Origin of the sequence: Litorivicinus lipolyticus (assembly GCF_009650135.1) — a bacterium.
GTDB lineage: Bacteria > Pseudomonadota > Gammaproteobacteria > Pseudomonadales > Litorivicinaceae > Litorivicinus > Litorivicinus lipolyticus.
On record NZ_CP045871.1, the window covers coordinates 787,271 to 1,012,061 of the forward strand.

The window sequence follows — 224,791 nt, forward strand, 5'->3', positions numbered from 1 at the left end:
GATCTTTGACGGGCCGCGCTGGCCCGAGTTCAAGGCCGCGCTCGAGGACAGTCTGGAACCGCAGCAGCGGCTGCGCAGTGGCGGTGAGGGTGGCAACGCCTTTGGCGATGCCATGGAGCGGGCCACACGCTACCTGCGTTTAGGGTCGTTGCTGGCGATCATCGTCGCCGGGGTTGGGGTTGCGATGGGCGCTAACCGCTATGGCCAACGCCACCAAGCGTCGACCGCGTTGCTGCGGACGTTTGGCATGAGCGGCGCCAACGTCTTAAAAGTACATTTGATCCAACTGGGTGGGCTAACCGTATTGGGTGTGACCTTTGGCCTGATTATCGGGTTTTTTGCCCAGTTCACGCTGATTGGCGTATTGGCGGCGATGTTCCCGGGCGAACTGCCCGGCGCTGGTATTAAACCGATCTTCATGGGCGTGGCGACCGGCTTGGCGGTGGCCATCGGCTTTGGCGCGGGGCCCATTTTGCGCCTGCGTGACGTGCCGCCGCTGCGGGTCTTGCGACAAGACCTGGGGACCACACCGATTGCACTGTGGGTCAGCTACCTGACGGCGGTAGTGGCGCTGGGTGGATTGATGGTGCTGTACACCGGGGATTGGCAATTGACCTTGGTGTTGGCCGGTGGCGGTGTGGCGGCGATCGCGCTGTTGGCGGTGTTGGCGGTGGGGCTGCTGCGCAGTTTGGGCGCCGCGCGTGGCTGGGGCGGCCAGACCTGGCGCTTTGGCATCTTGCACTTGGCGCGCCAGCCCAAAGCGGCGGCGGCTCAGTTGTTGGCCTTTAGCCTGACGCTGATGGCCATGAGCTTGCTGTGGTTGGTGCGCGGCGAGCTGGTCGGGCGCTGGCAGGACCAATTGCCGGTCGATACGCCCAACTATTTCGTGCTCAACATCATGCCGGACGAGGCGGCGGAGTTTCAGTCCGTGCTGGATCGTGAATCGATCCCGGCCAGCCCGCTTTACCCGGTTAGCCGTGGCCGATTGACCGAAATTAATGGGCAACCGGTGCGCGAATTAGTCAGTAAAGAGCAGGATCTGCCGGAAGCACTGGAACGCGACCTGTCCTTGACCGAGGCCTCACAGCTGGCGGCCGACAACCGCATCATTGACGGCCAATGGCATGCCATGGGCGACGGTGAAACCGTGGTCAGTGTCGAAGCCGAAGTGGCGGCGGAATTGGATATTCAGGTCAATGATGTCCTTGGCTTTACGATCAATGACCAAACCATCGAGGCGCGCGTGGCCAGCCTGCGCACGGTGCAATGGGACAGCTTCAAACCGAATTTCTATATGATTTTCAATCCGGGCACGCTGGATGCGATGCCGCGGGCGATTCTAACCAGCCTACGGATTGGGCCTGAGCAAGCGGGCTTGGGCCGCGAATTAGTGCGCCAGTTTCCGGGCATTACGCTGTTCCAAGTGGATGCCTTGTTGAAGCAAATTCGCACGGTGCTGGAGCGGGCAACGACGGCGGTCAACCTGGTCTTGGTGTTTGTCTTGGCCGGTGGTTTGGTGGTGTTGTGGGTCAGTGTTAATTCGACCTTGGATGAGCGGATTCGAGAGGGCGCGCTGGTCCGCGTCATGGGCGCCAGTCGAGCGCAGGCACGTGCCGCGCAGCTATCAGAGTTTGCCTTGTTGGGCGGATTGTCAGGGGTGTTGGCCGCGGCCGGTGCGGAACTGGGCAGCGTCTTTGTTTACTCAGCGCTTGGGGTTTCCTGGGCGCCACATGGATTACTGTGGTTAGTCGTGCCCAGCGCGGGTTTGACGCTGCTGGTGGTGGCCGGGTGGCTGGGAACACGGCGTGTTACCCAAACTGCCCCGGCGGTGTTGCTGCGCGAGGCTTAGTCTTGGTCAGGGCCCAAGTGGATGATGCCGTACAGGTCAACGACCAGGTCCGGTACATCCTTGGCCATCCGATCAACGTTGGGGGTGTCGGCCATCAATTCGGCCATGTCCTCTTCTTCCTCAAACAGGCCGCTTAATACCATCAGCGGAACCAGTGCTTGGGCGACCGATTCATCACGTTCTTCGAACCAGGCGCCGTCGTCGGCAAACACGCGTTCCAAGTAGCCAACCGCCCATTCTTGCAGTGGATGGTAATCTTCGGTGGGCGCTTCTAAGGCCGCGGGAATCCAAGGGGTGTCGCCGGCGGACAATCGCTCGTCCAGGCGCGTAGCCAAAGACGTGGCGACCTCGACCATGTCGTCCGGTGCGGCTTCGCCCCAGGCTTCATCGGCGACGCGTCGGTCATCCCAAGGTTGAGGAGAGGACAGGTTGGCACAGACGTAGCCGTGCAAACCCGGGAAGTCGAGGGCTTCTTCAGTGGATGCCGCAGCATCGTCCCACTTGAGCCCTAATTTTTTAATAGTCAGCATGGGCGCATTGAATGGCACTCGCCCATGCTTTGCAAGGACTAGTTAGAACTGGCCACCACAGACGCGGGCCCAGGCTAGAGTGTTGTCGAGCATACGGTTGCTAAAGCCCCATTCGTTGTCGTACCAAGACATGACCTTGATCAGGCGGCCGTTGACCCGCGTTTGTGCGGCATCAACGATTGAACTGGCCGGGTTGTGGTTAAAGTCGACGCTGACCAAGGGCAGCGTGTTGATTTCCATCACGCCTTTGGAGTTGGCCGCGGCGGCGGTCAGTACCGCGTTGATCTGGTCGATGCTGACGTCGGCTTTAACCGTGGCGGTCAAGTCAACCAGCGACACGTTGATGGTCGGAACGCGCACCGCCATGCCGTCCAGGACGCCATTGAGTTCGGGCAATACCAAGCCGACCGCGGCGGCGGCGCCGGTTTTGGTCGGGATCATCGACGACACAGCGCTGCGGGCGCGGTATAAATCCGTGTGGTAAACGTCGGTCAGCACCTGATCGTTGGTAAAGGCGTGAATGGTCGTCATCAAGCCAGATTCGATACCAAAGGCGTCGTTCAGGGCTTTGGCCACCGGTGCCAAACAGTTGGTGGTGCAGGATGCGTTCGAAATGACCTGGTGATCGGCGCTCAAAACGTCATCGTTGACACCATAGACCACGGTGGCATCAACGCCTTTACCTGGTGCGCTGACGATGACCTTTTTGGCGCCCGCTTCAATGTGTGCCAGTGCTTTGTCTTTGTCGGTGAAAAAGCCGGTGCATTCGTAGACCACGTCGACCGCCAGCTCAGCCCAGGGCAGGGCGGCGGGGTTGCGTTCGCTGAACACTTTGATCAGATCGTTACCGACGCGCATGTCCGCGCCCTCGACACTGACCGTCTGCTGAAAGCGGCCGTGGGTGGTGTCGTACTGAGTCAGGTGGGCGTTGATGTTGACGTCCCCGAGGTCGTTGATGGCGACGACCTGGATGTCGTTGTTAAGATTACGCTCGTACAGTGCGCGCAATATGTTACGTCCGATACGGCCGTAACCGTTAATAGCAACACGAATGGTCATGGGGAGTAGCCTCTGGTGACTTGAATTATTCGTAAGTTTACTAACATTTTTGCATCAGGTACCAGCAATCTGGCATAAAACTGCAATACACTTAGCTAAATAAACAAGATATAGCCCCGGAGGGCCCCTGCATGCACCCGACACTTGTTGCCGTAACCGAGCGAATTATTGAACGCAGCCGTGATTCGCGCGCCCGTTACCTTGCCATGATCGATCAGGCGGCATCGGATGGCCCGATTCGGGGCAGTTTGTCATGCGGCAACTTGGCGCACGGTTTTGCAGCCTGCGGCTCGACCGACAAGCAGCGCTTAAAGATGATGGATTCGGCCAACATTGCCATCATCAGCTCATACAACGACATGCTCAGCGCCCATCAGCCGCTGGACGGGTACCCCGAGATCATTAAAAAGTCGTTGTCGGACATTGGATCCGTTGGCCAGTTCGCCGGCGGTGTCCCGGCCATGTGTGACGGGGTTACCCAGGGCCGTGCGGGCATGGAACTCAGCTTGCTGTCACGCGATGTGATTGCCCAAGCCACGGCGGTGTCGCTGTCACACGACATGTTCGATGGCATGTTGTTATTGGGTGTGTGCGATAAAATCGTCCCGGGGTTGCTGATCGGTGCACTGCGCTTTGGTCATTTGCCGGCAATTTTGGTGCCTGCGGGCCCCATGCCCAGCGGTCTGCCGAACAAAGAGAAAGTGCGCATCCGGCAACTTTACGCCGAGGGCAAAATTGGCCGCGACGAATTGCTCGAGGCCGAGTCGGCGAGTTACCACAGCCCCGGTACCTGTACCTTTTATGGCACCGCAAACACCAACCAGATGATGCTCGAAATTATGGGGTTGATGTTGCCCGGCGCCGCTTTTGAAAATCCCGGCACCGAAATCCGTGACGCCATCACCCGCGCCACTGCGGAGCGCGTCGCCCGCAGCACGCACCTGACCGGTGATTGGACGCCGATGGGCCGTGTGGTCGATGAAAAGTCCGTGATCAATGGCTTGGTCGGCCTGCTGGCGACCGGCGGCAGCACCAACCATACGCTGCACATGGTCGCGATCGCCGCGGCTGCCGGTATTCGATTGACTTGGGAGGACTTCGACGCGTTGTCCGCCGTGGTGCCCCTGTTGTGCCAGGTCTACCCCAACGGTCAGGCCGATGTGAACCACTTTAAAGCAGCCGGCGGTATGCCGTTCGTGATCCGCGAGCTGCTGGACGCTGGACTGTTGCACGATGATGTCACCACCGTGGTCGGCCGCGGTATGCGTGCCTATACCCGCGAGGCCTGGTTGAACAACGGTGTACTGGACTACCGCAGCGACGACGTGGTGTCGGGCGACCTGGAGGTCGTGCGCCCCGTATCCGCCCCGTTCCAGCCCGAGGGCGGTATGAAACTGCTGAATGGCAACCTGGGCAAGGCGATCATCAAGATCAGCGCGGTCCACGCCGACTACCATGTGGTCGAAGCGCCAGCGGTGGTGTTTGAACACCAAGACGACATCAAAGCAGCCTTTGAAGCGGGTGACTTGAACCGCGACTGCATCGTCGTGGTGCGCGGCCAAGGACCGCAAGCCAACGGCATGCCGGAACTGCACAAACTGACCCCGTTTCTGGGCGTGCTCCAAGACAAGGGCTATCACGTGGCCTTGGTCACCGACGGGCGTATGTCCGGCGCCTCGGGCAAGGTCCCGGCGGCAATTCACCTGAGCCCGGAAGGGGTTGCCGGCGGCTTGATCGGTAAAGTCCGAGACGGCGACGTGCTGCGACTGGACGCGACCACGGGCGAACTGTCGTTGCGAATTGATGCGGGGGAACTGGCGGCACGTGACAATCGGTGTCAGGTCAAACTCGAGCGCGGCATGGGCCGTGAACTGTTCGCGCAGCAACGTCCAGTGGCGCTACCGGCGGAACTGGGCGGTGGCATCTTGGGTGACCTGACCCTTGTCTAAGGCACGGGTCCGCGCGCGTGCGGTGGTCGGTGACATCGGCGGCACCAATGCGCGCTTCGGCGCGCTACTGACCGACGACCCGCACGCGTTATCGGATATACGCGTATACCCCTGTTTAGATTTTGAGGGATTGGCGGATGCGTTTCAGATGTACCTGGCCGACAGCGGACTTTCGACCGACTGTTTAAGTGTCGCCATGGCCTGCCCGGTTGAACGGGACATCGTCAAGATGACCAACAACCACTGGCAGTTCTCAAAGCGCGAGCTGTTGGCGCAGCTCGGACTGGCCGAGTTGCGGGTGATCAACGACTTTACCGCCCAGTCCTTGGCGGTGCCGCTGTTGACCGACGACGAACAGCTGGTTTTGCATGCCGGCGAGCCGGGCTTACCCAAGCCCAAGCTGGTGATTGGCCCGGGCACCGGGCTCGGAGTGGGTGGGTTGGTGCCGACGGCGAATGCTTGGGTCCCGATTGTCTGCGAGGGCGGTCATGTCGCCGCCACCGCGACCACCGCCGAGGAATCCCAGGTCATCGACTATTTGCGCGAACGTTTTGGCCACGTCAGCGCCGAACGCCTGATCAGTGGCCAGGGCATCGAGAACCTGCACGAAGCTTTCTCGCACTTGGCCGGCGAGACCGAACCCGAGGACTGGACCGCCGCCATTATCGCGCGCCGGGCCCAGGAAGGTCGGGACGAGCTGAGCGTAAAAAGCCTGAACACCTTTTGCGCCATGCTGGGAACCACCGTCGGCAATGCCGCGGTAACGCTGGGTTCATTGGGCGGTATCTATCTGTGTGGCGGTATTCTGCCGCGCATGGTCGAGTTTTTACTGGCCAGCGAGTTCTTGCACCGTTTGCACCACAAAGGCCGCTTTGAACGCTACATGCAAAGCATGCCGGTTATATTAGTCACGGCCCCCTATGCCGGCTTGTTAGGCGCGGCCGCGGCGGTCGACAATACCCACCTGGACTATATTGGCAGCGTAGAGCGACGACATGATTGATCAAAAATTATCCGCAACCAGCGCGTTGCGTGATCCAGGCTTCGAGTTTGGTGTCGCGACCTCGTCTTTTCAGATTGAAGGGGCGACCCGGGTTGATGGCCGCCGCGACAGTATTTGGGACAGTTTCTGCCGCCAGCCCGGTCGAATTCTGGATGCCAGCAATGGCGATATTGCCTGCGATCACTACCACCGCTTCGAATCGGATCTGGATTTGATCCGCGAGCTAGGCTTTCAGCACTACCGGCTGTCGTTGGCCTGGCCGCGTCTGATTGATCGCAATGGACGCTTAAACACCCGAGGCGCGGATTTTTATCGGCGCCTGCTGGAAGCCTGTCATGCTCGCGATATCACGCCAAACGTGACGCTGTATCACTGGGACTTGCCCTCGGATTTGAGCGGTGGCTGGCTCAACCGTGACACTGCGTTTCGGTTCGCCGATTACGCCGCGATCGCCGTGCGCGCGCTGGGCGACGTCATGCCGCGCATTGCGACCCTGAACGAGCCCTGGTGCTCGAGCATTCTGAGTTATGACATCGGCGCTCATGCCCCGGGCCATGAAGACCGCGCCGAGGCGCTGACCGCCGCCCATCACCTGATGTTGGCCAGTGGCCTGGGACTTCAGGCGATGCGCGCGGAACGCGCCGACAATAGTTTGGGCTTGGTCCTGAACCTTGAGTCGCTGGTCGCCGTCAGTGAGGACGACCAGCCGGCCCGGGACCTGGCGCATGCCGAGCGCAATCGGTTTTGGCTGGATCGATTGGCGGGGCGTGAACCGGCCCCTGAGCTGATGGCCCAGGGCCGCGTTCCGGAGCAGTCCGGCGACGCGGCGATTATGGCCACGGCACTGGACTGGCTGGGCATTAATTATTACACCCAAAGTCAGGTCAGCCGCGCCGATAACCGCCGCGGTTACGACACGGCGACTCGGGCCGGCGTTGAGAAGACCCACATTGGGTGGGACATAGCGGCCGATGGGCTGACTGAATTGCTAGTTGAGTTTGACCGTGATTACGACTTGCCGCCGGTCTACATCACCGAAAACGGCGCGGCCTGCGATGACGTCATGGGTGTCGACGGCGTCAATGATGACCAGCGCATTCGCTATTTCCGCGATCACTTGGCCGCCGTTAACACGGCGATCGAGGCGGGTGTCGACATCCGCGGCTATTACGCCTGGTCGTTGATGGACAACTTCGAGTGGGCATTTGGCTACACCCAGCGCTTTGGGCTGGTGTACGTCGATTATTCAACCCAAGTGCGCACGCCAAAATCCTCTGCGCTGCAGTGGCAACAGTTTTTGGGCGAGCGCTAGGGCCGATCGCGCGCTAGCCGGGGCCGACAGGCGGCCCGGTTAGCACGCCGTCTATTTGACGGAGCCGGCGACCAAGCCTCGAACGAAGAATCGCTGCAGGCTAAAGAACACAATCAGCGGCAAAATAATCGTGATGAAGGCGCCCGACGTTAGCACCTCCCAGTTCGATCCGCGGGTGCCTAAGAGCGCGCGTAGTTGCGCGGTCAATACGATTTGATCCTCGGCCTGCCCCAAGAACACCAGCGCTACCAGCAAATCGTTCCAGACCCAGAGGAACTGGAAAATCGTGAAGCTGGCCAGCGCCGGTACCGACAGCGGCAACACGATCTTGGTGAACACATGGAAGTGCGAGGCGCCGTCCACCCGGGCACATTCGATCAAGTCTTTGGGCAGCGACTTCATGTAGTTGCGCATCAAATAGATGGCCAACGGCAGGCCAAACCCGGTGTGTGCCATCCACACCCCGGCATAACCCTTGGCCTCGATACCGAGCGCGTTGCCGATGTCACTGTATAGACGCAGCAGTGGCACCAACGAGGTCTGCAGCGGAACCACCAGCAGCCCAATCACGCAGGCAAACAACCAGTCGCGGCCCTTGAACGGCATCCAGCTAAAGGCGTAGGCGGCGAATGCGGCCATCAATACAGGGATGATGGTGGCCGGGATGGTCACGGTTAGGGTGTTGATAAACGCCTGGCCAAGGCGCCCCTCGGTCAGCACCTCTTTGTAGTTCTCGAGGGTGAAGCTGGCGGGCTTTTCGTAGCTGAAAAACATCCGCTTGCCGCGCGACCCGGTGAAGGGTTCGTCCGGCGACACAAAGCGGTAATAACCGTCACCATCGATGCTTAGGGTAGTGCCATTACGCAGCGTCACCGTGGCCCCCGGCGCGCCTTCATCCGGGGTGCGCTGGCTGCCGCCAAAGGCGATAATGTTATAGCCAGTGGCGGCAATTTCGAGGCGACCACTTAAGACCCAGCCTTGGTCGGTTTTGACTTGCTGATCCGGGTTTGCGGTGCGCTCAAACACGGTTTGATTGGAGGCCGATAAGGCCGTCCACCAGCCACTTTCGGCCAGGGCGTCTTTGTCGCGCACCGAGCTGATTAACAGCCCAAGCGTCGGCACGATCCATAAAATAACCAGTGCCAACAGTCCGGCGGACGCGGCAATGCGCGCCAATGGTCGATCTGCGGGCTTGCTCATCGACCCATCTCCTCTTGCTTAAAGCGGCGAATATTCCAAATCATAATCGGCACGACCGACAGCATCAGCACAATGGCGATGGCGCTGCCTCGGCCAAAGTCGCCGGCGCCACGGAACATCCAGTCGTACATCAGATTGGCCAATACTTGGGTTTCCCATTGGCCGTTGGTCATGGCTAAAACGATGTCGAATACCTTGAGCACCAGGATCGCGATGGTCGTCCAGACCACAATGATGGTGGCCATGATTTGCGGGATAATGATTTTGAAGAAAATTTGAATCTCGGTGGCGCCGTCAATGACCGCAGCCTCCAGGGTTTCTTCCGGGACACCGCGCAGCGCCGCGCCCAAGATGACCATGGCGAATCCAGTTTGGATCCACACCAAAATGATCATCAACAGCACGTTGTTCCACAGCGGAGTTGCGAGCCAAAACTGGGCTTCGCCGCCGAACGCCACGACCAGTGCGTTCAATACGCCAATCTGGTTGGCGACGTCGCCGTTGTAGTGATAGACGAATTTCCAAATGACCGAGGCGCCGACGAAGCTGATGGCCATGGGCATAAAGATCACAGACTTGGCGACGGTGCCCCAGCGGGAGCGGTCCGCCAGTACGGCAATAACCAAGCCAAATACGGTCGACAGCGTCGGCACGATCAGCAACCACATCAGGTTGTTGCGCAAGGTCACGTGAAATTCGGGGTCGTTAAATAGCCACAGGTAATTCGAAAATCCGACGAACTCGGAGCTGTTTTCGTTTTTGAACGATAGGTACAGGGTTTCGAAGACCGGATAGACCAGGTAAACGAATAGGAACAGTAGGGCTGGACCTACAAAAAGCCAGGGCCGTATTTGCTCGCGCAACACCTCTTTGTTGGGCCGGCGAGAGCGCCCAATTAAGCTGTCTAAAATCGCGTTCGAAATCCAAAAGTACGCCAGGATTCCGAGGACGCCGATGATAATGGCGATGAGGGCCGAGGTGATGTGCTCTGACATTTTGTAGCACCAACGTAGGGTGAAAAAATCAGGGGGCCGTATGGCCCCCCAACTAGGGCGAACGCATCAATTACTTGATGGCGTCCCACGAGGCTTGGATCTCGGCGGCGACATCTTCGGCACTTTTGCCGTTGGTGTAGTCAACCATACCGGTCCAAAACGCGCCGGCACCGATGGCGCCGGGCATCATGTCCGATGCGTCGAAACCAAATGTCGTAGCGTTCAGGAAGATCTCACCTTGCTTGCGCAGCACGTCCGACGAGTAAGCCGCCAGGTTAGCTTTGGAGTGGGGCGTCAAGAAGCCTTCGCCGGCCATCCAAATTTCGTGCGCGATGGGCGAGGTCAGGTAGTCCATCAGCACGTGGCTGGCCTCCGACTCGTTCATCATGGTGACCAAGGTACCGCCGCCCAGTACGGGCTTGCCCAGGTCTTTGCCTTCGTAGGCCGGGAAGTAGAAGAAGTCTACGTCCGTGCCAACGGCGTCACCCTGGTATTCTTCGGGGAAGAAGGCGGGGATGAATGACGCCTGGCGGTGCATGTAGCACTTGGCCGGTGATTCAAACAGGCCCTTGGGGCTGTCGCCAAAGAAGACCGAAGCCAGTGATGAAGCGCTGCCGTCGACGTAGTCGTCGTTGAGGGCAAAGAAACCAAAGGTTTCGATGGCGTTCACGATGCGCGGGTCGGTGAACGGAATGTCGTTCGAGACCCACTGGTCATAAACGCTTTTGGGCTGGGTGCGCAGCATGATGTCTTCGATCCAATCGGTCGCAACCCAACCGGTGGCGCCGCCGGATTCCATGCCGATACACCAGGGCGTGCCGCCGTCGTCAACGATCTGATCGGTCAGCGCAATCAGCTCTTCCATGCTCTGGGGGATGTCGTAGCCGGCTTCTTCGAAGTTTTCGGGTACATACCAAACCAAAGATTTCAGGTTGACGTTGTAGGCCAAACCGTACATCGCAGCCTCGCCGTTGGCGCCGGCATAGGTGCCCAGATCGGCCCAGCTTTGGCCCGCTGCGTAGTCACCGACGACGGTGTTTTTGACGCTGTCTTTGAGTGCGACCAACTCGCCTTGGGCGGCCAATTCAGAAACCGTGCCGGGCTGGGGCCATGCGGCCAGGTTCGGGCTGTTGCCGGCTTTCATGTCGACCAGCACCAGCTGTTCGAAGTCGTTTGAACCGTTGTATTGGACCTTGGCGCCGGTCGCTTGCTCGAAATACGCCAACACGTTTTTCAGGTTGGCTTCGTCGCCAGAAATCCACGGGCCATCGAAACGAATCTCTTGGCCGCTCAGGTCCATTGATTCAAATTTGCTAAGGCTGTCCCACGAAAAACGGGTGTCGTCTTTCGAGAACGGTAGGTGGCCACCGGCAACAGCGGCGCTGCTGACGAGGGCGGCGCTGATAGCAACCGCGAGGGAGGTGCGTGTAGACATAGGTTTAGCCTCATTGATTTTTTTTGTTGGTGGGGGTGTTTCTGAGTCTGTGCCCGTCCACCGCTGGGCACACACCTGGGTTATCTAAAGCTCAGGCGGCGCCGGCGATGGCTTGCAGGGCCGGCAGCGCTTGGTCATTGGCATCAAACAGGTGGATGCGATCGTTGGGGACGCCGACGGTAACGGTGTCGCCACGTGCGGGTGCATTTTCGCCGTCGACCACCACCACCAGCGGGCCATCTTCGCCCTCGCGCTCCATATACAGCATGGCTTGGTCGCCGAGGTGTTCAACCACCATCACCTTGGATTCGATAAAGAAGTCACCGCTGCCGTCCAGCGTCAGGTGTTCCGGGCGCACCCCCAACGACAGCGTTTGCCCTTTCAAGTCCGGGCTTGCTTGGCGCGTTACGCTGGCGCCATGGCCTTCAAACTCAATTTGGACACCGTTGTCGGTACCCGTGCAGGCCACGCTCAAAAAGTTCATTTTCGGGCTGCCAATGAAGCCGGCGACGAACTTGTTGGCCGGATGGTGATAGAGGTGCAGCGGGGCGCCGACCTGTTCAATGCGGCCGGCGCTGAGTACGACAATTTTGTTGGCCAGGGTCATCGCTTCGACCTGGTCGTGGGTCACGTAAATCATGGTGTTTTTCAGCTCGCTGTGGAGCTGGGCAATTTGGATGCGCATTTTGACGCGCAGCGCTGCGTCCAGGTTCGACAAGGGTTCGTCAAACAAAAATACCTGCGGCTCGCGCACGATGGCGCGTCCAATGGCGACACGCTGGCGCTGGCCGCCGGACAGTTCCTTGGGTTTGCGGTCCAGCAAGGTGTCCAGTTGCAGGCCGCGGGCGGCCTCCATCACGCGCTTGTCGATGTCGGCTTTGTCGTGCTTGGCCAGTTTTAAGCCAAATTCCATGTTTTCACGCACACTCATGTGCGGGTACAGGGCGTAGCTTTGAAAGACCATGCCGATGCCGCGTTCTTTCGGTGTTTTGTCGTTGACGCGTTCGTCGGCGATCAGCAGATCGCCACCGCTAATGTCTTCAAGACCGGCAATAACGCGCAACAGGGTTGATTTGCCGCACCCGGATGGGCCGACAAAGACGACGAATTCGCCGTCTTTGATGTCTAGGTCAACGTCGTGAAGGGCGTGGAAGGCTTGCTTGCCCTCGTAGACTTTATTGATTTTTTTGAGCGTGACGGATGCCATCGGTGGCCTCTCTTATTGTTGCGTGTCGTGGGGCGCGAACCCCTTACCTTCCGCAAAGGGTACCACCACGGCCAACAAAATATTAGGCCCAGGGGGTGTACCGGTTGGCGGTTAGCTTAGCCAGTCCAACCTGCGGCACGGGCCATTTTCACGGCGTCGCTGGCGTAAAACTCGATTTGCATGGGGTCCGCGTCTTTCGGCGTCAGCCAGGTACCGCCAACACAGACGACGTTGTCCAGAGCCAGGTAGTCCGCCAGGTTGGCTGGTTTAACGCCGCCAGTGGGGCAGAACGAAACGCCCTTGAGTGGGCCGCCAAAGGCTTTGATCGCGGCGACGCCACCATTGATTTCAGCCGGGAAGAATTTGAACTCGGTGTGGCCAAACTCCATGCCGCGCATGATATCGCTGACGCTGGCGACGCCCGCCAACAAAGGAACCGGGCTTTGCTCGGCGGCACGCCATAGTGTGTCGGTGGCACCGGGGCTGACCGCGAACTGGGCGCCGGCTTCGACCACGCGTTCCAAGTCGTTCGGATTCAATACCGTGCCGGCGCCGACAATGGCACCCTCGACTTCAGCGGCGACGGCCTTGATGCAGTCAATCGCGCTGGCCGTTCGCAGGGTGATTTCCAGCACCGGTAAGCCGCCGGCGACCAAGGCTTTGGACTGCTCGATGGCTTGCTCAACGTTGTCGAACGCGAGCACGGGGATGACGGGGGCAGTTTGCATTAGGGCCAAGGGTGTCATGACGAATCTCCATAAGGGGTGGTCTAAGAGTAGCGGAACGAATCTAGTAATAAAACGACATTGACATTGGTTTTTCCAAGAGGTTCATGGGTAAGGCCCGGATTGAGGTATATTTCCGAACAATTGTTAGGGAGAGGTCAGTGCTCGATCGCATTCAGCAACAAAAAGACGGACTTAATCGGTCCGAGAAGAAAGTCGCCGAGGTCATACTGCAAGACCCGCAGGCCGCTATCCGCAGCTCGATCGCCGCGTTAGCCAAGCTGGCAGGCGTTAGTGAGCCAACGGTCAATCGTTTTTGCCGCAGTTTCGATGCCAAGGGCTTCCCCGATTTTAAGCTGGCGTTGGCGCAAAGCCTTGCCAGTGGGACACCCTATGTCAGCCAAGTGGTCGATCCGGACGACTCGGCGTCGGAATATTCCGACAAAATCTTTGCCGCCAGCTCCGCTGCGCTTGAAAAGGCACGCCGTCAGTTAGCACCGTCGGACGTCGAAAAAGCGGTTGATATGCTGATTCAAGCACGCCAGATTTTGTTTTTCGGCATGGGCGCCAGCGCCGCGGTCGCCCAGGATGCCCAGCACAAGTTCTTTCGCTTCAACATTCCGGTGCTGGCGTACTCGGACAGTTTGATGCAGCGCATGCACAGTGCGGCCTTGCACACCGGTGATGTGGTCGTGGCTATTTCCCACACCGGGCGCACCCGGGGCATTGTCAGTGCCGCCAAGATTGCCCGCGAGGCCGGTGCCCATGTGTTGGCGTTGACGTTGGACGGATCACCACTGTCCAAGGTCGCCAGTTTGACGCTGTCGGTGGAGCCGCCCGAGAACACCGACATTTACCTGCCGATGGTGTCGCGCCTGGTCCAGCTAACCTTGTTGGACGTGTTGGCGACGGGGGTCATTTTGAAACGCGGCCCTGACTTTGCCGAGCACCTGTTAAAAGTTAAAAATGCGATCCGCGATACCCGTTTAAGCGACATTGAATGAAGCCCTGGAAAGTCGCCGCGCTGTCGGCATTGGTGTTAATGCTGTTGATGACCTGGCCGTTTGTGCGCGCGATTATTTCGCCACCGACGGCGGCGGTTGAGTCCCAACTCGGCGGCGATTTTGAACTGGTCCGCCAGGACGGTGAAACGGTGGCCTTGTCGGCGCTAGCGCGAGAGGGCGGCTGGCTGACATTTATGCACAGCGACTGCGGCGTGGCGTGCGAGGACGAACTGGCACACCTAAGCGCGCAGACTCCGTTGCCGATCATTGTGGTCAGCACCAACCCCGAGGTCGACTCGCCTGAACGCTTGGCACAATGGCTGGGTAGTCGCGCTCAAATCATCGGTCTGACGGGCTCCGGCCAAGCGGTGGCAAGGGTGGCGGCGCGTTACCGGTTGCCGATCAGTGGCACCGACGAGACCCTGGAGTATCCGCTGCGCTGGTACCAATTGGGGGCCGCCGGCTCGCTGATCAAGTTATGGCCAGCGGGCGTGGTACTCGACTAATAGCGAGTACCAGACTCAACCAAAGGCTAATCGGGGTTTGCGTCGTAAACCCCTATGCTCTTTCCCGATGAAGCACTGATGTGCCAGCGTTTGAACTTCAAAGGAAAATAACGAATGAGCGATCATAAGGTTTACCCGGTTTCGGCCGAATGGGCCGCCTCTGCCTGGGCTGATGAAGCCAAGTACAACGAAATGTATGCCGAGTCGGTTAATAACCCGGACAAGTTTTGGGGTGAGCAGGCGCGTGCCACCATTGACTGGATCAAGCCTTTTCATCAGGTCAAAAACACCTCATTTGAACCCGGCAACGTCAGCATCAAGTGGTTTGAAGACGGCACGCTTAACGTAGCGGCCAACTGCCTGGACCGTCATTTGGCGACCCGGGGCGATCAAACGGCGATTATTTGGGAAGGCGACGACCCCAGCAGCGACGAACATATCAGCTACCGCGACCTGTACGAACGCGTCGGCAAGTTTGCCAATGCCTTGAAAGCTCAGGGCGTTAAAAAAGGCGATGTCGCCACGCTGTACATGCCGATGATCCCCGAAGCGGCGGTGGCAATGTTGGCGTGCGCGCGCATTGGTGCGGTCCACTCGATCGTCTTTGGCGGCTTCAGCCCGGACGCCTTGGGCGTGCGTGTCGAAGAATCCGGCTCCAGCATCATCATCACCTCGGACGAGGGTCGCCGTGGCGGCCGTCGCGTACCGCTGAAAAAGAACGTCGACGCGGCGATTGCCGGTATGGACAATCCGGCGTCGGTTAAAAGCGTGGTCGTGGTTAAGTGCACCGGCGGCGACGTCGCATGGGACACCGACCGTGATCATTGGTACCACGAATTGGTCGCCGGTCAGTCGGTCGATTGCCCCGCCGAAGAAATGGGCGCCGAGGACCCGCTGTTCATCCTGTACACCTCGGGTTCGACCGGCAAGCCCAAGGGCTTGGAACACACCACAGGCGGCTACATTGTTTACGCCGCGATGACGCACAAGTACGTGTTTGATTACAAAGACGGCGATGTTTATTGGTGCACCGCGGACGTCGGTTGGGTCACTGGCCACAGCTACATCGTCTACGGCCCGCTGGCCAATGGCGGCACCACCGTGATGTTCGAAGGCGTGCCGACCTACCCCGATGCCAGCCGTTTTGGCCGCGTCATCGAAAAGCACAAGGTCAACCAGTTCTACACCGCGCCGACCGCGATTCGTGCGTTGATGCAAAAAGGCGACGACGTCTTAGGTGACTCGGACTTGTCGAGCCTGAAGCTGCTCGGCAGCGTTGGCGAGCCGATCAACCCGGAAGCCTGGAACTGGTACAACGACATCATGGGCAAAGGCGAGTGCCCCGTTGTCGACACCTGGTGGCAGACCGAAACGGGCGGCATCATGATTGTTCCGCTGCCCGGCGCGACCGCTGCTAAGCCCGGCAGCGCCAGTCGCCCGTTCTTTGGCGTACAGCCCGCACTGGTGGACAACGAAGGCAACCTGATCGAGGGCTCCGGTGACGGCAACCTGGTCATCTTGGATGGGTGGCCAGCCATTGCCCGCAGCTGCTGGGGCGATCCGGCGCGCTACGAGGAAACCTACTTCAGCACCTTTAAAGGCATGTACTTCACCGGTGACGGTGCACGCCGTGACGATGATGGTTACTACTGGATCACGGGCCGCGTCGATGACGTGATTAACGTGTCCGGTCACCGCATGGGGACCGCCGAAGTGGAATCGAGCTTGGTTGCCCATGCGGCGGTGGCGGAGGCCGCGGTTGTCGGTTACCCGCACGCCATCAAAGGCCAAGGCATCTATGTTTATGTGACGCTGCAAGCGGGCGTTGAGGCGACTGACGAGCTGCGTAAAGCCTTGGTTGGGCACGTACGTACCGACATCGGGCCGATCGCATCACCGGACTTGATCCAGTGGGCGCCGGGATTGCCGAAAACGCGCTCAGGCAAGATCATGCGGCGGATTCTGCGTAAAATTGCAGCGAACGAGCACGACCAGTTAGGTGACACATCGACACTGGCCGATCCGGCTGTGGTGGATGATCTAGTAGCGAACCGTATGAACCGATAAGATCGGTTGATGCCGAACCCGCCTGAGTTTCGCTCCGGCGGGTTTTTTGGTTTAGGGATAACTGAATTGCGAGGCTTTAGATGACGACGAAAATTATTGTGGCGGACGACCATCCGTTGTTCCGTGCGGCATTGACCGGCGCTTTGGCATTTTTGGACGACGCTGAAATCATCGAAGCGGCCAGCATGGGCGAGGTTCAAACGCGCTTGGCCGAGCACAATGACGCGGATCTGGTGCTGTTGGATTTGAATATGCCGGGGGCAAACGGGTTTTCAGGGCTGGCGTTTTTGCGTGGGCAAATGCCGGAATTGCCTGTGGTCGTGGTTAGTGGTGCCGAAGACGGCAGCACGATCAACAAGTGTATGGATTTAGGCGCCAGCGGTTTTATCCCCAAAAGCGCACCACTCAGCGTATTGTCAACGGCAATTGGCCAAGTTTTGGACGGTGGCGAATACCTGCCCGAAGGGGTCGATCTGAATGCTGAATCCTTCAGTGATGAAGAAGCCCGCTTGGCGGCTGCGATCAGTTCGTTGACGCCGCAGCAGTTCCGGGTCATGTCGATGTTGACGCAGGGTTTGTTGAACAAGCAAATCGCGTATGACTTGGACGTCAGCGAGGCGACGATTAAGGCTCACGTCACCGCGATCTTGCGCAAATTGGGTGTCAACTCGCGGACTCAGGCGGTGATCGTTTGTCAGCGCCTGGATTTGGCCGAGTTCGAAACCCCGAGCTAGGCCGGTTCTCCGGCCGGCGGCCAGCCGCCCAGTTCACGCCAGCGATTGACGATGGCACAGAACAAGTCAGCGGTGCGCGCGGTGTCATAGCGCGCGCTGTGGGCTTCATGCCCGTCAAAGTCGATGCCGGCTTCTTTGCACGCGCGTGCTAACACGGTTTGGCCATAGGCCAATCCGCCTAGGGTTGCGGTATCAAAGCAACTGAACGGGTGGAAAGGATTGCGCTTAATGCCCGTGCGTTCGACCGCGGCATTCAAAAAATTCAAATCAAAGTGAGCGTTATGCCCAACCAACACGGCGCGCGTGCAGCCGCTGGCTTTGAGTGCGCTGCGCACAGGTTTGAAGGCTTGGCCGAGGGCTTGGTCTTCGGCTTGGGCTAGGCGCAGCGGGTGGTAGGGGTCAATCCCGGTAAACTCGAGGCTTTTAGGGTCCAGGTTGGCACCTTCAAAGGGCACAATATGAACGCCTGTGACCTCGCCCGGTTCCATCATGCCTTTTTCGTTGAGGATGATCGGGCACACCGCCAATTCAAGCAGGGCGTCGGTTGCTGCGTTAAAACCGGCGGTTTCAACGTCAACAATTACGGGCAAGAAGCCGCGGAAACGGTCTTTCATAGTCGGGTTCGGGTTTTCCATAGGGCGCAAAGGATACCTGCGCCACGTGCATTGCACTACTACAGTTTGGCGGTGAAACGCCGATAAAGGCTGGATGAAGCGATTATTGTTAGCAGGCCTGATCGGCCTGTCGGCCGCGGCGAACGCCCAGGTCATTTATTCGAACCCGCCGTACCTGTCGGAGTGGACGGTGCAATCGAGCCCGGTTCAGTGCGTCCTGTCGCAACCGATCGACGGCTACGGGGCGGCTATTTTCACCCAGGACGCGGGGCGTCGTGCGCGCTTTCAGTTGGACGCTTTCCGGCCGGTTCACCGCAGCGGCGAAGCGGCCATGGTCGCCCGTCCAGGCTCCTGGCGGCCGGGCGAAAGTGGCAACTACTTGCAACAGATCACGACCCGCCAGCAACGGCCGGCGATCGATACCCAAGGCGAGGTGGTCCAAAGCGCGGTCAACACCTTGCTAGAAGGGTGGCAGTTGGTGGTGGTCGACGGTGACCTTGAAGTGCGCTTGCAACCGGCACGCTTCCCGCCGGCCTACCGCGACTGGGTCGATTGCCTGGGAGCTTTGCTGCCGGTCAATTTTGCCGACGTTGAACGCAATTTACTGTACTTCGAAAAAGGTCAAAATCGATTAACGGCGGAGCACCGAGCGTTGCTGCGCGAGGTTGCGGACTACATGCGCCAGGACAAGGCGGTGACCGGTGTCTTTATCGATGGCCACACGGATGACGAGGGTGGGTATTTGGAAAATGAGGACGCCTCGCGTCTGCGCGCCGAGCAGGTCGGACGATTTATGGAGTCCGAAGGCATCGATCCGCAAAAAGTCGTGATCCGTTTCCATGGCGAATACTATCCTGTCGCGACCAATATCACGGTGGCGGGGCGTGCGGCTAACCGCCGTGTCAGCGTCCGCATGGAGCGCAACGGCATCGCGCCGAATCAACGGGCCGATGTGGTTGCCTACGACCGTCGCGTGGACAACGCGCCGCCGCGCCTTCCGCCCACAGTAGATGACTAAATCCTCGTAAATCGGTAAGCTCGCGTCCCTCGAAACTAAGGAGTTGGGCGTGAGCAATATCAACAAAGTCGTACTGGCCTATTCAGGCGGTCTGGATACATCCGTGATCGTGAAATGGCTGCAGGAAACCTATCAGTGTGAAGTCGTCACCTTTACCGCTGATATCGGTCAAGGCGAGGAAGTTGAGCCAGCTCGTGCCAAGGCCGAAGCACTCGGCGTCAAAGAAATTTATATCGAGGACCTGCGCGAAGAGTTCGTCCGTGACTACGTCTACCCGATGTTCCGCGCCAACACGATTTATGAGGGCGAGTACTTGCTCGGCACCTCGATTGCGCGCCCATTAATCGCCAAGCGTTTGGTTGAAATCGCCGCCGCCACTGGCGCTGACGCCATCAGCCATGGGGCGACCGGCAAAGGCAACGACCAAGTCCGGTTCGAGCTGGGCGCCTATGCGCTGGCACCGGGTATCCAAGTGATCGCGCCGTGGCGCGATTGGGACCTCAACAGCCGCGAAAAGCTGATGGAGTACTGTGCCGACAACAATATCGAAGTCGACATGAAGCGCGGTAAAAAGAGCCCCTACTCAATGGACGCCAACTTGCTTCACATCAGTTACGAGGGCGGCATCCTTGAGGATCCGGCCAGCGAAAGCGAAGAAGACATGTGGCGCTGGTCGGTCAGCCCCGAAGCAGCCCCGGACACGGCGCGCTACATCGAAATCGGCTTTGCCAACGGCGATGCAGCAACATTGGACGGCGAAGCCCTGTCCCCGGCGACCATGTTAGAAACCCTGAACCGCATTGGCGGCGAAAACGGCATTGGTCGAACCGATATCGTTGAAAACCGTTACGTCGGTATGAAAGCGCGCGGCTGTTACGAAACCCCCGGCGGCACGATCCTGTTGAAAGCGCACCGGGCGATTGAATCGATCACATTGGATCGTGAAGCGGGCCACCTCAAAGACGAGTTGATGCCGCGCTACGCCAGCCTGATTTACAACGGTTACTGGTGGTCGCCGGAGCGCAAAGCGCTACAGGCCCTGATCGACCAGACCCAGGACGTGGTTAACGGCACCGTCCGGTTGAAGCTCTACAAGGGCAACATCATGGTCGTTGGCCGCGCCAGCGAGGGCAGTCTGTTTGACGCCACGATCGCATCCTTCGAAGACGATGGCGGCGCTTACGATCAGGCTGACGCAGCCGGCTTCATTAAGCTGAATGCGCTACGACTTCGCATTGCCGCGAAGCTGGGTCGCAAGCTCGACTAATTCCGTGCGCTGTCGTTCGGCGCACTGATAGCCACCTAGGCACCCTCGGGCTGACATAGTTGTTCAGCCGGAAGGTGCCTTTTTTACGTTTGGACTGTCCCGAGTCGGCGGGGTGACGTTGACCTGTTTCTAGTCCAGGTACTCGCGCTTTTCGTTGAATTCACACAGGTCCTCGATCAGGCAGCGGCCGCACTCGGGTTTGCGAGCCTTACAGGTATAGCGCCCGTGCAAGATAAGCCAGTGGTGGGCATCGACCAAAAACGCTTTGGGTACGTGCTTCATCAGCCCGTCCTCGACCTGGCGAACGGTTTTGCCTTTGGCGATTCGGGTGCGGTTGCTGACCCGAAAAATATGCGTGTCCACGGCCATGGCGGCGTGACCAAAGGCGGTGTTCAAGACCACGTTGGCGGTTTTGCGGCCGACGCCAGGCAATGCTTCCAGTGCTTCGCGGTCCTCGGGCACCTCGCCGCCGTGCAAGTCCAGCAACAAGCGACAGGCCTTGTGAACGTTTTCGGCTTTGGAATTAAACAAGCCGATGGTTTTGATGTAACCCTTTAAACCGTCAACGCCCAGGTCGTAAACGGCTTGGGGGGTATTGGCGACTGGGAACAGCTTGCGCGTGGCTTTGTTAACGCCGACATCGGTGGCTTGGGCGCTCAGTGTCACGGCCACTAACAGCTCAAACGGCGAGGCGTATTCCAATTCGGTTTTCGGCGCCGGGTTTTCGTCACGCAGCCGGGTAAAGATTTCGAGGCGCTTTTGGGCGTTCATTTGGCAATTTCACCGGTCACTCGGACCCGCTTGCTGCCGGCGACGACCTCGGTGGTGGCCAAGCGCCGAACGCGAATATCCCAGGCCTGTTTGGCTGCAATCATAAAGCCCAGCAAAATAAAGGCACCCGGCGGCAGTATCGCGATCAGCACACCGGGGTAGTTGTCCGGTGCCACCTCCATGCGCCAGTGGCGTGCGCCCTCGCCAAACAGCAGCTGGGCGCCATCCAACAGCGTACCCTGGCCGATCAGCTCGCGAATCGCACCCAGCAGCACCAGCACCGCCATGAACCCAAGCCCCATCCACAGCCCATCAAGCAGGGCCGGGAGTGGGCTGTTTTTGCGCGCGAAACCGTCCGCGCGTCCCAAGATGGCGCAGTTCGTCACGATCAACGGTATAAATAACCCCAGCACCTGATACAGCGAATAGGCGTAGGCCTGCATCAGCAATTCCACGCAGGTTGTGAAAGCCGCGATAATCATCACAAACGCGGGTAAACGAAGGTGGTCGGCGACATGGTGTCGGATCAGCGAGACCGCCAGGTTCGACCCCATTAACACGAACAGGGTCGCCAGACCCAAGCCGGTGGCATTGATGACGGTGCCGGACACCGCCAGCAACGGGCACAGCCCCAGCAACTGAACCAGCGCCGGGTTGTTCTTCCACAGGCCGTTCCAGGCCAGCGCTTTGTAGTCCGTATCAGCCATTCGGGGTTGCCTCTAGCAGCGCACGGCCGCGATCTTGATACCACTGCAATGCGCGTTCCACCGCAGCGACCACGGCACGGGGCGTGATGGTGGCGCCGGTAAAGGCGTCAAAGTCGCCGCCGTCCGGGCGCACCGCCCAGTTGCGGTTGTTCAAATGGGTGCCGTCGAAGTCGCGTACCCAGGGACTTTTGGCCAGGTCGATCTTGTCGCCAAGGCCGGGTGTTTCACGGTGTTGGGTCACCCGAACGCCACTGACGGTACCGTCTGGGGTGATGCCAATGACCATAGCAATGGGGCCGCTGTAACCCTGGGTCGTGACCACTGGAATGGCGTAGCCGGTCAGGCGGTCGTCGAGCCGCCCAACACTGACGGTCAGGGCGTCCGGCGCGCCCAACGCCGGTACCGCAGCCAGTACCCGCGCGTCGGCCAAAATTTCGTTGTTGTGTGCCGGCAGCACCGCGCGCAAGGCGGCGCGGGCGACTTCGGCCTGGTTGTACTCAATCCGTTCGTCGGTGGCGACTTGGGTCAGCGCCACGGCGCCGGCGGTGACCAGACCAAACAGGCTGAGCGAAATTGCTCCGCGCGACATCAGCGCTAAAATCATGAGCGTTTCTCCAGCACCGGGCCTTTACGGGCACGGCTGTGACCGTAGATACGCGGGCGCGTGTACTGGTCCAGCATCGGCGCAGTCAGGTTCATTAACAACACCGCAAAGGCGATTGCGTCGGGGTAGCCGCCGTAGGTTCGAATCACCCAGGTCAGCAGGCCGACGCCGGCGCCAAAGGCGAAACGCCCGCGTGGGCTGGTCGCCCCGGTGACCGGGTCGGTGACAATAAAGAAGGCGGCGAAGACCGTGGCACCGGTTAGCAGGTGCATCGACAGGGGTACAAATTGGTCGCTGTCAAAGCCAAACAAGCCGGCCGGTACAATCAGCCCAATGAACAGCCCGGCGGGGGCGTGCCAATAGGTTGCACGGCGCCATAGCAAGTAGGCGCCGCCGACGCTCCAGGCCACCGCCAGCATCGCCCAGGGCCAAACGAACCCGTCTTTGAATAGGGCATCTTGGCGGATTTCGTTGGCCGTCAATCGGGTCGCCAGGTCTTTATAGCGGTCCAACGGTGTCGCCCCCGACCAGCCGTCGACTGCGCCAAATTGATGCCCCAACGTCGCCGCCAAATCCGGCACGCGGCTGGGCGACACCCAGGTCGTGGTCATGGCCACGGGGAAGCTAATCAGCAGCACCGCATAGGCGAGCATGGCGGGGTTAAAGGGGTTGTGACCCAAGCCGCCGAACAGCTGTTTGCCCAGGCCAATCGCTAACATACCACCCAGCAACGCCAGCCAAAACGGTGCCAGCGGCGGCAGCGACAGCCCGATCAGGGCACTGCCGACCAAGGCCGACAGGTCCGTCAGCCGCGGCGCGATTGGACGCGCGCGCAGCCGCAGCACCGCAGCTTCTGTGGCGACCCCGGCGATTAGCGCCAACAGCACGTTGGTCAGCACCCCGGGGCCGTACAGCAGCGTCATGACCACCGTGCCCGGTATCAGTGCCAGCAGCACATCGCCCATGACTTGGGTGGTCGAGCGCGCACGGCGATGGTGCGGGGAGGGCCGTTCAATCATGAGGCGTCCTTTTTCTTGGCGCGGGCGCGTTCGACCGCGGCCTGGACCTGGGCTTTGCGCGGATCATCGCCCCCAGCTTTGGCCGCCTCGAGGGCCTGTGCTCGGGCCGCTCGTTTGGCCGCTTTGGCGGCCGCTTCGGCATCCAGTCGGGCTTGGCGGGTTTCAAATCGGTCGCGGGCGCGGTCACTTTTGACCTGGTCCAGCGCGCGTTGGCGCAGTTGGTCTTTGCCGTGGCGGTAGTAGCTGACCAGCGGGATCTGGCTGGGGCAAACATACGCACAGGCACCGCATTCGATACAGTCCATCAGGCCTTCGGCCTGGGCGCGCGGCGCGTCGTCGGCCTGGATCTGCCAAAACAGGGTCTGAGGCTGCAGCGATGCCGGGCACACCGTGGCGCAGTCGCCGCAGCGAATACAGGGCTGCTGTGCGGGCACCTCGGCGGGCGGTGCGATCAGCAAACAGTTGCTGGTTTTGATCACGCCGGCGTCCAGCCTGGGCACCTGAAACCCCATCATCGGGCCGCCCATAATAACGTTCGCGTGTTCGTCGGCACCGGCTAGCCGGGCCAAATCAATCAGCGGTGTGCCCAGCGCGACACGCCGGTTGCCAGCATCCGATGCGCCTTCGCCGGTCAGCGTGACCAGGCGGTGCGTCAACGGCCGCCCGTACTCAATGGCATCGCGAATCGCCACCAAGGTGGCGGGGTTGTGCATGTGATAGCCCAGTGCTTGCGGCAGTTGACCGGCCGGCACTTGCTCACCGGTCAAGATTTCAATCAGCTGCTTTTCGCCACCGCTGGGGTAAACCGTCGGACACACCCACAGCTCAGCCGCCAATTCCGGCCAGTCACCTATGGCGACCTCGAGCGCGGCGATGGCCTCGGGTTTGTTGTCCTCGATGCCAATCAGCACGCGGCTGGCGCCGATCAGGTGTTTGACCCAGCTGGCGCCGGCCAAGATATCGTCAGCACAGGCCCGAGCCAGGGCATCGTCGCAGCTGATGTAGGGCTCGCATTCGGCCATGTTAATAATCAGGGTGCGGACCGCTTTGTCCGCGGCCAGTTTGACGTGGGTTGGAAAGCCGGCGCCGCCCATGCCGGCGATGCCGGCCCATTCAATGCGCGCTATCAATGCGCTGCGATCGTGCTCGCGACTCAGTGGCGGTTGCGGCTCGCACCAACGATCCAGGCCATCCACCGTCAAACGTAGCCCCGGGCCGCATTGCCCGTAGGCGTCGGTGGCTGGCAGGTCGTCGATGTAGTCGAGGGTGCCCGAGGTTGGCGCGTGCCAGGCCTGGGCAAAGGTACCGGTGCCGCGGGCGATACAGTCCCCAGCCAACACCTGGGCGCCGTCGGCGACCACCGGTTCAAGGCCATGGCGGCCGGTTTGAAGGCTGAAGACCAATGTGTCGGACAACGCAGTCGGCCGGATGGGGACCTGGCATGACAGGTCTTTGTGCTCGTCCGGGTGGATGCCGCCGGTTAGGCTGTGGGTGGCGTGGTGAATCATTGGGCGCGGTCCGTGGCGATGATGTCAGACGGCAGCGGCCAGGTCGGCAATCGGCCCAGCTCGACCATGTCGATACAGTCGACCGGGCAGGGTTCTAGGCACAGGTCACAGCCGGTGCACTCGGATTCGATCACGGTGTGCATCAGTTTAGCGGCGCCTAAAATCGCGTCCACCGGGCAGGCTTGAATGCACTTGGTGCAGCCGATGCACTCGTCCTCGCGAATGATCGCGACCATTGGCGGTTTTTCGTGGCCGTGCTCGGCATCCAGGCTAGGCGCATCGACGTCGAGCAACTCAGCCAGCGCGTTGATGGTTTCTTGGCCGCCGGGCGGGCACTTGTTGATGTCTTCGCCGGCGGCGATGGCTTCGGCGTAGGGCCGGCAGCCGGGGTGGCCGCATTGGCCGCATTGGGTTTGCGGCAGTAACTCGTCGATGGTGTCGACCAGTGGGTTGCCCTCGACCCGAAAACGTTCGACTGCCCAGGCCAATAGGGCGCCGCCGGCAAGGGTCAAGATGGCCGCGGCCACGATTGCAGCGATCACCGTCATGGCGCGGTGACTCCGCCAAAGCCCATGAATGCGAGCGCCATAATACCGGCGCTAATCATGCCAATGGCCGGGCCCTGAAAGGGCGCCGGGATGTCGGCGCGGGCCAGCCGCTCGCGCAGCGAGGCGAATAAAATCAGCACCAACGAAAAACCCGCGGCGGCGCCAAAGCCGTAGATCAACGACTCGAAGAAGTTGTGCGCCTTGCCCAAATTCAGCAACGCCACCCCCAGCACCGCGCAGTTGGTGGTGATCAACGGTAGAAAAATACCCAACACTTTGTACAGCAGCGGGCTGGTCTTGCGGACCATCATTTCGGTGAATTGGACCGCGATCGCAATGCCCAAAATAAACGCAATGGTGCGCAGGAATTCAACCTCCAGCGGCACCAACAGATAGGTGTAAATCAGGTAGCTGGCGGCGCTGGACAGCGTCAGTACAAAGGTCGTGGCCAGCGACATGCCCAAGGCCGAGTCAATCTTGGTTGACACCCCAAGGAACGGGCACAGGCCCAGGAACTGGACCAACACAAAGTTGTTGACCAGCACAGTGCCTACCAAAATTAGAACAATGTCGCTCACTCAAGGTCCTACACAGTTGCTTCGAGGCCCGGTATCGGGGCCAGTACGCCGGCGGCCAGGGTATGGCGGGTTGCCGGGTCCACCAGCACCAGCGCACCGCTGATTGGATCGCAGGCGAAGTCGTCGGCCGGAACCGACTGCGCCAGTCGCAATTGGATGCGGCCGATGCTGTTCGATTCAAGGCTTTGCTGGGTTGAATGGTAACACAGCTGGGCCAAATCGACGGGTTGCCCAGCGTCGCTGATTTGCGCTTTGATCCAGCGATCGCCATGGCGAACCAGGACCTTTTCGCCGACCCGGCCGGGGCGCTCGCCCAACCAGCACACCACCGGTGACAGGCTGCGCGTCCACGGCCGAATGTCCCGTTGCAGCCAGTCGCCGCGGGCCAGGTCGATGTCCTGTTCCAGCTCGACTAAGCCGTCGCGATGGTCACTGATCTGATTGACCGCGCCCGCATCGATGCCCTCGACATCCCCATCAATCCCTTGCACGATCAGCACTTCCCCAGTATTGACTGCGCGCCGTGGACACGGGCGATCAGCGCCGGCGAAGACGTCCGCGCCGGTGACGATGCCGGTGCGGACCAGTCCATGCAGGCCATGCTGGACGGCCAGGCGCAGGCCGCCGGCGAAGTCTATTTGGTTGGGGCTGGGCCGGGTGATGCGGAGCTGTTGACCCTGAAAGGGCTGCGCTTGCTACAACAGGCTGACGTGGTGCTGTATGACGCGCTGGTCAGCCAGGACGTGATCGATTTGGCGCGCCGCGATGCGGTGCTGGAAGACGTCGGCAAGCGCCGCGGTCACTGCCCAATGCCCCAGGGCGCTATCACCGATCGCATAATCGAGTGGGCCCGCCAGGGCAAGCGTGTGTGCCGCTTGAAAAGCGGCGACCCCTATTTGTTCGGCCGCGGCGGCGAGGAAGCCTTGGCCTTGGTCGAGGCGCAAATTCCATTTCAGACCGTCCCCGGCATCTCGTCGGCCGCCGGCATTTCGGCCCAGGCCGGGATTCCGTTGACGCACCGCGGCATCGCCCGATCGGTGCGCTTTGTTACCGGCCATTTGGCCGGCGGCAGTCTTCCGGCGGATTGGCAGCGGCTGGTCGACCAGCAAGAAACCTCGGTGTTGTATATGGCGCTGCACCATTTGCCGGCGATTCAGGCCTCGTTATTGGCAGCCGGGGTGGCTGCTGATATGCCGGTGGCATTGATTCAAAATGGAGCGCGCGCTAATCAGCAGGTGTGGGTGACCCAGGTTGACCAGTGCACCGAGGCGTCCGCGGCGATTGACCCGGAGCGTGGACCGACCCTGGTGATGGTCGGTCAGGTGGTGTCATTGCGCGAACAACTGGGTGTCGGCACTAATTTAGCCGACGCCACGGCGCGCTCGTGGATGCTAAACGCTTAGCGCGGTGACGATCTGGTTGCTGCGTTCCAGCGTTTGGTGGACCGGGCAGCGATCGGCGATTTTAAGTAGCGACTGGCGTTGCTCGTCGGTTAAGGTCCCGGTCAGTCGAATTTCACGCACGAACTCGTCGACCTTGCCGGTTTGGCTGTCACAGCGTTCGCAGTCCGCGGCGTGAATTTTTTGATGGCGAACGGTGACCTCGACGTGATCCAGCGCGATCTTTTTACGCTCGGCATACATGCGCAACGTCATCGAGGTGCAGGCGCCCAAGGCTGCGCCCAATAATCCGTAAGGACTGGCGCCGGTGTTGTCACCGCCGACGGACTCGGGTTCATCGGCAATCAGGCGGTGACCTTCGGCGTGGATAAGTTGCTGGTAGATGCCGGCATTGGTTTCGCGCACCACGACGCGATCGGCGGGTGCATCGACAGCCTCAGCCGCGGGCAAATAGCGCGATGACCAGGCGGCGATGACTTCGGCGGCGTACAGCGCATCGTTGCGCCGGCTCAACAGGTGATCGGCGCTGTCCAAGGACACAAATGATTTAGGGTGCTTGGCGGCGGCATAGATACGCGCGGCATTGTCGATCTCGACAATTTCGTCGTTCGGCGCGTGCATGACCAACAGCGCCTTGAGTAGCCTGCCAATATTGACCTCGGCGTCGTGGTTACTGATTGACTCCAAAAACCCATCGCGAACCTTGATTTGGCGGCCGCCCAAGCGGACCTCGCTGAAGCCACGCTCGCTGATTTCGTCGCGTGCCGCGTGCGGAATCAGGTGCGACACGTGCCCCGGGTCGAAGGGTGCGCCCACCGTTACCACGGCACTGACGTCGGGCATCCGATGGGCGGCGGCTAAAACGGCGGCGCCGCCCAGGCTGTGACCGACCAATAAAGCCGGGGCCTGGAAGCGTTCGCGCATTTGCTCGTAAACCGCGACCAAGTCATCCAGATCGTGGGTGAATCCGGCCAGCTCGGGCTGGCTGGCGCGGCGGCCAACGCCGGAAAAGTCAAAGCGCACACAGGCGATGCCTTTGCCGGCCAGGGCGCGGGCAATTTGGCGCGCCGCAAACAGGTCCTTGCCACAAGTGAAACAGTGCGCAAACAGCGCAAATCCGCGCAGTGGTTCGGCCGGCCAGTCGATCACGGCGTCCAGGGGCTGGTCGTCGTGGCCACTAAAGGTCAGGTTTTGTGCCGACATGGTGTGTCTCCGGGGCAGGTGAAATTAACAGTGCCATGGCCGCCGGTTAGCGGCGGCCCAGTCCGGCTTACTGTAGCCAACGTGGGCCGCGATCGGCACTGGCGCAAAGGGCGAGCCCGGACCGTGCCGATTGAGGCTAGCTGACGCGTGTGCCCGGTTTGACTTGGCTGTCGACGTCGAGCAAAAACACCTGGTCGCCTTCGCCGGCGGCCAACACCATGCCCTCGGACAGTCCAAATTTCATTTGGCGTGGCTTCAGGTTGGCCAGCAATACGCACAACCGGCCGTTCAGGTCAGCCGGCGCATAGTGCGCACGAATGCCACTGAATACCGTGCGCGGGGTGCCGCTGCCATCGTCCAGTGTCAGCTTCAACAGTTTCTTGGCGCCGTCGACCTGTTCGGCCAAATCAATTCGCGCCACGCGCATGTCGATTTTGGCAAAGTCATCAATAGTGCACTCGGCGCTGAGGGGCGCGGTGGCCGGCTTTTCAGCCGCGACGGCTTCCACCGGCGGTTTACCGGCTTCGAGCATGGCGTTGACCTGGTCCATCTCGACGCGCTGCAGCAGCGGTTTGAACTTGCTGATTTGATGGTCGTGTAGCGCGTGCTCGGCGTCGCTCCAGCGAAAGCCGTCGACTTTCAGGAACTCGGCCGAACGGGCGGCCAGCCCCGGTGCGATCGGTTGCAGGTAAATCATCAACCAGCGGAAGTAATTCAACGCAGTCGCACAGGTCGCTTGCAGCCGTGCGTCCTGACCGTCCTGCTTAGCGATGACCCAGGGTTGAACCTCGGCAATCCAGGCATTAGCGGCATCGGCCAGGGCCATAATTTCGCGCACGGCGGCACTAAATTCACGCTGTTCGTAGAGCTCGGCAATGCGTGACTGGGCGGCGATGAACCGCGCTGATAGTTCAGGGTTGGCATCGACGCTGCCCAGTTGGCCGTCAAAGCGCTTGGCGATGAAGCCGGCGCTGCGGCTGGCGATGTTGACCACCTTGCCGACCAGATCGCTGTTTACTTTTTGCACGAAGTCTTCGAGGTTGAGGTCAGTATCCTCGACGCGGCTGTTGAGCTTGGAGGCGTAGTAATAACGCAGGCATTCAGGGTTCAGGTGCTGCAAAAAGGTCGAGGCTTGAATGAAAGTGCCGCGGCTTTTCGACATTTTGGCGCCGTTAACCGTGACAAAGCCGTGCACGTTGACCGCCGTCGGTGTGCGCAAACCGGCTTTATCGAGCATAGCCGGCCAAAACAAGCAGTGGAAATTGACGATGTCCTTGCCAATGAAGTGATACACCTCGGCGTCGGAATCGGCCTTCCAGTAGGCGTCGAAGTCCATGCCGGTGCTGTCGCAGTAGGCTTTGAAACTGGCCAAATAGCCAATCGGCGCATCCAGCCATACATAAAAGTACTTGCCCGGCGCATCGGGGATCTCGAAACCGAAATACGGTGCGTCGCGGCTGATGTCCCAAGGCATCAGACCGGAATCCAACCACTCGGCCAGCTTGTTTGAAATTTGCGGTTGCAGGCGTCCGGAGGTGGTCCAGTCTTTTAAGAAGTCTTGAAATTGCGGCAGGTCGAAAAACAGGTGCTCACTGTCGCGCAATTCCGGCACGCTGCCGGATAGGGTCGAAACCGGGTTGATCAAGTCATAGGCTTCATAGGTCGCCGAGCACACTTCGCAGTTGTCGCCGTACTGGTCCGCCGCCTTGCATTTGGGGCACTCGCCTTTGACGTAGCGATCCGCCAGAAACAGGCCTTTTTCGGTGTCGAATAGCTGCTGGATCACGGTGCGCTTAATTGCGCCGCCGTCACGGCAGCGCTCGTAGATCATTTCGCTCAAGACTCGGTTTTCTTCGCTGTGGGTCGAGTGGAAGTGATCGAAATCAACGCCAAACGCGGCGAAATCTCGCTCGTGCTCGGCTTTGACCTGTTCGATCAAGGCTTCCGGCGTGACGCCCTCACTTTGGGCTTTCAACATAATCGCAGTGCCGTGGGCGTCGGATGCGCACACGTAGGTGCACTGGTGGCCTCGACTTTTTTGGAATCGAACCCAGATATCAGTCTGGATGTATTCCAGCAGGTGGCCAAGGTGAATCTGCCCGTTGGCATAGGGCAGGGCACTGGTCACCAAAATGTCGCGACGCGGCGTGGGCATGAGAGAATCCTTTACTGAATTGTCCGGCGAAATTGACCCGCCTGACTGCATTGAACAAGGCGGGCATGATAGTATGCGGCGCCACCGGGAGCAAAGGCATGACACACGACATCCAAGGCGCAGTGCTGAAAATACTGGCCGATTTTAACGATCCGTACCTGGATACTCCTTTAAGTGAGTATTTTGACGGGGCCGACATCGCCGACGCCACCTTGACGGTGCGCCTGACGTTTCCCTACGCCATGGGCGGATTGGTTAGGAAACTCGCGTCCAACGTCGAGCCTTTGTTGGCCAAGTTGCCTGGAGCCAGTAAGGCCCGGTTGCGTGTCCGTCATCAGTTCGCAATGCCTCAGCGCGCCGAAGGCAAAGCCGCGGTGCCCGGGGTTAAGCACGTGGTCGCGGTGGCCAGCGGCAAAGGCGGTGTCGGTAAAAGCACCACCTGCGCCAATTTGGCCTTGGCGATGGCCGCCGAAGGTGCCCGCGTCGGGGTCATGGACGCGGACATTTACGGCCCCAGTCAGCCGATGATGTTGGGGGTGCCGGACGGCACGCGCCCGGGCACCACCGATGGCAAACACTTCGATCCGGTAATTGCCCAGGGCCTGCAACTGAATTCCATGGGCTTGCTGTCGAATGCCAATACGCCAGTGGCGTGGCGCGGACCGATGGTGGCCGGTGCCGTCCAGCAGTTGCTGACCCAGACCCGCTGGGATGACTTGGATGTGTTGTTCGTCGACATGCCGCCGGGTACCGGTGATGCCCAGCTGACGCTGTCCCAGCAAGCACCCTTGTCCGGCAGTGTGATTGTCACCACGCCCCAGGACATCGCCTTGTTGGATGCGCGCAAGGGCATCGAAATGTTCCGCCAGGTCAACGTGCCGGTGCTGGGTGTGGTCGAGAACATGTCGGTCCATATCTGCTCTAAATGCGGCCACTCCGAAGCCCTATTTGGCGCCGGCGGTGGTGAGTCCATTGCCGACGAATACCAAACCGAGTTGCTGGGCCAGATGCCGTTGGCATTGGCCATTCGCGAGCGCGCCGACGGCGGCAGCCCAACCGTGGTTAGCGAGCCGGACGGCGAACACGCAAAACTTTACCGAGACATGGCCCGGCGCGTCGGATCGATGCTGGCCGCAGCCACCCAAGGCGGCCCCAAAGGCCCCGTATTCAGTGTAACGGACGACTAATTATGAGCATTAAATCAGATCGCTGGATCCGCCAGATGTCAGAGCAGCATGGCATGATCGAACCCTACGAAGCGGGCCAAGTTCGCTACCGCGGCGAGGAAAAGCTGATCAGCTACGGTACTTCGAGCTACGGCTATGACGTGCGCTGTGCGGACGAGTTTAAAGTCTTTACTAACATCCACAGTGCCACCGTGGATCCCAAGGCCTTTGATGAAAAGAGCTTTGTCGACGTCAAAGGCGACTACTGCATCATCCCGCCCAACAGCTTCGCGCTGGCGCGCACGGTCGAGTACTTCCGTATTCCCGAGGACGTGCTGACAATTTGCCTGGGCAAGAGCACCTATGCGCGCTGTGGCATTATCGTCAACGTGACGCCGCTGGAACCGGAATGGGAGGGTCATGTGACCTTGGAGTTCAGCAACACCACGACCCTGCCTGCGAAAATTTACGCCGGCGAAGGGGTCGCACAAATGCTGTTCTTCCAGTCCGACGAACGCTGTGAAACCACCTACAAAGACCGTGGCGGTAAATACCAAGGCCAAACCGGCGTGACCCTGCCGCGCACGTGAGTGACGCACTGTACGGTGACGATGCGCGCGTGCTGGAATTGCTGCGCGCGCCGCAACACATCGGCGTGTTGGGGGTGTCGCGTAAACCGCACCGCGCCAGCTACCGGGTCACCGAGGTGCTGATCGCCGCGGGTTACCGCGTGTCGCTAATCAACCCGTCCCTGGCGGGCCAGTCACTGTTTGATCGGCCGGTGTATGCGACATTGGCCGACGCCACGGCAGCCGAGGGTGTGCTGGATTGGGTCGACGTGTTTCGCGCGCCCGAGCACCTGGCAGCGATTTTGGACGATGCGATTGCCTGTGGCGCCCGTGGCCTGTGGGGGCAATTGGAGGTTAAAGACCCGATCGTTGCTCAACGCGCACTGGATCAAGGGCTCAAGGTCGTGATGGACCGCTGTCCCGCCATCGAATTACCGCGCCTACGCGCACACTTAACCTAGGAAACCGAATGACCGCCCACCGTATTGATGGCAAAGCCTTTGCCGCCAAACTTCGCTCGACATTGACCACCCAAGTTGCGGACTTTAAGTCCGCCCATGACTGTGTTCCTGGGCTTGCGGTGGTATTGGTGGGCGAAGACCCCGCCAGCCAGGTCTATGTCGGTAGCAAGATTAAGCAAACCCAAGAAGTCGGTATGCGCTCGATCGAGCACCGCTTGGCGGACGACACCGATCAGGCGACCTTGGAAACGCTGATTGATGCCTTGAATGCCGATGACAGCATCGACGGTATTTTGGTCCAGCTGCCGTTGCCGGCGGGATTGGACAGCAGCGCGATTTTGGACCGCATTGACCCCGCCAAAGACGTCGACGGTTTCCACCCGGTCAATGTCGGCGCGTTGTGGACCGGCGCTGACGCATTGGTGCCTTGCACGCCCTTGGGTTGCAGCCTGATGGTCGCGGACACTTTGGGCGATGACTTGAGTGGTCTGCATGCCGTGGTGGTGGGTCGCTCGAACATTGTCGGCAAGCCGATCAGCGCGTTGCTGCAAAAAATGAATGCCACCGTGACCATGGCCCATTCGCGCACCGCGGACATTGCCGCGCTATGCCGTGACGCCGACATTGTGGTGGCGGCGGTCGGCCGGCCTGGATTTGTTAAAGCGGATTGGATTAAACCCGGCGCTACCGTGATCGACGTCGGCATTAATCGCCTGGATACCGGCAAGCTGGTCGGTGATGTCGACGCTGGCGCCTTTGAGGTGGCCGGTGCGATGACTCCGGTGCCCGGCGGCGTCGGCCCCATGACCATTGCGTGCTTGCTGACCAATACACTGCGGGCGGCGGTGCTGCGCCGCGCCTGATGGGGTACTCCAGCCGACTGGCAATTGTCGCGGCGGTCGGCCTGATGGGGTTGGCCGCGTCACTCAGTGGGTTGGCGTGGCCGACCGGGGCGTTGGATTGGCAAATCATTGAACACCTGCGTTGGCCGCGTGTGGTCGCCGCCGCCTTGGTCGGCAGCGTACTGGCGGTCTGTGGCCTGCTACTGCAAATTCTGACTCGAAACCCGCTCGCCGAGCCGTATATTTTGGGCCTGTCAGGCGGCGCGTCGGTGGCGGTGATGGCCGGCGCTGTCGCCGGCATCAGCCCACTGTTTCGCTCGCCCTTGGCGGTGGCCGGGGCGCTGACGGCGACCCTAATTCTGTTTGCGCTGACCCGTGGCGGCCGTGCCGACCCGGTCCGGCTTTTGCTGACCGGTGTGCTGATCAGCGCCGCCTGTGGTGCGCTCGGTAGTTTGTTGTTAACCCTGAGTGACCCGTTGCAATCGCAGACCGCGTTGGTCTGGTTGATGGGCGACTTTGGCTCGGCCGGGTTGTCGCTGTGGTGGGCACTGCCCTGGGTCGTGTTGGTGGTGCTGCTGGCGCGTGCGGGCCGGGTCATGGATCTGATGGCCCGTGGCCAAGACATCGCCCAGGTGCTGGGTATGCCGGTGCAAAAAATCCAAGTGGCGGCGCTGGCGCTGGTTAGTGTGTTGACCGCGTTGTGCGTGGCGGTGGCCGGCCCGATTGGGTTTGTCGGCTTGGTCGTGCCCCACGTTATGCGGCTGTGGCACGGCGGTGCGCACCGGCGATTGCTGCCGCTGTGTGCGGCCGGTGGCGCGGCCTTGTTGATTTGGGCGGATTGGTTAGGCCAGGTCTTGGTTCGGCCGATTCAATTGCCCGCGGGCGTGATCATGGCGTTGATCGGTGTGCCCTTGTTATTGGTTTTGCTGCGGGGCGTGCATGTTAAGCGTTGATGCCCTGCGGACCTCGTTTGACGGTCAGGCCAACGTGATCGATTTTCAGTTGGCGCCGGGCCAGGTGCTGGTGGTGTTGGGCCCGAATGGGGCCGGCAAAAGCTGGTTGATGCGGACCCTGGCCGGGCTGAATCCGGTGATGGCCGGGGCGGTGCGTTGGCATGAACGATCGTTGGCGGACTGTACTGACAGCGCCCGAATTCGAGCCTTTTTGAGCCAAGAAGAAGCCCGTGTGTTCCCCATGACCGTGTTTGAACAGGTCCTGTCCGCGCGCGCGCCGTGGCTGCAATGGCACCAAAGCCACAGCGTCCAAGACGAACAAAAGGCGCGTGAGTCACTGGTCAAGGTCGACATGTTAGCGTTTGCCGATCGGATGGTCGATTCATTGTCCGGCGGCGAATGGCAGCGTGTGCGTTTGGCCGGTTTATTGGCCCAGGACACGCCGCTTTGGCTGCTGGATGAGCCGACTGAACACCTGGATCCCAAGCACATTTGGGACACGGTCCCCGGTTTGGTGCGGGCACATTGCCGGGCATCGGGTTCGGTGGTGTTGGTTGGGCATGATCCGGATTGGGCGGCACGATTGGCCGATCAGGTGGTGTTCGTCAGCCGCGATGGCTGGGAAGTGGGCTCGGCCAGCGCAATGCTGACCGAGCCTAAGTTAAGCGCCCTGTACGGCCATCGTTTTGTCGATCACGATGGCCGCTGGGTGGCGGGTTAGAAGCGTACTTTTGCCGCCAATGTGGTAGCTCGGCGGGGAGCATTGAAGCTGTTGTCGTAGAGGTATTCACGGTCGAATGCATTGGTAATCGACAGTGAAATATCGACATCTGACGTTATCGGTTTGGATGCACTGAAGTCGGCGACGGTAAACGTATCCACTTTAGAGTAAGCCTGGGTTCTCTTAGACTCGTGGCGGAGTGAGCCGTTTAGCGACAGGTCTTGCAAGCTAAACTGAGTCTGCGCGAGCACGGTATATTCTGGGAAAAATGTTTTGGCGGTATTGTTTTCCGTTCGGACACTTCGAGTCACCGATAGTCGATTTGTTGCGAAATCGCCTCTGTGCGTCAGGTCCGCATTGAACCCGTATATCTCAGTCGTGCCGTCCACGTTTGTGGCGGCAGCGCCCGAATAAGTTACTCCTCCGAATGTGGAGCCTGTGTAGCCGCTGGATATGGCGTTATTTAGACGTGACCCTCGTAACGAAAATCGGGCTTGGAAGTTTCCGTTATCTATCTTCACTCCAGCTTCTAGGTCTTTACCTTTTTCGGGCGAAAGATCCGCGGCTGCGGGAATGTCGACCGCGTCTAGTAAGTCCGAATCTGCGTTCCCGTCATATCCGTAAACGTCGACTGCGGTCGGGGCCCGGAACGAGTTACCAAAATTGATGAACGGACTGAACCGTCCATCACGGCGCGAGATTGACACCGTGCCAACTTGGTATTGCCCCCATGAATTGCTGGTGACAGCGCGCCCGGCCACATGGATATTTACCGCGTCAGTTTGAAACAACGATTCACCAAACAGCGCGCTGGTCCTCGACGTTTTGTCGTTGGACAAGGTGGAGTCTTTCGTATCTTCGAATAAAACGTTGACGCCAATTATTTGATTCGCTGCGACGTTATACACGGCTTCGGTTTGGTGTTGCTTTAGTCGGTACGTCTGGCTGTTGTTGTCGACTGCTTTTTTAAGCGAGGACGAAAATGAGTGAGTTGCACGCCAAGCGCTGGTATCAAAACTTGCTGATACGACAGTGTTTTTAAATTCGTTTTCGCCATCGTCATATTCGGTCTCGCCCTGATTGGCTGATAAACCTAATTGTAGGTATCCGCTATCGAACGCCGTGCCAAGTTTCATCACGGCGCCGCGGTCCTTGTAGCCGTCGGCATCACCATTACCGGTAGTCTTTACATCGAAGCCATCAGATCTTTCGCCCGATATTGAGACAAACAAAGTGTCACCCGACTCTTTGACCGAAGATTTGAACAGCCGGGCGCTTTGGGTGCCAAATGACCCAAGGCTCATGCTTAATTCAGTTGTCGTACTCGTGGCGTCAAGTGTCTTTATCAAGACGACTCCACCGACAGCGCCAGAGCCGAACTGCGCGGAGGCGTTGCCTCGAATGACTTCGATTGATTCAACGTTACTTAGATTAAACACGGCCATATCGGGGTAGCCATTGCGGCCATCAGTTTGAGGCACGCCATCAACCATCACCAAGATCTGTTTTTGGTGTGCGCCGTTGAATCGGATGTCACCTTTGTTATTGCGTGAGCTGGGCAGGGCGAAGCTTAGGCCGGGTACCAGTAATAGCGCCTGTTGAAGCGATGTTGCACCGGCTTTCTCAAACTTCTCACGCGTTATAACGTCGATAGATTGTGCGGTTTGACGGTCATTGAGCCCTAGTCGGCTTGATTCATAGGTAATAACAATCGGATCAATTTCAGCGAATACAGGCGTACTCGCCGCGACCAAGGCGGCCGCAATCAGGGAGTGGTTCATATGTGAACTCCATGGCCCATGCCGCCCGCAAGGGTGAGTAAGTGTCGAGGGGGGTAGGTCTCCGGGCTGGTTCACGATCCGATCCGACGGTTTCCCTGGCGCCTTCCCACCTTGCGGCAGTGGCCTAGCCAGTTCTGCGATATCAATTCTTTGCTGTGAACTTACCGTTGCGGGGGCAGCCTCGGACTTTAACCGAGTTCCCTGTTACACCGACGCCAGTCGGTCACCACACTCGCCGCGCAGTCTAGGGAAGACGCGCGCTTAAATCAAAGGGCTTTGCGGGCTTTGCGGGCGTTGTCGACGGCGTCGCATAGGGCTTGTATGCCGCTAACCAGACCTGGACCGGGCTTGGACAAGGCATCCCCGGACGGCTGGAACCACTGATCACGCGCGATCGCCGGGATGTTGTGCCAACTCTCAAAGCGTCGGTACTGGGCGCGATCCGACGCAATTAACAGCTGTGCCCCCGACCCGATCAGGGATTCGGGTGCGACTGTGGCGGCGGCCAGCGGCAAATCGCTGTAGGGGCTGACGGCCCCGCACAGGCGCAGCGCGTCCGCTTGGTATCCGCGACCGCCAACGACCATCAGTGGCTGATCCCACACTAACCAAACGGCAGTGACCGGCGTGCGGTCTTGGTAGCGCTCGCCAATCGCTTTCAAAGCTTGGCCAAACTGAGCGGCGTGCTTTGGGGGGGCGGACACTAATTCGCCCAGTTCGACCAATCCGGCGGCAATTTGGTCCAGGGTTTGGGTTTGGCTGACCCATAGCTGAATCCCGAAGGCGTCAAGTTTGGCGGCCAAATCAGGCGGTGTAGAATCTTCCCAGGCCAACACGTGTGTCGGGTTCAGGCCCACAATCGCTTCGATATTGATGCGCTGATAGTCGCCGACAATGGGCAATCCGGCGTCGCTGGCTTGATCCGTGGCAACCAGCCAATCGCCGCGCCCGAGGGCTTTAACGCTCTCGGTCAGGGCTGGGGTCAGGGTGATCAGGCGTAGTTCTTGGGCCTGGATGGACGCGCTAAGCGTCAGCAGCAGTGCGGTTTTTAACGCTGTGAATAACCTTGTCATACTCGAAGTAAACGCGGAATTGGGGGTATTGCCAAGTAGTAATGGGCGGATCGCCGACGCCGGCGCGTATCGACTGCGGTTGGCCAAAGGCTTTGGCAACGTTGGACATGCTGGCGCCGCGTGTGGGGGTCGACAGTGCGGGGTTGCCTTGATTGCCCAAGGGCACCGTCAAGGTCTCGGCAATGGTCAATGGGGTGGCCAGGGCCAGAGCCAATAAAAGGTGTCGCATGTGATGCCTCAGGTGATCGCCAATGCGCGTTGGCGGGTTTCGCTTTTCATCAGGTGGCGCGTGATAACGGCGCGGTCGGCGTCATCCATGTTCAAAAATTCGCAGCTCACCAAAAAATGGCCGTCGCGTTCGCGTACCGAAATCACCTGACTCTTTAAGAGTAGTCCAGCCCGTTCAGGTAGCAACAGCATGCGAATCGCCAGGTAGTCGCCCGCGGCCACCAGGTTGCGAGCGATAAACGAGACGCCGCCGGCGCTGAGTGAAACATCTTGTTCGTCGTCGGGCAGCGGCTCATCGTCTTGGTCGATGGCGGCTTCGGCGATTAAGTTGAGTTTGCGCTCCATTAACCGCAGGCAACGCACCAGTTGTGGTTCGCGTTGGGCGATCGCACTAAGCAATGATTGGGTTTCGCCACTGAGGGCCTCCAATTCGCTAAGCAGTCTAAATCGGCGGGTGCCCGAATCTTCCAGCGATGCCGTGGGGTCCAACGCACGTGCGCGTTCCAGCGGCTTGATTTCAATGGCGACTCGGTCTTTCAGTCGGAAGTAGTTTCTGCGTTCTCGGCTCATAGCCAAAACATAGCAGTCGCGCCGCCGGTTGCATGGTCCCAAGGTCTGCCCTTGGGGTTCGCGGGTGGCTGTGGTTGAATGCGCGCATGCAAATTTCATTGCCGATCGCGATCGGCGCGCGCTACACGCGCTCGAAAAAAGGCGAATCCTTCGTCAGCTTTATTTCCACGGTGTCGACGGTCGGTTTGGCGCTGGGTGTGGCCGTCTTGATTGTCGTGTTAAGCGTCATGAACGGCTTTGATCGCGAGCTGCGCACGCGCATTTTGGGCATGGTTCCGCATGGCGTTTTGTACGCCAGCCAACCCACCTCTGAGTGGCCCGCACTGGTGGCACAGGCACGGCAAGCGCAAGGCGTGGTCGCGGCCGCACCCTGGATCGAAGGTCAGGGCATGCTGACCCAGTCCGGCGCGGCTAAACCGCTACTGTATTACGGGATCGATCCGGCGCTGGAAAGTGAGGTTTCGATTTTGCCCGATCACATGGTTCAGGGCAGTCTGGATGCGCTGAACGCCGGCGACTACGGGATTGTGCTGGGCGCGATCATGGCGCGCCAGATGGGCGTCACGCTGGGAGATCCGGTGACCTTGTTGATTCCCGAAGCCAGCCTGACCATTGCCGGGGTTCGCCCGCGCCTGAAACGGCTGACGGTGGTCGGCGTGTTTGAAGTCGGCGCCGAGTTGGACGCCAATCTGGCGTATGTGCACTGGCAAGACGCCGCCATTCTTAAACGTCAAAAAGGCAAAGCCGACGGCGTCCGCGTGCGCTTTGAAAACCTGTTCGATGCGCCGTCGCAGCTGCAATTGTTGGCGCGCCAGACCGACACCCGTGGGCGTGATTGGACGCGCACGCATGGCAATCTGTTTGAAGCCATTGCGCTTGAGAAAACCCTGATTGGGTTGCTGTTGGCGATGATTGTCGCGGTCGCAGCCTTTAATATCGTCGCCACGTTGGTGATGACCGTCAATGCCAAGCGCGCCGACATAGCGGTGTTGCGGGTGATGGGCATGGGCCCGGGCGAGGTGCTGCTGACCTTCGTCGTTCAGGGCGTCTTTATTGGCTTGATTGGCATCGTCAGCGGCACAGTGCTGGGGTTGGCGGTGGCCTTTAACGTGCCGGCGATTTTGGCGTTTATTGAGTCCACCTTTGGCTTCACCTTGTTTCGCGCCGATGCCTATTTTATTTCATACCTGCCTAGCGACCCGCAGTGGTCGGATATCACGACCATCGTTGGCGGTTCGTTTTTGCTGTGCTTGTTGTCGACTCTTTATCCGGCCTGGCGCGCCAGTCGCACGGAACCTGCGGAGGTGATTGCCGGTGGACACTAAGGTGCTCGAGGCACGCGATCTGACGCTGCGGTTTGGCCAGGGTGATAACGCCCTGACCTTGTTTGAAGACCTTAATTTAACGGTTCACAGCGGCGAGCAGGTGGCCATTGTCGGGCGCTCCGGTAGCGGTAAGACCTCGCTGTTGAACCTGTTGGCCGGTCTGAGCATGCCAAGCGCGGGGACCGTCGAGTTGGTCGGCAAAGCCTATGATCGGCGCAACCAGGCCGCGCGTGATCGCTGGCGTGCTGGGCGTTTGGGCATGGTGTTTCAGTTTCACCACCTGTTGGGCGAGTTCAGTGCGCTTGAAAACGTCGCCTTGGCGCTGCGTCTGGCCGGTCACAGTAAAGCCGATAGCCTGCGTGTCGGGCGATCGTGGTTGGCCGAGGTCGGATTGGCGGCACGCGCCGACCATTTGCCGGCGACGCTGTCGGGCGGCGAGCGCCAGCGTGTCGCGATTGCGCGGGCGTTAGCGCCACAACCACCGGTGGTGTTGATGGACGAGCCGACCGGCAACCTGGACTACGAGACTGCCGAACAAATTCAAGGCCTGCTGAAGTCGCTGACGCGGGATGCCAACATGGCGCTGGTGCTGGTCACCCACGACCGTGGTTTGGCGGCCAGCACTAGTCGTCAGTTGACGCTTTGCGGCGGGCAGCTCGTGCCTTTCGACGCGCAGCCCAGTTCGCCCTGACCGTGGATATCCACCAGGTCCGAACCAGGGCATAACCGAGCCCGGCCGACACGACGCTAAAGGTCAGTGAGCCGAGCAGAACGGGCTTCCAGAAGTCACCCATGCGGTGGTGTACCCATTCCATGTTGATACCGCCGTCCGGCGGTAGCATCGGCATGCCCAGCATCCACGACCCAGTCATGTAAAACGCCACAAACAATGGCGGGATCGTCAGTGGGTTGCTAATCCAGACCAGGCTCATGGAAATCGGCAGGTTGGCGCGGAAAAGCCAGGCGCACAACGCGGCCGGTACCATTTGCGAGGGAATGGGGGTGAAGGCCCAAAACAAGCCAATCAAAACACCCAGCGATACGCTGCGCCGGTTCAGGTGCAGCAAATGCGGATCGTGGATCACTTTGCCCAATACGCGTTCAACCCAGGTGCCACGCAGGCGAGCCGGGTCGGGCATAAAGCGGCGCATTAGCTTCCTAGGCATGTCAGGTTTCTTGGTCCGTTCGTGATCCCGCGCACGTGATTGCGTCGTGCGGCTGGGTTAGTTCATTCAGTCTAGCCGGATGCGCCTTATTCGTCTTGCCTTCGTTGCCCTTGCACCCGCATTTGTCGGGCCCATACCTGCATTGATCGTGCTGGCGCTCGCGTGTGTCGGCTGGCTGTTCGGCCGCGGCGGTCGTGAAAGTCTGTGGTTGGCTGCCCTGTGGACCGTGCAACTGACGCGTTTGGCGTTGGATCACCAGACGCTGTGGCCGCTGAACTTAAGCGGTGCCGAGCGCAGCCTCAATGTACGCCTGGAATCGATTGCGACCAGCCGCGGCCAAGGCTTTGGTCCGGCGCGTGTGCTGGACTTCCAAGGTGACGAGGTGATCGGTAAGCGCGTCTGGTTAAGTTGGACATTGGCCCGCTGGCAACCCGCGGTCGGTGAAACCTGGGCCATTCGTGCGCGCCTAAAGCCGCTGGCATATTCACCCAGTTTGCGCGGTGATCCCTTGGCCAATGCGCTGGGCAGCGGTTTTTTCGCCAAGGCTCGTTTGGCCAATGGGCAGCCCGAATCGGTCAGCGCACCGGCCATCAGCGACAGTTTAAGGGCCTGGCTGAGCCGGCGCCTTGATCACGCCGGCGATGATGCCGCGGTCTTGGCCCGTGCGATTGCGTTCGGTCAGCGCCCGGACTTCGACCACACGACCTGGGCGGCGGTCGAGCAAAGCGGTTTGGCGCACCTGTTTTCGCCCTCCGGATTGCATGTCGGTATCGCGGTTGCCTTGGTGGTCGCCTGCTGGCCGTCCCCGGCACGATTGATCGGAGGGGGCGGTGGCCAGCGCTGGGCGTGGGTGGTCGGGGCCGTATTTGTTTGGTGGCTGTTGCCAACACGGCTGCCGATTTCGCGGGCGGCCTTGGCGTGTCTGTTGTGGACCGTGGCCCAGCGCACTGCCGTCGGATTTTCGGCGGCCCGCATTTATTGGTTGGTGCTATTGGTGTGCGCGTTGATTTGGCCGTGGTTGGCGCTGCAACCGGGTGCGCAAATGTCGTTTTTGGCGGTTGGCTGGATTTTGATTGCGCTGCAATGCCCGGTTCCGGCGTGGCGACGGGGGCTGGCGATGGTCATGGGGCTGTCGGCATCAACCGCTTGGGCGGGACTGCCGCTGGGGCTGGCCAGCGTCCCGAGCAACTTGGTGTGGGTCCCCTTGTTGTCGCTGGTCGGCGTGCCGGCGCTGGTGTTTGGCTGGCTGTCCGATAGCTGGTGGGCGTGGAACGGTTTCGCCGAGGGGCTGATGACCTACCTGGCCTGGTTGCCAAACTACAGCCTGTCGATGACCCAGTCCTTGGGGTTAACCCTAGCGTCGGTGGCGCTTTTGTTTCCCGCAGCGGCGTTATTGGTGGTGTTAATTCCGTGCTGGGTGACGGCGCGGCCGGCGGCGCAACTGAGCGTCTACAGCGTCGGTGCCGGTCAGGCCATCACTTTGGTCACGGCCAACCACGCGGTGGTGTTTGATCTGGGCAACGCCCAACCCAACCGCCAGGGTCGGATTGCACGCGAGTTACAGCCGGACCTAGTGCGCGCCGGCATCCGTTCGCTGGATCTGGTGCTGTTGAGTCATGGCGATGCCGATCATGCCGCCGGCTTGGACGGGTTTCGGGCGCGCTTTGGCGTCGCCCAACTGATCAGCGGCGAGCCCGATGGCGCGCGCGGCGCGGGTGCCTGCTATCGCGGCCAACAGTGGCAGTTTGACGCAGTTCGTGTGCGCGTGCTGTGGGGCGGACCGCCGGCGTCGAAAAATGCGGCGTCCTGCGCGGTCGAGCTGACCGGTGCGTTCGGCCGCATCTGGATTTTGGGGGACCTGCCGGCCCGCCAACAGTGGGCACTGGCCCGCGTCGAGGGGGTTCCGCGTCTGACCGGTTTGGTGGCCGCCCATCATGGGGCCCGTGATGGGTTTTCAAGTGACCTGGCGGCCTTGCAGTCTCCGGATTGGGTCATCTTCAGTCAGGCCCGGCTAGGACGCTGGGCACACCCGGCACCGCTGGTCGAGGAGACCTGGCGTCAGGGTGGTGCCGACACCTGGCGGACCGGTTCCGTCGGCACCGTGCGTATTAATTTAAGCGGGGAAGTCGGTGTTGTACGGCCTGCACGCGAATCACGCTGGGCGCTTGGGTATTGGACCTCGGGGTAGGGCGAAAACGCGCATCCTGACTACCTTTAGCAAAGGACAATAACGAGGTGTGCCGTGACAACAGTGTTTTCTCAAGGGGGGTGGTTGATGTGGCCCATCTTCATCGCCAGCCTCGTCGCCATGGGCATCGTGCTCGAACGCTTGTGGGTTTTGCGGCGCGGCGCATTGATGCCGGTTGATATTCGCAATTCCTGCGAAGCGGTGGCGCAGTCGTCGGCCGCGGAAACCGATATCATCAGCCAGCGCGGCATGCTCGGCGAGGTGTTGGCGATTGCCTTGCGCCAAGGCAGCGAGCGCTCAGTCCGTGAAGAGGCCTTGCGCCAGCAAGGCCAGCGCGTGGCCCATTACTTGGAACGTAACCTGGAGCTGTTGGGCGTGATTGGAATGGTCGCGCCGCTGATCGGATTGCTGGGTACCGTGATCGGCATGATCGACGTGTTTGGCGCCTTGATGCTGCACGGAGCCGGTGACGCCTCGGTGCTAGCCGGCGGCATCGGCCAGGCCCTAATTACCACCGCATCGGGCTTGGTGGTGGCGATTCCCGCGATCATCGCCCACCGGTTGCTGCTGCGCCGTGTCAAAGCGATTTTGATTGATTTGGAAGGCTGCTGTGACCGCTTTTTGGCGGCCAGTCCGGCGCAACCGCTGCGCGCCAATGCGCGCGCGGCCTAAGTATGAAGTTTTCGTTTGACGCACCCACTGCCGACCCCGGCGGCCCTAATTTAACGCCGCTGATCGATGTGGTTTTTTTACTGTTGATCTTCTTCATGGTGTCATCCAGCTTTTTGGAAGCCAGCGCGATTGAGGTGCGGTTGCCCGAGGCGGCGGGCAAAGCGCCCGATAACCACCCGGATGATTTGGTGGTTTACGTCAAAGCTGACGGCAGTTACCGGATTGGTGAAAGCGGCCCGGCATTAACCGGACGCTCGCAATTGGGCGCGGCATTGGAGCGTGCTCGCCAAGGTCAAACTACCTTGGTGGTGGCGGCTGACGGGCGTAGCCCTCACCAAGCGGTCATTACACTACTGGATTTATCGAGCCAAATCGGCGTAAATAGCCTGCGATTCAAAGCACAGGAACCCCAGTAGGGTCAGTGAAACAAACCGATTGGCAACTTTATAAGCGCCTGCTGGCGCGCGCGCTGCAACGCCCATTTATTTTTGGCTTAGGCATCTTTGGATTCGTCATTTATGCCGCGTCAGGGGCTGCTCTGGCCGACGTAATGCGAATTTTGGTTGATGCCGTCGAGGCTCAAGACCCGGTCGAACGTATTCGGCTGCCGCTGATGATGGTGCTGATTTTCTTTGTGCGCGGCTGCGGCACGTTCTTGGGTACCTACTTTTTGGAAGTGGTCGCGCGCAATTTAATCCACGGCTTTCGTGTCGACTTGTTTAGCAAATACCTGCGTTTGCCGGTCCAATCACTGGATCAATCGGGCCAGGGCGCGCTGGTTAGCCGAATCACATTCAATGTCGATCAAGTCACCCAGGCGGCGACCACGGCGGTCACGGTGATGGTCCGAGAAGGATTTTTTGTCATCGGGCTGCTGGGCTACATGCTGTGGATTAACTGGCAGTTAACGCTGGTGTTTATCGCCGTGGCACCGCTGATCGGTGTCGTCGTCGGCGTTGCTGGGCGCGCGTTTCGCCGCCAAAGCGAGCGTATTCAATCGTCAATGGGCGACCTGACGCAACAGGTCGGTGAGGTGGTCGAAGGCTCGCGCGTGTTGCGTGTGTTTGGCGCCCAAGACATGGCGGTCGATAAGTTCGCCGACGCTAGCGATCACAACCGTATTCAAAACCTCAAACTGGCGGCGACCAAGGCATTCAGCGTGCCCTTTATTCAGCTGCTGGTGTCGGTGTCCTTGGCCGGACTGGTTTGGCTGGCGCTGGGCGAGAGCTTTTTAGGTTCGACCTCGACCGGCACCTTTGTGGCCTTTATCAGCGCCGCATCGATGATGGCCAAACCCTTGCGCCAGCTGAGCGAAATATCGGCGGTGTTGCAGCGTGGCTTGGCCGCCGCCGGCGATCTGTTTGAGCTGCTGGACCAGGACGACGAGCCGAATGCCGGTGTCGCTGTGCCGGGCGAGTTCTCGACCTTGGCGCTGCGTGGGGTGGGCTTTAGCTACCCCGGAGCCACGGGGCCGGCGCTGTCGGATATTGATTTGTGCCTGCGCCCAGGGCGGGTGGTGGCATTGGCCGGCCCATCTGGGTCAGGCAAGACCACGGTGGCGGCGCTGGTGTCGCGTTTTTACCCGGCAAGTACCGGCACCATCGAGTTGAACGGGCAAGACATCCAATCATTTGATCTGGCGGCCTACCGCCAGCAGCTGGCGTGGGTCGGCCAACAGGTGGTGGTGTTTGATGGCACCCTGCGTGAAAACCTGTGCTTGGGGTTGGACTTAAGCGATGACGAACTGTGGTCGGCACTGGAGCTTGCCCAGGCCAAGGCCTTTGCCGAGGGTTTACAGGGTGGTCTGGATGCCAAGTTGGGCAGTGATGGCACCCAACTCAGCGGCGGCCAGCGCCAACGCCTGGCCATCGCGCGGGCGTTATTGGTGCAAGCCCCGGTGCTGATACTGGACGAAGCTACTAGCGCTCTGGACAACCTGTCGGAACGGGCGTTTCAGGATGCCCTGCAAACTCTGGCGCGGGATCGCGCGGTGCTGGTGATCGCCCACCGCCTAAGCACGATCCGCGACGCCGATGAAATCGTGGTCATGTCCGACGGCCGCATTGTCGAACGCGGCACCCACACCGATTTGATGAAGCAGGGTTCACTTTACGCCAACCTGCACCAGGCCGACCTCGGATGAATTGGGAGGCCCTGTGGTATGGCCAGCCGACCGTGTTGACGCGGTTATTGTGGCCACTGTCCAAACTGACCGAGGTGGTGTCCGTACGGCGGCGTCAGCGTGCGCTTGACGGTTGGCAAGGCGAGTCTTCGCCGTACCCGGTGCCGATCGTGATCGTGGGCAATTTGACCGCTGGCGGCACCGGTAAAACCCCCTTGGTCGGGCACCTGGCGCGCGAGGCCATTCGCAATGGCTTGCGCCCCGGTGTCGTCAGCCGCGGTTATGGCGGCGTGCCCAGCCAGTGGCCGCGTGTGGTGACCGAAAATTCAGAGCCCGAGGTGGTCGGCGACGAGCCGCTGATGCTGCACGTTCAAACCGGTATTCCGGTGGTGGTCTGTGCGGACCGGCCCAAAGCCGTCGATTACCTGCTCAAAACCCAATCGGTTGACCTGGTCATCAGTGACGACGGGCTGCAGCATTACCCCTTGTGGCGTGACCTGGAAATACTGGTGATCGACGGGGAGCGCCAACTGGGTAACGAACGTTTGTTGCCGGCCGGGCCGCTGCGCGAATCGCCGGACCGTCTGCACACGGTGGATTGGGTGGTCGAGCGCAGCCTCACGCCCAGTGCCGATCGCATGGGCTTTCAGGTTCAGGCCATGACCTTGCGCAATGTGCTGACTCGCCAGACCCTGCCGCTGCACGGGTTGAATAAAAGTCCGGTGGTGGATGCGGTGGCTGGGATCGGCAACCCCGAGGGATTTTTCAGCCAGCTCGAACAGGCCGGCTACCGGATCAACCGGATCGCGCTGCCCGATCACTACGATTACCGTCAGTCGATACAGTCTCGCCTCAGTGGCGCACCGGTCTTGTTGACCGAAAAAGATGTGGTCAAAGCCGGCGCCGTCGGGGGCGACGACACCTGGGTGGTAGAAGCCCAGGTCAACTGCGTTGAATTGGATCAGCGCTGGAAGGCGTGGTGTGCACAATGCAAAAGCTGATGCTCGGATTGTTGGTGTGCCCGCTGTGCAAAGGCAAATTGACCCTTAACGGCGGGCGTACCGAATTGCACTGCCGGCCGGACGGCTTGGCCTTTCCGATTATTGATGAGGTTCCGGTGATGCTGGAAGGGCGCGCTCGAACCTTGACGACCGAGGAACGGGTCGGATGAAGCAAGACTTTATGTGTGTGATACCGGCCCGCTTTGGGTCCTCGCGGCTGCCGGGTAAGCCGCTGTTGTTGCTGGCCGGCAAGCCGCTGGTGCAGTGGGCGTGGGAGTCGGCGACGGCGTCGGACGCGGGTGAGGTGGTGATCGCCACTGATGATCGGCGTATTGCCGCGGCCGCCGAAGGCTTCGGGGCCCGTGTCGTGATGACGCGGGATGATCACCCGTCCGGCACCGACCGACTGGCCGAAGTTGCCGAATCGTTACAGCTCAGTGACGACCAGGTCGTGGTCAATTTGCAGGGCGACGAGCCGAGTGTCTCGCCGCGCCTGCTGAACCAAGTCGCCCAGCTACTGATTGAACACAGCGACGCCAGCATGTCGACGCTGAGTGAAGCGATCCATGATCCTGCGGATTTCGACAACCCTAACGTGGTCAAGGTGGTCCGTGCCGACACCGGGCGGGCACTTTACTTCTCCCGCGCCAGCATTCCGTTTAGCCGCGACGGCGATCAGCCCTTGTTCGAGGGGTTGGTCCAGCGTCATTTGGGCCTTTACGGCTATCGCGCCGGATTGTTACGCCGTTTTGTCGGTTGGCCGGAAAGCGCGCTCGAGCGGACTGAAAAGCTCGAACAGTTGCGTGTGCTGCAGGCCGGCGAGGGTATTTGGATCGCCGAAGCCTGTGCGCCATCCAGTCCGGGCATTGATACCCAAGCGCAGTTAGATTCGCTGAATCGGCAGTGGGCCGGCCAGTGAGCTCGGTGTTATTTGTTTGCCTGGGCAACATTTGCCGTTCACCGACGGCCGAAGGTGTATTTCGCGTCATGGCGTCCAAGCAGGGCGTTGCCGTTAGCACCGACAGTTGCGGCACGGCCGGTTGGCATCAAGGCAATCCGCCGGACCCACGCTCACAAGCCGCGGCGAAAGCGGCGGGTTACCCGATTGATGACCTGCGCGCTCGCCAGGTCACTCTGGCCGACTTTGATCGCTTCGATCGAGTTGTCGCCATGGATCGCCAGAACTTGGCGGATTTAAGCGCGCTGCAACCCGCCGGTTCGCGCGCCGAGCTCAGTTTGTTTTTAGATTTCTGTGACGAACCACAGGATCAGGTGCCGGACCCTTATTACGGCGGTGACGACGGCTTTGCTGAGGTCATTCGGCTGGTCGAACTTGCCAGTCACGGTCTGCTGCAGGCGCTACAATCGAAATCCTAACGGACATTGATTTACGGCCGATGACGACCCTGGGTCTGCCCGGTCGTGCTCGCTATTTTTGCCGCGCCGAGAATACTCAGACAGTCATTCAGGCCCTGGACTGGGCGTCGGGCGAAGGTGTTCGCGTCTTGATTTTGGGTGGCGGCAGCAATTGCGTGTTGACCCAAGACTTTGATGGGTTGGTCATTCAGATCGCGATTCAAGGCCGTCAGATTCAGGGCGATCGGTTGCTGTTCGGCGCCGGCGAAGACTGGGACGGTGCGGTTCGCTACGCCATCGATGAGGGCTTTTCCGGGCTCGAATGCCTGGCCTTGATCCCGGGTTCAGTGGGCGCCGCACCGGTGCAAAACATTGGCGCCTACGGCGTCGAACTGTGTCAGCTTGAACCCTGTGTTCAGGTCTGGGACCGGCAGCACCGGGTGCTTGCATGGATAGACAGCGAAGACGCAGGGTACGGCTACCGTGATTCGGTTTTTAAAGCCGACCTGGATCGCTACGTCATTGTCCAGGTGTCGCTGCGTGTGTCGCGACAGGCCCCTGTCATGCCGCGCTACCCGGACCTGCAAGCCGAATTGGTTGGCGTCGCAGCGTTGACTGCGGCGGCCGTGGCCGATGCGGTGACCCGCGTCAGGCAGCGAAAGTTGCCCGATCCGGCGCGCCTAGGCAATGCCGGCAGCTTCTTTAAGAATCCGGTAGTAGACGCTGAGTTAGCCCAGAAATTAGCCGAGCAAGAACCAAACATGCCCCAGTTTGGCCAAGCCAATGGGGTTAAGTTAAGTGCAGGTTGGTTGATTGATCAGTGCGGTTTCAAGGGCCATCGCGTCGGTGACGTCGGTGTCAGTGAAAGCCATGCGTTAGTGCTGGTGCACTACGGAGAAGGCTCCGGCCAGGACCTGATGGCCCTAGCACGAAGTATTCAACGCTCGGTGTTCGAGCGTTTCGGGGTCCAGCTAGAGCCAGAACCCCGCGTTATTTAAGCCTTGGTTTGACCGTCGGCTTGTTCAAACAGATCACCCGTGCGGGCACGGCTGTCAGCTTCGTTGCCGGATTCGGCTGCTGCTTTGGCGGCTAAACGCTGACGACGACGCTCACGCGGGTCGTTAGCGGCACGGCCGGTGTGGCGAGTAGGCTCGTCGGCTACCACTGCAGCTTCCACGGCTTCAGGCGCGTCGGCGACAACGGCAGCTTCCACCACTTCAGGCGCGTCGACCACAACTGCAGCTTCGACGACTTCAGGCGCGTCGGCGACAACGGCAGCGTCCACGACTTCAGGTGCGTCGGCGACAACCGCAGCGTCCACGACTTCAGGTGCGTCGGCGACAACCGCAGCTTCGACGATTTCAGGTGCTTCGGCGACAACCGCAGCTTCGACGACTTCAGGCGCTTCGGCGACAACCGCAGCTTCCACGACTTCAGGCGCGTCGGCGACAACCGCAGCTTCGACGACTTCAGGCGACTCGGCTACAACTGCAGCTTCGACGACTTCAGGCGCGTCGGCGACAACTGCAGCTTCGACGACTTCAGGCGCGTCCGCGACAACCGCAGCTTCGACGACTTCAGGTGCTTCGGCGACAACCGCAGCTTCGACGGCATCAGGGACTTCAACCACTTCCACGGCTTCCGCTTCGGCTGCGCGTGCAGCTTCCATCTCGGCCTTGGTGCGACGACGGCGACGACGACGCTTGGGCTTTTCGGCCGCCTGGGCGTCTTCGGCATTAGTGTCGTCCGCTACGACCTCGGCCGGTTCGCTCTCAGGTGCGGCATTAACCGGCGCTGTGTCAGCGACGGCGGTCGGCTCAACCTCGGCGATAGCCGGCTCGGCCACAATCGTTTCTACAACAGCGGTCTCGACAACAGCGGTCTCGACAACAGCGGTCTCGACAACAGCGGTTTCGGCGACAGTGGTTTCAACTGCCATATCCACGACCGCGGGCGCTTCAGCAACCACGGGCTCAGTGCCGTCGCCTTTGCGTTGCTCGTGGGTTTGGCGCGATGCGCGCGGTGCCAGATCGTCTTGACTCATGGCGACCGGACGCGTGCGGCTGCGCTTGGGTGCGGCGACCGGTGCGGCGGCTTCACCTTGCGCTTGATCTTCAACGATGTCAGCGCTTTCGTTTGCGTTTGACTCGTTGCTGATCTGAGCGTTCGCGTCGGCGGTGGTTTCACCACTGCGACGACGGCGACGACGACGGCGACGACGGGTTTGGCTTTCGTCGCTTTCGTCTTCGCTCGGCGGCGTTGCCGGGTTCAGGTCAACGGCACCACCGGCCTCGACGATTTCCTGAGGCTTGGGCTCGTTATCACGACGCGGGCCACGACGACGGCGGTTGCTGCCACGGCTCTGGCCTTGCCCCTCGTCCTTGTTGCGCGATTTTTTGCTGTCGGATTTTTCGGTTTCAGCCGGCGCAGCGACGGGTTCAATCTTGGGCTCGTCATCCGCTAACAGGTTGGTCAGGCCACTGATGAAACGGCTGAATAAGCCGCGTGACGGTGCGCTTGCAACGACTTCGGCGTGGGTGGTTTTGCTCGGGCCCTTGGGCTGCGAATTTTTGCGGCGTTCCTGCTGAGTTTTTCGTTCGGCACGGGGTGCAGCGGGTTCGGCAGCGGGCGGCGGCGGTGGCGGCGGGGCCAGCGAGGTAATCGCGGCTTGCTCACGTGCGGCCGGCTTGCTGACAGGCTCGTACGAGGGCGCCTCGATTTCGGGCAGGTCGGCTTCGTAGTCGAATCCTTCCATGTCCACTTCGTTTTCGCGCAGGCGCTTCACTTCGAACTGCGGTGTTTGCATGTTCGGGTTAGGCACGATCACAACGCGGGTGCGGTTACGATTTTCAATCTGGCGGATCTGAGCACGCTTTTCGTTGAGCAAGAAGGTTGCGATATCGACGGGCACGTGGGCACGCACTTCGCCGGTCTTGTCCTTGCCACCTTCTTCTTCGATCAAACGCAACAGGGCCAGGGCCAGTGAGCGAAGGTCTCGGATGTAACCGGTGCCGACACAGCGCGGGCAGACGTGGCCCGCCGTTTCGCCCAGCGATGGACGCAGGCGTTGACGGCTCATTTCCATCAAACCAAAGCGCGAGATCGAACCGATCTGGACGCGGGCGCGGTCGTGACGCAGCGAGTCGCGCATGCGTTCTTCGACGGCGCGGCGGTTTTTGGCCGGGCTCATGTCGATAAAATCGATTACGACCAGGCCGCCCATGTCACGCAGACGCAGTTGGCGGGCGATTTCTTCGGCGGCTTCCAGGTTGGTGTTCAACGCGGTCGCTTCGATGTCATTGCCTTTGGTCGCGCGTGCCGAGTTGATGTCGATGCTGACCAGGGCTTCGGTCGGATCGATCACCAAGGAACCACCGGAGGGCAGTTTGACTTCGCGTTCAAAGGCCGACTCGATTTGTGATTCGATCTGGTAACGGTTGAACAGCGGAATGTCATCGGTGTACTGACGAATCTTGCTGGCAAAGCTGGGCATGACCGAGGCGACGAAGTCCTTGGCGCGTGTGAATACTTCAGGGTTATCGATCAACACTTCGTTGATGTCAGCCTTCAAGTAGTCGCGAATCGCGCGCGTGATGATGTCGCCTTCCTGGTAAATCAGGCAGGGCGCACGCTTGGTCAGGGTCGCTTGTTTGATGGTTTCGAAGGCTTGGCACAGGTAGTCCAGGTCCCACTGCAGCTCTTCGCTGGTGCGTCCAACGCCGGCGGTGCGGATAATCACGCCCATGCCTTTGGGGATTTCCAATGCGCTCAGTGCTTCTTTGAGCTGGCCGCGGTCTTCGCCTTCGATGCGGCGTGAAATGCCACCGGCACGCGGGTTGTTAGGCATTAACACCATGTATCGGCCGGCCAAGCTGAGGTAGGTGGTCAGGGCTGCGCCCTTAGTGCCGCGCTCTTCTTTTTCGACCTGTACCAGTAGTTCAGTGCCTTCTTTGACCAGCTCTTCGATCCGCGGACGGCCTTGGATTTGATCAACGGGCTTATTGTAGTACTCGCTCGAGATTTCTTTGAGCGGCAGGAAGCCTTGGCGTTCGCTTCCAAATTCGACAAAGGCGGCTTCTAGGCTGGGTTCGACACGGGTGATGCGTGCGCGATAGATGTTGCCCTTTTTCTGTTCACGGGCGGTGCTTTCGATGTCTAGGTCAAATAACTTTTGACCGTCAACTAAGGCAACTCGCAGTTCTTCTGACTGGGTTGCGTTAATAAGCATGCGTTTCATGCGTTGGTTTTCCTTACAACCAACGACGCAAGCGCGCTGTGTACGCCTAAAAAAACGGCGTGATGCCCAACCACTTCACAGTGATTAGGCACCGACGGCAGGGACGGGCCCTGCAGTTCGAGTTGTCGTCCGACGGGCAAAATAGCCGGTCGGGAAATAAAATCGATCTCGTCACAGCGACCGCTAGCAATTCGTTGGCGGGTTGCTGGATCGGGCCGTTTGTTGGCCCCCATTTCACTGAAAATTGCGTTAGGCGTCGGATCCACTAAGGCGGATGCTGTATGCTATCCGGCCTAGTGAGCTCTACCTTTCGCCCGGAATATTTCTTCGGGCAGGGAGCCACTAACGTTTAAAGTGAGATGTAATGATATCAAGTCTAACGGCCAGCGGCAATGCGGGCCCTGTACTGGTTGAAATTGACGAAGGCCGCGCCGGTCAGCGGCTCGACAACTTTTTGTTGTCCCAGCTTAAAGGGGTGCCGCGCACGCGCATCTATAAGTTGGTTCGCAGTGGCGAGGTGCGTGTCAATAAGGGTCGCAAACAGGCCTCTTACCGTTTAGAAGACGGCGACGTGGTGCGTATTCCACCGGTGCGTACCGCGGAGGCGGCGCCGGCCCCCAAGTTGTCGGACAGCCAAGTCGAACAGTTCAAGACTTGGGTGTTGTTCGAAGACTCGCACTTGCTGGCGATTAACAAACCGGCTGGCTTGGCGGTGCATGGCGGCAGCGGCCTGAGCTACGGGCTGATCGAGTTAGCCCGTATTGCGCGGCCGGAACTGAAGCACTTGGAACTGGTGCATCGTCTGGATCGTGACACCTCGGGCGTGATTTTACTGGCCAAGCGACGCAGTGCGTTGCGGGCACTGCACGAATCTCTGCGTAACCGGACCGCCCATAAGACCTACTGGGCGCTGGTGTCGGGGATGTGGCCGGCACGTAAACAGCAGGTCAAGTTGAACCTGTCGCGTGATGTGTTGGTGTCGGGCGAGCGCATGGCCAGTGTTAACCCGGAGGGCAAGTTTGCCCTGACTCGATTTAGTATTCTGCGCAAAGTGGCGGGCGCGACCTTGGTGGCGGCCGAGCCCGTGACCGGGCGCACGCACCAAATCCGCGTTCACTGTCAGGCTGCCGGTCACCCGATCTTAGGCGATCCGAAGTACGGGCTGGATGCCGACAACCGAGGGTGGAAAAACCGCGGCCTGAAACGGATGTTTTTGCATGCGGCGAAAATTGATATTCCGTGGCAGGACGGTCGCCTGGCGATCGAGGCGCCGCTGGACCCGCAATTAAATGCCTTGATGGAGCGTTTAACCGATGAGTGATATGGACCCTGATAGCCGCGCTTGGAAGGAACTGCGCCGAGTGATGGACGTGGCTTTTGTAGAGCAGCGCCGCTCACGCCGCTGGGGCATCTTTTTTAAGCTGGTAACACTGGCGTACGTGACCTTTCTAATTGTCGCGGTGGCCCGCAACGCCAGCTTTGACGAGTGGAGCGAAGCGGACGGTGGGCACCTAGCGAGCGTCAGCATCAATGGCACCATCGCGGCTGACTCGGACGCCAGTGCCGAGGTTATCTTGCAAGGCATTGCGGCGGCGCTGGAGCACCCAGGTACCCGCGGCGTAGTGTTGGACATTAACAGTGGCGGCGGCAGTCCCGTTCAGGCTGATCGTGTCTGGCGTGGCATTCAGCGGCTGCGCGGCGAATACCCGGATACGCCGATCTATGCGGCGATTGCCGACATCGGAGCGTCCGGCGCTTATTACATCGCCAGCGCGGCGGACGAAATCTATGCGGATGAAGCCAGTTTGGTGGGGTCGATCGGCGTGGTCTCGTCGGGGTTTGGTTTCGAAGACGCTGCTAAAAAGCTGGGCGTTGAGCGGCGTCTGATCACGGCCGGCACGAATAAAGGGTTGTTGGACCCGTTTTTGCCTCTGGACAAAGCTCAGGTCGAGCATTGGCAGCGTGTGCTGGATGGCACTCACGAACAATTTATTGATCGAGTCAAATCCGCGCGCGGTGCTCGCCTGGTCGAGGACGATAACCTATTTTCTGGGCTGATCTGGAATGGCCGCCAGGCGCTGGCCTTGGGTTTGATTGACGGCCACCTGTCGCCGGCCGAAATCGCTGACGAAAACTTGGGGGTCGACCGCGTTCTTGATTTTACGCCGCGCCCTGCGCCGCTCGAGCGGCTGACACGCCAATTGGGTGCGTCGGTCAGTGCGTCGTTTAATCAGCTGCAGGGCGCCGGGCTGCGCTATTAATCGGGGTTAGTCCGGCAGCCGCGCGATCGGGTCAACCCCCGCGTCGCGCAGCAATCGCCCGAGCGCCAGCATCGGCAAACCGATCAGGGCGCTGGGGTCCTCGCTTTCGATGCGATCGACCAACCAGCCGCCGACGGCTTCACTGTAAAAGCTGCCGGCCGCATCCAGTGGCATTTCGGCATTGACGTAGCGATCAATTAAGGTCGCTGTCAGGGTCCGAAATTTAACTCGCGTCAGGGTTAACGCATGTTGGCACTGGCCGTTGATGTGAATGGCCACCGCACTTTCGAAACTGACCCAGCGACCGCTGGCGGCGGCTAGCTGGTCACAGGCACTGGCGATTGACGCGGGCTTGCGCAAAATGTTGCCGGCGGCATGTGCGACCTGGTCGCCGGCGATCACAATAGCGCCCGGACCCGCCCGCGTGGCAACCTCGCGCGCTTTGGCCTCGGCCAATCGAAGGGCGCGTGCGTGCGGGGCCTCCCCAGCTATTAAAGCCTCGTCGCAGTGCGGCGGCATCAGCGCCGCTTGGATGCCGGCCGCCGCCAGCTGTTTGGCCCGATGTTTCGAGCCTGACGCCAATACCCATTGGCCGAGGATTGTGATTGACACCGTGCTGTCGTCTCCCTAGTATTCGCGCCCTATGTTTGACAGACCCCTAAATCGACGATTCGACGCGCGCAAAGCAGAGCGCCACGGCGAGACCGTATCGGGTTTTATGTCGTGGCAGGACATGCCGGAACTGGCGCAGGTTACTGAAAACCAAGCGTCAGATCGAATCCAAGTTAGCGTTCGCTTTGAGCGCACCGAGGATCGGGTCCACGCCATGCACTTAACCTTCGACGGTTCGGCCGATGTATTGTGTCAGCGTTGTCTTGAAGTGATGGCAGTCGACATGAGTGGATCGTGCAGTTTGGCGTTGGTCATGTCCGAGGAAGCGATCGAAAGATTGCCCGAGGGCTGGGAAGTCAACATGCTAGACGAAGACGGCAGCGTCGACGTTTACCGAGCCGCTCAAGAAGAATTGTTGCTGCGGGTGCCAATGGTGCCCAAGCACGCTGAAAACTGTGGAGCGATCGTCAACCAAGACGACGCGCCGGTGGAAAAACCTAACCCGTTCGCTGTGCTTGCACAGTTGAAAGGCAAAAACGAATAGGAGGCCGACATGGCCGTACAGCAGAACCGAAAAACCCGCTCAAAGCGTAACATGCGTCGTTCACACGACTCGCTGAACACAGAGACCTTGAGCGTAGACGTAACCAGCGGTGAGAAGCACTTGCGCCACCACGTGACCAAGGATGGCTTTTACAAAGGCCGCCAGGTTATCGCTCAAAAGACTGAAACCGAAGCCGAGTAAAACGTAAAGGGCCGCTTAGCGGCCCTTTGTGGTTGTTGATATGTCAAAACTCGCATTCTTGTTTCCCGGTCAAGGCTCTCAAAAGCCGGGCATGCTGCTCGATATCGCAGGCCAGCATGATCTTGTTCAACGCACTTTTGTCGAAGCTTCCGACGCGCTCTCAGATGATCTGTGGGCGATGTTGAGTCATGGCGACGCCGAACAAATGTCGTTGACCGCCAACACACAGCCGCTGCTGTTGACCGCTGGGGTCGCCTTGTGGCGGATCTGGCAGGCCGAAGGCGGTGCGGCGCCCGCTATATTGGCCGGGCACTCGTTGGGTGAGTATACGGCGTTGGCCGCCAGCGGCGCACTCGCATTTGAGGATGCTGTGCGGGCTGTGCGGTTCCGTGGTCAGGCCATGCAGCGTGCGGTGCCGGCGGGTACTGGCGCAATGGCGGCGGTGATTGGGCTGGATGACGACGCGGTGATCGAGGTCTGCATTCAGGCTGGCGCCGGTGACGTGTTGGAGGCGGTTAATTTTAACGCCCCCGGCCAAGTCGTGATCGCCGGTCATGCCGGCGCGGTTGAGCGCGCCTTGCCATTGCTGAAAGCGGCCGGAGCTAAGCGCGCTCTGGCGTTGCCGGTATCGGCGCCGTTCCACTGTGCGCTGATGCGACCAGCAGCCGACGAGCTGGCAGGTTTTTTGGGTGATATTACCTTTTCCGAACCGGCCATGCCGATCGTACAAAACGTCAGTGTCGAGCCTGAAACCGACCCCGTGCGGATCAAGGCACAGGTCTTGGCCCAGACCTATTCGCCGGTACGCTGGACACAAACCGTTCAGTTTTTAGTCGGGCAGGGCGTAAGTTCAGCAATCGAGTGTGGGCCCGGTGCCGTGTTGGCGGGCTTGGGTAAACGAATTGATAAGTCGATCAGCGTCCAAAGCATTGGTGACCTGGCCGGACTGACACAAGGATTGGAAGCATGAGCGACGCACGCATCGCATTGGTTACCGGCGCAAGCCGTGGCATTGGTAAAGCCATTGCTGAAAAATTGATGGCCGACGGCTACACCGTTTGCGGCACCGCAACCACTGAATCGGGCGCGGCTGCGATCGACGGCTGGATTAACGGTTTGGGCTTGGCCATGAACGTGACCGACGGGGCCAGCGTTGAAGCAGCGTTGGCGCGCATCACCAGCGAACTGGGTCCGGTCGCGGTGTTGGTCAACAACGCCGGCATTACCCGTGACACCTTAATGTTGCGCATGAAAGACGACGATTGGTCTGACGTTATCCAGACCAACCTGACGTCGGTATTTTCGTTGAGCAAGGCTGTGCTCAAGGGTATGACCAAGGCGCGCTGGGGGCGGATCGTAAACATTTCGTCCGTGGTCGGGTCGATGGGCAATGCCGGTCAGGCCAACTATGCGGCGGCCAAGGCGGGCATCGAAGGTTTCAGCCGGGCGATGGCGCGCGAGGTCGGTTCACGCAATATTACGGTGAATTCCGTGGCGCCTGGATTCATCGCCACGGACATGACCGACGCCCTAGGCGACGAACAAAAGAACACATTGGCGTCACAGATTCCCCTTGGGCGTCTGGGTCAGCCGCAGGATATCGCCAACGCGGTTGCATATTTGGTCGGAGAATCAGGGGCTTACGTCACTGGCACGACCTTGCATGTCAACGGCGGGATGTTGATGAACTAAGTTTTGAAATTAACTTAAAACCGGTAGATAATGCGCCCCACCGAAAGGGACGGCGACTGGGCTTCGGTCCAACGTTAAAAATATTTAGGAGATAATATTCCAATGAGCACTATTGAAGAACGCGTCAAGAAAATCGTTTGTGAACAGCTTGGCGTCAAAGATGAAGAAGTCAACATCGAGTCATCTTTTGTGCAGGACCTGGGTGCAGACTCGCTGGACACGGTTGAGCTGGTAATGGCTTTGGAAGAGGAATTCGAAACTGAAATCCCTGACGAAAAAGCAGAAACCATCACTACAGTTCAGCAAGCGGTCGACTACATCAACGCCAACAGCTAAATTAGCCGTTACTGAATTCCGAGACCGCCTATGAGTCGTCATGGGCGGTCTTTTACGTTGTAAGGATTTGAAAATGTCAAAACGCAGAGTGGTCGTGACTGGGATGGGCATGTTGAGCCCATTGGCTTCAAGTGTTGAGGGTACATGGGCCCGCATCCTAAAAGGTGAGAGCGGCATAGCCCCGATCCAAGGCTTCGATGCTACCAACTACACCACGCGTTTTGCCGGTGAAGTCACTGACTTCTCTTTAGAGCCCTATTTGACCAGCAAAGACGCCCGTAAAATGGATTTGTTTATCCAGTACGGGATGGTCGCCGGTCACCAAGCGGTTGAAAACGCTGGCCTGGACTTGGAAACCCTCGACTTGACCCGTGCCGGCGTCGCGATTGGCTCCGGTATCGGCGGCTTGGGCATGATTGAAAAGAACCACATAGAGTTGTTGGAGAAGGGCGTGCGCCGCGTGTCACCGTTCTTTGTGCCCGGCTCGATTATCAACATGATCAGCGGCAACCTGGCGATCCGCTTGGGCTTTCAAGGCCCGAACATTGCGATCACCACGGCCTGTACCACGGGCACTCACAATATCGGCTATGCCGCGCGCACCATCGCCTATGGCGACGCAGACGTGATGGTCGCCGGTGGCGCCGAGCAAGCCTGTACGCCACTGGGGATCAGCGGTTTTAACGCCTGCAAAGCGCTGTCGACGCGCAACGACGACCCGCAAGGGGCTTCGCGTCCGTGGGATACCGGGCGTGATGGCTTTGTGCTGGGCGACGGTGCCGGCGCCATGGTGTTGGAAGAATACGAACACGCTAAAGCACGTGGTGCCAACATCCTGGCCGAATTGGTCGGCTTTGGTATGAGTGACGATGCGTATCACATGACCTTGCCGCCTGAAACCGGCGCCGGGGCTGAAGCTGCGATGCAGGGCGCTCTGCGTGATGCTGGAATCGCGGGTAATCAGGTCGATTACGTTAACGCCCACGGCACCTCGACGCCCGGCGGCGACGTTGCCGAAGCGCGTGGCATTACTCGCATGTTGAACGGCAAAGACGCTGCGGTCAGCTCGACCAAATCCATGATTGGTCACCTGCTCGGTGCTGCCGGTGCGGTCGAGGCCATCTTCAGTGTGTTGGCCATTCGCGATCAGGTCGCGCCGCCGACGATCAACCTGACCGATCCGGATCCGGAAGTGACCCTGAATTTGGTTCCGCTGACGCCTCAGCAGCATCACATCGAGTATGCCCTCAGCAACAGCTTTGGTTTTGGCGGGACTAACGGGTCGCTGCTGTTTAAACGCATTTAATGCGCGGCAAAATCGTCGTCGTTTGGGCGATTCTGATGGTGTTGTCGCTGTCGAGTTGGTTCTATAACCAAATCGAGGGCGCCAAGGCGTGGCTTGACCAGCCGCTGACAACCGAGGTTGAACGTATCGCGGTGGCGCGCGGTACCAGCCTGAATGCGTTGCTGGACCAGTGGCAAGGCGACGGCTGGGTCGCCCCGGTCCCGGACTTGCGTCTGTTGCGCCGTTTGGCCCCCGAGTTGGTTGCGATTCGCGCCGGCACCTATGATTTGAACAGCGCTGATACGCCGCGCACGGTGTTGGCACGGTTGGTCGCAGGCGAAACCGTGGTCGAGTTTTTTACCCTGGTGCCTGGGCAACATATTTGGCAGCTGCAGTCGCAACTTAAAAATGATCCTCGTTTAGTCCAGACCTTGCCGGACGATCTGGCGGAGTGGGATCAGTCGTTTGCTTTTGACGGCTGGCCGGAGGGCCAGTTCTTGCCGGATACTTATGGCTTTGGCCCGGGTGACTCGGACGTTGACGTGTTATCCCGCGCCCACGAAGCGATGTCGGCGGTACTCGAAACCCAATGGCTCAGCCGAGCCAAGGATTTGCCGCTGACCTCGGCGGCACAGGCCTTGGTGTTGGCCAGCATCATCGAAAAAGAGTCCGGCATTCAAGACGAGTGGCGCCAGATCGCCGGCGTATTTACCCTGCGCTTGAAAAAGGGCATGCGACTGCAGACCGACCCGACGGTGATCTACGGTTTACTGCCGGATTTTGACGGCGACATAAGGCGCCGCGATTTGCGCACGCCCACGCGCTGGAATACCTACACGATTGATGGTTTGCCGCCGACTCCGATTGCGATGCCATCCCAGGACGCCCTGCGCGCGGCGGTGGACCCGCTCGAGACCGGGCATCTATTTTTTGTCGCCGACGGCAGCGGTGGCCACCGCTTCTCGAAAACACTGGCCGAGCACAATGCCAACGTCGATCGTTATATCCGGAATCGGCAATGAGCCAGTTTTTCGTCCTTGAAGGGGTTGAAGGCGCCGGCAAAGGCACCGTGTTGAGCGGTCTGATCCAGCGCTTTTCGGCTCGTGGCACCGACCTGGTGGTATCGCGCGAGCCGGGCGGCACGCCGATGGCCGAGGAAATTCGTGACGTTTTGCTGGCCAAACGTAACGAAGTGGTGGCCCCGGATACCGAATTGCTGCTGATGTTTGCGTCCCGTGCCCAGCACCTGAGCGAACGTATTAAGCCGGCGCTGGCCGCAGGTCAAACGGTACTGTTGGATCGCTTCACCGATGCCTCGTACGCCTATCAGGGCGTCGGCCGCGGATTGGGCGCGGACAAGGTCGAGCAACTTGAACGCTGGGTCCAGGGCGACTTGCGGCCGGACTGTGTGTTGATTTTAGATTTGGACCCGCAGGTGGGATTAGCGCGTATTCAAGCCAATGCCCGCGCCACCGATCGGCTGGACGGCGAGACCTTGGAGTTCTATCAACGCGTGCGACAAGGTTATCAAGCGCGCGCCGCCAGTGCACCGGATTGCTATCGGGTGATCAACGCCGACGACAGCCCTGAACGGGTGTTGGACGCGGCCTGGACAGCGCTGGGGGAGTTCATCGAATGAGTTATCCCTGGCACCAGCCCCAGCTGGATCAGTTGGCCCAGGATACACGGGTCCAATCCGTGCTAGTGACCTCGGCCCCCGGTCAAGGTGTGGCAGGCTTCGCCGAGGCATTGACCCGGGTCTGGATGTGCGAGTCGGGCACGGAGTGCGGCCAGTGCCGTGGCTGCCGATTTTTGGCCCAGGACGCCCACCCGGACGTGTTCACGCGGATCCCGGAAGGCGCATCGCACACCCACCAAATCGACGCGATTCGAGCGCTGGTTCAGGCCTCGGCGTCGACCACCCATCAAGGCGGTGGCCGTGTGATTCGGATATTCGAAGCCGAGCGCATGAATATTTCGTCGGCCAATGCCTTGCTCAAGTTGCTTGAGGAACCGCCCGCAGGTACGCGCTTCATTTTGACTACCGAACGCCCGGGCCGATTGCCGCCGACCGTGTTAAGTCGGGTTCGCAAAGTGGTGTTGCCCAGCCTGGGCGATGTGGCGGGGTGGTTGGCGAGCACCTTTCCCAACCAAGACACCAGCGCCGCGCGCGGTGTCAGCGCAGCACCGGATACGCTGCGCCAACTGATGGCCGATCCCGAGGCGCTGTCCCAGCGCGATGAGTGGCGCCAAGGCCTGATTGCCGCCCATGCCGGCCAGCGCAAGGCGGGCGCCTTGATTGCGGCTGCGCAACGGCTGAATACCTTGGTTTGGTTTGATGACTGGTATGTGTTGGCGCTGGAAAGTATTAAGGCGGAGGTAGTGCGTGGCCAGACTCCGTATTTGGCTGCGCTGTGCACCTTTGTTGAGCGGCTAGAGCGCGAGCGCAAGCCCGCGCTGCAACAGGTCACGGTCGACACCGGTTTGGTGGTTCAGGCGCTGGGTGATTTATGGGTTCGAGCCGGCCGGTTGTCGACCTAGACGCCAGTGGCTATAGTCGCCGCAGATATTTAAAGGATCGCCATGCTCTCTCTATCCATTCGTGACAAACAGGTCCTCTACGCCACCTACATGCCGTTCATAAACGGCGGCGGGTTGTTTATACCGACCGCCAAGCCCTTTCAGATGGGCCAGGAAGTGGTCATTTTGTTGGCATTGATGAACGAGCCCGAGAAATTCCCCGTGACCGGTAAGGTGATCTGGATCACCCCCGCCGGCGCCCAAGGCCAGAAGGCGGCCGGCATTGGTGTTCAGTTTGTTGAAGATGAGGGTGGGTTGCGCGATCGCATTGAAACCAACCTGGCTGGAATGCTGCAAAGCGACACCCCAACGCACACCCTATGATCGATAGCCATTGCCACTTGGATCGCCTGGAATTGGGCGAGCGCTCGTTAGCGTCGGCGCTGGATGAGGCGCGCGCGGTCGGCGTCGACCATTTTTTGTGTATTGGCGTTAGCCTCGACAGTGCCGGCGGGCCGTTGGCGGTCGCCGAGGCGCATGGCGACGTTAGCGCGTCAGTTGGTGTGCACCCGCTCTACCACAGTGACCGTGTGCCGAGTGTGGCTGAGTTGGTCGCATTGGCCGATCACCCGCAGGTCGTTGCGCTCGGTGAAACCGGGCTCGATTATTTTAAGAACGATAACGATCCAGGCGTTCAGCAACAGGCCTTTATCCACCACTTGCAGGCAGCCTCGCAGTTGGGGTTGCCGACGATTGTGCACACCCGGGCTGCGGTCGATGACACCCTGGCGATCATGCGTGAATACGCCGATCCCCAGCATGTCGGTGTGCTGCATTGTTTCACCGAGTCGTGGGACATGGCCGAGGCCGCGCTGGACTTGGGCTGGTATATCTCGATTTCGGGCATTGTCACCTTTGGCAATGCCGACGCGTTGCGCGAGGTTGCCCGTCGAGTGCCGGCCGAGCGCTTGCTGATCGAAACCGACAGCCCGTGGTTGGCGCCGAAACCTCACCGCGGCCTTAAAAACGAGCCCAAGTACCTGCCCTGGGTGCTTGAATGCGTGGCGGCACAACGCGGCGTTCGCCCCGGCGCGTTGGATGAGCAGACCAGTGAAAACTTCTACCGTCTGTTCACGCGTGCAGCCGTGCGCTGACCCGTCGCTGTAGTATTCTGACGACTTGCCATCCACGAGGTTCGACCGCGCATGCTCAAACGCCTAAATAAATACATCAGTGAAGCCGGCTTGTGCTCGCGCCGCGAAGCCGACCGTTTCGTTGAACAAGGCAATGTCTATATCAACGGCAAGCGTGCTGGGGTTGGGGATCAAGTGGGTCCCGGTGACGTCGTTCGCGTCAATGGCCAGGAAATCGAAGCCCCCGAATCCGACGATTTTGTGTTTATTGCGTTGAACAAACCGGTCGGTATCGAGAGCACCACGGAATCGACCCAGCGCGACAACATTGTCGACTTTGTTAATCATGGGGTGCGCATTTTTCCGATCGGCCGGTTGGACAAAGACTCCCAGGGGCTGATCTTTCTGACCAATAACGGCGACCTGGTCAACAAAGTACTGCGGGCCGGTAACCAGCACGAAAAAGAGTACCTGGTGACGGTCAACAAGCCGGTCAACGACGCCTTTGTCGAGGGCCTGGCCGGGGGGGTGCCGATTTTAGGCACCATGACCAAAAAGTGTCCGGTCGAAAAAGTCGCCAGCCACACGGTCAAGATGACCCTGGTTCAGGGCCTGAATCGTCAAATTCGCCGGATGTGCGAATACTTTGGCTACGAAGTGGTCAAGCTGGAGCGTTCGCGCATCATGCACGTGGACTTGAAAGGGTTGCCGGTCGGCGAGTGGCGTGATCTGACGCCCAAGGAAATGGCGCAACTGATGAAGTCGGTCGAGGACTCGACGTCCGAAGCCAAGCCGGGCCGGAAAAAAACCGGCGCTGGACGCTCGTCAAATCGCACGGCGGTGGCGCGCTCTAAAAAGCCCGCGGCAACTGATTCATCGCGCAGCCAAAAAGGTGGCCGTGCCAAGGGCACTGGCGCTGACTCGCCGCGATCCAGCAAAGCGGGCCGTGACCGAAATGCGCCAGCCAGTCGCGGCCGTGGACCCAGCACCAACAAACGCGGTGCCACGCCCACCAGCCGTGCGCCTAAAAAGCGCCGCTAGGTTAGCTGCGGTACAGCGTCTTGATCAGGTGATAGCCGAACTGGGTTTTGACCGGTCCGTGGACTTTCAACAACTCCTCGTTAAACACGACCTGGTCAAAGGGCTTGACCATGTCGCCTTGGCGGAATTCGCCGAGGTCACCGCCGCGTTTGCCGGACGGGCAGGTCGAGTGGCGCTTGGCTAACTCGCCAAAGTCCTTGCCGCTGTTAATTTGATCAAGCAGTGACTGTGCTTCGTTTTCAGTTTTCACCAGAATGTGAACTGCGGATGCGGTAGCGATAATGTGGTCCTCCTGTTTAAGGCCCCCAGTATAACCAAAGCGCACCCGGCTTGATTAGGCTTTGTCGTCGTGATCGTGATCTTGGATGTAGTAATCCTGTTCCGGCTCGTCCAATTGCAGGTGCCCGCGCCAGGGCATCAACTTGTACGCACCTCGGACCGGCCCGTGGTCGACGTGCGCGGTTTTGATGACGTCAAAGTAGGGCGATTTATCGAAGGTCGCGGGGTACACGAACATGGGGTTGCGCTGGAACAAGCGGTATTGGCCGTCGCTGTCATCTTTGATCAGTGGCAGCACTGGGAAATCGACGGCTGCGTAGGCCTCGGCCAAAAGCGTCGAACAGACCGTGGTAGGGCTGTTGGGCTGGTAACGAAATAGGCTGGACCCCCATCGCCGGGGCAATACTTTCCACGGCAGTAGGTAACGCATCAGGTCAACGATTTGGCGCAGGTTGTACTCTTTGCCCAAGCGGTCGACGCAAAAGGCGATCACGGTTTGAACGTCTTGGTAGCGGATGTTTTTCGGCCGCAGGATGCGCAGGTGGTAGTCCGAGTAGTGATCCAGCGTTTGCACCACGGTGCCGCGGCCCATTTCACTTTCCAGAATCAACATATCCTCGGGTGATGCATTGCAAAAGCTTTGCACGCGGTGACGGATGTGGCGGTCCTCGACGTCGTGCACGCGCCCCAGATACAGCATCACGTGTGACCACGACGACAAGGTCAGGCGCTGGATAATACGAGCAACGCGGGTTTGGCCCTCGACCAAGACTAGATCGCCGGGGCGTAACTCGTAACGTATGGCATGTAAATTCGAGCCGGTGTATAGCGGGTCATAGCGGCGTGCTAGCAGCCAGTGGCTAATCAGGGTCGACAGCGTCTTGAGCAAGCGAATCTCCTTGGTTGGGTCGAGTTTGCCACGACTATAAATCCTGACATTGGCCCTCGGTCAATTGCTGATTGCGCGAGGGGCATCTGGTATCGTACGGGCGACAATAAGAGGGGATGCTCGGTGGACCGAACCGATCGCAAAAAACGCGAATTTATGCGCCGTGAACTTGAAATACTCAACACCACCGAAGCGTTGCTGTCCGGTGTCGACGCCGAGTCGGTAACGGTCGAGCGCATTGCTCAGGATGTCGGTATCGGCAAGGGCACGATTTACAAACACTTCAAAACCAAACATGAAATTGTTGCGCGCCTGATCGAAATCTCGCTGGACGCGCGCATGGCGGTGCTGTCGCCGACCGATCGCACACCGATGGATCGGCTTAACGACTACATTGCGTTGCGCTTGGGCCAACCCCACCAGTTTCAGTTGATCGAGCGCTGGAGCGAGGGTTTGGTCCGTCACCGTCAGGCTGAATCTTTGGAGCTGATCCAACGCATGCTGGATCGCGAGCGCCTGAAGCTGGCCCAGCTGCTGGACCAAGCCGGTTGTACCGGACAATCGCGTTCGGCGCACAGCATGGCGGGTTGGCTGCTGGCCAGCGTTCAGGGAATTTTGGCGGTCGGCCCGGAGCGCTTGCATCCGGAGCGTCCCGACGCCATGAATACCGTTATCACACAGGTCCTGGTGGACCTCTCTCAAGCGGCGCGTGCGCCCCGTAAGGTTACCGTACTATGAGTTTGATTGATCCGTTAGGTCGTCGCTTTCGCTCCCTTCGTGTCAGCCTGACCGCCGCCTGCAACTATGCCTGTGACTACTGTGTGCCGGCCGGCAGCGTACTGAAGCCGTCACCGAACGCACTGGACGGCGCTGATTTGATGCGCCTGGTCGGTTTGCTGGACCGTGTTTTGGACTTGAAGAAAATTCGCCTGACCGGCGGCGAGCCACTGATTGCGCCGAACTTGTCGGCGGTACTGGCGGGGCTGCGTGCGCACCAATCCGAAATCAGCCTGACCACCAATGGCCAGTTTTTGGGCCGTCATGTCGAGGCCCTCAAGGCCGCAGGCTGCAAACGCATCAACGTCAGTTTGGATTCAATGGACCCGGTGGTGTTTAAAACCATGGCCAAAGCGGGTGACTTGGAATCCGTGCTGTCCGGCATCGAGGCGGCGTTGGCCGTGGGCATGAAGGTCAAGCTGAATACCGTGCCCATGCGCACCCAAAATCGCGATCAGGTGGTGCCGCTGTTTGACTGGTGCAGCCAACGCGGGATTGAACTGCGCTTTATTGAGTTGATGCGTATGGGGCACCTGCAAGACGTCGCCGCGTTTGATCGCGAGTTCGTGCCTCAGGCTGAATTGGTTGAGCTGTTGGCTGTGTTTGGCGAGGCCGAACAGCTGCCACGCGAGGCCAATTCGACCAGTCAAACCTGGGTTAACGCGCGCGGTCGTTTTGGCTTTATTTCGAACGAATCGGCGCCGTTTTGCGGCGACTGTGACCGTCTGCGCCTGACCAGCGATGGCATGCTGTACGGCTGTATTTCGTCGTCCAATGCGTTGGATATTCGTCCGGCCTTGACGCTGGACGAGCCGGAGGCGATTGCCTTGATTGTGGATCGGCTGGGGCGGGCATTAAAGGACAAGCAACCGGTTCGGTTCAGCGGCGAACAAACCATTATGCAAATCCTGGGTGGCTGAATGACGCCTTTTCAACGGATGCTGGCCGGCACGCCGCTGGCCCAGGCCATGCAATTGCACCAGGTCGCGGGGGCCTTGGAGGCCCCGTTTGCGCCGTCACGCAATCAATTGGATGTGGCCTTTGGTGGCGCCATGGCGGCGGGCATGGCCCTGGCCGGTTGGGTGTTCGTGGCCGAGCACGCCGAGGCGGTGCTGGACGACGCCCAAAATCCGCTGTTGGCCGGCGCCACCCAGCGATTTTTCAAGCCGTTCGTGGATCCAACCCTGCGTTTTCAAGTCGATCCGGTCGATCAATCGGTGATGGATGCGTGGGCGGCCCGATGGCGCGCCAACCAGCGTGTGCGTGCGCCGCTGGTGGCCCGGGTGGTCGACCGTCAGGGCGATACCTTCGCCGAGGCGGAGCTTAATTTCGTTCTGTGAGTAGTTTGATCAGCATTGTATTGCCGGTCTTTGCGGTGATTGGTTTGGGCTGGCTGGCGCAGCGCCGGGGCTGGTTGGGTGACGGCGGTGCCGGCGCACTGAATGCTTTCGTGTTTCGGATTGCACTGCCGCCGCTGCTGTTTTTGGCCATGGCGCGCACACCCTTTGAAGCCTTTGGGCAGTGGCGTTTTCTAGCGGCCTATTTAAGTGGGACCGCTGGGGTCTGGGTGCTGGTGTGGTGGTTGGCGCCGCGTTTGGGATTTAATGGTTTCCAAGCGCGCTGGTTGACCTGCCTGGGCGCTACCTTTTCGAATGCGATTTACTTGGGCATCCCACTGTTCGAAACCGCCTTTGGCGCCTTGAGCGCCCAGCCGGTGATCTTGATTGCGCTGATGATGAACCTGTTGCTGGTCGGGGGCAGCTTGATCGTCCTGCAAGCCGTCAGTGGCGAGGGCACGCGGGCCGCGATCAAAGAGACCCTGAGCAACCCCATGCTGTTTGCGATCGGCGCCGGTCTGTTGGTGTCGTGGTTTGACATTGCGCTGGGTGACGGCGCCGATCGGCTGCTGAGTTTGCTGGCCCAAGCGGCATCGCCGGTGGCGCTGTTCGCCCTCGGCGTGACCCTGGGCGTGGCCGGCTCGGGTGTTCGCTTTGGTCGGCCGCAATGGGTCTTGCTGGTGGCTAAGTTGTTTGTGCACCCGGCGCTGGTGGCGCTGGCGTGCTGGGGCTTTCAGGCGGACGCCATCAACGCCCAAGCCGCGATCTTGATCGCGGCGGTGCCGGCCGGGTCATTGGTGCATGTGGTGGCGGCCCGTCGCGGCACGCTCGAGACCGAAAGTGCCGCCTTGATTTTGCTCACCACCGCGGTTTCGGTGGTGACGCTGACGCTGTTACTCGAGTGGCTGCTTTAGCGGTGCTCGCATAATTCCAACAGCACCCCTTCGGTGCTTTTGGGGTGTAAAAACGCGACCCGGGTGTTGTGCGCGCCGTCGACCGGCGTTTGCTGCAATAGCGTAAACCCCTCGGCGGTTAAGCGCTGCATTTCCGCCTCGATGTTATCGACCGTCATGGCGACCTGCTGGACGCCGCCTTTGCCGCCGTTCTTGGCAATGAACTTGCCGATCGGAGTGTCGGCCCCGAGCGGGCACAGCAATTCGAACTTGCTCTCGCCAATTTGAAAGAACGCCACCTCGACGCCTTGTTCGGCGACCACCTCGCGGCCCAGAAATGGCAGTCCCAGACGGGTGTAGGTGTCGATCGCGGCATCTAAGTCCAATACTGCGATACCAACATGGTCGATTTTGCTAATCATGGTGCTAGGCCTTTTTCAAAAAGTTGGGGTAGGGTGGAATGGCTAATCACAGAATAAGGATGTTGGCATGTTTCGTTCAATTCGCATTTCGGATTACATGACCACGAACTTGATCACGGTAACACCCGATACGGATTTGTTGGCGGCGGTGGATATGTTGATTAAACACGGGATTTCGGGAATGCCCGTGGTCGACAACGGCGCGCTGGTCGGCATGGTATCGGAACACGATTGCTTATCCGGCATTTTGAAAGGCACCTATCAAGGTGAAGTCGGTGGCCGCGTGTCCGAGGTTATGAGCAGCGGCGTTGACACCGTGCGCCAGGATACCGATGTGGTGTCGGTGGCGGAATTATTCATGCAGCAAGGCCGTCGTCGACTGCCGGTGGTGGATAGCGCCGGCAAGTTGGTTGGCCAGATCAGCCGATGCGACATTTTGCGCGCGGTCCGGGCCTACGAGATTCCCACCTCGGCTTAGTCGCTAAGGTCGCGGTGCAGCTGTAAATAGCGCGCCGCGGCGCCCATATCCCACGCCTTGATCGGCTGATCGCGGGTCGACTTGGCAGCGTCGGCCTGCAGTGTTTCGAACATTCGCAGGAATCGCGCGGGCTCACTGGCGCTTAAAAACGCGAACATCGGAGTCGTGCCCTTTGCCAACACCTTCGACTCGACCGTGAGGTCCCGCAGCGTCCAGGACGCGATAACTGCGGCATCAATTTGGCCTAGGTTGATCGCCCGAATCAGGTTCGAGGTGTCCGGAAAGTAGCGGACGCACGGGTCTTCGATCGGACTGCGCTTGATCAGTGACGGCGCCATCAGACCCATCATGCTGGCATTTTCGAGTCGGCCAACACGGGTGCACAGACCGTTTTTTCTGACCTGCCCGGCCAACACCATGGTCGCTTCGCCAGCGTGATAGCCGACGGGTGTTAAGCCCAACTCGATTAGCGGCTGGGTGTTCGCCGGGGTTGCCGCGATCAGGCCCTCGCGGGCGATTTTCAGCGCCGCGCCGGTGTCGCTGATGTCGTAGGTGGCAAAGTCGATGGGTTCACCCAGCACGCGCTCATACAACCGCATTTCCGATTCATAGGTCGCAGCCATGGCGTGGGAGGTGGTGGTACGCGGGAAGCCGACCAGTACATCGCTCCAGCTTAGGGGGCAGGCGAGGACGAGTGTAACGATCAATCGGCGCATCGGGTTTTCCGTCGGTTAAAAGAAAACCATAGCATTAAAATCCGGGCGCCACCGTTGACAGTGCGCACTCTAGGGCTGTAGTACGCTCATCGCAGCCGGTATAGGTGCCATGGTGCCGTTCATCACCGCCTCGCGTGCCCGTTGGTAGCGTGTGACCGCATCCGGATCTTGAGTAATGGCTTGCCACGCCAGGGTGCGCAGCTGTTCTTCCAGCCAGGACAGGTTTTGACCGGTTCGGCGTGCCGCTAACGACTTGGAGCCCAGGCGCAGGTAGTCCTGAAGTTGACCCTCCAAGGTGTCTAGGCCGTTCAATGTGACGGCGCTGATGCTGAGTACCTGCGGTTGCCAAAATCCATTGTGGGTCAACAAGTTGACCGCGTTTTGATAGTGCCGCCGTGACGCTTCGGCCAATAAGGTGGCGTCGCCGTCGGCCTTGTTGACGACGATAAAGTCGGCCAGCTCTAAAATGCCTTTTTTGATGCCTTGCAACTCATCGCCGGCACCCGGCTGCATCAGCACCATGAAGGCGTCGGTCATATTGGCGACGGCATGCTCGGATTGGCCGACGCCCACCGTTTCGACCCAGACCTGGTCGTAACCGGCGGCTTCGCACAACAAAATCGCTTCGCGGGTGCGTTGGGCCACACCGCCGAGGCTATCGCCGGCGGGTGAGGGCCGAATAAAGGCGCCGTCGGCGCGGCTAAGGGACTCCATTCGAGTTTTGTCACCCAGAATCGAGCCGCCGTTAACCGGTGACGAGGGGTCGACCGCCAGCACCGCGACGCGCTGCCCGCGTTCGATGGCGCGCAGCCCAAAGGTCTCGATAAAGGTCGATTTTCCGACCCCAGGTACACCACTGATGCCCAGGCGAGTGCTGGTGCCGGTGTAGGGCATCAGCGAATCCAGCAGTGCGTTGGCGGCCGGCCGGTGGGCCGGGTTTTGACTTTCGACCAGTGTGATGGCGCGCGCCAGTGCGCGGCGGTTGCCCGCGCGCAGGGCGTCGATATCAACCGTTGGATTGAATGGCATCAATCACCTGTGACGCACAGTCGGGTATCGGCGTGCCAGGACCGAAAATCGCGCACACGCCCATGGCGCGCAGTTGGTCGTAGTCTTGGCGTGGAATGACGCCGCCGGCGAAGACCAAAATATCGTCAGCGCCTTCGGCTTTCAGCGCCGCGATCAGTTCCGGCACCAAGGTCAGGTGACCCGCCGCCAGCGAGCTGACGCCGACCGCATGGACGTCGTTTTCGACGGCTTGGCGGGCGACTTCCTCGGGGGTTGAAAACATCGGCGACAAATCCACATCAAAGCCGACGTCGGCAAATGCGGTGGCGACCACTTTGGCGCCGCGGTCGTGGCCGTCCTGGCCCATTTTAGCGACCAGCACGCGCGGCCGGCGGCCCTCGTCGCCGGTAAAGGCGTTGATGCGTTGCCCGATGTCCATCCAGCGTTCGTCCTTGTCGTAGTGGCTGCCATAGACGCCGCTGACGCTGCGGTGCTCGGCTTTGTAGCGGCCAAACTTGGCTTCCATAGCGTCGGAAATTTCACCGACCGTGGCGCGCGCACGAATGGCGTCGATGGCGCACGCCAACAGGTTACCGGATTCGCCGCCGGCGACCGCGGTGATTTTGGCCAGCGCCGCGCTGACAACGCTGTTGTCGCGCTCGGCTTTCAGTGTTGCCAGTTGCGCCAACTGTTCGCCGCGCACGGCCTCGTTGTCGATTTGCAAGGTGTCAACCAGGTCCTCGGTTTCGAGCTTGTACTTGTTGACGCCGACAATGACGTCCTCGCCACGGTCGATACGGGCTTGCTTGTGGGTCGCCGACTCCTCGATACGCAGTTTCGGCAGCCCTGCGTCGATCGCTTTGGCCATGCCGCCTTGCTGCTCGACTTCGTCGATCAATTGGCGGGCGCGATCGGCCAGATCCGCGGTTAAACGCTCCATCATGAAGCTACCGCCCCAGGGATCGACGACCTGGGTAATGCCGGTTTCTTCTTGCAGAATCAACTGGGTGTTGCGGGCAATACGCGCACTGAATTCGGTCGGCAGCGCAATCGCCTCGTCGAAGCTGTTGGTGTGCAAGCTTTGAGTGCCACCAAACACCGAGGCCATGGCCTCGACCGTGGTCCGGACAATGTTGTTGTAGGGGTCTTGCTCGGTCAGCGACCAGCCTGAGGTCTGGCAGTGGGTGCGCAGCATGCTCGATTTGGGGTTGCTCGGTTTGAATTCGGCGACGATTTCTTGCCAAAGCAAACGGGCCGCGCGCAGCTTGGCGATCTCCATGTAGAAGTTCATGCCAATGCCGAAAAAGAAACTCAGTCGCGGCGCGAAGGCGTCGATGTCCAAACCGGCATTCAGGGCGGTGCGGATGTATTCTTTGCCGTCCGCCAAGGTATAGGCCAACTCCAATGCCGCGTCCGCGCCGGCTTCTTGGATGTGGTAGCCGGAAATCGAAATCGTGTTGAACTTGGGCATGTGCTGGCTGCAGTAACTGATGATGTCGCCAATCACGCGCATGCTCGGTTCGGGCGGGTAGATGTAGGTGTTGCGGACCATGAACTCTTTCAAAATGTCGTTTTGAATGGTTCCGGACAGCTGGTCTTGGCGCACGCCCTGTTCTTCGGCCGCGACAATGTAGCCGGCCAAGACCGGCAATACCGCGCCATTCATGGTCATCGAGACGCTGACTTTGTCCAGCGCAATGCCGTCAAACAGGGTCTTCATGTCCAAGATGCTGTCGATCGCTACACCGGCCTTGCCGACGTCACCTTTGACCCGGGGATGGTCACTGTCGTAGCCGCGGTGGGTGGCCAAATCGAACGCCACCGACACGCCCTGACCGCCGGCCGCCAGGGCCTTGCGGTAAAAATCGTTGGACGCTTTGGCGGTGCTGAATCCGGCGTACTGACGAATGGTCCAGGGCCGTCCCGAGTACATGCTGGCCTTGACGCCGCGCACGTAGGGGGCGAACCCGGGGAAACTGTCTTTGAATGCTAAATCGGCAACGTCGTCCGCGGTGTACAGCTGTTTTAAAGTGATGCCCTCGGGCGTCAGCCACGACATTTCGCCAGGCGTTAAGCCCTTGGTTTCCTTGCTGATCAAGGCGGACCAGTCGTTGTAATCGTTCATGCGTGGTCTCCGGCTAAATGATCCAAGCACTCGTCAGTCCAGGCCTGGCGGGCACGTGCGGCGGCAATCGGGTCCTGTACCTCGATCTGTTCGGTCGGTGTGACTTTAAACAGCGGTTGGCCTTTTTTGACCACGCTGGCGTCGCCCTCGACCAAGACCTCGTCAATGGTGCAGCCGAACTCGGCTTTGATCACGTTGAACATTTTCATGACCTCGACGATGTACAGCGGGTCGCCGACCTTGACCACCTGGCCGACGCTGACGAAGGCCGGGTCGCCCGGGGTTTGCTGGGCATAGAACATGCCGCCGCTGGCGGCGACGATTTCATCGCTACGCTGGGTCGGCGGCGGCGCCAATTCGCGCGCGGCACGTTTTTGGGTGTCGGTGTCGAGCAAGAACTCGGGGATGTACAGGTTCAAGTCTTCGGTCACGCACAGGGTTTCAAATTCGACCTGGTCGGCGACCACCGGCAAAATCCGCAGCAAATCCAAGCCCAACTGGAAGTCCGCATGGGCGGCGCTGACGGCTGGCCAGTCCGTGATGCGTGGGTCGCACGCGGCGTCCAAGATGGCTTGGGTTTCGGCCCAGCAGTCGGTGTCCAGCAACCCCGCCAAATCGGTGTAGAAGGCCAACGCCTGGTCAAGGATCGCTTGGTCCTGGGCCCAGATTTGGTTAGCCGCGGGGCTCTTGGGGTCCGGGTCCATGTTCAAAAAATGGTACAGCGCATTGAGCAGCGCAATCGGGTTCTGGGCGAACTGCCAAACGTCGTGATCGTCACGCATGAAGGCGGCGTCGGCGTAACTGATCCAGCCCGATAGCAAGTGCGGCTGGGCCATCAAGCGTTCGAGCGGACGCACGACCAGGGTCTTCTTCAGCGTACTCAGCTCCACATCGTGCCCGGTTTCACGCGCCCAGGCATAGTTCCAGTCAACTTCACGGGCCATCTGGGCCAGCAAGCCGACCGCGGTCAGGTAGGGCTGAATAAAGGAGGTGGTGGTTTTGGCATGCACGTCACGCGCCATAAACCAATGCACCAGGCCGTAGTGAAAGGCCAGGTTGGTCGACAAGTCGGTGCCCTCAAGGCGTGTTTTGCGCAGCACCTCGGCCATTTTCGCGAAACTGTCGGCGCGGTTTGGCCCGGTCGTCAACAACAACGCAATGTTCGAATCATAGGCCCCGGCCAAGGCGTAGTGCACGAACGAGCCGGTGTCGGGGTTGCGCAGGCTGATGCCCTGGTCGTCGCGAATTTCACCGGCGGCGTTGTTGGACCAAAACTGAATCAATCCGCCGGCATGGGGCTGCAAGGCGTCGTTGGTGGCGTTCAGGCGAACTTCGACGCTGGCGCGCTGGCGCGGCACACGGGTTGGTTTGGGAAGCTGTTTACCGTGCACAGCCAGTACCACCATGGCCTCGACTAAGCTATTGATGGTGAAGGCATCGTGTTCATTGTCGGGGTTTTGGAAACGCAGGCCGTAGCACAGCTCGCTGACCCGGTGTTCGACCTGAATGCGGGTGTTCATTTCCATAAAGTAGTGGCGGTCATCGTCAACGATGCACTCAAAGGTGCTGACGCTGTCCAAACCGACGGCAGTGCCAAAGCGAGTCGACTCGTCTTCCATGCGCTGCAAGATGTCCAGGTCGCCCTTCAGCGAGGCCAGTCGCTGGTCATCCGTTTCCGCGCCGATGGCGTCTGCTAGCATTTCCACGGTGGTGCTGATTTCGAGCAGCTTTTGCTCGTGCATTTGGGCCGAGCAATCGCGTCCGCCCAGGGTCAAACACCAGTCACCGTTGCCGATGACCTGAATTTCCTGGTGACGCGTGGTTTCGATGTTCAATTCCAACAACACGTTTTTGTTGTCGCCGACACCGGTGGCTTTGACTTCCGCCAGCACCTGCTTGACCAGTTCCGGGGTCGGCGCGGCGGCCGCCTGGGCGTCGCCACCTAAATCCTTGGGCGAGGGCAGGATGCGTTGGCCCTTGCCGCCGCCGCCGCCAATGGCTTTGATGCGGATACGGTTTTTCGGGTACTCCGCGTACAGCGCCTGGACCTCGCGCTGGGCCTGGTCGGCGATCTGGTCGATGCTGATCAAATCAATGCCGCGCTGATAGCTTTGGTTGAGCAGTCCTTCGGCTTGGGCTTCGGGGCTGTCACCCTCAAGGCTAAGGCCGTGTTCGGCGGCCAAGGCGGCCATGTCACCCAGGGCAATCACGGTGCGCGTGGTCAGGTTGTCGACGCCGGGTGTGACTGATACGCCGGCGGCCAGTGCGGTGCGCTTGGCCTCGTCTTTCATGCCGGCCTGGCGCACGGTGCGGCTGCACGGACCGACAAAGGTCAGGCCGCTTTTTTCGATGGCGGCGACCAAGGCTTCTTCTTCGGCCATAAACCCGTAGCCGGCAAAGATCCCGTCGTAGCCGTTGGACTGGGCAATGTCGATGATCTGGGCGATGCGGGCGTCGCGTTCAGCCTTGTCGGCGCCGGTGTAGTCCGGTACACGGTGGATGCGATTGTGATCCGCGATTTGGCGCAATTCGGGGGCCAGTGCGTTTTTGTAGGTGACCGAGTCTTTTTCGCTCAACAGCACGCCGTACTCGGCGCCCATTTCACTCAGCACGTCCATGACTTCTTTACGAATCGGACCACGGCAAATGATCAGCACTTTGAAACCGGCGACACTGAATTGCTGAACCCATTTCGAGGGCTGCGCAGCCAAGCGGCGGTCTTGGGTGGTTAGGGTCTCTAGCATCAGTGAAATTCCCGTTGTGTGCCGCTCATGGCGGTCGGCTGGTAGTGGGCGATGTAACGCAGCATTTCATTGCCGATGGTGGCACGCATGTCTTTGGGCATGACCAGTTGGCTGATTGAACCCAGGCTCAAGGCCTCGCGCGGGTTCATTAATTCGCGCTCATAGCGCGCGCTCAATTCAACCTCGACCTGGGCCAGGTGAGCGCCGGCGACACGCTCGGCTTCGGCTTGGGCGGTATCGATGGCGACGCCGTCTTCGAGTTGGCTCGCCAGGGTCGCCGCATGCAGGCGTTTGGCTTCGGCCTGCGCAGCCTTCAGTTCGGTTTTGTAGACAAAGGTTTTGCCGGCCGGGCCCATCACCGCCAAACGGGTGGTCGGCAGTGCGAACACGCGATCCGCGCCCAGTTTGTAGTTGTTGAAACTGGCGTAGGCGCCGCCGAAGGCGTTACGCACGATCAACAAAAAGCGCGGCGTGCGCAGATCAATGATCGCGTCCAACATGGCGCGCCCGGCCTGGACGACGCCGCCGTGCTCCTGTTCGGTGCCCGGTTTGAACCCGGTGGTGTCCTCGACGAACAGCATGGGGATGTTGTAGAGGTTACAAAAGCGAATGAATCGCGCGTTTTTGTAGGCCGCTTCGATGTCGATTTGACCGGAATTGACGGCCGAGTTGTTGGCCACAAATCCGATCACTTGACCGCCCATGCGGCCCAGCGCGCACAGGGTATTGGCGGCGCGGTCCGGTTGGATTTCTAGGTAGTCACCGTGGTCGCACAGTTGCTGGACCAGGATGCCAATTTCCAGCGGGGTGTTGAAACCGTTGGGGCCGTTGAAGGCTTTCTTGAACAGGATGTCCGCTTCCCAGGTGGCGCGATCAATCGGGTCGCTGGTCGGTTGGGCGGGCGCCAGCTCGGCGTTGTGGCTGGGCAGGTAACGCAGTATCCGGCGCACCTTGCGAATCGCCGCCACTTCGTCTTCGACGATGAAATCCGTCACGCCGGTGTGGGCATGAACCGCAGGTCCCCCCAGTTCGTCGGCGCTGACGTCCTCGCCCAGTACACTTTTGACGACACCGGGGCCGGTCAGACCGAAAAAGGTGTTTTTGGGCTGGATGATGAAGCTGCCTTGGCGCGGCAGATACGAGCCGCCGCCGGCGTTGAATCCAAACATGCACATGATGCTGGGCACGATGCCGCTGATGTCACGCAGCGCTTTAAATGCTTCGGCATAGCCGTCCAAGCCGCCAACGCCGGCGGGTACATATGCACCGGCTGAATCGTTAAAGCCGACCACGGGGATGCGCAGCTTGCCGGCGGTTTCGAACAGTTGCGCCAGTTTGGATCCGTTGGTGGCGTCCATGGAGCCGGCGCGGACGGTGAAGTCGTGGCCGTAAATGGCGACTGTGCGCCCGGCGACTTTGCCAATCGCGGTGACTAGGCTTGCGCCATCAAGGTTTTCGCCCCAGTTTTGGAACAGCACCGTGGGCGGTTCGTCGACCAGCTGTTCAATCCGTTCCCACACCGTCATGCGACCTTTTTGGTGCTGGCGGGCAATGGCCGCCGCTGGTGCTTGGTGCGGCCGTTCAATCAATTCCATGCCGGCTTGCAGCGCCGCTTCATAGGCGCCGGCCTGACGGCCGATTTCACCGGGCATGGCAAAGTTGTGGGCGGCCTTGGCCGTCAGCGGGTTTTTTAGTCGCATGCGATGTCCTTTTTTGTCTGGTAGCAGTGTCGCATGAAGACGGTATTCACCCAATTTAATGTTAGCTAACTTGTAAGTAGTGCTAACCTTTGCAAATGATGCAAAAATTCGCCGGCCATGACATCCGCCAGGCGCGCCAGCTCATCGGCTTAACCCAGCGCGCGCTGGCGGCTAAGCTTGACATCTCGGCCGCCTATTTAAATCAAATCGAATCCAATCAGCGGCCGCTCAGTGCGGCGGTGGGCGAACGGTTGCGCCAAAAACTGGGCTTGGATCTGAACAGTTCGCCCGATCCATTGGTCGAACATTGGATCGCACAAGGCTTGCCGGCGGATGCGCGCATGCGGGCCGCCCAGGCGCTGCAAATTTGCCCGGAAATTGGCGATTGGCTACAGCGTCAAATGTTACCGGCAGCGGTCCCCCACAGCGAAGACGCCTACGCCGAGATCGGTGATTGGTTTTACCTGCAAGACAACCACATCGAGTCGCTGGACCGTGCCGCGGAAGGGGTGTTTCGCGATGCCGGATTCCGCATCACGGAATTGGACCGGGACTTGGAAGCCTACCTGCGCCGCTTTGGCGTACAGGTCGACTTGGTCGACGATCCGGCGTTAGCGCGCGGTTACGACAGCACCGCCAAACGCGTTCAGCTAGGCCGATGGTTAACCCCGGCCCAGCGCGCGTTTCAGTTGGCTCAGCAACTGTTATGGCTGCAGTTTAGTGATCGGGTTGAGGACATTGTGAAGGCCGCCAACTTAACCAGCCCGGCGGCGGACCCGGTATTGCGAATCGGGTTGGCCAATTACTTTGCCGGGGCGCTGGTCATGCCGTATCAAGATTTTTTGCAGGCGGCGCGGGACGAGCGCTATGACTTGGAGCGCTTGCAGCGGCTGTTCCAATGCTCGTTCGAGTCGGTCTGTCACCGGTTATCGACCTTGCAGCGGCCCGGCAATAAAGGCATTCCGTTTTATTTCGTTCGGGTCGACGCCGCCGGGCAAATCATGAAGCGTCAAAGCCCGGCCGGATTCCACTTTGCCCGCCAAGGCGGCGCCTGCCCGCTGTGGAACGTGCACGAGGCGCTCAGCCGGCCTGACCAGATACTGGTCCAGCGCGTGCGCACGCCGGATGAACGGCAGCTGCTGTGTCTGGCCCAGGCGGTGATTAAACCCGGCCCGCGTCACGGCGATCCGGCCCGGCGCTTTGCCGTCGGGATCGGCTGTGAGTTGCGCTTTGCGCCGGACATTGTGTATGCGGATGGCTTGGATTTGACCGGCGTCAGCGGGGTCACGGACATCGGCCCGGGGTGTCGGCATTGCCTGCGCCCAAACTGCGCGCAGCGCGCGTTTGCGCCGCTGGGCAAAGCGGTCCATGCGGACATTCACCAGCGTGCGCGGGTGCCGTTGCGCTGGGGTTAGTCGGCCCATTCAGGCGTCGATATCAATCCAAATCGGACAGTGATCCGACGGCTTTTCCATGGCCCGAATGCCGTAGGAAATGCCGGTTGATTTAAGATCGCCCACCAGTGACTCGCTGATTAAATGGTGATCGATCCGTAGGCCGCGTTTCGGGGTGTCCTCAAATCCACGGCTGCGGTAGTCAAACCACGAAAATTTGTCGTCTTTGTCGGGGTTCAGCACGCGCCAGGCATCAACCAATCCGGTGCCCATAATCGCTTGGTACATCTCGCGCTCCTCGGGCAGGAACGAGCACTTGCCTTGCTGCAACCAGCGCTTGCGGTTGACGTCACCAATGCCGATGTCGATGTCTTGTGGGCTGATGTTGAAATCCCCCATGACCACGACCGGGTTGTCGTCATGGCGCGCTTGAAGGTCGGCCAACAGGTCCGCGTAGAATTTCTGTTTGGCCGGAAACTTAGTTTCATGTTTGCGGCTTTCACCTTGGGGGAAATAGCCGTTCATGATGGTTAGGGTTCGCCCATCGGGTAGTGGGAAATCGCCCATGATCATGCGCTTTTGGCTGTCTTCGGTGTCGTCGATCCAGCCCTTGCGCAGGTTGTTCGGTTCAACTTTTGAGAACAACGCCACACCGTAATGACCCTTTTGGCCATGGGTTTTCATATAATAGCCCAGGTGCTCAAAGGTCTCGTGGGGGAACTGATCGTCGTGGACCTTGATTTCCTGAAGGCCAATGACGTCGGGATTGAGTTGCTCGACGATGGCTTCCAGTTGGTGCGGACGGGCGCGAACGCCATTGATGTTAAAAGACACGATGCGCATGAACGGCCCTAGTTTTGTTAAAAGACGGCTTGAATGATACCGGAATTGCAGCGACTCCGGCGCTAAGGACAGACGATGATTGTGTTAATTCGCCACGGCCACGCCGAACCGGGTGGCCCGGACGCCCAACGCGCGTTGTCCGACTCCGGACGTGCCGAAGTCATGGCGACCGCGGGTTGGTTGGACGGTTTGAACTTGGATAAACCGCGCTGGTTTTCCAGCCCCTACTTGCGCGCCCAACAAACGGCGCGACTACTGGGCGGGGTGCCTGAATTGGTCCGCCAGGTAACGCCGGATACGGCCTCATCGGATGCTGAAAAAGCCCTGTCGGCGCGCTATGCTGGCGACACGATTGTGTGCTTTCACCAGCCGCTGTTGGCATCCCTGGTCTTTCGCTGGACCGGCGACGCGGTTGCCGTGCCAACCGGCGCTGGTTTTTGTTTGTCCGGGGACCTGCTGGCCCCCGGTTGGATGACTTTACAGGATACCTTTGCCCCGTGACCCCGATTAGTTTTCAACTGCCGTCGCTGACATTGCGCGGCTGGCACTGTGGCCATGGCTTGGGCAACACAACGTTGGCATTGCACGGTTGGCTGGATAACGCCAATACCTGGTCGCAGTTGGCGCCGCGGCTGAATCGCGAGGTTATTGCGATTGATGTGCGCGGGCATGGGCATTCGGACTGGGCGGGTGACGCTTACCACATATGGGATTCGGTGTTGGATGTGCACGCTCTGATTGCACAAATAGGTGGCCCGGTGCACCTGTTGGGCCATTCGATGGGGGCGGGTATTTTGGGCCTTTACGCGGGCGCCTTTCCCGAGGACGTGCGCTCGTTGAATCTGGTCGAAGGCTTTGGTCCGTGGATGGAGCCCAGCCTAAGTCCGCGCGCCCAGTTGCGCCGCGCCGCTAAACAACACCTCAACGCCAAGACGCCGCGGCCCTATCCGAGTTTGGACGTGGCCGCCCAGGTGCGCGCCAGCAAAGGCGTCACGCCGATCACCGCCGAGGCAATTATGCCGGTGGTAGAGCGCGGGATGCGTGAGGACGCCGCGGGCTTCCATTGGCGTGCGGATCCTTGGCTCAGTTTGCCCAGCCCGCTGAAAATGGAGTCCCATCAAATTGAGTCCTGTTTACGGGCGATTGAGTGCCCAGTAAAAATTGCCTTGGGCGAGCACGGCATGTTGAATCCAAGCCCCATGCTGAGCGAACGCTTGGGCTGGGTGCCCCAGGCTGAAACCCGCATGTTTAGTGGGGACCACCATCTGCATTTGTACCCGCAAGCGGCCACAGAAATTGCCCATTGGTTCACCCAGCCTTACGCCTTGGTTGAATAGCCTCAGCCGCCACCGGCGGCGATAATTCAGGCTATGACAACTCAATTATTGGCGGCCGCGCTGACGCCGCATGCGGTCCTCGACTTTTGGTTTAACGACAACGGCCAGCCGGCCCCCAGTTCGGTGTTGGGCAAGCGTTGGTTTGCCGGCGGTACCGTCGTCGATGCGGCCATTGCCGAGCGCTTCGGTTGGGCGGTTGATCAGGCCGTCGCGAATGGTTTAAAAGATTGGGAAAGCGCGCCGCGCGAACGCTTGGCCCTGATCGTGTTGCTGGACCAATTCACTCGAAACCTTTACCGCGGCACGGTCAAAGCCTTCATGGGCGACCATCGGGCCCGACGCTTGGCCACGACCGGATGGGTACACGGCGAATTTGATGATTTCAGTTGGATCGAGCGGGTCGCCACCCTGATGCCATTCGAGCACTCGGAAAACCTGGATGATCAGCGTTTTTGTGTGGCTCAAATGGAGCGTATCAGTGCCACGGTTACCGAGTCAGAGCGGGCATTCGCGGATGGCTTCGTCAACGCCGCGCGCCAGCACCACGACATCGTCGCTGAGTTTGGCCGTTTCCCGCATCGAAACCCGGTTATGGGCCGGGCCAATACGGCGGCGGAGGATGCCTTTATGCACGACGGTCCCCGGTTTGGTCAGTAGCGGCGTCAAGCTGAACGCGTTCGAGCCCGGACAGACGCTTAACTCGGCTGTCATGGCTGACCACCACCAGCGCGCCCTGATAGTCCTGCAGCAGCGCTAACACCGCTTCGGCCGCGTCGTGATCCAGCCCGACCAGCGGCTCGTCCAGCAGCCATGCGTCCGATGACTGCAACGCCGCGCGAATCAGCCCCAGTCGGCGCGCTTCACCGCCTGAAACTAACGTCGGGCCGATCAAACTGTCCAGTTCAAAGCGCGCCCCCAGTCCCAGTTGGTCCAGTAACTGGCGTGCGCGGTCGGGGTCTATTGCGGCGTACAGGCTAAGGTTGGCGGCCACGGAGTCGTCGAACATGAACGGAAACTGCGGCGTGTAACTCAGGCGTTTTGGCCGCCGGACGCGGCCGTCCACCGGTGCAAGCAAACCGGCCAGCGTGTCCAGTAGGGCGGTTTTTCCGCTGCCGGAGGCACCCTGTATCCAAAGCCGTTGCCCCGGCTCAACATCAAAATTCAATGCCACTTTGTGCAGGGGACCATCGAAACCGACCCGCAGCTGGTCCGCGCGCAGCGCGCCGATTGCCGGTGAAAGGGTGACGGACTCGGGCTCGTCGCCGGTGCCGGCGTGGCCGAAACTGGCGACCCACTGATCCAGCGGCTCGCGTGCGGCCATTAACACAAACACCGCAGCGGCCTGGGCAATGGGGTCCGACAAGGGCACCAGCACGAGCGCCGCGGTAATCAGTAACGCCAGGTCCAGCACTAAACCGGCCTGGGCCAGACGCGCCGTTTTCCGTTTCAGCGCGTTCAGGGTCGCCGAGGTATCGACCACCCAAGGCTGCGGTTTTTGGTAGGCCAGCCATTCGCGGCAACTGAGCAGGCTGTGGGTGAGCTGGGATACCTGAGCGGCACGAGCGCGGTCATGCGCGTGGTGGGCGTCGCTGGCGCCGGCGGCGACTACGGCGGCGCCGGCACTGCCGAGGCCCAGCGCCAGCAGCGGCCAGTGCAACCCGGTTAAGACAGCGGTCAGCGCTAACAGCGCGCCGGTGGCATAGCCGGTGGCACGCGGCTCGTGTTTTGTCAGCAAGGCCAGTCCGATCCGGTCGACGCCGTTGATCAGGGCATCAAGTTGCCAGCCGTGTCGACCCCGAGCTAAGCGCGGCGATTGCGCCCAGCGCCGAAACAGCGCGACCCGGGCGCCGTTAATTTGGTCAAGCATGGCGTCGTGCAACCACAGGCGGCTGGCGTAACCCGCGGCCACTCGGGTCAGCGCCAGTAAGCGTATCAGCGCCGACGGCACCAACAAATTAAAGGCCGCCCCCAGCCCGGCCAGCCCAGCGATCCCGGTGGCCACAATAAAGCCGCCGCTAACACCCAGCAGCCCAATACCGGCGATTGCCGTGATCGCGGCGGCTAGCAAGCCCCAACGTTTATGGTTCATAGGCATACCTGCAGGCTGGCCCAGTCAGCCAAATCGTCATGCGAGGCGATCACCTGGGTGCCTTCGAAGCGTTCCAAGCAGTCCCACAACACCTGCGCATTGGCCCAATCCAAGCTGGCGCTGGGTTCGTCCATCAACAACACGGCGGGGTCGCGCGACAGCGCACGCAGCAGCGCCAAGCGCTGATGCTCGCCGCCGGACAGCGCCAACGGATCGAATGGTTGATCGATATCACCGACGCGCGCAGTCAGCCCCAGTTGGTCCAGCATCGCTCGTATTTTTGCCGCATCCCAGGTGCTGCCGACGTGACGTAATTGGGCACGGACACTGTCCCCGCGAATGGTCGGATGTTGTTCCAACCATCCAAAACTCAGGCCGCAGAAATTGGCGTCGTCGTCGCGCAAGCCAGCCAAGGCGTCGAGCAATTGGCTTTTGCCGGCCCCGGATGCGCCACGGATCCAGACTCGACTGCCGGCGGCGACCGCGCGGCCCTGGATGACCAGTTCGCCGCTGTGGACCGCGCTCGCTTTCGGCGTATTCGGGGGCCATTGTTCGATGGCGCGTTCCGCGCCCTGGGCCTGGCTGCGGTCGTGCCAAGCCGCCGTCAGCCGCCGCCACGGCAGTACCACCTCGGGCGCCAACATCAAAATGAACAGACCCGACTGAAGGTCAATCCGGGTGAGTCCGGCAAACCCGACCAAGCCCAGTAGCGCGGTGCCGACATGCACGGCGACCAGCGCAATGGTCAACGACGCCACCAAATCGACGGAGGCGTTGGATAGAAACGCAATGCGCAGAACTCGGAAGGTTGCCCGGCGATGCTGCTCGCTGGTGTCCTCGATGTCACGTGCGGCGGCGGCCGTGGTGCCTTGGATCCATAGCGCCGACAGGCCACGCAGGCGTTCCATGACCCGAGTCGACAGGGCCGCCAGTTGCGCCACCTGTGTGTCCGAGGCGGCCTGGGTACGACTGCCAATCAGGATCAAAAAGACCGGGATCAAGCCGACACCGATCAGCATCAAGGCGGCCAGGTACGGCGAAACGGTCGCTTGGGCGGTCAGTACAATCGCGGTCGCTGGCACCAATGCACGGCTCAGCCATTCGGCGCCGGCCGAAAATCGCCCCCGGCGTTCGCTGAATTCCTGGATATCAGCGCCCAATTGCGGTCGGCGCCAGGGTGATGCGCTAATCAGGGCGCGACCTAATAGGTCTTGGATGCTACGACGCTCGACGTCGCGGGCACGGCCTTGGGCGACCCAAGTTTCGAGGCGCGCTATGCCCCAGCGGGCAGCCAAGGCGAGCACCGCCCAACTCATCGATAGGGCGCCGGTCAGCCCCATCGATAGGGTCCAGGCGAGGGCAACAGCGGCCGCGCTATGCAGGCCGTTAATCAGCAGTAAAGGCAATTTAGACGGTGTCCTGTTGTGCATTCGCTTACAGCATAGGGCAATTGATTTGGAAAACTTTATGAGTCTTGATTTGAGTCAAGTGCTGGCAGTTATTCCATATGGTAATATCGTTATACTAAAATTGAATATCGATTCAACCGATTATGGAGATTTGGCGGATGATAGACCAGACGCTGGTCGAGTTATCGCGACTGCAGTTTGCAGCGACGGCGATGTACCACTTCTTATTTGTGCCGCTAACGCTGGGCTTGTCGTTCATGCTGGTGATCATGGAAAGCGTGTTCGTCATGACCGGGCGCACGGTGTGGCGCGACATGACCAAGTTTTGGGGCACCCTGTTCGGCATCAACTTCGCCATGGGCGTCGCCACCGGCATCGTCATGGAATTCCAGTTCGGTATGAACTGGAGTTACTACAGCCACTACGTCGGCGACATTTTTGGTGCGCCGCTGGCGATCGAAGGGCTGATGGCGTTCTTTTTGGAGGCCACCTTTGTTGGCCTGTTCTTCTTTGGTTGGGAGCGGCTGTCGCGGGTCAAGCACCTGATGGTGACGTTTTTGGTCGCGATCGGCTCGAACCTGTCGGCGCTGTGGATTTTGGTCGCCAACGGTTGGATGCAACACCCCGTTGGCAGCGCCTTCAATGTCGACACCATGCGTATGGAAATCACTGACTTTGGCGCAGTACTGACCAACCCGGTGGCCCAAGCCAAGTTTGTTCACACGGTCTCGGCCGGCTATGTCACCGGTGCGATCTTTGTGTTGTCGATCAGTGCGTGGTTTTTATTGCGCGGTCAGCACCGCGCGTTGGCGCGGCGCAGTTTTGCGGTGGCGGCGGCCTTTGGCCTGGCGTCGTCGTTGTCGGTGGTCGTGCTGGGTGACGAATCCGGGTACACGCTGACTGAAAACCAGAAAATGAAGTTGGCGGCGATCGAGGCGATGTGGGAAACGGAGGAGGCGCCGGCGGCCTTTACCTTGTTTGGTTTTCCCGATCAGGACGCGCGCGAAACGCATGCTGAAATCAAGCTGCCTTATGTCATGGGGTTGATTGCGACGCGTTCATTGGATGGTGAGGTCGAGGGCATTAACGACATCGTCGCGGATGGTGCATATCGAGTCAAAAGCGGCGTTATTGCGCGTCGTGCGTTACGCGAACTTCAGCTTAACCCTGCCGACAAGGTCGCTCAGTTGGCCTTCGAAACCTACGAAGAAAACCTGGGTCACGCGATGCTGTTGGACGCGGTTGCGGTCGATCCGCTAAACCCGACGGATCGAGAAATTCAGACGGCGGCGGACTCCCTGGTGCCGACCATTGCACCGTTGTTTTGGAGCTTCCGATTGATGGTGGCACTGGGCATGTTCTTTATTGCCGCGACTGCGTACGCCTTTTGGTTGTCCACCACCCACCAGGTCGAAGACAAGCGCTGGTTCCTTTGGGTGCTGGCTTACTCGTGGCCGTTGCCGTGGGTGGCCTGCGAACTGGGCTGGTTTGTGGCCGAATTCGGGCGCCAGCCTTGGATCATCGAAGGGGTGTTGCCGACGGCCAACGCGGTCAGTGGCTTAGCGGTCTGGGAAGTCGGCTTGACGCTGGCGGGATTCACCGCGCTCTACGCGGTGCTGATATTTATCGAGGTGCGTTTGATGCTCAAGGTATTGCGTCAGGGCCCCGAGCCCAGCCACGCGGTGCCGCGCGCTACTGCGCTGTCCGGTATGGCCCAGTTGACTGGCAAATAGGAGAACCGTATGGAATTTTTTGATTATCCGACCTTGCGCGTCATTTGGTGGGCGCTGCTGGGAATTTTGCTGATTGCCTTTGCGGTCATGGATGGCTTTGATTTGGGCGCTGCCATGGCGCTGCCCTGGGTCGCACAAACCGACACCCAACGCCGCGTCGTGATTAATGCGGTTGGCCCGGTGTGGGAAGGTAATCAGGTTTGGCTGGTACTGGGGGGCGGCGCCATCTTTGCGGCGTGGCCGGCCCTGTATGCCTTGAGTTTTTCGGGGTTTTACCTGGCTATGTTTTTGGTTTTGGTCGGCCTGATTCTGCGCCCTGTGGCGTTTAAGTTTCGCTCCAAGCGCGAGGATCCGAGCTGGCGTCAGCGCTGGGATTGGACCTTGTTTGGCAGTGCCGCGGTGCCCGCGTTGGTGTTTGGGGTGGCCATGGGCAATGTCTTGATTGGCGTGCCCTACAGTTTCGATTTGGATTTGCGGGTGACCTACACGGGTAACTTATTCGGGCTGCTGAATCCTTTTGCGCTGTTGGCCGGGCTGGTCTCGGTGGCGATGTTATTGGGACACGGCACGCTCTATCTGTGTCTGAAAACGGAGGGTGTGATTCGCCAGCGCGCCCGTTCGATCGCGGCCATAGCTTGGCTGATTGCGGTGGCGCTGTATGCGCTGGCGGGTGTGTGGTTGTGGCTCGGCTTTGATGGCATGGCGGTGTCAAACTTGGTCTTGGACGGTCCGTCGAATCCGTTGCGTAAAACCGTCGATGTGGTGCCCGGCCAGTTCTTTGCGAACTACGCCGATTGGCCGTGGATGATGGTGGCGCCTTTGATCGGGCTGGCCGGCGGGCTGGTGGTTGCGGCGTTGGCCTTTAAGCGCGCATTTGGCAGCGCATTTGTGGTCAGTAAATTAGCCATTGGCGGGGTGATCGCCAGTGTCGGGCTGGCGCTGTTTCCGATTATTCTGCCGTCCAGCACGCACCTCAGCCAGAGCTTGAGTGTGTTCGACGCCAGTTCGAGTCACACCACGCTGGGCATCATGCTGGTGTGTACGGTGATTTTTCTGCCCTTGATTGTCGCTTACACCGGGTGGGTGTATCGGGTGCTATGGGGCACCGTCCGCGAGGCGGATGTCGAGACCCACTCAAAATCAATGTACTGAATTAAGGAGCATTACAATGTGGTATTTCGCATGGGCACTGGGCCTGGGATTGGCCGTCGCATTTGGGATTTTGAACGGCATGTGGTTCGAAATGAACGAAGACGCGGAGTAACTCACCAGCACCCGGACTTTGGCGAGGACGTGATCTACTAACGTTGCGGGTGCGAGTTCAATTAAGGCTATGCCGCGATGCTAATAGAACCAAGGCGGGACGTTTACGGGCGTGTTCTTGGTCGACGGCGAGGTCGCTTAGCCATTACGTATCGTCGTCCTGGGTCACTACGCCTAATGCTAGGCTGGCCTTAGCAAGTATCGGCGCTGGAATGATAGCGGCGGCTGAGTTTCCCCACTTTCGATATTGGTTTTCATTGGTTACACCGTTCAGCAGAGATCGCCGTCAGTATAGATGGCGGGGCCATTGGCCCCGCGCGTTAAGCGACCTTACGCGTCTTCGGTTTTGGCGGGCACAGGGTCGTGTGACAGTGTGCGCACACCACCGGGCAGGTGAACATCCATTTGTGGGAACGGAATGCTGATGTCGTGCTGTGCAAATGCCGCGACCACCCGCTCGTTAAGGTCGAACAAGACATCCCAGTAGTCGGCAGCGGCAACCCAGGGGCGGACGTAAAAGTCGATGCTGCTGGCGCCCAGATTACCGACGGCGACGACGGGGGCGGGTTCACGCAAAATGCGGGGGTCGGTGGCGATCAGGTTATTCAGCACGTCTTTGGCTTTTTGGATGTCGTCGTCATAGCCGATGCCGTACACCAGATCCACACGTCGCGTATTGCGAGCGGAATAGTTGGTGATGGTGTCGCCGTAGATTTTTCCGTTCGGGACAATCACTTCTTTGTTGTCACCGGTACGCAGTGTGCTCGAAAAAATACCGATGTTTTCAACCACACCGGTGACGCCGCCGGCTTCGATGAAGTGGCCTTGGCGAAATGGCTTAAATGCCAACAGCATCACGCCGGCGGCGAAATTCGCCAGGCTGCCTTGCAGCGCTAAACCGATGGCCAAACCGGCGGCACCTAAAATCGCGACCAGGGACGTGGTCTGGACGCCCAGTCGACCGAGCGCCGCGATCACCACAAAGGTCAGTGCGATCGCATAGACGATACTGCCGATGAATTCAGTCAGCATCGGATCGCTGTCAGCTTTTTTATTCAGCAGTTTTTGCACCACGCCGCGAAGCGCGCGGGCGACAACGCGTCCGATGATAAAAATCGCGGCGGCAATGGCCAGGTTGATTAAAAACGGCACCACGTAGGTGCTGGCGAGCGCGGTCAGCTCGAAACTGGTGAATTCCATGGGGACTTTCCTCGGGCGTTAGTGTGAATGCCGTTATAGCAAACGCGCGGGTTTGCGTGATCCGACTTATGGCCCCTAGGCCAATGTCGAAATTGCCAGATGTTCGGCGTCGGGGCATGGTAGCGGATTGTGCTCAAGGACTTCACCCACTATGCGGCTGTTTTCACCTCGTCAGGTTGCCCAGACTATCCAGGACGGATTTGCGACCTATCGCCACCGGTTTATTCAAATTACTTTGGGTGCGCCGGACCGGTTTGATCAGGCCGATTGGTTGGCCGTGCAACAGGCAGCGGCCGACCGGATCGAGCTTTACGAGGCCTCGGTCACTGACGTCAGTGACACGCTGCGCGCCCGCGTCGGGCCTGAAAACCTGAACGCCGATGTCTGGAAAGAAACCCGAGACATGTACTTGTCGATGATTCGGGAGCGAACCGATCCGGAATTGGCCGAGACCTTTTTTAATTCGATTTTTGGACGCATTTTTAACCAGCAAAAACGCACGCCAGAATTGGTCTTTACTGAATCATGGTTTGCCGGCCACCAACAGGGCGTGTCGAGTCAGGGCATCGCCATGGTTTATCGGCTGACGGCGGGGGCGGACGACGCCTTTGACCAGGTCTTTGACGACTACGCATTTGGCATTCCCTGGGCCCAGCGCAGCGCCGACCGGGCGCGCATCGTGCGCACCTTTGAAAGCTACGTCAGTCCGCAGTTGATGGCCGATACGGATGCACGCTTGGAAGTCCTCAAGTCCGTGTTCTACCGCAACAAAGGCGCCTATTTGGTGGCGCGCTTTGTTGCCGGCACGACCCAGGTACCGCTGGTCATTGCGCTGGTGAACGATGACGGTGAAGTTCGGGTGGATGCCGTCGTCATGGACAGTGAACAGGTGTCGATTATTTTCAGCTTCACACGCGCCTATTTCATGGTCGACGTTCCGATGCCGACGGAGTTCGTGGATTTTTTGCAGGCCATGATGCCGGACAAGGCACGGCCGGAGCTGTACACCTCGATTGGCTTTTATAAACACGGTAAAACCGAACTAATCCGGGACATGAACCATCACCTGGTGCGCACCGACGACGCCTTTGTCGAGGCCCCGGGTATCCGTGGTTTGGTCATGGCGGTATTTACGCTGCCCAGCTTGCCGGTGGTGTTTAAGTTGATCAAAGATCGCTTTGGCCCCAGCAAAATGATGAGCCGCGACGCGGTTAAGCGCACCTATCAACTGGTCAAAGTCCACGACCGGGTCGGGCGCATGGCCGACACTCAAGAGTTTCATAACCTCGAATTTCCGCGTGGCCGTTTCAGTCCGGCCTTGCTGGAAGAACTGCTCAGTTCGTGCGCCAACACGGTTGAGTTGAGCGACGACACGGTGCTGATCAAGCACCTGTACACCGAACGCCGTATGATCCCGCTGAACTTGTGGCTGCAGGATGCACCCAAGGATCAATGGAAGCCGGTGCTGGACGACTACGGGTGGGCCATTAAGCAAATGGCGGCGGCCAATATTTTCCCGGGCGATATGTTGCTGAAAAACTTTGGTGTCACCCGCCACCACCGCGTCGTTTTTTACGATTACGATGAAATCAGCTACCTGACCGAGGTCAACTTTCGCAAGGTCCCGGAGCCGCAAACGCCGGAGCAAGAAATGGCCGCAGAGCCGTGGTATTCGGTCGGCATCCACGATGTCTTTCCCGAGGAGTTCCCGACCTTTTTGTTCACCGACCCCGAACCGCGCAAGATCTTCATACAGTTGCACCCTGAAATTTTCGATCCGCGCTGGTGGCAAGATACTCAAAAAGCCATTGAAGCGGGCCAGTTGATGGATTTTTTCCCCTACCGCGGCGATCATCAGGCGGCGTTTAACTGGTCTATTTAGGCCGCACGGCGCACACTGTGCGCCCTTTGGCTTTGGCCAGTCGTTTTGGAAGCACCATGGCCCGTAATGCCACGATCATCAAAGTAGAACTGTCGATCTCGGATATGGACCGGCACTACTACGCGACTCATAAACTGACCATTGCCAAACACCCGTCGGAAACCGATGAGCGACTGATGGTGCGGCTGTTGGCATTCGCCTTGAACGCGGACGAAACATTGGAAATGACCAAGGGGTTGTCGAGTGACGACGAGCCGGATATCTGGCAACGAAGCTTGAGTGGCGAGCTGCAGCAGTGGATTAGCCTGGGTTTGCCCAGCGACAAGGTGATTCGTCAGTCCTGTGGCAAGGCCTCGGACGTGGTTATTTACAGTTACGGTGGGCGCACGGCGCAGCAGTGGTGGCAAAAAGCCGAGCACGGCACCAGCCGCTTCCATAACCTGTCGGTGGTTAACCTGTCCGACGATGACACCGCGGCGCTCAAAGCACTGGCCAGTCGTTCCATGGCGATGCAGGTCAGTATCCAAGGCGATGATGTGATGGTCTGTGTCGGTGACGAGGTCGTTTACGTCACCTTGCAGCGCTGGAAACAGGCGGCCCGCTAACCTATTTAGGCGGTCCGTCCATCTGGTAAACCGAGTCCCGAAAGGTATAGACCCAGTCGGGGCGGTACAGCACCAGCATGGTCAGGAACGCGCCGGTGATAAAGCCCTCGGGAAAGGTCATCATCAATCCGAACGGCAAAAAGTAGCGGCTCAAGTAAGTCCATTCGTACCCGCAAAAGGCGATCAGTGACACCACCGCGACCAGGTGGCACAGCACCGTGCCAATCGCCGCGCCAAAAAAACCATTGATCCAGACGTAGACAAAAAAATTACACGGCCACCAGCGCTGAGCGGCGGCCAGAAACCCGAGCGCCCAGGCCGCAGGCAGCGCCACGCTGACCAGCATTGACGGCCCGAAGCTGTCCCAATGGCCCAAGCCCGCGCCGACATTGATGGCCTGGCAGGTGGCCGACAACAATAATGTAAAGCGAAAGCCAAACATCAGCGCCGACAGGGCGCTCAGTAGGGGATAGAAGGCCAAACCTTCGACGATGCCACCGCTGAGGTGCGGCAGTGACAATAACCCCAAGCCCATCAGCCCCAGCGGCAGTGCATCGTTTGAATCCGCCAGTCGGCGGTAGTTGAGTGTCGCCAGCGAGCCGATGATCAGCCCAAGCACACAGGCGGTCGCGGCCAGGATCCAGCTTAAAGACCAGGTGCCCGGCGCCAGGTGCAGCAACACCTTAAATGCTGAGTGTCATGCGCCGGTGCGCGATGCCGGCTTCGTCGAATGGCTCGCCGGTGGCGGCGAAACCAAAGCGCGCATAAAACCCCAACGCATGGGTTTGGGCATTCAGAGCCAGTTCACGGTGGCCGGCTTCGAGTGCGCTGGCGACGGCGGCTTTGAGCAGTGCATCGCCCACGCCCCGGCCGCGCCAGGCCTTGATCACGGCCATCCGGCCGATATGCCCGTCCGGCAATAAGCGCGCGGTGCCTATGGCGTTGCCGGTGCGGTCGTGGGCGACAAAGTGGACACAGGCCTGGTCCATGTCATCCCACTCTTCGCTGGGATCGACGTCCTGTTCGACCACGAACACCAATTCACGCACGGCCTGACACGGGCGTTTTAAATCCAGCCATTGGCCACGTGTGATTTCAAATGCTGACAAGCCAACCCTCCTCGGCAAAGGTCTCAATTAGGTCCAAAGCCTCGTCCGATAGGCCCTCCGTTGCAAGCCCGTCGAGTCCATCCAGCGCTTTGAAGTCGTCCGCGGTCAAGCCAATAAAGACTTCGCCTTGGATGACCACTTCGTCGTCGACCCAGGCGGCCCGGATGCCTGGGCCAAATCGCATGCGCGCGCTGACATCGCAGGGGTCGTCCGGCCCACCCAGTTGGGTCGCAGCCATGGCAAAGGCCAAGTCGAGGTCGTGGCCGTCGGCGCCTTGGATCCAGTCCAGCAATTGCTGGCGCACGGCGACGTCGGACAGTTGTGTGCCCGGTGGTTGTGACCGCGCCGGGTCACCCAGCAAGGGCGCCGGTGCCAATTCGGTCAGCCGTTCAATAACATCAAAGGTGCTGGGCATGCGAAACCCGACGCTTAATGTCATGCAGTCATCATCCAAGGCAACGCCTTGATGGCCGCACCCGGGCGGGATGTAAAGCACATCGCCGGGGCTGGCGGTGACTGAGAAATCTGCAACAAAGCCATTCAGCAGTTTCGAGCCGCCGCTGTTGTGTTCGGGTAAGTCGGCGTCGGTGGTGGTGCCAACGTCCCAGCGCCGTTGCCCGGACAGTTGTATCAGCAGCACATCGTACTGGTCGCGATGGGCGCCAACACTAGCGCCTTGAGTGGCGTGGCTGATCATCAGGTCGGCGAAGCGCCAGCGGCCTAAGGCCGGCAGATCCCGCGCCCAGGCATCCAGTTTTGGACAGTGCGTTTCGATGTGCCCGACCAGCAAGGTGTGGCGCCCAGCCGGTGGCGTGGTCGGTTCCAACTCGACGGCAAAGTCATGATCCGGATGAATGAGGCGGGCATTGTGGCTGTCGACGGCCCAGTCCCATAGTGTCGCCGGCGTCGGTGCCAGCGACGCGACATCGGTTGCCGCGGCCAGCCAGACCGGCGCCTTTTGCCAGTAGTTGGCGTAAAAGTCGGCCGGTAAGGTCAGGCTCATGACTTAGACGTCGCGCGCTTGTTCGCTGGCGTTGCCGATATAGCGCGCCGGCGTCAGGTCCATCAGTCGCTGTTTAGCGTCGTTGGGAATGTCCAGCGTGCTGACAAACTCAATCAGCGCCTCTTTGGTGATGCCGGTGCCGCGCGTCAGCGCTTTGAGCTGCTCGTAGGGGTTTTCCAGCCCGTAGCGTCGCATCACGGTTTGAATCGGTTCGGCCAACACTTCCCAGGCGTCATTTAGGTCTTGGGCGACCCGGAGCGGGTTCAATTCCAGCTTGCCCAGGCCTTTTTGCAGGCTGGACCAGCCCAAACTGGTGTGGCCAAAGGCAGTGCCCAGGGTGCGCAGCACGGTCGAGTCGGTCAGGTCACGTTGCCAGCGGCTGACGGGCAACTTCAACGCCAGGTGTTCGAGCAGTGCATTGGCGACGCCCAGGTTGCCTTCGGAGTTTTCGAAGTCGATCGGGTTGACCTTGTGCGGCATGGTCGAGGAGCCGACTTCGCCGGCGATAACGCGCTGTTTAAAGTACCCAAGGCTAATGTAGCCCCACAGGTCACGGTCCAAATCGACCAAAATCGTGTTGAAACGGGTCATCGCTTGGCACAGTTCAGCGGTGCAGTCGTGCGGCTCGATCTGGGTCGTGTAGGGATTGAAGGTCAAGCCCAGGCTTTCGACGAAGTTTTGGCTGAATTCAGGCCAGTTGATGTCCGGATAGGCCGAAATGTGGGCGTTATAGTTGCCGACGGCGCCGTTGATTTTACCCAGGATTTCGACTGATTTTAGCTGTGTCAGTGCGCGTTGCAGGCGGTACACCACGTTGGCAATTTCTTTGCCGATGGTGCTGGGGCTGGCGGTTTGGCCATGGGTGCGCGACAGCATCGGCTGGTCGGCCCATTCGTGGGCCATGGCGCGCAACGTGGCGATCAATGCATCGGCTTGGGGCACTAGTACCGCGTCACGCGCTTGGCTCATCATCAAGCCATAGGACAGGTTGTTGATGTCTTCGCTGGTGCAGGCAAAGTGAATGAACTCAGATGCACTGTGCAGCTCGGCGTGCTCGGCGATTTTTTCTTTTAAAAAATATTCAACGGCTTTGACGTCGTGGTTGGTGGTCGCCTCGATCGCCTTGACGCGCAGTGCATCGGCCTCGCTGAAGTCATCGCACAGGCGGTTTAGAAACTCACGCGCGCCGTCGGACAGGGCCGGAACTTCTTGAATGGCGCCTTGGTTGGCCAGGGCGATTAACCAGCGCGCTTCGACGATCACGCGTGCGCGGATCAGTCCAAATTCAGACAGCATCGGCCGTAAGTCATTGAGTTTGCCGGCGTAACGTCCGTCCGTGGGGCTTAAAGCCGTCAGTGCGCTGAGTTCCATGAAATTCCACCCGTAGAAAAATTGAGCGGTATTGTAACTTATTGGTTGAGTAAATCCTTAGCCGTTTGCGCGTATCGAGCACGCTGAAAGATCAACTGGTAGCGCCGGCCGCCGACCTGGTGCCACAGCAAGCTGCAACGAATGCCCACCAACAACAGCGCGCGTACCTTGTCGGCCGCGCCGTTGGATTGCAGGTGACGGGCGTCGCCGGTGACCTGAATGCGGTAACGAAAGGTCGACAGGGTGTCCTGATAGATTTGCGACAGGTTAGCCAGGATGCTGGGGTTGGCCAGCTCGGAAAAGTGCTGGCGCTGACGGTCGCACTGGGACAGTCGCTCGCCGATGACCTCCATCATGTCGCCGCGTTTGGCCAACTTGCGTTCCAAATGGGTCAAGGCAATCACGTAACGCGTCACCACGGCCGGCTCTTGGCCGCCGGAATCAACCATCTTGATCAGAGTGCGCAGCCCGGTGCGCTGGGCTTGGACGCCGCCCAAAACCGATTCGGTTGAGTCGGGATTGAAGTCAAACAAGGTCGACAATCCGGTTTCCAGCTCGCTGGTGCTGAGCTCGCCGGTGGTGGCCAGGCGATCAACCCAGTAGGCGGCTTGGATGATGCTGGCCAACGCCAGTGTGCGGTTTTCAAATTCTGTCATGGGCTGTTAGTTGAGGTCCCGGGCCCGGCTTTCAATCACGCCACCGCCTAAACAGCGCTCGCCGTCGTACATGACCAGAGACTGCCCCGGTGTGACCGCCCACTCCGGCTGGTGAAAGTCGATCCGCCAGCCGTCGCCAGCGGGTGACACGGTGACCGCATGATCCGGCGAGCGGTAACGCACTTTGGCGGTGCATTGAATCGGCGTACTGGGTGGGTCGCCGATCCAATTCATGTCGCTGACCCATGCGTGGCGTGACATCAGTGCGATGTGCTGGGCGCCTTGAACGGCGATCAGCACGTTGCGCTGCATGTCCTTGTCGGCGACGAACCAGGGCTCGTCGGGGTAGGCCTTCAGCCCGCCGATGCCCAAACCTTGGCGCTGGCCCAAGGTGTAGAAACTGAGACCGTGGTGGCGCCCAATAATGTCGCCCTCCGGGGTTTCGATGTCACCGTCCTGGTTGGACACGTAGCGTTTCAAAAAGTCGCCAAAACGGCGTTCGCCAATAAAGCAGATGCCGGTTGAGTCTTTTTTGCGCGCGGTCACAAACCCTTGCTGTTCGGCGATTTTGCGGACCTCGGGTTTGACCAGTTCACCGACCGGGAATAGGGCGCTGGCGACCTGTTCTCGGGTCAAGGCGTTCAGAAAATAGCTTTGGTCTTTGTTGCTATCCAACCCGCGCAGCAGATGACCCTGGTCGTCGCGGCGCACGTAGTGGCCGGTCGCAATGGCGTCGCCACCAAGCATTCGGGCGTAATCCAAAAAGGCTTTGAATTTGATTTCGCGATTGCACAAAATGTCTGGGTTTGGGGTGCGCCCGGCCTGGTATTCAGCAATAAAGGTCTCGAACACGTTGTCCCAATACTCGGCCGAAAAATTGACACTGTGCAGGGTAATGCCGAGCGAATCGGCGACCGCTTGGGCGTCCGCTAAGTCTTCGATGGCGGTACAGTATTCGGTGCCGTCGTCCTCATCCCAGTTCTTCATGAACAGGCCAATCACGGTGTAGCCCTGTTGCTGTAATAAGTACGCGGCGACGGAGGAATCGACGCCGCCGGACATGCCCACTACCACTGTTTTCATGATCGTCCCCTGCGCGTATCACCGCGCTTTGGCCGCGGGCGAGGCATGCTAGTGGTTTTGCTGGGCGCCGCCAACTGCTGGTAGCTGGCGGGTAATTCAACCGCGCGATGCTCGCCGGGCTGAAGGTCATTCAGCTCAAAGGCCCCGGATTGGATGCGAATCAGGCGCAGCGTGGGGTGGCCCAGGGCCGCGGTCATGCGCCGGATTTGGCGGTTACGGCCCTCGTCAATGCTGACCGCGACCCAGCTGTCCGGGATCGCTTTGCGCACCCGTATCGGCGGCGTTCGTGGCCATACCGGCGGATCGGTCAGGGGGCTGACGGTGACAAACTTGGCCGGGCCATCTTTAAGGTGCAGCGTTTTGTGCCAGAGCGTCAAATCCGGGCTGCCCTCGACCTGGACCCAGTAAGTTTTGAGTGTGCGAAAACGCGGCTCGGTGATGCGCGCTTGCAGCGGTCCCGAGTCCGTCAGCACCAGCAAGCCTTCGCTGTCGCGGTCCAAGCGGCCGGCGGCACGAAAGCCGGGCAAGCTCAAATGATGGGCCAAACCGGGGTGCCCATCGGCATCGGTAAACTGGCTTAAAACCCCATAGGGCTTGTTGAATAGCACCACATTCGCCAAAAGTCTTATCCTGCAATTAGTTCATAAAGAAAGGTGTTTTATATAACTGAATGATATACTCCGGCGCGCGCAATCCACACCCACGGATTTGCATTCACAATAGGGAGAATAGGATGGGATACCAACACATCCAGGTGCCAGCTGGTGACAAGATCACTGTAAACGACGACAACTCTTTGAACGTCCCCAACAACCCGATCATTCCTTTTATTGAAGGTGATGGTATCGGCGTTGACGTAACACCTCCGATGATCAAAGTCATCGACGCAGCCGTGGCAAAAGCTTACGGCAGCGAGAAGAAAATTTCGTGGATGGAAGTCTACTGTGGCGAGAAGGCGGTTAACGTCTACGGCGCGGACCAGTGGCTGCCCGAGGAAACCCTCGAGGCCATCAAAGAATTCAGCGTCAGCATCAAAGGCCCTCTGACCACGCCGGTCGGCGGCGGCATCCGTTCGTTGAACGTGGCCATCCGTCAGCAACTCGACCTGTACAGCTGCGAGCGTCCGGTTCGTTACTTCCAGGGCGTGCCTAGCCCCCTGAAGCAGCCTGAACTGACCGACATGATCATCTTCCGCGAGAACTCGGAAGACATCTACTGCGGCATCGAATGGCAGCCGGGCAGCGAAGGCGCCCAGAAAGTCATCGACTTCTTGCAAGGCGAAATGGGCGTTCAAAAGATCCGTTTCGACAAAGACTGCGGCATCGGCATCAAGCCCGTCTCTAAAGAAGGCACCCAGCGTGTTGTGCGCCGTGCGGTTCAGTACGCCATCGACCACGACAAAGACTCGGTGACCATTGTTCACAAAGGCAACATCATGAAGTTCACCGAAGGTGCCTTCAAAGACTACGCCTACGAGTTGGCACGCGATGAATTCGGCGCTGAGCTGCTCGACGGCGGCCCGTGGATGAGCCTGAAGAACCCCAAGAATGGCAACACCATCGTTATCAAAGACGTGATCGCCGACGCCATGCTCCAGCAGGTCCTGCTGCGTCCGGCCGAATACAGCGTGATCGCGACCTTGAACCTGAACGGTGACTACCTGTCGGACGCCTTGGCAGCCCAGGTCGGCGGCATCGGTATCGCACCGGGCGCTAACATCGGCGACGGTATCAGCGTATTCGAAGCAACCCACGGCACCGCACCTAAGTACGCAGGTCAGGACAAAGTGAACCCCGGTTCACTGATTCTGTCGGCTGAAATGATGCTGCGTCACATGGGCTGGTCGGAAGCGGCGGACCTGGTCATCAAGGGCATGGAAGGCGCGATCGGCGCCAAAACCGTGACCTATGATTTCGAACGTTTGATGGACGGCGCAATCCTGAAATCATCGAGCGAATTCGGTGACGAGATGATCAAGCACATGGGCTAAACGCCACGTGGTTGACGAGAACCCGGCTTCGGCCGGGTTTTTTGTGGGCGCCATTCACACTTTGGTGCAAGTCTTTGCACTTGGAGCCGCCGCTTGCGCCGTCGTGGACTAGGCTCAAATTAGGCGCTTTCAATTGCGCGGCGAACCCCCATAATTTAGAAACGATCACTGACACAACGACTGAAATAATGATTCAAATGTCCGACCAACCCGGGTTTGACGACGAAGGCGGCCTCGCCACTGACACCGCCAAGCCCAAATTGAAGCGACCACCTTTGTACAAGGTGTTGCTGATGAACGATGACTACACCCCGATGGATTTCGTGGTGCACGTACTGGAAGTGTTTTTTGCGATGGGGCCGGAGCAAGCAACACAGGTAATGCTCGCGGTGCACACGAAAGGGATGGGTGTTTGCGGCATCTTCCCCAAAGACATAGCCGAAACCAAAGCGGCACAGGTGGTTCAATACGCCAAGGAGCATCAGCACCCCTTGATGGCCGAAGTGGAACCAACCGAAGACGACGATTGATGCGACCGAGGAAAGACGATGTTAAGTAAAGAACTCGAAGTAACCCTGAACCTGGCCTTTAAAGAGGCGCGCGGCAAGCGGCATGAATTCATGACCGTGGAACATTTGTTGTTGGCGCTGTTGGACAACCAGGCGGCGATCGACGTGCTCAATGCGTGTGGCGGTGACATCGAGGCGCTGCGTAAAGAGCTGCAAGATTTCGTCGATGCGACCACTCCTTTAATTCCCGCATCGGAGCGTGACCGCGAGACCCAGCCGACCTTGGGCTTTCAGCGCGTATTACAGCGCGCCGTGTTCCACGTCCAGAGTTCGGGTAAAAGCGAAGTCACCGGTGCCAATGTGTTGGTCGCGATCTTTAGCGAGCAAGAATCGCAGGCCGTTTTCTTCCTTAAACAGCAGCAAATACAGCGTATTGACGTGGTCAATTTCATCAGCCATGGCATTTCCAAGTTGCCGGACGCGGAACGCGACTTACCGCCTCCGCAAGGTGGCGAATTTGGCGCCAGTGACGAAGAGTCCGAATCCAAGGCTGACAAAGGGCCGCTGGAAAGCTACGCCACCAATTTGAACATCGAGGTGCGCGAGGGCCGCATTGACCCGCTGATCGGGCGCGATCAGGAAGTCCAGCGCGTGATCCAAACCCTGTCACGCCGGCGCAAAAATAACCCGCTGTTAGTCGGTGAAGCCGGTGTCGGTAAAACCGCCATCGCCGAGGGCCTGGCTTATTTGATCGACCGCGGTGAAGTCCCGGAAATCATGACCGACGCGGTGGTTTACTCGCTCGACTTGGGCGCATTGTTGGCCGGCACCAAATACCGCGGCGACTTCGAGAAACGCCTCAAGGCGTTGTTGAACGAGTTGAAGAAGCAACCGCACGCCATTTTGTTCATCGACGAAATCCACACCATTATTGGTGCCGGTGCGGCGTCCGGTGGCGTCATGGATGCGTCGAACTTGCTGAAACCGCTGCTGTCGAGCGGCCAGATCCGCTGTGTCGGTTCGACCACCTTCCAGGAATACCGCGGCATTTTTGAAAAGGACCGGGCCTTGGCCCGTCGTTTCCAGAAAGTTGATGTCATGGAGCCCTCGGTCGCCGACACGGTCAAGATCTTGGAGGGGCTGCGCAGCCGCTTTGAAGAGCACCACGACGTCAAGTATTCGAAAAAGGCCTTGGCGGCGGCGGCCGAATTGGCAGACCGCTATATTAATGACCGTCAATTGCCGGACAAGGCGATTGATGTCATTGACGAAGCGGGCGCCATGCAACGCATGCAGCCGGCCAGCAAGCGCAAAAAGCTGCTCAACCAAAGCGACATCGAAAACGTAGTCGCCAAGATCGCGCGTATTCCGGCTAAGTCGGTTAGCCGCAACGACACCGAAGTGCTGAAAAACCTGGAACGCGACTTGAAGATGACAGTGTTCGGCCAAGACGCGGCGATCACCCAGTTGTCCAGCGCGATCAAGTTGGCGCGTGCCGGCTTGCGTCAGGAAGGCAAGCCGATTGGTAGCTTCTTGTTCGCCGGTCCGACCGGTGTCGGTAAGACCGAAGTGACTAAGCAACTGGCGCGCCAAATGGGCGTCGAATTGGTCCGCTTTGACATGTCCGAATACATGGAACGCCACACCGTCAGCCGCCTGATCGGTGCGCCTCCGGGGTATGTCGGCTATGACCAGGGCGGTTTGCTGACCGAAGCGGTGACCAAGAACCCACACTGCGTGCTGTTGTTAGACGAGATCGAAAAAGCCCACCCAGAAGTCTTTAACTTGCTGTTGCAGGTGATGGATCACGGCACCTTAACGGACAACAACGGCCGCAAAGCCGATTTCCGTCAGGTTATCTTGGTCATGACCTCCAACGCCGGAGCACATGAAACGGCGCGCCGCTCGATTGGCTTTAGCGAACAAGACCATTCAACCGACGGCATGGAAGCGCTGACGCGGATGTTTACACCTGAATTCCGTAACCGTTTGGATGCGATTATTCAGTTCCGTCCGCTGTCCAGCGAGATCATTGTTGGCGTGGTCGACAAGTTCATTGCCGAACTGCAGGGCCAGCTGGACGAGCGCAGCGTGCACTTGGAATTGGACGACGAGGCCAAGCTCTGGTTCGGTGAGCATGGCTACGAGCCGTCCATGGGCGCGCGTCCCATGGCGCGTCTGATCCAAGACAAGCTGAAACGGCCGATGGCGGAGGAGTTGCTGTTCGGTAAACTGGTCAAGGGCGGCACCATCGAAGTGACCGCAGTCGACGGCGAGTTGGTGATCAAGTACATCAGCAGCGCCGAGTTGGCAGAAGCGGCCAACTCGTAGGCGGTGGAGCGACAACGCCAGGCTGGACGCGGTTACGCGTCCGGCCTTTTTTATGCGTCCAGTTTGCGCTTAATGCGCTGCAGGGTCAGCCAGACCGCGCCAATCACCAACGGCACCAGTGCGGTCTTGACCAGTCCGGCGTTGGCCTTGTCGACCCAGGGCGCAATCGCGGCACTGAGTAAGCCCAGTGCGTAGTAGCTGATCGCCACCGTCGACAAGCCTTCGACCGTGCTTTGCAGGCGGATTTGACGCTGGGCCGTTTGTTTTAACGACGACAGCAGGGCGCTGTTTTGAGTTTCCAAATTCAACTGTAAGCGGGTGCGGACCAAATTGGCCCGGCGGCTGATGCTTTGGGCCAGCTCTTGGTGGCGACGCATCACGGTTTCGGAGGTGGCAATGGCCGGGGTCATACGCCTGCGCAGAAATTCAGTCACGCTCGGAAGTTCACCCAGGCGCTGGTCGTCCAGGTCCAGTAAGCGCTGGAATACCAGGTCGTGATACGCCCGGCAGGCACTGACGCGCCAGTTCAATGACTGCCACAGGGCATCTAATTCGTGTTCGTTGCGCTCCAGTAGCGCCAATTCAGTCGGGTCGCTGTCGCCGCGCTCAGCTTTGGCTATTGCCTGCAAAGCCGGGTGTGCGGCGCGCACCTTGTCCATCTGAATCAGGCTTAAGACACGGTAGGTTTCCACCTCCATCAGCATTTGCATGGCGCGACCGCGGCTGTCCGGGGTTTGTGGCTGGGTAAAGGCGTAGCGCCATTGGCACAGCCCCTGTGGGTCGATGGCAAAGTCGGTGGCGACCTGCAGTGTGCCGCCTAATAGGCTCGACGAGCTGGCGCCATGGGCTGCCAGCGCCGCAGCATCGGTGGCGACAAAGTGGGTCAGCACCAAAATGTCCATCGGCGCGGCGGCCAACCAGTCCGGTGCCAGCTCGGTGCCGCCTGGGGCGCGCCAGCTGATGGCCAGAAACTCGGTGTGCTGCTCGACCCGCAGGTCCAGTTGTCCGGACTGCAGCGTCCAGGCGCCGGCAGTGGGCTTTGGCGGCAGGGGAGGAATGTTGAGCTGTAGCCAGGCCCACACCGCGGCCAATTGGTCGGGGCTGGTCTGGACGCACATCAATAGAATCGGCCAGTCGGCGTCAAACCGAGGGAAGGGCCGGGCGTGCAGTTCGGCGTGCGCGAGTTGTCGTAGTTGATCGGTCATATGATCATAGGCTACTGTTTTCCCGCCAATAAAAAAACCGCCAGTCAAGGCGGTTTTTCATAGCGTACGGCGGTTTAGCGTGCGCGGTAGGTGATGCGGCCTTTGGACAGGTCGTAAGGCGTGACTTCGACCTTGACGCGGTCGCCAGTCAAAATACGGATGTAGTGTTTGCGCATCTTGCCGCTGATATGTGCGGTAACGGTGTGGCCATTATCGAGCTCGACACGAAACATCGTGTTCGGGAGCGTGTCGATGATGGTGCCATCCATTTCAATGCTGTCTTCTTTAGCCATTTAATCCACCGGGTTTGTTGGTGCGCGGATTATCCACAGGCAGGGCACCTTGTTCAACTCTGACGCTCAAATCGGGCCCATTGTCGGCCAATTAACATCTCCAGCGGGGCATAATCGGTCTTGTAGTTCATTTTTGCGCAGTCTCGAATCCAATACCCGAGGTACAGGTAGTCCATGCCACGCGCTTGGGCGGCTTGAATTTGGCGCAAAATCGCCATCTGGCCAAGCGACAAATGGTCAAGTTGTGGTTCGAAAAAGGTATAGACGGCGCTGAGGCCATGATCGGGTAATACGTCGACCACGCTGACGGCGATTAATTTGCCCTGGCCATCGCGGTAACAGGCGAAGCGCGTGTTAGGCCCCTCGATCATCAAAAAGGTTCGGAATTGCTCTGCGCTGGGCGGGTACATGTCGCCTTCACGGTGACGCGCATTGATGTAGTGGCTGTACAGCACATAGATCTCGTCGTCGATGTACGGCAGCTTCCACTCGCAGGTGACGTCAGCGGTGCGTTTTAGGGTGCGCTTAAAGCGCCGTGACCAGCGGAATGTGTTAACCGGAATGCGCACACTGATGCAGGCCTGGCAGCCGTCGCACTGGGGCCGATAAAAATACCGGCCACTGCGTCGAAATCCGATCAGAGTCAGCTGCTGGTAGTCGTCCTGCTCGATCTTGATGTCAGGATCGGCGAACAGTGTGGTCGCCTCTTGGCCGTCCAGGTAGCTGCATTCATGTGGCGCGGTGGCGAAAAAGCGCACGTCGTTGAGCGAGCTCATGCCATCACCATTGGATCGCCGGGCGCGCCGGCCAGCTTGGGGGTGGTGATGACAGTTTGGCCTGGGGGCCGGTGTGTTGGGTCAAGGCGCGCAAGAAATCGACGCGCGGCATGGGCTGGGCGCCCAGGGACTGCAGGTGGTCGGTTTCGACCTGGCAATCGATCCACTCAAACCCCCACCGGCCCAGCTGAGTGGCCAGGGTGACAAAAGCGGTTTTGCTAGCGTCCGAGACCTTTGTGAACATGGATTCTCCAAAAAAACAGCGCCCCATACAGATACCGTAGAGGCCGCCGACGAGTTCATTGCCCTGCCAAGCTTCAACACTGCGCGCCCAACCGGCCAAGTGCAATGCCCTAAAGGCGTCGGCCATGTCGTTCGTGATCCAGGTTTCGTCGCGTTGGGCACAGTGCTGCAAAACGCGATCAAAGGCTTGGTTAAAGGTCACCTCAAAGGTGCCTCGTTTTAAGGTCTTGGCCAGGCTGCGGCTGATTTTGACGTCACCTGGTCGCAGCACGAACCGGGGGTTGGGCGACCACCATAAAATCGGTTGGTCGTCGCTGTACCACGGGAAAATGCCGCCCTGGTAGGCGTCCAGCAGCCGCTGTGGCGCCAGATCCGCGCCCGCCGCCAACAACCCGTCCGGATCATCCAGCGCGGTGTTGGGATCCGGAAACCAGCGTTCGCCCGCGTCCAACCAGGGCAGCAAGGCCTAGTGGCCTTCGTCTAAGAACTTTTCCGCATCCAGCGCCGCCATGCAGCCGAAGCCGGCGCTGGTGATCGCTTGGCGGTAGATGTGATCGGCCACATCGCCGGCGGCAAATACGCCGGGCACGCTGGTTTGGGTGGCCCCGCCATGTTGGCCGGAGTTGGTTACCAGGTAGCCGTCGCGCATGTCCAGCTGGCCGTCGAAAATGGCCGTGTTGGGTTGGTGTCCAATGGCGATAAAGACCCCGTGGACGTCGATGCTGCGTTGGCTGCCGTCTTTCATGCTGCTTAAATTAAGTCCCGTGACGCCCATGGCGTCGCCGGTGACTTCGGCCAGCTCGTGATCCCAGATGATCTCGACCTTGCCTTCGGCTTGGCGCTGAAACAGTCGGTCCTGAAGAATTTTTTCGCTGCGCAATTTATCACGGCGGTGAACCAAGGTGACTTTGGACGCTAGGTTCGACAGGTACAGGGCCTCCTCGACCGCGGTGTTGCCGCCGCCGATGACTGCGACCGGTTTGTCGCGGTAAAAGAACCCGTCACAGGTGGCACAGGCGCTGACGCCGCGGCCCATAAAGTCTTGTTCGGAAGGCAGGCCCAAATATTTGGCGCTGGCGCCGGTGCAAATGATCAGCGCGTCACAGGTGTAAGTATCGCCGTCACCCTGGAGGGTGAACGGACGCTTTGACAGGTCGGTCGCGCCGATGTGGTCGTTAATGACTTGAGTGTCAAAACGTTCCGCATGCGCCTGCATGCGGACCATCAATTCCGGGCCCTGGACACCCTGTGCATCGCCGGGCCAGTTGTCGACATCGGTGGTGGTGGTTAACTGGCCGCCGACTTCAACGCCGGTGATAACGACGGGTTTGAGGTTGGCGCGCGCGGCGTAGACAGCGGCGGTCCAGCCAGCGGGTCCGCTGCCCAGAATGATCAGAGGGTGGTGTTGAGCCATGCAAAGTTCCTAGTGGGGTCGAGCCCGCGGTTTTGATATGATTGTGGATTGAATTATGCGGTCGCGATCCGCAAGTTAAAAGGATTCTGTACCCTTGTCATCCCAACCGACTTCTTCTCGTTCTCCGTTTCGCCGCCTGGGCCGTGACCTGTGGCTGGTCGTGGGCGTCGCTATGGCGGTCTGGTTGACGCTGGCACTGGCCACGTATGACCTCAACGATCCCGGGCGTTTCTACACCGGTTCAAATCAACCTGCGGCGAATGCCATGGGTGAGCTGGGCGCGTTGATTTCGGAACTGGCGCTGACGGCCTTTGGCTATTTGGCGTTTTTGCTGCCGCTGTTATTGACCTGGCACTGTGTCAGCGTGCTACGTGATCGTCGACTGATTGACCTCGCCGCGTTTGGCGGCTGGCTGAAATTACTCGGTTGGGCGCTGATCATGATGGGCGCCGGCGGGCTGTGTTCGTTGGCCTGGCTACCCGAGAGCGGCAGCCTGCCACCCGAAGTGACCGCCGGTGGCGCACTGGGGCGGGCGATTGCGATCGCCTGCGTCGGCCCAATGGGCTTTGCCGGTGGCGCCGTGGTGTTGGTCGCAATGACGGCGCTGGGTCTGACTTTGGCGTTGGCCGTGCGCTGGGTTCAGGTGTTCGAGATCATCGGCGCCGGGATCGAGCGGGCAGCGCGTAATCTGGCCGGCCGAGGCGGCGAAAAACCGCAGCACAACCTGGCCTTGAACCGTCATTGGTTGGCGCGTTTGAGTAATCCCTTAGGCGGGCTGTGGTCGCGTTTCGCCAGTCGAACCCAGCGCGCCAAACGCAAAGAGACGACCCGCGGTCAAGCGATTGAACGGGTCCAGCAAAGCGATTTTGATCGACTTGATGATCACGAGATCACGGCCTTTGATGACGCACCCGAGCCATTGCCGCCCGAACTGGATGTGCCGTGGCAGGACGACCCGATCCCGGATTTTGACGTCGGCGAGGTGCTGCCATCGGTGAACTTTGATGCGGTGCCCGAGCCCGAGCCCGAACCGCGTGCACCGGCCCCAGTCATGACTGAACGCGTTGAACCGGTGATCGATGAGCCGGCGCCGATGCGCAAAGTCACCGCCTTCGACAAGGCTGACTTGGGCGTCAACACCGCGGCGCCGGATATTCGTTTGGACGCCGACGACAAGGCCGTCAACTATAAGATGCCGGGGCTGGAGCACCTGATCCGCCGCGATGATGATGATCGCGGCTTCAGTGCCGATGAGCTACAGACCATGGGCGACCTGCTGGAACAGCGCTTGGCTGAGTTCGGGGTCAAGGCCACGGTGACGGAGGTTCATCCGGGCCCTGTGGTGACGCGGTTTGAAATTCAGCCCGCGCCGGGCGTCAAAGCCAGCCGGATATCGAACTTGGCGAGTGACTTGGCGCGCTCGTTGGCGGTCGCAGCGGTCCGTGTGGTCGAGGTTATCCCCGGCAAATCCGTGGTCGGCGTTGAAATTCCCAACAGCCACAGGCGCATTATTCGTCTGCGCGAGGTGGTCGCCTCGGACGCCTTTACCCTGGCCGACAGCCCGATGACGATGGCCCTGGGCCACGACATTTCCGGCGAAGCGGTGGTCGCCAACCTGGCTAAGATGCCGCACCTGTTGGTTGCCGGCACCACCGGCTCGGGCAAGTCAGTCGGCGTTAACACCATGCTGGTGTCGATGCTATACAAGGCCGGTCCCGACGAAATCCGGATGATCCTGGTGGATCCGAAAATGTTGGAGCTTTCGGTGTACGAGGGCATCCCGCACCTGTTGGCGCCGGTCGTCACGGACATGAAAGAGGCGGCCAACGCGCTGCGCTGGTGTGTCGGCGAGATGGAGCGTCGTTACAAACTGATGGCCGCGGCCGGGGTGCGTAACCTGGCGGGATTCAATAAGAAAGTCACCGATGCGCGCGCCGCCGGCACGCCGATGCTGGACCCACTGTGGACCCCGGACAACGCCGGCGTCGGCCAGCCGACCGCACCGGAATTGGAAACCTTGCCCTACATTGTGGTGGTCATCGACGAGTTCGCCGACATGATGATGATCGTCGGCAAAAAGGTTGAACAGCTGATCGCTCGTATCGCTCAAAAAGCGCGTGCCGCCGGCATCAACATGATCCTGGCGACTCAGCGCCCGTCGGTCGACGTGATTACCGGTCTGATCAAGGCCAACGTGCCGACCCGTATGTCGTTCCAGGTGTCCTCGAAAATTGATTCGCGCACGGTCTTGGACCAGGGCGGCGCGGAACAATTGCTGGGCCATGGCGACATGTTGTTCTTGCCGCCGGGGACTTCGTTGCCGGTGCGTGTGCACGGTTGCTTGGTCGAGGACGACGAAGTGCACCGGGTTGTCGAGTATTGGAAAACACAGGGCGCACCGGATTTGATTCCGGATATTTTGACCACCTACGAAGAGGGCGAGGGTGGCGCGTCCAGCGGCGGCGACGGTGACGGCAATGCCGAGGAATCGGACCCGCTGTATGACCAGGCCGTCGAATTCGTACTCGATTCGCGCCGGGCGTCGATTTCCGCGGTCCAGCGCAAGCTCAAAATTGGCTACAACCGCAGCGCCCGCATTATCGAAGCGATGGAATTGGCCGGGCTCGTGACCTCGATGGGCAGCAACGGCCAGCGCGAAGTGATTGCACCCAAACCGAGGCGGCACGAATGACGCGCGCACTGTGGCTGGTGTGTTGGCTGTGGGCCGGGCCGGCATGGGCGGATGCGGCGGTAGCGTTGGACCAGCGCCTGGGCGCGATTACCACATTAAGCGCCAGTTTCACCCAGCTGGCGCGTGATGCAGGGGGCCGTCAGATCCAGTCAGTGCCCGGGTCGATGGCGCTGAAGCGGCCGAACTTGTTGGCGTGGCAAACACAGGATCCGATCCCGCAACGGATCGTCAGCGACGGCCAGTCGCTGTGGATTTATGATGTCGACCTGGAACAGGTCACCCGCGAGCCGGCCTCAAGCCTATTGAACACGCCGGCGGGCTTGCTGTTGAATCTGGACTCAAGCGCGCTCAGCGAGCGCTTTGAGGTCAGCCAAAGCCAGGTGCGCGAAGGGATTGACAGCTTTACGCTGATTCCGCTGGACGAACAGATCTACCAGATGATCGTGATCGAGTTCGCCGGCGCGCTGCCGGTGTTACTCGGGGTGCTGGATTCGACCGGTCAGCAAACCCGCATTACCTTGCGCGAGGTCCAGCTCAACCGCGACATAGATGATGCGCGCTTTGAATTCACGCCGTCAGCGGATGTGGACCTGATCGATGCGCGCTGATGACTGACCTGTTTGGTGCGCCCGACCCGGTTGGCCAGCCATTGGCGGCGGCGCTGCGCCCACAGTCGCTTGACCAGGTCGTCGGGCAGCATCATCTATTGGGCCCGACTGGGCCGTTAACCCAGCTGTTGGCCAAGGGGCACTTGCCGTCGTTAATCCTATGGGGCCCGCCGGGTGTCGGCAAAACCACGCTGGCGCGTTTATTGTGCGACCAAGTCGACGCGCAAATGTTGACCCTGTCGGCGGTCACCAGCGGCGTTAAAGACATTCGCGCGGTGGTCGAGCAGGCCAAGCAAGGCCAGGCCATGGGTCGGCGGACGGTGCTGTTTGTCGACGAGGTCCACCGCTTCAATAAATCCCAGCAGGACGCGTTTTTGCCCTGGGTTGAGGAGGGCGTGCTGACCTTGATTGGTGCGACCACCGAAAACCCGGCCTTTGAATTGAACGCGGCGCTGCTGTCGCGGGCTCGGGTCATGCCCCTGAAGTCACTGGTCGCGGCGGAATTGAACACCTTGCTGGATCGGGCGCTGGCAACCCAAGACGTGCGCATTGACGACGCGGCGCGTGGCGCATTGATCGCGGTGGCCGACGGTGATGCGCGGCGTTGCCTCGGTTTGGCAGAATCGGCGATGGATTTGGCCGTCGAGGGTGGCATTGATTTGGCGACCTTGGAGCCGCTGCTGTCAGGCAGTGTGCGCCGCTTTGATAAGGGCGGGGACGTTTTTTATGACCAGGTCAGTGCGCTGCATAAATCTATCCGTGGCTCCAGCCCGGACGGCGCGGTGTATTGGTTGGCGCGCTTAATCGATGCCGGTTGCGACCCGCTGTACCTCGCTCGGCGGTTTGTGCGCATGGCCAGTGAAGACATCGGCAATGCCGAACCTCGGGCGTTACAGATTGCCATGGATGCCTATCAGGCGACCGAGCGGTTGGGGTTGCCGGAGTGCGACATGGCGTTGGCCCAAGCGGCGATATTTTTGGCCAGCGTGCCCAAATCCAACGCCGTGTACGTCGCCTATAACGCCGCCAAGGCGCGTGTCGAGGCGGGCGGCAGCGACGAGGTTCCGAATCACCTGCGCAACGCCCCGACCAAGCTTGCCCGCGACATGGGCCACGGCGCCGAATACCGTTATGCGCATGACGAACCGGACGGCTATGCCGCCGGCGTCAATTACTTGCCCGATGGCGTCCAGGACCGGTTTTACCAGCCGGTCCCGCGCGGTTTGGAAATCAAAATTGGCGAGCGCCTGGCGCGCTTGCAAGCACGGGATAAACAGCAGCCATGATGTGGATTAGTGTCGCCCTCGGCGGCGCCCTTGGCGCGGTCATGCGCTACGGCTTGGCCCAGGCCATTCGCGGTCCGCTGGCGACCTTGTCGGCGAATGTGATCGGTTGTTTCGCGATGGGCGTGCTGTACGTGTGGCTGGCCCAGCGTGGTGACGTATCGGACGCCACCCGGGCATTTTTAATGACCGGGCTACTGGGTGCGCTGACGACTTACTCGACCTTTAGCCTGGAGACCCTGCAAATGTGGCAATCCGACCGGATTGGCGCGGCAATGGGGTACGCCGGTGGCACGCTCTTGCTATCATTGGCGGCGTGCGCGGCGGGTGCTTGGCTGGCGCGCTCGATTTAACCGATCAAACTTACCTCAACCGAAGGATTCTCCATGCTTGACCCCAAACGTTTGCGTTCCGAACTGGACACCATTGCTGCGCGCCTTGCGATTAAAGGCTATACGCTGGACGTGGCGCGTTTCCAGTCAATGGATGCGGAGCGTAAAACGCTGCAGGCGGACATGGAGTCGTTGCAGAACGAGCGCAAGTCAGGCTCCAAGGCAATCGGTGCGCTGATGAAAAGTGGCCAGACCGATGAGGCCAACGCCCAAAAAACGCGTATGAGCGAGGTCGGCGAAGCGCTCGACAGCGCCAAAGCCCGCTTTGACGAACTGGCCGAGCAGCTGTCTCAGTGGATGCTGGAAATGCCCAATATCCCCGACGCCTCGGTGCCGGCGGGTAAGGACGAGAGCGATAACGTCCAATTGCGTGTGGTCGGCGAGCGCCCGCAGATGGACTTTGAACCGAAAGACCACGTCGAGCTGGGCGAGGCCTTTGGCGGCTTGGACTTTGACCGCGCAGCGGCGGTGTCCGGCTCGCGCTTTGCCATCCTGAGTGGCCAGGTGGCGCGGCTACACCGTGCCCTGGCACAGTTCATGATCGATACCCACACTCAAGAGCACGGCTACACCGAGGCCTACGTCCCGTACCTGGTCCAGGCTCACGCCCTGCAAGGCACCGGCCAGTTGCCGAAGTTTGAAGAAGACCTGTTTAAAGCTGGCGACAACCATTACCTGATCCCGACCGCCGAGGTGCCGCTGACGAACTTGGTGCGTGACAGCATTGTCGACGAACTGCCCCAGCAGTGGGTCGCGCACACCCCCAGTTTTCGCTCCGAAGCTGGCAGTTACGGGCGCGACACACGCGGGATGTTCCGCCAGCACCAGTTCGACAAGGTTGAGTTGGTGTGGATGACACGCCCCGAGCAAAGCTGGGATGCGTTGGAGTCATTGGTCGGCCACGCCGAAGCCATCCTTAGCAAGCTTGGATTGCACTTTCGCGTGGTTAACCTGTGTGGCGGCGACCTGGGTTTTGGCGCCGCGAAAACCTACGACATCGAGGTTTGGTTGCCGGGTCAGCAGCAATTCCGCGAAATTAGCTCGTGCTCCAATACGCTGGACTTCCAAGCCCGACGTATGCAGGCCCGAACCCGCAATGCCGCCGGTCAAACCGAGTACCTGCATACCTTGAATGGCTCGGGCTTGGCGGTCGGGCGATGCCTGATCGCGGTCATGGAAAACTACCAGCAAGCCGACGGACGGGTTGCAGTGCCGCAGGTTCTGCAGCCCTACATGGGCGGGTTGACTCACATTGGCTAACGCCGCTTGGATCTAGTCTGGCTGGCGGCTGCGGCCGTTGTGTCTGCGACCATCACCGGGGCCATGGGCGTCGGTGGTGGCCTTGTCTTGATCGTTTTGATGGCACAGTTTGTGCCGCCCATTGTGCTAATTCCCTTGCACGCCTTTGTCATGTTGATGAGCAATACCGGTCGCGCTTGGATTCAGCGCAAGCACGTGCGCTGGGCCTACGTGTGGCCGTTTTTGGCCGGCTCCGTCGTCGGCGTCGTGTTGATGGCGCCATTGGTGCGCTTTATGCCGACCACGGGCGGACAGTTGTTGCTCGGCTTGTTTGTCATTGGCATGACCTGGCGGCCGCAGTGGTTTCGTCTGCAGGCGTGGCTGCCAGCACTGTCCGGTGCCTTGACCAGCGCCCTGACCATGGTGCTAGGGGCGACCGGACCGCTGGTGATGTCGGTATTGCCCAAGGCCAACTGGCCAAAGCGCGAGATCGTCGGCACCCACGGCATGGTCATGACCTTTCAGCATGGGCTTAAGGCCGCTGCCTTTTGGTGGATGGGCTTCGATCCGATCGACTGGGGCTCAACCTTGTTGGCGATGGGCGCCGGTTCCGTGGTTGGTAATGTGCTGGGGGCGCGGCTGCTGGGTCGGATACCCGAAGCCAATTTCAAACGCGCGCTGGATTGGTTGTTGACGCTGTTGGCGTTGCGCTTGATTGCCCAGGCGCTTGTTTGATCCGAATTGTGCTGGCTTTCGCGGCCTTTATTTCCTTGGGCATGCCGGACACCTTGTTGGGCGTTGGCTGGCCGTCGATGCACGCGGGCTTGGGTGTCGACCTGGATGCGGCGGGTTGGTTGGTGGTGGCCACGACCGGCGCCTACATCCTCAGCAGCCTGTGCGCCGGGCGCCTGATGCGCATCATGCGGCTGGGGCTGTTGTTGGGCCTCAGCGTTGGCCTGACGGCACTGGGGCTGTGGGTTTATTTGTGGCTGGATCAATTTGTCTGGTTGGTGCTCGCGGTCTTTGTCTGCGGGCTGGGTGGCGGCGCGGTCGACGTGGCGTTACAGCAATACGTCATTGAGCGCCACGGTCCTGGGCTGATGCAATGGCTACACGCCAGTTTCGGCGTCGGAGTGACCCTGGGTCCGGCGCTGATGGCCGTGGCCTTAACCAGTGACAACGGCTGGCGCTGGGGCTATGCCGCGGTCGGCGCGGGCCTGATGGGCTTGGCGCTGGTGTTTATCCTCAGCGTACGGCTGTGGCCTAGTGTGGTGCCGCCGGACCAACCGCGGGTGGCCTATCGTGAGGCGCTGTCGCATGCACCGGTGCGCCGCGCCGGTTTGATGTACGCCGTGTATGGCGGCTGCGAGCTCAGTATCGGACTGTGGGCGTTTAGTTACTTGACGGTTGGGCGTGGCTATGACGGCGCGCTCGCGGCGCTGTGGGTGAGCGGGTTTTGGGCGGCCTTTACCGGTGGCCGTTTACTGGCCGGGCCGGTCTCGCGCTATTGGGATCACTGGCGCATGGTGGCGGTCTCACTCAGTGTGGTTGTGGTCGGGCTTGGGGTGCTGGCCGTCGTTGGCTTCGAGGGCTGGGGCTTGGCGCTGATGGGGCTCGGGTTTGGGCCGATTTATCCGGCGTTGATGAGTGCGACGCCGCTGCGGGTCGGTCAACGCCTAACTGAGCCGGCGGTGGCGCTGCAAATTACCTTAAGTGCGGTTGGCGCGGGTGCCATCACCGCGGTCGTAGGGGTCTGGGTCGAGCGCGTTCCGGGGCAGGGGCTGTTACTGGCGTTGCTGGGGATGGTGCTGGGGCTAGGGCTAATTGAGTGGCGACAGCGCCAGTCCGTGAAAAGCGCCGAACCACCGATCGGTGGTTCGGTCTAGAGCCGTTAGGCGCAGTACGCTTGGATCGCGGCACGGGTACCGTCGCGCCAAATGACGCCTAGCCAATGCGCAAATGCGTCACTGAACTCCGGTGCCTGGGCCAGCTCACCGTAGATATTTTCCATCCCTAACCACACCATCGGGTCGGCTTTGGCTTGCAGGGCGAGGGCCTGCAAATGATCCCAATTCGGGTCGTTCGGCTCGATGGTGCTGCCGTCTTCACGGGTGCCGGCACACATACGTGCCCAGGCCGCTTCGACCAGTGCCAATCCGCGCACGCTGTTGCCACGGGCGATGCCATCACGAATCGAGGGCAGGATAAAGCCCGGATGACGTGACGAACCATCGAAGGCGACGCGGCGCGTGGTATCGACGATTTTTGGGTTCGAAAACCGCGATTCAATCAGGCCAATATAGCGATCTGGGGTCATGTTCGGGACCGCTTTGACGTGCGGGGCGATTTCGTCTTTGGCGATCTTCACGAACAGGCGCGAAATGTCCGGGTCGCGCATACAGCCAGAAATAGACGCCACTGACAGCAGCTCACCGGGCACCGAAATGACCTGGTGACCGCCGTTCAAAATGCGGATCTTCATGACTTCAAAGTCATGCACCTGGTCGGTGAACTCGGCGCCCACCTGGTCCCAGTCTGGGCGGCCAGCGCAAAAGTTGTCTTCGATTACCCACTGGCGGAAGTTCTCGTGAGTCACCGGTGCGGCGTCGTCGATGCCCCAGCCTTTGGCCAGCTGGAGCTCGTGGGCGCCGGTCGCCGGAACGATGCAATCAACCATGGAGTTGGGAAAGCTGCACTCGCGGTCGATCCAATCCGCCAAGGTCGGGTCGGACAACCGCGCCAGGCCCACCAGGGTCTGTTTAAAGACGTCGCCGTTGACCTGCAAATTGTCACAGGACTGAGCAGTCAACGGGCCGACACCGGTGTCGCGGCGAACACGCAGAGCCGCCACGATGGCGCCAAAGGCGGTCCGCGGCGTGCTCGGGTTTTGACTGTCGAACTGAATGTCGGCGTGCTCATGATCGAAGCGACCGCTGGCCGGATCCACGTAGTAACCGCCTTCCGTCACGGTCAAGGCGACAATCCGTATTTCGGCCCGACTGAGACACTCAATCAAGGCCCGGTTGTCGTCCTGAACCGGCAAGAAGTCGATCATTGAGCCGACCACTTCGGCGTGTTCGGACGCCGGGTCCAACTCAATCACCGTGCTTAGACAGTCCTGCGCCAGCAATCGGTCGCGCATGGCCGCATCGGCGGCGCGCACGCCAGCGCCGATAATGGCCCAGTCATGTGCTTGGCCTAGCTGCATCAAACGGTGCAGGTACCACGCCTGGTGAGCGCGATGGAAATTACCCACGCCAATGTGGACGATGCCCGGAGTCAGACCCGCACGATCATAGGTGGGCCGGTCGATGCCGGCCGGCAGCTGCGCCAGTGAGCGGTTGCTCAACCTGGCGCGTGCTGTTGAAGCGTTTGCATCAGTCATATTAAAGACGCAGGCCATCAGCACCAAACTTGTGGATCAGCGACGGGTCAGGGGTCAGGTAAACCGTGTCACCGTAGTTGACCGGGTAATCGCCGCTGGCGCGGACCGTGATCGGATCGCAACCTTCGATGCCGTGGATGTGGATAAAGGTATCCGATCCCAGGTGTTCGGCGACGCCGACTGTGCCCTGCCACAAACCTTCAGTGGTCGACACGGTAATGTGCTCGGGGCGAATGCCAATCGTGTGCGCACCGTGCTTATCGGCTTCGGCACCGGTCAGCAGGTTCATCTTGGGGCTGCCGATGAAGCCGGCGACGAATACGTTGCGCGGGGTGTGGTACAGCTCAAGTGGGCTACCGACCTGCTCGATCACGCCGGCCTGGAGCACAACGATTTTGTCGGCCATGGTCATGGCTTCGACTTGGTCGTGGGTCACGTAAACCATGGTGGTCTTGAGCTTTTTGTGCAGCTCCGAGATCTCCATGCGCATGCCCACACGCAGCGCTGCGTCCAAATTCGACAGCGGCTCGTCAAACAGGAAGGCAGCCGGCTCGCGCACAATCGCGCGGCCAATGGCGACTCGTTGACGCTGCCCACCGGACAACTGGCCCGGCTTGCGATCCAAGTAGTCGGTCAGGTTGAGGGCCTTGGCGGCCGCTTCAATGCGCTTGTCCTGCTCTTCTTGGCTCATTTTCGCCATGCGCATGGGGAAGGCAATGTTCTTGCGAACCGACATGTGCGGATACAGCGCGTAGGACTGGAACACCATGGCCAGGCCGCGCTTGGACGGCGGCAGGGCGGTGGCGTCGTTGCCATCGATTTCGATGTTGCCCGACGAGGTGTCTTCAAGGCCGGCGATTAAACGCAGCAGCGTTGACTTGCCACACCCTGAGGGGCCGACAAAGACGGTGAACTCGCCGTCCTGAATGGTCAGGTCCAGCGGCGGAATGACTTGCACGTCGTCAAATGACTTGGTGACTTGGTTGAGTACGATACGTCCCATTTTTAAATTCCTTATTTCACTGCGCCGAAGGTGAGGCCGCGTACTAATTGTTTTTGGCTGAACCAACCGAGCACCAAGATGGGGGCAATGGCCATGGTCGAGGCTGCGCTTAGCTTGGCGTAGAACAAGCCTTCAGGGCTTGAGTAGCTGGCAATAAACGCGGTCAGCGGTGCGGCCTTGGCCGCGGTTAAGTTCAAGGTCCAGAAGGCTTCGTTCCAGGCCAAAATAAAGTTCAGCAAGATGGTCGACGCAATACCCGGTATCGCCATCGGCGTCAGCACGTAAAGGATTTCAGAGCGCAATGACGCGCCGTCCATCCGGGCCGCTTCCAAGATTTCGCTGGGGATCTCGCGGAAGTAGGTGTACAGCATCCAGACAATGATTGGCATGTTAATCAGCATCAAGACCACGACCAAACCGGTGCGGCTGTCGAGCAAGCCCATTTCGATAAACAGCAAGTAAATCGGGTAGAGCACGCCGACGGCCGGCAGCATCTTGGTGGACAGCATCCACAGCAAAATGTCTTTGGTCCGTCGCGACGGCACGAACGCCATGGACCAAGCCGCAGGAATTGCAATCAGGGTACCCAGGATGGTCGAACCGCCCGCGATAATCAGTGAGTTGTTGAGAAACTTAAAGTAATCCGAACGTTCTTGGACCGCGATGTAGTTTTCCAGTGTCCAGTCAAACAGGAAGAACAACGGCGGATCTGCGATCGCCTGACCTTCGCTTTTGAAACTGGTCAAAATGGTCCACAAGATCGGAAAGAAAATAAGCAGACCGATGGACCAGGCAAGGACCGTGTTAAAGGTCTTGCGTGATGTAGTTGCGTTACGAGCCATGGGGGTCTCCTTATGAATCCAGGTTCTTGCCAACGATGCGCATCAAGAAGATCGCAACGATGTTCGCCAAGATAATTGCGTACACACCACCTGCACTGCCCAAACCGACGTTCTGGCTTTCCAGTACACGTTGGTAGATCAGGTAGGTCAGGGTCTTGGAGCCAAAGGCGCCGCCCGTGGTGACGAAAATTTCCGCAAAGATAGACAACAAAAAGATCGTCTGAATCAGCAGCACCACGGTCATTGCCCGGCCCAGGTGCGGCAAGATAATGAACCAGAAGCGTTTCAGCGCGGTCGCGCCGTCCATTTCCGAGGCTTCCAACTGCTCGGTGTCGAGCGACTGGATAGCGGTCAGCAAAATTAGGGTCGAGAAGGGCAGCCACTGCCAGCTGACGATCATCACGATCGACTGCAAGGAAGCTTGGGACAGCCATTGAATAGGTTCAGCACCAAAGAACTCCCACAGGTATGCGAACAAACCGTAGTTGGGGTCCATGAACATGTTCTTCCAAATCAAGGCCGATACGGTCGGCATGACAAAGAAGGGTGCAATCACCAAGATGCGCACAAAGCCTTGGCCCCACATGGGTTGGTCCAACAGCAAAGCAAGCAGAACGCCGAGCGCAATGGTAATAGCCAAAACGCCACCGACAATAATTAGGGTGGTAGAAATACTGGGCCAAAAAGAACTGCTAGAGAAGAATCTGACGTAGTTGTCAAAGCCTACCCAGCCGAGGTCGCCGCCACGAAGGGGCAAGTACTTTTTGAATGAAAAATACAGTGTCATACACAGGGGGACGAGCATCCATCCCAGCAGTAGTACGACGGCAGGTGCCATCATGAAACGTGCTGCTGTGCGTGATTGTTGAGTGGCCATAGGTCACCGTCCTCTGTGAATCCGAAGGTGTTCGCGATGAAATCAATTGGAAAAGAAGGGGCGGCTGACGCCGCCCCTTAGGTCATAGGGTATGACCTTGAAAACTAGCGGTAACCCGCAGCTTCCATTGCGTCGTTAGTCAAAGCTTGTGCCTTGGCCAGCGCTTCTTCGATGGTCTGCTGACCTGCGTAAGCCGCTGAGAACTCTTGGCTGACGTCGGTAGCGATACCGGCAAACTCAGGGATCGCTGCGAACTGAACACCGACGTACGGTGATGCGTCAACAGTTGAGTCGTTCGGGTTAGCTGACAGGATTGAATCCAGTGTCATCTGTGCGAAAGGTACCGCCTGGTAGTTGGGGTTTTCGTACAGTGACTGACGAGCTCCCGGAGGTACGTTTGCCCAACCTTCGTTGGCCGCAACCAATTCGATGTAGTCAGTTGACGTAGCCCACTCGATGAACTGCTTAGCAGCGCCTTCTTTCTGTGTGCCTGCGGGGATAGCCAAAGCCCATGCCCACAACCAGTTAGCGCGCTTGCCCATGCCGTTGTCAGGCGCCAGTGCGAAGCCAACTTTGTCAGCAACAGTTGATTCAGCAGCGTTGGTGACGAATGAAGCGGCAACCGTTGCGTCAATCCACATGCCGCACTTGCCCTGTTGGAACAACGACAGGTTTTCGTTGAAACCATTAGTGGCGTAACCAGCGGGGCCGGCATCGTCCATCATGTTTTTGTAGAAGTTCAGAGTGTCTGACCATTCACGTGTGTCGAACTGTGCATTCCAGTCGCCGTCGAACCAGCGAGCGCCGAATGAGTTAGACATTGCCGTGATGAATGCGCCGCCTTCACCCCAACCCGCTTTACCGCGCAAGCAGATGCCGTTGATGTCGTTGTCACGATCAGTCATTTCACGAGCTGCTTTAGCGATGAACGACCAGCTTGGAGCGGAAGGCATGGTCAGGCCCGCTTTTTCCATCAGGTCAGAGCGGTACATGATCATCGAGCTTTCGCCGTAGAAAGGTGCTGCGTACAGCGTGCCGTCGTGGCTCAAACCGCCAGACATGGCAGGCAGGATGTCAGCTGCGTTGTATTCAGCAGACAGATCGTCCAATGAAACCAACCAGCCGTTAGCGCCCCAAATCGGAGTCTCGTACATGCCGATGGTCATGATGTCGAACGCGCCGCCTTTGGTGGTGATGTCAGTCGTCACGCGCTGGCGCAGGACGTTTTCTTCCAAAGTGACCCATTCAACGTCAACGCCAGTTTGCGCTGTGAATTGATCGGTGTAGCCCTGCATGCGGATCATGTCGCCGTTGTTAACGGTAGCGATCGTGATGGTTTCTGCGTATGCGATTGAGCTGGCTGCGATCGACAATGCGACCGCTGCACGGATTGTGCTTTTGACCATGATGGTTCTCCTAGTTATGCCTTGTTATGCCTTGTTATAGGTTTGGCAGGGCGAAAGATATCAAGAGAAAAAAGGGCGAGTCAATAAATAATTTTACGCGCGAAAAGTTTTGACGGACTAGGACGAATTTCTGAGAACCAGTCGCGCCGGATAGCGGGTCTCGTCGCGCGACGCAAAAGCGCAGCCTTGTTCGATGCGCTCGAACAGCGTTCGCACGCTGTGCGTGGTGACCGCGTCGTAGTCGTGGGCTGCGGTGGTCAGCGACGGACAGGTAAATTTGGCATACGGGTGGTCGTCATTGGACGCCAGTCGCAGTTGATCGCCGGGCATGCGTCCAACGGTCAGGCCGCGCTCGTACGCAGCCGCTAAAAAACCAATCGCTAAGCGGTCGTTACTGCACAATATGGTGTTGGAGGGCAGTTGCCCACGGTCCAATAGTTCATGTGCGCCACGGTAGCCAATTTCTTCGAAGTTCCAGCCATCACCGGCAACCGCCACGACGTGCGGCTCAAAGCCCATGCGGTCCATCTTGGCCAGATAAGTCTCGTGGCGCTTACGGGCATTCGGGTTGCTGGGGGTGGCCATTTCGAAAAACAGCGGTGGCTCGCCGGTACGAATCAAGTATTCGACTGTTTGGTTAACAAAGCTCTCATTGTCCGAGCCAATAAAGGCCTCGCCCAGGCCTTCAATATTACTATCGACCAGCACCGTGGGCACCGCTTTACAGAATTTTTGCAAGCGCGCGCGGTCCGAATCGTGGCCCAAAGGCGCCAACAGTACGCCGGCGGGTTTTAACGATCGCAAGGATTCGAGTATCTCGATTTCTTGCTTCGGATCACCGTAGGAGCTGTACATCGTGGGCGAGTACCCAGCCTCGATACACAGCTGTTCGGTGGAGCGCGCGATTTCGGCAAAGAAGGGGTCGGCCAGGTGGGGCACAACAATGCCGACGGTTTTCGTCAACTTGCGGTTTTGGTTGATCGCATAAATGTTGGGACGATAGTCGTGCGCTTCGATGGCCGCTTCGATGCGTTTGCGGGTCGAGGCTCGCACGCTGTCGGGGTCGTTGAAGTATTTTGAGACGGTGGGTCTTGAGACGCCAGAAACTTGCGCCAGTCCTTCCATGTTCTTAATAATATTTGTCATGATGTGGGCGCGCCAATCGGTGCCTGTTATTGCTTTTGATCACGTGATGATAGATTTTATTTTGCCGCGCGTAAACTTCATGACAAGCTAGTGTGAAGCAGTGAGGCTTTTGGCAGGGTCGATGCCGCGCCAGTTGGCGTCGCCCACCCGCCTACGAAGGACATAATAATTATGAAGGATTTATCGGATACCCGTGTCTTAGTGACCGGCTGTAACGGTGGCATTGGGCGAGCAATCTGCGCGGCATTTCTGGATTCCGGTGCCCGCGTTTTCGGGGTAGATATTCAGTCCCAGTCAGCGATCGAAGACGAGCGGTTGGATTATCGCCAAGCCGATTTAAGTCAGATTCCGGCGTTGGAGGATGTGCTGCAATGGGTCGACGCCGGCCGCGTTAATGTGCTGGTCAATAACGCCGCGGTGTTTGACATGGGCCCATTGGTCGACACCGACCTGGATTCAATGCAACGCCAGTTCGATATCAATGTGCGGGCTACCTTTCGCTTGATGCAGGGCGTCGCCTCGCAACTAATTGCCCGCCAGGAACCCGGCCGCGTGATTAACTTTTCCAGCCAAGCGGGCCGGCGTGGTGAGGCCTTAGTGGCGCATTACTGTGCCACCAAAGCGGCCGTGATCAGCTATACCCAATCCGCCGCCTTGGCGCTGGCACCGCACGGTATTAACGTCAATGCGATTGCCCCAGGCGTGGTCGACACGCCGATGTGGGACAGCGTTGACGCCCTGTTTGCCAAATACGAGGGTCGCCCGCTGGGCGAAAAGAAACGCCTGGTCGGCGAAGCTGTGCCGCTGGGGCGGATGGGCGACCCGGATGACATGGTTGGTGCAGTGCTGTTTTTCGCATCCGCCGCTTCTCATTACATCACCGGCCAGACGTTGAATGTCGATGGCGGCTGTGTGCTGAGTTAAGCCGATGAACGCTCGCGCCCCGCAACTCGAAGTCGTTGACCCCAGCCAGGGCGGTGTGCGCTATTTGGAGCACGGCTGGCCGCACGATTTGATTCGTTGGCATGCGCATGACGAGTATGAATTGCACCTGTTGGTAGCGACCCGGGGCAAGGTGTTTGTCGGGGACTATGTCGGCCAGTTTAAACCCGGGCAGTTGATCTTGACCGGGCCGCGGGTGCCACACAATTGGTTATCCGAATCGGCCCAGGCGGTCGAACTGCGCGATATGGCGATTCAGTTTCGCCCCGAATTGTATGCCCACGTGGCCTCGGTCATGCCGGAAATCAAAGCCTTGGAGGCGACATTAAACCGTGCTCAAAGTGGGGTTGAGTTCGTCGGCTTCGACTTGCTCGAGGCCCAGCAGCTGATGGCGGCGGTGCGCGACAGCCAGGGTTTACAGCGTATTGCGGCGTTTTTCGAACTGATGGCGCGCTTGGCCAATTGGCCGAACCAGCAGTCGTTGTCGACCTTGCAGTTTCGCTCATCGTTAACCGGTGCCGTGGAATCCAAAATCAGCGAGGTGGTGCGCCACGTCGTGGACAACCACCGCCAGCAAATTCGTTTGGCCGACATGGCCGAGTTAGCCGGCATGAGTGTCAGCTCGTTCAGCCGCCACTTTCAAAAAGGCACAGGCAATCGGTTTGTCGAGTTCGTGACCCGGGTGCGGGTTAGCCGAGCCTGCAGTCTATTGGCCGAAACCAACGATCAGGTGTCATCGATCGGGTTCGCGGTGGGATTTAATAATCTGGCCAATTTCAATCGTCATTTCACAAAATTGAAAGGCCAATCGCCGGGCGAGTTTCGCCGCGCGATTCGTCAAACCATCGGTGCCGAACCGGCGCCGGTAGAGGATTAGCATGTACTTAGGGTTAGATCTAGGCACCTCGGGGCTGAAGGGCGTGGTGATCGGCGATGACCATCAAATTGTCGCAAGCGCGGTGGCCGAGCTGACGGTTCAGCGTCCGGGTGCCAACGCATCCGAGCAAGACCCTGCCAGTTGGGTCGCGGCCATTCATCAGGTGATGGATCAACTCAAACACCGGCTGGATTTGAAGGCGATTGCGCGCATCGGTCTGTCCGGCCAAATGCACGGATCGGTTCATTTGGATGCCAGCGGTCGCGTGTTGCGTCCGTGCATGCTGTGGAACGACGGCCGCGCCGTCAGCCAATGCCAAGCCTTAATGGCGTCCGGGGATGATTGGTTGGCCCATTCGGGCAACTTGGCCATGCCTGGGTTCACCGCGCCCAAAGTCATGTGGGTGCGCGAACATGAGCCGGCGGTGTTTGATCAAACCGCGCATATTTTGCTGCCCAAGGATTACCTGCGCTATTACCTGACCGGTGAATTGGCCACCGATCCGTCGGATGCGTCCGGCACGCTGTGGCTGAATCCCGGCACCCGGGCATGGGACGATTTATTGCTGGCGCGTGCCGGCGTGCGCCGCGAACAATTACCACAGGTGCTTGAAGGCCCCGACGAAAGTGGCCGCGTTAAAGCAGAGGTGGCCGCGGCCTTGGGCATCCAGCCAATCCCGGTGGTGGCCGGTGGCGGCGATAATGCCTGTGGCGCGCTGGGGTTGGGCATGTCCGAATCCAATCAAGGCTTTGTCTCGCTCGGCACCTCGGGTGTTTTGTTTGCCGTCAGTGATCGCCACCGTCCGTGCCCATCCCAGACGGTGCATGCCTTTGCCCATGCGATCCCGAAAACGTGGCACCAAATGACAGTCACGTTAAGCGCGGCACAGTCGCTCAGTTGGTTGGCGTCACTCGTCAACCGGACCGTTCCGGATTTGCTGGGCGCCTTGGTGGCAAGCGGTAAGCAGCGCACCCCGGTGGTGTTTTTGCCGTATTTAAATGGCGAGCGCTCGCCGCACAATAACCCCGATGCCCGCGGGTTGTTTTTTAACCTGTCCAGCGCAACCGATAGCCTGGACATGACCCTGGCGGTGCTTGAAGGCGTGGCGTTCTCGATGCGCGACGGCCAAGCCGCGCTCGCCACCGCCGGCAGTCAGATTGATCAATTGACGGCCATTGGCGGCGGCTCGCGCTCGGCCCTGTGGCTGCAAATTATCGCCAATGTGTTGGGGGTGGACGTGCATCCCCTGGCCGGCGCCGATCAGGGTGCGGCGGTCGGGGCGGCGCGACTGGCGATGCCGGACCAGGCCCAGGCGTACCCCAAAGCGGTGACATCGGCGCCCAAGTATCCGGACGCTGCGGCGCGCGGCTATGTGGATGACAAGTACCGGGCATATCGCGCGTTGTATCCGGTGTGCTCACAACTCGGCCTGGTCGGCCAGCAGTCCGAGCACCTGCGCTAGCCCGCGAACGCTGTGCGCCCGGCTATGCGCGACCGGCTTGGTAGGCCGCGTAATCCAGTTGTTCGCGTTCGTAGTCCGCGTCCATCAAGGGCGATGACATCAAAAAATCGGCGCTGGCGCTGTTGCAGGCGACCGGTACGTTCCAGACCGCGGCGATGCGCAGCAATGCTTTGACATCCGGATCGTGAGGCATCTGGGCCAGTGGGTCCCAAAAGAACATCAGCACATCAATCGAGGCTTCGGCAATGCGTGCGCCAATTTGCTGGTCGCCGCCCATCGGGCCGCTTAAAAAGGCATGCACGGGTAAATCCAGGGCGCGGCCTAGATGGACAGCGGTGGTGCCGGTGGCAAACAATTCGTGCGTCGCCAGCGCGGCGCGGTGGCGCAGCGCCCATTCGACCAGCGCGGGTTTTTGGGCATCGTGTGCAACCAGTGCAATGCGTTTGGTCGCGGGGAGTGTGGCACGGATCATGTTAGGCCTTAAGCAGAGACTGATGGTCGGGTGAGAAGTTTGATAACAGCGGCAGTGCAGCACTGCCGAGCGCCCGGGCATCCTGTCCTAACCTACCAGCAAACAGCGGCGTTGGTGAAATGCCCTCTTGGTTCAGGGTTTCGCACTCGGCTCTGATGGCGTCACACAAAGCACTGCAAACCCAGTCTGGAAAGGCACCGTCAACAACCACCCCGTCCAGCTCAAGTAAAGCGGTTGCGCTGGTGACCGCCATCGCCAAGCTTGGCGCTGCCGAGGTTATCCAGTGTTCAACAAGAGGGCGGTGGGTGGCCCAGGCACTCGCGTCCTGCCAAAGTGCTGTTGCACCCTGACCATTCTCTACAAGAGCGGCTTCAAGTTGGATTAGGCTGGCGCAATCAATTAGCTGAAGCGGATCGGCGCGCCGCATCGGTAGTGAACCAATCGCCCCAGCGTTGCCGGTACGACCCAAAAAAAGGTTGCCGTTTATGACTAACCCGCCGCCCACAAATGATCCAATGTAAACGTACAAATGGTTCGGGAGTCGGTCGCTGTCGCCAAACAATAGCTCTGCTGCACAGGCGGCGGATGCGTCATTGCAGTAAACCGCAGGGGAGTCGAGTGCATCGTCGAGCATGGCGTGAAAGTCGACTTTCTGCCACGCATCAAGGATGGCTTGTGGCGCGCCAAGTTTTGCTTGCCAGCCACCAATGCCACTAGGCTCACAAACGCCTGCGCCGATCAATGGGCTGTCTTTCATAATTTGTCGACGAGAAAATTGGCGTCGGCAACCGCGAACGAATCTCGCAATTTTAACCGGGTCGGGGTGCAGGTAGACGTCTTGCTTTCGCGCCAAAATATTTCCGGTTAAATTGGTCAGCACCACTTCGGTTGAGCGCCGGCCGATGTGAACCCCAATTGCCAGGCCACCGTTTGGGTTCAGTTCGAATGGAATTGAGGGTTGGCCGACTTTGCCTTTCAGCGCTTGGCCACGGCGTAACAACCCTTCATCCTCAAACTCGCTAATTATACCCGCGACCGTTTGCGCGGTCAGTCCGGTATAACGAGCAATCTGGGCTTTTGAGCTAGGCCCCTTAATGCGCACGGTCTGTAGGACCAGGCGCTCATTGTATTGGCGCACGGCGACTTGGTTGGAGCCGCGTTTGTCCCCGGCGGGTGAAATCATGGCTAAATGTAACTAGCGTTTTCGTGAACGCCCTGATCGAGCCCCGTGATCATCGACACGATCTCGTTGGGCTCCGTCTCGCTAGTTTTACGATTGCCAACGATACGGCCTTGACGGAAAACCCAAATTCGGTCGACTAGGTTAAAAACCTGGCGCAGGTTGTGGCTGATAATGATGACGGGAATGCCGGACTGCTTGAGTCCTCGCACAATTTCCTCGACTCGAGTCGTTTCCTGAATACCCAAAGCGGCTGTTGGTTCGTCCAGAATAATCAGTTTCTGCCCCCACCCGGCCGCGCGTGCGATGGCGACACACTGGCGCTGGCCGCCGGACATACCTGCTAACGATTCATTGAGATCAGGGATTTTGACCCCCGTGCGCGCTAGCAGTTCCTCGGCATGGCTTTGCATGGCGCCTGCGCGCATCCAAGACAGCGGGCCTAACGGAATCGACAGTGACGTGCCGGGTATCTTAATGCGGTCAATGCAGTCTTCGCGGCCCAGAAAAATGTTTGCAGGGACGTCTAGATGATCGGCTAAGGCTAGGTTTTGGTAGACGGTTTCTATGCCGGCTTCCCGGGCATCCAGAGGCGAATCAAAGGCAACGTTTTGCCCATAAAATTCAATGCGCCCTGCAGTCGGCTGCTCAACGCCAGTGATGTTGCGAACGAAGGTTGACTTGCCGGCGCCGTTGTCGCCGACCACGGCGACGTGCTCGCCCGGCTCAAGAAAGAAGTCGGCGTCATTCAGCGCATGCACGCCGCCATAGTGCTTCGTCAATTTTTCGGTACGTAGGACATAATTCATGAGTTTGGACACCTGCTATTTGTTATAGATCCAGACTTTAGATGCATCCAATTAATAAATCAATTCAATTTAGTTATTGACTTGGCCGAGAGCGACTGACAATCTTTGCTCAACGTTGCAACCAATGTAACGTCAAATAACGAACAATAATGTTGAGGAAAAATACATGTTGAAGCCTTTTTCTAAGTTAGTCCTGGCGGGTGCTTTGGTTGCCGGTGTCACTTTGCACGCGAGTGCAGTGACGGTGGGTTACATCACCAAGTCAGCCACCAACAGCGGCTGGATTATGATTAACCAGGGCGCGAGCGATGCGGCCAAAGAAATGAACGCAAAGCTGATCACGGTCGGCCCGGCGTTTCAGGGTGACTTGGCTAGTCAGCTGGAGGTTTTCGAAAACCTATCAGCGCAGGGCGTTGACGCCATTGCCGTCGCACCGGTTGATTCATCGGGTATCGCGCCTGCAGTCGAAGCGGCAATGGAGGCGGGCATCGTTGTTGTTGCAATTGACACGGGCGTTTCGGGCGCCGAAGTGACTTCGTTTGTGGCAACGGATAACGAAGCGGTCGCCACCATTCAGGGCGCAGAAGCGGCAAAGCTGGTAGCAGACGGCGACAAAATTATTTACGTCACAGGCAACCAGGCCCAATCGACTGGTCAGGAACGTCGTGATGGCTTCATGGCTGGATTCAAGGCGGCGCGACCGAACAGCGAAATACTGTTGGTGCCGACTGAGTGGAATTCCGATCAAGCGCAGGCGGGTGTTGAAGCGCTGCTGAACAACCATAGCGATGTCAAGATGGTCGTTAATGCTTGGGATGGCGGCACCATGGGTGCTAAGGCTGCCCTGGAAAATCTAGGGTTTGGTCCGGGCGACGTTAAGTTGGTCGGCTTTGACGGAGCAAGCGATGCAATCGTAGCAATGGACGCCGGTTGGGTTCAGGTTGATACCGCGCAGATGCTTTATCAGATGGGCTACCAGGGCATCAAGACCGCTGTTAGTGCGGCGGGCAACATGGCCGTCGACAAGCGTATCGATACCGGTACGTTCTTAGTGACGCCTGAGACATCAGCTGAATACAAAGCGCTGATCGGCATGTAAATGCCCTGAGCCGCCCCAAATCGGGGCGGCTCTCTTTTTATTTAACTTGATATTATCTATCCATTATTGGAGCCAAGACTGTGCCTGACACTCACGCTAACCCCCGCTTTGCCATGGCCTTGGCCAACTATTTTAAAAAGGATTGGTCGGGCGCGTTGCTTGCCGTGGTTATTCTGGCGGTTGCCATTGAACTGGTGACTGACGGCAAGCCATTCTTTCACCCGTCTAACCTCATGACGATTTTAAACAACTCAGCGGCGCTGGGTGTCATCGCCGGCGGAATGACGTTGGTGATTTTAACGGCCGGCATCGATCTGTCGGTAGGTTCCGTCATGGGAATGACCGCCGCGTTGGTCGGGTATGTTGCCTCGTATTGGGGTTTTCCGCCGCTTTTGGCAATCTTATTTGGTTTGGCACTCGGCCTGTCTATTGGCTTGATCCACGGCACCTTGGTCGCTCGTTTTGGAATGCCAGCCTTTATCGTGACCTTGGCGGGACTATCGATTTGGCGCGGTACGGGCCATTTGACTACGGGTGCCCAGGCCAGTCCGAAACTTGATCCTGTATTCGATTATTTTGGCCGGTACAACCCCTTAGCCCCCTTTCGGGAGGCGTATAAAGACGGCTCGTTGCCGGACTTTTTGATGCCGCTGGGGAGTTGGGTTGATGCAAACTGGATTGAATATTTCCGTACATTTCAAATGTCGCTGGTCATCTTTTTGCTCTTTTTCGTGGTTTTGGGCCTGATTGTTAAGCACACCAAGCTCGGGCGTTATATCTATGCGATTGGTTCGAACGAACAGGGGGCGCGACAAGCTGGCATCAACGTTCGGTTGTACAAAGTTTTGGCGTATGTAATTTGTTCGATGACGGCCGCGTTTGCCGCGCTTATGTTTTTGGGTCGCGCACCGTACGCAAAAAGTGATTACGGTCAAATGTGGGAGTTGGATGCGATTGCAGCCGTTGTCATTGGCGGGACGTCCTTGTTCGGCGGTCGTGGTTCAATTTTGGGAACCTTTTTGGGCGTGATCTTGCTTAAGCTGATCAGCAACGGCTTGACCCTTGCCCAGCTGAATACGTTTTGGCAGATGGTCGTGCTTGGTATGATCATCTTACTAGCCGTCGGTATTGATATTGTTCGTCAAAGCGCGACGCCGCGTAAGATCAAGCAAGTCTTATTGGCGGTGGGTGCGGCTTCGCTGCTGTTTGCGAGTATTCACCCTGTTTCCCAGTTCGTGAGCGCCCAAATTAGTGTGATGGAGCATCACAGTGCGTCGGCAATCGTCCTGCAGGGTGCAAGTTTGGCCCCGACACAGGCCCAGCGCCTATTAGATGCTGGTGCCATGGCGCAAACCGTTGAGATCATATCGAGTACTTGGGTCGCCGGTACACTGTTGCTGTTGATGACATTGATGGGGTTCGCGTCCATGGCACGGCCAGGGCGCTCAACGTCGCTGACGATGTTAGGTGTAACGGTACTTGCGGGCTTGGTGTTGAGCGCCGGTAGTTGGCCTGGATTGCCGGTACTGGCGTTGGGTGTGACTGCCTTGCTGGGGTCACTTTATACCGACACCTTGTTTGACCAAGCGCGGCGAGTTTAGCCGTGCTTTTAGGACTGGACCCGAGGCTCAGCCCGGATCTGTTGCATGCGCTTGCATCAATGGGCCATGGCGATAGCATTGCATTAGTCGATGCAAACTACCCCGCGGCGGCGCAAGCAACGCGCCTGATCTGTGCCCGCGGGTTTGGGCTCATTGATGCCCTACAGGCAGTGCAAAGTTTATTGCCTTTAGAGTCGGCTAGCATGCCGAATGCTGAGCGCCCAATTCATCAAAAAATACAACAATGCTGCAAGATATCAGTAGCGCCTCTGCCGGATTCCGAGTTTTATAGCGCAGTGAGGGGGTGTTTTGCGATTGTCGCAACCGGTGCCCCGGAGTTGTACGGCAATGTTGTACTCACAAAGGCGGCAATTGGGTCCTAGCGGCCATTTCAAAGTCATCGACCGCAGCCAACGCCAATGCCGGGTCAGTCCAGGCAGTGGCGATGGCCGGCGGCAGCGCAAAGCAGTCAAACCCGCGCCCGGCTAGGTCGGCGACTTGTTCAACGCTACGCAGACTGGCGATTAACAACTGGGTGTGCGTGGCGGCGCTGGCCATTTGGCTGAATGCGCTATCGGCATGGGCGGCGCCGGACGCCTCGGATAGGCGCGCATAGTAGGGCGCACAATAGGCTGCGCCAAACGCAGAGGCGGCCATCACTTGGCCGGTGGCGTAGACCGCGGTAAAGGTCGTGCGTTCGGGGCATGCGATGGCGTGGGCGGCTTTGAAGCCGCGCTCAATCGCGGGTATTTTGACACGGGTGTGTGGGCCCAGCGCTAAAATGTCGCGGCCACACTGGACCCAGTCATCGCCAAACACCTGAACATGCAGGGTCGGATAGCCCAACGCCATGGCGGTGTCGTACAACGCGGCCAGGTTCGCCAGGGTGCAGGCGACGCCGGCCCGTTGCAGTAACAATGGGTTGGTGGTGATGCCCGCCCAATAGCCAGTACCGGACAGTTGATCCCAGACTTTGGTGTCTGCAGTATCAAGAAATAAGATCAATAGAGTGGCTCCCGTTTTGGAAAGCCTATCAAAATCAAAAGGAAATACCCGTGTTTTTAGCCTGCGGCGATGCGTTATTTGATGTTTTTCAGTCTCCCTCCGATTCCCTCACTTCGCTGGAATTGTCGGCTCATATCGGGGGGTCACCGCTGAACGTGGCGCTGGGTTTGGCTCGTTTGGGTAACCCGGTTGGGTACCTGACGGCCAACTCGACCGATGCCTTGGGTGACAAAATTCAAACCTTTATGCAGGCCAATGGCATCGATACGCGCTATGTCGCCCGGTGTGATCGTAATACCAGCCTGGCCATGGTGTCGGTTAACGACGCCGGCCATCCCAGCTATGCGTTTTACATCGAAGGCGGCGCCGACGTGTCGTTGTCACGCGATCAACTGCCCGCTGACAGCACCTTTGACGCCATCAGCATTGGATCCTATTCAACCGTGGTCGAGCCCTGTGCCAGCTCCCTGGGGGCCTTTATCGCGCGCGCCCGTGAATCCAGTTTTATCGCCTATGACCCCAACGTGCGGCCATCGATTCAGCCGGATCCCGCGGTCTGGTTAGACACCTTTGAACAGCTGGGCTCGCATGCGGACCTGATGAAGTTGTCCGACGAGGACATCGAATTTTTGGCACCGGGCACGGACATCGAGACCTTTGCCCGCGCGGCCCTAGAGTTGGGGCCGGTTTGGGTCGTGGTCACGCGCGGCGCGGACGGTGCCATTGCCTACAGCCGCGAGCGCACCGTCGAGGTGCCCGGGCGCAAAGTGGCTGTGATCGATACGGTCGGCGCTGGCGATACCTTTCAGGCCGCGATGTTGGATGCCTTGAACCGCCAAGGGCAATTGAGTCGAGCCGCATTGGCAGATGCCGACATGCAAGGCGCCGTGGGCTGGGCGATTGCCGCCGCCGCGGTGACCTGTTCGCGTCGGGGTGCGGATCTGCCGACCCGGGACGCCGTTTTGGAGTTTTTAGCATGAATGAATTAAAGGCACTGGCGCAGTCACTTAGCGAGACCTCGCTGAACAGCCTGATGAACCCGCAACGGACCGCCCAACTGACCTTGGACGCGGGGCCATGGCGGGTCGACCTGAGTAAGCACTTTTTAACCGATGCTTCGATCGCCGCCCTAAAGGCTTGGTGCGACAGCCGCGATGTGCAGGGTGCGATTTCCGATCTATTTGCTGGATTGCCGCTCAACCTGACCGAGGGCCGCGCGGTCATGCACATGGCCATGCGCGCCGAGGCGGGGGACGACCTTAAAGCCGATGGCGAAGCGGTTATGGATGATGTGTTGCGCGAACGCGAGCGTTGCCTCGTGTTCGCCGAGCGGGTCCGCTCCGGGCAGCACACCGGTGCCACCGGCGCGCGTATCGAACGGGTCATTAACATCGGTATTGGCGGCTCGGACTTGGGGCCTCGGATGGCGGTCGAGGCGCTGGCGCCGGATCATGACGGCCCGGACGTGCGCTTTGTCGCCAACGTCGATCCGAGCGATCTGTATCACGCGTTGGACGGGGCCGACCCGGCGCGGACGCTGGTGATTGTCGCCTCGAAAACCTTTACCACCATTGAAACTCTGACCAATGCGCGGGCCGCCCGTGCTTGGTTGGTGGCTGAATTGGGCGAGGCTGCGGTGGCCGATCATTTTGTCGCCTTGTCGACCGCCCAAGACAAAGTCGCAGCCTTTGGTATCGGCCCGGCACAGACCTTTGGCTTTTGGGATTGGGTCGGCGGGCGCTACAGCCTGTGGAGCGCGATCGGCTTGCCGATCATGATTGCGATCGGACGGGACGCTTTTTGCGAGTTCTTGGCCGGTGCCCGTGACATGGACCAGCACGTGCAACAAACACCGTTCGAGCGCAACCTGCCGGTGATGCTCGGTGCGCTGTACGCCTGGTATCGCCAATACTGGGATAAACCCAGTGTCGCCGTGATTCCTTACGATCAGCACCTGTCCGAACTGCCGGCGTATTTGCAACAGGCCGACATGGAAAGCCTGGGCAAGCGGGTCGATCGTCAAGGTCAGCCCATTCATCATGCCACCGGCGCCGTGGTTTGGGGCGAGCCGGGCACCAACGGCCAGCACGCGTTCTTCCAGCTGTTGCACCAAGGCAGTGATTGGATTCCGGTTGAGTTTATCGTGCCGGTCCAGGCCCGCTTGGGTGCGCAAAGCCAGCACGACCTGTTGGTGGCGAATGCCTTAGCTCAGGGTGAAGCGCTGTTGGTCGGCAAAGACGTCGACACCGCCCGTGCTGAAATGGCCGGCCCGGATGGTATGGATTTGGGGCCGCACCGGACCTTTCCCGGTTCCCGGCCCAGTACCTTGTTTTTGACCCCGTCGATGACGCCTCGTGCACTCGGGGCGCTGGTGGCCATGCATGAACACCGTATTTTTGTTCAAGGCTGGTTGTGGAACTTGAATGCCTACGACCAGTGGGGTGTTGAGTTAGGCAAGGCGTTGGCGCTCAGCGCGGCCGATGCATTGGCCAGCGGCGACACCGAAGGTAAAGACGCCTCGACCGCGGCGGCGATCGACTGGGTTCGGCAAAACCGTGGATAGGTCCTTCCCAGCGGCAGGCTATCCCTCTATAAACGGACGATGACGAAAACAAAAAAAGTCCGCCAGCAGGTCATTGGCTTCTGGTGGCGCCGAATTATGCTGCCCGCGACCCTGGTATTGGCCGCTGTGGTCTACGGATTTGGGTTGTCGCAGTACGAAATTCGGCTGCAGCAGGCACTGGCACAACACCAACGCACGGTCGGCGAAACCGCTGTCCAGTTGCTGATTGGTGTAGGCCGTTCGATCGATCTGTTGGTGTCGATGCGTCGCGAGGGCTCGGTGGTCGAGACCCTGTTCAGCGACGAGAACGTCGCTCCATCGGACGGCGTGTTTCAAGGCGTGATTGGCCGCCGCCGTGCCGTCGACCAGGTTCGCTGGATTGACGAAAACGGTGATGAGCGCTTGCGCTTGCAACGCTTGACCGACGACAGCGTGGTGCGCGTGCCCCAGGACCAACTGCAAAACAAACTCGACCGCGACTATTTCCAGGCCGCGCTGTCGATGCAGCCGAGCTGGGTCTGGCTATCGACCATCGATTTGAATGAAGAAAACGGCGTGGTTGAGCAACCCGTGTTGCCGACGTTGCGCCTGGTCACGCCGATTCAAGACCCGAGCGGTCGAGCGCGTGGCATCCTGGTGATCAATGAACGTGCGTACGAGTACCTTGACCTGGTGCGCCGCTTGGCGGTGGCCGACGAGCACGCTTATTTGGTCGACCAGCGCGGGGATTACCTAGTCGCGCCCGAATTTAATAAGCAGTGGGGCCGCCAGCTCGGCCACGGCGCGTCGTTTGCAACTGAAAATCCGGACGGCTGGGCGGCTGTCCAAAGCGCCAACGAAGGCGTCATCAGTACCCCTTCCGGCTATGTTGCGTGGCAGCGCGTCAATACGATCGAGCAGCAACGCCGTGACGTGCGGTTGCTGGCGCCGGACTTGACCGTGATGAGCGTCATCAGCCGCGATCAGTTGGCGGTCATGCAAGCCGACGTTCGCAACGTTTGGTTAGCGGTGTTTACGATTACCTGGCTGGTGCTGGCGGTTGGCGTTCACCGCTGGGCGAGTTTGGTTGATCGCAATCGTCGAATTCGATACCTCGGTAAACTGGAACAGGCTGCGAATGCGGATCGTGACCTTAGAATCGCCCGCGACGCCATCGAGGCGGCCGAGGGCCACGCCCGCACGCTGCAGCGCAGTAACCGCGACTTGGACAACTTCGCCTTTGTCGCAGCCCACGACTTACGCTCCCCCGTGCGCTCGATCCGGACCTACGTCGATTTGCTGGCCGAGGACGCCGGGGATGAGTTGTCCGCCGTTTCGCGCGAATATGTGGAGCGGTTAAAAGGCTTAAGCCTGGATTTGGATGCGCTGCTGGACGGTCTGGTTCGCTACGCCCGGGTCGGTCGTGACGAGTCGTCGCCGATTCGGTTGGCGCTGGGCGCCCTGATCGCCGAGATCGGCCGTGAGGTGTTGGACGCGCGTTTCACGCTCGATGTCGAGGCCGACGACACGGTTGTTTTGCCGCGTTCGGTGGTCGACCTGATTTTTCGGCAGTTATTTCTCAATGTGGTTCATCATCACTCTCGCGACCAGGGCCGAATCCGCGTTCGTAGCGCGCGGCAGGGCGCGTTCGTTCGGGTGTCGGTGGCGGATGACGGCGACGGGATCGGTCCGGAGCATTGGGAAACCGTGTTTGGGGTGTTCTCGACGCTGTCCAACAAGGCCGAGCGGCCAGGGTTGGGGTTGGCGTTGGTCCGTCGTGCGGTCGAAAGCCAAGGCGGCGAGGTGTGGATCGAAGACAGCACCAGCGAGGGCACGACCTTTGTGATTACTTTGCCGGCGGACGCGTCTATAGACAGTGCTCAGGCCGGGGCAGCCCGGCGATAAGCGCCAACTGTTTCGGTGGGCTGGTCGGGAATAGGTTGAGCAAATATAGCGTCGATGCCTTGTCGGCTCCGTGGCGAGTGCGGATCCATTTGGCCAGCGGTCGGTTGGAGGGACTGTGTTCGAAGGCGGCATAAAACGCCTGAATGGATTCAATCAACTCCCAGTGCGCCGGACCCAGGCAAATCGATTGCTCGGTGGCCAACTGCTCGGCGATGGCCGGTGTCCAGTCGGCGTGGTCCAGCAGGTACCCATGATCGTCCCGGTTTACCACGTCTCTATTCGCTCGAAGGTTCCCATCAGCGCAACCAGTGCGGCCGCATCCAACTCGATTCCGTACTGGTGCCCAGGCGCACCGTCCAGGGTGCAAGCGCGCCCAAAACTGACCCATTGATCGCCGGGCTGTAGTTGCTCGCGGACTGCCTGTTCGGCATTCGGCCCCATCAATAAATGCAGCGTTTTCATAGCCGTATGACCTGGGTGCAGGCGCGAATACGCGCGTTCATGTCCGCGGCCGTCACTAGGGTGGCGCCCTCGATCCAGTCGCCCGGTGTATCAGTGAACCACGCCGACTTGCCATACAGCGCCAGGCTGGACAGCGCCTTGGCTGGGTGACCTTTGGGAGCGTTGCGGTTCTGCATGGCACACGCCTGTCCCTGAATAAACAATTCAAAGGGCAGGTCAAAACTGGCCAGCGTCATCGCTAGGTCCAGCCCGGCCTTGGTCGCACTGCGCTCCCACCAGGGTGCGCTGATCACCAGTGCAATCATTTGATATGGACCACGCGGCTATGTTCGTAGGCATCCGCAAGCTGGCCAAGCCCGCCCAAGGCCGCACCGGCACACAGGGTTGGGTGACGCCCAAGCTTAGTGGCTTGGGTGGTGTCTAAGACACCGCGGGCTAGGGCGCTGGTGACACAGGCCAGAGCATCGACTTGGGTGGCGGCGAAGAAGTCGCTCCATTGTTCAGCCATCGATTGGCCCGCGGTGGGATAGCAATTGGTGTTCAGCTGGCTGACGCCGGCTTGGAAAAAGAACAGCCGGTACAGTCCCTGGTGTGTGGCCTGCATGGCGCGGGCGATATCCAGCGCGGTGGCGTCCGATTCGTGGCTAATCAACAAGCTGTAGGGCTTCATGTGCTGGCCACTACGACGCCGACGCCGCCCATGGTGGTGCCCGCCACCCGATTGATCCAGACCCCAAACCGGCCCCGTGCCAACAACGGTCGTAGCCGGTGCGCGCCGGCCGAGATGCCAAACAGCACGATCAACAGCGCCACCTCAATGACCAGGCTGACCCACAGCATGTCGGCCAGCGTCAATGCCGCCATGTCCAAAAAGACCGGTAAAAATCCAAGGTAAAACAACATCACTTTCGGGTTGGTGCAACTAATAGCACAGCCGGCGATCAGGCTTTTGATCCAGCCGCTGCCAATCCGCTGGCCGTCGCCCATGATCGCCGGTGGGCTGCGAAATGTTTGGATGCCGATCCAGACCAGGTAGGCGCCACCGAGCCAGCGCACCCATTGGAACAGGTCGCCGGCATGGTCTGCGATAAAGCCTAGCGAGAGCATGGCCGCCCACAGGTAAATCATGTCGCCCAAGGTCAAGCCGATGCCGAGCACGAACGACGGTCCGAATCCACGCGATAGGCCGCGGCTAATGACGGCGAGGGTGCCGGGGCCAGGGGTAATGGCAAAGATGAGGGTGGCGGCAAATAAGCCGACGAGGGCGCTGGCAGTCATTCCCAAAGTCTCTATGCGGGTGGTTTATCGGCAAGCATAAACAAAAAAGCCCCGCGAGTGCGGGGCTTTTGACGATCCGGATGGCTTAGTCGTCGCTGCCCATGACGCCCATGATGGCGAGCAGGTTCGAGAACAGCATGTAGATGTTGATGTACAGGCTAACCGTGGCCATGACGTAGTTGGTTTCACCACCGTTGACGATGTTCGAGGTGTCAAACAGGATGAAACCCGATGCCAGCAGGATCAGGGCGCCGCTGATGGCGAGGTGCAGTGCCGGCATGTTCATGAAGAATGCCGCGACCATAGCCAACAAGCAGACAATCAAGCCAGTCATCAGGAACCCACGCAGGAAGCTGAAATCGCGACCGGTGGTCACCGCGTAAGCGGACAAGGCGAAAAAGATAATCGCGGTGCCTGCGGTGGCGTTGAACAAAATGCCCGAACCGCCGGCGCTACCCAAGACCATGGCGACCATCGGCCCCAATGACCAGCCCATCCAACCGGTAAAGGCAAACACTAACGGCAGCGCCATGACACTGTTTCGCTTCGCTTGCAGAGCAAACAACAAACCAATCATCACAACCAGTGACACGATCCAGTTGATCGGTTGCGCGCCAACACTGACGGCGACGGCTGTCATGGCCGCGCTGAAGGCCAATGTCATGCCCAGCAGCAGGTAGGTTTGACGCAGTACTTTACTGACTTCGATGCCACGCTCGCTGGTTGCAGTCGTCGTGGCTGCTATGACGCGTTCTTCACTCATTTAAGGTCGTGCTCCTAATTTTATTGAATCTAAGAGTTAGTTAGTGTTTTTTTGAAAAAGTTCAAGTGTCAGCGTACCCCGAAGGGTTGCTACTTTGCCAGCGCCACGCGTCCTCGCACATCTGGGGCAGGCCTAGTTGAGCGCGCCATCCGAGCCATTCTTGGGCGTGCGCCGGGTCGGCATAGCAGGCGGCTATGTCGCCGGGGCGCCGTGCCACAACCTGATAATTCAGTGACGCCCCACAGGCGGCCTCGAATGCACGTACCAGTTGCAGCACGCTAAGGCCAATGCCAGTCCCCAAATTGACCGCGGTTTTGCCCGCGGCCATAGTGGTCAGTTTACGCAGTGCCGCCAAATGTCCCTGGGCCAAATCGACCACATGCAGGTAGTCGCGCACGCCGGTGCCGTCGGCGGTGTCGTAGTCATCGCCGTAGACGCTGAGCCGTTGCAGTTTGCCGGCGGCGACCTGTTGAACATAGGGCATCAGGTTGTTCGGAATACCCTTGGGGTCTTCGCCGATTAAGCCGCTGGGGTGGGCACCGACCGGGTTAAAGTAGCGCAGCGCAATGACCCGGGCGTCGGGTGTGGCGCAGGCCCAGTCGGCTAGCATGCGTTCGATTTGATATTTGCTGGTGCCGTAGGGGTTGGTGGTCGCGCCGATTGGCTGTTCCTCGTCAATCGGCAGCGCTTGCGGATCACCGTAGACAGTGGCGGACGAGCTAAACACCAGATTGACGCATCCCTGTGCGGTCATCGCTTCAAGCAGGCGCAGCGTGCCAACCACATTGTTGTCGTAGTATTCGAGCGGCTTGGCGACCGACTCACCGACGGCTTTTAGTCCGGCCAGGTGCAAAACAGCGTCAAAGCGATGTGCTTTGAATAGGGCGGTCAGGGCGTCGGGGTCGCGGATGTCGCCTTGGACGAAGGCCACGGCCTGGCCGCTGATGCGTTCAACCCGGGCCAGGGATTCCAGTGACGCATTGCATAAGTTGTCGTATACCACTGGCGTGATGCCGGCTTTGATCAGCTCGACCAAACAATGGGTGCCTATATAGCCGGCACCGCCGGTGACTAAAACCTTCATTTTCTTGTCCTTTTCGTTCGCCAGTGGATGCTACCCCAAAGGGCAGGGGTTATCATTGCCCGATGGATTTGCAACGTTTTGCGGGGATCGCCCGCTGCTATGGGACCGACGGTTACGCGCGCTTGGCGCAGGCTCGAGTGTGTGTGGTCGGTATTGGTGGCGTCGGCTCCTGGGTCGCCGAGGCCCTCGCCCGAAGCGGCGTCGGGTACCTGCGCCTGATCGACTTGGATGACCTGTGTGTGTCCAATACGAACCGCCAGTTGCCGGCGTTGGCCGGCAATTTTGGCGATAACAAAGCCGAGGCGATGGCCGCGCGTATTCGATTGATTAACCCGGCCTGTCAGGTCGAGGCGGTCGCGGACTTTGTGACTGTCGCCAACGTGCAGGCGTCGCTGGCGGATGTCGATGCGGTGATCGATGCCTGCGACACGCTGATGGCCAAGCAGGCGATCGTGGTCGCCGCCAAACGTCTTAAACTGCCGTGCTTTGTCAGTGGTGCCGCCGGCGGTCAAATTGATCCTGGGCAAATTGCATCGGCGGACCTATCCAAGGTCATCCAGGACCCGCTGTTGGCCAAACTGCGCCGCGAGTTGCGCGCGGCGGGCTGGCCAAAAGACGGCAAAAAAATGGCCGTGCCTTGCGTGTATTCGACCGAACAACCGCGCTACCCATCCGCCGACGGTGGCACCCAAGCGAAACGATCGGCGGACGCGGTGGGCGGGTTGGACTGTGGTGGCGGGCTGGGCGCCAGCATGCCAGTGACGGCGACCTTTGCCATGCACTTGGTTGCGCTGTGCCTGGCGCGCCTGACCCGCTGATCATTTGGTTATAACGAAGTGAATTTTTAATATTTTTCAGGAATAACGCAAAGGCCTATGGTGCCTCCAATTCAACGGAGGCTTAGCCCATGAAACCCCTATTCTCGATCGCTGCCGCGGCAGCCCTCACCCTGTCCAGCTGGGTGTCCGCGGACCCTATTGAAGTGGGTTACATGCCCATTCTGCCAGTCGCCCAACTTTTTGTCGGTGTCGAGCAGGGCGCGCTGACGACGCTGGCACCCGATGCCAAGTTGATCCAGTTTCAAAACGGTCCGGCCATGGTCCAGGCGCTGTTAGGCGGCCAGCTAGATATTGCGTACCTAGGCATCGGTCCGGCCATGGTCGCCCGGGCCAAGGGTGCCGACATCAAGGTTGTTGCCTCGAACATCGTCGAACAAATCAGCTTTGTCGCTCAGCCTGAACTGGTAGCCGCGTTTGCCAGCGGCGATCGCGCCGGGGCGTTTGCACGCTTCACTGAAACCCATGGGCGGGCGCCTATTATTGCGACCTTTCCGCGCGGCAGTGTGCCGGAAACGGTCTTGCAGTACTGGTTGCAAAACGGCTTGGGCATTGACGACAGCGGAATTCAAATTGTCCATCAAGGCGCCGCGGCGGTTCAGCAGTCATTGCTGACCGGTGCGGTTGATGGCGCTGCGATCTTGGAGCCGGTGGTGTCGACCACGTTGGCGCGGGTCAAGGGCGCCGAGGTGATTGCGGCGGGCGCTGAATTGTTTCCCAACCAACCCGGCGCGGTGCTGGTGGTGCGCGAGGGCTTAATTGCGGCCAACCCAGCGCTGGTGCGGGCGTGGGTGGCGGATCACGCGGCGGCGACCGAGGCCTTGCGTAACGATCCGGCGGCGGCGAACGCGGTCCAAAAGTACGTCGGTGGTGGGCGCTTGCCGATGGCACTGGTAGAAACGGCCTTGGTGCGCAGCCAAGCGTCGTTCGTCGCCGACCCGCGTGCCATCGTCGATGGAACCCGGGTCATGCACGACTTTCAAGCCAGCCAGGGCACGCTCAAGGCCAAGGTCGACCTGGACGCTTTGTTTGACCTGCAATTTTACCCGGCGCCCTAGATGCGTCGGGTGCTAAACGCGTCTGGTTGGGCCTTGCTTGGCCTGGTCGCCTTTGTCGCGCTATGGAAGTGGGCGGGTGTCGCCGGTTGGACCCAAGCTGGGACCATGCCGGACCCGTTTTTAGTGCCGGCTGCGATTATTGACGAATATCAGTCAGGGCGTTTGTGGCCGGCGCTGCTGTCGTCGTTGACGCATTATGGCTGGGGCTTGGGGCTGGGCACGGTGCTAGGGTTTACGGTCGGCGCGGCGGCGGCGACCCAACTCCGGTTCGACCAAATACATGCCGGGTTGGCGCGTATTTTGCGGCCGATACCGCCCTTGGCCTGGGTCGTTTTTGCGATCGCTTGGTTTGGCGTTAGTCACGCCGGCGCCGCATTTGTGATCGCCATCGGGGTCTTTTGGGTTAACTATTTTGCGACCTATAGCGCCTGTAAAAACACCGATCCACGGTACCGCGAAATGGCCCAGTCGTTTGGCCATCGCGGGTATTTTAAGCAGACCTTTAGCATCATCCTGCCCGAAGCCAGTCCGGGTATTTTGGCGGGCGTACGGACCGGGGTTGGCCAGGCCTGGATGACCTTGATCGCGGCGGAATTGCTGGGTGTGCCGGGTATGGGCCAGGAAATGAACGCCGCCGCCGGCGTCGGGGCCTATGAGGCCGTGGTCGCCTATATGTTGGCGATTAGCCTGGTCTACAGCCTGACTGACGGCGTCTTTTCTCAACTCCAGCGGAGGCTCTTAATATGGCGGCCCTGATTAATATCCAAGCCCTGCGCTGGCGCTATGAGTTAGCCGCGCAGCCGCTGTTTGACGGTTTGAATTTACAGATCAAGCCCAACGAATTTGTCGCCATTGTCGGCGGCTCCGGTGTCGGTAAATCGACGCTGCTGCGTTTGGTCAATGGGCTGATTCAAGCTGAAAGCGGTGGCGTAAAAGTCAATTCGCCGGCCCCGGCGGGTGGTCGCACCCATGCCATGGTGTTTCAAGACGCGCGATTGCTGCCGTGGCGGCGCGTGGCTGGCAATATCCGCTTTGCCCTGGGCGGTATGGGGTTGGCGCGCGCCGAGGTCGACCGCCGTGTTGACCGTGTGCTGGCGCTGACCGGCTTGACCGAGTTTGCCCAGCGTTGGCCGCACCAGTTATCCGGCGGTCAGGCCCAACGCGTCGGGATCGCACGGGCGTTGGCGGTTAACCCATCGATACTGTTAATGGATGAACCCTTTAGCGCGATTGATGCGCTGACCCGCAGTGCCTTGCAGCAGGAGCTATTGGCGCTGTGGCAAAAGACCGACAGCGCGGTCTTATTCGTCACCCACGATATTGATGAGGCGGTCGTTTTGGCCGACCGTGTGATCGTATTAGGCGGGGCGCCGGCCCATGTCGTGTGCGATGAAGCGGTTGGCCTGGCGCGGCCGCGTGATCGACAAACCTCACAATTCCACCAACGGGTGGCTTACTTTGCACAGGCACTGACACGCACATGACAACACTACGATTGGTCATCCACGCACCGACCCCCGAAGCGCTCGACCGTGGCATTCGCAACCTGGCCAACTTTCGCCGCGACCAGCCCGGCGCCGAAGTCGAGCTGGTGGTCACCGGTACCGCGGTGCGCCGAGCCATCGCATTAGAGCTGGACGACCCGGCGTTGCGCGTGTGCGCCAATTCGATCGCCACCCAGATGGCCGATGTGCCGGCTGATTGGGAGACCGTTCCCGCCGCGGTCAGCTACCTAGCACAGCGACAAATGCACGGTTGGGCATACTTCAGGGCTTAGCAAGTCGCTATGCTGGCAGGATGAAAAAAGCCCTAAAAAACACCCTGATCATCGGCGGGTTCGCGGTCTTCGTAGCGCTCGATCGCAGCGGCCTGCTGGATCAAGCCTCGGCACCGGGGTCCGCCATCGAGCGCGAATTGTCCGGTACGGTACGGGTGATTGATGGCGATTCGCTGGCGCTTGGCGCGACCCAAATACGGCTGTACGGAATTGATGCCCCCGAAGGCCGTCAACGCTGCCGCGATCCCCAGGGGCGTGAATATGCCTGCGGTGACGATGCCCGCGACTATTTGCGCGCGTTGATCGGCACGCAAGCGATTCAGTGTGTCGAGCACGACCGAGATGCCTATCAGCGGCGGGTCAGTGTGTGCAGCGCCGGCGGTCAGGACCTGAATTGGCTGATGGTGGAGTCAGGGCATGCTGTGGCCTACACCCGCTTTACCGATCGGTACCAGCGTGCAGAGGACATCGCGCGGGCCAACAGCGCCGGATTGTGGCGTGGGACGTTCGAGCGTCCAGAGCGCTGGCGCGCCAACAACCCGCGTTGAACCGCGCTGCACGCCGGGCATCCGCACGGGGTATACTAGGCGGCGCAATGGTTGCGCCTGCGTCCACGTATGTCGACGAACGCTTTATCTAAGGATCCCCGATGCCCTCGTTTCACACCCTCGTGCCCTGGTTGTTTTTGGGCTTTTGGAGTGCTGGCTATGCCGTAGCCAAGGTCGGGTTGGAATACACGACCCCATTAAACCTACTGGCCTTTCGTTTTGCGGGCGCGGTTGTTGCGCTGACGCCGCTGGTATTTATGTTGCGGTTGACTTGGCCGGCTTGGACGTCGGTCAAGGCGCTGATGGGAACCGGATTGTTTTTACAGGTCGGCCATTTCGGCAGTGTCTATATCGGTCTTAAGTTGGGCGCCAGTGCCGGTATCATGGCGTTGTTTGCGGCGTCCCAGCCGGTCTTGATTATTTTGGCCGGTGCATTGTTTCGCCGCGAAATGCCCTCGTTTAAGTTATGGCTAGGGCTGGCCATGGGGTTGGCCGGTGCCGGCTGGGTCATCGGCATCCAAATGGACGGTCAAACCGGGTACCTGCTGGGCGCCTTGATGGGTTTTTTGGCCGTTGTCGGGTTATCGATCGGCCAGGTCATAGAAAAGCAGCGCAAGCTGAACGTTCATCCGATCATGGGGACTTGGATCCAGTACCTATTTGCAGCCGCAGTCAGCGTACCGGTGGCGTTCGCCATCGAGGGCTTTCACTGGTCGACACAGCCTGCGTTTATCGTGGCGCTGGGGTATCTGGTGGTGGGTAATTCGGTGATCGGCATCATGTTGATGTTCAGCATGGTGCGCCGGGGCAGTCTGGCGCAGGTGTCGGCCATCATGTTTTTAGTGCCGGCGGTCGGCGCGCTATTGGCGTGGCCAATTGCAGGGGAAGTGGTGCCTTGGGTCGCGGTCCCAGGCATGGCCTTGGCCATGCTCGGGGCGCTATGGACGCGTCGGGTTACAGCGCAGCCGCAGGCTTAACGCCAGTCGCCGTGATGGCGCGTTTCTTTGTCAGTGTCTTCACTGCAAATTTAACCGCACGGATGATCGCTGCAGTGGCGTACTCTGCACGTAGACGGCGAGCAGCTAAGTGAATTTCATCGTGGTTGTGGTAGTTCATAGTCTGTGCTCCAAGCGGGGTGTGAGTCGCTGTTTGTGGGGCACAGAATAGGGCGGTCTTAGCCAAAGGTCTAAGTATCTAAATTCGCCCATAGGTTAGAAAAACTAACCCATGAGCGTCCCGGCCCTTGACCGCCTTAGTTTTTAATATGCTGCGCCAAAAACGTCAGGCTGCGGCTCCAAGCCAAGGCCGCGTCGTCCTCGTCGTAGCGGCTGCCGGTTGGATTGGCAAAGGCGTGGTCGGCGGTGTACCAATGCGCCTCCAACAGATCGGCCTTGCCCGCGCCACTTAGTTTGGCTTGGAAGGCGCCAATCATGTCTTCGTTAATACTGCGATCCAGCGTGCCAAAGTGGCCCAGTAACGGGGTTGAAAGGTTGCTCAGCTGGTTGGGCTGGGCGTCCATACGGCCGTAATAAATAACACTGGCGTCCGGGTTGTGATTCAAACCCGCTTGCAGACTCCAGCCGCCACCAAAACACCAGCCCAAGGTGGCGACCTTGCCGTTGCCCTGTTCGCGCGCCCATTTCACCCAAGCCGCCAAGGTTTGGTTGGCCTGGGTTTCCTCGACCGCACGAACCAGTGCCATTGCCTCGTCTCGGTTGCCGGCGACCCCGCCTTGATACAAATCCACCGCCAATGCCCGGTAACCTTGCTCGGCCAGTTCATTGGCCATCGCCTTGATCTGGTCGTTCAGACCCCACCACTCGTGAATCAGCAGCACCGTTGGTGCGTTGTCCGGCTCTTTGGGCAGCGCCAGGTGGCCGCTGACGGTGCCGCCCGCCGACTCGATGGTCACGGTTGAGCCTTTGTGGGCGGCGGCCTGGGCCAGTAGCGGATCCGCCAACACGTAAGCGATTGGCAGCGCGGCAACGCCTTTGATGAATTGGCGGCGCTTGTGTTCAGGGGTTTTGGGTCCCTGAGGTTGGGTTGAACACGGGCTAATTTCACACACAGTGGACACTCCTTTTATTGCGTTCCATGGCGGTAATAAGGGCGCGCCGGCTAATTCCAACTGGACCTGCCGGACTAGGGCGCCACCTCGGCGTCGCCGGCCAAAATAGTGACCGAGCCTGGGCGCTGGGGCACGTAGTCCGTGTGCGCATAAGGGGTCACTTTGGCGGTTAAAATTCGGGTCGCGATGACCGCCGCCAACACCAGGTGAATCACCGCAATAAAGCCAAACAGGCCGCTCGGCCCCATCCACTGCTTGAACGGCAGCGCCAGCAGCGGACCCAATACCGCTCCGGTCCCAAACACCAGCAACATGATGCCAGCAGTTTCTAAAAATTTACCGGGCCCGATCTGTTCGTTCGCCAACGCGATCGACACGCCGTACAGCGTGTACAGCGTGGCGCCGACGCCGCCGGCCAGTGCGATTTGAACCCAGGCGGGGGCTGTCGACCCGACAATGAATAAGCCAGAGGTTAGGGCGCTCGCCACGCTAATGGCGCCCAGCACCCGGCGCCGGTCTTTGCGATCCGATAGACGTCCGATCGGTATTTGAAATAGCGCGCCACACACCAATGCGACCGTCATAAACAGTGCGGTCTCGGCCAAACTGAGGCCGACTTCCTGGGCGTACACGGGTGCCAGGGTGCCAAACGCGGACGACCCCAAACCGATCACAAATACCGCGCAGGCACCGACCGGGGTCAGCTTGAGCAACGACCAGGCGCCGGTTTTGGGGCCGTTTACGGGCTGGGGCTGCGAGCTGCGCGTGAGTGCTGTCGGTATCAGTGCCGCTGCAAACAGCATACCGGCCAGCATAAAAGGGCTGGGTGTGATCGGATCGAACTGGGTCAGCAGCAATTGCCCCAGCGTTAATCCAGAAAAGTTAGCGGCCGCGTAGTAGCCAAACAAGGTGCCGCGGTTTTCCGGGCTGGCGCGTTCGTTGAGCCAGCTTTCGGCGACCGTGGCGGCCGCCGCAAAGGCAAAGCCGGTTAACGAGCGCAGCGCGATCCAGGCATATTCGGACACCCACAGTCCGACCCATCCGACCGCAAAAGCGGCGATCGCGGCAACTACGGTATAGGCCCGGGCATGCCCAACACGGCCGATCATGCGCGGCGCAATTAAGCACCCGAGCATAAAACCGATCGCGTAGGTCGAGCCCATCAAACTGATTGAACTGATGTCGAAGCCTTCGTTTTGCGCGCGTATCGGCATCAGCAGCGATTGCAGACCGCCGGCAATATGAAGGATGGCGCCACTGATCAGCAGCGATTTAACAGAACGGCCTTTGCTCACGGGATTCCAATCATGATGACCTGCGTAGAGGCGCAGTCTGGCACACATTTACGCGTTCTCAAGTCGGTAGCGGTGAACTCTGGTATAAATCAACGGATTTACGATGGGGACTTTGAATGGCGGTTGGCGTGTTCGATAGCGGGTTGGGTGGGTTGACGGTGTGGTCTGCGCTGCGCGCCCGGTTGCCGGCGACCTCGTTTACCTACTTGGGTGACAATGCCAATGCGCCGTATGGCGTGCGCGATGCCGACGATATTTACCGTCTGACGCGCGACGGCGTTGAGCGGTTGTGGCAGTCGTGTGACCTGGTAATCTTGGCCTGCAACACCGCCTCGGCGGTGGCGCTGAGGCGCATACAAGAATCAGACCTGCCAGCGGGCAAGCGCGTGTTGGGGGTTTTTGTGCCGATGATTGAAGTGCTGTCCGAACGCCAGTGGGGTGACAGCTCAGCCCCTCGGATGCTGACCGCAAAACGGGTGGGCCTGTTTGCGACCCCGGCGACGGTTGCCAGCCGTGCCTTCCAGCGTGAGTTGGCGTTGCGTGCATTGGGGGTCGACGTTGAGTCCCAGGCTTGTGTTGGGGTGGTCGAGGCGATTGAGTCGGGTGACATGGCCCGCGCCCGGTCGTTGGTTTTTGACCACGTGGCGGCTTTGATGAAAAAAATGCCAACGATTGATGCGGCGGTATTGGGGTGCACTCACTACCCCTGGGTCGAGGCGGCGTTCGCCGATGCCTTGGGGCCGGGTGTGCCGGTTTACAGTCAGCCCACCGTGGTAGCGGACAGTTTGGCCGACTATTTAATGCGCCATCCCGAATTTGACGACACGGCGGGCAATCAGCGCCTGCTTACCACAGGTGATGCGCGCGCGGTGTCGGCGCAAGCTACGGCATTTTTAGGGCATCCGGTGGTGTTTGAAACCGTGCATGGCGACCGATGATTTAGGTGTCAGTGTGAATCTTTTAGTCGGCGCTCTGGTTAGATGACCTTCGCGGCTAGATTCACGTGTATGCTTACGTAACCAAGCCTTGATAAGGGTAGCGCGAGACAGGTGACGACAATAACAAAAGATGTCCTTTACATCGACGGTAGCATTGCAGACCTGACCTACTTCGTGCGTGTTTGCCGGTCGGAACCGACCATCCATGTCACCACCACCGAAAGCATCGTCAAGGGCATCCAGCTGATCGGCAAGGTCCATTTTGATCTGGTGTTGATCGATCTGAAAACGCCGGGGATGGACGGCTTGGCCCTGGCCAAATTGATTTTGGACGAGTACCCGCAACTGCACGGTCGTCTGGCCATCGTGACCGGCACCAGTCCAAACCCAGCCAAGATTAATTCCATTCAGTCGGATGGCTTGGCCATCCTGTTCAAGCCCTTGACCACTCAGGTCGTTAAACGCGCGCTTCTGCCGGCGTCTACCACCTCTAATTAAATCGCCGAGGCCGGCGGCTGACCTGAGTAAACCGAATCGTCAGTTCGATTGCGCGCGGTCATAGGCGGCAACGATGACCGCGGCCCGGCTACGGACCTCGTCTGTCGTAAACCCCGCTTTATAGAGTCCCGAGCCGATGCCAAAGCCCGTGACGCCGACGGCGAACCAGTCTGCAAAACTACTCGGCTCGGCTCCGCCGACGGCATAGGTTTTGGTACCGGCGGGCAGAACCGCGTTTAACGCTGCCAAACCCTCCGGTTTTAGGCGCGATCCCGGAAATAATTTCAGCCCGTCCGCCCCGTGCCGTAACGCCATAAAACATTCCGTTGCGGTGAAAACGCCCGGGTAGGAGCGCATCCCTGCCGCTTTAGTGGCCGCTATAACGTCTGGGTTAGTGTCGGGCGAGACGATTAATGTGCCGCCGACTGCCGCGACCTCGTTAACCGTTTGCGGCGACAGTACCGTGCCGGCCCCGACGGATGCCTGCGAACCCAGCGTGGCGACCAATGCTTCAATGCTGTCCAGGGCGCGCGGTGAATTCATTGGAATTTCGATGGTGTGGATGCCGGCATCAACCAAGGCTTGACCGATCGCCACCACCTCGTCTGTCTTGATGCCGCGCAGTATGGCAATGATTTCTCTAGTCACCGGTTGTGTCCTTGTTGACGGTGTAAGCCGACACCAGTCCGGCAATGGTCATCGATTCGCCGGTCATGGTGTGTGAGCGGGCGTCACAGCTGGCGAAGGCGATTGCGTACAGCGCGCACAAGTCGGGTTCGCCGATCAAGGTCACGCATTGATCGCGCCAGTAGGGGCGCGTTGCCGCGAGTTCTTGACCGATCAATAGGCCGGACAGGCGCGCTCTAGCTTGGGCCGCTGTTTGTGTTCCAACGAGCGTTTCCGCGCGGATCGAAAATAATCGCCGAGCCACCGCGTCAGGTTGAGCTAGCGTTTCGCGGACCCCGTCCAAAAAAGCGTTGTCGTCCCATTCGGTGCTGCTCATCGAGTGCGACAGCACGGATTGACTGGACAGCAAGGCGAATTGCTCGCCGGTCATGCAGGTTTCAAAATCGACAATTGACTGGTTTTGAATCGTGACCCACTTAGTGTGGGTGCCTGGCATGCACACCGTGCCTAAAAAGTCGGGGTGGCTGTGCAATAGGCCCGCAATCTGGGTTTCTTCGCCGCGCATAACGTTCGCAGGGTGCTGTTGTTTTACGCCGGGCAATATTCGAACGTCGCGATTGACGCCGGGTACCCGGACCGCATCGACGCCGAGCTGGTGCAGATGCGCGGGTGCCGAGCAGTAGGGCGCTTCGTGCCATCCCTGGGCAGCCCCGGCCATGCCGCAAATGATGACTGGCACACTGGCGTCGACACCGAGGTCGTCAAGGCTGTTGTTCAGCACTGACGCGTAGTCGTCCTTTTTGAGCTGAGCCATGCCGTAGGGTCCGCGCGAGGCAGCCAGGATGTGGCCGTGGTCGGTCAAGGCCCAGAGCCTAAAGCTGGACGTGCCCCAGTCGACGCCGACAAAGGATGCGGGTGTCATCAAACGTCGCCGATACTGTAGTGGCGAATGAAATCACGGTCGGGCGTGACCCCTAATCCAGGCCCATCGGGGATCGAGACCAGTCCGTCATGGCGCGCGACCTGGCCTTGTATATCCAGTGGTTCCGTCAGCAGGTTGTCGCGGAATTTATTGTCCGTGGTGTCGAATTCTAGCATCGGCTCCCACGGGAACAATCCGCCGGGCAAGGGTGGCATCGCGGCGAGCAAGTGCAGGTTGGTGGCGACCGCAATCGCGCTGCCCCAGACATGGTTTACGACCGGGGTGAAATGCGCATGACATAGCGCCAAAACGCGCAAATACTCCGAGATACCCCCCAGCGCACAGACTTCCGGTTGGGCAATGTCCAGTCCACGGGACTCGAGCAGGGCGCGCCACCCCCAGCGGTTAAACTCGATCTCGCCGCCGGAGATATTGATGTTTAAGCCTCGGCGCAGTTCGCGATAGCCCTCGTAGTCCTCTGGTGCGATTGGCTCCTCGAACCAGTAGGGATCAAACTCTTCGATCGCCCGGCCAACATAGAACGCATCGTGGGTGGTGTAGGCGTGGTTGGCATCAACCATAATCCGATAGTCATCACCGACCCCTTTGCGCACGGCCTCGACCAATCGGACATCGTCTTTCGGCCCCAACCCAACCTTCATTTTAGTCGCTTTGAACCCCATCGCTTTGATCGCGGCGGCTTCGTCCTGGAACCGGGCGACAAGGCTGTCGGTGCTTTCAGGGCGCAACATCATGCCGTACCCGTAGGCTTCCACTTTGGCACGATGTTTACCGCCGATTAACTGGTAAAGGGGCAGTCCCGCGACCTTGCCGGCGATATCCCACAGCGCAATGTCAACGCCGGACAGTGACTGCATTGGCATGCCTTTTTGGCCGTGATCACGCATCAGGTTGTAGACTTTGTGCCAAATCACATCGCGATCCATAGGGTCCATGCCGAGCACCATCGGCTGTATGACCTTTTCAACGATGGCCTTGTTGCCTAATGCGATTGAGCCGGCGCCGAAACATTCGCCCCAGCCGGTGATGCCTTCGTCGGTTTCGACTTCGACCAAGTGTGCGGTTCGTTGCTCGTAGTACTGCTGTGAGTAGCCCAGTATTTCCGGCAAGTCGTAGCCCAATATGTGGCTTGTTATTTTTGTAATTTTCATCGTGTCTGGTCCCCTCGCCAGGGTGGTTGGATCACTTAGGTGTTTGACTGCCCGTGTGTATCGCTCATGTATTTGGATAATCTGTTTTGGGTGTCGATCAGCATTAACCGCATGCTCTGTTCGGCGCCGCAGGAATCGCGGGCCTGTATCGCATCAGATACCGCCTGGTGGAACGGCAGCGAAAGCTCGTTTTCGCGAGGGTCGGTGTTGGTCAGTCGGATTGAAATCAACAGTGCGGAATAGATGACACCTTCCATCGGACGCAGCAGCGTATTGTTGGTGCTTCGTAAGATTGCTCGGTGATACAAGGCGTCAGCCGTGACGAAGCGCTCGATGTCGCCCTGTTCGGTTTGCATCGCTGAAAAGGCGCGCGCAATTTCACGGTGGGATTCGTCGCTTCCAAGTTCGGCCGCGTAATAGGCGCCGGCAGGCTCCACCATCAGCCGTAATTGCAGTAGCTCTTTAAGGAACTGTGGATTGACCGGGGCACTTTGGTGCCACGCCAACACATCGTGATCCAGTAGCTCCCAATTCGAGCGAGCCCGAACATGCGTTCCATTGCCGCGCCGAACGTCAAGCAGGCCCTTGGTCGAGAGTAATTTCACCGCATCGCGTATGACGGTCCGACTGACGTCGTATTGAGCGGCAAGCGCGCCCTCGTCGGGCATCACTGAACCTTCGGCTAAAACGGCTGAAACGATGTCTCGGCCGATTTCACGGGCGATCTGTGATGAAAAACTTGCCTTGGTCGTTGTGCTGCCATGCAACTTGTAAAACAGTGATTCGCTCATGCGGATGAGTTGGCCAGTCCTGGCATTAAATGTCAAACATTGGATGTTTGTAGTTTTAGGCGCTGCGGTGTGAGACACCTTTAGTCAGTCAAGCCGTTAAGCGGCAGGCGATCGTAACCTTGTGTAACGCAGCTATTGTAGTGGTTCACTGAATTCGGACGCTGAACTAGGTATTTTATACGGGGGAAAGATAGGGGTTTCTCGCTGCACTCCTGCAGCTCGCCCCTTCGGGGTCGCTCCGCGCTGTGTGCTGCGCACCCAGGCTTCGCGTTCAAAAAGGCCGTCCTGGCCTTTTTGTCCTGTGGGGTAGGGGCGGGGAGCGCAGTTTGCACACAGAAAAGATGTAAAGACTGCTTCGCGACTGCCATTTGTGTGCCCGTGGAATGACCCACTAGGTATAGACGCTACATTTGACGCCTCTATACGTTGTCTAGGAATTCAGTAGGTCACTACATTCGGCCACTCAACTAGGTGTTGTATATGGCGGAGGGATAGGGATTACTCGCTGCACTCCTGCAGCTCGCCCCTTCGGGGCCGCTCCGCGCTGTGTGCTGCGCACCCAGGCTTCGCGTTCAAAAAGGCCGTCCTGGCCTTTTTGTCGAACCCTTGACGGGTTCTCATCCCATCCCTGACCGCCAGACGCAAAAAAGCCCCTTTCGGGGCCTTTTCTTTGTCTTATGGCGGAGGGATAGGGATTACTCGCTGCATTCCTGCAGCTCGCCCCTTCGGGGCCTTTTTTTTGTCTTATGGCGGAGGGATAGGGATTACTCGCTGCACTCGTGCAGCTCGCCCCTTCGGGGCCGCTCCGCGCTGTGTGCTGCGCACCCAGGCTTCGCGTTCAAAAAGGCCGTCCTGGCCTTTTTGTCGAACCCTTGACGGGTTCTCATCCCATCCCTGACCGCCAGACGCAAAAAAGCCCCTTTCGGGGCCTTTTTTTGTCTTATGGCGGAGGGATAGGGATTCGAACCCTAGATAGGCTATTAACCTATGCCGGTTTTCAAGACCGGTGCATTCAACCGCTCTGCCATCCCTCCATCCCTGCAAGCAGGGGGGCAAACGTTGCTCGGAAGCTGGCAGTGCCTCCGCGTTTGTGGGGCGCATTATTCCTTTTTCCTGACAGAATTCAAGCGTTATGGTGAAAAAACTGCCGCTACTTGTGTGTCGGCCGCGTCACGCGGTTTGTCATTAGTCAGGGTCAAAACTGAAAACCGCTCTACAATTTCGCCAATGACTAAAAATTTTTTCCGAAGTGGGTGGCGCTGATCGCTTTGACGGTTGCCATGCCGGCGGTTTCTGCTGAATTATACTACCTACGCTATCAGCCCAGTATCGAGATCACCCAAGAGGCCGTCGACCTGACCAATCGGCTGTCCGAGGGATTGGACGAGCCGTTGACGCTGCGCCTGGTTCGATACAATCAGGTTCAGTCGCTGCTAGTCGCAAAGCCGGGTCCCGGCTTCGTCGCCGAGCTGTCGCCTATGTTCTTTAACGACGCCGTCGAGGCGGGGTGGACGCCGCTGCTAACCGGTCATCAGGATTTGCAAATAGCGCTGTATCAACTGGCCGATACTGACGCACTAATTGAGGAGGTCGGAACGCCACCGCGTCTGTCGATGGGGGCAGTGGTGGCGCGTTCGGTTTTCGGTGCCGCCGTCTCTCGTGTTTGCCAGCCCGGGCACGACTGCAGCTGACCTTGTTCACATCGCAGCTTTGCCCGACCAGCCCGGCGCCCGGTATCGGCGCTTTGCCCCCAGTGATGCGGGTCCGTATCGGCGTCTGATTTGGCGTTTGTCACGCCGCCAATAACGACGCTTGATACGGCCGGCGGAGCGCGGCACAGTGGCCGCCTACGACAATACGAGACGCCCTATGATTGAACTTCACTATTGGCCGACACCGAACGGCCACAAAATCACCTTGTTCCTGGAAGAAGCTGGCTTGGACTACCAGATTCATCCCGTCGATATCGGTGCCGGTGATCAGTTGAAACCTGAGTTTTTGGCCTTTGCACCCAATAACCGTATGCCGGCGATCGTTGACCGTGCGCCGGTTGATGGCGGTGAGCCGCAGACGGTGTTTGAGTCGGGCGCAATTTTGCATTACCTGGCGAACAAAACCGGCCGTTTTGTGCCGACCGATCCGCGCAAACGCATTCAGGTGATGGAGTGGCTGATGTGGCAAATGGGTGGGCTCGGTCCAATGGCGGGTCAAAATCACCACTTCACCCAGTACGCCCCCGAAGTTATTCCCTACGCCCAAGCCCGTTATATCAACGAAACGGGCCGCCTTTACGGTGTTTTGGATCGGCGTCTGGAAGGTCGCGACTTTATTGTTGACGACTACAGCATTGCCGATATGGCGTGTTTTCCGTGGGTTCATAGCTATGAAAAGCAGTCACAAAACCTGGATGACTTTGCCAATGTTAAGGCGTGGTTTGAGCGTATCAACAGCCGCCAGGCAACCCAGATTGCCTATGCCAAGGGTGAGGGGTTGCGTGCGCCAACCTTCACCGAGGCGGAAAAAAAGCTGCTATTTAGCCAAAACAAAGACTCGGTTAAGCCGTGAGCTGGCAGGCCTGGTTGATTTTTGTGCCAGCCTGCATCGGCATGAACTTCTTTCCTGGGCCGAATAACCTACTGGCGTTGGTCAATGCGACTCAAGCGGGCGCCCGCGCCGCGTTGATTGCGGGCTTTGCGCGTTTGCCGGTGATGGTGCTGATGATTATTGCGGTCGCCACGGGCCTTGAACTGCTGATGGCCCAGGGCGCTGGGGCGCTGGCCTGGGTGCGTTGGTTCGGTGCCGGTTACCTGCTGTGGATGGGTTGGCAGGCGTGGCGTTCGGCCGGTCAGGCGATCGAGTTCGAGACCGTTAAGCGGCCGACCTTGGGTGCAATGGCCTGGCGCGAAGCGGCAGTGGCGGCCACAAATCCAAAACTGATTCTAATTTTTACGGCTTTTTTCCCGCAATTTATTAGTGCGGACGGCAACCCGGCAGCCCAGATTGGTTGGATGGGGCTGACCTTTGTCCTAATCGAAATTGGTGCCATTGCGGCCTATGCCGTGGGCGGGCACGCCCTGCGCCGATGGTTGGAAGGGGGTGCGGGGGCGGCCAAGTTGAAGCGCGGCACGGCGATGGCGTTGTGGTCCGCTGCCGGATTACTCACCCTGACATAGTGACCAATCTATATATGCGGTCATAACGTGAATAATTAGCCTAAAGTCGTTTGATCCCAGTCTGGAAGCTGCCTACAATGGCGGCATCTGACAGGGAGATAATCGATGATCACTGAAGAAGCGTACGCGGCACACCAAGCCGACTGGAATGACCGCATGGCAAATGCCGAAGACATGGTGCCGTTGGTCGGTCGCTTGAATCGTGAGCGCGGTATCGAGACTAGCGTGTCCGGTCGTATGCTGGTCAATCGCGGGGTTATCGACATCATCAAGGCGCACCGTTTTGCGCGCCAAATCGAAGGCGAAGAGCTGAGCGTCTTTGAAACCTTACCGGTGTTGCGTATTGTCGAAAAAATGAGTCTGGCACCCTGTCATGTGGACCTGGGAAAGCTTGTTACTCGCCATAAAAAGTTATTTTCAAACAAGCCCTTGGAAGACTTTGTTCATGACGAGTTGGCGGGCGCTAAAATTCCCCAGGGTCAATCGGTCGAGGGCGATGGCACTGATATCGTGCTGTATGGGTTTGGGCGTATTGGTCGTTTGCTTGCGCGTGAAATGCTGGCCCAGCGTCCGCGTGGAGCCAGTTTGCGGCTGCGCGCCATTGTCGTTCGCCGCGGTGGCGAAAATGACCTGATTAAGCGTGCGTCGTTGTTGCGTCGCGACAGTGTGCACGGGTCGTTCAAGGGCACCATTACGGTTGATCACGACAACAGCGTGATTCACGCCAACGGCACCGCTATTCAGGTCATCTACGCGTCGTCGCCGGACGCCGTCGATTACACGCTTTACGGCATCAGTAACGCCGTGGTCGTGGACAACACGGGCATGTGGCGTGACCGCGACGGCTTGTCCCAGCACCTGCGCTGTCCGGGCGCCGCCAAAGTGGTGTTGACGGCACCGGGTAAGGGCGACATTAAGAACATCGTGATGGGCGTCAATGACGACGATATCGCCGAAAACGACAGTATTCTGTCGGCTGCGTCTTGTACCACGAATGCCATTACGCCGGTTTTGAAGGCTCTGGACGACAAATACGGTGTGATCACTGGGCATGTTGAAACCGTACACGCCTACACTAACGACCAAAATTTGATCGACAACTATCACAAAGGCGATCGCCGTGGCCGCGCCGCGCCGCTGAACATGGTGTTGACCGAGACCGGCGCCGCTCAGGCCGTCAGTAAAGCGCTGCCGCATTTCGAAGGCCGGTTGACCGGCAATGCGATCCGGGTGCCGACGGCGAACGTGTCGATGGCGATTTTGAACTTGCAGCTCCAGCACGGGGTCACTGCGGATGAGTTGAACGACTACCTGCGCCACATCGCGCTGCATTCGAGTCTGCAAAAGCAAGTCGATTTCACCAACAGCCCTGAAGCCGTCAGTAGCGACTTTGTCGGGTCTCGTGCGGCTGGCATTGTCGATTCGCTGAGCACTCAGGCCAATGCTAAGAGCGCGGTGGTGTATGTCTGGTACGACAACGAAGCCGGGTACAGCTGTCAGGTAATTCGGATGATGCGCCGAATGGTCAAGGCCACCTTGCCTGCCTATCCCATCGAGGGCTGATCGCGAATCAACCTTTTCAAAAAGCCCGGCATTTGCCGGGCTTTTTCGTTGGTATGCCTGCGCTCGGCCTTAATCAAGGTTATCCAATGTTAGGGGCGGTGTGACGCGAGTCGGACGGGTCAGGGGCGTCAAAAAGTAGTGAGCGCCGAGTGGTACCGAGGCCGGCCTCTACCAGGCCGGCGTCTTAGGCGCCGAGGGCGCCCGTTGGTGGATCGCAGCGGTTTTGTGCGGCTCCCTTACGTAGCTGTGGATGTTCGACCACAGGTTAAGCACAATTGTCGTCTAACATCTAGCGAAACGCCCCCTCAGTCGCATATACTGTTTAGTAATAACGAGCGCTTGTTTTTATGCCTCTATGTTCGCATCAGTCATTGCGTGCATAACAACAACTCAACAACCCGATTTTTAAAAAGTGTGTAGCCCGCGCAGCGAAGCCGTGTGTGCAGGGTGTGGAGAAAACAGATCGATGATAGAGATCAAGAAAGGATTGGATCTGCCTATTGAAGGCGGCCCCAAGCAGAGCATTTCGGAGGGCCGGAAGGTCAACACCGTTGCACTGGTTGGGTACGACTACAATGGCATGAAGCCAACGATGCAAGTCAGTGTCGGCGACACAGTTAAGCTCGGTCAGCCCGTGTTTACCTGTAAAAAGACCGCCGGCGTCGTATACACCGCACCGGGCGCAGGCACTGTGGTGGCAGTGAATCGTGGTGATAAACGTGTATTCCAGTCCCTGGTCATTGAGTTGGACGGCAGCGACGACAGCGTCGAGTTTGCCCAGCACAGCGACCTGAGCGCTTTGACCCGTGAGACGGTTCAGTCTCAGTTGCTGGAGTCCGGTGCCTGGACCAGTCTGCAGACACGCCCGTTCAACAAGGTGCCGGTGCCCGGTAGCGTGCCCAGCAGCATCTTTGTTAGCGCCATGGATACCAACCCGTTGGCCGCTGACCCAACTGTGGTGATTGGCGCTCGCGCCAGCGCGTTCAATGATGGTTTGAACATCCTGAGCCAGCTGACGGACGGCAAGGTCTATGTGGGCCACGCCGCAAGCGCACAGCTGAACCTGTCGGGTAATGCTCAGGTCCAAGCTCAAGCCTTCGCCGGCCCCCATCCCGCGGGATTGGTAGGCACTCACATTCACCACTTGGATCCGGTTAGCGAATCCAAAACCGTGTGGACGATCACCTATCAAGACGTTATTGCCTTGTCGGCTCTGTTCAAACAGGGTCGGTTGGACGTTGAACGCGTGGTCGCATTGGCCGGTCCGGAAGTGTCCGAGCCGCGTCTGATTACGACCCGTGTCGGCGCCAACCTGCAAGAACTGACCGCTGGTGAAACCCGCGGCAACCAGACCCGTGTGATCAGCGGCAGCATCTTGGGTGGCCGTACCGCTCACGGCGCCGTTGACTTCTTGGGTCGTTACCACCTCCAGGTCAGCTGTCTGCTGGAAAGCACCGAGCGCGAGATGTTCCATTACCTGCGGGCCGGCAAAGAGCGTCACTCGGTTATGCCGATTTACGTGTCGTGGTTTAACAAAGCGCGCAAGTTCGCCTTTAACACCACTACTAACGGATCCGAGCGTGCCATGGTGCCGGTCGGCGCTTACGAACGTGTGATGCCGCTGGACGTTTTACCGACCCAGCTGCTGCGGTCATTGATCGTAGGTGACACCGACGGAGCCATTGGCTTGGGCGCATTGGAAATGGCCGAAGAAGACTTGGCCCTGTGCACCTACGTGTGCCCGGGCAAGTACGAATACGGTCCGATTTTGCGCGATACGCTCACAACTATTGAGAAAGAGGGTTAAGCCATGTCTTTACGTGGAATGCTCGACGAACTGGAACCTAACTTCCACAAAGGTGGTAAGTGGGAAAAGTGGTACTCGCTTTACGAAGCGGTCGACACGATTTTTTATTCACCGGCTGCGGTGACCAAAAATACCGCGCACGTGCGTGACGGTATTGACCTCAAGCGCATCATGATCACGGTTTGGATGTGCACCTTCCCGGCCATGTTTGCGGGTATGTTTTTCCACGGTGGTAACGCCATGGAAGCGATCGCTGCTGGCGCCGCCGAAGCACCGACCGGTTTGACCGCTTGGATCATGGGCACCTTTGCCGGCGCCGAGTACTGGATGGACGCGGGCGTATTTACGTCGATGCTTTACGGCGCATGCTTGTTCCTGCCGTTGTACGCGACCACCTTTATTGTCGGTGGTTTTTGGGAAGTATTGTTCGCGACCGTGCGTAAGCACGAAATCAACGAAGGCTTCTTCGTGACTTCGGTGCTGTTCGCCTTGACCCTACCGCCGGATATTCCGCTGTGGCAGGTCGCATTAGGCATCAGCTTCGGTGTGGTTGTGGGCAAGGAAGTGTTTGGCGGTACTGGCAAAAACTTCTTGAACCCGGCCCTGACGGGACGTGCGTTCCTGTATTTCGCCTACCCGGCACAAATCTCGGGTGACGCGGTTTGGGTTGGCGCGGACGGATACACCGGCGCAACGGCGCTGGGCATCATGGCAGCCGACGGCGTCGAAGGCCTGGCCACTGCTGGTCAATCGGTCACCGATTTTAGCTGGTTCAGCGCCTTTATCGGCAACGTCCCCGGCAGCTTCGGCGAAGTCTCGACCCTGGCCATCTTTATCGGTGGTGCGGTGTTAATGGCCATGGGCATCGCCAGCTGGCGTGTCGTGCTGGGTGTGTTCGTCGGTATGTTCCTGACCAGCACGCTGCTAAACCTGATCGGTTCGGACACCAACCCGATGTTCAACGTGCCCTGGTATTGGCACTTGGTGGTCGGCGGTTTCGCGTTCGGCATGATCTTTATGGCGACCGACCCTGTGTCGGCGGCTATGACCAACACCGGTCGCCTTTACTACGGCGCCCTGATTGGCTTTATGACGGTGTTGATCCGTTGCGTTAACCCGGCATTCCCGGAAGGCATCATGTTGGCGATCTTGTTCGCGAACCTGTTTGCGCCCCTGTTTGACTACTTTGTAGTCCAAGCCAACATCAAGCGGAGGATGGCTCGCAGTGTCTAGTAATAATGACTCCATCAAAAAGACGCTGACCGTCGCCCTAAGCCTGTGCGTAGTGTGTTCGGTTGTCGTCTCGGGTGCCGCAGTAAGCCTGCGTAGCAAACAACAGTTCAACGCCGAAGCGGAGCGTAAGCGCAACATCGTCCAGGCGGCGGGTGTGTATGACGCTAGCATGTCGATTACCGAGCAATTCGAGCGATTCGAAACGCGTGTGGTTGACATGGCCAGCGGCACTTACGTCGACTGGAACGCGGCCGAAATTGCGGCCTACGACCAGCGTAAGGCGTCGGCCGAGCCGTCGACGTCGCGTGCTTTGGACAAAGCCGAAGACATCGCCTCGATCCGTCGTCAGGCCAACTATGCGTTGGTCTACCTGTATGACGGTAACCAAGACGGTGAGGCCGACCGGGTCGTGCTGCCAGTTCATGGTTACGGCCTATGGTCGACCCTGTACGGCTTTATGGCACTGGAATCCGACGTCAATACCGTGGCCGGTTTCACCTTCTATAGCCACGCGGAAACGCCGGGCTTGGGTGGCGAAGTCGACAACCCCGCGTGGAAAGCGCAGTGGATCGGCAAGAACGTCTATGACGACGGCGAGGTTGCACTGCAACTGGTTAAAGGTGGCGCTGCCCCCGGTGACGCCTATGGCGTTGACGGCTTGGCCGGCGCCACGCTGACCAGTCGTGGTGTCAGCAACCTGGTCCAGTTTTGGATGGGCGACAACGGTTTCGCCAGCTACCTGAGCAACTTGAAAGAAGGGAAAATCTGATGGCAAGTACTAAAGAAGTATTGGTCAGCCCAATCTTTGCCAACAACCCCATCGCGCTTCAAGTTTTGGGTATTTGTTCTGCATTGGCGGTGACCTCATCGATGACCGTGGCCTTGGTCATGAGCATCGCATTGACCGTGGTGACGGCGTTTTCGAACTTTTTCGTGGCGTTAATTCGTAACCACATTCCGTCTAGCATTCGAATCATCGTCCAGATGACCGTGATTGCGTCGTTGGTGATCGTGGTCGACCAGGTTTTGAAGGCCTATGCTTACGAAATCTCGAAGCAGCTGTCGGTCTTTGTGGGTTTGATTATCACCAACTGTATCGTCATGGGTCGTGCTGAAGCGTTCGCGATGAAAAACCCGCCGCTGCCCAGCTTTATTGACGGTATTGGCAATGGCTTGGGCTACTCGGTCATTTTGATGGCGGTCGGTTTTGTCCGTGAACTGTTTGGTGCCGGCAGCCTATTTGGGATTGAAATCCTGACCAAGGTCACCGAAGGCGGCTGGTATTACACCAACGGCATGATGCTGTTGCCCCCAAGCGCGTTCTTTATTATCGGCGGCATTATTTGGGCGATTCGAGCCAAATACCCCGAGCAGGAAGAGACGCCTGAGTTCAAGATCGCGCCCAACGCGCGTGCGACGGAGGTTTAATCATGGAACAGATGATTAGCTTGTTTGTTAAAGCCGTGTTTGTTGAAAACATGGCACTGGCGTTCTTCTTGGGTATGTGTACGTTTTTGGCGCTGTCTAAAAACGTCAAAACGGCTCTGGGCTTGGGCGTCGCGGTGATTGTGGTGTTGGCGGTAACGGTTCCGCTGAACAACCTGATTCTGCATTACTTGCTGCGTGAAGGCGCGCTGACCTGGATCAGCGCTGACCTGGCCGATGTCGACCTAAGCTTCCTGGGCTTGTTGTCGTACATTGGGGTGATCGCAGCCTCGGTACAGATCCTGGAAATGTTCCTGGATAAGTTTGTACCGGTTCTCTACAACGCCTTGGGTGTGTTTTTGCCGCTGATTACGGTGAACTGCGCCATCTTGGGTGCGTCACTGTTCATGGTTGAACGTGACTACAGCTTTGGTGAAAGTGTCGTTTACGGCACCGGCGCCGGAGTCGGTTGGGCTTTGGCAATTATGGCCCTCGCAGGGATCCGCGAAAAGCTGAAGTATTCCGATGTGCCTGCAGGTTTGCAGGGCTTGGGAATTACCTTCGTTACCGTTGGCTTGATGTCGTTGGGCTTCATGTCGTTTTCCGGCGTGTCGCTGTAAGGAGTCCTGAATGTTAGATCCTCAAATTCTATTGGGCGTGGTCATGTTTACCGTGATCGTTATCGCCCTGGTCGCGGTTATTTTGGTGGCCCGATCCAAGTTGGTGGCGTCCGGTGACGTCACTATTCTGATCAACGACGACCCGTCCAAGGCCATTACCGTGCCGGCCGGTGGCAAGTTGCTGAACACGCTGGCGGACAACGGTATCTACCTGTCCTCAGCCTGTGGTGGTGGTGGTACCTGTGCCCAGTGCCGCTGTGTGGTCGAAGACGGCGGCGGGGACATCTTGCCGACCGAGGCCTCGGCCTTTACTAAAGGTCAGGTCAAAGAAGGCTGGCGTCTAAGCTGCCAGGTCCCGGTCAAGCAAGACATGAAGATCGAAGTCGAGCCCGAATTCTTTGGCGTCAAGCGCTGGGATTGCACGGTCGAGTCGAACGCCAACGTGGCCACGTTCATTAAAGAGCTGACGTTGAAGCTGCCGGAAGGCGAGGACGTTGACTTCCGAGCGGGCGGTTACGTCCAGCTGGAAGCGCCGCCGCACCACGTTAAATTCGCCGATTTTGATATCGAAGAAGAGTACCGCGGTGACTGGGAACGTTTTGGCTTCTTTAAGCACGAATCAAAAGTCGACGAGACCGTGATTCGCGCTTATTCGATGGCCAACTACCCCGACGAAAAAGGCATGGTCAAGTTCAATATTCGTATTGCAACGCCGCCGCCGGGCACGGATTTGCCGCCGGGCCAGATGTCGTCGTACACCTTTAGCTTGAAGCCGGGTGACACCATTGCGGTATTCGGCCCCTTTGGTGAGTTCTTTGCCAAAGACACCGATGCGGAAATGGTCTTTATCGGTGGTGGTGCGGGCATGGCGCCCATGCGGTCACACATCTTTGACCAGCTTAAGCGTTTGCACTCAACGCGTAAGATGTCGTTTTGGTATGGCGCCCGCTCGCTGCGCGAAGTGTTCTACGACGACGAGTACAACACGCTTCAAGCCGAGAACGACAACTTCCAGTGGCATTTGGCGCTGTCGGATCCGCAGCCCGAGGACAACTGGGACGGCCTGACCGGCTTTATTCACAACGTGTTGTACGAACAGTACCTGAAGGACCACCCGGCCCCTGAAGACTGTGAGTTCTACATGTGTGGACCGCCGATGATGAACGCGGCGGTGGTTAAACTGCTCGAAGACATGGGTGTTGAGCCTGAAAACATCCTATTGGATGACTTCGGCGGCTAAGCCCAATCGACGATGTAGACCGCCGGCCCTGTGCCGGCGGTTTTTGGTTTGAAGGAGTGAAAGATGCTCAGATCAATGGGCTTGATTGCCGCGCTGTTGTTGGCCGGCTGTTGGGGCGAACCGCGCACCCTGGTGACCGAGTTGGCCGGCAAGACCATGGGCACCACCTGGTCGGTGAAAATTGCCCACCCGGAAAACCGCCCCGTGACCGATGCGCTGCAAGCGCAGGTCGCGGCGCTGTTGGTCGAGGTCAACAACCAAATGTCGACCTGGCAGTCGGACAGTGAAGTGTCGGCCTTCAATGCCTTAGCGGCCCCCGCAAGCATGGAGGTGAGCCGTCCGTTCGCATCGATCACTGCCAAGGCACTGGACTTGGCGCGCATCAGCGGCGGTCAGTTTGACCCAACCATTGGTCCGGTCGTCGGGCTGTGGGGCTTTGGCCCGCCGAAAACCGAAAACCGCCTGCCAACTGACGCCGAAATTGATGCGGCACGTGCCCAGGTTGGCTATGCCGCGATTGCGGTCGACGGCCAACGTTTGAGTAAAACCCTGGATCGTCGGCTCGACTTGTCGGCGATTGCCAAAGGGCACGGCGTTGACGTGGTGGCGGACCACTTGATTTCGATCGGTTATCTGAATCACTTGGTCGAAATCGGCGGCGAAATGCGCGCCGGTGGCGACAAGCTCGACCTGGGTCCATGGCGCGTGGCGATTGAAAAACCGATCGCCGATGACCGCGCGGTGCAGCAGATCATCGCGGTCCGTAACATCGGAATCGCCACCAGTGGCGACTACCGTAATTACCGGGAAATTGACGGCGAAAAGTACCACCACGCCATGGATCCCAGCACCGGACGCCCGGTGACCCACAGTCTGGGCAGCGTCACGGTGCTGCACCCCAGCTCAGCGATGGCCGATGGTTGGGCCACAACTTTGCTAGTATTAGGCCAGCAGCGCGGGATGGCCTTGGCCACGGAGCACGGACTGGCCGCCTACTTTATTACCCGGGGTGATGGCCTGAAAGCGTCATACACACCGGCCTTTGCAGCCTATTTGGAGGGCGTCGAATGAGCACTATGTTACTGGCCTTTGGCCTGATGGCCGCGATTATGGCGGCGATGGCGGTGGGCGTGATGATGGGCCGTCAGCCCATCAGCGGTTCATGCGGCGGCGCAGCCCGTCTGGGTATCGGCGGTAAATGTTCGTTGTGCGGCGATGATCCGTCGTTGTGCGACTCCACCGAGGACAGCAAAAGCGTGGTGCCGGTTAAGCGGGTCGCGACGTTCAAAGACGCCAGTTAAGCGTCAATTCAAGGAATAGCATGGCTCGTTTTGATTTTGATGTATTGGTCATCGGCACCGGACCTGCGGGCGAGGGCGCTGCGATGATGGCGGCCAAGCACGGCAAGCGGGTGGCGGTGATTGATGAGCGCCCAATGGTCGGCGGTAACTGCACCCATATGGGCACCATCCCGTCCAAGACGCTGCGCCACGCGGTCAAGCAGATCATGGACTACAACAACAACCCGATGTTCCGCGAAATCGGCGAGCCGCGTTACTTTCGCTACCCGAACGTGTTGGACGCGGCGCGGCGCGTGATCGACAAGCAAGTCGCCTTGCGCACCAAGTTCTATGCGCGTAACCGGGTCAAGGTTATTCACGGGCAGGCGCGTTTTCATGATGCCAATACCCTGTTGATCCAAGACGAGAGCGGCGTTGAAACGGTGACGGCGGCGGAAATTGTGGTCGCCACCGGGTCGCGCCCGTACCAACCGTCGGACGTCGATTTTGACCACCCTCGTATTTATAATTCCGACTCAATTTTGTCCATGAGCCACACCCCGCGCACACTGATTATCTACGGCGCCGGCGTGATTGGCACCGAATATGCCAGTATCTTTAATGGCTTGGGCGTCAAGGTAGACCTGATCGATACCCGCGATCGCCTGCTCAGCTTCTTGGACGCTGAAATTTCCGACGCCTTGAGCTACCACCTGCGCGAACGCGGGGTGCTGATTCGCCACGACGAGGAATACGACAGTGTCGAAACCACCGCGTCCAGCGTCACCATGCACCTGAAATCCGGCAAGCGGGTTAAGGCCGATGCGCTGCTGTGGTGTAACGGACGTACCGGCAACACCGACAGTTTGAGTCTGGAAAATATTGGTTTGCCGGCCAACAGCCGCGGGCAGTTGGTGGTCGATCAAAGTTACCGCACCGAGGTCGAGGGCATCTATGCTGCCGGCGACGTCGTCGGGTGGCCCAGTCTGGCCAGCGCCAGCTACGATCAGGGTCGTAATGTGGCCAGCACCTTGCTGGATCAAGCCGACAGCCGCTTTGTCGACGAAGTGCCGACCGGGATTTACACCATCCCTGAAATTAGCTCGCTGGGCCTTAACGAAAAAGAGCTGACCGAAGCACGGGTGCCCTACGAAGTGGGCCAATCGTTCTTTAAAGACTTGGCGCGCGCACAAATCACTGGTGAAGCGGTCGGTATGCTGAAAATCTTATTTCACCGCGACAGCTTGGAAATCTTGGGTATTCATTGCTTCGGTGACCAAGCGTCGGAGATCGTTCACATTGGCCAGGCGATCATGAAGCAAAAGGGCGAGGCCAACACCCTGAACTACTTTATTCACACGACCTTTAATTACCCCACCATGGCCGAGGCTTATCGTGTCGCGGCCTTGAACGGGCTTAACCGCCTGCTATGACCAGTCGGCCGGCGTGGCGGCTTCGCCCGTTGGTCGAATCGGATGTTTGGTCCCAGCGTTTTACCCGCGCAGCGACCGGCACAGGTCCGCTGGATGGCTGCCGGGTCGCCGTTAAAGACCTGTTTGATGTCGCCGGGGTCTCGACCTTAGCGGGGCGCGCGGAGTGCCGCGAGCAGCCTTCGGCGGCAGCCGATGCCGACGCGGTGGGCCTGTTACGGGCCGCCGGCGCTGCGTTGGTCGGGCACACCACCATGACCCAGTTGGCCTTTTCCGGGGTTGGCCAAAACCCTGACTTTGGCCACACCGCCGGGGCGTTAAGTCCGGATGGTCAGGCCTACATGGCCGGCGGTTCGTCACGCGGATCGGCTTTAGCCGTGGCCCATGGGTTGGCGGATATCGGGTTAGGCACCGATACCGGTGGATCGTGTCGCATTCCGGCCGCGTGCAACGGGCTGTATGGGTTCAAGCCCACCGCACGGCGCGTCAGTTTGCGCGGTGCCATGCCCTTGGCCCCCTCGTTAGATTCGGTCGGCGTCATCAGCGCGGACTTAGCGCAGGGTGTGGCGGCTATGCAGGTGATGCTGGGTGCGCAGGCCGTCAATGCCCCGTTGCCACGATTATTCGTACCTAGCTTTGCCTGCGCCGGTTGCGATGAGGCGGTCCGTTCGGAGTTTGAGTGGGCGATAGGGCGTCTACAAGCGGTCGGATTTAGGGTCGAACGGCGGGAGTTGGTCGCCGAGGTGGCGTATCGTGAGCTGCAGTCCTTGCCCAGTTTGGCTTCGATCGAAGCCTATCAATTGTATCCCGATGCGCGCGCGCTTGGTGTCACTGACCCCAGCGTAGTGCGCCGCATTCAATTGGGCGCGGCGGCTGATGGCGCTCGGGTGCGGGCGTTGCGTACGCAGCTGATGAACGCCTTTGCCGGCGAGGTTGGTGCCGATTTGTTACTGATGCCGACCCTGCCGTGGTTGCCACCGCTGACGGCGGCGGCGGAGGATCCCGCCAGTTTTGACGACATCAATCGCCAGGCGCTGCACAACAGTGCGTTTGTGAACCTCGCCGATGGGTGTGCGGTGTCTATACCCTTGCCATCGGACGTGCCGGTATCGGTCACCCTGGCGGCGCCTGGCGAGCAGGACGAGCGTCTGTGGGGCTTCGCCAATGAGCTGGACCGGGCCGTTAATTGAGTGGCATTTTGACATGCGACTATTTGGGTAGTGACCGCTCCAACGCCGCTGTGGTTAGATTGATATCAAGCTCAGTGATGGGCGTTTGTTCGCACGGTGCCGGTGTCGATGGGTCATGCTTGTGGGGAGTAGTCCCGCTCGGCTCGGCAGCTCAAGGAGGTAGAGCGATGCGTCTACCAAAGACCGCATAGGTCAAACCTGCGTGCGATAAGCCACATTCAACTGGGTGTGGCTTTTTTTTGCGTGTTTTCTGAGCGGCCTTTTGAAACAATAGCTATATGCAAACACAACAACGCCTTACCGAACTGTTGACCGACGGCTTTGCGCCGACGCGTCTGGACATTGCCAACGACAGCCACAAGCACGGCAACGCGCCGGACACTGGCAGCCACTTCAGTGTGCTGATGGTCAGCGAGCGCTTCGCTGGCCTCAATCGGGTCAAACGTCACCAGGTGGCCTATGCCTGTGTCGCCGAGTTGCTGCGCAACCCGATTCACGCGCTGGCCCTGCACCTGTATGCGCCGGGCGAAATCGATGCTCAGGCGCCGGCCCCCGAAGGCCCGGCCTGCGGTGGTGGCGACGGGCGGGTGGCAACGTGAATCATTGGGATGTGGCGGCGCTGTACCGTTTTGCCGGCATTCCGAATGCCCACGAATTGCGTCAGCCGGTATTGGAATTGGCTGAATCATTGGGTTTGTGCGGTACCCTGATTTTGGGCGAGGAAGGCATCAACGGCACCATTGCTGGGCCGCGCTCGGACTTGATTGTGTTGCTCAACAAGCTCGGTGAGTGGCAACCGGCGTTGGCGAATTTGGCGCCGTCGTGGAGCGAATCCAATGTCAAACCCTTCTTTCGCTTCAAGGTCAAAGTCAAAAAAGAGATCGTGACCCTGGATGTCGAGGGGGCCGATCCTAGGGTCAGCGTGGGCACGTACTGTGATGCCGATCAATGGGATGCGGTGTTGGCTGATCCGGACGTCGTGGTCATCGACACCCGCAATGACTACGAATTTAAGGTCGGCACCTTTGACGGTGCCATCAACCCCAAAACCCGCGGGTTCCGTGAATTTCCAAGCTGGGTCGATGACAATTTAAGCCCGGATGCCAATAAAAAAGTCGCTATGTTTTGCACCGGCGGCATCCGCTGCGAGAAGGGCACCAGCATGATGCTCAACAAGGGTTTCGAAACCGTTTATCACCTGAAGGGTGGCATTTTGGGCTATTTGCGAGATCGCGATGCGGCGGATTCGAAGTGGCAGGGCGAGTGCTACGTGTTTGATCAGCGGGTGTCGCTGAAGCACCGGCTGGAGCAAGGCAGTTATAGCAACTGTGGCGGGTGTCGAATGCCGCTGTCGCAAACCGACCGCGAGCACCATCAGTACGAGCGGGGCGTGCAGTGCGGCAATTGCGCTCATCTGTATTCCGAAGACGACCGCGTCCGATTCGGCGAACGCGTTCGCCAGCAACAACTGGCAGCGGCCCGCGGCGAGGACCACCTAGGTTTGTCCGCCGCCGCCTTGAAGATCAAACGCCAGCAAGCACGTTCGTTGCGCCAAGCACGCAGCGCCGCCAGCAACCGTTAGTAGTGGGGCGGGCGCTCGTCGCCCGTGTTGATCCCAAGCCCGGCTGAATCAACGGTCGTCGACAGTTGCTTGTAGGCTTGCTCCAAACGCGCAATCTGCTCGGATTGCTGTGTCACCAGTGCGTTCAAGGTGTCCAGTAGGTCATCTTGGAATGCGACTTTGGACTCTAAATCGCCAATACGTTCATTAAGGTTTTCCGTCATGGCATTGATTCCGTTACACTTTTAAATGTCATTAATTATTGGTATCCAAACTGCTATGAAAAGTAATGTTCGCGCCGCCGTTTTGGCGCTCCTCGGAACCGCTGTCATCGTCCTTGCCAGCGTCGCACTTAACGATTCAACCGTCAGCCACAGCATCATTCCTGTTGCCTTGTCGATCATCACTTTCCTGGTGATTTTAGTCGCGCTGTTTGCCGATCGAAACCTCAAGCGCGCTCGTCGCCCGATCCCGACCGGCCCCCGCGTCAAAGGCGAGATCAAGTGGTTCAATGTGTCAAAGGGCTATGGCTTCATTACCCAGGAAGACGGCGACGACGTCTTTGTTCATTACCGCAGTCTGCGTGATCAAGACCGCTACACCATCAAAGAAGGCATGGAAGTGACCTTCGTCTTGGGTCGCAGCGGCAAAGGCCCGCAGGCCGAAGACGTCGCCAAAGGCTAGGCTACTGGCGGCGTATTCGTAGTAACCGGCTGATCAGTAAACGGATCCAGCCGGTTAAGCCCAACACGGCGCCGATAAAGGCGCCGTAGGCGGCAAAACGAATGCCCTCCCACCAGCCACTGCCCGGCTCGCTGACGACAAAGGTCACCAGCAAATACGCCAGGCTGGGCATAAAGATCAACGATCCCCAGACCACCCAGCGCAAGCCGCGTTGCTCATCCAGCCAGCGCTCACCTAAACGCACATTAACTCCAAAATCCGCGCATAAGTGGTGCTCAGTCGTGCTAAATCGTCGGCGCACACGCATTCATCAACCTGATGGATGGTGGCGTTGATCGGACCTAGCTCAACCACATCGGTGCCCGTCGGCGCGATGAATCGGCCGTCGCTGGTGCCGCCGCCGGTGTTGATGTCGGGCGTCACCCCCAGCACATCTTGGCACGCCTGTTGCAGCGCGCCCGCCAGCGGTCCACCGTCGGTCAAAAACGCATGGCCCGACAGGTTCCAGTCAAACGCCAAGTCCGCTACGGCGCCGTCAAAGCAAGCCTCGGCTTTGGCCTTTAAGCCCTCGGGGGTCTGCTCGGTGTTAAAGCGGAAGTTGAACTTGACCTCGCAGCTGCCCGGAATCACGTTGGTGACGCCGGTGCCGGAATGGATGTTGCTGATTTGCAGCGTTGTCGCCGGAAAATGGTCGTTGCCCTGGTCCCACTCGGTGGTGCTCAGGCGCGTCAGCCCGGCCACGACGTCGTGAATGGGGTTCAGGGCCAAGTGCGGATAGGCCACGTGGCCTTGCTTGCCGTTGACGCGCAGCGTGCAGTTGAGCGAACCGCGGCGGCCGCGGCGGGCGATATCACCCAACGTGGATTTGCTCGACGGTTCACCAACCAAGCACCAGTCAATCGCTTCGCCACGGGCTTGCAGCACGTCCATCACATGACGGGTGCCATGGGTGGCGGGGCCTTCTTCGTCGCTGGTTAGTAGCAACGCCAGGTCGATGCTGGGCGCCGGGTGCTGTGCCAAGAAGGTTTCGCACGCCGTCACCATGGCCGCCAACGAGCCTTTCATATCAGCCGCGCCGCGGCCGTGCAGCATGCCATCCGCGAGGTGACCGGCGAACGGCGGATGGGTCCAATCCGCTTCCGGGCCGGTTGGCACCACATCGGTGTGACCGGCGAACGCAAACAGCGGTTGGCCGGTGCCGCGTCGCGCCCACAAATTACGGGTGTCGCCGGCGTCCATGTATTCGAGGGTAAACCCGAGTGCGGCCAAACGCTCACCGATGATCCCCAAACATCCGGCGTCCTCTGGGGTCACCGAGGGGCGCTGGATCAGCGCCTGGGCTAGTGCAACCGTGGTATCCATCAGTTATGGCTGTGCAAAGCGGGGTTCAGTTCGATCGCGCGTGCATTGGCCAAGCATTCAATAGCACCGGTCTGGGAGTGGCGGCGGAACAACAGGTCGCTGACGCCGGCCAAGTCGCGGGCCTTGACCGTTTTCAACTCGTCGCCGTTTTCGTTCAAGACGCGAACTTTTGAGCCAGCCGTTAGGTACAACCCCGACTCGACCGTGCAACGGTCGCCCAGCGGGATGCCCAAACCGCTGTTGGCACCTAGCAAACATTGGTCGCCGACCGAAATGACAATGGCGTTGCCGCCGGACAGCGTGCCCATGGTCGAGCAGCCGCCGCCCAAGTCTGAGCCTTCGCCGACCATGACGCCGGCGCTGATGCGGCCTTCAACCATGCTGACGCCGGTGGTGCCGGCATTGAAGTTGACGAAACCTTCGTGCATCACGGTGGTGCCGTCACCCAGGTGCGCGCCGAGGCGGACGCGTGAGGCGTCGCCGATACGCACGCCCGTGGGCACAATGTAGTCGGCCATACGCGGGAATTTGTCGACCGAGTTGACGCTGATGTAGCGACCTTCGGCACGCGCCTTTAATTGCCGCGCGGGCAATTCGTCCAGCGCGATTGCCCCTTCGCTGGTCCAGGCCACGTTGGGCAACTGGGCGAACAGGCCGGTTAAATTCAGTTCATGTGGCTTGGCCTGGCGCGAGCTGATTAGGCTCAGCTTCAGGTAGACCTCCGCGGTGCTGGTGGGGGCGTCGTCAGTGGCCAGCGCCGTCACGAATACCGGTGCGCTGCCGCCCGCTAGGGTGTCCGCGGCGTCAGCCATGGCGTTTTCGCCGGCATCACGTAGGCGCTGGGCCAGGGCCGGCAGGCCGCCGGCGTCAACCGCGTGCGATCCGCTTTGGTCATTCAGCAGGGCGCTGACCAGGGCGTCGCTGGGGTTGCGCACCGGGTAGGGGAAAAAACACTCGAGCCACTGACCCTGTGCGTCTTGGGTGCCGGTGCCTAATGCGATTGCAAACATGGGGATTCCTTAATCATTAATGAGCGGTAAACAGAGGGTCCCAGACCTTGGCGTTAAAGCCATTCAGGATCTGGTCATCGGCGAACACCAGCGGGCGTTTAAGCACCGTCGGTGTGGCCACGGCCGCGCTGAAGTCGCGGCCTTCTTTGAGTGCGGTTTGTTGTGCTGAGTCCAGGCTGCGCCAGCTCGGCGAACGAGTGTTAAAGGTCGCCGCGCCCAATACCTGGTAGGCACGCGCGATGGTCTCGGCGTCGATGCCGGGCTCACCGCGCAGGTCACAAAATTGGTACGTGACGCCGCGCCCGTTCAGGTACTTTCGGGCCCGTGCGACGGTGTCACAGTTGGGGATGCCATACACCTTCATGCCCGTGCGCTCCATTCGTCCAGTGCGGTTTTGAGCCGCACCAGTGCGGTCTCGGTGGTGTCGGGTGCGCTTACCAGGGCGGCGCGGAAATGGCCGGCGCCGGGGTTGCTGCCGTCGACGTCGCGGGCCAAATAACGGCCGGGCAAAACCCTCAGGTTTTGGCGCTCCAACAGAAACCGGGTAAACCCTTCATCGTCGCCACCGGGGACTTTAGGCCATAGGTAAAAGCCCGCGGCCGGTGGTTGGTCGTCCAGGTAGTCGGCCAGCAGTTCGTACGCACGATCAAACTTGATCCGGTACAAGCGACGGTTTTCGGCAACGTGGGCTTCGTCGCCCCACGCCGCTTCAGACGCGGCCTGGTGATGACCCGGCATGGCACAGCCGTGGTAGGTGCGGTAACGGGCGAATCGCTTGAGTAAATGGGCGTCGCCGGCCATGTAACCGCTGCGCAGCCCCGGCAGGTTAGAGCGCTTGGACAGCGAGCCGACCGCTAAACAGTTGCGGTAGTCATCCAGCCCCATGTCGGCCGCCGCCTGAAGCAATCCAGCGGGCGCCTGGTCACGGTAAATTTCGCTGTAACACTCGTCCGACACCAAGATAAAGTCATGGCGCTGGGCCAACCGAATCAGCTGCTGCAATTCAGCGCTGGTGTAAACCTTGCCCGAGGGGTTACCCGGGGTACAGATAAACATCATCGCAAGACGGTCATAGTCCGGGATGCCGGTGTCGCCCATGGGCTTAAAGTCGTTACTGGGGTCGGCCGCCAAATAGATCGGCGTGGCGCCCGCCATCAGCGCCGCACCCTCATAGATTTGGTAGAAGGGGTTGGGCATGGCGATGTCACAGTCGTCGCCGACCAGGGCCTGGACCACCGCGAACAGGGCCTCACGGGTACCAGTCACGGGCAGCACCTGTTGATCGGGGTCAATCGTGTTCAGTGCGAAGCGCTGTTTCAGCCAATCAGCGATGGCGGCGCGCAAGCTGGCCCGGCCAAGGGTCGCCGGGTAGTGCGCAACATCACCAACTTGGGCAATCAGGGCATCGATCGCGACCTGGGGTGGCGGGTGTTGTGGCTCGCCAATGCCCAGCGATAGCGGCGCCAAGTCCGGGTTCGGGGTGATGCCGGACACCAAGGCTCGCAGCTTCTCAAAGGGGTAGGGGTGGAGTGCGTCGATACGGGGGTTCATGCGTGCTCGTCCAGTTCCTGTTGCAATCGGGTCTTGAGGGCGGCCAAGACGGCGGGGTCTTCGACAGCGGTGCGCTGTTCGTTGACGATGTAAAAGTGATCTTCGACGCGCTCGCCCAAGGTCGCAATTTTGGCCAGCACCAAATCCAAATTCAACTCGTCCAGCACCCCGGCGACGCGCGCCAGCAAGCCCGGACGGTCCGGCGACACCAGCTCCATCACCGTGCGGTTGCGGTGACTGTCAGGGTAAAACTTGATGTGCGTGGGGTCGCTGAAATAGCGTTTGATGCGCGGGGTCAGGCCATCATTGCACAGCTGGTTGGCGCTGGGGTCGGCGAAGGCCGCGCGCAGCTGTTGGCACACGCGCTCGACCCGCTCCGGCTCGGCAATCGCGATCATGTCGTTGGCATCCATCACCATGAAGCTGTCCATGACACGGCCGTCTTGGGTCGTGCAAACGCGCGCATCTACGACGGTCAGGGCACCCTGGTCCAGGACCCGGCAAAAGGCCGCGAACAGTTTGTTGCGATCCGGCCCGCAGACAAAGACCTGGGTGCCTGCGGCTAGATTACGTGTCAGCACCAGCGGCAGTTCGGGCTGATCGATCAGGGCGCGGGTGTGCCATTCGATTTCGTCGACGCTGTGCTGGGCGAAATACGACACGCCCAGGGGTTCAAAGTAGGCCGCTAAGCGGTCATCGCCGATTTCCAGGCGCGCGGCAACCGACGCCCGGGTGTCGCTGATCAGATCGCCGATAGATGGTGCCGCGTGGTCCAGACCCCGGCGCAGCACGCCCTGGGTGGCCCGGTAAAGCTGACGCAGTAGCGACGCACGCCAGGCATTCCACAGCTCCGGGTTGGTCGCGGAAATATCAGCCACGGTCAGGGCAAACAGGTAATCCAGACGGTCCAGCGTGCCGACTTGTTCAGCGAATTCATGGATCACCACCGGATCGGAAATGTCCATGCGCTGGGCGGTCGTGCTCATCAGCAAGTGATGACGAACCATCCAGGCCACCAGGCGGGCGTCATACGCGCTTAGCCAATGGCGCAGGCAAAACGCCTCGGCCTCGGGTGCACCGATTTCTGAGTGGTCGCCGCCGCGGCCCTTGCCCAAGTCATGGAACAGCCCCGCCAGGATTAACAGCTCAATTTTCGGCACCCGTTGGACCACATCCGTGACAATCGGGTACTGATCGGCCACTTCGCCGGTCCAAAATGAAGTCAGGTGGTTGACCAGCTGGATGGTGTGCGCATCGACGGTGAAGATATGAAACAGGTCGTGTTGCATCAGCCCCATGACGTTGCCAAAGGTTGGGATGTAGTTGCTGAGCACGCCGTACAGGCGCATCCGCCTGAGGATGTCCGTCAGGCGCTGGGGCCGACGCAGAATTTCCATGAAGTGGCTGATGACCCGCAAATCCGACCGGAATGCGTCATCAATCAGGTGGCGCGAGCGGTACACCAATCGGGTGGTCTCGGCCGAGATGCCAATGATGGCCGGGTTGTCCGCCAGCAGCGCGAACAGCTCCATCAACGCCTGTGGCTGTTGCTCGAACACGCGCTCGTGGGTGACTTCCAGCAGGTTATCGCGGATTTGAAAGCGGCTGCTGATCTCGATAATTTCCGGGGTCTCGCTGCGGTACAGCGACTCAGCGATCTGTTGCAGCAACACCTCGTTGAACTCGTTGACCCGCATTACCATAAGGTAATAGCGCTGCATGAAGGCTTCGACCTGCTGCTTGGGGTGCTCGCCGGTGAAGCCAAGGCTGTCGGCGACCGGCGCTTGGTGCTCGAACTGCAGCCGGTTTTGCGCGCGGCCGGCGCTTTTGTGCAGTGCAAAGCGGGTCGCGGCCAAAAATTCATGGGCTTCTAGCAATAGGCTGTATTCACGCTCGCGCAGAAAACCTCGATTGAATAGCTCGTCCAAGGTCGAGCCCAGGCCCATGCGCCCGGTGATCCAAATCAGCGTGTGCAGGTCCCGCAGTCCGCCCGGGCTGGCCTTGATGTTGGGTTCCAGGCTGTACTCGGAGTCACCACGGCGGCTGTGGCGCTGGCTTTGCTCGTCGCGTTTGGCCTCGAAAAAGTCACGTTCCGGCCAGGCATCGCGGACTTGGTTGCGAATGGCATCGACACTGGCTGGGTCGCCGACCAATAAACGGCATTCGAGCATCGCGGTCGCGGTGGAAATGTCTTTGGCCGCTTCGTCACCGCACTGGGCCAGCGTGCGCACCGATTGACCGACTTCCAATCCCAAATCCCACAGCGACTGCACGAACTGGGTCAGCTCGGCGTCGGCATTACCCGTCTGATCGGGCAGCAACACCAGCAAGTCGATGTCACTGTAAGGATAGACTTCCTGGCGCCCGAACCCGCCCACAGCCAACAGTTGGTAGGGCGCACCCAGTCCAGCCTGCTCCCATAGCTCCAGAATCGCCGACTCTACTTGAGCGGCGCGCTCGGCCGCCAGGTCCAGCGCCGGGACGCCTTTTTTCAGTTGCTCGTACAGCGGTAACAACGCTGCCTTTAGGTCATTTCGGCGGCTCATGCGCGGCCCGTGCGCGGAAAGTTTTCCTGGTCACGATAGGTCAATATTTCGTAGCCATCGGCGGTCACCAGCAGGGTGTGCTCCCACTGTGCGCTCGGTTTTCGGTCCTTGGTAATAACGGTCCAGCCGTCGCCCAGCAATTTCACGTGGCGCGCGCCTTGGTTGATCATCGGCTCGATGGTAAAGGTCATGCCTTCTTTTAAAGTAAAGCCGGTGTCGGGTTTGCCATAGTGCAGCACCTGGGGTTCTTCGTGAAAGGTCGCGCCAATGCCGTGTCCACAGTACTCGCGTACGACGCTGTAGTTGTTCTTTTCGGCGTGTTGTTGGATGACTGCGCCGATGTCGCCCAGCCGCGCCCCCGGGCGCACCAAAGCAATCGCTTTGTACATGCATTCCTGGGTCACATCCACCAGCCGCTTCAAGTGCGGTTTGGCAGTGCCAACAAAGTACATTTTGCTGGTGTCGCCGTGAAAGCCGTCTTTGATCACGGTGACGTCGATATTGATGATGTCGCCGTCCTTTAGCACCTTGGCATCGCCCGGGATGCCGTGACAGACCACCTGGTTGATCGAGGTGCAGCAACTGCCGGTAAAGCCGTGATAGCCCAGAGTTGCGGGAATGCCGTTTTGAACCTTGACGATGTGGTCGTGGACAAAGGTGTCGATATCTAGCGTGGTAATGCCGGGTTTGACGATGTCGTCGAGCAACACCAGCACCTCGGCGGCGAGGGCGCCTGCGATGCGCATTTTTTCGATTTCTTCGGGGGTTTTGATAGTCGCGGGCACAGCGGTCTCCTAGGGTTGCGCCGCAGTATACCTGCTTTGACTAAAAGTTTGCGGATGCGCTATTGCTGGCCCACTTCTGTGATATATTGCGCCCCGGCTGTAAGGCCGAACAAAAATCCCCAGGCGTCTTTTTAGGAAGGAATGGACGGCGGATAGGGTCCCATACGTGGGTTTCTGTCGATCGGTCGCCTGGCTGTAATTAACCCTACGGAGAACTCTATTATGAGCGTAGTTAGCATGCGCGATCTGCTCAAGGCAGGCGCACACTTTGGTCACCAAACTCGTTACTGGAATCCCAAGATGTCACAGTACATCTTCGGTGCACGTAACCAGATTCACATCATGAACTTGGAGCACACTGTGCCCGCGCTGGAACAGGCGTCTGAGTTCGTTCGCAACTTGGCGGCCAACAAGAACAAGGTCTTGTTTGTCGGTACCAAGCGCAGCGCCAGCAAGGTCATCAAGACCCAAGCTGAACGTTGTGGCATGCCGTACGTCAACCATCGTTGGTTGGGTGGCATGTTGACCAACTACAAGACACTGCGCCAGTCGATCAAGAAACTGCGTGATCTGGAAGTTAAAGCGGCCGACGGTACGTTCGACAAGCTGCTGAAGAAAGAAGTTTTGGATCTGACGCGTCAGATGGCCAAGCTGGAATTGTCAGTCGGTGGTGTTAAAGACATGGGCGGCTTGCCCGACGCGATCTTCGTGATCGACGTTGACCATGAAGACATTGCCATCCTGGAAGCTCGCAAGTTGGGCATCCCGGTGATCGGCGTTGTCGACACTAACTCAAACCCCGATGGCGTTGACATCGTAATCCCCGGCAACGATGACGCGATCCGTGCGATCGACATCTACAGCCGTGTAATTGCAGATGCAGTCATCGCCGGTAGCGGTGTCACCGCAGTCGAAAGCGACTACGTCGAAGAAGCGGTCGAAGCGCCTGCGCAAAGCGACGATCAAGCCGAAGCCTAAGGCAAGCAAGTGGGGGGCTTCGGTCCCCCTCTTACTATTTGGGTAACGAATTTTTCAGACACAATTTTTGGAGAACTGGCATGGCACAGATTTCAGCGTCATTGGTTAAAGAACTGCGCGAGCGTACTGGCTTGGGCATGATGGAATGCAAAAAAGCCCTGGTCGAGCAAAACGGCGACATCGAAGCGGCGATTGATCACATGCGTAAATCATCCGGCATGAAAGCGGCTAAAAAAGCCGGTCGTGTTGCGGCTGACGGCGTAATTTGCGCGAAAGATGGCTTCATGGTTGAAATTAACTCTGAAACCGACTTCGTGGCACGCGACGAAAACTTCCTGGGCTTCGCCAACAGCGTCATGAACGCGGTGGTCGCAGCGGGCTCGACGGACGTTGCAGCGGTTGTTGCTGGCGACATCGAAAGCGCACGTGAAGCACTGGTTCAGAAAATCGGTGAAAACATCTCGGTTCGCCGCATCGCTCAAGTTGAAGGTGGTGTGGTCGGTAACTACGTTCACGGCAACAGCCGTATCGGCGTAGTCGTTGCGTTGAAAGGCGGCGACGAAACCTTGGCCCGTGATGTTGCGATGCACGTCGCTGCGGTTAACCCGCAGGTCGTTAGTGCGGCTGACGTCAGCGAAGACGTAGTCGCCAAAGAGAAAGAAATTTTCTCGGCTCAGGCTCTGGAATCAGGCAAGCCGGCTGAAATCGTCGAAAAAATGATTGGCGGCCGTATCCGCAAGTTCTTGTCGGAAATCAGCCTGGTCGAACAGCCTTTCGTTAAAGACCCTGACGTGACCGTCGGCAAGCTGGTTGCCAACGCGGGTGCCGAAGTGATCTCATTCGTGCGTTTCGAAGTCGGTGAAGGCATCGAAAAAGAAGAAATCGATTTTGCTACAGAAGTCATGCAGCAAGCTCGAGGCGAATAAACCCTACTGATAAGGACCCTGCCATGGCCGAACGAAGCAAGTACAAACGCATATTGTTAAAGCTCAGCGGCGAAGCGCTGGCCGGTGACGAAGGTTTTGGTATCCGGCCGGAAGTGCTGGACCGTATGGCCTTGGAAATTGGCCAGTTGGTAGGGGTAGGGATACAGGTCGGTCTGGTCGTCGGTGGCGGCAACCTCTTTCGAGGGGCTGCGCTGCAGGCGGCTGGACTGGACCGGGTCGCGGGCGACCACATGGGCATGCTGGCCACCGTCATGAACGGTTTGGCACTGCGTGACGCCTTGGAACGCTCGAATATTTCCACCCACGTCATGAGTGCAATTCCCATGAGTGGTGTGGTCGAACATTACGACCATCGACGCGCGGTTCGCTATTTGAACTCGGGCGACGTGGTTATTTTCTCTGCCGGTACTGGCAACCCGTTCTTTACCACCGACTCTGCAGCCTGTTTGCGCGCCATCGAGATCGAAGCGAACTTGATGCTGAAAGCGACCAAGGTTGACGGCGTTTACACCGATGATCCGGTTAAGAACCCTGACGCGACGCGCTACGAGCGTCTGACCTATGACGAGGTGCTAGCGCGACAGTTGGGCGTTATGGATTTAACTGCTATTTGTTTAGCCCGTGATCACGGTTTGCCCGTTCGTGTGTTTGACATGAATGAAACGGGGTCGTTGGCGCGTGCGGTATTGGGCACGAATGAAGGTACTTTGATCGAACAATCGGTCGACTAATTCTAGGATTTTGTATGCTGAATGAACTCAAAGATGACGCCAAAGAGCGGATGCACAAAACCGTTGAGGCGCTGTCACACGCCCTCGCCAAAATTCGTACCGGCCGTGCTACGCCGGCTATTTTAGATGGCGTTCGCGTCGACTATTACGGATCGCCGACGCCGCTGTCGCAGGTTGCCCAGATTAAGGTCGAGGACGCCCGTATGCTGGCGGTCACACCCTGGGAAAAGAACCTGGTGCCGGCGATCGAAAAAGCCATTATGTCGAGCGACCTGGGTCTTAATCCGTCGACCGCCGGTGAAGTGATTCGTGTGCCAATGCCGATGTTGACCGAGGAAACCCGCAAGGGCTTCGTCAAACAGGCACGCGCCGAAGCCGAAAGCAGCCGCGTCTCGGTGCGTAACATTCGCCGCGACGTGCTCGCGGACGTGAAGTCGTTGTTGAAGGACAAGGACATCACCGAAGACGACGACCGCAAGGCCCAGGACGACGTCCAAAAGATCACTGACAGTTTCGTGGCGGAAATCGACAGCATGTTGAGCGCCAAGGAAAAAGACCTGCTCGAGGTCTGAATTTGAGCCTACCCAGACACGTTGCCATCATCATGGATGGCAACAATCGTTGGGCCCAGCGCGAGGGGCACAGCGGGCTTGGCGGCCACAAAGCCGGCGGTGAGTCGGTCAAAGTGGTGACGGATCGGTGCCTGCATCATGGTATCGCCCACCTGACGCTGTTCGCGTTCTCTTCTGAAAATTGGAATCGCCCCGCGGTCGAAGTTAAAGGCCTGATGGAGCTGTTCGCCACCACCTTAAAAAAAGACATTAAGCGCTTGAATGAGCGCCAAGTGCGTTTGCGCGTGATTGGCCGGCGTGATCGCCTTTCAGCTCGGTTGGTGCGCTTGATTGAGGCGGCCGAGGTGGCGACCGCGGACAACCGCGCCATGACCGTGAACTTGGCGGTCGACTATGGCGGGCGTTGGGATATCAGCCAGGCCGCCGCGGCTTGGGCGCTGGATCATGCGGGCCAGCCCGACTGCCCCGAAAGCGAGCTTGAACCCTACCTGAGCCTGGCTCATTCAGGCCCGGTGGATTTGCTGATTCGGACCGGCGGTGACCACCGCGTGAGTAATTTTACCCTGTGGCAAGCGGCCTACGCGGAACTGAGTTTCTGTGACACGCTGTGGCCTGATTTCGGAGACGCCGCGTTTGACGGCTGTCTGGACGACTTTGCCGGTCGAGAACGCCGCTTTGGCGGGCGTAAGGAAAAGACATGACGTGGGTTCGGGTTTTGACCGCAATTATCGTAGCGCCGCCGGTGTTGGCGGCCGTTTTCTTGCTGTCGCATTCGTTGTTTGCGCTGATGTGGGCGCTGATTATGTTGCTCGGGGCCTGGGAATGGTCGCGCCTAGCCGGTGTCGAATATCGCCGTATGCGGACCATATTTGTCAGCGTGGTGGCCGGCTCATTGGCCTTTACCTGGTTTTTGCCACCGCAGTTGCACGTCATGGTGTTGGTGCTGGGTGTAGCCTGGTGGGGCGTGGCTCTGGGCTTGGTGATTGGCTTCCCGCAGTCGTTGGATTCGTGGAACGGGCCGTGGCGCAAGCTCGCCTGCGGTTGGATGGTTCTGATCCCCGCCTGGACGGCGATGGTCGCGCTCAAGCGTCACCCGGACGCGGATGCGCTGTTGTTGCTGCTGTTGCTGCTGATTTGGGGTGCCGACGTCGGTGCCTATTTCGCCGGGCGTAAGTTTGGTCGGCGTAAACTGGCGCCACACGTGTCGCCGGGTAAAAGCTGGGAAGGGGTCATGGGTGGCATGGCGCTGGGGCTGGTGGTGACGGTGATAGTCGGGCTTTACAAAGGCTTTCACGGTGCCGAGGTTTGGATGACGATGTTGCTGACCTGTGTGGTCACGATGGCCGCGTCGGTGCTGGGTGACCTATTCGAAAGCGTCCTCAAGCGAATGGGTGGCCACAAAGACAGCGGCCGGATTCTGCCTGGGCATGGCGGTGTGATGGACCGGATTGACTCATTGACGGCGGCGGCGCCGGTATTCGCGCTGTGCGTCATCGGTGGCGCTTGGCTGGTGTAACTCCGACCCGGGTCGCCTTGCTCGGCGGCACCGGTTCGATCGGCGACTCAACCTTGCGGGTCATGGCGGCCAATCCCGACAGCATGGTGCTGCACAGCCTAAGTGGTTTTCGCCGGGTCGACGCGCTGATCGAACGGGTTCGCCAGTGGCGTCCCGCGCGCGTGGCGGTGGCCGATGAAGCGGCGCGCACGGCGCTGCTGGCGGCAATCGACTACCAGCCGGACGTGGTCACGGGTGCCGCGGGTTTGGTCGAGTTGGCGGCGGATAGCGAGGCTGATCTGGTGGTGGCGGCGATCATGGGGGCGGCCGGTTTGCCCTCGACCATGGCCGCGGCCCGGGCCGGTAAGCGAATCGCCTTGGCTAACAAAGAAGCCCTGGTGATGGCGGGCGACTTGATGATGCAAGCGGTCGATGCCCATGGCGCGACGCTGCTGCCGATTGATTCCGAGCACAACGCCATCTTCCAATCCTTGCCCGCGGATTACCGCTGTGGCCAGCCGATCCAGGGCCTGCGCCAACTGTGGCTGACCTGTTCGGGCGGGCCGTTTCGCGATCAACCTGAACGCGACCTGTCGCAGGTCACACCGGCACAGGCCTGCAAGCACCCGAACTGGTCCATGGGCCAAAAAATATCAGTCGACTCAGCCACCTTGATGAACAAGGGCCTGGAGCTGATCGAGGCGTGTTACCTGTTTAACGTCGCCAGCACCGACATTCGCGTGGTGCTGCACCCGCAAAGCATCATTCACAGTTTGGTTGAATACCGTGATGGCTCGTTTATTTCACAGCTCGGCCGGACCGACATGCGCGTGCCGATTGCCAATGCGCTGGCCCACCCGGTGCGCGTTGACAGCGGGGTTGAACCGCTGGATTTGGCCCAGTTAAGCCAGCTGACCTTTGATCAGCCGGATAATGACCGCTTTCCGGCATTGGGGTTGGCGCGTGCGGCGGTGACCGCGTCTCAGCGCCACAGTATTTGGCTGAACGCAGTCAACGAGTGCGCGGTGGAGGATTTTTTGTGCGGCCGATTGCGGTTTGACCAGATTGCCTCGCGAGTCGGTCACGCCTTGGAGTGCGTAGCGCCGGCCCCCATTGACTCCCTAGACGCCGTGCTTGAGGCTGATGATCACGCTAGACGTTGGTATGCGGAGTTATAGATGTCACTGACCATGCTGTTTTCCACCCTGACTGCGCTGGGTGTGTTAATCACCGTTCACGAGTTTGGCCACTTTTGGGTGGCGCGCCGGTGCGGCGTTCGAGTGCTGACTTTTTCAATCGGTTTCGGCCCGACGGTACTGCGTTGGCACGACGCGCGCGGCACTGAATACCGTATTGCGGCCTTGCCGCTGGGCGGTTACGTGAAAATGCTCGATTCGCGCGAGGGCACGGTTGAGGCCGCCGCTTACGCCGAATCGTTTGACCACAAAACACTGGGCCAGCGCGCCGCGATTGTGGCCGCCGGCCCGGGTATCAATTTTGCCTTTGCGGTGCTGATGTACTTTGTCTTGGCCTTGGCGGGGCGCGAAGTGGTTGCCCCCGTGTTGGGCGATATTGAGCCGGGCACGGCAGCGGAGCGCGCGGGCCTGGTATCAGGCTTGGAAATTGTCGAGGTTAACGGGCGGGCGGCCTCCAGCTGGCAAGACGTTGGACTGTATATTTTGGGTGACGCCGGCGAAGCCCAGGGCGTCGAGTTGGCATTGAAGCGGCCCGGTGAAGCAGTCGTTTTGACGCGTACGCTGGACGTGTCGGGATTGTCGGGCGAGTTGATCAATCCGCTGCAGCAGCTGGGTATTACGCCTTGGTCACCGCGCATCGACCCGGTCGTGCGTGAAACGGTCGACGCCAGTCCCGCCGCCATGGCGGGGTTGTTACCGGGCGATCGGATCGTTCGCATCGATGGCCGTTTGATCGACGGCTGGGATGATTTGGTCGACACCGTCAGTGCCGCCCCGGGGCGCGCCTTGTTGATTGAGCTGATGCGCGATGGCGAGCGCCTGGAACGGTCCCTGATCCCGGCGCCGAGTGATCAGGACCCGAGCGTCGGTCGGATCGGTGTGTACCCCCAATCCCCGGACATTCCGGATGACTATTTACGCCTGGAACGGTCCGGTTTTATCGGCGCGATAGGCGAGGGCTTTGTGCGCACCTGGGAAATGTCAGTGTTCACGGTCGAAGCAATGTTCAAGATGTTGACCGGCGTGCTGTCGCCAGCGAACTTGTCCGGCCCTATCAGCATTGCTAAAGTGGCGACGGCCTCGGCTGAGTCGGGGTTATTGCCGTATTTGGGCTTCCTGGCCCTGCTCAGCGTTAGCTTGGGCGTTTTGAACTTAATGCCGATCCCGGTTTTGGACGGCGGACACCTGCTTTGGTATGCCATCGAGGCGATCACACGACGCCCGGTGCCGGAACACATTCAAGCCCTGGGGATGCGCGTCGGCATGACCCTGATCATGGGCTTGATGATGGTTGCTTTTTATAACGATTTAACCTGACGACGTCAGGCTTGCATGGAATTGATGGCTCATGGCCTTTGCCCTTCGAAGTAGTGTTGCGTTTGCGTGTTTAGTGTTGTCTCAGTGGAGCTTGGCGTTTTCAATCGCCGACATCCGCATCGAGGGCTTAAAGCGGGTGTCGTCCGAGCGTGTCTTTGCGGCCTTGCCGGTCCAGGCCGGCCAGACCTATACCGCGTCAATGGGCGCCCAAACCATTCGTTCGTTGTTCGAGTTGGGGTTCTTTCGGGACGTCACGCTGGAACAAGACGGCAACGATCTGGTCATCCAAGTGGCCGAGCGCCCAGCGATCGCCCGGGTTGTCTTTACCGGTAACAAAATCATTCCAGACGAGGCCTTGCGTGACGTGTTGCGCGGCGCCGGTGTGGCGGAGGGCGAGGTGCTGTTGCAATCGACTCTGGATCGGCTGCAAACGCAATTGGCGCGTGAATACGAAGGCCAAGGCCGATACGACGCCACCGTCGAGACGCGCACTCGGGCGCTGCCGGACAACCGGATCGGCATCGAGCTGGACATTAACGAAGGTCAGATCGCAACCATTGGCCGCATTCGCTTTATTGGTGTCGAACAGGTCGACGTCGACGATCTGCGCGACGCCATGGAGCTGACCGAACCCGGTGCCTTCACCTTTTTCAGCAAGCGTCACCGCTTTAACCGCCAGCGCCTGGCCGGTGACGTTGAGCGTATTCGCTCGGTGTATTTTGACCAGGGCTTTGCCCGGGTCGACGTCAAGTCGTCGACTGTCCAGTTGGACCCGCAAAGTCAGACGGTGTTTTTGACCATTTTGGTTGACGAAGGCCGGGTTTATACGCTGGGTGACGTTCGGGTTGCCGGTGAACTGCCCCCGGGTATCGATAACTTGGATGGTGATGTCAGCCTGACGGTCGGCGAGCTTTACCGTCAACGCGACGTCAGCGCCGACGCTGAGGGCCTGAAAGCGGTCCTGGGTCGCTCCGGTTTTACCGGCGCTAACGTTCGCGAAGTGCCCGAATTTGACGACCAAGCCGGCACGGTTGATCTGACCTACTTGGTTGAGCCGGGCCTGAAAACCTACGTTCGCCGCATCGAATTCAAAGGCAATGAAGTCACAGCCGACCCGGTCATGCGCCGTAACCTGGTTCAATTGGAAGGTGCGGTCGCGGACACCGGCAAAATCGAACTGAGCCGCTCGCGGCTGGAACGGTTGGGCTTCTTTAGCCGCGTCAGCCCGTCGCTCAAACCGGTCCCGGGTTCGCCGGATCAGGCCGACCTGGAAATCGAGGTTGAAGAGCAATCCACCGGTAGCTTCAGCGCCAGCGTCGGCTATTCGCAGTCATCCGGCGCCGTGTTTGGCGTCGAGCTGGCCCAGGACAACTTTTTGGGCAGCGGCAACAACGTTAAGTTTGGCGTGAATAAATCCGATGCCGTACAGCAACTGAGCTTTAGCTTCTTTGACCCCTTCCTGACGGTGGACGGCGTTAGCCGCGGTATTGACGCGTTCTACCGCCAGACCGACTTTCAAGAGGAAGGCTCGTCCAGCTACAGCATCGACGAGACCGGTGTCAGTGTTAACTTCGGCTACCCGATCAGCGAATACTCCCGGGTCGGTTTTAGCGGCGGGCTGCTGATGACGGACCTGAAGCTGGGGGCGAACTTGGCGCCGGGCGGCAGCGCTGCGGTCGGCCAGATCACGACCTTCCAAACCGATGTTGCCGGCAAAGAGTCCTTTACGGAACTTCAGACCGGCATTTACTGGCAGCGTTCAACCCTGAACCGTGGCCTGTTGCCGACCGACGGTAGCTACCAGCGGGTTAACTTCGATTTGAGTATTCCCGGCTCCGATCTGCAGTACTACACCACCGGCTACGACGGGGAGCGCTACTTTAACTTGGCGCCGGAAAAAGCCATTCGCGTGCGTGGCCGCGTGGCCTTTGGTGACGGCATGGGTGACCTGTCGACCATTCCGTTTTTCCGCAACTACTTTGCCGGTGGCCAGCGCAGCGTGCGCGGCTACGAGTCCAATTCATTGGGTCCGCGTTCTGATGTGGCCTCGGGGGTTGCCAGCGATCCTTTTGGCGGCAACTTGCTGATTACCGGTGGTGTTGACTACCAATTGGCCGCGCCCTTTGTTGATAACCCACGCAGCAACCGACTGTCGGTGTTTGTCGACATGGGCCAGGTGTATGACTCGCGTGAAAACGTCGACTTGGGCGAATTGCGCGCCAGTGCCGGTGTTGCCTTCACCTGGATTACCGCGATCGGGCCGTTGAGCTTTAGCTACGCGACGCCGTTGAATGAAAAGACCGGTGACAAAACCGAGACCTTCCAGTTCTCGATCGGAACCGGCCTGTGATTCGTCAATGCCTGGTGGCGTTGGCGTTGGTGTGTGCCCCGGCTTGGTCCGCTGGGATCGGCGTGATCGACGTCGAGGCGGTGCTGTCCGCATCCGATCGCGCCCAGAGCGCGCGGGCTGAGTGGCAGGCCGAACTGGCCCCGACCCAAGCGCGCTTGGCGCGTTTGTTGGAACAAGGCCAGCTCGCCGAGAGCCGGCTGCAAACCCAGGATGTTGCCGAGTCGGAGCGGGCGGACCTGTTGACCGAAATGAGTCAGTTGCGCAAGCAAATGGCCGAGCTGCAGCAACAAGCCCAAGCGCTGCTGGCGGCCCGCGAGCAGAGCTTCTTGGAAACCAACTTGCCGATTTTGGAGTCCTTGGTGATTGAGTTGGCGGATGCCCAGAACTTAGAGCTGGTGGTCAATGCCGAGGCCGTGGTTTGGGGCCGCCCCAGCGTCAACCTGAGCGACGATCTGTTGGTTCGCTTTAACGCCACCCCATGAATTTAGCCGAACTGGCCCGGCTGCTTGGGGCGACCCTGGACGGGGACCCTGAATTCGTACCGGCGCGCCTGGCGTCGCTGGGCGCGGCTCGGCCTTCGGACCTGGCCTTTGTGATGCCCAAGCGGGCGTTTACGACCGCCGCTGGGGCCTTGATCGTCGCCACCGAACACCCATCCGATCCAGACCGCCACCTGCTTCGCGTCGGCGATGTGTATGCCGCTTATGCCCGGGTGTCGGCGTATTTTGATTCTGCGCCGCGGCGAGCGCCCGGTGTTCATCCCAGCGCCGTGGTTGATCCGAGCGCGACTATCGGGTCCGGTGCCTACATTGGCCCCGGCGCGGTGATTGAGGCCGGCGTAACAGTCGGCGAGGGCTGCGTGATCGAGTCCCAGTGTGTGGTCGGTGCTGACAGCTCACTTGGTGCCCGTAGCCACTTAATGGCTCGGGTTACGCTGTATCACGGCGTTCGGATTGGCGCGGACTGCCGTGTCCACAGCGGTGCGGTGATTGGTGCCGATGGTTTTGGTTTCGCGCCGAGCGCCGACGGCTGGCAGAAAATTCACCAGATCGGCGGTGTGGTGATTGGCGACGACTGTGAAATTGGCGCCAATAGCTGTATCGACCGTGGCGCGCTGGATGACACCCGGATCGGCCACGGCGTTAAAATTGATGACCAGGTCATGATTGCGCACAACTGTGTGATCGGCGACCGGACCGCGATCGCGGCCTGTGTCGGGATGGCCGGCAGCACCCAATTGGGTGCCGATTGTACGGTCGGCGGCGCGGCTGGGTTCGCCGGGCACATCGCAGTCTGTGATAAAGTCCACATCGGCGCGATGACACTGGTAGCCGGTGATATCGACGTCCCCGGTGCCTATGCCGGCGGCGTCCAAGGCGCACGACCAATGCGCGCATGGAAGAAAAACGTAGCACGATTTAATCAGCTGGATGCGCTGGCTCGACGCCTGATCGCGCTGGAAAAACGAGACAACGGAACGAAGGAATAAGCACGTGATGTTAGATGTGAAGGAAATCCAAAAGTACCTGCCCCACCGTTACCCCTTTTTGTTGGTGGACCGGATTTTGGAGTTGGAGCTGAACAAGCGCGTGGTTGCGTTGAAGAACATTTCGGTCAACGAAGACCTGTTCAATGGCCATTTCCCAGGCAATCCCATTTTTCCGGGCGTGCTGATTATCGAGGCGATGGCCCAGGCGTCTGGTGTGTTGGGTTTCAAAACGATGGATAAAACGCCGGCCGATGGCAGCGTTTATTTGTTTGTCGGTGCCGATAACGTGCGCTTCAAACGCCAAGTTGTGCCGGGCGATCAGCTCATCATGACCGCCGAAGTGGTCAAGGTGCGTAGCGGGATCTGGAAGTTTGCCTGTACCGCCACGGTGGATGGCGAACTGGTGTGCAGCGCGGACATTATGTGTGCGGATCGGACTGTCTAAATGATCCATCCGACAGCGATTGTTGACCCCAAGGCGGAGTTGGCCCCGGACGTCAGTGTCGGGCCCTACGCCATCATCGGTGCCAAGGTGCGCATCGACCAAGGCTCATCAATCGGTCCCCATGCGGTCGTTAATGGGCCGACTACCCTGGGTAAAAATAACCGCGTGTTTCAGTTTGCAAGTGTCGGCGAAGCCTGCCAAGACTTGAAATACAAAAACGAACCGACCGAGCTGATCGTGGGTGATAACAACACCATTCGCGAGGGCGTGACGCTGCACCGCGGCACCGTCCAAGACCGCGGCATCACCCAGGTCGGCTCGAACAATTTGCTGATGGCCTATGTTCACGTGGCGCATGATTGTGTGGTCGGTGACAATATCATCGTCGCCAACAACGCGGCCCTGGCCGGCCACGTTCGTGTCGGCAGTGGCGCTATTATTGGGGGTGGCACGCTGGTTCATCAGTTCTGCCAAATCGGTGCCTACAGCATGACCGCAGCCGGTACCGTGGTATTTCAGGACATCCCGGCCTTTGTCATGGTGGCCGGGAACCGGGCGCGCGCTAACGGCATGAACTTCGAAGGCATGCGCCGGCGTGGGTACAGCGACGATAGCATCGCCGCCCTGCGTCGTGCCTACAAAACCGTATTCCGCAGCGGCCTGACCTTGGACGCCGCGCTGGCCGAACTGGGCCCGGATGCGGACGTGGATACTTGGGTAGCGCTGTTCCGTGATTCTCTGGTGGCGGCTGAGCGCGGCATCGTTCGCTAGTGAGTACCAAACGTTTTGTCATGGTGGCCGGTGAGGTGTCGGGTGACTTGCTCGGCGCGTCGCTGATTCGTGAGCTTAAAAAACAGCACCCGGGGGCGCACTTCGAGGGCATCGGTGGGCCGGCCATGGCGGCCGAGGGCTTTTATAGTCTGGTGCCGATGGAACGCCTCAGCGTGATGGGCTTGATCGAAGTGCTAGGCCGTTTGCGTGAACTGTTAAAACTGCGCCGCGATATCGTCAAACACTATGCCGTCGACCCTCCCAGTGCCTTCATTGGGATTGATGCCCCTGACTTTAATTTGGCCCTGGCCAAGTCGTTCAAAGACATGGGGGTATTGGCGGTTCACTTTGTCAGCCCCTCGGTCTGGGCCTGGCGCGCGGATCGGGTCAAGAAAATCGCCACCCAGGTTGACCTGATGTTGACGCTGTTCCCGTTCGAGGTGTCGGTCTACCGCGAACACGGCATGCGGGTGGACTGCGTTGGCCATCCGCTGGCTGACGAAATCGGGTTTGACCCAAGCCACAGCGATGCCCGCCGCACTTTGGGTGTGCGCGAGTGTCAAACTTTGGCGGTGCTGCCCGGATCACGCGATGGTGAAGTGCGCCGAATAGGGCCGGTGTTCGCGGCGACCGTGGCCGGTTTGTTGGCGCGGCGACCGGACTTGCAAGTGCTGATTCCCGCGGCGACGCCGGCTTTGGCTGAGCGCTTGCGTGCGCTGTTTGCCGGCCAGTCGGTGACTATCGTGGAGGGTCAATCGAGGACCGTGATGGCTGCGGCCGACGCGCTGTTGTTAGCCTCGGGCACCGCGGCCTTGGAAGGCGCGCTGATCGGACGGCCGATGGTGGTGGGTTACCGCTTGAATGCGTTGACTGGGTGGTGGGTTAAACGGCTGTTAACCGTTAAGCACGTAGCCTTGCCTAACCATTTGACGGCCCAGCCTTATGTGCCCGAATTCCTATTGGGCGAGTGCCGCCCCGAGCGTCTGATTCCGGCGGTCGAACAGGCCTTGGACGGCGACAACCAGGCGGCCATGACGGCCTTTGCCGAGGTCCATCGGTCGCTGGCCACGCATGCAGCCGGGCGCGCGGCCAGCGCCATCAGTGCGGTCTTGGCGCGGACCCTGTGATTGCCGGGGTCGACGAAGTGGGCCGCGGCCCATTGCTGGGGCCGGTGGTGGCGGCGGCGGTTGTTCTGAACCCGGCTCGGCCGATTCAAGGGCTGGCGGATTCCAAAGTTCTGAGTGCTTCGCGCCGTGACGCGCTGGCGCAAACGATTTACGCCGAGGCCGAAGCGGTCATGGTGGTGGCGCTGGATGCGGCTACGGTCGATCGGCTGAATATTCTGCAAGCGACCTTCGAAGCCATGCGTCAGGCCGTGGCTGGGTTGTCAGTGATCCCGTCGCGGGTTTTGATTGATGGCAACCGAGTGCCTCCCGGGCTGGGTTTGCCGGCTGAGGCCGTGGTCAAAGGCGACCAAAAGAAAGCCAGTATTTCGGCGGCATCAATTGTCGCCAAGGTTTACCGTGATCGGTGGTGTCTTGCGTATCATGCCAAGTTCCCCGGATATGGATTCGACCGCCACAAGGGCTACCCAACGGCCGAGCACCTGGCGTGCTTGCGAGCCTTGGGGCCAACCCCTGAGCACCGACGATCGTTCAAGCCGGTCGCACAACTGCAGTTATTGTAAAAAAGGCAACGCATGAGTTTTGTTCACCTTCGTGTCCATTCCGATTACTCCTTAAGCGACGGATTGTGCCGCGTTAAAAAGCTGCCAGGCCAGATCAAAGACCGCGGCATGCCGGCGGTTGCGCTGACGGACAACGCTAACTTGTTTGCCATGGTCAAGTTCTACAACGGCTGTGTCGGTGCGGGTATTCAACCGATCATGGGCGCCGACGTGTTGTGGGGTGATAGTCACGAAACCGCCAGCGCCTTGACTTTGCTGGTGCAAAGTCAGGCCGGCTACTTGCGCCTGTCCGAGTGGCTGACAGCGGGATTCTTGCAGCACCAGAAAAACGGCAAGGTATTGTTGCCCACGGACTTGTTGGCGGCCGGCACCGACGGCCTGATTGCGCTGTCCGGCGGCATCAAGGGCAGCGTCGGCATGGCCCTGATGAAGGGCGATGCGGATGAGGCGGCCGGCGCCGCCAGCCAACTGACGGCGCTGTTTCCAAACCGCTTTTACTTGGAAATCTCCCGTTGCGGTCGCAGCCACGAAGAGACCGTATTGCACCAGACCGTGGCCTTGGCCGACCAGCTAGGCTTGCCATTGGTGGCGACCAACGACGTGCGCTTTTTCAATCAAGGCGACTTTGAGGCCCACGAGACGCGGGTCTGCATTGCCTCCAGCTTTACCTTGGATGACCCGCGCCGGGAGCGTCAATTTACCGATCAGCAGTACCTCAAATCCGCCGACGAGATGTGCGCGCTGTTTGCCGACGTGCCGGACGCGATTGAAAATACCCTGGCGATCGCCAAACGCTGTGGGTTCCAGCCCAAATTGGGCACCTACTTCCTGCCCGATTACCCGGTGCCGGACGGCAAGACCATCGATCAGTACTTTCGCGAACTGTCCCACGACGGCCTGGGCGACCGGCTAGCCAAGATACTGCCAGCCGACCCGACCGAATCGGCGGCGCTCGAAAAGACCTATCGCAATCGCTTGGACTTCGAGGTCGACGTGATCTTGCAGATGGGTTTTCCCGGCTACTTCTTGATCGTCATGGATTTTATCAACTGGGCCAAAAGCAATGGCGTGCCGGTCGGCCCCGGACGTGGGTCCGGTGCCGGCAGCGCGGTGGCCTGGGCGCTGCGCATCACGGATTTGGATCCGATCGAATATGATTTGTTGTTCGAGCGATTCCTGAATCCCGAACGGGTATCGATGCCCGACTTTGACGTCGACTTTTGCATGGTCGGGCGCGACCGGGTCATTGATTACGTGGCCCAGCGCTACGGGCGTAACGCGGTCTCGCAAATCATTACCTACGGCTCGATGGCGGCTAAGGCCGTCGTGCGCGACGTCGCCCGTGCCCAAGGCAAGGCCTATGCGGTCGGCGATAAGCTGTCGAAATTGATTCCGTTCGAAGTCGGTATGACGCTGGAAAAAGCGCTGGAGCAAGAGCCAGGCCTCAACGAATTGATGAGCATGGACGAGGACGCGGCCGAGGTCATGGCCATGTCGCGCCAGCTTGAAGGCACCATCCGTGGGGTCGGTAAACACGCCGGCGGCGTTGTTATTGCACCGTCCAAGCTGACCGATTTCGTGCCGGTCTACCAGCCCGAGGGTGAAGACAGTCCGGTCACTCAGTTCGACAAAGACGACGTCGAATCCGCAGGGTTGGTCAAATTTGACTTTTTGGGCCTGCGCACCCTGACCATTATCGATTGGGCGCTGGACTTGATTCGCGACTCCGGTGCCGACGTGCCCGATATCGAGAGCATTCCGCTGGACGACCGACGGACCTTTAAGTTGTTGCAGGGCGCGGAAACCACCGCTGTGTTCCAGCTTGAAAGCCGCGGCATGAAAGATTTGATCCGCCGCCTGCAACCCTCAACCTTTGCCGACATCATCGCCTTGGTGGCGCTGTACCGTCCCGGCCCGCTGGAATCGGGCATGGTCGACGACTATATCAACCGTAAGCACGGCCGCGAGCCGGTCGTGTTCCCGCACCCGGACTTGGAGCCGATCCTCAAGGACACCAACGGGGTCATCCTGTACCAAGAACAGGTCATGCAGATTGCCCAGGTGCTGGCTCAGTACAGCCTGGGCAGTGCGGATTTGTTGCGCCGCGCCATGGGCAAGAAAAAGCCCGAGGAAATGCAAAAGCAACGCGTCATGTTCATGCAAGGCTCGGGCGAGCGCGATGTGGACCCGCAGTTGGCGGGTTCGATCTTTGATTTGATGGAAAAGTTCGCCGGCTATGGCTTTAACAAGTCGCACTCGGCCGCCTACGCGTTGGTGTCGTACCAAACCGCATGGCTCAAAACCCATTACCCAGCGGCCTTTATGGCGGCGGTCATGTCGGCTGACATGGGCGACGTCGACAAGGTGGTGCCGCTGATTGAAGAGGCGCGGCGGATGGGCCTGGCGGTCAACCCGCCGGACGTCAATCAGGGCGCGCTTAAGTTTACCGTCAACGATGACGGCGCCGTGGTCTACGGGCTGGGTGCGCTGCGTGGATTGGGCGAAGGCCCGATTTCGGCGTTGCTGGATGCCCGCGCGGACGGCCCGTTCTCGGACTTGTTTGATTTCTGTCGCCGTGTTGATGGCACCCGCATTAACAAGCGCGCGATCGAGTCGTTAATCAAAGCCGGCGCGTTCGATGGCCTCAACGAGCCACGTCACCTGTTGATGGGGGCGCTGGAATCCGCCATGGGCGCGGCTAACCAGGCGCGTAAATCCGAGGCGGCGGGCATGCAAGACCTGTTCGGTTTGGGCATGGACAGCGCCCCGGACCCAAGCACCGGCGGCGATGCCTACGTCGACGTGCGCAAGGCTCGGGTGTGGAATGAACGCGAGCGCTTGGCGGCGGAAAAGCACACCCTTGGGCTGTACCTGACGGGACACCCGATCGAAGCGCATCGTGGCGAGATTCGCGAGTTTTCGATCACGGAAATTGGCCGCCTGCGGCCTAGCCGGGAAGGGCGACCGCGCACCGCCGGATTGATTATTGCGATTCGGACTTTGCGGGATCGCTCGAACCGGCCGTTGGCCATTGTGACACTCGACGATCGCAGTGCGCGCTTTGAATTGGTGCTGGCGGGTGACACCTTCGAGCAGTACAAAGACGCCTTGGTTACGGACCAGATTGTGGTGGTCGAGGGCAAGGTTAGCTTGGATGAGCGCAACCAAACCAACAAAATGCAGGTCGACCGGCTGTGGACCCTAACCCAGGCTCGTATGGCCTTTGCCGACGCCCTGGAGATCCGATTTGCGGTCGACCAGGTGCCGGCCACGATGAAAAAACGCCTGCACGACATCTTGGCCCCTCAACGTGGCGGCGGATGTCCGGTACAATTTAGAATTAGCGGCCGTGAGGCCGATGGGGTGGTTAAGTTAGGCCATGGCTGGGACGTCCACCCCACCGATGAATTAATGCTGCAGTTAACCGAGGTGTTTGGCGACACGGCGGTGCGACTGCGCAAAGAGGAGCGATACGCGTGAACCCCGAGTTTTTAGATTTTGAGCAGCCGATTGCCGAGCTACAGGCAAAAATTGATGAGCTCTCAAACGTAGGGGCACAAAGTGACCTCAATGTGGCCGACGAGGTGCAGACCTTGACCGGCAAGCGCGACGCCTTGGTCGGTCGGATCTTTTCCGAGCTGACGCCGTGGCAGATTGCGCAGATGGCGCGTCACCCCAGTCGCCCCTATACGCTGGATTACATTGACGGGTTGTTTGATGATTTCGACGAATTGCACGGGGATCGTGCCTATGCCGACGACCCCGCATTGGTCGGCGGTATTGGCCGCTTGGATGGCCGTCCGGTGATGGTGCTGGGTCACCAGAAAGGCCGCGACGTCAAACAAAAGGTTTACCGTAACTTTGGCATGCCGCGTCCGGAAGGCTATCGCAAGGCCCAGCGCCTGATGCGTATGGCCGAACGCTTCAAACTGCCGGTGCTAACCTTTATCGATACACCCGGTGCCTACCCCGGTATTGGCGCCGAAGAGCGCGGTCAATCCGAGGCGATCGCATCTAGCATCGCCATGATGTCGCGTTTAAAGGTGCCGGTACTGGCCACCGTCACCGGCGAGGGCGGGTCCGGTGGGGCGCTGGCGATTGGCGTGTGTGATCACCTGACGATGCTGCAATATTCGACCTATTCGGTGATCAGCCCGGAAGGCTGTGCGTCGATTTTGTGGAAGACCGCCGAACGCGCCAGCGATGCCGCCCAGGCCATGGGCATTACTGCCAAGCGCCTGCATGAACTGGGTTTGGTGGACGAAATTTTGGCGGAGCCGCTGGGCGGCGCGCACCGTGCGCCTGGCGAATTGATGGCCAAGCTGAAAGCCAGTCTGTTGGTCCAGCTTGACCGCCTTCAGGCTCTGGACAGCGAGACCCTGCTGTCGGACCGTTACACTCGTCTGATGCGCTACGGTGCCATCGCCTAACCAGGGTCGATGGTGGGTCGCCTTTTCCGGTGGCCCGGATTCACACGCGCTGTTGCAGTGGGCGCTGGCCCGCCACTCGGACGTAGCGCTGGTGCATGTTAATCATGGCTGGCATGCCCAGGCCGGTGCCTGGGCCGACGCCTGCCAGGCACAGGCCGATCGGCTCGGCATTCACGCGCAACTACTCAAACTAGATTCGACAACACCTAAGACCGAGGCGGCCGCGCGCGTGGGGCGCTATGCGTTGATGCAGACGCTACTAAAACCGGGAGATCGATTGCTGGTCGGTCACCACCGCGGAGATCAGCTTGAAACGCGATTGATGCGTGCGCTGCAACGGCGTCCACCGCGCGGTATGCCGTCCCAGCGCGCACTCGGCCTTGGGATGCTGTGGCGGCCACTGCTAGATCAACCCAAACCCCGCGTCGACGCCGACGCCATCGACGACCCTGCCAACTACGATCGAACCTATCGCCGTGTTCAGGTACGCCAAGACTTGCTGCCAAAGCTGGCGCCGGAATTGGTGCGCCAAACGGAGCGTGTCGGTCGACTGGTGGAGCGGCTTGACCGGTTGATGGGCGCCGCCTTACCGGCCGGCCCGCAGTTAGCAGTCGGAATCGCCAGTGCGGCGACGATTGCGGCTTGGTGTTGGCGTGAAGGACAGCTCCCGGGGCCGCCACGCAGGCAAATTGATTCACTATTGCTGCAACTTCCGCCGGCGCCGGATCGTCAGCCGATGATTGAATGGGCCGCGCTCGGGCGGCGCTGGCGTATTCGGGCCTACGCCGGCCAGCTGTGGTTGCTGCCAGCGGCGGTTGACTGGCCGCCACTGAAGGCGGGTTGGCGCACGCTCGAACCAGGCCAGGGTGCTCGCCTGCACGCCCTAGGTATTCCACCCTGGGAGCGCGCCGGGCTGTGTCAGGACGCTGCGGGACGGATCTGTGGATGGCGTCCAATAATCCGCCCCGTCGGTCATATTTCGCTGGAAGAACTACGACTAAACGACTAACCTATCCGCCCGTCCAATAGACCAAATTCGAACGCTCCAGACCGGGCGTGGATGGTCTATTTTAATTTCCCAGGAGGGGCGGCGTGACCCGATATATTTTTGTAACTGGCGGTGTGGTTTCATCACTTGGTAAGGGCATCGCAGCGGCCTCGCTGGGCGCTCTGCTGGAAGCCCGCGGCCTGTCGGTTACGATTCTGAAGCTAGACCCCTACATTAACGTCGACCCCGGCACTATGAGCCCGTTTCAACACGGCGAGGTGTTTGTCACCGACGACGGCGCCGAGACCGATTTGGACTTGGGTCACTACGAACGTTTCGTGACCATGCAGGCGCGCCAGTCGAACAACTTCACGACCGGACGCATCTACCAGGAAGTGCTGCGCAAAGAACGTCGTGGCGACTACCTCGGTGCGACCGTACAGGTCATCCCGCACATTACCGACGCCATGAAAGACAAAGTCTTGGAAGGCGGCGAAGGCTTTGACGTGGCGATTGTTGAAGTTGGCGGCACGGTGGGTGACATCGAGTCACTGCCGTTCTTGGAAAGTGTCCGCCAGCTACGCCAAGAGATGGGCTCCAAACGCGCCTTGCTGATGCACCTGACGCTGGTGCCTTACATTGCCACCGCCGGCGAAACTAAAACCAAGCCGACCCAGCACTCGGTCAAAGAACTGCGTTCGATCGGCCTTCAGCCGGATGTACTTATCTGCCGTAGCGACCATGAGGTTGATGCCAGCAGCCGACGCAAGATCTCGCTGTTTACCAACGTTGAAGAGCGTGCGGTGATTAGCCTACAAGACGCCGACAGCATCTACCGGATACCGGGCATTTTGCACCAGGCCGGACTGGACAAGTTCGTCGTCGAGCGCCTTGAATTGGACGCCACGGATGCCGACTTGTCACCTTGGATTCGGGTCGTTGATGCGCACCTAAACCCCCAGCGCACCGTGACCATCGCCATGGTCGGCAAGTACATGGATTTACTCGAAGCTTACAAAAGCTTGATTGAAGCCATGACCCACGCCGGTATTCACAACCGCGCCAAGGTCAAACTTCGTTACATCGACTCCGAAGACATCGAGCGTAAAGGCACCGAGCTGCTGGCTGATGTGGACGCGATCTTGGTGCCCGGCGGCTTTGGCGAGCGTGGCGTAGAAGGCAAAATCGCGACCGTCCGTTACGCCCGCGAAAATAAAATTCCGTATCTGGGCATTTGCCTGGGTATGCAGGTGGCGGTGATTGAATACGCGCGCCATGTCGCTGAAATGGCCGACGCCAATTCCACCGAGTTCACCCAGGATTCGACCCATCCGGTCATCGCCTTGATTACCGAGTGGACCAACGACGCCGGCGAAGTTGAAGTGCGTGATGCCGACAGCGACCTGGGTGGCACCATGCGCCTGGGCGGTCAGGACTGCGCGCTGATCGACGGCACGCATGTCGCCGCCGCCTACGGGGATGCGGTCATTCGTGAACGCCACCGTCACCGCTGGGAATTTAATAATGGTTTCCGTCAACAGTTGGTCGATGCAGGCCTGATCGTTGCCGGTACCTCGATCGACGGTAACCTGGTCGAGGTCATTGAAGTCCCCGATCATCCCTGGTTTGTTGGCGTTCAGTTCCACCCGGAATTCACCTCGAATCCCCGTCACGGTCACCCCTTGTTCGCAGCCTTCGTGCGTGCGGCGATGGACTTTCAAAAGGCGCGCGCATGAATACCGTTAGCATCCAAGACATCCAGTGCTCGAACGAATTACCCTTTGTGCTGTTTGGCGGCATGAACGTGTTGGAATCCGAAAGCTTGGCCATGGAAGTGGCCGCTAGCTACCAGGATGTGACTGAAAAACTCGGTATTCCTTGGGTATTCAAAGCCAGCTTTGACAAAGCCAATCGTTCAAGCTTGAACAGTTATCGCGGTCCGGGCCTGGACAAGGGGTTGGAAATCCTCGCGCGAATCAAAGAGGGCTTTGGCGTTCCGATCATCACCGATGTCCACGAACCGGCGCAGTGTGCCCCGGTCGCCGAGGTTGCTGATGTGATTCAGTTGCCGGCATTTTTGTCGCGCCAAACCGACCTGGTCGAGGCCATGGCCAAGACCGGTGCGGTGATCAACATCAAGAAGGCCCAGTTTTTGGCCGCCCATGAAATGGCGCATATTCTGAATAAGTGCCGCGAAGCCGGCAACGACCAGCTGATGTTATGCGAACGTGGCAGCATGTTTGGGTACAACAACCTGGTCGTCGACACCCTGGCATTCGGTGAAATGAAGGCCATGGACGTGCCGGTTATTTTTGACGTCACCCATGCCTTACAGCGCCCGGGTGCACGCAGCGATAGCGCCGATGGCCGCCGCCAGCAGGTGTTGGAGCTGGGTCGCGCCGGCATGAGCCAAGGTATCGCCGGATTGTTCTTAGAAAGCCACCCGGACCCGGACAATGCGAAGTGCGACGGCCCCTGTGCGCTGCCGTTGGATCAATTGGAAGGCTTTTTAAGCCAGATGCTGGCGTTTGACCAATTGGCCAAATCACTCCCGACCCTAGACATTAAATAACCCCATTTAAGGAACCGAAATGAGCAAAATCGCCTCGATCGTCGCCCGTGAAATTTTAGACTCACGTGGCAACCCCACCGTAGAAGCGGACGTGACATTGGCGGACGGTAGCTTTGGCACCGCCGCGGCCCCCAGTGGCGCCTCTACCGGTTCGCGTGAAGCGTTGGAGCTGCGTGACGGCGACAAGTTGCGATATCTGGGCAAGGGCACGCTAAAAGCGGTTGACGCCATTAACGGCGCGATTCGTGGTGCGGTTGTCGGTTTGGATGCGCTGGATCAGCGCGGCGTTGATCAGGTCATGATCGACTTGGACGGAACAGAAAACAAAGAAACATTGGGCGCCAATGCCATTTTGGCGGTGTCCTTGGCGGTCGCCAAAGCCGCCGCGGTCAGCAAAGGCATCGAACTGTACGCACACATTGCGGACTTGAATGGCACCAGCGGCCAGTACTCGATGCCGGTCCCGATGATGAACATCATCAACGGCGGCGAGCACGCCGATAACAACGTCGACATCCAAGAGTTCATGGTTCAACCGGTCGGCTTTGATAACTTCCCCGAGGCCTTGCGCTGTGGCGTTGAGATCTTCCATGCCCTGAAGAAAGTCTTGAATGGGTTGGGCTTGAACACAGCGGTCGGTGACGAGGGCGGTTTTGCACCGGACCTGAAATCGAACGAACAGGCGCTGGAAGTGATTTCGCAGGCGATTGCCGACGCCGGCTACGAGTTGGGCACGAACGTCACCTTGGCGCTGGATTGCGCAGCCAGTGAATTCTACAAAAACGGCCAGTATGATCTGGCCGGTGAAGGTCAGGTCTTTGACGGTGCCGGTTTTACCGATTACCTGGCGGGGCTGACCGAACGCTTCCCGATCGTCTCGATCGAAGACGGCATGGACGAGAGCGACTGGGACAGCTGGAAACTGTTGACCGATAAGTTGGGCGCGACCACACAGTTGGTGGGTGATGACTTGTTCGTGACCAACACGAAAATCCTGAAACGCGGCATCGACCAGGGTATCGGCAATTCGATCTTGATCAAGTTCAACCAGATCGGTTCGCTGTCCGAAACACTGGACGCAATCGGCATGGCTAAGGACGCGGGCTTCACCGTGGTCATCAGTCACCGCAGCGGCGAGACCGAAGACACCACGATTGCTGACCTAGCGGTCGGTACGTCCGCCGGCCAGATCAAGACCGGTTCGGCGTCACGCAGCGACCGCGTTGCCAAGTACAACCGTTTGCTGCGAATCGCCGAACAGCTTGGCAGTGGCGCGACCTACCGTGGTCGCTCCGAGATTAAAGGCCAGTAAATGCGTAATTGGGTCTGGCTGATTCTGCTAGGCCTGTTTGCGCTACTGCAATACAAGTGGTGGCTCGGGCAGGGAGGGTTGTTGGAACAGGCCCAGCTGCGCGGTCGTGTCGCTGAACAAGCGGACAAGATCGCCACCCTTGAGGCGGAAAATAATCTGCTGCGTCGCGAAGTCCGGGCACTCAACACCGAGCAGGGCCTTGAAGAAGCGGCCCGGGTTCATTTGGGTGTTAAGCGGGCGGATGAAGTTTATATTCGGATCGCCCCCGGCGCCGCTCAATGACGCCGTTCTATCTGGTTATTGCGGCCGCCGGCGCCGGCCATCGCAGTGGTCGTGATCGGCCAAAACAATTCGAAACCATCGCCGGTCACAGCTTGTTGACCTTGACGCTGTCGCGTTTTTTGGGGCACCCAGCCTTGGCCGGCGTGGTGGTGGCGTTGGCGCCATGCCAGTCGCCGCCGCCCGATTTTCCTACCGATCCGCGCATTCAAACCTGTGTCGGTGGTGCCACGCGCGCCGCCAGTGTGATTAACGCTTGTCGCGCGCTGGATGCGCCAGGCGATGCCTGTGTGCTGGTCCACGATGCGGCGCGTCCGTTTGTCAGTCACGCCGATATCGATGCGCTGTTAGCTGCATTTGAGCCAGGGCGTGGCGTCTACTTGGTGGCGCCGGTGGCGGACACGCTGCGCGACCATGACGGCCGAACATTGGACCGGGATCGTATCCACCGTGTGCTGACACCCCAGGGTGCGGCACGGGATGCGTTGCTGGCTGCATTGGCGGCGCCGCTCAGCGCAACCGACGAAGTGGCTTATTTACAAGCCGCCGGCGTTGCCTGTGATGCGGTCACCAGCGACGGTCATAATTTGAAAATCACCCACCCCGGGGACTGGGCACTGGCCGACGCGCTGGCCCGTCAGCCCGGGTTTTGACGGAGCACCGATGCGCATAGGCCAAGGTTTTGACGTTCACCAATTGATTCCCGGGACTGGGTTGCCGCTGGGCGGGGTGTTCATTCCCTGTGACTATGCCGTGGTTGCCCACTCCGATGGCGATGTGTTGCTGCACGCGATCATGGATGCGCTGTTGGGCGCGGTGGCGCTGGGTGACATCGGCGCGCACTTTCCAGACGATGACCCGGCTTACGCCGGCTGCGACAGCAGCGATTTGATGCGCCGCGTGATCGACCTGGTCGCCGAGCACGGCTATCAAGTCGCCAATATCGACACCTGTGTGATCGCCCAGGTGCCCAAAGTAGGCCCGCACCGTGGCGCCATTCAAGCGCGCGTCGCTGAACTGCTCAAGGTCGAGCCGAACGCCGTCAGTATCAAAGCCACGACCACGGAAACGCTTGGGTTTACGGGGCGCAAAGAGGGCATCGCGGTCCAGGTGTCGGTGTTGCTTGAACGGTGCTGAGATCGATCTGAGCTGGGCCCGGCGACCGTTGCGGGCGCTGGGTGATGCGCTGGGCAGTGCCGGCTACAAAAGTTGTGCGGACGATTTCGAGGTTACCGAGTCACTCGGATTCGAGCCCAGTGGGCGCGGCGAACACCTGTATTTCTTTGTTGAAAAACGTGACGCCAATTCGCACGAGGTGGCGGTCGAGTTAGCCGAGGCCTGTCATGTTAACCGCCGCAGCGTCGGCTATGCCGGGCGCAAGGACAAGTTCGCCCTGACCCGGCAGTGGTTCAGCGTACACCGCCCGGGTATTGATCGGCCGCGTTTGGTTGAGCGTCATCACTGGCGAGTATTACAGGTCACCCGGCATGCCAAACAGCTGCGCCGGGGTGTATTGGCGGGCAATCACTTTAACGTCTTGTTGCGTGACGTCGTCGCTGATCCCGCCGCGATCCGCGCCCGATACGACCAAATCGTTAGCCACGGGGTGCCAAACTATTTTGGCCGCCAGCGTTTTGGTGCCAACAACTTAGAGCGCGCCCAGGCTGGGATCGATGACGAAATGGCGTTGTCGGCAGCGCGCGCCGCACTGTTTAACCGCATGCTCAGTCAGCGTGTCGGCGCCGGCACTTGGCTGCAACCGGTTGTCGGTGAACCTTGTTTGCGACCGCGCAGTAACGGTTGGTTAATGGACGCCGATCGTGACCACATTGAGGCCGGGCTGGCCGACCCCTGCTTGCCGCTGTTCGGCCCAACGCCGGGTCTTGAAGCGGATCGCCAAGCGGCCTGGATCGCTGAATTCAGCCGCGCAGGCAGCGACGTGATTAGGTTATTACAAGCACATAGCTGGACGCCGTTTCGGCGTCGATCACGGCTGCGACCGCTCGACCCATCGCTTGAGATTACCCCCGAAGGTATTAGGATACGGGCGACCCTAGGGCCAGGCGCATTTATGACCGCCTTGCTGGATGCATTGTTTGACTTAGAGGACCGACATGCCACGCATTTTGATCAGTAACGACGACGGCGTGCATGCACCTGGGTTGGCTGCTTTGGCCGACGCCCTGTCGCAGATTGCCGAGGTGTTGGTGGTGGCACCGGACCGTGATCATTCCGGTGCCAGCAACAGCCTAACCCTGACCCGCCCATTGTCGGTGGAGCGGTTAGAGAACGGTTTTTACAAGTGCGACGGCACGCCGACAGACTGCGTGCATTTGGGGTTGCGGTTGTTCAAAGACCACGCTCCGGACTTTGTCGTTTCGGGCATCAATGCCGGGCCTAACTTGGGCGACGATGTGCTTTATTCTGGCACCGTCGCGGCGGCCATGGAAGGCCGCTTTCTGGGTATGCCGGCGCTGGCGGTATCGTTGGAAAAACGCGATCAATGGCACTATCAAACGGCCGCCCATTGGGCCTGCGAAGTGGTCCGTCACTTGCCCAACCTGGCCCCTGGGCGGGTCTTGAACCTGAACGTGCCGGGAGTGCCCTTGGCGGATATCGAGGGCATGGAAGTGACCCGTTTAGGCCATCGCACCATGGGAGCCGACCCGATTCGCGTCGCCGATCCCCGTGGTAAAGAGCGGCTATGGTTGAGCCTGGCCGGCGAAGCGCTGGATGCCGGTCCCGGTACCGACTTTAATGCGCTGCGCCGTAATCGGGTCTCGCTGACGCCGGTGCAACCGGACATGACCGCGCATGCGGATATGGATGAATTGGCCTCGCTGTGGGATTGAGTCGCGACGCCAACACCGAAGCGCGCCATCGCCTGGTCGGTTTGCTGCAGGAACAGGGCATCACCAATCAGCGCGTGCTGAATGCCTTTTGGCAGGTTCCACGCCACCAATTTATCGAGCCGGCGCTTCAGTTTCGGGCCTACGAAGACGTCACCTTACCGATCGGCTTTCAACAGACGCTGTCGCGCCCGAGCGTGGTCGCATTTCAGCTGCAACGCGCGTTGTCGCGGGTCCCAAAACCGCGTTTCATTCTTGAAATTGGTTCCGGGTCTGGCTACCAGACGGCGCTGCTGACGCACCTGTGCCTGCGTGTTTACAGCGTCGAACGTATCGCCGGACTGCACCAGTGCGTTGATCAGCGGTTGCGTGGTTTGGGCCAGCGTAACTTCCGCTTGCGCCACGGTGATGGCTTTGATGGTTGGGCTCAGCATGGCCCCTTTGAGGTGATTATTGCGGCGGCCTGCGCCCCGCAAGTCCCCGAGGCATGGCTGGAGCAGCTGGCGCCGGGGGGTGTCATGTTGATGCCGATCGAGCAGAGCACGGGACAGGCGATGCTAGAAGTTCATAAAACCGACGACGGCGAGGTCCACCAAATGATCGTCAACGAGGCCAGTTTCGTGCCGTGCTTGCCGGGTAAAGTCGGGTGACGCCGTTGGCGATTGCCCTGCGCGGGCTGTGCATGGGGGCGGCCGATGCGGTGCCCGGCGTCAGTGGCGGCACGGTGGCACTGATCGCGGGTATTTACCCGCGCTTGCTTGGCGTCATCGGTGCGCTACGGCCATCGCTGTGGGGCGTGCTTCGTCGCGACGGCATTGGCGCGGTATGGCGCGCGCTGGACGGAAATTTTGCGCTGGCGTTGTTAGTGGGTATTGCGTTTGGCTTATTCGGGCTAAGCACGCTGGTATTAGCCGGGTTGGCCGCGTTTCCAGCCTTGGTCTGGGCGGCGTTCTTGGGCTTAGTGATGGCCGCGGTGCCAGTGTTGGCACGCGCCGTGACACACTGGAGCCTCAGTTGCTGGGTGTGGCTGACGCTGGGCCTTGGTTTGGCGTCTGGGCTGGGCTGGATGGAGATCAGCGTGCCGCAAACGACCTTGGGTTATGTGGTCGGCGGTACCTTGGCATTGTCGGCAATGATCTTGCCGGGCTTGTCCGGCAGTTTCGTGCTGCTATTGGTGGGGTTATACCAGCCGGTATTCAGTGCGTTGCACGCGGCCAATATGTCGGTGGTGGTGCCTTTCGCCGGCGGCGCACTGGTCGGGCTGTTGGGGATGGCGCGCGTGCTGAGTTGGTTGCTGGCTCGCCATCAGCCACAGGTTATGGCCTGTTTGATCGGCCTAATGGTCGGCAGTTGTGTTCAGTTATGGCCGTTTAACCACGCCCCGTGGAGCGCTGTTAATGCGGCGTTGGCGTTGGCGGGCTTGGTACTCGGGTGTGTTGCCGTATGGGGGTTGGATCGTTGGTCAAAAACCTAATCGTGGTGTCGCTATTGGCGGGCTGCAGTAGCTATCAAGCGCCGCTATCGGATCGTTCGGCGCAGTCCGAGCGGGTTGAAGTCACGACCCGGCGCACACCGGGTTCGGTCGAGGGTGGTATTCCGCTCGGCACGCGCTACACGGTCCAACCGGGTGACACCCTGTACGGGGTTGCCTTTCGCTTCGAGTTGGACCCGGAACGGTTCGCTGCGGCCAATCGTATCGCGCCATTCTCGGGGCTAACCGCAGGACGCTCGGTGGTGCTGGCTGAGGCGACACCGCCGCCATCCCCGGTCAGTTCAAGCGTGGCGGTGACGGCGCCTAAGACGTCGGTTCAAGCCAAGCCTGTGACCGTGGCTAAGGCGCGCAGTGCGGCGGCGGTCAACGCGGGCCCCTTGGCCTGGCAGTGGCCGGTGCCAGGCTCGGTGCTTGAGCGATTCAGCACTAAACAGCGCTTTAGTCGCAGCTTGCGCATTGCGGGCAACCGCGGTGAGCCGGTTAAAGCGGCCGCGGCTGGGCGCGTGGTGTACGCCGGTGACGGCCTGGTCGGGCTCGGAAATTTAGTCTTAATTCGACACGATGAAACCTGGCTAAGCGCCTACGGTCACAATGATCGGTTGGATGTTCAGGTTAATCAAAACGTTAGTGCCGGCGATGTCATCGCGCGACTGGGCAGCACCGGCACGGACCAGCCGAAATTGCATTTTGAGCTGCGCCGCAACGGTGAACCTGTCGATCCGAGCAAAGTGCTACCTGTACGATAGGGCAGGATGGACCATTAGCTTGGACCTTGGGTCATAAGTCTGTGACCTGTATCTCATTATTATCCGTTTAGTCGAGTGGAAAGCTGCCGATATCTAGTCTATGTGACAAGAATCAGACGTTTTTACTCCGGGCTATTAGGACTTGAGTCACAAACCGCTCGCCGCTGGGTTGGTAGTTTGAGTCTCCGGGTGCAGGACGACCAACATCATGCGCACATCGGCGCAGTTTGGAGCAGACGATTATGGCAACGGCAGCCGCAACCAAAAAAACGCTAGTAACCGACGACCTGATGGTGGATGTCGCCGATACTGTGCTTGATTCGGGGTCGGCAGCGGTCGAGCCGAAGGAAGATAATCGCTCGCTAGATGCGACTCAGATGTACCTGAGTGAAATTGGTTTTTCGCCGCTGTTGACGCCGGCCGAAGAAGTTCACTTTGCGCGCTTAGCTCAAAAAGGCGACGACGCAGGGCGTCGACGTATGATCGAGAGCAACCTACGCTTGGTGGTCAAAATTGCACGCCGTTACCTCAACCGCGGTTTGTCACTGCTCGATCTGGTGGAGGAGGGCAACCTCGGCTTGATTCGTGCGGTCGAAAAGTTTGATCCCGAACGCGGTTTCCGTTTTTCAACTTATGCGACCTGGTGGATTCGCCAATCCATTGAGCGCGGCCTGATGAACCAGACGCGCACCATTCGCCTGCCGATCCACGTCGTCAAAGAATTGAATGTGTACCTGCGCACCGCCCGCAAGCTGGCGCAAACGCTGGACCACGAACCGACGCCCGATGACATCGCCACGGAGCTGGAATGTGACGTCAATGACGTGCGTAAGATGCTGCGTTTGAACGAACGCGTGACCTCCATGGACACGCCGTTGGGTGGTGAAACCGAGCGCACCGTGGTCGACACGGTGGCCGACCCGAATGACGGTGACCCGTCTGAGATTCTGCAAAACGACGATTTGACTCAAAATTTGGACCATTGGCTGGGCGAGCTGACTGAAAAACAACGCGAAGTCATCTCGCGCCGGTTTGGTCTGCGTGGCCACCAGCCGTCAACCCTCGAAGACGTCGGCCGCGAAATTGGTCTGACCCGCGAGCGCGTGCGTCAAATCCAAGTCGATGGGTTGAAGCGCCTGCGCCAGACCCTGGAACGTCACGGGCTTAACCCCGAGCAGTTGTTCAACGCTTAGCCCACCTTCGGCGCGGCCTAGTCTATGATGACAGTCTTTGCCATGACGGAGCGGCCTGTGCCACTACCATGTATTGATTTGGCCCGCGTATGAGCGGGTTATTTGATCTAACCGGCAAGACGGCGTTGGTGACCGGCGTCAAGCGCGGCATTGGGCGCGGCATTGCCGAGGGCCTAGCCGGTGCCGGAGCCGATATTATCGGCGTTAGTGCCACGCTGGACCCACACGACAGTGATGTTGGCCGTTCGGTGACTTCGATGGGGCGACGTTTTGACGGCTACGCCGCGGATTTTAGCGATCGCGCGTCGGTCGACGAATTGATCCAGCAGTTAAATGCCAGCGCGCGCCGGATCGACATCTTGGTCAATAATGCCGGCACTATTATGCGGGCGCCCGCAATCGAACATCCCGACGACTGGTTTGATCAGGTGATTGAAGTCAATCTGCGGGCCCAGTTTGTACTGACCAAAGCGGTCGCAAAAGGCATGCTGGAGCGCGGCACGGGCAAAATCATCTTCACCGCGTCATTGTTGACCTTTCAAGGCGGCATCACGGTGCCTGGGTATGCCGCATCCAAAGGTGCCATCGGCCAGTTGACCAAAGCGCTGGCCAACGAATGGGCCGGCAAAGGCGTGTGCGTCAATGCGATAGCACCCGGTTATGTGGCCACCGACAATACCCAAGCGCTTCAGGACGACGCGGGTCGATATCAGTCGATTGTGGACCGCATTCCAGTCGGCCGCTGGGGCGTGCCGGATGACTTTGCCGGCCCGGCGGTATTTTTAGCGTCGAGCGCATCGGACTATGTCCAGGGCACAGTGCTGACGGTTGATGGCGGCTGGATGGGGCGCTAGCGGCTGGGGCTTGTGCATAAAAAAAAGGGAAGCCCTAGGGCTTCCCTTTTGTGTGTGTGGCGAGCTTAGCGTGCCAGTAATTTTCCCTTGCCCGGTTTGCCGTTCCATTCGTCGGCGTCGGCGGGGGCGTCTTTGCGCTCGGCGATGTTCGGCCACACCTCGGCCAAATCGGCGTTGATCTGGATGTACTGTTCTTGATCCGCCGGCAGTTCATCCTCAGACAAGATCGCCTCGGCGGGGCATTCAGGCTCACACAGGGCGCAGTCGATGCATTCGTCTGGGTGAATCACCAGAAAATTTGGGCCTTCGTAAAAGCAATCCACCGGGCAGACTTCGACGCAGTCGGTGTACTTACACTTGATGCAGTTTTCGGTGACGACAAAGGTCATGCGGCTATCCTCAGAAATTTTCGCAGGCCGTAGTCTAATGACTCAAGCCCGTCCGGTCACGAGTTTGCTCGGACTTTCAGGCTATATAAGTATTCCAATGCCGCGCGTGGCGTCAGTTCATCGACGTCGAGCGCGGCGACTTCGTTGACCCAGTCCGGCAGCGCGGCCGCCGGTGGCGCAAACAGGTCCGTCTGCGGGTGTTGCCCCGCGGGCTTTTGATCGATGCTGGATTGCTCCAGCGACACCAGTTTACGTCGGGCCCGTTCAATCACCGCACGCGGAACGCCGGCCAACTTAGCCACCTGCAGCCCGTACGATTGGCTGGCGGGCCCCTCGACCACCTGGTGCATAAAGATGATTTCGTCGCCGTGTTCGACTGCAGTTAGGTGCAGGTTGCCAACCGTGGCGAATTGCTCGGCCAGTGCCGTCATTTCAAAGTAGTGAGTGGCAAACAGCGTCAAGGCGCCGCGTTGGGCCAGCGCCTCGCAGGCCGACCAGGCCAGCGATAAGCCATCAAACGTGCTGGTGCCGCGTCCTACCTCGTCCATTAACACCAACGAGCGCGGGGTCGCGTTGTTCAGTATGTTGGCGGTCTCGGTCATTTCGACCATGAAGGTCGAGCGCCCGCCGGCGAGGTCGTCGGCACTGCCGACGCGGGTCAGGATCTGGTCGCACAGGCCAATGCGTGCGTGCGACGCCGGCACCGGGGCACCGATGTGGGCCAGCAACACGATCAAGGCAGTCTGACGCATAAACGTTGATTTACCGCCCATGTTCGGGCCGGTAATGACCTGGCAGCTGCGTTCGGTCATCAAGCGCAGGTCGTTGGCGACAAAGCGCTCGCCGACGCTGGCCTCGACCACGGGGTGGCGCCCGCCTTGAATGTCCAGGCCCGGGGCGTCAACCAAGTGCGGCAACACCCAGCGCAGGCTCAGCCCGCGCTCGGCCAGGCAGCACAAGGCATCCAACTCACCAAGCGTGCGCGCACACAGCTGCAATGCTCCGAGCTGCTCTAATAGCGGCGCGAACAGCCCTTCAAATAGGGCCCGTTCTAACGACTGGGCGCGCGACTTGGCCGACACCGCTTTGTCTTCAAAGGTTTTCAGCTCGGGGGTGATGAAGCGCTCGGCGTTTTTCAGGGTCTGGCGGCGTACGTACTCCACCGGGGCGCGATCGGACTGGGACTTGGACAGCTCGATGTAGTAACCGTGAACCCGGTTGTAGCCCACTTTTAAGGTGCTCAGTCCGGTCGCTTCGCGCTCACGCAGTTCAATCGCCGCGAGCGCCGCGCCGGCGTCGTTCGACAGCCCGCGCAGCTCATCCAGTTCGTCATTAAAGCCGGCTCGGATGACGTCACCGTCCGACAAGCGATGCGGCAGCTCGCTGTTCAAGGCACGCGTCAACAAGGCCGCCAGGTCACTAAAGTCACCCAACTCGGTTTCGATCCGACGCAGCGCATCACGCCCGCGGATGTGTTCGATCAGCCCGGGCAGCTGGATAAGCGTCATGCCCAGTCGCCCCAGGTCTTTGGGGCGCGCGGACTGCAACGCGACGCGGCCCAAGATGCGTTCGACATCGCCAGTTTGTTTGAGCTGGTCGCGCAATCCGTCCAAATCGGTGTCTTGTTGCAGGCACAAAATCGCCGTTTGACGGGCGGCGACGGGTTCCGCCATGGCCAGCGGCTGGTGCAACCAGCCGGACAGGCGACGCAGCCCCATCGGATTTTGGGTGCTGTTGAGCACACTCATCAAGGTGCCGTCGCGGCCACCGCGCAGGTTTTGGGTCAGCTCCAAGTCGCGCCGCGCGCTCGGGTCCAGTTGCAAAAAAGCATCCAAGTGAATGCGTGTCAGGCTGCCAACGTGCTTGACGTCGTCGCGCAACCGATCCAAGGCATATTGCATCAGTGCGCCGGCGGCACAGACCCCAGGCGAGGGCGCATCTAAGCCAAAGCCGCCCAAGTCTTTAACCGCAAAGTGCTTGCACAACACCGCCTCGGCGCTGGCGGCTTCGAAATGCCAGCCCGGTAACCCAAGCGCTTCGCCCAGATCCGGATCGACGGCGCCGTCGACACACAGTGTTTCGGCCGGGGATAAACGTGCCAACTGAGACTGAAGTTGGTTCAAACTTAGCTGCGGGTAGCATTCAAAACGTCCACCGGCGACGTCCATGGCGGCCAAACCGTAGTCGCGGCCTTGTTGGACCCAGCACGCCAGCCAGGCCACGCGATCCGCCGGCACCAGCGCTTCATCCGCCAACGTGCCGGGCGTCAAGACGCGAGTGACCCGGCGCTCGACCGGGCCCTTACTGGTGGCGGGGTCGCCGATCTGTTCGCACAGGGCGACCGATTCGCCGGCCGCCAGCAATTTAGCCAGGTAGCCCTCGGCCGCATGGTGGGGGATGCCTGCCATCGGAATCGGCTGGCCTCCACTGTGCCCGCGGGCGGTCAGGGTGATGTCCAAAATACGCGCCGCCTTGGCGGCATCGTCAAAGAACAACTCGTAAAAGTCGCCCATCCGGTAAAACACCAGCAGGCTCGGGAATTCGGATTTGATCGCCAAATACTGGCGCATCATTGGGGTTGGTTCGCTCATGGCAGAGGATGCTAATCTACCAGGGCTGCTAATTCATCCTTACGTGCGGGGCCCCCGATGCATCCTGTCATTGCTACGCTGCTGAATTCACCGACCTCGATTGCCACAGCGGAAAGTTGTACCGGCGGCCAGCTGGCGGCGGCCTTGACCGCGGCGCCGGGCTCCAGTGCTTATTTCCACTGGGGCGCGGTCACCTATTCAAATGCGGCCAAGCGCTCAATGTTGGGGGTCAGCCCGCAAACCCTAGACTGTGAAGGCGCCGTCAGTGACGCGGTGGTGCGCGAAATGGCCCAGGGAGCGCGTCGGTACAGCGGCTGTCAGGTGGCGATCGCGACCTCTGGGGTGGCAGGTCCTGGCGGCGGCAGTCCGACCAAGCCGGTCGGTTTGGTGTGGATGGCATTGGCCAGTGCTGGCGGCTGCGTCAGCTTCCAGCGCGTGTTCAGCGGCGATCGTGCGGCGATTCAGTCGGCAGCGGTTGCGGCGTGTCTGGATGCCTTGGCCGAACACCTGGCTGCGGTCGGCGCGCCGGCCCCTGTACAACCGTCCCATTCCCCGGATCCGAGCTGATGTTTGTCGGCCGTATTCATTACACTGATTTTTTGACGTTTGCGGTGGGGAACTGATGTCCTTTTTGATGCCAATTATGTGTGCGCTGGTGATGCTGTCCGGGTGTGCAACCAATGCCGTGACCGGCGCCTCCGAGTTGCGCCTGATGTCCCCGGCGGACGAGCAACGCCTGGGCGAATCCCGTTACAGCCCGATGCGACAACAAGCCGGCGGTGATTACGTGGCCGACCCGGCACTGCAGGCTTATGTATCAAAGGTCGGCCAGTCCTTGGCGGTGCATGCCCAGCGCGACCTGGCCTACGAGTTCGTCGTCGTTAACGACTCGTCGTGGAATGCCTGGGCCTTGCCCGGCGGTAAAATTGCTTTGAACCGCGGGCTGTTATTGGCAATGCAGGACGAGGCTGAATTGGCGGCGGTGTTGGCCCACGAAATAGTGCACGCTGACGCCGGGCACTCGGCCAATCAAATGGGCAAAGCGCAACTGGGCGGACTGGGTATTGAAATACTGGGTGCGCTGATTGATGCGCCGGGAACGCGCCAAGCCGCCCAGCAACTGGGCCAGATTAGCCTGGCAGCGGTCCAGGCTAAATTTGGGCGCGAGGATGAGCTGGAAGCCGACCGCTTCGGTATGCGCTACATGGTCGCCGCCGGTTACGATCCGCAAGGCGCGGTTCGTTTGCAGCAAACCTTTTTGAGCAAATTCGGCGGCGGTACCGCGAACAACCTGTTCGCGTCGCACCCGCCCAGCGCCGAGCGGGTCGAGCGCAATATCGCCACCGCCGCGGCCTGGGGTGTCGGCGGCACGGTCGGGCGTGAGGATTACCAATCCGCGACCCAGCGCCTGCGTATTACCGAAGCGGCATACGCGCACCTGGATGCTGGCCGCAAGGCGCTGTCGGAAAAAGCCTTTGACGACGCCTTAAATGACGCCAACCGTGCGATCAAGATTGAAGGCCGCGAGGCCCTGTTTTACGAACTTAAGGCCGAAGCCCTGTTGGCCTTAAAGCGACCGTCCGAGGCCCTGAAATCCGCCGACCTGGCGGTCAAGCTTAACCCCGAGTTTTACCGCAATTACACGGTTCGCGCGCGCATTCATCAGGCCCTTGGGCGTGATGACTTGGCCGCCGCCGATTACCGCCAAAGCCAGTCTCAATTGCCAACCAAAGAGGCTGCTGAATTTCTCGATGGGGCTTGATCGACGCGGCCACCGGGGTGGATGTGGACTGGGCCAAAGCGCTTGGGGTGCGCGCTCGTTGAATACACGCGAAACGGTGCAATCCATGCCCAAGGTTGGCTATACTCTGCGCCGCTTTTAATCTTCCTTGAGAATGCGCCATGCCGATCTACGAATATGTCTGCAGTGCCTGTGAGCACAGCCTTGAGGCGTTGCAGAAGTTGTCCGATGCGCCATTGCTTGAGTGCCCAAGCTGTCACCAAGACGGTCTGCGCAAGCGGATGTCATCGGCCGGTTTTCGCTTAAAAGGCGGCGGCTGGTACGAAACAGACTTTAAATCCGGGGCCAAGAAAAACTTGGCCGGCGACAGCGCCAAACCGGCGGCAGACTCGAAACCTGCCAAAACCGAATCAAAACCTGCATCAACTGAATCGAAATAAAGGACACGCATGCGCGATATGTACTGCGGCGACGTAACAGCCGACCAACTGGACCAAACCCTAACTATTGCCGGCTGGGTGGATCGTCGTCGTGACCACGGTGGCGTCATCTTCTTGGACATGCGTGACCGCGAAGGCATCCTCCAGGTTGTCATCGATCCCGACACGGCTGAGGCCTTCGCCACCGCCGATCGCGCGCGCCCCGAATGGGTGCTGCAAATTACCGGCCGCGTGCGTGCGCGCCCCGAAGGCGCCGTCAATAACGACATGAAGTCCGGCGCGGTCGAGTTTTTGGGCAAGCAAGTCACGGTGCTCAACGAAGCAGAAACACCGCCGTTCCAATTGGATAGCCACTCCAAAGTGGGCGAAGAAGTGCGCTTGAAAAACCGCTTCTTGGACCTGCGTCGCCCGGACATGCTGAACAAGCTGATGCTGCGCTCGAAAGTCAGTGCATCGATTCGTCGGTTCCTGGACCAGCAAGGCTTCGTCGACGTTGAAACGCCGATTTTGACACGTGCCACGCCCGAAGGCGCGCGCGATTACCTGGTGCCCTCGCGCACCCACCAAGGCCAGTTCTTTGCATTGCCGCAGTCGCCTCAGTTGTTCAAGCAGCTGTTGATGGTGTCTGGCGTCGACAAGTACTACCAAATCGCCAAGTGCTTCCGTGATGAGGACTTGCGTGCGGATCGTCAGCCTGAATTCACTCAGGTCGATTTGGAAATGTCGTTTGTCGACGAGTCGGACATCATGGCCCTGACCGAGGGCTTGGCGCGGGACATGTTCAAGGACGTGCTGGACGTTGAGCTGGGTGATTTCCCGCGCATGACCTGGCACGAAGCCATGCGTCGTTTTGGTTCGGATAAGCCGGACCTGCGCATCGATATGGAGCTGGTTGACGTAGCCGATTTGATGGCAGACGTTGAATTCAAGGTCTTCTCGGGCCCGGCCAAAGACCCGAACGGACGGGTCGCGGTACTGCGCGTGCCCGGTGGCTCAAGCCTGACCCGCAAAGAGATCGACAAATACACCGATTTTGTCAGTCAATACGGCGCCAAAGGTTTGGCCTGGATCAAGGTTAATGACATGGATGCTGGCCTGGACGGGCTGCAATCACCGATCGTCAAGTTCATCCCCGACGTGGTCGGCGACGTGCTGGCCCGCTGTGGTGCCGCAACCGGTGACTTGCTGTTCTTCGGCGCGGATTCCGACACTGTCGTCAGCGACGCGCTGGGTGCATTGCGCGTCCGGGTCGGTCACGACCTGGGCTTGGTCAAAGACCAGTGGGCGCCGCTGTGGGTGGTCGATTTCCCGATGTTCGAACGGACCAAGGACGGCGGCTTGACCGCGCTGCACCACCCCTTTACCGCGCCGACCTGTTCCCCGGACGAATTACGTGCGGACCCGCTGGCGGCCAACTCACGCGCCTACGATATGGTCTTGAACGGCACCGAATTGGGCGGCGGTTCGATTCGTATTCACGAGCCGGCCATGCAAAACGCGGTGTTCGAGGTGCTGGGTATCAGCGAAGCGGACCGCGAAGAGAAATTTGGCTTCCTGTTGAACGCGCTGAAATACGGCGCGCCGCCGCACGGCGGCCTAGCCTTTGGCCTGGACCGTCTGGTCATGCTGATGACTGGTTCGGACAGCATTCGTGACGTGATTGCCTTCCCGAAAACGCAAAGCGCGGCCTGTGTCATGACCGACGCGCCGGGTGCCGCTGACCCGAACCAGCTCAAAGAGTTGGGCCTGCGTCAGCGCGTCAAAGTCGAGGACTGATATGGCAGGTCACAGTAAATGGGCCAACATCAAGCACAAAAAGGCCAAGGAAGACGCCAAGCGCGGCAAGGTGTTTACCAAGCTGATTCGTGAGTTGGTGGTGGCGGCGCGCATGGGCGGCCCTGAGCCGAACGATAACCCGCGCCTGCGCGCGGCGGTCGACAAGGCCTTGAGCGCCAACATGACCAAGGACACGTTGCAGCGCGCCATCGACCGCGGTGCCGGTAATAACGAAGCCGAGAACATCGAAGAGTTGACGTACGAAGGCTACGGCGTCGCCGGGGTCGCGGTGATGGTCGACTGCATGACCGACAACCGCAATCGAACAGCGTCCGAAGTGCGTCATGCCTTTAGCAAGTGCGGCGGCAACCTGGGCACCGACGGTTCGGTCAATTACCTGTTCGCCAAGAAAGGTCAGATCTTTTTGGGCGAGGGCGCGAGCGAAGACGCGGTCATGGATGTGGCATTGGAGGCCGGTGCCGATGATGTGGTGGTGAGCGAGCAAGGCATCGTCGTCGAAACCGATTGGACGGCGCTGGGCGAGGTCCGTGACGCCATGGACTCGGCCGGTTTCGAGGTCGTCGACGCCGGCATCAACCAAATCCCATCGACGGTCACCGAATTGTCGGTCGAGGACTCGGAAAAAGTCATGAAGCTGATCGATATGCTAGAAGACTTGGATGACGTCCAAGAAGTTCACACCAACGCTGAATTCGCCGATGAATTCCTGGACTCGCTGTAAGTGTCCTTAATACTGGGCATCGACCCTGGCTCTCGCATCACGGGCTATGGGTTGGTGCTGGTCGAGCGCGGTCAGCCGCGTCATATCGATAATGGCGTGATCCAAGCCCGCGCTGACAACTTTGTTAATCGTATTGGCGAGATCCACGCGGGATTGGCCGAGGTGATTGCACATTACAAGCCAGACCAGTGCGCCATCGAAGAAGTGTTCGTCAACAAAAACGTCTCGTCGGCGATCAAATTGGGTCAGGCTCGGGGCGCGGCCATTGTCGCCGCCACCTCGGTCAACCTGCCGGTCGCTGAGTACACCGCCACCCACATCAAACAGTCCGTTGTCGGGACCGGTCGGGCCACCAAAGATCAGGTCCAGCAAATGATTAAGATGATTTTGGGACTGCCCGAAATTCCCCTGTCCGACGCCGCCGACGCACTGGCCGTCGCGGTTTGTCACAGCCACGCCTCAAACGCGCTGATGCGCGTTGGGGCCAACAGCGTCCGCCGCGGTCGCTTTAGGTAATTGCATGATTGCGCGTTTGTCTGGAACCCTAGTTTTGATCGATCAACCCGCCGTAGTTTTGGACGTGGCGGGTGTGGGCTATGAAATCGAAGTGCCGATTTCGACCCTGGCGGTGTTGCCGGGGTTGAACCAACCGGCGACCTTGCACATACATCAAGGCCAGCGCGATGACATCCCGGCCCTGTTTGGCTTCAGCAGCCGCGCCGACCGCGGCCTGTTTCAGGCGATCACCAAAATCAGTGGGGTCGGTCCGAAAATGGGGCTGGCAATCTTGTCGACCTTTACCCTGGACGAGCTGTCACGCGTGGCCGCGTCCGGCGACGTGGTCGCGCTGACCCAGATACCTGGGGTTGGCAAGCGCACCGCGGAACGCTTGGCGGTGGAGCTTAAAAACCGACTGCCGGATGCGCCGCTGGCCACCCTGACCACCAAGGGCCAAGGTTCGACCAGCGAAGCCCGGGCCGCGCTGATGGCGCTGGGCTATAACGAGCGTGATGCCCACAAGGCGGTCGAGTTAGCCGCCAAAGACAACGCCGACTCGACCGAAGCGCTGATTCGCGGCGGCCTCAAACAACTGGCAAAGGGCTGATATGGACCGTTTCGTGGACCCGGCTGAATTCGAACCGGAACTCAACGATCGCACCCTGCGGCCGCAACTGTTGGCCGATTACATTGGTCAGCCGCGGGTTAAAGAGCAACTCGGGCTGTTCATAGACGCGGCCCGAGGCCGCGACGAATCGCTCGACCATTTATTGGTGTTCGGGCCGCCAGGACTGGGTAAAACGACGCTCGCCCATGTCGTCGCCAACGAGATGGGCACACAGATGCGCTCAACCTCGGGGCCGGTCTTGGAAAAGCCGGGTGACTTGGCGGCGATGCTGACCAATCTGGAGCCTGGCGATGTACTGTTTATTGACGAAATTCATCGCCTTAGCCCGCAGGTCGAGGAAATTTTGTACCCGGCGATGGAGGACTTTCAGCTCGACATCGTGATCGGTGAAGGTCCAGCCGCACGCTCCATTAAACTCGATTTGCCGCGCTTTACCCTGGTCGCCGCGACCACCCGGGCGGGGTTGTTAACGGGGCCATTGCGCGATCGTTTTGGGATCGTCCAGCGGCTCGAATTTTATTCGATCGCCGATTTAACCCAGATTGTTGAGCGCTCCGCGCGTTTGATGGGGCTGGAGGTTGAGACCCAGGGCGCCGGGGAAATTGCGCGTCGTTCACGCGGCACTCCGCGCATCGCTAACCGCTTGCTGCGCCGGGTGCGTGATTACGCTCAGGTCCGCGCTGATGGCCGGGTCGACAATACGACCGCGGCGGCGGCGCTGGACCTGCTGCAGGTCGACCATAATGGCTTTGATCCCTTGGATCGGCGGTTGCTGAAAATGATTATTGAACGCTTTGACGGTGGCCCGGTCGGACTGGACAGCGTGGCGGCGGCATTGGGCGAGGAACGTGGCACCATTGAGGATGTGATCGAGCCCTACCTGATTCAACAAGGCTATATTCAGCGAACACCACGCGGGCGCATGGTCAGTGACTTGGCGCGCGCGGCGGTCGAGGGCTTTGATGTCGAATTTTGAATGGCCGGTGCGGGTCTACTACGAAGACACGGATGCCGGTGGCGTGGTGTTTTACGCCAACTACCTAGCATTTTTCGAGCGCGCACGAACGGAATGGCTGCGCTCGATTGAGCTCGATGCGACCGAACTTCGGTCGGCCCATTCGGTGTTGTTCGTGGTCCGCCACGTTGAAGTGGAGTACCTGGCCCCGGCGATGTTGGACGACGCGTTAAGAATCGTTACCCGGATTGCCGAACTAGGGGGGTCAAAGGTAGTGTTCGAGCAGAGTGCATGGCGTGGCGAGCACTGTTTGGTCCATGGCAAGGTGGTGACGGTGTGCGTCAGCACCGAGACATTTACGGCGACGCGACTGCCCGAGGCGGTGCGGACAACAATAACTAGGGATATTGCGTGAACGAAGAACTCTCGATTCTGGCACTGGTAGCCGAGGCCGGCCTACTGGTCAAAGGCGTCATGTTGATATTGGTGGCGTCATCGATCACCAGCTGGGCACTAATTTTTCAACGCGGCATGGTGTTGTCGGCGGCCAAGCGTCAAGCCCGTGCCTTCGAAGAACGCTTCTGGTCCGGTTTGGATTTGGTGCGTGTTTACCGCGAGCCAGGTGGCGAAAAGCCGCTCAGCACCGAGTCGATATTCCGCGCCGGTTTCAAGGAGTTCAATCGCCTGCGTCAGCAACACGGTGTTGACCCGGATGCGCTGATGGAAGGCGTCCAGCGCAGCATGCGGGTGGCGGTGGCACGTGAGCAAGAGCGCCTGGAAAAGCACTTGCCGCTGTTGGCGACGATTGGGTCCATCAGTCCCTACATCGGGCTGTTCGGAACGGTCTGGGGCATCATGAATTCGTTCCGCGGCCTTGCCAATGCCCAGCAAGCGACCCTGGCGACGGTCGCGCCGGGTATTTCAGAGGCGTTGATCGCCACGGCGATTGGACTGTTTGCAGCGATACCGGCGGTCGTGGCCTATAACCGCTATGCGGCCCAGTCGGACAGTATTTTGGCCGGCCACGAGACCTTTGCGGACGAGTTTTCGTCAATCTTGCATCGCAAGGTTCACGCCAAACCGCAGGCCGAGGCGTCAGCATGAGACAGGGCGGGCGCCGGCGTAACCGCATGGTTGCCGAAATTAACGTGGTGCCTTACATCGATGTGATGTTGGTGTTGTTGGTGATTTTCATGGTCACGGCACCACTGTTAGAGCAAGGGGTCGAGGTCGCGCTACCCGAAACGGCGAGTGAGCCGCTGCCGATCGAACCCAATCAAGAGCCGGTGATCGTCAGCGTTGACGCCGATGGCCTGGCCTATTTGAACGTGGGTCAAGAAGACCAGGCCATTGATTTGGCCACCTTGCAAGACCAGGTCGCCAAAATCGTGCGCCAGCGCCCTGACGTACAGGTGACCTTGCGCGGCGACGGTCAAGTCAGTTACCAAGTGATCATGCAGGTGATGTCGGCGTTGCAGGCGGCCGGGGCTAAAAATCTGGGTCTGGTCTCCAAGGCCCCATAGATGGAACGATTTGGCGGATACAGTCTTTCGGTCTTGTTTGCATTGGTGATTCACGCACTGTTGGTGCTGGGGTTGTTCTTGAATGTCGACACCGATCAGCACCTAATTCAACCGCGGGATAACATTATCAACGCCACCGTGCTGACGGTCGACGACTCGGCGCCCGCCCCGGCGGTACCGGTAACGCCCAGTGAGGCGCCGGCGCAAGCGGCCCCGCCGGCCCCAAACCCTGAAACGACGAGGCTGAAGCAACAGCAAAACGAAGACCGCGCGCGCATTGCCGACGAGAAACAACGCAAGTTAGTGGCCGAACAGAAAGCCAAGACGGCGGCGGCGCAAAAGGCTAAGCAGCAAGCGGAGCTGGCCAAGGCCAAAGCGCTTGCCGATCAACAACGCGCCGATCAAGCCAAAGCTAAGGCCGAGGCTGAAACACGCAAGGCCGAGGCCCAAGCCAAGGCTAAGCAAGCTGCCGACGCGGCCGCCAAAAAACGCGCGGACCAAGCCCGGGCCGAGGCTGCGAAAAAAGCCAAGCAGGACGCCGAGGCGCGTGCCAAGCGGCTGGCGGACCAGGAACGTAAACGCTTAGAAGACGAGGCCAAAGCCAAAGCCGCGGCCAAGGCCGCCGAGGACAAAGCGCGTGCGGATGAGTTGGCACGTGCGGCGGCGGCAGAGGACGCCGCGTTGGCCGCGATCGCCTCGCAGCGGTTGGCCCGCAGCATCGCCTCGGCGATCGATCAAAAAGTTCGTCGCCAGTGGCGCGTGCCGCCCTCCAGCGATGGATTGGAAGTGCAGGTGCGTATTTCACTGACGCCGACGGGGGACGTGGTCGGGGTCAGCGTGACCGACTCATCGGGCAGCCCAGCCTTTGACCGCAGCGCCCGCAGTGCGATCGAACGGGCGTCGCCGTTTGACGAGGTGCGAACCTTGTCTTCTAAAGAGTTTGAAAGTAATTTCAGGCGCTTTGCCATGATTTTTAGACCCTAGGGGGTTGTGCATGAAACATTGGATTTGGGCATTGCTGTTGCCGGCGATGGTGGCCCGCGCCGAACTGGTCATCGAGATCACAGAAGGGGTCGACGATCCGATTCCGGTCGCCTTTGTGCCCTTCGAATACACCGGGGCCGGTGCATTGCCACTCGAGTTGGCGGATTTGCTGGAGCGCAACCTGGAGCGCACCGGTCAATTTGAGGGCACCGCCCGTGAAAATATGTTGAGCCGTCCGGCGCGCGGCAGCGATGTGGTGTTTCGTGACTGGCGCTTGCTCGAGTCCGAGTACCTGCTGATCGGCCAGGTTGAACCCGAGGGCGAGGGTTTGATAGTGACCTTTGAGTTATTCGATGTGTTTGGACAGGCCTCGCTGCTGCGTGCCCGGGTTCCGGGTAATGCAGCCCAGTTGCGCGACATTGGCCACTATATTTCGGACTTGGTGTACGAAAAACTGACCGGCAATCGGGGTGTGTTTTCGACCAAGCTGGCGTACGTCACGGTTGAGCGCCGCAGCGAAAAAGACCAGACCTTTCGGCTGATCTATTCGGATGCCGACGGCGGACGACCGCAAGTAATCTTTGAATCGCCAGAGCCGATCATGTCACCGACCTGGTCGCCGGAGGGCGGTCGTATCGCGTATGTCAGCTATGCCAGTCGGCGTTCTGCCATTTATATCCAAGAGCTGGGGACTGGCCGCCAAACGAAAGTGGCGGACTATGAAGGCCAAAACACGGCGCCGTCATTTTCACCGGATGGGCGTCGACTGGCGTTCGTGTCGTCCAAAGACGGTAACCCTGAAATTTATATCAAAAACCTGAGCAATCAGCGGTTGCTTAGGGTCACGCGTAACGCGGCGATCGACACCGAGCCGCGTTTTTCGGCCGACGGTGATCGCTTGTTATTTACCTCGACAAGGGCAGGCAATCCCCACGTCTACGAGGTCGATGTGGCGGAGGGTAAATCGCAGCGCTTGACCTACGAAGGGCGCTACAATTCGAACGCATCCTATCTGCCCGACTCGGATGACATCGTATTCGTGCATCAATTTGACCGTGACTATCAGGTCGCGATCCAGTCCAAGGCAACCGGCGCAATTCAGGTCTTGACCGCCAGCGGTTTGGACGAGTCACCCAGCCCAGCGCCGAACGGTCAATTGATTGTTTATGCGACTAGCAGTGGTGGAAAAGGCGTATTGGGACTAACCTCCGTTGATGGAAGCGTACGGTCTCTGATACCTTCCACTGCAGGAGACGTTCGAGAACCGGCATGGTCGCCGTATTTGAATTGATCGACTAAACAATGTGGTAACTACATAAATTTAAAGTAAGGGGTTCTGTATGAATCAGTTTGGCACAGCCAAAAGTTTGGTCTTAGCTGCATCAATTGCGGTATTGGCCGGTTGCTCGAGCACCAAAATGGACGATATGAGCGGTGATGCCGACATGACAGGCTCTACTGCCACTAGCAACAACACGTCCGCAGGCACCACGGCTGCGATCGAGCAGATGAAAATGAAAGCCGAGCAGCTGCAAGCCGCTCAGGACGCGGCATTCGCGGCCGACACGCTATTCTTCTTTGATTACGATCAGTCAAGCATCAAAGCGGACGCACGAACGGCATTGCAGTCACACGCGGCCTATCTAGCGGCCAACTCAAGTGCGTCTGTGCGCCTTGAAGGTCATGCGGATGAACGCGGAACCCGTGCTTACAACGTGTCACTGGGCGAACGTCGTGCCAACGCGGTTAAGCGCTATCTGATCGTTCAGGGCGCAGCCAGTGCTCAGATTGAAACCGTTTCTTACGGCGAGGAACGTCCTTTGAGCCTGTCACAGGACGAAAGCGGTTACGCACGTAACCGTCGCGTCGAACTGATTTACAACTAAGTTCATGCTTAAGCAAAAATGGGTCGCCGTTGCGTTAGCAACGGCGACCTTTTCATTTGGTGTGCAGGCGAACGAGCTGTCGAACCTGCGCGACCTTCAAATTGATCTGCTGGAACGTTTTGATTTACTTCAGCAAGAAGTGCAGATGCTGCGCGGCATGATCGAAGAGCAAGCCGTCACTATTGATAGCCTTCAGCAAGACGGCCGCAATCGTTACCTGGACTTAGACAGCCGGATTGGTGCGCTGCAATCGCAGCCAGCGCCGATGTCTGAGGTGGTGGCGGCCAGTTCGGCCTCCCAGGTCGAGGCGGTGGTGCCTGCGGTTGAGCTGGGTGATCCGGCCCAAGAAAGCGCCGAGTATCAAGCCGCATTTGGGCTGATTCGTGAACGCAAATTCGACGACGCCCAAGATGCCTTATTGTTATTCGGACAGCGCTTTCCAGCGGGCGCCTTGCGAGCGGATGCTCAGTTTTGGTTGGCCCAGGTGTACGACGCCCAAGGCAAGCCCGGTGACGCCATTTCAGCGTTTACGCGTTTGTTAACCGAGCACCCGGATTACCGGCGAGCGACTCAGGCTGAATTGAAGTTGGGGCGGCTGCAGCTGGCGAATGGCTTTACGGCTGACGGCCAGCAAACGCTAGGGCGGCTGATCGAGCGCGCTCCCGAGTCCAGCGAAGCGACCCAAGCTCGCGACTTGCTGACTGACTGACTGACTGATCATCGATGTTCAAAAGAGAGCCCCATGGCTGACACACTCAGGCTGACCGAGATCTTTTACTCGCTGCAAGGCGAAACCCGAACCATGGGCTTGCCGACGGTGTTTGTGCGGCTGACCGGTTGCCCGCTGCGTTGCACCTGGTGCGACAGTGAATACAGCTTCCACGGCGGCAGCATTCACGCTCTGGATGACATCCTGGCCGAGGTGGCGGGGTATCGGCCACGCTACGTCACCGTCACCGGCGGTGAGCCCTTGGCCCAGCCCAATGCGTTGCCGCTGATGCGGGCGTTGTGCGACGCCGGCTACGAGGTCAACCTCGAAACCAGTGGCGCGCTGGACATTGCCGAGGTCGACCCGCGGGTTTCCAAGGTCATGGACTTGAAGGCGCCAGGGTCGGGTGAACACGCCCGTAACCGGTTCGATAACTTGATGCACATGGGGCCGAACGATCAGCTGAAGTTTGTGTTGGCTGACCGCGTTGATTACGAATGGGCGCGCATGCAAATTGATCAGCATGGGTTGGCCGACAAGGGCGGTGAGCTGCTCTTGTCGCCGGTTCATGGTCAGCTCAACCCACGCGAGCTGGCCGACTGGATCGTGGCGGATAATCTGCCGGTTCGAATGCAGCTGCAAATGCATAAATATTTATGGGGCGAGGAGCCCGGTCACTGATGGTAGATACCTCCAAAAAAGCGGTCATTCTATTGTCCGGCGGGCTCGACAGTGCCACGGTGTTGGCAATGGCCCAGGCCGACGGCTATGACTGCTACACCCTAGGCTTTGACTACGGCCAGCGCCACGACAGCGAACTGCGAGCGGCGTTGCGTGTGGTCGCCGCACAGGGCACCCACGAGCACAAAGTCATCCGATTGAACTTGGATGCGATTGGCGGGTCGGCGTTGACTGACGGCGATATACAGGTGCCCGAGGAAGCCACCAGCGACGGTGAAATTCCGGTCACCTACGTGCCGGCCCGTAATACCGTGTTTTTATCGATTGCATTGGGCTATGCCGAGGTCATTGGGGCCAACCATTTGTTCATTGGGGCCAATGCCGTGGACTATTCGGGCTATCCGGATTGCCGCCCTGAATTCATTCAGGCCTTCGAGCGTTTGGCCAATGTTGCCACCAAGGCTGGGGTCGAGGGTGCGGGGATTCATATTCATGCGCCACTGATGACTATGACCAAGGGTGACATCGTCACCGTCGGCACCGCGCTGGGTGTCGACTACGGATTGACGATCACCTGTTATCAGGCCGATGACCATGGCGGGGCATGTGGTCGTTGTGAAGCGTGCCGTTTGCGCAAGGCTGGGTTTGAAGACGCGGGCATAGCCGATCCAACGAAATATTCGTAAAAAGTTCTTGCCAAAATCTCGTGGCCCTATAATATACGCGCCGTTACTTACTGACGGGTCGTTAGCTCAGTTGGTAGAGCAGTTGGCTTTTAACCAATTGGTCGAGCGTTCGAGTCGCTCACGACCCACCATATATTGAAAGTGCCGGCGTATACGCCGGCATTTTTTTGCCTGCGATTTGTGCCCTCAGCGCGACCGTATTGACGCCCAAAAAAAAAGCCCCCGTGAGGGGGCAAAGTGCGTCGAGCAAAACTATCGAAGGGTAGGCTTAGTCAGCCATTCGCGACCTTTTAGCATCAGGTGCCAGTACACCGGTGGCAGTAGCCGTTCCTTGAGAAACCACGCCAGGCGCGAGGGCTGGGTGCCGTCGATCAGCCAGGCTGGGAATGAGGGCAGTAAGGTGCCGCCGTAGCCAAACTCGGCCAGCACGATTTTTCCGCGCTCAACCGTCAGCGGGCATGAGCCGTAGCCGTTATAGACCGCGGTGCCTTGGGCGTGTCCCATGGCGGCCAAAACGTTGTGCGCCACCACCGGCGCTTGCATACGGGCCGCGGCCGCGGTTTTGGCATTAGGCGCGCTGATGACGTCACCCAGGCCGTGGATGTTGTCGTAACGGGCGTGGCGCAGTGTCTCGGGGTCAACCTCGACCCACCCGGCATCGTTGGCCAGCGGGCTTTGTTGAATAAAGTCCGGAGGGCACTGGGGCGGGCATACGTGCAGCATGTCGAACGCTTCTTCGACCACGGTCTGGTTGCCATCACCGTCGGTTTGGGTGAACTCGGCGATCTGCTCATCGCCGCGCACGCGGGACAGGCGCGAACTGAAATTCAAATCAATGCCATAACGCTCGATATAGGTCATCAAAGCAGGGACGTAGGCGGCGACCCCAAACAACGCGGGACCCGCGTTGTGAAACGCGACTTGGTTGCCAGCCAGCGAGCCGCGCTTCTCCATTTCGCTGCAGGTCAGGTACATGGCTTTCTGCGGTGCGCCGGCACACTTGATTGGCATTGGTGGTTGGGTAAAAAGCGCCCGTCCATTTTGCGTTTTTTGCGCCAGCTCCCAGGTGTAGGGTGCCAAGTCAAAGCGGTAGTTCGAGGTCACCCCATTGCGACCCAGTGCTTCGCTGAGGCCGGGGATAGCATCCCAGTCAATTTTGAGGCCGGGCGCAACAATCAGCTGGCCGTATTCAAGGTGACTGTCGTCAGCCAGTTGAACGCAGTTATTGTCCGGGTCAAACGCGGTGACTGCGGTTTGCAGCCAATCGACACCATCGGGGATCACGCTGGCCATGGGGCGCCGTGTCACGTCTTTATCGAATATGCCGCCGCCGACCATGGTCCAGCCCGGTTGGTAGAAATGTTCGTGGGCGGGGTCAATCAGGGTGATTTGGGCATTGCCGTTGCGTGCCTTGATGCTGGCTGCTACGGCGATGCCGGCGGATCCACCGCCAATCACTACTATGTCACTGCGTCGCACGGCTCACTCCTTATTCTATTATGTAATATCGTTATTCCAAAAAGTATTGTCGCTCAGGGATACCCGGTCAAGATAAACCAAGGTCTATGCTGCGGATATTGGCTGGAAAGGCTTTTCTTGCACCCGTATCCTAGGGCCCCCTTAGGAGAACGTTATGAGTGCCACTGATTACGCGGCCAGCCAGCAAGTCGTCCGCAACTACCTGGACCAGGTATCGCTGCCGGCGCCAGTCAGCGCCGCGCGTGAAGCCGAGCTGGTTGAACAGGCGACTGCGTTACTGCGGGCTAAGGACGCGACTTTGGTCGCCCATTACTACGTTGATGAATCATTGCAGGCACTGGCCGAGGCGACTGGCGGCTGTGTCAGCGATTCGCTGGACATGGCGCGCTTTGGTCAAACCGCTGAGGCATCGACCCTGGTGGTGGCGGGGGTCAGCTTTATGGGCGAGACGGCTAAGATCCTGAGCCCGGAAAAACGCGTATGGATGCCTCAGCTGGCGGCCACTTGTTCGCTGGATATCGGATGCGAGGCGGGCGCTTATCGTGCCTGGCGACGCCAATACCCGGATCATGTTGCGGTGGTGTATGCCAATACCTCGGCGGCGGTTAAGGCCGAAGCGGATTGGGTGGTGACCTCATCGATCGCGGTCGAGGTGGTCGAGCACCTGCACGCGCAGGGCAAATCGATTCTGTGGGCGCCGGACAAGCACCTTGGCGGCTACGTGCAAAAGCAAACCGGGGCGGACATGCTGCTGTGGGACGGGGCCTGCATCGTGCACGAGGAGTTTCGCACGCGCGGGTTGGATGACATTAAGCGCATTTATCCGCAGGCGGCGATTTTGGTGCACCCGGAAAGCCCGGATGAAATGGTCGCCATGGCCGATGCCGTCGGATCGACTAAACAGTTAATTGAAGCCG

General features: G+C 59.5%; 234 protein-coding genes, 2 tRNA genes and 1 riboswitch (2 of these 237 cut by a window edge). Of the genes, 151 read left to right on the forward strand and 85 right to left on the reverse strand.

What is annotated here, in order from left to right:
- On the forward strand, positions 1-1,849 hold the 3' portion of the coding sequence (locus GH975_RS04035) for an ABC transporter permease (protein ID WP_153713288.1). The gene continues 626 nt to the left of window position 1, outside the view; 1,849 of the gene's 2,475 nt are visible here — the last part of the coding sequence; the start codon falls outside the window, past its left edge; the stop codon is at positions 1,847-1,849.
- Here the strand turns inward: GH975_RS04035 and GH975_RS04040 are convergent.
- Together GH975_RS04040 and gap are read right to left on the reverse strand one after the other, a co-directional pair.
- Positions 1,846-2,379, reverse strand: a complete 534-nt coding sequence (locus GH975_RS04040; protein WP_153713289.1) for a YecA/YgfB family protein — start codon at positions 2,377-2,379, stop codon at positions 1,846-1,848. The genes GH975_RS04035 and GH975_RS04040 overlap by 4 nt on opposite strands.
- A gap of 42 nt (positions 2,380-2,421) precedes the next feature.
- Positions 2,422-3,438 (reverse strand): type I glyceraldehyde-3-phosphate dehydrogenase, encoded by a 1,017-nt coding sequence (gap, locus tag GH975_RS04045; RefSeq protein ID WP_153713290.1) that lies wholly within the window; start codon positions 3,436-3,438, stop codon positions 2,422-2,424.
- Between the two features lie 131 nt (positions 3,439-3,569).
- Between gap and edd the strand changes: the two genes are divergently transcribed.
- Genes edd through GH975_RS04060 form a run of 3 tightly spaced genes read left to right on the forward strand, consistent with a single transcriptional unit; the run spans position 3,570 to position 7,702 of the window.
- Positions 3,570-5,387, forward strand: coding sequence for a phosphogluconate dehydratase (gene edd / locus GH975_RS04050; RefSeq protein WP_153713291.1), 1,818 nt, complete (start codon positions 3,570-3,572; stop codon positions 5,385-5,387).
- Positions 5,380-6,390 (forward strand): glucokinase, encoded by a 1,011-nt coding sequence (glk, locus tag GH975_RS04055; RefSeq protein ID WP_153713292.1) that lies wholly within the window; start codon positions 5,380-5,382, stop codon positions 6,388-6,390. Before edd ends, glk begins: the two co-directional genes overlap by 8 nt.
- Complete coding sequence (locus GH975_RS04060; protein ID WP_153713293.1) at positions 6,383-7,702, forward strand: GH1 family beta-glucosidase; 1,320 nt, start codon at positions 6,383-6,385, stop codon at positions 7,700-7,702. The genes glk and GH975_RS04060 overlap by 8 nt, the downstream gene beginning before the upstream one ends.
- Positions 7,703-7,753: 51 nt before the next feature.
- Here the strand turns inward: GH975_RS04060 and GH975_RS04065 are convergent, their stop codons facing one another.
- From GH975_RS04065 to eda, 5 genes are all read right to left on the reverse strand, one after another.
- Positions 7,754-8,902: a carbohydrate ABC transporter permease gene (locus tag GH975_RS04065; protein WP_153713294.1), complete on the reverse strand. Its 1,149-nt coding sequence runs from the start codon at positions 8,900-8,902 to the stop codon at positions 7,754-7,756.
- Positions 8,899-9,897, reverse strand: a complete 999-nt coding sequence (locus GH975_RS04070; protein WP_153713295.1) for a carbohydrate ABC transporter permease — start codon at positions 9,895-9,897, stop codon at positions 8,899-8,901. The genes GH975_RS04065 and GH975_RS04070 overlap by 4 nt, the downstream gene beginning before the upstream one ends.
- A 70-nt stretch (positions 9,898-9,967) precedes the next feature.
- Positions 9,968-11,332, reverse strand: coding sequence for an ABC transporter substrate-binding protein (locus GH975_RS04075; protein ID WP_153713296.1), 1,365 nt, complete (start codon positions 11,330-11,332; stop codon positions 9,968-9,970).
- Between the two features lie 91 nt (positions 11,333-11,423).
- Positions 11,424-12,539, reverse strand: coding sequence for an ABC transporter ATP-binding protein (locus tag GH975_RS04080; protein ID WP_153713297.1), 1,116 nt, complete (start codon positions 12,537-12,539; stop codon positions 11,424-11,426).
- Positions 12,540-12,655: 116 nt separating this feature from the next.
- Positions 12,656-13,285, reverse strand: coding sequence for a bifunctional 4-hydroxy-2-oxoglutarate aldolase/2-dehydro-3-deoxy-phosphogluconate aldolase (gene eda / locus GH975_RS04085; RefSeq protein ID WP_153713298.1), 630 nt, complete (start codon positions 13,283-13,285; stop codon positions 12,656-12,658).
- Between the two features lie 86 nt (positions 13,286-13,371).
- On the opposite strand from eda, the gene hexR reads away from it, so the two are divergent.
- From hexR to GH975_RS04105, 4 genes are all read left to right on the forward strand, one after another.
- Positions 13,372-14,268 (forward strand): transcriptional regulator HexR, encoded by an 897-nt coding sequence (hexR, locus tag GH975_RS04090; protein WP_153713299.1) that lies wholly within the window; start codon positions 13,372-13,374, stop codon positions 14,266-14,268.
- Positions 14,265-14,774: an SCO family protein gene (locus GH975_RS04095; RefSeq protein ID WP_153713300.1), complete on the forward strand. Its 510-nt coding sequence runs from the start codon at positions 14,265-14,267 to the stop codon at positions 14,772-14,774. Before hexR ends, GH975_RS04095 begins: the two co-directional genes overlap by 4 nt.
- A gap of 114 nt (positions 14,775-14,888) precedes the next feature.
- A complete protein-coding gene (acs, locus tag GH975_RS04100; RefSeq protein ID WP_153713301.1) occupies positions 14,889-16,841 on the forward strand; it encodes an acetate--CoA ligase in 1,953 nt (650 codons plus the stop codon).
- A gap of 80 nt (positions 16,842-16,921) precedes the next feature.
- Complete coding sequence (locus tag GH975_RS04105; protein WP_153713302.1) at positions 16,922-17,575, forward strand: response regulator; 654 nt, start codon at positions 16,922-16,924, stop codon at positions 17,573-17,575.
- On the opposite strand, the gene rnt is transcribed toward GH975_RS04105, so the two are convergent.
- Complete coding sequence (gene rnt / locus GH975_RS04110) at positions 17,572-18,210, reverse strand: ribonuclease T (RefSeq protein ID WP_153713303.1); 639 nt, start codon at positions 18,208-18,210, stop codon at positions 17,572-17,574. The two genes, GH975_RS04105 and rnt, sit on opposite strands and share 4 nt — an antisense overlap.
- Positions 18,211-18,283: 73 nt before the next feature.
- On the opposite strand from rnt, the gene GH975_RS04115 reads away from it, so the two are divergent.
- Complete coding sequence (locus tag GH975_RS04115) at positions 18,284-19,207, forward strand: MotY family protein (protein ID WP_153713304.1); 924 nt, start codon at positions 18,284-18,286, stop codon at positions 19,205-19,207.
- Positions 19,208-19,256: 49 nt separating this feature from the next.
- Positions 19,257-20,474, forward strand: coding sequence for an argininosuccinate synthase (locus GH975_RS04120; protein WP_153713305.1), 1,218 nt, complete (start codon positions 19,257-19,259; stop codon positions 20,472-20,474).
- A gap of 129 nt (positions 20,475-20,603) precedes the next feature.
- Here the strand turns inward: GH975_RS04120 and nth are convergent, their stop codons facing one another.
- Genes nth through GH975_RS04160 form a run of 8 tightly spaced genes read right to left on the reverse strand, consistent with a single transcriptional unit; the run spans position 20,604 to position 26,700 of the window.
- On the reverse strand, positions 20,604-21,245 hold the full coding sequence (gene nth, locus GH975_RS04125) for an endonuclease III (protein WP_153713306.1): 642 nt from the start codon (positions 21,243-21,245) through the stop codon (positions 20,604-20,606).
- On the reverse strand, positions 21,242-21,952 hold the full coding sequence (locus GH975_RS04130) for an electron transport complex subunit E (protein WP_153713307.1): 711 nt from the start codon (positions 21,950-21,952) through the stop codon (positions 21,242-21,244). Before GH975_RS04130 ends, nth begins: the two co-directional genes overlap by 4 nt.
- Complete coding sequence (rsxG, locus tag GH975_RS04135; protein WP_153713308.1) at positions 21,945-22,556, reverse strand: electron transport complex subunit RsxG; 612 nt, start codon at positions 22,554-22,556, stop codon at positions 21,945-21,947. Before rsxG ends, GH975_RS04130 begins: the two co-directional genes overlap by 8 nt.
- Positions 22,553-23,575: an RnfABCDGE type electron transport complex subunit D gene (locus tag GH975_RS04140; protein WP_153713309.1), complete on the reverse strand. Its 1,023-nt coding sequence runs from the start codon at positions 23,573-23,575 to the stop codon at positions 22,553-22,555. The genes rsxG and GH975_RS04140 overlap by 4 nt, the downstream gene beginning before the upstream one ends.
- Complete coding sequence (rsxC, locus tag GH975_RS04145) at positions 23,572-25,083, reverse strand: electron transport complex subunit RsxC (protein ID WP_153713310.1); 1,512 nt, start codon at positions 25,081-25,083, stop codon at positions 23,572-23,574. The genes GH975_RS04140 and rsxC overlap by 4 nt, the downstream gene beginning before the upstream one ends.
- Positions 25,080-25,631 carry an electron transport complex subunit RsxB gene (rsxB, locus tag GH975_RS04150; RefSeq protein ID WP_153713311.1) on the reverse strand — a complete coding sequence of 184 codons (552 nt, stop codon included), beginning with the start codon at positions 25,629-25,631 and terminating at the stop codon, positions 25,080-25,082. The genes rsxC and rsxB overlap by 4 nt, the downstream gene beginning before the upstream one ends.
- A complete protein-coding gene (gene rsxA, locus GH975_RS04155; RefSeq protein ID WP_153713312.1) occupies positions 25,628-26,209 on the reverse strand; it encodes an electron transport complex subunit RsxA in 582 nt (193 codons plus the stop codon). The genes rsxB and rsxA overlap by 4 nt, the downstream gene beginning before the upstream one ends.
- 8 nt (positions 26,210-26,217) lie before the next feature.
- A complete protein-coding gene (locus GH975_RS04160; RefSeq protein ID WP_153713313.1) occupies positions 26,218-26,700 on the reverse strand; it encodes an elongation factor 1-alpha C-terminal domain-related protein in 483 nt (160 codons plus the stop codon).
- Between GH975_RS04160 and cobA the strand changes: the two genes are divergently transcribed.
- A complete protein-coding gene (cobA, locus tag GH975_RS04165; protein ID WP_153713314.1) occupies positions 26,635-27,612 on the forward strand; it encodes a uroporphyrinogen-III C-methyltransferase in 978 nt (325 codons plus the stop codon). The two genes, GH975_RS04160 and cobA, sit on opposite strands and share 66 nt — an antisense overlap.
- On the opposite strand, the gene GH975_RS04170 is transcribed toward cobA, so the two are convergent.
- Together GH975_RS04170 and metG are read right to left on the reverse strand one after the other, a co-directional pair.
- Positions 27,601-28,812: a bifunctional alpha/beta hydrolase/OsmC family protein gene (locus GH975_RS04170; RefSeq protein WP_153713315.1), complete on the reverse strand. Its 1,212-nt coding sequence runs from the start codon at positions 28,810-28,812 to the stop codon at positions 27,601-27,603. The two genes, cobA and GH975_RS04170, sit on opposite strands and share 12 nt — an antisense overlap.
- Positions 28,813-28,948: 136 nt before the next feature.
- Positions 28,949-30,967, reverse strand: a complete 2,019-nt coding sequence (gene metG, locus GH975_RS04175; protein ID WP_153713316.1) for a methionine--tRNA ligase — start codon at positions 30,965-30,967, stop codon at positions 28,949-28,951.
- Between the two features lie 98 nt (positions 30,968-31,065).
- Here metG and apbC point away from each other — a divergent pair, with 98 nt between their 5' ends.
- Genes apbC through GH975_RS04205 form a run of 6 tightly spaced genes read left to right on the forward strand, consistent with a single transcriptional unit; the run spans position 31,066 to position 35,679 of the window.
- A complete protein-coding gene (gene apbC, locus GH975_RS04180) occupies positions 31,066-32,154 on the forward strand; it encodes an iron-sulfur cluster carrier protein ApbC (RefSeq protein WP_153713317.1) in 1,089 nt (362 codons plus the stop codon).
- Positions 32,155-32,156: 2 nt separating this feature from the next.
- The gene (gene dcd / locus GH975_RS04185; RefSeq protein WP_153713318.1) at positions 32,157-32,723 is read left to right on the forward strand and encodes a dCTP deaminase; all 567 of its coding nucleotides are present in this window, start codon (positions 32,157-32,159) and stop codon (positions 32,721-32,723) included.
- On the forward strand, positions 32,720-33,163 hold the full coding sequence (locus GH975_RS04190; protein ID WP_246164759.1) for a CoA-binding protein: 444 nt from the start codon (positions 32,720-32,722) through the stop codon (positions 33,161-33,163). The genes dcd and GH975_RS04190 overlap by 4 nt, the downstream gene beginning before the upstream one ends.
- 8 nt (positions 33,164-33,171) lie before the next feature.
- Entirely contained in the window at positions 33,172-34,026 is an 855-nt protein-coding gene (locus tag GH975_RS04195) for a bifunctional 5,10-methylenetetrahydrofolate dehydrogenase/5,10-methenyltetrahydrofolate cyclohydrolase (RefSeq protein WP_153713319.1), read from the forward strand.
- Positions 33,978-34,958, forward strand: coding sequence for a FecCD family ABC transporter permease (locus tag GH975_RS04200; RefSeq protein ID WP_153713320.1), 981 nt, complete (start codon positions 33,978-33,980; stop codon positions 34,956-34,958). Before GH975_RS04195 ends, GH975_RS04200 begins: the two co-directional genes overlap by 49 nt.
- On the forward strand, positions 34,945-35,679 hold the full coding sequence (locus tag GH975_RS04205; protein WP_153713321.1) for an ABC transporter ATP-binding protein: 735 nt from the start codon (positions 34,945-34,947) through the stop codon (positions 35,677-35,679). Before GH975_RS04200 ends, GH975_RS04205 begins: the two co-directional genes overlap by 14 nt.
- On the opposite strand, the gene GH975_RS04210 is transcribed toward GH975_RS04205, so the two are convergent.
- From GH975_RS04210 to GH975_RS04225, 4 genes are all read right to left on the reverse strand, one after another.
- Positions 35,676-37,460: a TonB-dependent receptor plug domain-containing protein gene (locus GH975_RS04210; RefSeq protein WP_153713322.1), complete on the reverse strand. Its 1,785-nt coding sequence runs from the start codon at positions 37,458-37,460 to the stop codon at positions 35,676-35,678. The two genes, GH975_RS04205 and GH975_RS04210, sit on opposite strands and share 4 nt — an antisense overlap.
- A 35-nt stretch (positions 37,461-37,495) precedes the next feature.
- A riboswitch (cobalamin riboswitch) is annotated at positions 37,496-37,706 on the reverse strand.
- A 20-nt stretch (positions 37,707-37,726) separates the two neighbouring features.
- Complete coding sequence (locus tag GH975_RS04215; protein ID WP_153713323.1) at positions 37,727-38,533, reverse strand: helical backbone metal receptor; 807 nt, start codon at positions 38,531-38,533, stop codon at positions 37,727-37,729.
- The gene (locus tag GH975_RS04220) at positions 38,484-38,762 is read right to left on the reverse strand and encodes a hypothetical protein (protein WP_153713324.1); all 279 of its coding nucleotides are present in this window, start codon (positions 38,760-38,762) and stop codon (positions 38,484-38,486) included. The genes GH975_RS04215 and GH975_RS04220 overlap by 50 nt, the downstream gene beginning before the upstream one ends.
- Positions 38,763-38,770: 8 nt before the next feature.
- Positions 38,771-39,331 (reverse strand): PilZ domain-containing protein, encoded by a 561-nt coding sequence (locus GH975_RS04225; protein ID WP_170272532.1) that lies wholly within the window; start codon positions 39,329-39,331, stop codon positions 38,771-38,773.
- Positions 39,332-39,417: 86 nt separating this feature from the next.
- Between GH975_RS04225 and GH975_RS04230 the strand changes: the two genes are divergently transcribed.
- Entirely contained in the window at positions 39,418-40,656 is a 1,239-nt protein-coding gene (locus tag GH975_RS04230; protein ID WP_153713326.1) for a lipoprotein-releasing ABC transporter permease subunit, read from the forward strand.
- A gap of 1 nt (position 40,657) precedes the next feature.
- Positions 40,658-41,347, forward strand: coding sequence for an ABC transporter ATP-binding protein (locus GH975_RS04235; protein WP_153713327.1), 690 nt, complete (start codon positions 40,658-40,660; stop codon positions 41,345-41,347).
- On the opposite strand, the gene GH975_RS04240 is transcribed toward GH975_RS04235, so the two are convergent.
- Positions 41,280-41,807, reverse strand: coding sequence for a DUF2062 domain-containing protein (locus tag GH975_RS04240; protein ID WP_170272533.1), 528 nt, complete (start codon positions 41,805-41,807; stop codon positions 41,280-41,282). The two genes, GH975_RS04235 and GH975_RS04240, sit on opposite strands and share 68 nt — an antisense overlap.
- A 94-nt stretch (positions 41,808-41,901) precedes the next feature.
- Between GH975_RS04240 and GH975_RS04245 the strand changes: the two genes are divergently transcribed.
- The 9 genes from GH975_RS04245 to murB all read left to right on the forward strand — a co-directional run bounded on the left by GH975_RS04245 (position 41,902) and on the right by murB (position 50,159).
- Positions 41,902-44,010, forward strand: coding sequence for a ComEC/Rec2 family competence protein (locus GH975_RS04245; RefSeq protein ID WP_153713329.1), 2,109 nt, complete (start codon positions 41,902-41,904; stop codon positions 44,008-44,010).
- 87 nt (positions 44,011-44,097) lie between these two features.
- Positions 44,098-44,682, forward strand: coding sequence for a MotA/TolQ/ExbB proton channel family protein (locus GH975_RS04250; RefSeq protein ID WP_153713330.1), 585 nt, complete (start codon positions 44,098-44,100; stop codon positions 44,680-44,682).
- Between the two features lie 2 nt (positions 44,683-44,684).
- Positions 44,685-45,098, forward strand: coding sequence for an ExbD/TolR family protein (locus tag GH975_RS04255; RefSeq protein ID WP_153713331.1), 414 nt, complete (start codon positions 44,685-44,687; stop codon positions 45,096-45,098).
- Positions 45,099-45,103: 5 nt separating this feature from the next.
- A complete protein-coding gene (locus GH975_RS04260) occupies positions 45,104-46,825 on the forward strand; it encodes an ABC transporter ATP-binding protein (RefSeq protein ID WP_153713332.1) in 1,722 nt (573 codons plus the stop codon).
- A complete protein-coding gene (gene lpxK, locus GH975_RS04265) occupies positions 46,822-47,805 on the forward strand; it encodes a tetraacyldisaccharide 4'-kinase (protein WP_153713333.1) in 984 nt (327 codons plus the stop codon). Before GH975_RS04260 ends, lpxK begins: the two co-directional genes overlap by 4 nt.
- A complete protein-coding gene (locus GH975_RS04270; RefSeq protein WP_153713334.1) occupies positions 47,793-47,975 on the forward strand; it encodes a Trm112 family protein in 183 nt (60 codons plus the stop codon). The genes lpxK and GH975_RS04270 overlap by 13 nt, the downstream gene beginning before the upstream one ends.
- Positions 47,972-48,724, forward strand: a complete 753-nt coding sequence (kdsB, locus tag GH975_RS04275; protein WP_153713335.1) for a 3-deoxy-manno-octulosonate cytidylyltransferase — start codon at positions 47,972-47,974, stop codon at positions 48,722-48,724. Before GH975_RS04270 ends, kdsB begins: the two co-directional genes overlap by 4 nt.
- The gene (locus GH975_RS04280; protein ID WP_153713336.1) at positions 48,721-49,182 is read left to right on the forward strand and encodes a low molecular weight protein-tyrosine-phosphatase; all 462 of its coding nucleotides are present in this window, start codon (positions 48,721-48,723) and stop codon (positions 49,180-49,182) included. Before kdsB ends, GH975_RS04280 begins: the two co-directional genes overlap by 4 nt.
- Before the next feature lie 20 nt (positions 49,183-49,202).
- Positions 49,203-50,159, forward strand: a complete 957-nt coding sequence (murB, locus tag GH975_RS04285; RefSeq protein ID WP_246164760.1) for a UDP-N-acetylmuramate dehydrogenase — start codon at positions 49,203-49,205, stop codon at positions 50,157-50,159.
- Here murB and GH975_RS04290 read toward each other — a convergent pair.
- On the reverse strand, positions 50,156-53,398 hold the full coding sequence (locus GH975_RS04290; protein WP_153713338.1) for an Rne/Rng family ribonuclease: 3,243 nt from the start codon (positions 53,396-53,398) through the stop codon (positions 50,156-50,158). The genes murB and GH975_RS04290 overlap by 4 nt on opposite strands.
- A gap of 364 nt (positions 53,399-53,762) precedes the next feature.
- Here GH975_RS04290 and GH975_RS04295 point away from each other — a divergent pair, with 364 nt between their 5' ends.
- Both GH975_RS04295 and GH975_RS04300 read left to right on the forward strand, forming a co-directional pair.
- Complete coding sequence (locus GH975_RS04295) at positions 53,763-54,719, forward strand: RluA family pseudouridine synthase (protein WP_153713339.1); 957 nt, start codon at positions 53,763-53,765, stop codon at positions 54,717-54,719.
- Complete coding sequence (locus GH975_RS04300; protein ID WP_153713340.1) at positions 54,712-55,659, forward strand: S49 family peptidase; 948 nt, start codon at positions 54,712-54,714, stop codon at positions 55,657-55,659. The genes GH975_RS04295 and GH975_RS04300 overlap by 8 nt, the downstream gene beginning before the upstream one ends.
- A gap of 6 nt (positions 55,660-55,665) precedes the next feature.
- Here GH975_RS04300 and GH975_RS04305 read toward each other — a convergent pair whose 3' ends face one another.
- On the reverse strand, positions 55,666-56,271 hold the full coding sequence (locus GH975_RS04305; protein WP_153713341.1) for a Maf family protein: 606 nt from the start codon (positions 56,269-56,271) through the stop codon (positions 55,666-55,668).
- 31 nt (positions 56,272-56,302) lie between these two features.
- On the opposite strand from GH975_RS04305, the gene GH975_RS04310 reads away from it, so the two are divergent.
- From GH975_RS04310 to rluF, 12 genes are all read left to right on the forward strand, one after another.
- Positions 56,303-56,815 carry a YceD family protein gene (locus tag GH975_RS04310; protein ID WP_153713342.1) on the forward strand — a complete coding sequence of 171 codons (513 nt, stop codon included), beginning with the start codon at positions 56,303-56,305 and terminating at the stop codon, positions 56,813-56,815.
- Between the two features lie 9 nt (positions 56,816-56,824).
- Positions 56,825-57,016 (forward strand): 50S ribosomal protein L32, encoded by a 192-nt coding sequence (gene rpmF, locus GH975_RS04315; RefSeq protein ID WP_153713343.1) that lies wholly within the window; start codon positions 56,825-56,827, stop codon positions 57,014-57,016.
- Between the two features lie 40 nt (positions 57,017-57,056).
- The gene (gene fabD / locus GH975_RS04320) at positions 57,057-57,986 is read left to right on the forward strand and encodes an ACP S-malonyltransferase (RefSeq protein WP_153713344.1); all 930 of its coding nucleotides are present in this window, start codon (positions 57,057-57,059) and stop codon (positions 57,984-57,986) included.
- Positions 57,983-58,708, forward strand: a complete 726-nt coding sequence (gene fabG / locus GH975_RS04325) for a 3-oxoacyl-ACP reductase FabG (protein ID WP_153713345.1) — start codon at positions 57,983-57,985, stop codon at positions 58,706-58,708. Before fabD ends, fabG begins: the two co-directional genes overlap by 4 nt.
- Before the next feature lie 102 nt (positions 58,709-58,810).
- On the forward strand, positions 58,811-59,044 hold the full coding sequence (gene acpP, locus GH975_RS04330; protein ID WP_153713346.1) for an acyl carrier protein: 234 nt from the start codon (positions 58,811-58,813) through the stop codon (positions 59,042-59,044).
- 73 nt (positions 59,045-59,117) lie between these two features.
- Positions 59,118-60,350 (forward strand): beta-ketoacyl-ACP synthase II, encoded by a 1,233-nt coding sequence (gene fabF, locus GH975_RS04335; RefSeq protein WP_153713347.1) that lies wholly within the window; start codon positions 59,118-59,120, stop codon positions 60,348-60,350.
- Complete coding sequence (gene mltG, locus GH975_RS04340; RefSeq protein WP_153713348.1) at positions 60,350-61,351, forward strand: endolytic transglycosylase MltG; 1,002 nt, start codon at positions 60,350-60,352, stop codon at positions 61,349-61,351. Before fabF ends, mltG begins: the two co-directional genes overlap by 1 nt.
- Positions 61,348-61,968: a dTMP kinase gene (gene tmk, locus GH975_RS04345; RefSeq protein WP_153713349.1), complete on the forward strand. Its 621-nt coding sequence runs from the start codon at positions 61,348-61,350 to the stop codon at positions 61,966-61,968. Before mltG ends, tmk begins: the two co-directional genes overlap by 4 nt.
- Positions 61,965-62,870, forward strand: a complete 906-nt coding sequence (locus GH975_RS04350; RefSeq protein WP_153713350.1) for a hypothetical protein — start codon at positions 61,965-61,967, stop codon at positions 62,868-62,870. Before tmk ends, GH975_RS04350 begins: the two co-directional genes overlap by 4 nt.
- A gap of 42 nt (positions 62,871-62,912) precedes the next feature.
- A complete protein-coding gene (locus GH975_RS04355) occupies positions 62,913-63,233 on the forward strand; it encodes a PilZ domain-containing protein (RefSeq protein ID WP_153713351.1) in 321 nt (106 codons plus the stop codon).
- Complete coding sequence (locus GH975_RS04360; protein ID WP_153713352.1) at positions 63,230-64,003, forward strand: TatD family hydrolase; 774 nt, start codon at positions 63,230-63,232, stop codon at positions 64,001-64,003. Before GH975_RS04355 ends, GH975_RS04360 begins: the two co-directional genes overlap by 4 nt.
- A 51-nt stretch (positions 64,004-64,054) precedes the next feature.
- Complete coding sequence (gene rluF / locus GH975_RS04365; protein ID WP_153713353.1) at positions 64,055-65,023, forward strand: 23S rRNA pseudouridine(2604) synthase RluF; 969 nt, start codon at positions 64,055-64,057, stop codon at positions 65,021-65,023.
- Between the two features lies 1 nt (position 65,024).
- On the opposite strand, the gene ppiC is transcribed toward rluF, so the two are convergent.
- Positions 65,025-65,303 (reverse strand): peptidylprolyl isomerase PpiC, encoded by a 279-nt coding sequence (gene ppiC, locus GH975_RS04370; protein WP_153714773.1) that lies wholly within the window; start codon positions 65,301-65,303, stop codon positions 65,025-65,027.
- Positions 65,304-65,357: 54 nt separating this feature from the next.
- Entirely contained in the window at positions 65,358-66,191 is an 834-nt protein-coding gene (locus GH975_RS04375; protein ID WP_170272534.1) for a YiiX/YebB-like N1pC/P60 family cysteine hydrolase, read from the reverse strand.
- A gap of 123 nt (positions 66,192-66,314) precedes the next feature.
- Here GH975_RS04375 and GH975_RS04380 point away from each other — a divergent pair, with 123 nt between their 5' ends.
- Genes GH975_RS04380 through GH975_RS04395 form a run of 4 tightly spaced genes read left to right on the forward strand, consistent with a single transcriptional unit; the run spans position 66,315 to position 69,219 of the window.
- Complete coding sequence (locus GH975_RS04380) at positions 66,315-66,929, forward strand: TetR/AcrR family transcriptional regulator (RefSeq protein ID WP_153713355.1); 615 nt, start codon at positions 66,315-66,317, stop codon at positions 66,927-66,929.
- Complete coding sequence (locus GH975_RS04385; protein ID WP_153713356.1) at positions 66,926-67,888, forward strand: GTP 3',8-cyclase MoaA; 963 nt, start codon at positions 66,926-66,928, stop codon at positions 67,886-67,888. The genes GH975_RS04380 and GH975_RS04385 overlap by 4 nt, the downstream gene beginning before the upstream one ends.
- A complete protein-coding gene (locus GH975_RS04390; RefSeq protein ID WP_153713357.1) occupies positions 67,889-68,308 on the forward strand; it encodes a YiiD C-terminal domain-containing protein in 420 nt (139 codons plus the stop codon). It abuts the gene before it with no gap.
- 5 nt (positions 68,309-68,313) lie between these two features.
- Positions 68,314-69,219, forward strand: coding sequence for an AEC family transporter (locus tag GH975_RS04395; protein ID WP_170272535.1), 906 nt, complete (start codon positions 68,314-68,316; stop codon positions 69,217-69,219).
- On the opposite strand, the gene mce is transcribed toward GH975_RS04395, so the two are convergent.
- Positions 69,216-69,620 (reverse strand): methylmalonyl-CoA epimerase, encoded by a 405-nt coding sequence (gene mce / locus GH975_RS04400; RefSeq protein ID WP_153713359.1) that lies wholly within the window; start codon positions 69,618-69,620, stop codon positions 69,216-69,218. The two genes, GH975_RS04395 and mce, sit on opposite strands and share 4 nt — an antisense overlap.
- A gap of 67 nt (positions 69,621-69,687) precedes the next feature.
- On the opposite strand from mce, the gene GH975_RS04405 reads away from it, so the two are divergent.
- Positions 69,688-70,098, forward strand: coding sequence for a CBS domain-containing protein (locus tag GH975_RS04405; protein ID WP_153713360.1), 411 nt, complete (start codon positions 69,688-69,690; stop codon positions 70,096-70,098).
- On the opposite strand, the gene GH975_RS04410 is transcribed toward GH975_RS04405, so the two are convergent.
- The 5 genes from GH975_RS04410 to GH975_RS04430 all read right to left on the reverse strand — a co-directional run bounded on the left by GH975_RS04410 (position 70,095) and on the right by GH975_RS04430 (position 78,391).
- Positions 70,095-70,814: a hypothetical protein gene (locus GH975_RS04410; protein ID WP_153713361.1), complete on the reverse strand. Its 720-nt coding sequence runs from the start codon at positions 70,812-70,814 to the stop codon at positions 70,095-70,097. The two genes, GH975_RS04405 and GH975_RS04410, sit on opposite strands and share 4 nt — an antisense overlap.
- Before the next feature lie 69 nt (positions 70,815-70,883).
- Positions 70,884-71,843, reverse strand: a complete 960-nt coding sequence (gene meaB, locus GH975_RS04415; protein ID WP_153713362.1) for a methylmalonyl Co-A mutase-associated GTPase MeaB — start codon at positions 71,841-71,843, stop codon at positions 70,884-70,886.
- The gene (scpA, locus tag GH975_RS04420) at positions 71,821-73,947 is read right to left on the reverse strand and encodes a methylmalonyl-CoA mutase (protein WP_153713363.1); all 2,127 of its coding nucleotides are present in this window, start codon (positions 73,945-73,947) and stop codon (positions 71,821-71,823) included. The genes meaB and scpA overlap by 23 nt, the downstream gene beginning before the upstream one ends.
- Positions 73,944-76,691 (reverse strand): ATP-binding protein, encoded by a 2,748-nt coding sequence (locus GH975_RS04425; RefSeq protein WP_153713364.1) that lies wholly within the window; start codon positions 76,689-76,691, stop codon positions 73,944-73,946. Before GH975_RS04425 ends, scpA begins: the two co-directional genes overlap by 4 nt.
- Positions 76,691-78,391: an acyl-CoA carboxylase subunit beta gene (locus GH975_RS04430; RefSeq protein WP_153713365.1), complete on the reverse strand. Its 1,701-nt coding sequence runs from the start codon at positions 78,389-78,391 to the stop codon at positions 76,691-76,693. Before GH975_RS04430 ends, GH975_RS04425 begins: the two co-directional genes overlap by 1 nt.
- 95 nt (positions 78,392-78,486) lie before the next feature.
- Here GH975_RS04430 and GH975_RS04435 point away from each other — a divergent pair, with 95 nt between their 5' ends.
- Complete coding sequence (locus tag GH975_RS04435; protein WP_170272536.1) at positions 78,487-79,806, forward strand: helix-turn-helix domain-containing protein; 1,320 nt, start codon at positions 78,487-78,489, stop codon at positions 79,804-79,806.
- A 9-nt stretch (positions 79,807-79,815) separates the two neighbouring features.
- Here GH975_RS04435 and xthA read toward each other — a convergent pair whose 3' ends face one another.
- Positions 79,816-80,628: an exodeoxyribonuclease III gene (gene xthA, locus GH975_RS04440; RefSeq protein WP_153713367.1), complete on the reverse strand. Its 813-nt coding sequence runs from the start codon at positions 80,626-80,628 to the stop codon at positions 79,816-79,818.
- Positions 80,629-80,703: 75 nt separating this feature from the next.
- Here xthA and GH975_RS04445 point away from each other — a divergent pair, with 75 nt between their 5' ends.
- Genes GH975_RS04445 through GH975_RS04455 form a run of 3 tightly spaced genes read left to right on the forward strand, consistent with a single transcriptional unit; the run spans position 80,704 to position 82,622 of the window.
- Complete coding sequence (locus GH975_RS04445) at positions 80,704-81,129, forward strand: SixA phosphatase family protein (protein WP_153713368.1); 426 nt, start codon at positions 80,704-80,706, stop codon at positions 81,127-81,129.
- Positions 81,126-81,965 carry an alpha/beta fold hydrolase gene (locus tag GH975_RS04450; protein ID WP_170272537.1) on the forward strand — a complete coding sequence of 280 codons (840 nt, stop codon included), beginning with the start codon at positions 81,126-81,128 and terminating at the stop codon, positions 81,963-81,965. The genes GH975_RS04445 and GH975_RS04450 overlap by 4 nt, the downstream gene beginning before the upstream one ends.
- Positions 81,966-81,998: 33 nt before the next feature.
- A complete protein-coding gene (locus tag GH975_RS04455) occupies positions 81,999-82,622 on the forward strand; it encodes a DUF924 family protein (protein WP_153713370.1) in 624 nt (207 codons plus the stop codon).
- Here GH975_RS04455 and GH975_RS04460 read toward each other — a convergent pair.
- Both GH975_RS04460 and GH975_RS04465 read right to left on the reverse strand, forming a co-directional pair.
- On the reverse strand, positions 82,591-84,054 hold the full coding sequence (locus GH975_RS04460) for an ATP-binding cassette domain-containing protein (protein WP_170272538.1): 1,464 nt from the start codon (positions 84,052-84,054) through the stop codon (positions 82,591-82,593). The genes GH975_RS04455 and GH975_RS04460 overlap by 32 nt on opposite strands.
- The gene (locus GH975_RS04465) at positions 84,051-85,460 is read right to left on the reverse strand and encodes an ATP-binding cassette domain-containing protein (RefSeq protein WP_170272539.1); all 1,410 of its coding nucleotides are present in this window, start codon (positions 85,458-85,460) and stop codon (positions 84,051-84,053) included. Before GH975_RS04465 ends, GH975_RS04460 begins: the two co-directional genes overlap by 4 nt.
- Positions 85,461-85,621: 161 nt before the next feature.
- Between GH975_RS04465 and GH975_RS04470 the strand changes: the two genes are divergently transcribed.
- Genes GH975_RS04470 through cydX form a run of 3 tightly spaced genes read left to right on the forward strand, consistent with a single transcriptional unit; the run spans position 85,622 to position 88,460 of the window.
- On the forward strand, positions 85,622-87,196 hold the full coding sequence (locus GH975_RS04470; RefSeq protein WP_153713373.1) for a cytochrome ubiquinol oxidase subunit I: 1,575 nt from the start codon (positions 85,622-85,624) through the stop codon (positions 87,194-87,196).
- A 9-nt stretch (positions 87,197-87,205) separates the two neighbouring features.
- Positions 87,206-88,348: a cytochrome d ubiquinol oxidase subunit II gene (gene cydB, locus GH975_RS04475; protein WP_153713374.1), complete on the forward strand. Its 1,143-nt coding sequence runs from the start codon at positions 87,206-87,208 to the stop codon at positions 88,346-88,348.
- Positions 88,349-88,364: 16 nt separating this feature from the next.
- On the forward strand, positions 88,365-88,460 hold the full coding sequence (gene cydX / locus GH975_RS04480; protein WP_153713375.1) for a cytochrome bd-I oxidase subunit CydX: 96 nt from the start codon (positions 88,365-88,367) through the stop codon (positions 88,458-88,460).
- Positions 88,461-88,789: 329 nt separating this feature from the next.
- On the opposite strand, the gene GH975_RS04485 is transcribed toward cydX, so the two are convergent.
- Positions 88,790-89,659: a mechanosensitive ion channel family protein gene (locus GH975_RS04485; RefSeq protein WP_153713376.1), complete on the reverse strand. Its 870-nt coding sequence runs from the start codon at positions 89,657-89,659 to the stop codon at positions 88,790-88,792.
- A 151-nt stretch (positions 89,660-89,810) separates the two neighbouring features.
- Between GH975_RS04485 and aceK the strand changes: the two genes are divergently transcribed.
- Positions 89,811-91,541 carry a bifunctional isocitrate dehydrogenase kinase/phosphatase gene (aceK, locus tag GH975_RS04490; protein WP_153713377.1) on the forward strand — a complete coding sequence of 577 codons (1,731 nt, stop codon included), beginning with the start codon at positions 89,811-89,813 and terminating at the stop codon, positions 91,539-91,541.
- A 56-nt stretch (positions 91,542-91,597) separates the two neighbouring features.
- On the forward strand, positions 91,598-92,146 hold the full coding sequence (locus GH975_RS04495; protein ID WP_153713378.1) for a YaeQ family protein: 549 nt from the start codon (positions 91,598-91,600) through the stop codon (positions 92,144-92,146).
- A 1-nt stretch (position 92,147) separates the two neighbouring features.
- Here the strand turns inward: GH975_RS04495 and GH975_RS04500 are convergent, their stop codons facing one another.
- The 7 genes from GH975_RS04500 to GH975_RS04530 are packed head-to-tail and all read right to left on the reverse strand — an operon-like array spanning position 92,148 to position 97,979.
- Positions 92,148-92,828 (reverse strand): energy-coupling factor ABC transporter permease, encoded by a 681-nt coding sequence (locus tag GH975_RS04500; RefSeq protein ID WP_153713379.1) that lies wholly within the window; start codon positions 92,826-92,828, stop codon positions 92,148-92,150.
- A 1-nt stretch (position 92,829) separates the two neighbouring features.
- On the reverse strand, positions 92,830-93,255 hold the full coding sequence (locus GH975_RS04505) for a GNAT family N-acetyltransferase (RefSeq protein ID WP_153713380.1): 426 nt from the start codon (positions 93,253-93,255) through the stop codon (positions 92,830-92,832).
- Positions 93,242-94,258: a cupin domain-containing protein gene (locus tag GH975_RS04510; RefSeq protein ID WP_153713381.1), complete on the reverse strand. Its 1,017-nt coding sequence runs from the start codon at positions 94,256-94,258 to the stop codon at positions 93,242-93,244. The genes GH975_RS04505 and GH975_RS04510 overlap by 14 nt, the downstream gene beginning before the upstream one ends.
- A 3-nt stretch (positions 94,259-94,261) precedes the next feature.
- Positions 94,262-95,629 carry an adenylosuccinate lyase gene (purB, locus tag GH975_RS04515; protein ID WP_153713382.1) on the reverse strand — a complete coding sequence of 456 codons (1,368 nt, stop codon included), beginning with the start codon at positions 95,627-95,629 and terminating at the stop codon, positions 94,262-94,264.
- Between the two features lie 38 nt (positions 95,630-95,667).
- Complete coding sequence (gene hflD, locus GH975_RS04520) at positions 95,668-96,285, reverse strand: high frequency lysogenization protein HflD (protein WP_153713383.1); 618 nt, start codon at positions 96,283-96,285, stop codon at positions 95,668-95,670.
- 6 nt (positions 96,286-96,291) lie between these two features.
- Positions 96,292-97,368: a tRNA 2-thiouridine(34) synthase MnmA gene (mnmA, locus tag GH975_RS04525; RefSeq protein WP_170272540.1), complete on the reverse strand. Its 1,077-nt coding sequence runs from the start codon at positions 97,366-97,368 to the stop codon at positions 96,292-96,294.
- Positions 97,365-97,979, reverse strand: coding sequence for a pseudouridine synthase (locus GH975_RS04530; protein WP_246164779.1), 615 nt, complete (start codon positions 97,977-97,979; stop codon positions 97,365-97,367). The genes mnmA and GH975_RS04530 overlap by 4 nt, the downstream gene beginning before the upstream one ends.
- Positions 97,980-98,101: 122 nt before the next feature.
- Between GH975_RS04530 and icd the strand changes: the two genes are divergently transcribed.
- The 3 genes from icd (at position 98,102) to clpA (ending at position 102,198) form a co-directional block, all read left to right on the forward strand.
- Positions 98,102-99,358 (forward strand): NADP-dependent isocitrate dehydrogenase, encoded by a 1,257-nt coding sequence (gene icd / locus GH975_RS04535; RefSeq protein WP_153713385.1) that lies wholly within the window; start codon positions 98,102-98,104, stop codon positions 99,356-99,358.
- Positions 99,359-99,546: 188 nt separating this feature from the next.
- Entirely contained in the window at positions 99,547-99,888 is a 342-nt protein-coding gene (gene clpS, locus GH975_RS04540; protein WP_153713386.1) for an ATP-dependent Clp protease adapter ClpS, read from the forward strand.
- Between the two features lie 18 nt (positions 99,889-99,906).
- Entirely contained in the window at positions 99,907-102,198 is a 2,292-nt protein-coding gene (gene clpA, locus GH975_RS04545) for an ATP-dependent Clp protease ATP-binding subunit ClpA (protein ID WP_153713387.1), read from the forward strand.
- Positions 102,199-102,248: 50 nt separating this feature from the next.
- Here the strand turns inward: clpA and GH975_RS04550 are convergent, their stop codons facing one another.
- The 5 genes from GH975_RS04550 to trxB form a co-directional block, all read right to left on the reverse strand.
- Entirely contained in the window at positions 102,249-103,403 is a 1,155-nt protein-coding gene (locus GH975_RS04550; protein WP_153713388.1) for a DUF3422 family protein, read from the reverse strand.
- A gap of 74 nt (positions 103,404-103,477) precedes the next feature.
- On the reverse strand, positions 103,478-103,696 hold the full coding sequence (gene infA, locus GH975_RS04555) for a translation initiation factor IF-1 (protein ID WP_153713389.1): 219 nt from the start codon (positions 103,694-103,696) through the stop codon (positions 103,478-103,480).
- 53 nt (positions 103,697-103,749) lie between these two features.
- Complete coding sequence (locus tag GH975_RS04560) at positions 103,750-104,472, reverse strand: arginyltransferase (RefSeq protein WP_153713390.1); 723 nt, start codon at positions 104,470-104,472, stop codon at positions 103,750-103,752.
- A 4-nt stretch (positions 104,473-104,476) separates the two neighbouring features.
- Positions 104,477-105,178 (reverse strand): leucyl/phenylalanyl-tRNA--protein transferase, encoded by a 702-nt coding sequence (gene aat / locus GH975_RS04565; RefSeq protein ID WP_153713391.1) that lies wholly within the window; start codon positions 105,176-105,178, stop codon positions 104,477-104,479.
- Between the two features lie 3 nt (positions 105,179-105,181).
- A complete protein-coding gene (gene trxB / locus GH975_RS04570) occupies positions 105,182-106,129 on the reverse strand; it encodes a thioredoxin-disulfide reductase (protein WP_153713392.1) in 948 nt (315 codons plus the stop codon).
- Positions 106,130-106,223: 94 nt separating this feature from the next.
- Between trxB and GH975_RS12290 the strand changes: the two genes are divergently transcribed.
- Genes GH975_RS12290 through GH975_RS04605 form a run of 7 tightly spaced genes read left to right on the forward strand, consistent with a single transcriptional unit; the run spans position 106,224 to position 114,229 of the window.
- The gene (locus tag GH975_RS12290; RefSeq protein ID WP_322788871.1) at positions 106,224-108,821 is read left to right on the forward strand and encodes a DNA translocase FtsK; all 2,598 of its coding nucleotides are present in this window, start codon (positions 106,224-106,226) and stop codon (positions 108,819-108,821) included.
- The gene (gene lolA / locus GH975_RS04580) at positions 108,818-109,429 is read left to right on the forward strand and encodes an outer membrane lipoprotein chaperone LolA (protein WP_153713393.1); all 612 of its coding nucleotides are present in this window, start codon (positions 108,818-108,820) and stop codon (positions 109,427-109,429) included. Before GH975_RS12290 ends, lolA begins: the two co-directional genes overlap by 4 nt.
- Complete coding sequence (locus tag GH975_RS04585; protein ID WP_153713394.1) at positions 109,429-110,715, forward strand: replication-associated recombination protein A; 1,287 nt, start codon at positions 109,429-109,431, stop codon at positions 110,713-110,715. Before lolA ends, GH975_RS04585 begins: the two co-directional genes overlap by 1 nt.
- On the forward strand, positions 110,712-111,065 hold the full coding sequence (gene crcB, locus GH975_RS04590; RefSeq protein WP_153713395.1) for a fluoride efflux transporter CrcB: 354 nt from the start codon (positions 110,712-110,714) through the stop codon (positions 111,063-111,065). The genes GH975_RS04585 and crcB overlap by 4 nt, the downstream gene beginning before the upstream one ends.
- Before the next feature lie 33 nt (positions 111,066-111,098).
- Positions 111,099-112,364: a serine--tRNA ligase gene (serS, locus tag GH975_RS04595; protein ID WP_153713396.1), complete on the forward strand. Its 1,266-nt coding sequence runs from the start codon at positions 111,099-111,101 to the stop codon at positions 112,362-112,364.
- A 6-nt stretch (positions 112,365-112,370) separates the two neighbouring features.
- Entirely contained in the window at positions 112,371-113,078 is a 708-nt protein-coding gene (locus tag GH975_RS04600) for a sulfite exporter TauE/SafE family protein (protein WP_153713397.1), read from the forward strand.
- On the forward strand, positions 113,075-114,229 hold the full coding sequence (locus tag GH975_RS04605; RefSeq protein WP_153713398.1) for an MFS transporter: 1,155 nt from the start codon (positions 113,075-113,077) through the stop codon (positions 114,227-114,229). The genes GH975_RS04600 and GH975_RS04605 overlap by 4 nt, the downstream gene beginning before the upstream one ends.
- Before the next feature lie 5 nt (positions 114,230-114,234).
- On the opposite strand, the gene GH975_RS04610 is transcribed toward GH975_RS04605, so the two are convergent.
- The 6 genes from GH975_RS04610 to GH975_RS04635 all read right to left on the reverse strand — a co-directional run bounded on the left by GH975_RS04610 (position 114,235) and on the right by GH975_RS04635 (position 121,002).
- Entirely contained in the window at positions 114,235-115,728 is a 1,494-nt protein-coding gene (locus GH975_RS04610) for a mannitol dehydrogenase family protein (protein WP_153713399.1), read from the reverse strand.
- A 1-nt stretch (position 115,729) separates the two neighbouring features.
- Positions 115,730-116,731, reverse strand: coding sequence for an ABC transporter ATP-binding protein (locus GH975_RS04615; RefSeq protein ID WP_153713400.1), 1,002 nt, complete (start codon positions 116,729-116,731; stop codon positions 115,730-115,732).
- Positions 116,732-116,742: 11 nt separating this feature from the next.
- The gene (locus tag GH975_RS04620) at positions 116,743-117,573 is read right to left on the reverse strand and encodes a carbohydrate ABC transporter permease (RefSeq protein WP_153713401.1); all 831 of its coding nucleotides are present in this window, start codon (positions 117,571-117,573) and stop codon (positions 116,743-116,745) included.
- Positions 117,574-117,583: 10 nt separating this feature from the next.
- Entirely contained in the window at positions 117,584-118,213 is a 630-nt protein-coding gene (locus tag GH975_RS04625; RefSeq protein ID WP_322788872.1) for a carbohydrate ABC transporter permease, read from the reverse strand.
- Positions 118,214-118,554: 341 nt separating this feature from the next.
- The gene (locus GH975_RS04630) at positions 118,555-119,856 is read right to left on the reverse strand and encodes an ABC transporter substrate-binding protein (protein ID WP_153713403.1); all 1,302 of its coding nucleotides are present in this window, start codon (positions 119,854-119,856) and stop codon (positions 118,555-118,557) included.
- Positions 119,857-119,973: 117 nt separating this feature from the next.
- Entirely contained in the window at positions 119,974-121,002 is a 1,029-nt protein-coding gene (locus GH975_RS04635; protein ID WP_153713404.1) for a LacI family DNA-binding transcriptional regulator, read from the reverse strand.
- A gap of 171 nt (positions 121,003-121,173) precedes the next feature.
- On the opposite strand from GH975_RS04635, the gene GH975_RS04640 reads away from it, so the two are divergent.
- From GH975_RS04640 to xylB, 3 genes are read left to right on the forward strand one after another with little or no spacing between them, the layout of a single operon-like run.
- The gene (locus tag GH975_RS04640) at positions 121,174-121,926 is read left to right on the forward strand and encodes an SDR family oxidoreductase (protein WP_153713405.1); all 753 of its coding nucleotides are present in this window, start codon (positions 121,174-121,176) and stop codon (positions 121,924-121,926) included.
- 4 nt (positions 121,927-121,930) lie between these two features.
- Positions 121,931-122,821 (forward strand): AraC family transcriptional regulator, encoded by an 891-nt coding sequence (locus tag GH975_RS04645; protein WP_153713406.1) that lies wholly within the window; start codon positions 121,931-121,933, stop codon positions 122,819-122,821.
- Between the two features lies 1 nt (position 122,822).
- A complete protein-coding gene (gene xylB, locus GH975_RS04650; RefSeq protein WP_153713407.1) occupies positions 122,823-124,283 on the forward strand; it encodes a xylulokinase in 1,461 nt (486 codons plus the stop codon).
- 22 nt (positions 124,284-124,305) lie between these two features.
- Here xylB and GH975_RS04655 read toward each other — a convergent pair whose 3' ends face one another.
- Genes GH975_RS04655 through GH975_RS04665 form a run of 3 tightly spaced genes read right to left on the reverse strand, consistent with a single transcriptional unit; the run spans position 124,306 to position 126,744 of the window.
- Positions 124,306-124,755, reverse strand: coding sequence for a methylglyoxal synthase (locus GH975_RS04655; RefSeq protein ID WP_153713408.1), 450 nt, complete (start codon positions 124,753-124,755; stop codon positions 124,306-124,308).
- Position 124,756: 1 nt separating this feature from the next.
- Entirely contained in the window at positions 124,757-125,938 is a 1,182-nt protein-coding gene (locus tag GH975_RS04660; RefSeq protein WP_153713409.1) for an ROK family transcriptional regulator, read from the reverse strand.
- Positions 125,939-125,940: 2 nt separating this feature from the next.
- The gene (locus GH975_RS04665) at positions 125,941-126,744 is read right to left on the reverse strand and encodes an ATP-binding cassette domain-containing protein (RefSeq protein ID WP_153713410.1); all 804 of its coding nucleotides are present in this window, start codon (positions 126,742-126,744) and stop codon (positions 125,941-125,943) included.
- A 166-nt stretch (positions 126,745-126,910) separates the two neighbouring features.
- Here GH975_RS04665 and GH975_RS04670 point away from each other — a divergent pair, with 166 nt between their 5' ends.
- From GH975_RS04670 to GH975_RS12325, 3 genes are all read left to right on the forward strand, one after another.
- On the forward strand, positions 126,911-127,843 hold the full coding sequence (locus GH975_RS04670) for a sugar ABC transporter substrate-binding protein (protein WP_153713411.1): 933 nt from the start codon (positions 126,911-126,913) through the stop codon (positions 127,841-127,843).
- Positions 127,844-127,923: 80 nt separating this feature from the next.
- A complete protein-coding gene (locus tag GH975_RS04675; protein WP_153713412.1) occupies positions 127,924-129,444 on the forward strand; it encodes an ABC transporter permease in 1,521 nt (506 codons plus the stop codon).
- Between the two features lie 59 nt (positions 129,445-129,503).
- Positions 129,504-129,827, forward strand: a complete 324-nt coding sequence (locus tag GH975_RS12325) for an RbsD/FucU domain-containing protein (RefSeq protein WP_407657252.1) — start codon at positions 129,504-129,506, stop codon at positions 129,825-129,827.
- On the opposite strand, the gene GH975_RS04685 is transcribed toward GH975_RS12325, so the two are convergent.
- Positions 129,802-130,449, reverse strand: a complete 648-nt coding sequence (locus tag GH975_RS04685) for a transaldolase family protein (protein WP_170272541.1) — start codon at positions 130,447-130,449, stop codon at positions 129,802-129,804. The two genes, GH975_RS12325 and GH975_RS04685, sit on opposite strands and share 26 nt — an antisense overlap.
- A gap of 50 nt (positions 130,450-130,499) precedes the next feature.
- On the opposite strand from GH975_RS04685, the gene GH975_RS04690 reads away from it, so the two are divergent.
- The 3 genes from GH975_RS04690 to GH975_RS04700 are packed head-to-tail and all read left to right on the forward strand — an operon-like array spanning position 130,500 to position 134,896.
- Positions 130,500-131,429, forward strand: coding sequence for a carbohydrate kinase family protein (locus GH975_RS04690; protein ID WP_170272542.1), 930 nt, complete (start codon positions 130,500-130,502; stop codon positions 131,427-131,429).
- Positions 131,426-133,012: a glucose-6-phosphate isomerase gene (gene pgi / locus GH975_RS04695; RefSeq protein ID WP_153713416.1), complete on the forward strand. Its 1,587-nt coding sequence runs from the start codon at positions 131,426-131,428 to the stop codon at positions 133,010-133,012. The genes GH975_RS04690 and pgi overlap by 4 nt, the downstream gene beginning before the upstream one ends.
- Positions 133,013-133,051: 39 nt before the next feature.
- Complete coding sequence (locus GH975_RS04700) at positions 133,052-134,896, forward strand: sensor histidine kinase (RefSeq protein ID WP_153713417.1); 1,845 nt, start codon at positions 133,052-133,054, stop codon at positions 134,894-134,896.
- Here GH975_RS04700 and GH975_RS04705 read toward each other — a convergent pair.
- The 7 genes from GH975_RS04705 to galE all read right to left on the reverse strand — a co-directional run bounded on the left by GH975_RS04705 (position 134,859) and on the right by galE (position 138,483).
- Positions 134,859-135,167: a TusE/DsrC/DsvC family sulfur relay protein gene (locus tag GH975_RS04705; RefSeq protein ID WP_246164761.1), complete on the reverse strand. Its 309-nt coding sequence runs from the start codon at positions 135,165-135,167 to the stop codon at positions 134,859-134,861. The genes GH975_RS04700 and GH975_RS04705 overlap by 38 nt on opposite strands.
- Positions 135,161-135,358, reverse strand: a complete 198-nt coding sequence (locus GH975_RS12125; protein WP_246164762.1) for a hypothetical protein — start codon at positions 135,356-135,358, stop codon at positions 135,161-135,163. The genes GH975_RS04705 and GH975_RS12125 overlap by 7 nt, the downstream gene beginning before the upstream one ends.
- Positions 135,355-135,663 (reverse strand): DsrE family protein, encoded by a 309-nt coding sequence (locus GH975_RS04710; protein WP_153713419.1) that lies wholly within the window; start codon positions 135,661-135,663, stop codon positions 135,355-135,357. The genes GH975_RS12125 and GH975_RS04710 overlap by 4 nt, the downstream gene beginning before the upstream one ends.
- Positions 135,660-136,028, reverse strand: a complete 369-nt coding sequence (locus GH975_RS04715; protein ID WP_153713420.1) for a DsrE family protein — start codon at positions 136,026-136,028, stop codon at positions 135,660-135,662. Before GH975_RS04715 ends, GH975_RS04710 begins: the two co-directional genes overlap by 4 nt.
- A complete protein-coding gene (locus tag GH975_RS04720) occupies positions 136,025-136,636 on the reverse strand; it encodes a LysE family translocator (RefSeq protein ID WP_153713421.1) in 612 nt (203 codons plus the stop codon). The genes GH975_RS04715 and GH975_RS04720 overlap by 4 nt, the downstream gene beginning before the upstream one ends.
- An 85-nt stretch (positions 136,637-136,721) precedes the next feature.
- Positions 136,722-137,399, reverse strand: a complete 678-nt coding sequence (locus GH975_RS04725) for a Bax inhibitor-1/YccA family protein (protein WP_153713422.1) — start codon at positions 137,397-137,399, stop codon at positions 136,722-136,724.
- Positions 137,400-137,460: 61 nt separating this feature from the next.
- Positions 137,461-138,483, reverse strand: coding sequence for a UDP-glucose 4-epimerase GalE (gene galE / locus GH975_RS04730; RefSeq protein WP_153713423.1), 1,023 nt, complete (start codon positions 138,481-138,483; stop codon positions 137,461-137,463).
- 62 nt (positions 138,484-138,545) lie between these two features.
- Here galE and GH975_RS04735 point away from each other — a divergent pair, with 62 nt between their 5' ends.
- The 7 genes from GH975_RS04735 (at position 138,546) to GH975_RS04765 (ending at position 143,679) form a co-directional block, all read left to right on the forward strand.
- Positions 138,546-139,301 carry a tRNA threonylcarbamoyladenosine dehydratase gene (locus tag GH975_RS04735; RefSeq protein ID WP_153713424.1) on the forward strand — a complete coding sequence of 252 codons (756 nt, stop codon included), beginning with the start codon at positions 138,546-138,548 and terminating at the stop codon, positions 139,299-139,301.
- Between the two features lie 89 nt (positions 139,302-139,390).
- Positions 139,391-140,377: an ABC transporter substrate-binding protein gene (locus tag GH975_RS04740; protein WP_153713425.1), complete on the forward strand. Its 987-nt coding sequence runs from the start codon at positions 139,391-139,393 to the stop codon at positions 140,375-140,377.
- Complete coding sequence (locus tag GH975_RS04745; protein ID WP_153713426.1) at positions 140,378-141,133, forward strand: ABC transporter permease; 756 nt, start codon at positions 140,378-140,380, stop codon at positions 141,131-141,133. It abuts the gene before it with no gap.
- On the forward strand, positions 141,121-141,861 hold the full coding sequence (locus GH975_RS04750) for an ABC transporter ATP-binding protein (RefSeq protein WP_153713427.1): 741 nt from the start codon (positions 141,121-141,123) through the stop codon (positions 141,859-141,861). The genes GH975_RS04745 and GH975_RS04750 overlap by 13 nt, the downstream gene beginning before the upstream one ends.
- Positions 141,858-142,154, forward strand: coding sequence for a DsrE family protein (locus tag GH975_RS04755; RefSeq protein ID WP_153713428.1), 297 nt, complete (start codon positions 141,858-141,860; stop codon positions 142,152-142,154). The genes GH975_RS04750 and GH975_RS04755 overlap by 4 nt, the downstream gene beginning before the upstream one ends.
- A 20-nt stretch (positions 142,155-142,174) precedes the next feature.
- A complete protein-coding gene (locus GH975_RS04760; RefSeq protein WP_153713429.1) occupies positions 142,175-142,702 on the forward strand; it encodes a thermonuclease family protein in 528 nt (175 codons plus the stop codon).
- A 101-nt stretch (positions 142,703-142,803) separates the two neighbouring features.
- Entirely contained in the window at positions 142,804-143,679 is an 876-nt protein-coding gene (locus GH975_RS04765; RefSeq protein ID WP_153713430.1) for a DMT family transporter, read from the forward strand.
- Here the strand turns inward: GH975_RS04765 and GH975_RS04770 are convergent.
- The 3 genes from GH975_RS04770 to GH975_RS04780 form a co-directional block, all read right to left on the reverse strand.
- Positions 143,657-143,818, reverse strand: coding sequence for a hypothetical protein (locus GH975_RS04770; protein ID WP_153713431.1), 162 nt, complete (start codon positions 143,816-143,818; stop codon positions 143,657-143,659). The two genes, GH975_RS04765 and GH975_RS04770, sit on opposite strands and share 23 nt — an antisense overlap.
- Positions 143,819-143,954: 136 nt before the next feature.
- Positions 143,955-144,770, reverse strand: a complete 816-nt coding sequence (locus GH975_RS04775; protein WP_153713432.1) for a dienelactone hydrolase family protein — start codon at positions 144,768-144,770, stop codon at positions 143,955-143,957.
- Positions 144,771-144,844: 74 nt separating this feature from the next.
- Positions 144,845-146,065 (reverse strand): MFS transporter, encoded by a 1,221-nt coding sequence (locus GH975_RS04780; RefSeq protein WP_170272543.1) that lies wholly within the window; start codon positions 146,063-146,065, stop codon positions 144,845-144,847.
- Between the two features lie 116 nt (positions 146,066-146,181).
- Between GH975_RS04780 and GH975_RS04785 the strand changes: the two genes are divergently transcribed.
- Complete coding sequence (locus GH975_RS04785; RefSeq protein ID WP_153713434.1) at positions 146,182-147,003, forward strand: glutamate racemase; 822 nt, start codon at positions 146,182-146,184, stop codon at positions 147,001-147,003.
- 111 nt (positions 147,004-147,114) lie between these two features.
- Positions 147,115-147,501 carry a response regulator gene (locus GH975_RS04790; RefSeq protein WP_153713435.1) on the forward strand — a complete coding sequence of 129 codons (387 nt, stop codon included), beginning with the start codon at positions 147,115-147,117 and terminating at the stop codon, positions 147,499-147,501.
- 39 nt (positions 147,502-147,540) lie between these two features.
- Here the strand turns inward: GH975_RS04790 and GH975_RS04795 are convergent, their stop codons facing one another.
- The 5 genes from GH975_RS04795 to GH975_RS04815 all read right to left on the reverse strand — a co-directional run bounded on the left by GH975_RS04795 (position 147,541) and on the right by GH975_RS04815 (position 152,047).
- Entirely contained in the window at positions 147,541-148,149 is a 609-nt protein-coding gene (locus GH975_RS04795) for a 2-dehydro-3-deoxy-6-phosphogalactonate aldolase (RefSeq protein WP_153713436.1), read from the reverse strand.
- A complete protein-coding gene (locus GH975_RS04800) occupies positions 148,142-149,050 on the reverse strand; it encodes a 2-dehydro-3-deoxygalactonokinase (protein WP_153713437.1) in 909 nt (302 codons plus the stop codon). Before GH975_RS04800 ends, GH975_RS04795 begins: the two co-directional genes overlap by 8 nt.
- Positions 149,050-150,222 (reverse strand): mandelate racemase/muconate lactonizing enzyme family protein, encoded by a 1,173-nt coding sequence (locus GH975_RS04805; RefSeq protein ID WP_153713438.1) that lies wholly within the window; start codon positions 150,220-150,222, stop codon positions 149,050-149,052. Before GH975_RS04805 ends, GH975_RS04800 begins: the two co-directional genes overlap by 1 nt.
- Positions 150,223-150,257: 35 nt before the next feature.
- Entirely contained in the window at positions 150,258-151,013 is a 756-nt protein-coding gene (locus GH975_RS04810; RefSeq protein WP_153713439.1) for a FadR/GntR family transcriptional regulator, read from the reverse strand.
- Positions 151,014-151,956: 943 nt separating this feature from the next.
- Positions 151,957-152,047, reverse strand: a tRNA-Ser gene (locus GH975_RS04815).
- Between the two features lie 219 nt (positions 152,048-152,266).
- Here GH975_RS04815 and GH975_RS04820 point away from each other — a divergent pair.
- From GH975_RS04820 to trhO, 16 genes are all read left to right on the forward strand, one after another.
- The gene (locus GH975_RS04820) at positions 152,267-152,704 is read left to right on the forward strand and encodes a hypothetical protein (protein ID WP_153713440.1); all 438 of its coding nucleotides are present in this window, start codon (positions 152,267-152,269) and stop codon (positions 152,702-152,704) included.
- A 178-nt stretch (positions 152,705-152,882) separates the two neighbouring features.
- Positions 152,883-153,578 (forward strand): glutathione S-transferase N-terminal domain-containing protein, encoded by a 696-nt coding sequence (locus tag GH975_RS04825; RefSeq protein ID WP_153713441.1) that lies wholly within the window; start codon positions 152,883-152,885, stop codon positions 153,576-153,578.
- Entirely contained in the window at positions 153,575-154,186 is a 612-nt protein-coding gene (locus GH975_RS04830; protein WP_153713442.1) for a LysE family translocator, read from the forward strand. Before GH975_RS04825 ends, GH975_RS04830 begins: the two co-directional genes overlap by 4 nt.
- 105 nt (positions 154,187-154,291) lie before the next feature.
- Positions 154,292-155,749 (forward strand): glyceraldehyde-3-phosphate dehydrogenase, encoded by a 1,458-nt coding sequence (locus tag GH975_RS04835; RefSeq protein ID WP_153713443.1) that lies wholly within the window; start codon positions 154,292-154,294, stop codon positions 155,747-155,749.
- 466 nt (positions 155,750-156,215) lie between these two features.
- Positions 156,216-157,556: a Na(+)-translocating NADH-quinone reductase subunit A gene (locus GH975_RS04840; protein ID WP_153713444.1), complete on the forward strand. Its 1,341-nt coding sequence runs from the start codon at positions 156,216-156,218 to the stop codon at positions 157,554-157,556.
- 3 nt (positions 157,557-157,559) lie between these two features.
- Entirely contained in the window at positions 157,560-158,789 is a 1,230-nt protein-coding gene (locus GH975_RS04845; protein ID WP_153713445.1) for an NADH:ubiquinone reductase (Na(+)-transporting) subunit B, read from the forward strand.
- Positions 158,782-159,558: a Na(+)-translocating NADH-quinone reductase subunit C gene (locus GH975_RS04850; protein WP_153713446.1), complete on the forward strand. Its 777-nt coding sequence runs from the start codon at positions 158,782-158,784 to the stop codon at positions 159,556-159,558. Before GH975_RS04845 ends, GH975_RS04850 begins: the two co-directional genes overlap by 8 nt.
- Positions 159,558-160,217: an NADH:ubiquinone reductase (Na(+)-transporting) subunit D gene (locus tag GH975_RS04855; protein ID WP_153713447.1), complete on the forward strand. Its 660-nt coding sequence runs from the start codon at positions 159,558-159,560 to the stop codon at positions 160,215-160,217. The genes GH975_RS04850 and GH975_RS04855 overlap by 1 nt, the downstream gene beginning before the upstream one ends.
- Positions 160,218-160,219: 2 nt before the next feature.
- Entirely contained in the window at positions 160,220-160,834 is a 615-nt protein-coding gene (nqrE, locus tag GH975_RS04860; RefSeq protein WP_153713448.1) for an NADH:ubiquinone reductase (Na(+)-transporting) subunit E, read from the forward strand.
- A 10-nt stretch (positions 160,835-160,844) separates the two neighbouring features.
- Positions 160,845-162,074: an NADH:ubiquinone reductase (Na(+)-transporting) subunit F gene (nqrF, locus tag GH975_RS04865; protein WP_153713449.1), complete on the forward strand. Its 1,230-nt coding sequence runs from the start codon at positions 160,845-160,847 to the stop codon at positions 162,072-162,074.
- 63 nt (positions 162,075-162,137) lie between these two features.
- Positions 162,138-163,145: an FAD:protein FMN transferase gene (locus tag GH975_RS04870; protein WP_153713450.1), complete on the forward strand. Its 1,008-nt coding sequence runs from the start codon at positions 162,138-162,140 to the stop codon at positions 163,143-163,145.
- Positions 163,142-163,375: a (Na+)-NQR maturation NqrM gene (gene nqrM / locus GH975_RS04875; RefSeq protein ID WP_153713451.1), complete on the forward strand. Its 234-nt coding sequence runs from the start codon at positions 163,142-163,144 to the stop codon at positions 163,373-163,375. Before GH975_RS04870 ends, nqrM begins: the two co-directional genes overlap by 4 nt.
- A gap of 20 nt (positions 163,376-163,395) precedes the next feature.
- Complete coding sequence (gene sthA / locus GH975_RS04880; protein WP_153713452.1) at positions 163,396-164,787, forward strand: Si-specific NAD(P)(+) transhydrogenase; 1,392 nt, start codon at positions 163,396-163,398, stop codon at positions 164,785-164,787.
- Positions 164,784-165,974 (forward strand): amidase family protein, encoded by a 1,191-nt coding sequence (locus GH975_RS04885; RefSeq protein WP_153713453.1) that lies wholly within the window; start codon positions 164,784-164,786, stop codon positions 165,972-165,974. The genes sthA and GH975_RS04885 overlap by 4 nt, the downstream gene beginning before the upstream one ends.
- Positions 165,975-166,252: 278 nt before the next feature.
- Positions 166,253-166,573: a BolA family protein gene (locus tag GH975_RS04890; protein WP_153713454.1), complete on the forward strand. Its 321-nt coding sequence runs from the start codon at positions 166,253-166,255 to the stop codon at positions 166,571-166,573.
- Complete coding sequence (gene trhO, locus GH975_RS04895) at positions 166,570-167,556, forward strand: oxygen-dependent tRNA uridine(34) hydroxylase TrhO (RefSeq protein WP_153713455.1); 987 nt, start codon at positions 166,570-166,572, stop codon at positions 167,554-167,556. The genes GH975_RS04890 and trhO overlap by 4 nt, the downstream gene beginning before the upstream one ends.
- Here trhO and GH975_RS04900 read toward each other — a convergent pair.
- Positions 167,553-167,759 carry a SlyX family protein gene (locus GH975_RS04900; RefSeq protein ID WP_153713456.1) on the reverse strand — a complete coding sequence of 69 codons (207 nt, stop codon included), beginning with the start codon at positions 167,757-167,759 and terminating at the stop codon, positions 167,553-167,555. The genes trhO and GH975_RS04900 overlap by 4 nt on opposite strands.
- Before the next feature lie 55 nt (positions 167,760-167,814).
- Between GH975_RS04900 and GH975_RS12230 the strand changes: the two genes are divergently transcribed.
- A complete protein-coding gene (locus GH975_RS12230) occupies positions 167,815-168,219 on the forward strand; it encodes a cold shock domain-containing protein (protein ID WP_153713457.1) in 405 nt (134 codons plus the stop codon).
- A gap of 1 nt (position 168,220) precedes the next feature.
- Here the strand turns inward: GH975_RS12230 and GH975_RS04910 are convergent, their stop codons facing one another.
- Genes GH975_RS04910 through map form a run of 7 tightly spaced genes read right to left on the reverse strand, consistent with a single transcriptional unit; the run spans position 168,221 to position 175,473 of the window.
- Positions 168,221-168,463, reverse strand: a complete 243-nt coding sequence (locus GH975_RS04910) for a hypothetical protein (RefSeq protein WP_153713458.1) — start codon at positions 168,461-168,463, stop codon at positions 168,221-168,223.
- Positions 168,454-169,581 (reverse strand): succinyl-diaminopimelate desuccinylase, encoded by a 1,128-nt coding sequence (gene dapE, locus GH975_RS04915; RefSeq protein ID WP_153713459.1) that lies wholly within the window; start codon positions 169,579-169,581, stop codon positions 168,454-168,456. Before dapE ends, GH975_RS04910 begins: the two co-directional genes overlap by 10 nt.
- Positions 169,581-170,591, reverse strand: coding sequence for a DapH/DapD/GlmU-related protein (locus tag GH975_RS04920; RefSeq protein ID WP_153713460.1), 1,011 nt, complete (start codon positions 170,589-170,591; stop codon positions 169,581-169,583). The genes dapE and GH975_RS04920 overlap by 1 nt, the downstream gene beginning before the upstream one ends.
- A gap of 16 nt (positions 170,592-170,607) precedes the next feature.
- Positions 170,608-170,955, reverse strand: coding sequence for an ArsC/Spx/MgsR family protein (locus GH975_RS04925; RefSeq protein WP_170272544.1), 348 nt, complete (start codon positions 170,953-170,955; stop codon positions 170,608-170,610).
- Positions 170,952-172,142 carry a succinyldiaminopimelate transaminase gene (gene dapC, locus GH975_RS04930; protein ID WP_153713462.1) on the reverse strand — a complete coding sequence of 397 codons (1,191 nt, stop codon included), beginning with the start codon at positions 172,140-172,142 and terminating at the stop codon, positions 170,952-170,954. Before dapC ends, GH975_RS04925 begins: the two co-directional genes overlap by 4 nt.
- The gene (glnD, locus tag GH975_RS04935) at positions 172,139-174,688 is read right to left on the reverse strand and encodes a [protein-PII] uridylyltransferase (protein ID WP_153713463.1); all 2,550 of its coding nucleotides are present in this window, start codon (positions 174,686-174,688) and stop codon (positions 172,139-172,141) included. Before glnD ends, dapC begins: the two co-directional genes overlap by 4 nt.
- Positions 174,685-175,473, reverse strand: coding sequence for a type I methionyl aminopeptidase (gene map, locus GH975_RS04940; RefSeq protein ID WP_153713464.1), 789 nt, complete (start codon positions 175,471-175,473; stop codon positions 174,685-174,687). Before map ends, glnD begins: the two co-directional genes overlap by 4 nt.
- A 222-nt stretch (positions 175,474-175,695) precedes the next feature.
- Between map and rpsB the strand changes: the two genes are divergently transcribed.
- The 31 genes from rpsB (at position 175,696) to GH975_RS05095 (ending at position 206,166) form a co-directional block, all read left to right on the forward strand.
- Positions 175,696-176,451 carry a 30S ribosomal protein S2 gene (gene rpsB, locus GH975_RS04945; RefSeq protein ID WP_153713465.1) on the forward strand — a complete coding sequence of 252 codons (756 nt, stop codon included), beginning with the start codon at positions 175,696-175,698 and terminating at the stop codon, positions 176,449-176,451.
- A gap of 80 nt (positions 176,452-176,531) precedes the next feature.
- Positions 176,532-177,377: a translation elongation factor Ts gene (gene tsf, locus GH975_RS04950; RefSeq protein WP_153713466.1), complete on the forward strand. Its 846-nt coding sequence runs from the start codon at positions 176,532-176,534 to the stop codon at positions 177,375-177,377.
- A 23-nt stretch (positions 177,378-177,400) separates the two neighbouring features.
- Positions 177,401-178,129, forward strand: a complete 729-nt coding sequence (gene pyrH, locus GH975_RS04955) for a UMP kinase (RefSeq protein ID WP_211365841.1) — start codon at positions 177,401-177,403, stop codon at positions 178,127-178,129.
- 14 nt (positions 178,130-178,143) lie between these two features.
- Complete coding sequence (frr, locus tag GH975_RS04960) at positions 178,144-178,701, forward strand: ribosome recycling factor (RefSeq protein WP_153713468.1); 558 nt, start codon at positions 178,144-178,146, stop codon at positions 178,699-178,701.
- A 2-nt stretch (positions 178,702-178,703) separates the two neighbouring features.
- Positions 178,704-179,402, forward strand: coding sequence for a polyprenyl diphosphate synthase (uppS, locus tag GH975_RS04965; RefSeq protein ID WP_246164763.1), 699 nt, complete (start codon positions 178,704-178,706; stop codon positions 179,400-179,402).
- Positions 179,399-180,217: a phosphatidate cytidylyltransferase gene (locus GH975_RS04970; protein WP_153713469.1), complete on the forward strand. Its 819-nt coding sequence runs from the start codon at positions 179,399-179,401 to the stop codon at positions 180,215-180,217. Before uppS ends, GH975_RS04970 begins: the two co-directional genes overlap by 4 nt.
- Positions 180,205-181,374, forward strand: a complete 1,170-nt coding sequence (gene dxr / locus GH975_RS04975) for a 1-deoxy-D-xylulose-5-phosphate reductoisomerase (protein ID WP_153713470.1) — start codon at positions 180,205-180,207, stop codon at positions 181,372-181,374. The genes GH975_RS04970 and dxr overlap by 13 nt, the downstream gene beginning before the upstream one ends.
- Positions 181,375-182,709, forward strand: coding sequence for an RIP metalloprotease RseP (rseP, locus tag GH975_RS04980; RefSeq protein ID WP_153713471.1), 1,335 nt, complete (start codon positions 181,375-181,377; stop codon positions 182,707-182,709).
- A gap of 73 nt (positions 182,710-182,782) precedes the next feature.
- Positions 182,783-185,059, forward strand: coding sequence for an outer membrane protein assembly factor BamA (bamA, locus tag GH975_RS04985; RefSeq protein ID WP_170272545.1), 2,277 nt, complete (start codon positions 182,783-182,785; stop codon positions 185,057-185,059).
- Positions 185,056-185,541, forward strand: coding sequence for an OmpH family outer membrane protein (locus tag GH975_RS04990; protein ID WP_153713473.1), 486 nt, complete (start codon positions 185,056-185,058; stop codon positions 185,539-185,541). The genes bamA and GH975_RS04990 overlap by 4 nt, the downstream gene beginning before the upstream one ends.
- Positions 185,538-186,548 carry a UDP-3-O-(3-hydroxymyristoyl)glucosamine N-acyltransferase gene (lpxD, locus tag GH975_RS04995; RefSeq protein WP_153713474.1) on the forward strand — a complete coding sequence of 337 codons (1,011 nt, stop codon included), beginning with the start codon at positions 185,538-185,540 and terminating at the stop codon, positions 186,546-186,548. Before GH975_RS04990 ends, lpxD begins: the two co-directional genes overlap by 4 nt.
- Positions 186,549-186,555: 7 nt before the next feature.
- The gene (fabZ, locus tag GH975_RS05000) at positions 186,556-186,993 is read left to right on the forward strand and encodes a 3-hydroxyacyl-ACP dehydratase FabZ (RefSeq protein WP_153714777.1); all 438 of its coding nucleotides are present in this window, start codon (positions 186,556-186,558) and stop codon (positions 186,991-186,993) included.
- Entirely contained in the window at positions 186,994-187,764 is a 771-nt protein-coding gene (gene lpxA, locus GH975_RS05005) for an acyl-ACP--UDP-N-acetylglucosamine O-acyltransferase (RefSeq protein WP_153713475.1), read from the forward strand.
- Positions 187,764-188,891, forward strand: coding sequence for a lipid-A-disaccharide synthase (gene lpxB / locus GH975_RS05010; protein WP_246164764.1), 1,128 nt, complete (start codon positions 187,764-187,766; stop codon positions 188,889-188,891). Before lpxA ends, lpxB begins: the two co-directional genes overlap by 1 nt.
- Entirely contained in the window at positions 188,888-189,451 is a 564-nt protein-coding gene (gene rnhB / locus GH975_RS05015) for a ribonuclease HII (protein ID WP_153713476.1), read from the forward strand. The genes lpxB and rnhB overlap by 4 nt, the downstream gene beginning before the upstream one ends.
- A 12-nt stretch (positions 189,452-189,463) precedes the next feature.
- Positions 189,464-192,931: a DNA polymerase III subunit alpha gene (dnaE, locus tag GH975_RS05020; RefSeq protein ID WP_153713477.1), complete on the forward strand. Its 3,468-nt coding sequence runs from the start codon at positions 189,464-189,466 to the stop codon at positions 192,929-192,931.
- Complete coding sequence (locus GH975_RS05025) at positions 192,928-193,881, forward strand: acetyl-CoA carboxylase carboxyltransferase subunit alpha (RefSeq protein ID WP_153713478.1); 954 nt, start codon at positions 192,928-192,930, stop codon at positions 193,879-193,881. The genes dnaE and GH975_RS05025 overlap by 4 nt, the downstream gene beginning before the upstream one ends.
- Positions 193,868-194,890, forward strand: coding sequence for a tRNA lysidine(34) synthetase TilS (gene tilS, locus GH975_RS05030; protein ID WP_153713479.1), 1,023 nt, complete (start codon positions 193,868-193,870; stop codon positions 194,888-194,890). The genes GH975_RS05025 and tilS overlap by 14 nt, the downstream gene beginning before the upstream one ends.
- Positions 194,891-194,973: 83 nt before the next feature.
- A complete protein-coding gene (locus GH975_RS05035) occupies positions 194,974-196,605 on the forward strand; it encodes a CTP synthase (RefSeq protein ID WP_153713480.1) in 1,632 nt (543 codons plus the stop codon).
- The gene (kdsA, locus tag GH975_RS05040; protein WP_153713481.1) at positions 196,602-197,441 is read left to right on the forward strand and encodes a 3-deoxy-8-phosphooctulonate synthase; all 840 of its coding nucleotides are present in this window, start codon (positions 196,602-196,604) and stop codon (positions 197,439-197,441) included. Before GH975_RS05035 ends, kdsA begins: the two co-directional genes overlap by 4 nt.
- 19 nt (positions 197,442-197,460) lie before the next feature.
- Positions 197,461-198,753 carry a phosphopyruvate hydratase gene (eno, locus tag GH975_RS05045; protein ID WP_153713482.1) on the forward strand — a complete coding sequence of 431 codons (1,293 nt, stop codon included), beginning with the start codon at positions 197,461-197,463 and terminating at the stop codon, positions 198,751-198,753.
- Complete coding sequence (locus tag GH975_RS05050) at positions 198,754-199,035, forward strand: FtsB family cell division protein (protein WP_153713483.1); 282 nt, start codon at positions 198,754-198,756, stop codon at positions 199,033-199,035. It abuts the gene before it with no gap.
- Positions 199,032-199,685 carry an IspD/TarI family cytidylyltransferase gene (locus GH975_RS05055; protein WP_153713484.1) on the forward strand — a complete coding sequence of 218 codons (654 nt, stop codon included), beginning with the start codon at positions 199,032-199,034 and terminating at the stop codon, positions 199,683-199,685. The genes GH975_RS05050 and GH975_RS05055 overlap by 4 nt, the downstream gene beginning before the upstream one ends.
- Before the next feature lie 10 nt (positions 199,686-199,695).
- The gene (gene ispF / locus GH975_RS05060) at positions 199,696-200,169 is read left to right on the forward strand and encodes a 2-C-methyl-D-erythritol 2,4-cyclodiphosphate synthase (RefSeq protein WP_153713485.1); all 474 of its coding nucleotides are present in this window, start codon (positions 199,696-199,698) and stop codon (positions 200,167-200,169) included.
- A complete protein-coding gene (gene truD / locus GH975_RS05065; RefSeq protein ID WP_170272546.1) occupies positions 200,156-201,169 on the forward strand; it encodes a tRNA pseudouridine(13) synthase TruD in 1,014 nt (337 codons plus the stop codon). Before ispF ends, truD begins: the two co-directional genes overlap by 14 nt.
- Positions 201,147-201,884, forward strand: coding sequence for a 5'/3'-nucleotidase SurE (gene surE / locus GH975_RS05070; RefSeq protein ID WP_153713487.1), 738 nt, complete (start codon positions 201,147-201,149; stop codon positions 201,882-201,884). The genes truD and surE overlap by 23 nt, the downstream gene beginning before the upstream one ends.
- Positions 201,875-202,531: a protein-L-isoaspartate(D-aspartate) O-methyltransferase gene (locus GH975_RS05075; protein ID WP_211365842.1), complete on the forward strand. Its 657-nt coding sequence runs from the start codon at positions 201,875-201,877 to the stop codon at positions 202,529-202,531. The genes surE and GH975_RS05075 overlap by 10 nt, the downstream gene beginning before the upstream one ends.
- Positions 202,532-202,536: 5 nt before the next feature.
- Entirely contained in the window at positions 202,537-203,355 is an 819-nt protein-coding gene (locus tag GH975_RS05080) for a DUF368 domain-containing protein (protein WP_170272547.1), read from the forward strand.
- Complete coding sequence (locus GH975_RS05085; RefSeq protein WP_170272548.1) at positions 203,340-204,119, forward strand: peptidoglycan DD-metalloendopeptidase family protein; 780 nt, start codon at positions 203,340-203,342, stop codon at positions 204,117-204,119. Before GH975_RS05080 ends, GH975_RS05085 begins: the two co-directional genes overlap by 16 nt.
- 242 nt (positions 204,120-204,361) lie before the next feature.
- Entirely contained in the window at positions 204,362-205,312 is a 951-nt protein-coding gene (gene rpoS / locus GH975_RS05090) for an RNA polymerase sigma factor RpoS (RefSeq protein ID WP_153713490.1), read from the forward strand.
- 89 nt (positions 205,313-205,401) lie between these two features.
- Positions 205,402-206,166, forward strand: a complete 765-nt coding sequence (locus GH975_RS05095; RefSeq protein WP_153713491.1) for an SDR family oxidoreductase — start codon at positions 205,402-205,404, stop codon at positions 206,164-206,166.
- 65 nt (positions 206,167-206,231) lie between these two features.
- On the opposite strand, the gene fdxA is transcribed toward GH975_RS05095, so the two are convergent.
- Positions 206,232-206,555, reverse strand: a complete 324-nt coding sequence (gene fdxA / locus GH975_RS05100; RefSeq protein WP_153713492.1) for a ferredoxin FdxA — start codon at positions 206,553-206,555, stop codon at positions 206,232-206,234.
- Between the two features lie 56 nt (positions 206,556-206,611).
- Positions 206,612-209,146 (reverse strand): DNA mismatch repair protein MutS, encoded by a 2,535-nt coding sequence (mutS, locus tag GH975_RS05105; protein ID WP_153713493.1) that lies wholly within the window; start codon positions 209,144-209,146, stop codon positions 206,612-206,614.
- Positions 209,147-209,203: 57 nt separating this feature from the next.
- Here mutS and GH975_RS05110 point away from each other — a divergent pair, with 57 nt between their 5' ends.
- The 18 genes from GH975_RS05110 to GH975_RS05195 all read left to right on the forward strand — a co-directional run bounded on the left by GH975_RS05110 (position 209,204) and on the right by GH975_RS05195 (position 222,526).
- Entirely contained in the window at positions 209,204-209,713 is a 510-nt protein-coding gene (locus tag GH975_RS05110; RefSeq protein WP_153713494.1) for a CinA family protein, read from the forward strand.
- A 55-nt stretch (positions 209,714-209,768) separates the two neighbouring features.
- Complete coding sequence (locus tag GH975_RS05115; RefSeq protein WP_153713495.1) at positions 209,769-210,908, forward strand: M48 family metalloprotease; 1,140 nt, start codon at positions 209,769-209,771, stop codon at positions 210,906-210,908.
- Positions 210,909-211,048: 140 nt separating this feature from the next.
- Positions 211,049-211,327: an FmdB family zinc ribbon protein gene (locus GH975_RS05120; RefSeq protein ID WP_153713496.1), complete on the forward strand. Its 279-nt coding sequence runs from the start codon at positions 211,049-211,051 to the stop codon at positions 211,325-211,327.
- Between the two features lie 9 nt (positions 211,328-211,336).
- A complete protein-coding gene (aspS, locus tag GH975_RS05125) occupies positions 211,337-213,103 on the forward strand; it encodes an aspartate--tRNA ligase (RefSeq protein WP_153713497.1) in 1,767 nt (588 codons plus the stop codon).
- 1 nt (position 213,104) lies between these two features.
- Complete coding sequence (locus GH975_RS05130; protein ID WP_153713498.1) at positions 213,105-213,845, forward strand: YebC/PmpR family DNA-binding transcriptional regulator; 741 nt, start codon at positions 213,105-213,107, stop codon at positions 213,843-213,845.
- Positions 213,846-214,361 carry a crossover junction endodeoxyribonuclease RuvC gene (gene ruvC / locus GH975_RS05135; protein ID WP_153713499.1) on the forward strand — a complete coding sequence of 172 codons (516 nt, stop codon included), beginning with the start codon at positions 213,846-213,848 and terminating at the stop codon, positions 214,359-214,361.
- A 4-nt stretch (positions 214,362-214,365) separates the two neighbouring features.
- The gene (gene ruvA / locus GH975_RS05140; RefSeq protein ID WP_153713500.1) at positions 214,366-214,950 is read left to right on the forward strand and encodes a Holliday junction branch migration protein RuvA; all 585 of its coding nucleotides are present in this window, start codon (positions 214,366-214,368) and stop codon (positions 214,948-214,950) included.
- A 1-nt stretch (position 214,951) separates the two neighbouring features.
- Positions 214,952-215,947: a Holliday junction branch migration DNA helicase RuvB gene (ruvB, locus tag GH975_RS05145; protein ID WP_153713501.1), complete on the forward strand. Its 996-nt coding sequence runs from the start codon at positions 214,952-214,954 to the stop codon at positions 215,945-215,947.
- Complete coding sequence (gene ybgC, locus GH975_RS05150) at positions 215,934-216,341, forward strand: tol-pal system-associated acyl-CoA thioesterase (protein WP_153713502.1); 408 nt, start codon at positions 215,934-215,936, stop codon at positions 216,339-216,341. The genes ruvB and ybgC overlap by 14 nt, the downstream gene beginning before the upstream one ends.
- Positions 216,338-217,030 (forward strand): protein TolQ, encoded by a 693-nt coding sequence (gene tolQ, locus GH975_RS05155; RefSeq protein ID WP_153713503.1) that lies wholly within the window; start codon positions 216,338-216,340, stop codon positions 217,028-217,030. The genes ybgC and tolQ overlap by 4 nt, the downstream gene beginning before the upstream one ends.
- Positions 217,027-217,449: a protein TolR gene (gene tolR, locus GH975_RS05160; RefSeq protein WP_153713504.1), complete on the forward strand. Its 423-nt coding sequence runs from the start codon at positions 217,027-217,029 to the stop codon at positions 217,447-217,449. Before tolQ ends, tolR begins: the two co-directional genes overlap by 4 nt.
- A complete protein-coding gene (gene tolA / locus GH975_RS05165) occupies positions 217,450-218,433 on the forward strand; it encodes a cell envelope integrity protein TolA (RefSeq protein WP_153713505.1) in 984 nt (327 codons plus the stop codon).
- A 10-nt stretch (positions 218,434-218,443) separates the two neighbouring features.
- Complete coding sequence (tolB, locus tag GH975_RS05170; RefSeq protein WP_153713506.1) at positions 218,444-219,724, forward strand: Tol-Pal system beta propeller repeat protein TolB; 1,281 nt, start codon at positions 218,444-218,446, stop codon at positions 219,722-219,724.
- Between the two features lie 49 nt (positions 219,725-219,773).
- The gene (gene pal / locus GH975_RS05175) at positions 219,774-220,319 is read left to right on the forward strand and encodes a peptidoglycan-associated lipoprotein Pal (RefSeq protein WP_153713507.1); all 546 of its coding nucleotides are present in this window, start codon (positions 219,774-219,776) and stop codon (positions 220,317-220,319) included.
- 4 nt (positions 220,320-220,323) lie between these two features.
- Complete coding sequence (locus GH975_RS05180) at positions 220,324-221,028, forward strand: YbgF trimerization domain-containing protein (protein ID WP_153713508.1); 705 nt, start codon at positions 220,324-220,326, stop codon at positions 221,026-221,028.
- 33 nt (positions 221,029-221,061) lie between these two features.
- Positions 221,062-221,709, forward strand: a complete 648-nt coding sequence (gene queE / locus GH975_RS05185) for a 7-carboxy-7-deazaguanine synthase QueE (protein ID WP_153713509.1) — start codon at positions 221,062-221,064, stop codon at positions 221,707-221,709.
- Positions 221,709-222,395, forward strand: a complete 687-nt coding sequence (gene queC / locus GH975_RS05190; protein WP_211365843.1) for a 7-cyano-7-deazaguanine synthase QueC — start codon at positions 221,709-221,711, stop codon at positions 222,393-222,395. The genes queE and queC overlap by 1 nt, the downstream gene beginning before the upstream one ends.
- Before the next feature lie 55 nt (positions 222,396-222,450).
- Positions 222,451-222,526, forward strand: a tRNA-Lys gene (locus tag GH975_RS05195).
- Between the two features lie 121 nt (positions 222,527-222,647).
- Here the strand turns inward: GH975_RS05195 and GH975_RS05200 are convergent.
- Positions 222,648-223,874, reverse strand: coding sequence for an NAD(P)/FAD-dependent oxidoreductase (locus GH975_RS05200; protein WP_153713511.1), 1,227 nt, complete (start codon positions 223,872-223,874; stop codon positions 222,648-222,650).
- A 154-nt stretch (positions 223,875-224,028) separates the two neighbouring features.
- Between GH975_RS05200 and nadA the strand changes: the two genes are divergently transcribed.
- A protein-coding gene (nadA, locus tag GH975_RS05205) for a quinolinate synthase NadA (RefSeq protein WP_153713512.1) crosses the window boundary here: on the forward strand, positions 224,029-224,791 show its 5' portion. It continues 287 nt past the right edge of the window; only the first 763 of its 1,050 coding nucleotides appear in the window; the start codon lies at positions 224,029-224,031; the stop codon falls past the right edge of the window.

Coding starts and splice junctions, on each gene's coding strand:
- GH975_RS04040 (WP_153713289.1), bottom strand. CDS start 2,379: ATGCTGACTATTAAAAAATTAGGGCTCAAGTGGGACGATGCTGCGGCA.
- gap (WP_153713290.1), bottom strand. CDS start 3,438: ATGACCATTCGTGTTGCTATTAACGGTTACGGCCGTATCGGACGTAAC.
- edd (WP_153713291.1), top strand. CDS start 3,570: ATGCACCCGACACTTGTTGCCGTAACCGAGCGAATTATTGAACGCAGC.
- GH975_RS04060 (WP_153713293.1), top strand. CDS start 6,383: ATGATTGATCAAAAATTATCCGCAACCAGCGCGTTGCGTGATCCAGGC.
- GH975_RS04065 (WP_153713294.1), bottom strand. CDS start 8,902: ATGAGCAAGCCCGCAGATCGACCATTGGCGCGCATTGCCGCGTCCGCC.
- GH975_RS04070 (WP_153713295.1), bottom strand. CDS start 9,897: ATGTCAGAGCACATCACCTCGGCCCTCATCGCCATTATCATCGGCGTC.
- GH975_RS04075 (WP_153713296.1), bottom strand. CDS start 11,332: ATGTCTACACGCACCTCCCTCGCGGTTGCTATCAGCGCCGCCCTCGTC.
- GH975_RS04080 (WP_153713297.1), bottom strand. CDS start 12,539: ATGGCATCCGTCACGCTCAAAAAAATCAATAAAGTCTACGAGGGCAAG.
- eda (WP_153713298.1), bottom strand. CDS start 13,285: ATGACACCCTTGGCCCTAATGCAAACTGCCCCCGTCATCCCCGTGCTC.
- hexR (WP_153713299.1), top strand. CDS start 13,372: ATGGGTAAGGCCCGGATTGAGGTATATTTCCGAACAATTGTTAGGGAG.
- GH975_RS04095 (WP_153713300.1), top strand. CDS start 14,265: ATGAAGCCCTGGAAAGTCGCCGCGCTGTCGGCATTGGTGTTAATGCTG.
- acs (WP_153713301.1), top strand. CDS start 14,889: ATGAGCGATCATAAGGTTTACCCGGTTTCGGCCGAATGGGCCGCCTCT.
- GH975_RS04105 (WP_153713302.1), top strand. CDS start 16,922: ATGACGACGAAAATTATTGTGGCGGACGACCATCCGTTGTTCCGTGCG.
- rnt (WP_153713303.1), bottom strand. CDS start 18,210: ATGGAAAACCCGAACCCGACTATGAAAGACCGTTTCCGCGGCTTCTTG.
- GH975_RS04115 (WP_153713304.1), top strand. CDS start 18,284: ATGAAGCGATTATTGTTAGCAGGCCTGATCGGCCTGTCGGCCGCGGCG.
- nth (WP_153713306.1), bottom strand. CDS start 21,245: ATGAACGCCCAAAAGCGCCTCGAAATCTTTACCCGGCTGCGTGACGAA.
- GH975_RS04130 (WP_153713307.1), bottom strand. CDS start 21,952: ATGGCTGATACGGACTACAAAGCGCTGGCCTGGAACGGCCTGTGGAAG.
- rsxG (WP_153713308.1), bottom strand. CDS start 22,556: ATGATTTTAGCGCTGATGTCGCGCGGAGCAATTTCGCTCAGCCTGTTT.
- GH975_RS04140 (WP_153713309.1), bottom strand. CDS start 23,575: ATGATTGAACGGCCCTCCCCGCACCATCGCCGTGCGCGCTCGACCACC.
- rsxC (WP_153713310.1), bottom strand. CDS start 25,083: ATGATTCACCACGCCACCCACAGCCTAACCGGCGGCATCCACCCGGAC.
- rsxB (WP_153713311.1), bottom strand. CDS start 25,631: ATGACGGTGATCGCTGCAATCGTGGCCGCGGCCATCTTGACCCTTGCC.
- cobA (WP_153713314.1), top strand. CDS start 26,635: ATGGTCACTGATCTGATTGACCGCGCCCGCATCGATGCCCTCGACATC.
- GH975_RS04170 (WP_153713315.1), bottom strand. CDS start 28,812: ATGTCGGCACAAAACCTGACCTTTAGTGGCCACGACGACCAGCCCCTG.
- metG (WP_153713316.1), bottom strand. CDS start 30,967: ATGCCCACGCCGCGTCGCGACATTTTGGTGACCAGTGCCCTGCCCTAT.
- apbC (WP_153713317.1), top strand. CDS start 31,066: ATGACACACGACATCCAAGGCGCAGTGCTGAAAATACTGGCCGATTTT.
- dcd (WP_153713318.1), top strand. CDS start 32,157: ATGAGCATTAAATCAGATCGCTGGATCCGCCAGATGTCAGAGCAGCAT.
- GH975_RS04195 (WP_153713319.1), top strand. CDS start 33,172: ATGACCGCCCACCGTATTGATGGCAAAGCCTTTGCCGCCAAACTTCGC.
- GH975_RS04205 (WP_153713321.1), top strand. CDS start 34,945: ATGTTAAGCGTTGATGCCCTGCGGACCTCGTTTGACGGTCAGGCCAAC.
- GH975_RS04210 (WP_153713322.1), bottom strand. CDS start 37,460: ATGAACCACTCCCTGATTGCGGCCGCCTTGGTCGCGGCGAGTACGCCT.
- GH975_RS04215 (WP_153713323.1), bottom strand. CDS start 38,533: ATGACAAGGTTATTCACAGCGTTAAAAACCGCACTGCTGCTGACGCTT.
- GH975_RS04220 (WP_153713324.1), bottom strand. CDS start 38,762: ATGCGACACCTTTTATTGGCTCTGGCCCTGGCCACCCCATTGACCATT.
- GH975_RS04225 (WP_170272532.1), bottom strand. CDS start 39,331: ATGAGCCGAGAACGCAGAAACTACTTCCGACTGAAAGACCGAGTCGCC.
- GH975_RS04230 (WP_153713326.1), top strand. CDS start 39,418: ATGCAAATTTCATTGCCGATCGCGATCGGCGCGCGCTACACGCGCTCG.
- GH975_RS04240 (WP_170272533.1), bottom strand. CDS start 41,807: ATGCGCCGCTTTATGCCCGACCCGGCTCGCCTGCGTGGCACCTGGGTT.
- GH975_RS04245 (WP_153713329.1), top strand. CDS start 41,902: ATGCGCCTTATTCGTCTTGCCTTCGTTGCCCTTGCACCCGCATTTGTC.
- GH975_RS04250 (WP_153713330.1), top strand. CDS start 44,098: ATGTGGCCCATCTTCATCGCCAGCCTCGTCGCCATGGGCATCGTGCTC.
- GH975_RS04255 (WP_153713331.1), top strand. CDS start 44,685: ATGAAGTTTTCGTTTGACGCACCCACTGCCGACCCCGGCGGCCCTAAT.
- lpxK (WP_153713333.1), top strand. CDS start 46,822: ATGAATTGGGAGGCCCTGTGGTATGGCCAGCCGACCGTGTTGACGCGG.
- GH975_RS04270 (WP_153713334.1), top strand. CDS start 47,793: ATGCAAAAGCTGATGCTCGGATTGTTGGTGTGCCCGCTGTGCAAAGGC.
- kdsB (WP_153713335.1), top strand. CDS start 47,972: ATGAAGCAAGACTTTATGTGTGTGATACCGGCCCGCTTTGGGTCCTCG.
- murB (WP_246164760.1), top strand. CDS start 49,203: ATGACGACCCTGGGTCTGCCCGGTCGTGCTCGCTATTTTTGCCGCGCC.
- GH975_RS04290 (WP_153713338.1), bottom strand. CDS start 53,398: ATGAAACGCATGCTTATTAACGCAACCCAGTCAGAAGAACTGCGAGTT.
- GH975_RS04295 (WP_153713339.1), top strand. CDS start 53,763: ATGATATCAAGTCTAACGGCCAGCGGCAATGCGGGCCCTGTACTGGTT.
- GH975_RS04300 (WP_153713340.1), top strand. CDS start 54,712: ATGAGTGATATGGACCCTGATAGCCGCGCTTGGAAGGAACTGCGCCGA.
- GH975_RS04310 (WP_153713342.1), top strand. CDS start 56,303: ATGTTTGACAGACCCCTAAATCGACGATTCGACGCGCGCAAAGCAGAG.
- rpmF (WP_153713343.1), top strand. CDS start 56,825: ATGGCCGTACAGCAGAACCGAAAAACCCGCTCAAAGCGTAACATGCGT.
- fabD (WP_153713344.1), top strand. CDS start 57,057: ATGTCAAAACTCGCATTCTTGTTTCCCGGTCAAGGCTCTCAAAAGCCG.
- fabG (WP_153713345.1), top strand. CDS start 57,983: ATGAGCGACGCACGCATCGCATTGGTTACCGGCGCAAGCCGTGGCATT.
- acpP (WP_153713346.1), top strand. CDS start 58,811: ATGAGCACTATTGAAGAACGCGTCAAGAAAATCGTTTGTGAACAGCTT.
- fabF (WP_153713347.1), top strand. CDS start 59,118: ATGTCAAAACGCAGAGTGGTCGTGACTGGGATGGGCATGTTGAGCCCA.
- mltG (WP_153713348.1), top strand. CDS start 60,350: ATGCGCGGCAAAATCGTCGTCGTTTGGGCGATTCTGATGGTGTTGTCG.
- tmk (WP_153713349.1), top strand. CDS start 61,348: ATGAGCCAGTTTTTCGTCCTTGAAGGGGTTGAAGGCGCCGGCAAAGGC.
- GH975_RS04350 (WP_153713350.1), top strand. CDS start 61,965: ATGAGTTATCCCTGGCACCAGCCCCAGCTGGATCAGTTGGCCCAGGAT.
- GH975_RS04355 (WP_153713351.1), top strand. CDS start 62,913: ATGCTCTCTCTATCCATTCGTGACAAACAGGTCCTCTACGCCACCTAC.
- GH975_RS04360 (WP_153713352.1), top strand. CDS start 63,230: ATGATCGATAGCCATTGCCACTTGGATCGCCTGGAATTGGGCGAGCGC.
- rluF (WP_153713353.1), top strand. CDS start 64,055: ATGCTCAAACGCCTAAATAAATACATCAGTGAAGCCGGCTTGTGCTCG.
- GH975_RS04385 (WP_153713356.1), top strand. CDS start 66,926: ATGAGTTTGATTGATCCGTTAGGTCGTCGCTTTCGCTCCCTTCGTGTC.
- GH975_RS04390 (WP_153713357.1), top strand. CDS start 67,889: ATGACGCCTTTTCAACGGATGCTGGCCGGCACGCCGCTGGCCCAGGCC.
- mce (WP_153713359.1), bottom strand. CDS start 69,620: ATGATTAGCAAAATCGACCATGTTGGTATCGCAGTATTGGACTTAGAT.
- GH975_RS04405 (WP_153713360.1), top strand. CDS start 69,688: ATGTTTCGTTCAATTCGCATTTCGGATTACATGACCACGAACTTGATC.
- GH975_RS04410 (WP_153713361.1), bottom strand. CDS start 70,814: ATGCGCCGATTGATCGTTACACTCGTCCTCGCCTGCCCCCTAAGCTGG.
- meaB (WP_153713362.1), bottom strand. CDS start 71,843: ATGCCATTCAATCCAACGGTTGATATCGACGCCCTGCGCGCGGGCAAC.
- scpA (WP_153713363.1), bottom strand. CDS start 73,947: ATGAACGATTACAACGACTGGTCCGCCTTGATCAGCAAGGAAACCAAG.
- GH975_RS04425 (WP_153713364.1), bottom strand. CDS start 76,691: ATGCTAGAGACCCTAACCACCCAAGACCGCCGCTTGGCTGCGCAGCCC.
- GH975_RS04430 (WP_153713365.1), bottom strand. CDS start 78,391: ATGCGACTAAAAAACCCGCTGACGGCCAAGGCCGCCCACAACTTTGCC.
- GH975_RS04435 (WP_170272536.1), top strand. CDS start 78,487: ATGATGCAAAAATTCGCCGGCCATGACATCCGCCAGGCGCGCCAGCTC.
- xthA (WP_153713367.1), bottom strand. CDS start 80,628: ATGCGCATCGTGTCTTTTAACATCAATGGCGTTCGCGCCCGTCCGCAC.
- GH975_RS04445 (WP_153713368.1), top strand. CDS start 80,704: ATGATTGTGTTAATTCGCCACGGCCACGCCGAACCGGGTGGCCCGGAC.
- GH975_RS04455 (WP_153713370.1), top strand. CDS start 81,999: ATGACAACTCAATTATTGGCGGCCGCGCTGACGCCGCATGCGGTCCTC.
- GH975_RS04460 (WP_170272538.1), bottom strand. CDS start 84,054: ATGAACCATAAACGTTGGGGCTTGCTAGCCGCCGCGATCACGGCAATC.
- GH975_RS04470 (WP_153713373.1), top strand. CDS start 85,622: ATGATAGACCAGACGCTGGTCGAGTTATCGCGACTGCAGTTTGCAGCG.
- cydB (WP_153713374.1), top strand. CDS start 87,206: ATGGAATTTTTTGATTATCCGACCTTGCGCGTCATTTGGTGGGCGCTG.
- cydX (WP_153713375.1), top strand. CDS start 88,365: ATGTGGTATTTCGCATGGGCACTGGGCCTGGGATTGGCCGTCGCATTT.
- GH975_RS04485 (WP_153713376.1), bottom strand. CDS start 89,659: ATGGAATTCACCAGTTTCGAGCTGACCGCGCTCGCCAGCACCTACGTG.
- aceK (WP_153713377.1), top strand. CDS start 89,811: ATGCGGCTGTTTTCACCTCGTCAGGTTGCCCAGACTATCCAGGACGGA.
- GH975_RS04495 (WP_153713378.1), top strand. CDS start 91,598: ATGGCCCGTAATGCCACGATCATCAAAGTAGAACTGTCGATCTCGGAT.
- GH975_RS04510 (WP_153713381.1), bottom strand. CDS start 94,258: ATGAGCCTGACCTTACCGGCCGACTTTTACGCCAACTACTGGCAAAAG.
- purB (WP_153713382.1), bottom strand. CDS start 95,629: ATGGAACTCAGCGCACTGACGGCTTTAAGCCCCACGGACGGACGTTAC.
- hflD (WP_153713383.1), bottom strand. CDS start 96,285: ATGACAGAATTTGAAAACCGCACACTGGCGTTGGCCAGCATCATCCAA.
- mnmA (WP_170272540.1), bottom strand. CDS start 97,368: ATGAAAACAGTGGTAGTGGGCATGTCCGGCGGCGTCGATTCCTCCGTC.
- icd (WP_153713385.1), top strand. CDS start 98,102: ATGGGATACCAACACATCCAGGTGCCAGCTGGTGACAAGATCACTGTA.
- clpS (WP_153713386.1), top strand. CDS start 99,547: ATGATTCAAATGTCCGACCAACCCGGGTTTGACGACGAAGGCGGCCTC.
- clpA (WP_153713387.1), top strand. CDS start 99,907: ATGTTAAGTAAAGAACTCGAAGTAACCCTGAACCTGGCCTTTAAAGAG.
- GH975_RS04550 (WP_153713388.1), bottom strand. CDS start 103,403: ATGACCGATCAACTACGACAACTCGCGCACGCCGAACTGCACGCCCGG.
- infA (WP_153713389.1), bottom strand. CDS start 103,696: ATGGCTAAAGAAGACAGCATTGAAATGGATGGCACCATCATCGACACG.
- GH975_RS04560 (WP_153713390.1), bottom strand. CDS start 104,472: ATGAGCTCGCTCAACGACGTGCGCTTTTTCGCCACCGCGCCACATGAA.
- trxB (WP_153713392.1), bottom strand. CDS start 106,129: ATGGCTCAACACCACCCTCTGATCATTCTGGGCAGCGGACCCGCTGGC.
- lolA (WP_153713393.1), top strand. CDS start 108,818: ATGACGCGCGCACTGTGGCTGGTGTGTTGGCTGTGGGCCGGGCCGGCA.
- GH975_RS04585 (WP_153713394.1), top strand. CDS start 109,429: ATGACTGACCTGTTTGGTGCGCCCGACCCGGTTGGCCAGCCATTGGCG.
- crcB (WP_153713395.1), top strand. CDS start 110,712: ATGATGTGGATTAGTGTCGCCCTCGGCGGCGCCCTTGGCGCGGTCATG.
- serS (WP_153713396.1), top strand. CDS start 111,099: ATGCTTGACCCCAAACGTTTGCGTTCCGAACTGGACACCATTGCTGCG.
- GH975_RS04610 (WP_153713399.1), bottom strand. CDS start 115,728: ATGACTGATGCAAACGCTTCAACAGCACGCGCCAGGTTGAGCAACCGC.
- GH975_RS04615 (WP_153713400.1), bottom strand. CDS start 116,731: ATGGGACGTATCGTACTCAACCAAGTCACCAAGTCATTTGACGACGTG.
- GH975_RS04620 (WP_153713401.1), bottom strand. CDS start 117,573: ATGGCTCGTAACGCAACTACATCACGCAAGACCTTTAACACGGTCCTT.
- GH975_RS04630 (WP_153713403.1), bottom strand. CDS start 119,856: ATGGTCAAAAGCACAATCCGTGCAGCGGTCGCATTGTCGATCGCAGCC.
- GH975_RS04635 (WP_153713404.1), bottom strand. CDS start 121,002: ATGACAAATATTATTAAGAACATGGAAGGACTGGCGCAAGTTTCTGGC.
- GH975_RS04640 (WP_153713405.1), top strand. CDS start 121,174: ATGAAGGATTTATCGGATACCCGTGTCTTAGTGACCGGCTGTAACGGT.
- GH975_RS04645 (WP_153713406.1), top strand. CDS start 121,931: ATGAACGCTCGCGCCCCGCAACTCGAAGTCGTTGACCCCAGCCAGGGC.
- xylB (WP_153713407.1), top strand. CDS start 122,823: ATGTACTTAGGGTTAGATCTAGGCACCTCGGGGCTGAAGGGCGTGGTG.
- GH975_RS04655 (WP_153713408.1), bottom strand. CDS start 124,755: ATGATCCGTGCCACACTCCCCGCGACCAAACGCATTGCACTGGTTGCA.
- GH975_RS04660 (WP_153713409.1), bottom strand. CDS start 125,938: ATGATTTCACCCGCCGGGGACAAACGCGGCTCCAACCAAGTCGCCGTG.
- GH975_RS04665 (WP_153713410.1), bottom strand. CDS start 126,744: ATGAATTATGTCCTACGTACCGAAAAATTGACGAAGCACTATGGCGGC.
- GH975_RS04670 (WP_153713411.1), top strand. CDS start 126,911: ATGTTGAAGCCTTTTTCTAAGTTAGTCCTGGCGGGTGCTTTGGTTGCC.
- GH975_RS12325 (WP_407657252.1), top strand. CDS start 129,504: ATGGGCCATGGCGATAGCATTGCATTAGTCGATGCAAACTACCCCGCG.
- pgi (WP_153713416.1), top strand. CDS start 131,426: ATGAATGAATTAAAGGCACTGGCGCAGTCACTTAGCGAGACCTCGCTG.
- GH975_RS04700 (WP_153713417.1), top strand. CDS start 133,052: ATGACGAAAACAAAAAAAGTCCGCCAGCAGGTCATTGGCTTCTGGTGG.
- GH975_RS12125 (WP_246164762.1), bottom strand. CDS start 135,358: ATGAAAACGCTGCATTTATTGATGGGGCCGAATGCCGAACAGGCAGTC.
- GH975_RS04710 (WP_153713419.1), bottom strand. CDS start 135,663: ATGATTGCACTGGTGATCAGCGCACCCTGGTGGGAGCGCAGTGCGACC.
- GH975_RS04715 (WP_153713420.1), bottom strand. CDS start 136,028: ATGAAGCCCTACAGCTTGTTGATTAGCCACGAATCGGACGCCACCGCG.
- GH975_RS04720 (WP_153713421.1), bottom strand. CDS start 136,636: ATGACTGCCAGCGCCCTCGTCGGCTTATTTGCCGCCACCCTCATCTTT.
- GH975_RS04725 (WP_153713422.1), bottom strand. CDS start 137,399: ATGAGTGAAGAACGCGTCATAGCAGCCACGACGACTGCAACCAGCGAG.
- galE (WP_153713423.1), bottom strand. CDS start 138,483: ATGAAGGTTTTAGTCACCGGCGGTGCCGGCTATATAGGCACCCATTGT.
- GH975_RS04735 (WP_153713424.1), top strand. CDS start 138,546: ATGGATTTGCAACGTTTTGCGGGGATCGCCCGCTGCTATGGGACCGAC.
- GH975_RS04740 (WP_153713425.1), top strand. CDS start 139,391: ATGAAACCCCTATTCTCGATCGCTGCCGCGGCAGCCCTCACCCTGTCC.
- GH975_RS04745 (WP_153713426.1), top strand. CDS start 140,378: ATGCGTCGGGTGCTAAACGCGTCTGGTTGGGCCTTGCTTGGCCTGGTC.
- GH975_RS04750 (WP_153713427.1), top strand. CDS start 141,121: ATGGCGGCCCTGATTAATATCCAAGCCCTGCGCTGGCGCTATGAGTTA.
- GH975_RS04755 (WP_153713428.1), top strand. CDS start 141,858: ATGACAACACTACGATTGGTCATCCACGCACCGACCCCCGAAGCGCTC.
- GH975_RS04760 (WP_153713429.1), top strand. CDS start 142,175: ATGAAAAAAGCCCTAAAAAACACCCTGATCATCGGCGGGTTCGCGGTC.
- GH975_RS04765 (WP_153713430.1), top strand. CDS start 142,804: ATGCCCTCGTTTCACACCCTCGTGCCCTGGTTGTTTTTGGGCTTTTGG.
- GH975_RS04770 (WP_153713431.1), bottom strand. CDS start 143,818: ATGAACTACCACAACCACGATGAAATTCACTTAGCTGCTCGCCGTCTA.
- GH975_RS04785 (WP_153713434.1), top strand. CDS start 146,182: ATGGCGGTTGGCGTGTTCGATAGCGGGTTGGGTGGGTTGACGGTGTGG.
- GH975_RS04800 (WP_153713437.1), bottom strand. CDS start 149,050: ATGACACCCGCATCCTTTGTCGGCGTCGACTGGGGCACGTCCAGCTTT.
- GH975_RS04805 (WP_153713438.1), bottom strand. CDS start 150,222: ATGAAAATTACAAAAATAACAAGCCACATATTGGGCTACGACTTGCCG.
- GH975_RS04810 (WP_153713439.1), bottom strand. CDS start 151,013: ATGAGCGAATCACTGTTTTACAAGTTGCATGGCAGCACAACGACCAAG.
- GH975_RS04825 (WP_153713441.1), top strand. CDS start 152,883: ATGATTGAACTTCACTATTGGCCGACACCGAACGGCCACAAAATCACC.
- GH975_RS04835 (WP_153713443.1), top strand. CDS start 154,292: ATGATCACTGAAGAAGCGTACGCGGCACACCAAGCCGACTGGAATGAC.
- GH975_RS04840 (WP_153713444.1), top strand. CDS start 156,216: ATGATAGAGATCAAGAAAGGATTGGATCTGCCTATTGAAGGCGGCCCC.
- GH975_RS04845 (WP_153713445.1), top strand. CDS start 157,560: ATGTCTTTACGTGGAATGCTCGACGAACTGGAACCTAACTTCCACAAA.
- GH975_RS04855 (WP_153713447.1), top strand. CDS start 159,558: ATGGCAAGTACTAAAGAAGTATTGGTCAGCCCAATCTTTGCCAACAAC.
- nqrE (WP_153713448.1), top strand. CDS start 160,220: ATGGAACAGATGATTAGCTTGTTTGTTAAAGCCGTGTTTGTTGAAAAC.
- nqrF (WP_153713449.1), top strand. CDS start 160,845: ATGTTAGATCCTCAAATTCTATTGGGCGTGGTCATGTTTACCGTGATC.
- GH975_RS04870 (WP_153713450.1), top strand. CDS start 162,138: ATGCTCAGATCAATGGGCTTGATTGCCGCGCTGTTGTTGGCCGGCTGT.
- nqrM (WP_153713451.1), top strand. CDS start 163,142: ATGAGCACTATGTTACTGGCCTTTGGCCTGATGGCCGCGATTATGGCG.
- sthA (WP_153713452.1), top strand. CDS start 163,396: ATGGCTCGTTTTGATTTTGATGTATTGGTCATCGGCACCGGACCTGCG.
- GH975_RS04885 (WP_153713453.1), top strand. CDS start 164,784: ATGACCAGTCGGCCGGCGTGGCGGCTTCGCCCGTTGGTCGAATCGGAT.
- GH975_RS04890 (WP_153713454.1), top strand. CDS start 166,253: ATGCAAACACAACAACGCCTTACCGAACTGTTGACCGACGGCTTTGCG.
- GH975_RS04900 (WP_153713456.1), bottom strand. CDS start 167,759: ATGACGGAAAACCTTAATGAACGTATTGGCGATTTAGAGTCCAAAGTC.
- GH975_RS12230 (WP_153713457.1), top strand. CDS start 167,815: ATGAAAAGTAATGTTCGCGCCGCCGTTTTGGCGCTCCTCGGAACCGCT.
- dapE (WP_153713459.1), bottom strand. CDS start 169,581: ATGGATACCACGGTTGCACTAGCCCAGGCGCTGATCCAGCGCCCCTCG.
- GH975_RS04920 (WP_153713460.1), bottom strand. CDS start 170,591: ATGTTTGCAATCGCATTAGGCACCGGCACCCAAGACGCACAGGGTCAG.
- GH975_RS04925 (WP_170272544.1), bottom strand. CDS start 170,955: ATGAAGGTGTATGGCATCCCCAACTGTGACACCGTCGCACGGGCCCGA.
- dapC (WP_153713462.1), bottom strand. CDS start 172,142: ATGAACCCCCGTATCGACGCACTCCACCCCTACCCCTTTGAGAAGCTG.
- glnD (WP_153713463.1), bottom strand. CDS start 174,688: ATGAGCCGCCGAAATGACCTAAAGGCAGCGTTGTTACCGCTGTACGAG.
- rpsB (WP_153713465.1), top strand. CDS start 175,696: ATGAGCGTAGTTAGCATGCGCGATCTGCTCAAGGCAGGCGCACACTTT.
- tsf (WP_153713466.1), top strand. CDS start 176,532: ATGGCACAGATTTCAGCGTCATTGGTTAAAGAACTGCGCGAGCGTACT.
- pyrH (WP_211365841.1), top strand. CDS start 177,401: ATGGCCGAACGAAGCAAGTACAAACGCATATTGTTAAAGCTCAGCGGC.
- frr (WP_153713468.1), top strand. CDS start 178,144: ATGCTGAATGAACTCAAAGATGACGCCAAAGAGCGGATGCACAAAACC.
- GH975_RS04970 (WP_153713469.1), top strand. CDS start 179,399: ATGACGTGGGTTCGGGTTTTGACCGCAATTATCGTAGCGCCGCCGGTG.
- rseP (WP_153713471.1), top strand. CDS start 181,375: ATGTCACTGACCATGCTGTTTTCCACCCTGACTGCGCTGGGTGTGTTA.
- lpxD (WP_153713474.1), top strand. CDS start 185,538: ATGAATTTAGCCGAACTGGCCCGGCTGCTTGGGGCGACCCTGGACGGG.
- fabZ (WP_153714777.1), top strand. CDS start 186,556: ATGTTAGATGTGAAGGAAATCCAAAAGTACCTGCCCCACCGTTACCCC.
- lpxA (WP_153713475.1), top strand. CDS start 186,994: ATGATCCATCCGACAGCGATTGTTGACCCCAAGGCGGAGTTGGCCCCG.
- dnaE (WP_153713477.1), top strand. CDS start 189,464: ATGAGTTTTGTTCACCTTCGTGTCCATTCCGATTACTCCTTAAGCGAC.
- kdsA (WP_153713481.1), top strand. CDS start 196,602: ATGAATACCGTTAGCATCCAAGACATCCAGTGCTCGAACGAATTACCC.
- eno (WP_153713482.1), top strand. CDS start 197,461: ATGAGCAAAATCGCCTCGATCGTCGCCCGTGAAATTTTAGACTCACGT.
- GH975_RS05050 (WP_153713483.1), top strand. CDS start 198,754: ATGCGTAATTGGGTCTGGCTGATTCTGCTAGGCCTGTTTGCGCTACTG.
- GH975_RS05055 (WP_153713484.1), top strand. CDS start 199,032: ATGACGCCGTTCTATCTGGTTATTGCGGCCGCCGGCGCCGGCCATCGC.
- ispF (WP_153713485.1), top strand. CDS start 199,696: ATGCGCATAGGCCAAGGTTTTGACGTTCACCAATTGATTCCCGGGACT.
- surE (WP_153713487.1), top strand. CDS start 201,147: ATGCCACGCATTTTGATCAGTAACGACGACGGCGTGCATGCACCTGGG.
- rpoS (WP_153713490.1), top strand. CDS start 204,362: ATGGCAACGGCAGCCGCAACCAAAAAAACGCTAGTAACCGACGACCTG.
- GH975_RS05095 (WP_153713491.1), top strand. CDS start 205,402: ATGAGCGGGTTATTTGATCTAACCGGCAAGACGGCGTTGGTGACCGGC.
- fdxA (WP_153713492.1), bottom strand. CDS start 206,555: ATGACCTTTGTCGTCACCGAAAACTGCATCAAGTGTAAGTACACCGAC.
- mutS (WP_153713493.1), bottom strand. CDS start 209,146: ATGAGCGAACCAACCCCAATGATGCGCCAGTATTTGGCGATCAAATCC.
- GH975_RS05110 (WP_153713494.1), top strand. CDS start 209,204: ATGCATCCTGTCATTGCTACGCTGCTGAATTCACCGACCTCGATTGCC.
- GH975_RS05115 (WP_153713495.1), top strand. CDS start 209,769: ATGTCCTTTTTGATGCCAATTATGTGTGCGCTGGTGATGCTGTCCGGG.
- GH975_RS05120 (WP_153713496.1), top strand. CDS start 211,049: ATGCCGATCTACGAATATGTCTGCAGTGCCTGTGAGCACAGCCTTGAG.
- aspS (WP_153713497.1), top strand. CDS start 211,337: ATGCGCGATATGTACTGCGGCGACGTAACAGCCGACCAACTGGACCAA.
- GH975_RS05130 (WP_153713498.1), top strand. CDS start 213,105: ATGGCAGGTCACAGTAAATGGGCCAACATCAAGCACAAAAAGGCCAAG.
- ruvA (WP_153713500.1), top strand. CDS start 214,366: ATGATTGCGCGTTTGTCTGGAACCCTAGTTTTGATCGATCAACCCGCC.
- ruvB (WP_153713501.1), top strand. CDS start 214,952: ATGGACCGTTTCGTGGACCCGGCTGAATTCGAACCGGAACTCAACGAT.
- ybgC (WP_153713502.1), top strand. CDS start 215,934: ATGTCGAATTTTGAATGGCCGGTGCGGGTCTACTACGAAGACACGGAT.
- tolR (WP_153713504.1), top strand. CDS start 217,027: ATGAGACAGGGCGGGCGCCGGCGTAACCGCATGGTTGCCGAAATTAAC.
- tolA (WP_153713505.1), top strand. CDS start 217,450: ATGGAACGATTTGGCGGATACAGTCTTTCGGTCTTGTTTGCATTGGTG.
- tolB (WP_153713506.1), top strand. CDS start 218,444: ATGAAACATTGGATTTGGGCATTGCTGTTGCCGGCGATGGTGGCCCGC.
- pal (WP_153713507.1), top strand. CDS start 219,774: ATGAATCAGTTTGGCACAGCCAAAAGTTTGGTCTTAGCTGCATCAATT.
- GH975_RS05180 (WP_153713508.1), top strand. CDS start 220,324: ATGCTTAAGCAAAAATGGGTCGCCGTTGCGTTAGCAACGGCGACCTTT.
- queE (WP_153713509.1), top strand. CDS start 221,062: ATGGCTGACACACTCAGGCTGACCGAGATCTTTTACTCGCTGCAAGGC.
- queC (WP_211365843.1), top strand. CDS start 221,709: ATGGTAGATACCTCCAAAAAAGCGGTCATTCTATTGTCCGGCGGGCTC.